The sequence below is a fragment of the Pseudomonas sp. Pseusp18 genome (assembly GCF_059506005.1).
Genome location: NZ_CP169240.1, coordinates 5,272,967 through 5,503,652 on the forward strand (window position 1 = coordinate 5,272,967; position 230,686 = coordinate 5,503,652).

Consider the following 230,686-nt stretch of genomic DNA (forward strand, 5'->3'; position numbering starts at 1 on the left):
CATTGCCTGCACAGGCAATGGGGGCTTTTCAGTGATGCGGTGTTCTTACTTCTCGACGAACGCACGCTCGATCAGGTAATCACCCGGCTCGCGCATCCGCGGCGAAACAGTCAGGCCGAAGCTGTTCAACACTTCGCTGGTCTCGTCGAGCATGCTCGGGCTGCCGCACAGCATGGCGCGGTCGTCCTGCGGGTTGATCGGCGGCAGGCCGATGTCGCTGAACAGCTTGCCGCTGCGCATCAGGTCGGTCAGGCGGCCTTCGTTTTCGAACGGCTCGCGGGTCACGGTCGGGTAGTAGATCAACTTGTCACGCAGGGCCTCACCGAAGAACTCGTTCTGCGGCAGGTGCTCGGTGATGAATTCGCGGTAAGCGACTTCGTTGACGTAACGCACGCCGTGGCACAGGATCACCTTTTCGAAACGCTCGTAGGTTTCCGGGTCCTGGATGACGCTCATGAACGGCGCCAGACCGGTACCGGTGCTGAGCAGGTACAAATGCTTGCCAGGCTTCAAGTCATCCAGCACCAGGGTGCCAGTAGGCTTCTTGCTGATGATGATCTCGTCGCCTTCCTTCAGATGCTGCAACTGGGAAGTCAGCGGGCCATCAGGCACTTTGATGCTGAAGAACTCGAGATGCTCTTCCCAGTTCGGGCTGGCAATCGAGTAAGCGCGCATGAGCGGCCGGCCGTTGGGCTGTTGCAGGCCGATCATCACGAACTGACCGTTCTCGAAGCGCAGGCCCGGATCGCGGGTGCACTTGAAGCTGAACAGAGTGTCGTTCCAGTGATGAACACTGAGGACACGCTCGTGGTTCATGTTGCTCATGTACGTGGGACTCCTGGAGATTTTGCCTGCGCCAATGATGTGCACAATTGCATCGCATTCTAATGGCAGCGACAATATCTGTTAAATGGATTATTAAGATAAGGGTTATCGGTTATATCGATATGCGATTTACTCTCCGTCAACTTCAAGTATTCGTCGCCGTCGCCCAGCAGGAAAGCGTATCCCGTGCTGCGGGCCTGCTCAACCTCTCGCAATCGGCGGCGAGCACCTCGATCACCGAGCTAGAGCGCCAGTGCAGCTGTCAGCTGTTCGATCGCGCCGGCAAACGGCTGAGCCTCAACGCCCTCGGCAAACAGCTGTTGCCGCAAGCGGTGGCCCTGCTCGATCAGGCCAAGGAAATCGAAGACTTGCTCAACGGCAAGTCCGGTTTCGGCTCCCTGGCGGTCGGCGCGACGCTGACCATCGGCAATTACCTGGCCACCCTGCTGATCGGCAGCTTCATGCAGCGTCATCCGGAAAGCCAGGTGAAGCTGCATGTGCAGAACACTGCCAACATCGTGCAACAAGTGGCTCACTATGAAATTGATCTGGGTCTAATCGAAGGCGACTGCAGCCATCCGGACATCGAAGTACAGAGCTGGGTCGAAGATGAACTGGTGGTGTTCTGCGCGCCCCAACATCCGCTGGCTCAACGCGGTATTGCCACCATGGAGGAGCTGAGTCATGAGGCGTGGATTCTCCGAGAACAAGGCTCGGGCACGCGGCTGACCTTTGACCAGGCCATGCGTCACCACCGCAGCGCGCTGAACATTCGCCTGGAACTGGAACACACCGAAGCGATCAAGCGCGCGGTGGAGTCAGGGTTGGGGATTGGCTGCATTTCGCGCCTGGCGCTGCGCGATGCGTTCCGTCGTGGCAGCCTGGTGCCGGTGGAGACACCGGATCTGGACCTGGCGCGGCAGTTCTATTTCATCTGGCACAAACAGAAATATCAGACCTCGGCGATGCGCGAGTTCCTCGAACTGTGCCGCGCCTTCACCGCCGGGGTTCAGCGCAGCGACGAGATCGTTCTGCCCGCCATCGCTTAAAGCAGGATCACCGCCCACACCAGCGCGATCATGCTCAACGCTACGAGTTGAGCGGCGCTGCCCATGTCCTTGGCGTTCTTGGACAATGGGTGCAACTCCAGGGAAATGCGGTCGATGGCCGCTTCCACCGCCGAGTTGAGCAATTCGACGATCAGCGCCAACAGGCAGACTGCAATCAGCAGCGCCCGCTCGACACGGCTGACGCTCAGGAAGAACGACAGCGGAATCAGGACCGCATTGAGCAACACCAGTTGCCGAAAAGCCGCTTCACCGGTGAAGGCCGCGCGCAGACCGTCCAGGGAGTAACCGGAGGCGTTGAGGATGCGTTTTAGGCCGGTCTGGCCTTTGAAAGGTGACATAGAGTAAGCAACTGACCAAAAAGGAGTGGGAAAGCTAGATTAAGCAAAGTCAAAAAAGCGTGAATACATAACACCTTAGTGGCTCGAAATTGACTCAAGTTGTTGCAAGAGCAGCGCCGCCTGAGTCCGGGTCCGTACATTCAGCTTACGGAAAATCGCCGTGACGTGGGCCTTGATCGTCGCTTCGGACACGCTCAATTCGTAAGCAATCTGCTTGTTCAGCAAACCCTCACAGACCATGGTCAACACCCGGAACTGCTGGGGCGTCAGGCTGGCAAGGCCTTCACTGGCCGCCTTGGCTTCGTCGGAAACGCTGACCGCTTCGAAGGCCTGGGGCGGCCAGAAAACGTCACCATCGAGCACCGCGCGCACGGCTTTTTGAATGACACTCAAGTCACTGGACTTGGGAATGAAACCGCTGGCGCCGAACTCACGAGACTTCACCATGATCGACGCTTCTTCCTGCGCCGACACCATCACCACCGGAATCTGCGGGTACTGACCACGCAACAGCACCAGCCCGGAAAAACCGTAGGCCCCTGGCATGTTCAGGTCCAGCAACACCAGGTCCCAATCGGCCTTTTCGGTCAGACGGTTTTCCAGCTCGGCAATGCTCGCCACTTCCACCAGCCGGACATCCGGGCCCAGGCCCAGGGTCAATGCTTGATGCAAGGCACTACGAAAAAGAGGGTGGTCATCGGCAATCAGGATTTCGTATGTGGCCATTTTTCAAATGATCCTGTTTTTCAAACAACTCCAGGTGCAGCCACGCAGATGCACCAACAGGGCACGTTCAACGCCAATCACATGGCTATTCACGTAAAAATACGGCGTATCAAACGATGGCCGCGCCCCAATCGGCGCCAAGCATGCCCAGCGAAACCGGGGTGGTCAAGATACATAACCGGTACAGTTCTTTGCAGTATGGGCGACAATCAGAACATGGCGGGGACGTCGTTATGAACAAACGGCATCAGCTCGGCGTGGGCCGGTGTGGCGAGGTTCATGTCCAGCTGGTTTTTCGCGTCCAGATAATGCTGACTGAACACGTCGAAATAAGCGTCCAGCGCTGACGCAGCCTCGGTATCACCAGCCAGATCGAGACACAGTGCAGCCACTTCAGCGGTGCATAAATGTTCGCTACGGGTGGAACGGCGCAGTCGATAACGTGACAGTTTTTCGGGCAGCAGGCTCAAGATCGGCAAGCGATCAAAATACGGGCTCTTGCGAAAAATCTTCCGGGCTTCGGTCCAGGTGGCGTCCAGCAGAATGAACAGCGGGCGCTTGGTGCTATCGACCGCGACACTGTGGGTAACTCGCTCGGGTTCGACGTATTCGCCCGGAAACACCAGGTACGGTTGCCATTGCGGATCGGCCAACAGCGCCAGCAGTTGCTCATCAATCTCGGTACGCGACCAGATGAATGCATGATTGTCACGCACCACATCAGCGATCAGCCAACCGGTGTTACTTGGCTTGAACACTTCTTTGTTGGTCATGATCAGGCACACGCCCGAGCGGGCCTCGACCAATGGGCGCCAGGCACACAGGCAATGACTTTCAATCACGCGGCAATTACGGCATCGCGGCGCCCTCCAGCCACGGGCCTGAATCGGCTTGATGCCCTCCTCCTCTCGCTGATCGCGCAAGCGGGCGACGGCGTTTGCGGCAAAGCGCGGGGTGACAGGGTTCATCGCAGGCAGCACCGTAGTGGATGGAAAATCGACACGAAAAACACTCGCAAGGGCAAAAAGTCGCGGCAGTTTATCAGAGCAGCCGGTGCAAGCCTGTACCGCTCAGACCTCCTCCCCTATAATTCGCCGCCACTGAACGCACAGTCATGTGCCTGGTCGAACCACCAGTCACTGAACCAGGAGAGTTTCATGCTGCGCCTTATCGTTCCCACCGCTGCCATTTTGCTGGCGTCGTCCTTTAGCGCTCAGGCTGCATCCTTGAGTGAGCAGAATCTCAACAGAGAGCTGCGAAACGTCGCCGTACAAAGCAGCGTTGGCACTCCACGGGCGATCAACGAAGACATTCTTGATCAGGGCTACACCGCCGAAGGAAAAGTGCTGATCAACCACTTGAGCGTGCAAAGCAGCCACGCCGAAAAAATGCGCGCCGATCCCAAAGCTGTGTACTTCCAGCTTGGCGCCTCCGTATGCAGAAACCCAGGGTTCCGCAAGCTGATGGCCAAGGGCGCGATCATGCGTTACGACTTCACCGAGGTGAAGACCAACCGTCCGGTCGGCTCCGCCAGCTTCCAGGACTCGGACTGCCCGAAAGAGACTCCCGCGAAGAAGAAATAATTACCTGGCATTGGCGCGCCGCTGTTCATCCTCGGCGCGCAGCTCTGCCAACAGCGCCTGCAAGTAACGCGAACGTCGCTCCCCACCCTCCAGACGTCGGCAGCACTCTTCTTCGAGACTCAAATGATGGGTCTCGGCTGATGCTTTCAGCAATCGATACAGTTGCGCATCGATCTCCAGAGTCACTCTGGGCATGGTTTCCCGCCTCCCTGCATGCATTGATCGCCGTTGATCACGCGATAAATCCCTGAATTGCTTGAATGTTGCGTCCTGCCGTTGACGCAAAGTTGTCGTGTCACGCCTGTAACTTAGTAAATCAGAGCGCGAGACATGCGGCTTGCGTTCAGACGAGCGGTGAAAGCACCTTGCAAATCGTCAATAAGCGGTTGCCAGGAAAGACTTTGCGGCGCAATGATCAAGCCAGCGAAAATCGTTGCGAGGGTCTAAATTCAATGTGTTCACGTTGATTTTTCGAGGGCAGAAAAGGGGCTGCCCATTACGGTGTCTTATTGTGCGAACGTTTCTTTCATTCAAGGGATAAGCAGAGCCCGTATGGATGACTTGATTGCAACCGAGTCAGGTAGAGCGCCCAGGCATGGGCTTGGGCAGACAGCGACACAAGGGGTGTCGCGGCGCCGACGATTGTTTTGTCGGGCCAAGGGTTCTGTGCAGAAGGAGAAGTTGAATGCCTTACCAACCGAATGACCTACTGAGCCGTCATTTTCAAGAAAGCGGCCACGACCTCACCAGCAAGGTCGAAGAACAACTCAACCTGGTTTCACCCAACAGCCCCAACATCCCGATTTACCGCGACATGATCCTGACCGTGCTGCGCATGGCTCAGGAAGATCACAACCGCTGGAATGCCAAGATCACCCTGCAAACCCTGCGCGAACTCGAGCACGCTTTCCGTGTGCTGGAGCAGTTCAAGGGACGGCGTAAAGTTACCGTTTTCGGCTCGGCCCGCACGCCGATAGAACACCCGCTGTATGCTCAGGCCCGAGAACTGGGTGCCGCCCTGGCGCGCTCGGACATGATGGTCATCACCGGCGCCGGTGGCGGCATCATGGCGGCAGCCCATGAAGGTGCCGGCCTGGAGCACAGCCTGGGATTCAATATCACCCTGCCCTTCGAGCAACATGCCAATCCCACGGTCAATGGCACCGCCAACCTGCTGCCCTTCCACTTTTTCTTTACCCGCAAGTTGTTCTTCGTCAAGGAAGCCGATGCGCTGGTCCTGTGCCCAGGCGGTTTCGGTACTCTGGATGAAGCACTAGAGGTGCTGACCCTGATCCAGACCGGCAAAAGCCCGCTGGTGCCCGTGGTGTTACTGGATGCACCAGGCGGCACGTTCTGGCAAGGCGCGCTGGACTTCATTCACCATCAACTGGAGGAAAATCGCTACATCCTGCCGACCGACATGAAGCTGTTGAGCCTGGTCTACAGCGTCGAAGAGGCTGTGGAGCAGATCAACCAGTTCTACAGCAACTTCCACTCCAGCCGCTGGCTCAAGCATCAGTTCGTGATTCGCATGAACCATAAGCTCAGCGACCGAGCGCTTGAACACATGCAGGAGGCATTCGCCGACCTGTGCCTGAGCGATCATTTCCATCAGCATTCCTACAGTGGCGAGGAGCACGACGAAGCGCAGTTCAGCCATCTGGCGCGCTTGTCCTTTACCTTCAACGCTCGTGATCATGGCCGTCTGCGGGAATTGGTGGATTACATCAACCTGCCGGAAAACTGGGTCCAGTCCAGACCCCAGGCGCAGCAACGCACACGGGAACCGTCCAAGGTAACGTGATGCAAAAAAACGGCCCGCTATCGAAATAGCGAGCCGTTTCAGTCAATCGTCCATCCCTCGGCCGCTGAACAAGCGGCTGATCATTTCCATGGAATATCCCCGATAACTCAGGAACCTGCCCTGTTTGGCACGTTCTCGAGCGTCTATCGGTAAATGCCCGGAAAATTTGCGCCGCCAGGTGTCTTCCAGTTGCTCCTGCCAATCGATACCACTCTCGCGCAAGGCGAGCTCAATGTCGGTACGTTGCAGGCCACGCTGGCTCAGCTCTTCGCGAATGCGCAAAGGGCCATAACCGGAACGCGCACGGTAGGAAACGAAGCTTTCGAGGTAACGGGATTCGGACAACAAGCCCTCTTCCGTCAAGCGGTCGAGTGCTGTGTCGATCATTTCAGGGGGGGCGCCGCGCTGACGCAGTTTACGCGTCAGCTCGACTCGACCGTGCTCGCGTCGCGCGAGCAGGTCCATGGCGGTTCGCCGCACCGCGACGAGTGTATCGAGTACGGCGGTCATCGGATCGATCAGATATCAGCGTCAGCCAGGTCGTCTTCGGTCTCTCTGACGGCCGAAGCCTTGACGTCCGGTGCTGGGGTCAGCAGTTTGTCGCGCAGCTGTTTCTCGAGGGCCGCGGCGACTTCCGGGTTGTCTGCCAGGAACTTGGCCGAGTTGGCCTTGCCCTGACCGATCTTGGTGCCGTTATAGGCATACCAGGCACCGGACTTCTCGACGAAACCGTGCAGCACACCCAGGTCGATCATCTCACCGTTGAGGTAGATGCCCTTGCCGTAAAGAATCTGGAACTCGGCCTGACGGAACGGCGAAGCCACCTTGTTCTTCACGACTTTGACGCGGGTTTCACTACCGACGACTTCATCACCTTCTTTCACCGCGCCAGTACGACGGATGTCCAGACGAACCGATGCGTAGAACTTCAGCGCGTTACCACCGGTGGTGGTTTCCGGGCTGCCGAACATCACGCCGATTTTCATGCGGATCTGGTTGATGAAGATCACCAGGCAGTTGGCGTTCTTGATGTTACCGGTGATTTTACGCAGCGCCTGGGACATCAGACGGGCTTGCAGGCCCACGTGCATGTCGCCCATTTCGCCTTCGATTTCAGCCTTTGGCACCAGAGCGGCCACGGAGTCGACGATGATCACGTCAACGGCGTTGGAACGCACCAGCATATCGGTGATTTCCAGGGCCTGCTCGCCGGTGTCCGGCTGGGAAACCAGCAGGTCGTCGACGTTGACGCCCAGTTTGCCGGCGTACTCAGGGTCGAGAGCGTGTTCGGCGTCGACGAATGCGCAGGTCGCGCCGGCTTTTTGAGCCTGGGCGATCACCGACAATGTCAGGGTGGTTTTACCGGAGGATTCAGGACCGTAGATTTCAACGATACGGCCTTTTGGCAGGCCGCCAATGCCGAGCGCGATGTCCAGACCCAGAGAGCCAGTGGAAATGGCCGGGATCGCCTGACGGTCCTGATCGCCCATACGCATTACGGCACCCTTGCCGAATTGACGTTCGATCTGACCCAGGGCCGCAGCCAAGGCTTTCTTCTTGTTGTCGTCCATTAAAGTCCTCACGTAATCAATAAGGCCTGACGGCCAACACCTGTATAAGTAGCCAGTATTATTCCACAGCGTTTCAGGATCGCCTACCCCTGATTTGAGATTTCTCCAGCGGTATGCCGCAGCAGCCCCTCTAGCGCGGCCTTCACCGTTTGTCGGCGGACCTCGTCGCGGTTACCTGCAAAGTGCTGGACCTCGCTGAACACCTGCTCACCGACGCCCCAGGCCAGCCACACCGTGCCCACGGGCTTGTTCGGCGAACCGCCATCCGGCCCCGCCACACCGCTGACCGCCACGGCAAAACGCGCCCGGCTTTTTTCCTGTGCGCCTCGGACCATGGCCTCGACCACCTCGCGACTGACCGCCCCGACGGTTGAAAACAACTCGGCCGGGACATTCAATTGCTGGGTTTTCTGACGGTTTGAGTAGGTGACATAACCGGCCTCGAACCACGCCGAGCTCCCCGGAATGCGGGTGATCGCCTCGCTGATCCCGCCGCCGGTGCAGGACTCGGCGGCAGTGACGTGGGCATTGAGAAGCTGCAAGCGTCTGCCGAGTAGATCGGCCAGATGAGTGATCTCTTTCACGGCTCTCTCCTGATCGAGCGGAATGAGGCCTACCGTACACGAGCGAATCGCACTTGCAAGGTTCAGGATCGATCAAAATGTTAGTGAGCGAGAGCCCTGACATAGGCCTGACAGGCCTGCAAAGGCAAAGTCCGCGGTCGCTGGCGTCGGTGATAGCGATAATTCGTTGAGCATGCGCCACATCATGGGAGGGTTGCTCCGAAAAGAAATCGGGCAGCATGCGGTATCAATTTACAGCCTTGAATGCGGGGTTCATGGCGTAGTTTCCGCCCTTTTACTTCTGCCCGTAGAAAAGGCGCCGATCGGCACTTGAAAATTATAATCTGGTCACGTATCCCGAGACCTAATACCTATCGGAAAACGAAAATCTTCAACCATTTTTGCAATACGCTTTCCTACCGGTGTTGAGGGACGCTCAATTATCAGATGAACAAGAATCGTTAAAACGACAACTGCAAACCCAGACAAAGCAAATGCTGCATAGGTTGAGTGCAAAAATTTGTAGGCCATATAAAAAAGAACATAACCACACGCACCATGCAGCAAATAAAGCGGATAAGAAATTTCTGCGACCTTGTCGATAAACTTGGAGTATGGAAGCTTCGCCCCCAGCAGCATCAAAACTATAAATATAAGAGCCGCATACACATGATTTGCATACATCATCCCGGACGTAGCACTCGAATAATACTGAAGAGTAAAATTATTCATAACCAACAGCGCAAAAGTCACAAACGCAGTCTTGGCAACAGGCCAGTTCCCCGAATGATAATTATACAAAGCCATACCAACAAACATAAGAACAATAAAACACCCATTCAACGCAACAAGATTTATATACTGTCGATAGTATTCAAACTTACCCATATCTTTTGTAAGAGCGATGCTCACCAGCAGAAAAGCCAGAGCCAGTGCCAGTATCACGGAAGCCTTCTTTTGCCCCGAAAAAAACGAGAGAACAAAACAAATTATGTAAAAATGAACCTCAACCTCCAACGTCCATATCGCGGTATCGATATATGGATGACCTAAAATATCGCGAACAAACGTAGCATTCGCAATGATCGTCTTAATTGAAAATGGTGCAACGGTATTCCCCTCCATGTATCGCCCAACGACTATCACACCTGCGGTTAGGATGGTACACGCCACCGCCGTCGGAAGTATTCTCGCAACCCTTCGAATAATATAATTAGCCTTAGTTCCGCGCTCAAGCGATACAGGAATGACAAACCCACTAATCATAAAAAACAGCGCAAGCCCAAGGTAGACTTCCCTAATCTCAAATGGCTTGACTTGATCTACAATGTTTCCGATTACCCCGACCAACGCTGGGGCAACGTAATCTGCGGGCATTCCCGACTGATAAATAAATCCGCTTAACACTCCGGGATTCATCAGAAATGTCTGCCAGTGCACGTACACAATGAGTAGACAGGCCACGCCACGTAGAAACTGCAAAAACCACAACTTATTATTTTCTTGTTCGAGCGCAACACGACTCATACAGCATCCTTTCTTAATAAGGAACGCTCACCTTCAATGTGGTCATTTGGGCGAGATAGGGCATTGTGAATGTATCAATTAGAACACAATACCAAACGGTAGCAAATCAACGTTTGTGCAATCAAAATTCACCTACTGCTTTCATTGTCGGACAGATATGGTCTTCACATACTCCTGACATGCAGCCAGCGCGATCAGTCCACGGTCACCGGCGTCGGTGATGGCGATAATTCGTTGAGCATGCGCCGGGTCAAGTCGGGCTCGTGCGGCGCCATGATCCACGCCGCCGGCACCGGAGGCGGCTGGCACTGCACAGGTTGAGGCAGCGTCATGGGCATCGAGGAGGACTGACAGGCGCACATCAGCAGTGGCAAGACGATCGCGCAGGCGACCTTGATCACGTTCGGCATCGCTAAGCGCTCGATAATGGGTTTGTTCACTGGCTGAAAGACGCTGTTCAAGCGCCAGACGCTTGTCCTGCTCGGCCTGTTGCTGCGTTGCCGCTGCCAGCGCCAGCCGACTCAACGTCTCGGTGTGCACGCGAGCCTGTTCCGCCAATTGCCGGCCATACCGCCAATCCTGGAAGTGCCAGGCCAGCGCCGCCGAGCTTCCGGCCAACATAGCCAGAAACACAACAAGCCCAATTGCCCGGCAAGAAACCGGCATCAGACCGAAGACTGGCATAGCACCGCCCTCGCCCGCGCCCACAACAACAGACGATCTTGCAGGCCGTTAAGCCCACTGTTGATGCGACGAGTGATGCTGTTGAACTGGTCGCGGTCGGCCAGTTCATTCAAACCGTTCAATTCCCAAAACCAGGCCGCAGACAGCGCGGCGTACTGCGGTTGTATCAGGAGATCTGGATTGCCGATAAGGTCGATACCGAGGTCATCACCGCACTCCTGATAGTTTGCTCGGCCGGTGATCTGGATCAGACCGCGACCGCGATATGTCCACCCATCACGGCTCGCGGCATTGCCATTACCCATGCGCGAGGCATAGGCAATGTTCGCGATCTTCTCCGGCTGACGCGCGCGCGCAGCAGCCAAATCAGCCGGGAACCGGCTTGGCCACGTCGCCATCAGACCCGGCGCATCGTAGTTCAAGTTCTCAACGACGCGGGTGAGTTGTCCGGACTCATGTCCTATCTGCGCGATGAAGGCCGCAATACGCCTAGCCGTGATGATCTGAAACCGGACCATGGCTGTATTCAGGACAGGAACAAAAACGCCGGCAACTGGGCCGGCGTTCGGGAGGATCTGCAGCAACTGCTGCTGGGTGATGGGCATACTTTTCTCCGGGAAAAAATAATCCGGCACTTGGCGGGCATCGGAGTTGCGCTCTCGGCTATGGAGAGGTCGGCCACGCAATAGTGGTTGGGTAACCAGGTTGCTGCTCAATCTTTTTCAGCGCTAACTGGTAGGCCGCGTAGGCCTCGAAGGTCGCCGTATCCGCTGCATCGAGCAACCCGGCAATGTAGGCGTCAACCATGCCGGCAGTGACTTGATTGGCCGCCGACATTAGCGCATTGCACTGAGCCTGAGCGACCGCAGCGGCATCAAGCAGCCACGCAGTACCGCTCCAGACGTAGTAAGCACCGGGACAAGGGAGCAACGTATATTCGCTGGGGAGCTCGCCAAGTTCGGACCACTCCTGCGCTGCGCCGGTGGTCACGCTGTACACCGTCCCGCGATGATCGGCGAGTTGAACCGGCGCAGCGTTGACGAGCACCCAAACATTGCCCGGATCAGGCGTCGGCAACAAGTCGGCCAGCTCGACGGCATTGCTCGGCAACTGACAGCCCAAGCCGGGAACTTCGGGAAGAGAAACCGGGCCAACCAAGACACCCAGTGCATCAAACACGTAAATGGACATAAAACACCTCAGATCAATTTAATTCGGCCCGGGTAGGCAATGTTTATCGGGCGAGTCTCAGAACCTCCGGCGTACCCCGAGGCCCCGGCAACCCACTGCGCGTAGTTGTTAGTACCACCACCCATCATTGTCGTGCCAAATGTGCCTGCACCGGGCAGGGAGTGGTTGTGAGATCCGAGTTGGCTGGCCTGCGAGCTACCCGCCGCACGATTCAGGTCAATTCCGAGAGACTCATCAGCGGGGCGCTGGAATCGCCCCCGGGCATCTGGACAACGGAACGTGGTGGCACCGTCGCCAGAAGTCCATCCACCCTCCATGCCGGCGCGAGCGGCTTCCGTGGTCAGCATTCCTGACTGTTGCGCGTGGTCCCACAACCAGGGGAAGGAGGCCCGCGCCAACAGCGCACCGTTCATGGCGCCGTAACCACCGGGATTAAACGAGGACGTGGTTTCAAGTACCGACCGACCCAGCGGAGTACCGTCGTAACGACTTATCGGCCACCAGTTGCCCGCGCCATCACTGCGCAAATGCCAGTAATCGCACGCCCCCATCAGGACCAAGAATGAATATCCAGCCGCATTCAGGTGGGTGTGAAATTTGATTTTGTCGGTCCCTGACGCAGTGACAACAAGAGTATTGGCGGTGTTATCCAAGCGACGAACAATGAAGTCAGTCACGCCAAGTGCCGTGTTGGCGGCAGGCAGCGTGATCGTCCGGTTAGACGCCGTCGCGTCAATAATGACCAACCCCCTCTGCGCGGCGGTCAGCGTGGTATCCGCACTGATACTGGTGACATTGCCGGTTATCTGGCCCAGTTGGGCCGCGTGCTGGCTTTGCGTTGCTGGAGCGATTTGCTCAGCCGCGCCAGTGCAGAACAGCAGGATGTATGAGCCGCCGCCGATAGAGGTGTTCCACTGCACCCATGCGTCACCATTGGCGACCAGCTCGCCACCTCGAAGGGCTGAATGGGCACCCCCAACCATAGCGACGGCCCCCAGGCCGTCGTTGATCATGCAGGCGCCAGTGTTCGCCGTCTTGACCTTGAAGCGCAGGGGCTGGCCTTCGACGCGGGCGGTGATCGCCGGCGTGAAGTTGCAGACGTAGTTATTGGCCGTGCCGGTGTCGATGGCAAAGCTGCTTGCAGCAGATTGGCCAAGGGTACCGATGGCTTTCAGCAACTGCGTCAGGTCAACTTCACTGGGTGCCATTCCCGCCGCTGCAATCACATTCAACACCTCGCTCGTGATTGCGTTGCCCCATGTCGACGGAATCAAAGATCCCGGCGTCCCGGTGACCGGGCTCTCATCCACAAACTGTCCATTCACTAGCCCAACGCCGGGCACACTCTTTGGATAATCCACTTTTCTATCCTCTAGTCATAATTGATGTAAACCAGCGTATGCGCTGGTGCGCTGCGGTGTATCAAGCATTCCAAGGCATTGCCCGGGTTCATGCCAAAACGCTCGCCCCAGTAGCTGGCACCGAAACGCCGCCCAAGCAGCAGGCGGCCGCCGGTGTTGAGGGTCCACATGAACTGCGCCTGCAAGGTACCGAAGTGCGCCGCACCGAAACGCGAGCGCCCAATACGCGGCGCCCTGAGTTCGGTGATGGTGGCGTTCGGGTAGCCTTGGGTGCGGGCAATCTCGACGAAATAGCTGATGGTCTGACTACCGACTGCGAGCAGTCGCCGGCGCACGGCCAGGCGGCGGTCATCGAACAGTGGCGTGGCGCCCAGGCATGGGTCGGGAAGGTTCATTACCCGCTCCCAATCGGGTACCAGTTCGCTGACCCCAGCCGGGTCCATTTCGTTGAGCAGGTCGGCGGCGCGGGCGTCGAGGCGGGCCAGCTCCAGTGCCACACCTTCGAGCACTTCTTCGAGTTCAGGAACTTGTTCAGGGTCCCAGGCCGGCCCGCTGGGCAGCAGGCTGCGCAGTTGGGTGTGGTATTGCGCGGCGGTTCTTATGCCTGCCATACGCAACCTCCAAAGGTCAGCAACTGGTTGTTGGCTGCTGCTACATCGGCGATCGGCGACAAGAGTTTGTGGTCGTTTTCGCCGGTGGCGCTGCTGATGGCTTCGGCGATGTGGGTCAGCAGCAACGTGTCGCCGAGGCCCGCCTCGCGGTTATGCAGATCGCGTAGTTGTGCTTCGACAGTGGCGCGCACAGCGGTGGTGTCCGGGGTCAGGCTCAATCGGTAAGTGACAGGCACTTGCACTGGTGCCAGCACGTGCAACTCGGCAGTAACCGGGCGCAGCGGTTCGATGTAAGCCTGAACTTCGGCCAGTTGCGCGGCGGTCGGGATGGGTTCCGGGTCGTTATCGCGCATGATGAACAGCCCGACGGTGCCAGGACCAAGGTAGCTGCCGAGACACCACGCGCGAGTCACGCCGGGGCATTCCAGCGCCCAGGTTTCATAGTCCTGCGCGGAGCCGCCATGGGGAATGATGCGATAGGAACTGATGACCCGGGAGCGCAGGGATTCCAGGCTTTCCCGCGCAATGCCGCCGGTCAATCCCGGTGCCAGCACCGTGAAACTGTTACCGGCAATGCCCAGGATCGGTTGCACCGGAATCAACGTCATGCCGGCCTCGGCATTGCCCAGGCTACCGGCTTCGAGCGCGGCGATGGTGGTGCTGTTGAGGCCGTTGCTGGTGGTGCGCGCGGCGGTCACTTTGTAGGTGCGACCGTCGCTTGATTGCAGCAGGGTGTCGACATCCAGCACGGCACCGGCGCTGGCGGTAAAGCTGACGCTGCCGCTGGCCGCTTGTGCGGATTTGCGCGGCTGGTTCAAACGCAGTGCGGCGATCCGTTCCAGGGTCGACTCATCCGCCTTGTCCGGGAGGATCTGCTCGGCGATCCAGTCCAGGTAGCCATACAGGCCGTAGGCGGCGCCACCGAGGGTGCGGGCCAGCACTTGCGCATCGGACTGGCGCAGCGAATCGCTGGCCAGGTCGCTTTGGGTGCGCTTGATCAGCACCGGCAGCGAAGGGGTTTCAAACGGCATAGATCACCTGCCAACTGTTATCGGGGTTGATGTCCAGGCGTTCGCCGTCGGCCAGGGTCAGGACCGTGCGCAGGTTCAGGCGCTGGGCGTCGAGGCGTTCGCTGATGATGTCGATGGCGCTGCAGTGGCCGTCGTCGATCAGCCATTGCAGGGCTTCGCGGGCGTAGAACTCGGCGTCCATCTGGGTCTGGCGGGTCAGCTTGACCCGGCGCAACAGCCACAGCCGCGAACCTATGCGGTCGTCGGCCACCGTAGGAAAGCTGTCGCCCCACCAGCCGAAACGCTCTTCGTCGTCGAGGGCATCGTCATCGGCGGCCCGGCGCCAGGTGAACAGGCTGATCAGAACTGCGCGGGTCAGTGCGGCGTGGAGGTTTTGACTGATCAACATCACTGCCCTCCCGCCGGTACGCCGGTCTGGCCGCTGCCCGCTTGCACGCCGACGTGTACGTGTTTGATCTGGCTGATGCCACCGGCAATCTGATCGCCGGTGGAGACGATTTTTCCGGTCTGGTTGATCACCGGGCTGTCGATGTTCACCGCGCTGCTGGCGCGGATGTTCAGGGTGGCGGTTTCGATGTCGATGATCCGCCCGCGCTTGAAGTGGATCTTGTCGCCTTCGTCGGTGTAGATCGCCACTTCGCCCGCGGCCAGGGACTGGAGGCGGTAGCGGCGGTCGGCGACCACCAGCACGATGGCGTGGGAGCGATCACCGCCCAGAAACGTGGCGACACCTTCGGCACCGGCCAGTGGATTGCTGGTGAAACCGTAGGGTTCGAAGTGCTCCATGTCGTCGTTCACTTCGCCGGCGGTGAGGCGCATTTGCAGCGATTGAAGCTTGGTGGCCGAGTTGGCGAGCACGACAGTGCCGCGCGCCAGGAGGCGTGTCAGTAGGCTCATGTTGAATTCCTTGGAGGGGCGAGGCCGAAGGCTGCGACCTTTTAAGGGGCTATCAGGTTTTCTTCGGGGGCTCGGGATTGGCATCGAAGGTGTGCGGCGGTGCGACTTGCAGGGTGGTGACCGAACCTTGCGCCGACAACGAGTAGGTCACCTTGGAAATCAGCATGTCGTCATCGAACCCCAGCACCGGATCCTTGACCCGCACCAGCGTGTTATGCCGCCACAGATCGCCGTTGGATTGCCGCCAACCCTGCACCTGATAGGTGGTGGTTTTGGCCTTGCCGACGCGGGTGGCGCTTTCCCAGTTGGCCCGTTGCAAGGCGAGATCGGGATTGATCTGCATGCCTTCGTTGATCACCGTGACCCGCCGACGCTTGTAGCTCAGGTCGGCAGACACCGCTTCAACCTCACTGACCGCCGCCCCGCTCTTCTTGTCCGTGCCCTTTTGCTGACCGATGACCCGGTATTCGGAAAACACCTGGCTGTAATCCATCGGCGCGTTGGCCGACAGAATATTCTTGCCCAACTCCAGCGCATCGCTGGCTCGGCCACCACTGCCAGGCCGGGCCAACACCAACCGGCCCTGGGCATCATCGGTAGAAAACACCCGGAACAACGTCAGCAATCGGTCGATGGATTGAAACACCGTTTCCCCCGGCACGATGGTGTGACTGCTGAGCCGGGCGGTCTCGGGAATTTCACTGACCACAAAGACCTTGTAGGTAATCGCCAGCGCTTCGACGATGCTCAACAGCGATTGCTCATGCCATTGGTTCGGGCGGTTGGTCGCGGCGCAATCCACCAGGTCCTGAGTACAAGAACTGCCTTCGATGTTCAGGCTGATCTGTCGCCCGTCATAACTGATCGGCGCCTTGAACACATACCCGGTCAGCACCAGATCCTGGCCGATGCGCACTTCACAGGCATCACCGGGCTGGATGCGCTTGTCCACGGTCTGTCCCGGCCATTGCCAGGTGATGTTGAGTTTAAAGGTGCGGAACTGACGCTCCAGATCCGCCGTGATTTCCACGCTTTTCCAGCCACCGTATTCCAGGCCGCCGACCGTCAACGTGACGCGGTTATCCATCTCGTTCATGGTTCACTTCCCGGAGACTTTCACATCGTTCGGCGCGTACCCTGGATGGGCAATCCCGTTGCGCTGAATCACTTCGGTGACCCGCGTTGCGTCGGCAAATTGCTTGTACGCCACGACCAGCGCCGGAAGGCTTTCCTGAAAAGACTTGCTGACCTGTCGTACACCCGACGAAGCCACTGCCTTGAGATGCGCAAGCAGCGCCTGCTTCACATCGTCGATGGCCTGATAATGCGCGGGACTGGCCTTGTCCAGCATCGGGTTGATCGCCTCGACAAGCGCCTTTTGCAGCGCTTTCAAATCGTCGGTGACCGGCACTTCCTGCCGGGTGACCGGCAGGTTCGCCTGCTGCTCCAGCGATGGTGTCGACGACAGTTTCACCGGTGTCGACGCGACCGGCATCGAGGCGACCCATTGCGCCACTTTGACCAGCAGCGTGTCCTGTACCAGATCGGCCATGGCTTGCGCCGCGGCCGTGGTGTCCTTGCCGGTGGTGAGCTTCGGCGCATCGGCCTTGCGGATGGCTTCGAGCTGTTGGGACACGTCGGCAATCACGCCGCGATAACCCTCCTTCGCGAAGTCCTTGAGCGATTTGATATCGCCGAGCAAGCCCTTGAATTCCGCCGCCACTTCCTTGGGCAGCTCCTTGACCGCTTTGACCAGCTCGGTGATCTGCCGGTACTCCTCGATCAACGGTTTGAGCTGTTCCTTGATCACGTCATACACCCCGGTCAGGCTGTTGCGCAGATTGTTGATACCTATCCGCGCAGCCTGGATCCGGATCATGACCTCTTCGAACCGCGCCACCGCCGAACCCAGCAAAGTGTCGGCCTTGGCCAGCAGCACCTTCTGCGTGCTGATCGTGGCCGTCGGAAACGGCAGCGGTTCATCGGGGTAAAACTTCAGCGCGAAGGTCACCAGCCCGCCGTCCTGGCGGGTGTGGGTCATGTCGCATTCGCCGACCTTGACTTGTAGCCGTCCCAGCCACGGGTGGACCAGTTCACCACTGCCCTGCTCCAGCGCCTTGAGCAGCTTGTCGCGTTGCTCCAGGCAATCGGGGCCGACGATGAACGCCGTCAGATCGTGGATCTTCGCCTGCTGGCCAAGGCCCTCGAAAAACGGCAGGTCCCGCTGCGGATACTCGTGCAACTGGCCCTTTTTACCGACCGGGGTTTTCGCCTGATCGACCCAGAAACCGACACCGCGAAAGGACGCCGGCAACAAACGGTCACGCCAACTCATTGGAGCCTCCCAGGGAAAGTGAGCGGTAGCCGATGCGCGAGTTGAGCGACAGCCCCGGTTGATTGGTTTGCGGTTGATCGGTGCGCAGCCCGGCCGGCGCGTTTTCGAAGCGAACCGTCAGGCCGCCTTCGAGTTGCGTGCGATTGTTGGCGGCGCTTTGTTGGATCAAGGCGTTGGAGTTTTGAGTCAGAGAACCGGGCTGCAACAACGACGACTTGAGCGGCAAACTGCCGGGAGTCGCCAGCGCGTTTGAGGGCTGCTCGGAAGCGGCATTGATGAACGCCGCCACCGGCGCAAACTCCCCCTTGCCTTCAGCATTGGTTTTCTTTTGCACCTCGGTGAAGCTTTCGACCTTGCCGGTAATTTGGGCGATAAAACCACCAAAGCTACCGCCAAGCATCTCCTGGATGGGCGCCAGAATGGCCCGGAGCTTTTCCGCTTTTTCACTGAAAAACTGAACCACAGATGCCCATGTTTCGCTCAGTGCATCCAAGGGCGACCAAGTGAACAGCCCGCTGAGGTAGGAAAAGAACGCCTGCGCTCCAAGCTTGATCGACTCCCAGTAGCCCGAGAACATGGCAGGGACCTGATCCCAAGCGGCGGCAATGGCGTCCAGCGGCACCCAGTCGAACAGGCTGCGCAGTTTCTCCTTCACCGGCACAGTCAGTGCCACGAGCAGATCCCAGATCGCCGCAAACAAACCGACAACGGCCCCCCAGTTGTTCAGGATCATTCCGTAGGGCGTCCAGGCAAACCACGCCTTGAGGAAGTCGAATCCCGCACTCACGACTGCTTTGACTTGATCAAAAATTGCCGAGAAAACGCCGCTGATCGGAGCCCAATAACCGACAACCTTTTGCCAGAGCCCGGCGAAAAACGTCGAAATCGGCTCCCAGTTGGCAATGATCACACCGGCCGCCATGGCAATGCCCATGGCAATCAGCATGATCGGATTGGTCTTGAGCACCATGCTCATCAGATCGAACACTTGCGTCGCGCCAGTCACGGCCGTTTGCATTGCCGAAAATGCGATGGCACCTGCCGCCAGCCCTTCGACCAGTTTCGGGTTGTCATCGAGCAGGCTGCCAAATCCAACCAACAACGGTTGAAGACCTGCCGTTACGGTCGCGACAGCAGGCTGCAAGGCCGTGTTGGCCGCGATCGATACCTGCTCCATCGAGCGACTGAACACATTCATGTTTTGCGTAGCGCTTGCCGGCGCCTTCGGTAAATCAACGCCTTCAGCCGATTCGCTGACCTCGGTCAATTTGCCCTTGAACGCGTCGGACACCTTGATTGCATCCACGAACGGCGTGATCACGCTACCGCCCTTGAACAGACCGCTGATGTCCAGTTTGCCGAGGCCGGTCTGCTCCAGGTTTTTCTTGAAGCTCTCGACTTTTTCCCGAAGGGCGCCGAGTTTGGGTGACAGTTCGTCGATGCCCGTGAGCAGCACCGATGTTTTCCCTTTCGTTTGTGTGTCTGCCATCACTGCACCTGCTGCATCGCATTGATCCGTTGCGCGTGCTCCAGCGATTCGCGGAGCACATCCAGTGGCCTGGCCATCATCTGTTCGGGGTCAACCTTCCAGAACCAGGCCAGGTCATAGGCGACTGCGATCAGGTCGGTGATGGCTCCGATGCCGCACTCATGAAAAAACTCGCGACCGCCCAACTCAGCGTGTTGAGATCAGCCAGATCCAGCTGGTTGACTGATGACGGCGGGATGCCGGCGCACACGGCGATGTATTTGGCCGCGACGTCCATGTCGAGGCTGACCTCTTCGCTCTTGTCGATCTTGTACGGCAGCGCCTTGATCGCCCGCACTTCCTGCACCGTCGGGCGGCGCAGGTTGAGCTCGGTCAAGGGCTCGCCGTGGGCTTCGATCGCAACTTGAAGCTTCACGGCGTTGCTCATTGCCAGGTCCCCTTGATGCCTTCGAATTTCAGTTCGATGGTGGCGTCATCGCCTTTGGATACCGGCTCTTCCACCAGGTAGGCGCCGGCCAGTACGTAGACTTTGCCGTTGCTGAATTCGCAGGTGACGGTCATGTCGGAGCCTGCGATCAGTTGCTTGAGCGGGAAGTCTGCGGTGTGCAGCGCCGTCACTTTGAACGACGGCGCGATGTCGGTTTCCTTGTAAAAGCCCGGCACGACGGTTTCCCGTTTAACGGCCATCAATGGTGCTTCGCAGCCACCGTTGATGGTCAGTTGAGCGCCGTCCACTTTGACGTAGCAGGTGCCCGCAATCAGTTGCCCCATGGTGTTTCTCCCTTCAAATAAAAAGCCCACGCGCGGTGGGCCGAATTCACACAGTCAAAGGCAGCGATCAGGCTGCGTCGTCGTACTGCAGACGGAACTGGTTGAGCAGCGCGAACACGCGCAGGCCGTTGATGTAGTCCGGCGGGAACAGCACATTGACCCGGCTCGGGTCCTGGGTGTCGCGCTCGACGATCAGGTATTCGGCAAACAGCTCGGCGTTTTCCACATGGCCTTCCAGTTCGAGCTTGGCGTACTGGGCGATCAGCTCACCGCGAATGGTGCTCGGGGTAACGATTGGCTGGCCGGCGCCGAAACGGGTGCCGTCGGAGGCCAGTTTGTGGCGACCGTATTTGCTGGTGATCACGCTTTGCAGACGACGCACGATGAACGCCGACTGGTGCATGGTTTCGCTGTCCAGGTAGGAGTTGTCTGCCTGGCCGTAGGCGTTCTTCTGATAGGTGGTGATCGAACGCTGAATGCGCACGTAGCCGCCTTCGTAATACGCGGTGGCGATGCCGTAGTTGAGCAGCGACTGACGCTCGGTCAGGGTGAACCGCTCGCTCGCCGGGGCCGGGTCGAGACCTGGCAGGCTGCCGCTTTGGGTCGGACGGCTGGCGTCGGCCGAGATGAACACCGAGGTGCGCGCAGCCAGTGCGGCGGCCTGCACCCAAAACGGTTGCGGTACGCCCGGTTCCAGCGCCTGGATGGTCATGTGCTGGTCGTTACGCGCTTGCCCTGCCGCCACCAGCGTACCGACGGTGCCGCGTTTGGCGCTGTAGACGTGACCGAACAATTGCTTGGCCCAGGACCAACGACCGGTGCTGTCATCCATGACCGCTTGCCAGGTGTTGAGGGTCGACAGATCCGACCACGGCATGCAAATGAACTCGAACGGTTCATCGCCCAGCGCCGCCACGGCAGCCACTTGATCCGGCACACCGGCGCCGCCGGTCATGGCGGTGATCGCCGAGGTCAGGCCGGCCGGGGTTTCTTCGCCGTTGCTCTTGCCCAGGCGATTGAATTGCAGGCTGATGTCGTTGCCACTGTCGCCAGTCCATTTGGCGCTCAGGGTGACCACACCTCCGACCGCCGCCGCAGTGACCGGCAGATCGGCGCTGGCATTGATTTTCAACGCCAGGGCGGTGGCCGCTTGCGCCGCGGTGGCGCCGTTGACGATAGCCGCCTGAACGCGAACGCCGCCGACGTACAGGTTGAGCACGCCGCTTTGGGTCGCCGCACCGGTCAGAGTCAGCACGCCTTTGGCAATGCTGCCTTCGGTGCTGTGCAGCGGCAGGCACCAGATCTCGCCGATCGGGTCGGTCTTGCGCCAGGTTTCGTACATCGAGGCGAGCATCGAGCCCTGGCCGCCAATGCTTTTGGCCAGCGCCACGCTGGACACCAGCACCAGTTTGCCGGCATCGGCCGGCGCAATGTTGTCGTTGACCTGAGCGACGATCAGGCGGCGCATGGCCGACGACGCGCTATTGGCGGCCGAGTTGTCCATTTCGGCATAGAACAGCGGAACACGAATGTCCGCGGGGATGTTGCTGAATCCGATCGCCATTATTTGGCTCCCTGTGGTTTCGCCGCTTTCACGGCTTTGGTAGTGATATCGCCATCGGCCAGACGTCGACGCCACCAGGCGTTGTCCGGCACTTCACGGCCCTCGAGGGGCAACAGATCGCCCGCTTCCGGGTCCGGCACGACACGGCCCGGGGCCGGCAGCACGGTGATGCGTTTGCTCATAGGGTTACGTCTCCAGAGAAAGTCAGTTCCAGGCGCCCGTCGGGGCCCGGGCGTTGCAGATTGGGGTCCGCCGGGTCGATCGCATCGACCCGCACGGTGACCCCGGTAAAGGACGACAAGCCGTCCAGTTCACGCTCGTGCCAGCTCTGCGCCGGTTGCCCCGGCAGATTGCGGCCGAGCTGGAATTCGGCGAAAAAGCGCAGGCGATAGAGCACGCGGCTGCTGTTGATGGAAACCAGTTCGCCGCCGTCGTAGGCGATGGCGCTGTAGTCATTGCCGGGCTTGAAACCCACCAGTGCGCGCCACAGTTCGGCGCGCAGGTCGTGCAGTTGATCCAGCGCTGCGGCGGCGTCCGTGGTGTCGAGCACCAGGGTGACTTCGAAGCGGTCGCGGATCGGTTGCAGCATCAGGTGTTGCGCCACGCTTTTGCTCGCCACATCGGCGATGGGGACGACGTAGGCGCAAGGCGTGGCGAGCGGGTTGTTGGCTTGCAGGGTGGTGAGGTCAATGCCCGCCGCCACACGATTGGCCAGGGTCGGGCATTGCTCACGCAGCTGCGTGAGGATCGGCGTGATCTTCATGAGGGCGCTCCAGAATCGAATGAAATGAGTGAGCAGCGACGCAAATTTTTGTAGCAGCTGCCGAAGGCTGCGTTCGGCTCGGGCCGCGTTCGGACGCAGCAGTCGTGAACCAGGCGACGTGGTGTTTCAGACAAATCCGGGTATCAGGATTTACGACTGCTGCGCAGCCGAACGCAGCCTTCGGCAGCTGCTACGGGGCGGGGGTGATTTTGGGTGTGGGCTATGCCTTGGCGTCCAGGCAGGTCGCGTCAATCTTGCAGCGATAGCTTTTTTCCCGGTCGCCGCTGGCGGTGACTTTGTCGATTGACCAACGCCCGCGCATGAAATCCGGCCAGGTGGGGTCCAGCAAAACGATCCCTTCAGCGGATAACCCCGGATTGCCAGGGCATTCGACCGTCACCTTGAGTGCTTCGCGCATCATCCGGCGGGTCTCGCCTTCGGCGGCGGCCCGGGCATCGTCCGCGCTCTGAAACCGCTGGCGAAGGGTCTTGAACGGCGCGATGCCGCTCTCCTCGACCCGCACTTTACCGGCCGCCGCGTCCCACCAACTGGTCTTGCAGCCCTGGTATTTCGCCCGGGCGGTTTCATCCAGGACGGCGGAGATAAAGGCGTGATCGCCTGGGCGATTGTTGGTCGTCACCGACAGCTTTATGGTCGGCAGAACTTTGCCCGATAACGATTTCGCCTGACCGCGCCGTGCCAGCACATACAGCTCGTTGACCGGTTTGGCGACGGCATCATGCAGGTAGGCCAGTCGCGTCAGAAAACCCATGTCGGTTTCGTTGGACTGGTCGATGTGCGCGATTTTTATCAGCGACAGGTCCGGGGCCACACGAGGGGAAAACCCGTGCCTGGATGTCAACTGGCGGAACAAGGCACCCAAGGTCGTCGGACCATGGCTGACCGATCGGCGCTGTTTGAACCCGGTCTGATCCGTCGCACTGAACGGCGCCGCCGTGGCCACCAGCGTCAGACGCAGGGGAAACAGAGTCGGCGTGCGCCGGGTAATGACGAACTCGCCTTTATCCACCAGCCCCGATTCCAGATAACCGACCCGCAGGCCGATTTTTCCGCCCAGGCTGGGCAACCCTTCAAGCCCATCCAGACTGATCACGAGCGTCAGTTGATCGGATTCAATTCCCGCTGCGTCGATGTGTGTCCAACTGATTAATCGTTCGTTGAGCAGCGCAGCATTCGCGCCGTAAATTTCCACAGCAGGCGTGAAACCCAGTGACATGCTGCCTCCTTAATCCCAGGCCGAAACCGGTGTGGGTGCGACGGGTTTCGAATCCACTTCCGGCAGCACAACCCACAACCCCGCCGGCAATATTGCCCCCCATTCGGCAAGCTCCGGATTAAGACGCCAAAGCGCTTCTTCGGTGGCATCGTCACCACGCTCAAGCTCGCGGTACAGCAACAGATTCACCGAATCACCGGCGATACTTCGAACCCTACGCATTGGCGAACTCCGTCAACTCGATAATCCAATCGACCACCATCGCGGTGCCGTCATCAAGGATGTTGTTTTGGGTTTCCGACACCTTGTTGATCTGCCACAGACCCCAGTTGCGGCCGATGCCGTCAACCAAGGGCAAAGGGATGCGCAGCGCCTGCAAGGCACGCAGCTCATCGAGCCGATCCATGGCGGTCGCGTACATCGACTTGCCTGTTATCGTCAGCCCTTGCAGGCCTTGGCCGACCTGACTGGATTTGGGTTTGCTGGTGAGGATGTCGATGCTCTTCCAGCCGCCGTCCGAGGTGCGCACCAGACTGTGGTAAGCGAAGTTTCTGGACAGGCCGAAAATGAAACTGCCGAGTGCCATTTGCTGACGCATCACGTACCTCCATCAGTCAGGGCCGCATCACTTCGCATGGCGAGTGAGTTGGGCATGGTCATGAGTCCGAATTGACCCGTGATCTGTTGCACAACCAGGTTCGCCAATTGACTGGCGCTGGCCTGATCCTGGCCGTTGATGTAGATGTTCGCGTTAACCGTGTTCTGTTGATTACTCGTCTGGGCGTTGGTCAGGTCTTTGCTGACCTGATCTGGAGCGGCGAGCTTGTCGGCGGGTGTAGCGAGTTTCTCACCCAGCCATTCCCCTCCCCAACTGCCCGCCATTCCCCCCAACAAACCACCGATTACGCCACCGACCGCCGTGCCCAGAACAGGCACCACGCTGCCGATCAGGGCGCCGGCAGCAGCGCCAGCATAAGTACCGGCGAGTCCGCCACCGGCCGAGCCCAGCGCCCCGCCGACCGCTTTGGTATCACCCGCCTGCAAGCCTTTGACGGCATCGTAACCAGCACTGAGCAGCATCAGCGGCGCGACCCGCTTGGTGACTGCCGAGCCCATTCTGGCGGCACCCAGCAAGCGACTCCCGGTCGACATACGTGGCAGTTTGGCTGCGCTTTTTGGGATGGGCTTGATCGCGGCTTTTCCAGGAGCTGCGCTTTTTCCGGCCCTTGCGCCTCGGGATTGCTTTTTGCCCTTACGACCGCGTTCCTTGGCATCGGCTGTCAGATCCCCCGTTTCGGAAATCGGTCGCGCACCTGCCAGAACCAGAAGTTTTGTTGCTGCGGCGGTGATGGCCGAGGCCATCGCGACCTTGATTTCAGCACCACGCGCCAACGCAATGGCTCCCGCGAGCACCAGCAATCCTGCAGTAGCTTTCGGTTGTGCTTCAGCGACCCCGCTCAAGCCATCGGCCAATGCGCCGAGCGACACCATCAAACCATCAGTCAACGGCGCCAGGGCATTGCCGCCCGCCGCGAACATCCGGTTCTTACTCGCATCCAGCGCATTCCAGCGCCCTTGCGAGGTTTCCCCAAGCGCCTCGGCGGATTTCGCTACGGAACCGTTGAACTTCGGCAACGTCCCGTCGGATGTCCGCTCGGACACCAGTAAAAAAGCCTTTTGGACGTCTTCCGGTTTTTTCAACAGTTCAAGAATCGCCGCGTTATCACCAAACAATGTCTTGGTCAGTGACTGCTGTTCTTCTGCAGGTTTTTTCTTCAGTGCTTCAAGCACCAGGTTGATCGTTCCCGGCGCGTCCTTGCGCAGGCCATCAGCCAACATCCCTGGATTGAATTTGCCGTCCAGGTCAGACCAAGCCTTGCGCTGTTCCGGTGAAGCCGCGTCCCCCTTGGCCAAAACCGTGGTGAAACCTTTCAAAGCCTCACCGGCACCGGACTTGTCCGCGCCGCTGTTCAAGAACGCCGCCGCGAGGGCCGCCATCTGTTCCGGCGTCATGCCCGCGGCGATGCCCGCCTCGCCACTGCGTTGCACCACAGAACCGATGTCTGCCGCTTTGACATTCAGACCGCTGTTGCCGAGATGGTTGGTTGCATCCGCCAGACTCAGGCTTTGTCCGCGATCCAGCTTCATCGAATTACGCCAACCCAACAGCATCTCGCTGGCGGCCTTGACGTCGAGATTGAACGCCGACGCCGTCACCGCGCTATCTCGGGTGAAGTTCAGCAGTTCGTCCTGCTTTTTAGCCGGGTCGAGCCCGTCCCCGATACCCGCCTTCGCCGCCGCCAACTCGACCTGAGCCAGTTGAACCGCCGTTGCCCCGCTCGGAGCAACCTGCTTGTCAGTGGCCATTTTCAGGTTGGCCTCCGACAGTTTCTGCAACTGGACGTTGTCCAGTTTCAGCACTTGGTTGAGCTCAACCATCGCCAATTCGGTCGCCATCGCCGACTTGAGCAAATCCGGCGGCGTGCGCTGATCAACCTCAGCCTTTAACTTGGACTTTGGTTCACTGCTTGCCGCGGGCACCGAAGCATTCGCCTTGAGCAGCGACTGCTGCGACGACAGGGCAATGTTCAACAACGCCAGCGCTTCGCGAAGCTTGACCTGTTCAGACACCAGCAGACGGATGTCGAGGCTGGCCGTGGTCAGTGCCAGGTTCAGGCCCGACGTTTCAGAGGCGCTGCCCAGTTGCGGCAATTCGATGCTTGCCGCACCGGACAGCGAATACTTACTGTCTGCCATCCTGCTCTACTCCTGTTTCACGCCAAGGCGAGTGATCGCGATGTCGTAGCGGCGCAATGCCTTGCCGGCGTCCCACTCCAGAATTTCCGCCTCACTTACCGAGTAAATGAGCGGCACCACATCGAGGATTACTTCGATGTCGCGCTCCGAAAGAAGTCCGCCGGTTTGTTTAAAAAATCGTCGATGCGTACCTGAAGCTGTGTCCAGTCGGGCACGGTCAGCAGGTCCAGATCGGGCAGCATCAGCCCGGTGCAATGGGCGGTGATGAACTCGGCGCGTTCCTTGGCCGTCTTCAGTTTTTTCATCGCCTTGGTGGCGCGCAGCACCGGCATTTCCAGGGTCAGCGAGGTCATGCTGCGGCCTGCCACGTTGAGCGGTTGCAGCAGTGACACTTGATCGGGGTCTACCGATTGTTCGCCCTGCGCTTGCTGTTCCAGAAAGTACGAAGCCGGGCGAGTCGACATCTCATGCACGTACTGCGCGATGCTCACGTAGTCCGGGCGTTTGAGCTGGTCCAGTTCCTTGACCGACAACCCCGTGGCCAATATGGCCAGCTCGAAGAACTGATCGTCCTCATCATCGCCGGCACGGGCCAGGGCCTCTTTTTGCGCGGCGTAGTACAACGGTTTGAGTTGGATCTGCTCGATCTCGGATCCGTCATCACCGGTAATTGGTGACAACAGGACATGCTTGGGAGGTATCCAGGACATGTAAGAAATTCCTTGGTGATTCATGAAAGGCTGCTGCGCAGGGATCTGTTTGCCACAATCCTTGTGGGAGCGAGCCTGCCCGCTCCCACAGGTTGTGCGCCTTGGTTGGCCTTCGTGTTACGGCAGCAACACGGCGCGGCGGGCATCACCGAGAATGTCGACGCCGTTGAGCACGAACTTCTGGGTGCGCACGTCGACATCGATCACTGGAACGCCGTTTTCCAGGCGGTTGTAGGTGCGGCAAGAGAGCTCCAGGGTGGTCTTGGGTTTTTCACCCATTTTCACGATGGCTTCCTCGAGGACCTTCAGCTTGCCGCCGACGGTGTGGTAGGTGAACCAGGTGTTACCGTCCTGATCCTGACCGGCTTCACGCACGTTCAGCAGGATGTCGTCGCCCAGCTTCACGCCCAGCGCCAGCATCACTTCGGGACCGGCGCCCTGCAGGATCAACTTGGCGCCCAGGGCCTTGGCGCTCTTGGCCATCTCCTCGACGATGAAGCGGCCGCCGACCATGTTTTCCATGTCGAACTCGATCTTCGGCGGTGTGAACTCTTCCACGGTCGCCGACAACGGCAGGCCTTGCAGGGTGGCCGCGATGGCCTGTCTTACGCGGTTGGTAAACATTAGAGAACGTCCTCCAGGAACTGCTCGATGATTTCATCGCGGGCGTTGAGTTGATAAATCATGTGTTCGTTCGGTGCGTAGCGGCCGTAGTCGATGACCACGTACCAGGTACCGTTTTTGTACTTCTCGACGCTGTTCAATTCCGGGTGCAGGTACACGCTGCCGCCGGGGATGGTTTCGTCGGCGACCAGGGTTTGCAGCCAGTCGTTGATGCGCTTGACCTCCTGATCCATGAACGACTTGGTCAGGTTCTTGGCCATGGCTTTCTGACCGGCCTTCACCAGCTTGCGGCTGATCGCATCTTCAAGGCCGACGTAGCTGATGAACTTGCCGGTGACGGAGCGGTTACCCAGCAGCGAGAAGCCGCCGAGGATGGTCCGGGCGTAGTAGCTGATGCCGTAACGGTTGAGCAGATCGCCTTCGGTGGAGGTGTCGAGGATGTTGTATTCCACGACGCGCGAAACGTCTTCGGCGTAGGTCACTTGGTTGCCCGGGCTCTCCCATTGCTTGACCTTGGCGAGCGCGGCGATGGCCAGGCTCGATGGCGCCAGGAACACGTTTTTCTTCGCCGCCTTGGAGTACACCGACGGCATGTTGTGCACCAGCAGGCAACGGTCGAAACCGAGGTCCGCACCGCCCAGCTCCTGGCTGTAAGTCACTTGATCGGCGACTGCCGCATCCTTGCCGTCGAGTACCACGCGAGCCTTGATACGTTTGCCGAACGAGGCGAACTCACTGGCCACCGCTTTGGTGCCGGTGAAACCCGGTGCACCAATGATCGTCAGGTCTTCAGGCACGCCGCCAAGTGCGGCCAGACCCAGTTTGCGACCGGTCACTGGTTCGATGCCGCCGATCACGTTATTCAGGGTGTCGGCGGGGGTTGCGCCCTCTTCGACGATGACCACGTAGACCGGCACCTTGACCACTTTGAGGATCTGGAATACCGCGTGGAACAACGTGCCCGACTCGGTACCGGTCGGGTCCAATAGTGCCTGGGTGGTGAAGCTGTTGATGCGGAACGGGGCGTTACGCGGAATCAGCAGATCCGCTTTCGGCGCGGTGCCGACCAGACCGATGACGTTGTCGCCCAGGCCACCCATGGCCTCGGGAGATTCAGTGGCATTGACGGTAATGCCGTTGTGCTCGAAGTTCAAAACCTCAGCCATGGTTATTCAGCCTTCTTGGCAGCGGCCTTTTTGGCCGGGGTGGTTGTAGAGGCCGATTCGGCAGCCTCGGTTTTTTTCAGCTCCAGACGACCAGCGCTGCGCAACGCACTGGCCTCCACATCGAGCAGGTCGAGTTCTTGACCGATGCTCGACCAGTGGCCACCCCCGGTGGGGAATGGGACGAGCACGGTGTAGGTTTGGCGTAGTGCCATTTGGGGTTCTCCAGATACGAAAAAGCCCCTTTTGAGGAAGGGGCTGTCAGGGGTTGTTGGGTGCTTGACGGAAAAGAAAACGCCCCGACGGTGCGGGGCGTTACTCGGAAACGGTGAGGGTTTCCCGAGGTGGGTCGTCGAAGCCCTGAGCCACCAGCCAGGCAGCCGCCAAGGCATCGTTCGGGCTGATCGGCCATTCCTGGGGTACCCCTCCAACGGTATCGACACGATTGAGTTCAACGCCGTAGATTTTCCAGGAGCGCAGATCCGCGATCTCGGTTTCAGTGGCAATATCCAAATCCACTGCGTTTTGCAATGTGGCAATCATGTTTGTGCTGAACTGCGTCAGCAGCGCTTTCTTCCTGGCTGCTTTCTTTTTCAGGGCGTCTGTAGTTGCGACCTCATCGACGACCCATTGATCGTCCTGCCACTTATCGAACTGGGTCGCTGGAGCTTCACGTGTATAACCTTCGGGCAAGTCACCCAACGTCTCCCAGACTTGCGCCTCACCGGTCTCGGTGCTGTAGACCGTCGTTCCACGGTAGTCCGCAACAATTTTCCACCCGTCGCCTGAAACCCTGACCGCTGTATGACCAGGCTCCAGCGTTGGCGGCTCACACTGATAAGCATGCGCGGGGATCAACCAGGTGAAAGGTTCCAGAGGACTCGGGTCTGCTACCCCCGCGCCGATGAACTCACCGGTAACGGGGTGCACATTACAGATCGTCGGTGGTGCGACCTCATCGGCGAGCCACCAGGACACCTCGCCTTCAACGGCCATGCGTTCGTCTGACATTCTCAAAAACTCCAATGTGGTTCTGATTAATATTTGATACAGGCGAGAAAAGCCGTGTTGAGTGGCCTGGCTTCAGTGCCACCGGAACTGGCAATGGTGATCGCGTGAGTGTGATCACCGGCGGCACTGGTCGGCGCCCCCGCAGACCCGTAGTAGGGCTCGTCACCCCACACCGCATTGCCGTCGGTGCCCGGCCCACGATCCAGGTTTATCCAAATCGAGTGCGTATGATTCCCGGCTACTGCTGCACTACCCGCATGCACGTGAGCGGCGTTCTGACTCGTCTGAGCACTGCCGAGCACACGACCCGGATCGACGTTTCGCCCGTCATCGAGCCCCCGATCGAAATGAGCACGAGAGTCCGGCAGGTTGAACGTCGTAGAACCATCCCCCGCCCCGTACAGTGTCCCGATCCTGGCAAACAGCGCGGCATAGGTCGTTCGCGATACGGCTGCCCCATTGCGTTTCAAAAAGCCAGCCGGCGGCGTTGCCATGGCGAAGTGCGTGACCTCCCCCACACGATCACCCGCCACGCCAAGTGCAAATGCCTCGACCTGCGCCTTGGTGTAAACATCTGTCAGTCCGTAACCTGCCACCGTGGTCGGGTTGTCCCCCGCAATGGCCCGGCCGTACTTATCAACGGTCAGCCCTCGATAGCTACCCGGCTGAATGCCAGTCCTGCCCGCGAGCATTTCGAAGGTCAGTGCGGTAGTACCCAGCGTGATGGGTCCATTGGTTGTCAGGTGCCACAGAGAGTCGCCGTTGGCTATCCCTTCTTCGACCATGACCGTCAAGCCGGGCGTTACTTTGATACTGCTATTGGCATCGAAAGCCCGAGACCAACCGCTATTGGACACAACCCAGATGCCGCTGTCTTTGGCCGATGTCTGATAGGGCAATAACACACGATCTCCGGCGACCAACGCGACACCGTCAATCTGCTGAGCCCCACTCAACACAACATTGCCCGTAGCCGCCGCGCGAACTGATTGCTTACCATCAAGCTTGGCCAACTCATCAGCGAGATAGCCCATCACCCACGCCCGCGTCGCCTTGACCACCGTGTCGTCAATCAACAACGTCACCAGCGCCGCATTACTGGTCTCGAAAATCGAACGAATGTAGAACTCTTTCCCCGAGCCCGAAGTCGCCAGCACCGGCTTGAACGACTCCGGATATTTGACGATGGCGTAAAGAATCCCGGTATCAGTCCAGATCCCGGCCTCACGTACATACCAACCACCCACTTCAGGCGGGATAGTCACTTCGGCCAGCAACCAGCTCGGATTCTTCTCATCCTGGAACAGTGCATTGAGTGGCCCGCGCCACACTTCGCGCTTGAGCGCCGTGGCGGTTGCGGCCGGGTTGTAAACCGCGCCGCCGCCGTCGCCGACGGAAATCTGCGACAGCTTGATCGGTGTGCCCGCCGCCTTGCAGGCGGTTTCGTAGGCGATCCCCGCATTGGTGAGCAGGGTGTAATAGTCGGCCATTTAGGACCCCTGAGGATAAATTGTGGAGGTTTCGACGGTGTAGAGCCCTGCGGCCATAAAGGCCTGACCCGAGGCTTCAAGCCCTTCGATGACGATCGGATAAACCGTGGTCAGCTCGCCGCATACGGTGGCGGCGCCGATGACATGACTGCCGAATGCGCTCAAGCCGACGGACACCTTCAAGGTGTCGCGTTCGCTTTTGGCATCGGCCAGGCGTCGGTCGAGACGGGCGTCGATTTCTTCGCTGTAGGGCTGTTCGGTGAAGGCCCTGACGGAAAAGCTGTAAGGCGGGCCGGGTGGTGTTTGTTCGTACCAGGCGCGCACCTCAGGCATCAATTGCAAACCCTTGGCCGCATTTTCCAGTGCTTTTCGCGTCCCGGCCTGCCGTGCGGTAGGCCAGGCGAGTTCCACCGTCAGGCGTTTTTCCGCCTCTGTCGCCTCGGAGCTCCATTCGCTGACCCCGCGATCCGCGCCCAGGTACGGCAGGAATGCCAGCGGTGTTTTGGCGGGGTTCATCAGTTCGGGGAACGGCGGGTCGATACGCTCAAGCAATCGGGCAAAACCGAGATCAAGCGCCCTTTCCAGTGGTGAGCTGTTGGCTGGCAACAGGCTCGGGCGAGGTGTGTCGTCACTCATAACGTATCCACCTCGACCTCGACGCCCGTGCAATACGGCGCTTGAAAAGCGCTCGTCACAATCGGCGCTACCGGCTCAAGGATCTGCAGTTGAACCGCCCCGGCGCTGTGCAGCGTGTAGTCGATCCAACTCGGGTCCACTCGCCCTTCCAGGCGATGACAGGCATCGGCATACGCCTGCAGCTGCTGTTGCGCGGCAACCTTGGTCAGCCCTGAATCGGGGCCCGGGTTGATCTTCGCGATCACCCGGATTTTGTAGTTCTTGATTTGCGCGCCCTGCACAGTGACCAGGTCCGTTTCGGGCCGGACATCAGGCCGGGCGAAATGCTGGCGAACATCGTCGAGCAGCGCTTGGGATGGCGTGCCATCGCCCTCTCGGGAAAGCACCGTGACCGTGACTTCGCCGGGCGCGGTCCGGCGCCCGTTGCCGTCCTTGACCTGCGCGACATAGCCGTCCGGGTCGAAGGTGTAAGTGACCGTCACCACTCCCGCCGCGGTGGTTTCCACCTTCACGGCAGGCCGTTCGCCAAGGGTGAAAATCTCGCGCCGATACTGCATCCGCGAGCCCGCCGCCGGGGCATGGGGCGCCAGGTAATAACGCAACCGGGCGTCGTCATCGCTCTCGTAGACCGGATCGATCGGCGGGAATGCCGCCGGATCGCCCGGGTCCAGCAACTGGCGCTCAAGCCCCATGTCCGCGAGGCGGGCGTCGAGGTTGGTGCCGGTGGCCCACCACGCCAGCATCTGCTTGATGCGGGCGTTGTATTTGCGTTCGTGGGTTTGCAGCCGTACACAAAACGCCTCAAGGGCCAGGGTCAGCAACTCGCTTTCGTTTTCCAGGCTGACCGCAAGCTTGGCCGCGCTCTCGGAGGAACGGGCACCGACATACTCGACAACGAAGGTCTTGAACTCTGCGAGCAGATCCTCGAACACTTCGACCGTGACGATTGCCGGTTCGGCCAACTGGTTCTGGCCAGGTATCAACATACTCATGCCACCACCTCGAAGGTCTGTTGGCGGTTTTTCCAGATGCCGGCGAAACGCAATAACAACCCGGCACCGTAGCGGCTGGCCACAATGACCTGCGGCTCGAAATCGTCGATGCCGTTGTACTTGTTGTAAAACGCTTGGGCCGCATGGCTCTGGGCGAGAATCAGCAGGTCGTCGCCGAGGTTCTGCCCCAGCAACTCAGTGAGTGCGCAACCATACAAAGGGCGCTTCTGACGTGTGCCCAACGGCGTGGTCAGCGCCCGGGTGGCGCGCTGCACGAACTGCAGCCAGTCGTCGACCGTTGTGCCGGTGTTTCTATCGATTCCGATCATGGGAAGCTCTTTATGCAGTACTGATGACGCGACCCTGGTGATCCACCAACGGGCCGCTCAGATGCACACCGGAAGCGTCGAGCCGCAGGCCGACGGCGCCCAGTTGCAATTCGATGGCCTCTGGCCTCATCGCCAGCCTCGCCGGGCCGATGTTCAACTCGAGGGATTCACGGGAGCCGGTGAACGCCGCCGGGCCGTTCTTCCAGCGCAAGACATGACTGGCGTGGTCGTAACCGCTTTCCGTGCCGTCTTGATAGAGGCGACGCGTCAGCGATGCCTGTGTCGAGACGGGCGGGAACTGACCGCCGTTGAGACCGAACAACGCCACCGACTGCCCGCCGCCCTCGCCACCGCCGTGGTTCAGCAGCAAACACTGCTCACCCACGGAAGGAATCCGCGACTCGCTCTGTGCCCCGGCGCTTGGGTTGAAAAACCGGATCGCCGGGGTGAGCAGTTCCCCATGACGGACCTTGCAGGTATTGCTGGCCGCATCGACTTCCTGACACACGCCGATGCGACAGAAACTGTCGGCACGCCGGTGCAGGTCTTCGAGCTCGGTTTCCATCTCGGCCAAACGCTCGATGATCGGCCCCAGTTGCATACGTAACAGCGCATCAAACATGGATCAGCCCTCGAGTGCGGTGTATTGATCCGGGTCGTCGATGTTCGACACCTCCCAGGTACGGGCAAATTTCGGGATACCCAACGGGTCTTCGAGCAGCGTCGGGCCGAGGTACAGGGTTTGGGTAAATGAAACGGTCCAGGCGGTGTACTCCCGTGCATCGCTGATAAACGTGGACGGGATGCCATCAATGTTCATCGGCAGATCGCATTGCTCGCCCGGCAGTTTCCAGCGGTTATCGACGACCAGGCTTTTCAACTCACTGGCCAGATCGCACACTGCCAACCCTGCACCGGGCAACACGGCTTGCAAGGAAACCGTCAGGACATGAGCGATACGTCCGTCGTTGGCACGGATGCCCGGCGCATCGCGTTCGATGGCGATCAGCACCCAGGGCAGATCGACAGTGCCGTCGAAGTCTTGATGACTCCCGACCTTCAAGCCGGGAATGGCGGTACGCAACGTCTCGGCAATGGCAGAAAACAGCTGCGACGGTTTTTCGATGACAGCAGGCATCAATGGCCTCCTATTCCTATGGCAATACGAAGATCAGCGACGCCGGTTCACTGTTGATCGGGACGAGAATCGCGCGGTGGCACTTCACAAACGCCAATCCGCTTGGCGGCCCAACGTTCGTAAAGTCCGATGGCCACGTCCGCCCCGGCCATCGCCGTCAGGCAGCCAAAGGCGCCGGCGGCCCAGATCGACAGGCCCGCGGCGTACAACAGCATGATCGCCGAGACGCCGCAGATCATGCAGGCCCCGGACCGCAGGGCCAGGCGCCGCAGCAGTGACCAGCCACGGGCGCCCTCCTTGTCGGCGCGCCACATTTCGCCGGACACCCCGCCCGCCACGGCGAGGAGGATGACCAGCCAGATCGGCATGTCCAGCAACGCTTGTTGCTCGTTTGTCATGTCACGCCTCCTGGGGTGATTGATGAGTGATGTGTGTTGGATTCAATCGATGTCTCTTGAGGTAGGCATTCCAAAAAGCCCGGAGCATTCCGGGCTTTTCAGTAATGCGCTCCGTTTTTACGGCAGCTCAGGCCAAACGATGGTCAGCGGAAAACCTGGCTGTTTGTTGACCTGAGTAAAGGCAACGCAATACTCCTTGAAGGCAGTCAGGTAAGCCTGCTCGGCAGCAGTGGCCACGCCCAGATCAACTTTGAATTGCAATCCCGACGACGCCACGCTGGTCATGACACTGTCGAGCCGCTTGGTTTTTTCATTGCGCATTTGTTCACCTAGCGCAGATTGCGGCCAAGGGAACCCGGAATTGAACGACCAGAGGCCATCGCTGTTGACTGCGTTGTAGCCGTAGTCAACCTGATTGCTCGAACTGCCGGTGACGTCGACCCAGAGTTGATCGACTGGGAACTCGTCAGTGATCGGATTGACCGTCTCGTAGATGTTGTCGACTTTTCCGTTTACTACACGTGCGTATTTCTTCATTTTCATATCCTTATTGATCGCCGGGCATCCCGGCACACGTTGATCTGCCTGCATCAGGTAGGCATTCCAAAAAGCCCGGTGTGAAACCGGGCTTTTCAGTAATGCGCTCCTTCGCCTTCCTTTAATCCCGTGTCAAAAAGGAAGCTGACTTTTCGGCGCTACTGGCGCGGTACGAGTCCATTCAAATTGTTTTTCCGACCGCGGTCCCTGCCCGCCGGATAACTGCTTCTGGTGCTTTACGCTGCACACCCGGGTCAGTTGCCAACCCTCTGAACCGTTGAGGCCGATTCATCGCTGCCTTTGTGGTGGAACTAAAGAGCTTCGTTTCGAGCCGCTTTGTTGAGCGGCTTGAGACAAAGAATATGCATGGATGCATATACAGTCAATGCATAAATGCATTTATTTATGCACAAGAAATGCACAGGCGCATGAAAGTCCCACAGACAAAGGCGTTGGCGGTTTTTGGCAGGCGAAAAAAAACCCGTCGGGCGACGGGTTTTATCTGACAGTGGTGAGGTTAGCGGGCGTACATGCCCCACCAGAAGACGTGACCAAGGATGACGATTTGCTCTTCCTGGATTTCCTGGAAGCTGTAGTCCTCGTCCGGATGCTCATCGCGATTGAAGCTGCGCAGGCGAATCCCGGTCGGCAGGCGATAAAGCTGTTTCACCCGCAACTGGCCGTTGTGGTTGATGGCGTACAGGTCGCCGTCGATGATGTCGCCAATCCCGCATTTACCGGCATTCACCCCCACCGTGGCACCGTCGCGCAGTACCGGCAACATGCTGTTGCCACGCACAGTCACGCATTTGGCCTGGTCGAACTGCACACCGTTATGGCGCAAACTGCGCTTGCCGAAGCGCAGGCTAGAGCGCTCGCTCTCTTCGATGACGAATCTTCCTGATCCAGCAGCCAATTCAACCTCGCGAAGAAAGGGGACCGACACCTCGTCGTCATCGACAGGCGTATCGTCGTCCCACAGGCTTATGTCCTTGAGTTCCGAATGCAATTGATCGCGCCCGGCGCTGGCGGCCGGCGCGACATCCGCGCGGCCCCGCAATTGATCGGTGCTCACAGCAAAGTATTCGGCAATCTTCGAGATATGTTTATCCGAAGGATCGACGATCTTCCCGCTGAGGATGCGCGAGAGAGTGGATTGAGGCACGCCGGTGCGACGGTGAAGCTCCGTGGGGGAGATCCCGTGCTGATCGAGCAGCGCTCTTAAGACGGTAGAAACATTGCGTTTTTGCATAACGCGAATAGTGCTTGATCTTTTTTCGGAAGACAAATGCCAAATTGCATAATTTGTGCATAGACCCACGAAAAATAGCGTTGAGGCTTTCATGCCTGCGTCGGGCGGACCGCCCATGGTAACCTTGCGCCCATCGCGGAAAAGCCGGGCCGATGCCCCTCCTTTGCCCCACACCTTTCAACGAATTTGCCTATATCCGATGAATAAAGCCGTCTCCGATCTGTCCTCCCACACGCCAATGATGCAGCAATACTGGCGCCTGAAGAATCAGCACCCCGACCAGCTGATGTTCTATCGCATGGGCGACTTCTACGAGATCTTCTATGAAGATGCGAAGAAGGCCGCCAAGTTGCTGGACATCACCCTGACAGCTCGTGGGCAATCGGCGGGTCAGGCGATTCCGATGTGTGGGATTCCTTACCACGCTGCGGAAGGTTACCTGGCGAAACTGGTGAAGCTTGGCGAATCGGTGGTGATCTGCGAGCAGGTCGGCGACCCGGCCACCAGCAAAGGCCCGGTGGATCGTCAGGTGGTGCGCATCATCACGCCCGGCACGGTCAGCGATGAAGCGCTGCTGGATGAGCGTCGGGACAACCTGATCGCTGCGGTGCTGGGGGACGAGCGTCTGTTCGGTCTGGCGGTGCTGGACATCACCAGCGGCAACTTCACGGTGCTGGAGATCAAGGGCTGGGAAAACCTGCTGGCGGAACTGGAGCGGGTCAACCCGGTTGAGCTGATGATCCCGGACGACTGGCCGAAGGACTTGCCGGCGGAGAAACGTCGTGGGGTCCGTCGCCGTGCGCCGTGGGATTTCGAGCGCGACTCGGCGCTGAAAAGTCTTTGCCAGCAGTTTTCCACCCAGGACCTGAAGGGTTTCGGCTGCGAGAACCTGACCCTGGCCATCGGCGCTGCTGGCTGCCTGCTCAGCTACGCCAAGGAAACCCAGCGCACTGCCCTGCCGCACTTGCGCAGCCTGCGTCATGAACGCCTGGACGACACCGTGGTGCTCGACGGCGCCAGCCGGCGCAACCTGGAACTGGATACCAACCTGGCCGGTGGTCGCGACAACACGTTGCAATCGGTGGTCGACCGCTGCCAGACCGCCATGGGCAGCCGTTTGCTGACCCGCTGGCTGAACCGTCCGCTGCGGGATTTGACCGTATTGCTGGCACGTCAGACTTCGATCACCTGCCTGCTTGATCGTTATCGCTTCGAGAAACTGCAACCGCAGCTCAAGGAAATCGGTGACATCGAGCGGATTCTGGCGCGGATCGGCCTGCGCAATGCCCGTCCTCGTGACCTGGCGCGTCTGCGCGATGCCCTCGGCGCGCTGCCAGAGTTGCAGGTGGCAATGGCCGAGCTTGAAGCTCCGCACATCATTCAACTGGCAACGACCACCAGCACCTATCCGGAACTGGCGGCGCTGCTGGAGAAAGCCATCATCGACAACCCGCCAGCGGTGATCCGTGACGGCGGCGTGTTGAAAACCGGTTACGACAGCGAACTCGACGAGCTGCAATCGCTCAGCGAAAACGCCGGGCAGTTCCTGATCGATCTGGAAGCCCGGGAGAAGGCCCGCACCGGCCTGGCCAACCTGAAAGTCGGTTACAACCGCATTCACGGTTACTTCATTGAGTTGCCGAGCAAGCAGGCCGAATCGGCACCCGCCGACTATATCCGTCGCCAGACCCTCAAGGGTGCCGAGCGTTTCATTACCCCGGAACTGAAAGCGTTCGAAGACAAGGCGCTGTCGGCCAAGAGCCGTGCCCTGGCGCGCGAGAAGATGCTCTACGAAGCATTGCTCGAAGACCTGATCGCCCAATTGCCGCCCTTGCAGGACACCGCTGCCGCACTGGCCGAACTGGACGTGCTGAGCAACCTCGCCGAGCGTGCACTGAATCTGGACCTGAACTGCCCGCGTTTCGTCAGCGAGCCGTGCATGCGCATCAGCCAGGGCCGTCATCCGGTGGTCGAGCAGGTACTTACCACGCCGTTCGTAGCCAACGACCTGAGCCTCGATGACAGCACCCGTATGTTGGTGATCACCGGTCCGAACATGGGCGGTAAATCCACCTACATGCGCCAGACCGCGTTGATCGTGCTGCTGGCGCATATCGGTAGCTTCGTGCCGGCAGCCAGTTGCGAATTGTCCCTGGTCGACCGGATCTTCACCCGGATCGGTTCCAGCGACGACCTGGCGGGCGGGCGTTCGACCTTCATGGTCGAAATGAGCGAAACCGCGAACATCCTGCACAACGCCACCGAGCGCAGCCTGGTGCTGATGGACGAAGTCGGTCGCGGCACCAGCACCTTCGACGGTCTGTCCCTGGCCTGGGCCGCGGCCGAGCGTCTGGCGCAGCTGCGGGCCTACACACTGTTCGCCACCCACTATTTCGAGCTGACGGTGCTGCCGGAAGCCCAACCGCTAGTAGCCAACGTGCACCTCAATGCCACCGAGCACAACGAACGTATCGTGTTCCTGCACCACGTGCTGCCTGGGCCTGCCAGCCAGAGCTATGGCCTGGCGGTTGCGCAGTTGGCCGGTGTGCCGAGCGAAGTGATCGTGCGTGCCCGTGAACACTTGAGCCGGCTGGAATCCACGGCGCTGCCCCATGAAGTGCCGACGCCGGCCAAAGGCAAATCCGTTGCGCCGCAGCAGAGCGACATGTTCGCCAGCCTGCCGCATCCGGTGCTGGATGAACTGGCCAAACTTGATCTGGATGACCTGACACCACGCAGGGCTTTGGAAATGCTCTATACATTAAAGACACGGATCTAACGCACTTGCCTGCAAGCTGTTAGAATCTCGCGCGGTTTGGGATGCTGCAGGCTCATAGCCTGGCCTGCAGACTATCGCTCCCGAACCTGGCGACCCCGTCCTGAAGGGGCTCCGCTGCCGCCGCCTGAGGAGAAAATTAGAAATGACCTTCGTCGTCACCGACAACTGCATCAAGTGCAAGTACACCGACTGCGTAGAAGTCTGTCCGGTGGACTGCTTTTACGAAGGCCCGAACTTCCTGGTGATTCACCCGGATGAGTGCATCGACTGCGCACTGTGCGAACCAGAATGCCCTGCCGTGGCCATCTTCTCTGAAGATGAAGTTCCCGCCGGCATGGAAAACTTCATTCAGCTGAACATGGAATTGGCCGAGGTATGGCCAAACATCACTGAACGGAAAGATCCATTGCCCGATTCCGCTGAATGGGATGGCAAGCCAGGCAAGATCGAACACCTCGAACGCTGATTTCCCTCGCGTTCCCGAAAAGGCCCCTTGCGGGCCTTTTTGCTTTTCTGCAGGCAAAAAAAAGGGGCGGTTTGACCCGCCCACATTTTTTCCCTATTCCATGTATTCCTTTTCATCGTCCTGATGAATCGCATCCTGCGATGTCCGTTCCCCTCTTCCTTGAAGGGCGTGTCTATCCGTCGACACAGTTCAAATACTAGAGGATTCCCCACCAAGAGCAATCGGCCTCCATGGCTGAAATCATCTGCAATATGCTGTTAACTTAATAAAATAAATATATAAATCAATAACTTATAAATACAGCATCCTTCGAATAGACAACTACCAGGGTGTAAAAATAATGAACACTTACGAAAGAGTAAGCAATGACTTACACCACGAGACTACAAACCTGAGGTGGCGCCAATACCAACGCACCTCTCATCTTCCCGGTAACAAAAAGCCCCGAACCAGTCGGGGCTTTTTGTTACCGGTTGAGCGAATGGCTTATTGGAACAGCGACTCACTCGACAGGCCATTTTTCTCGAGAATCTCCCGAAGACGCTTGAGGCCTTCAACCTGGATTTGCCTGACCCGCTCCCGGGTAAGGCCGATTTCCAGGCCGACATCTTCAAGCGTACTGCTCTCGTGACCTCGCAAGCCGAAGCGGCGTACGACCACCTCGCGTTGCTTGTCGGTCAGCTCCGAGAGCCATTGATCGATGCTCTGCGACAGGTCGTCATCCTGCAACAGTTCACATGGATCGGTCGGGCGGTCGTCGGTCAGGGTGTCCAGCAGGGTTTTATCCGAATCCGGACCCAGCGAGACGTCGACCGAAGAAACCCGCTCGTTCAGGCCAAGCATGCGCTTGACCTCGCCTACCGGTTTCTCCAGCAGGTTGGCAATTTCTTCGGGTGAGGGTTCATGGTCGAGCTTTTGAGTCAGCTCCCGTGCAGCCCGCAAGTACACGTTGAGCTCTTTGACCACATGAATAGGTAGCCGGATGGTCCGGGTCTGATTCATGATCGCGCGTTCGATGGTCTGACGAATCCACCAGGTGGCGTAGGTCGAAAAGCGGAAGCCGCGTTCTGGATCGAACTTTTCCACTGCCCGGATCAGGCCGAGGTTACCCTCTTCGATCAGGTCCAGCAGCGACAGCCCACGATTGACGTAACGCCGGGCGATTTTCACCACCAGCCGCAGGTTGCTTTCAATCATGCGCTTGCGTCCGGCCGGATCACCACTTTGCGACAGGCGCGCAAAATGAACTTCTTCTTCCGGGGAGAGCAATGGGGAAAAGCCGATTTCATTGAGGTACAGCTGCGTGGCATCGAGTGCCCGGGTGTAGTCGATGTACTTGTGTTGCTTTAACGAAGCGGAGTGTCTGGATTTGGCACGAACGGAAGGTGGTGCATCCCCTTCATCATTCGACATCGAATCCATAGCGATGCCGGTCTCCATAAGGAGAACCTCATCGTCGATGTCAAACTCCGGCACTTCTTTACTGAGAGCCATTGTTATAGTCCTTTGGTGAGTTCGACCTCAAGCTCAAGCGGCGCCTTGATCCCTGGCAACGCTGGAGCCTGTTCCCTCTACGTGACGGAACAGGCTTGGCTAACAAATCAACGACGTGGCAGGAACTGCAGCGGATCTACAGGTTTACCTTGTCGGCGAATCTCAAAATGCAGTTTCACCCGGTCTGTACCCGTTGACCCCATTTCGGCAATTGTCTGTCCGACTTTGACCTGCTGCCCCTCCCGAACCAACAGCCTGCGGTTGTGACCGTAGGCACTGACGTAGGTATCGCTGTGTTTGATGATGACTAATTCGCCGTAGCCCCTTAAGCCACTCCCGGCGTATACCACCGTCCCATCAGACGCAGCTAAAACAGGCTGTCCCAAATCTCCGGCGATATCAATTCCTTTATTCAAACTACCGTTTGAAGAGAATTTTCCAATCAGAATGCCATTAGAAGGCCACCCCCAGCCCGTCGGGGCCGGACCGGCAGGAGGCAGTGGAGCGGGTGCCGGTTTGCTGGCGACGGACGGTGCGAGCACCGTTGTACTGGTCGTTGTGCCATTTGCCTGACGCCGAATTACCGTGGTTTTGCTCGACGACGAAGGCGAGGAACTGGACGAACTCACCACCGCTGCCGGCGTTGAATCGTTGCGACCGTCGAAGCGAATCGTCTGACCCGGATGGATCGTGTAAGGCGTAGGAATGTTGTTCCTTGCCGCGAGGGCTTTGTAGTCCCAGCCGTAGCGAAAGGCGATGGAAAACAACGTGTCCTTGGGTCGAACAACGTACTGGCCGGTGGTTACGGCCGGACGCTGGGCGACCGCATTGTTGCGATCGACAACTCCCGCGCTACTCGATTTGGTGCTGGAACAACCGACCAGCAAGGTACTCAAGACAAGACCAGTCACCAGACGCTGAAAGCTCGTTATACCCATTCGCTGCGCAACGACTGTGAGACTCACCCGCCGCTCCCTTTGTGGTGGCTGAAAATATGAATTGCCGTGTTTCGGCACGAAATGTCGCAAGTATAACGGGCCGAACAGGCTTTACCTTTAATGAAGCGGATTCGCTTCACGCACACGTTTGCTGCCTGACGATTAATTCTGTTTAACCCATCGATGCCGCTGTAAGACCCGGGCAATCGAAGAGAATTCAGCGCGCTGAAACAAATGCTCAGGCCAGCGGCCCGTTGAGTAGTGGCACAAAGCGCACTGCCCCCAGAACACGCCTGGAAAAGCCCTGCTCTTCACGGATGATCAGCATCAATTGTTGAACTTCACCAGAGCCGACCGGAATCACCAGTCGCCCGCCCGGTGCCAATTGATCGAGCAGCGCCTGAGGCACGTCGGTGGCCACGGCGGTAACAATGATGCCGTTGTAAGGCGCCAGCGCCGGCCAGCCCTCCCAGCCATCGCCCCAGCGAAATACCACATTGCGCAGGTTCAGCTCCACCAGGCGCTCCTTGGCTCGATCTTGCAGAACCTTGATGCGCTCGACGGAAAAAACCCGCTCGACCAGTTGCGACAGCACCGCCGTCTGGTAACCCGAACCGGTACCGATTTCCAGCACCTTGTCCAACGGGCCGGCTTCCAGCAGCAGCTCGCTCATGCGCGCCACCATATAAGGCTGGGAGATGGTCTGGTTATGGCCAATCGGTAGCGCCGTATCTTCATAAGCGCGGTGGGCCAACGCCTCATCGACGAACAGGTGACGCGGTGTGCGGCGGATGACTTCCAGCACCTTGGCGTTGGACACCCCTTCTTCATAGAGGCGCTGAATCAGACGCTCACGGGTCCGCTGGGAGGTCATCCCGATGCCGCGGTGCAGAATATCGTCTTGTTCACGAGCCATTAGCGCAGCCCCTCCAGCCAGCCATCGAGACTACTGAAGGCATCATTAAAGGTGCGATCCAGTTGCAGTGGCGTGATTGAAACATAGCCTTGCATCACCGCATGGAAATCGGTGCCCGGGCCGCCATCCTCGGCGTCCCCCGCTGCAGCGATCCAGTAACCGGATTTACCACGCGGATCGACCACTTTTATCGGCGCAGCAGCGCGGGCGCGATGGCCCAGGCGGGTCAGCTGGATACCGCGGATATGCTCCAGCGGCAAGTTGGGAATGTTCACGTTCAGTACCGTGCGCGGTGGCAGATCGAGGTCCGCGTGGGCCTCTACCAGTTTGCGCGCAAAATAGGCCGCCGTGGGAAGGTTCTCCACTTGCCGTGAGACAAACGAAAAGGCAAACGAAGGACGTTCCAGGAAACGGCCCTCAAGGGCGGCCGCCACAGTACCGGAATACAGCACGTCGTCCCCCAGGTTCGCACCCAGGTTAATACCGGAAACCACCATGTCCGGCTCAAACTCCAGCAAGCCGTTAAGGCCCAGGTGCACGCAATCGGTGGGTGTGCCATTGAGGCTGATAAAGCCATTGGCCAAGGTATACGGGTGCAACGGACGGTCGAGCGTCAGCGAGCTGCTGGCGCCGCTTTTGTCCTGGTCCGGGGCGATAACCACGCATTCGGTGTAATCCGCCAGCGCAGCATAAAGCGCGGCGAGACCGGGTGCGGTTACCCCATCGTCGTTAGAAATCAGAATACGCATGGGCTGTCCGTCTGCCCCACCGGCACCAGATCGACGAGTTCACGCACCAATACGGTGGCGAAGCATCCGGCCGGGAGGACGAATTCCAGTTGCAGAATGTCAGGCTCGGGATAATGCCACGTCAACCCGCCAATGGGCAGCCGCAGGATGCGACGTTCGTGGCTCATTCCGGCGTTAATCAACCAATCGCGCAGGTCCGCTTCGCGCGCAGCGATTGCCTGCTCCAGTTCATGGACAGCCCCCGACGCCGGCGAGTCACCTTCGCCCCACTGCGGTCCGGTCGGGTGCAGGTCGAGAATCGCCAGGCGCGGGTCGCTGCATTCGGCCTCACCTGCCGGGAAAAAACTGCGGCTATCGGTGAACGCCAGCAGATCGCCGACCTGAGCACGCTGCCAGGTACCATCGGCGACACGCGCCGCCAGCACCTGATTAAACAGAAAACTGCGCGCGGTTGAGAGCAGGCGCGAACGCACATTGCGTTGCTCCGGCAGGGCCTTGCGCACCGCCCAGGCACGGGCGTCGACGACGTTGCCGCCGTCATGCCCGAAACGCTGGGCGCCGAAATAATTGGGAATACCTTGCCTGGCGATCAGTTGCAGACGCTCCTCGATCGCTGCCTTGTCGCCAGCGAATTGAGTCAGGCGCAACGTGAAGCCGTTGGCCGAATGGGCACCGCGTTGCAGCTTGCGTCTGTGCCGACCGGTCTTGAGAATCTTCAGCGTGTCGTTTTCCGCTGCCGACAGATCTGGATCAGCCTTGCCGGGCAGTTGCACGCTAAACCACTGGCGAGTCAACGCCTGACGGTCCTTGAGGCCCGCGTAGCTGACGGTACGCAATGGCACGCCCGCAGCCTTGGCAATCCGCCGTGCCGCTTCTTCGGTATTCAGACCGCGCTTTTCCACCCAGATCCATAGGTGTTCGCCGTCGCCGCTAAGGGGAATATCGAGGACTTCATCGACCTGGAAATCTTCCGCCGTGGCTTTCAGCACCGCGCTGCCGAGAGCGTCACCATAGGCCCGCGGGCCGAGCAATTGCGCCTCGTTCATGCGCGCAGCAACAAGGCAACGGAGTGCACGGCAATACCTTCTTCGCGACCGACAAAGCCAAGCTTCTCGGTGGTGGTAGCTTTCACGTTCACTTGATCCAACTCAACTTGAAGATCCGCGGCAATCAGCGCGCGCATCGATTCGATATGCGGGGCCATTTTCGGGGCCTGGGCGACGATGGTGTTATCGACGTTGCCGACTTTCCAGCCCTTGGCGTGGATCAGTGCGACGACATGACGCAACAGCGCACGGCTGTCGGCGCCCTTGAATTGCGGGTCGGTGTCCGGAAAATGCTTGCCGATATCACCCAGCGCGGCAGCGCCGAGCAACGCATCGCTCAAGGCGTGCAGCAGGACATCACCGTCGGAATGGGCAAGCAGCCCGAAGCTGTGTGCAATCCGCACACCGCCCAGCGTGATGAAATCGCCTTCACCGAAACGGTGCACATCATAGCCGTGGCCAATACGCATAAAAAAACGCCCCGATTTTTGTCAGGGCGTGATTCTACCTGCATTAGAGGCCTAGAGCGCGTCCGTGATGCAGCAAGTGGTCGTCGATAAAACTGGCGATGAAGAAATAGCTGTGGTCGTAGCCCGGTTGCAAACGCAACGTCAGCGGATGATCGGCCAGTTTGGTCGCTTGTTGCAGGGCTTCAGGCTTGAGCTGGGTGGCGAGGAAATCGTCGCGATCACCCTGATCCACCAGCAGCGGCAGCTTCTCGCCGGCCTCGGCGATCAATGCACAGGCATCCCACTCGCGCCATTTCGACCGGTCTTCACCCAAGTAGCGGGAAAAGGCTTTCTGCCCCCATGGGCAATCGATCGGATTGTTGATCGGCGAGAACGCCGACACCGACTGGTAACGCCCCGGATTACGCAAGGCGCAGACCAGCGCACCGTGGCCACCCATGGAGTGGCCGCTGATGCCACGCTTTTCCGAAGCCGGGAAATGCGCCTCGACCAATGTCGGCAATTCCTGCACGACATAGTCATGCATCCGATAGTGCCGCGACCACGGTTCCTGCGTGGCATTCAGATAAAACCCGGCACCGAGACCGAAGTCCCAGGCACCATCCGGATCGCCCGGTACTTCGGGACCGCGTGGGCTGGTGTCCGGTGCGACGATAATCAGCCCCAGCTCGGCGGCCATGCGCATGGCACCGGCCTTCTGCATGAAGTTCTCGTCGGTGCAGGTCAGGCCGGACAACCAGTACAGCACCGGCAGCTTGCCGCCCTGCTCCGCTTGCGGCGGCAGGTACACGGCAAACACCATGTCGCAGCCGAGCACGTCGGAGCGGTGCCGGTAGCGCTTGTGCCAGCCGCCGAAGCTTTTCTGGCAGGAGATATTTTCCAGGCTCATGACCGACCTCAGAAATGGATGACGCTACGGATGCTTTTGCCTTCATGCATCAGGTCAAACGCCTTGTTGATATCTTCCAGGCCCATAGTGTGGGTGATGAAGGTATCCAGCGGGATCTCGCCGGTCTGGGCCATTTCGACATAGCTTGGCAACTCGGTACGGCCACGCACGCCACCGAACGCCGAACCGCGCCAGACACGACCGGTGACCAACTGGAATGGACGGGTGGAGATTTCCTGGCCTGCGCCGGCCACACCGATGATGACCGACTCGCCCCAACCTTTGTGGCAGCACTCAAGTGCGGCACGCATCAACTGCACGTTACCGATGCATTCGAACGAGAAGTCGACGCCGCCATCGGTCATGTCGACGATCACTTCCTGAATCGGACGATCGAAGTCTTTCGGGTTCACGCAGTCGGTAGCGCCCAATTGCCTGGCGATTTCGAACTTGGCCGGGTTGATGTCGATGGCGATGATCCGGCCAGCCTTGGCTTTGACCGCGCCGATCACGGCAGACAGTCCGATGCCGCCCAGACCGAAGATGGCGACGGTGTCACCCGGTTTGACCTTGGCAGTGTTGATCACTGCACCGATGCCGGTGGTGACGCCACAGCCCAACAGGCAGACTTTTTCCAGCGGTGCTTCTTTAGGAATTTTGGCGACAGAGATTTCCGGCAGCACGGTGTACTCGGAAAACGTCGAGGTGCCCATGTAGTGGAAAATCGTTTCGCCCTTGTAGGAAAAGCGCGAAGTGCCGTCCGGCATCAGGCCTTTACCCTGGGTTGCACGAATCGCCTGGCAGAGGTTGGTTTTGCCCGACAGACAGAATTTGCACTTGCCACATTCCGGGGTGTACAGCGGGATCACATGATCACCCACAGCAACCGAGGTCACGCCCTCGCCGATCGCTTCGACCACCGCGCCACCTTCGTGGCCCAGGATCGACGGGAAGATACCTTCCGGGTCCGCGCCCGAGAGGGTGTAGGCATCGGTATGGCAGACACCGGAAGCGACGACGCGCAGCAGGACTTCGCCCGCCTTGGGCATGGCGACATCGACTTCAACGATCTCGAGGGGCTTCTTGGCCTCGAAGGCAACGGCGGCGCGCGACTTGATCATGCTGACTCTCCAGTGAATAAAAACGAGACAATGAGTGTAATACAGCGGCATACGATGAATAATCAGGACAAAAGCAAAACATTATTGCCATGCAGGGATAATCCTGATGTCCGAAAACCGCTGGGAAGGCATCGATGAGTTCGTCGCCGTGGCCGAGTGCAGCCAATTCACCGCCGCTGCTGAACGCCTTGGAGTGTCGTCCTCCCACATCAGTCGCCAAATCGTACGACTGGAAGAGCGCCTGCAAACCCGCTTGCTCTATCGCAGCACCCGCCGGGTCACGCTGACCGAAGCCGGGCAAACCTTTCTGCAACATTGCCAACGTTTGCAGGACGGCCGCGAAGAAGCGTTGCGCGCTGTCGGCGACCTGACCAGCGAACCCAAGGGCATGCTGCGCATGACTTGCGCCGTGGCCTACGGCGAACGATTCATCGTGCCGCTGGTGACTCGCTTCATGGGCATGTATCCGCAACTGCGTGTCGACATCGAACTGAGCAACCGCCCGCTCGATCTGGTGCATGAAGGGCTGGACCTGGCCATCCGCCTCGGCCGCCTGCAGGATTCAAGATTGGTCGCGACCCGTTTGGCACCACGGCGCATGTATCTGTGCGCCTCGCCGTCCTACCTGGAACGGTATGGTCGCCCACACAGTTTGTCGGAGCTGAGTCGTCATAACTGCCTTATCGGCAGCTCGGATATCTGGCAACTGGAACAGAACGGCCGGGAATTTTCCCAGCGAGTACAGGGAAACTGGCGCTGCAACAGTGGGCAGGCGGTGCTGGATGCCGCGCTACAAGGGGTTGGGTTGTGTCAGTTACCGGACTACTACGTGCTGGAGCACCTGAAAAACGGCGAATTGATCTCGCTGCTGGAAGCCCACCAACCGCCGAACACAGCGGTTTGGGCGCTTTATCCGCAGCAGCGGCATTTGTCGCCAAAAGTGCGCAAGTTAGTGGATTATTTGAAGGAAGGGTTGGCCGAACGGCCGGAGTATCGGGTTTAAGAGCAAAAGTTCGCAGCCTGCGGCAGTTCCTGCATAGGCTGCGATCTTTTAACGGCGGTTAGCCCAGCGCTGGCGCAACCACTCAAGGTCTTCGGGGCGAGTGACTTTGATGTTATCGGATCGACCTTCGATCAAACGGGGTGCCATACCTGCCCACTCCATCGCCGAGGCTTCATCGGTGATGACCGCATCCGCCACCAGGCTATCCGCCAACGCCCGATGCAATGCTCCAAGGCGGAACATCTGTGGTGTATAAGCCTGCCAGATCACACTGCGATCCACTGTTTCCAACACACGCCCGTGCTTGTCGACCCGTTTGAGGGTGTCGCGCGCAGGCACCGCCAATAGGCCGCCCACCGGATCGTCAGCCAGTTCACTGAGCAATTTATCGAGATCATCGCGCGCCAGATTCGGTCGCGCGGCATCGTGAACCAACACCCAATCCTCATCGTCAGCGCCCTGGGCATGCAGATGCAGCAAGGCGTTGAGCACTGATCCGGAACGCTCGGCGCCGCCTTCAACCCGCTGAATACGCGAATCGGCAGCACAGGCCAGGTTCGGCCAGTAAGGATCGTCGATGGCAAGACTGACCACCAACCCCTTCAGGGCAGGATGGTCGAGGAAACAGCCAAGGCTGTGTTCGAGAATAGTGCGCCCGCCCAGCTGCAAGTATTGCTTGGGACGGTCCGCGGCCATACGGGCACCGACGCCCGCGGCAGGAATCACGGCCCAGAAGGCCGGTAACGACTCAATCATTGGGCCAACTGGTAAAGGGTTTCACCATCCTTGACCATGCCCAACTCATGGCGAGCCCGTTCTTCAACGGTCTCCATGCCCTTTTTCAACTCACTGACTTCGGCGTCCATCACTCGGTTGCGCTCCAGCAACGCCTCGTTCTCGGCGTGTTGATCCGCAATCTGCTGCTTCAGCTCGGCCACTTGCGCCAGACTGCCATTACCCACCCACAGGCGGTACTGCAGGCCGGCCAGCAGCAAGAGCAAGACGAGGAACAACCAATTGGGACTGCGCATCGAATATCAGGTATCCAGTGAAAAAAGACAGCCATGCCAAACTTTGAAGCTTCTGATAGCACGAAGCCTGGAAGAACCAGGCTTGTGCTCTTAAGGCATCAGATTAGTGGCAAATCCGTCGCTGTCGCGATTTTTCCGACACAATCCGGTGTCTTTTTATCGTTTACCACTCAGCCGCGGAATTCGCTACGGCCGTTGTACTTGGCTTTGCCATTCAACTGCTCTTCGATACGCAGCAGTTGGTTGTACTTGGAAACGCGGTCGGAACGGCACAGCGAACCGGTCTTGATCTGGCCAGCCGAGGTGCCCACGGCCAGGTCGGCAATGGTCGAATCTTCGGTTTCGCCGGAGCGGTGCGAGATCACGGCGGTGTAACCAGCGGCCTTGGCCATCTGGATGGCTTCCAGGGTTTCGGTCAGGGTGCCGATCTGGTTGAACTTGATCAGGATCGAGTTGGCGATCTTTTTGTCGATGCCTTCTTTCAGGATCTTGGTGTTGGTCACGAACAGGTCGTCGCCTACCAGCTGAGTCTTCTCGCCGATCTTGTCGGTGAGGATTTTCCAGCCAGCCCAGTCGGACTCGTCCAGACCGTCTTCGATGGAGATGATCGGGTAACGCTCGGTCAGACCTTTCAGGTAGTCGGCGAAACCTTCAGCAGTGAACACCTGGCCTTCGCCGGACAGGTTGTACTTGCCATCTTCGTAGAATTCGCTGGCCGCGCAGTCCAGGGCCAGGGTCACGTCGGTGCCCAGCTTGTAACCGGCGTTGGCCACGGCTTCGGAGATCACTTTCAAAGCGTCTTCGTTGGAAGCCAGGTTCGGCGCGAAACCACCTTCGTCACCAACGGCAGTGCTCAGGCCACGGGCCTTCAGAACGGCTTTGAGGTGATGGAAAATCTCGGTGCCCATGCGCAGACCTTCCGAGAAAGACTTGGCGCCAACCGGCTGAACCATGAATTCCTGGATGTCGACGTTGTTATCGGCGTGCTCGCCACCGTTGATGATGTTCATCATCGGAACCGGCATCGAGTAAACACCCGGGGTACCGTTCAGGTTGGCAATGTGAGCGTACAGCGGCAGGTCCTGGTCCTGTGCTGCTGCCTTGGCTGCGGCCAGGGAAACGGCGAGGATCGCGTTGGCGCCCAGGGTCGCTTTGTTTTCGGTGCCATCAAGCTTGATCATCGCGTGATCCAGCGCTTTCTGGTCGCTTGGGTCTTTGCCCAGCAACAGGTCACGGATCGGACCGTTGATGTTGGCTACGGCCTTGAGCACGCCTTTACCCAGGTAACGGCTCTTGTCGCCATCACGCAGCTCGAGCGCTTCACGCGAGCCAGTGGAAGCACCGGATGGCGCGCAAGCGCTGCCGATGATGCCGTTATCGAGAAGCACGTCTGCTTCCACAGTGGGATTGCCACGGGAGTCGAGAACTTCACGACCTTTGATGTCGACGATTTTTGCCATTGTTGTAAACACTCCAAAGTTGACGAAAACGACGCAGCTGAAGGAAATCTTTTATCGTCGGCAAGCGACAGACAACGGGCAGGCTTGCGGACGATAAGGCTCAAGCCCGAGGGCTTGAGCATTTATACCGTGCGGTACTTTACCGGAGAAATGAGGTTTACGCGGTTTCTACCGTCGGAAAACTCTTCACCAGTTCGTCCAATGCTTTGAGCTGGGCCAGGAAAGGCTCCAGTTTGTCCAGACGCAAGGCGCAAGGGCCGTCGCATTTGGCATTGTCCGGGTCCGGGTGCGCTTCGAGGAACAGCCCGGCCAGCGACTGGCTCATGCCAGCCTTGGCGAGGTCAGTGACCTGGGCACGACGACCGCCGGCGGAATCGGAGCGACCGCCAGGCATTTGCAGCGCGTGGGTCACGTCGAAGAACACCGGGTATTCGAACTGCTTCATGATGCCGAAGCCGAGCATGTCGACCACGAGATTGTTGTAGCCGAAGCTCGAACCACGTTCGCAGAGGATCAACTGATCGTTACCGGCTTCCACGCACTTGTTCAGGATGTGTTTCATTTCCTGAGGCGCGAGAAACTGGGCTTTCTTGATGTTGATCACCGCGCCGGTCTTGGCCATCGCGACCACGAGGTCGGTCTGGCGCGACAGGAAGGCCGGCAACTGGATGATATCGCAGACTTCAGCGACGACCGCGGCCTGATCAGGCTCGTGGACGTCGGTGATGATCGGTACGCCAAAGGCTTGCTTGATGTCCTGGAAAATCCGCATGCCCTCTTCCAGGCCAGGGCCACGGTAAGAGGTCACAGAAGAACGGTTCGCCTTGTCGAAACTGGCCTTGAACACGTAAGGGATACCGAGTTTTTCGGTGACCTTTACGTACTCTTCGCAGACCTGCATCGCCATGTCACGGCTTTCCAGCACGTTCATGCCACCGAACAGCACCATTGGCTTGTCGTTGGCAATCTCGATATCGCCTACGCGGATGATCTTCTGCGCCATCAGGTTTACGCCTTCTTCTGGTGTTGAGCCAAAGCGGCTTTAACGAAACCGCTGAACAACGGGTGACCGTCGCGTGGCGTCGAGGTGAACTCTGGGTGGAACTGGCAAGCGACGAACCATGGGTGATCCGGTGCTTCAACCACTTCAACCAGCGCGCCATCACCGGAACGACCGGAGATTTTCAGGCCGGCCTCAATGATTTGCGGCAGCAGGTTGTTGTTCACTTCGTAGCGATGACGGTGACGCTCGACGATCACATCCTTGGCGTAGCAATCGTGCACCAGGGAACCTGGCTCAAGCAGGCAGTCCTGAGCGCCAAGGCGCATGGTGCCGCCCAGATCGGACGATTCGGTACGGGTTTCGACGGCGCCGGTGGCATCTTCCCACTCGGTGATCAGACCGACCACCGGGTGACCGCTGGTGCGATCGAACTCAGTGGAGTTGGCATCTTTCCAGCCCATGACGTTACGAGCGAACTCGATAACGGCCACTTGCATGCCCAGGCAGATACCCAGGTAAGGAACCTTGTTTTCGCGAGCGTATTGAACGGCAGTGATCTTGCCTTCAACACCACGCAGACCGAAGCCGCCCGGTACCAGAATCGCGTCGACGCCTTCCAGCAGAGCAGTGCCCTGGTTTTCGATGTCTTCGGAATCGATGTAGCGCAGGTTGACCTTGGTGCGGTTGCTGATGCCGGCGTGACTCATCGCTTCGATCAGCGACTTGTAGGCGTCCAGCAGTTCCATGTACTTGCCGACCATGGCGATGGTGACTTCGTGCTCCGGGTTCAGCTTGGCATCAACCACCGCTTCCCACTCGGACAGATCGGCGCTGTCGCATTGCAGGCCGAAACGCTCGACGACGAAATCATCCAGGCCCTGGGAGTGCAGAATGCCCGGGATCTTGTAGATGGTGTCGGCGTCTTCCAGCGCGATCACCGCACGTTCTTCAACGTTGGTGAACTGCGCGATCTTGCGACGCGAAGAAATGTCGATCGGGTGATCGGAGCGGCACACCAGCACGTCAGGCTGCAGGCCGATGGAACGCAGTTCCTTGACCGAGTGCTGGGTTGGCTTGGTTTTGGTTTCGCCGGCAGTGGCGATGTACGGCACCAGTGTCAGGTGCATCAGCATCGCGCGCTTGGCGCCGACTTCGAAACGCAATTGACGGATCGCCTCGAGGAACGGTTGCGACTCAATGTCACCCACGGTGCCACCAATCTCGACCATGGCCACGTCGGCATCGCCGGCGCCCTTGATGATCCGGCGCTTGATTTCGTCGGTGATGTGCGGGATCACCTGAATGGTTGCGCCCAGGTAATCACCACGGCGCTCTTTGCGCAGGACGTGTTCGTAGACACGGCCAGTGGTGAAGTTGTTGTTCTGGGTCATGGTCGTGCGGATGAACCGCTCGTAGTGGCCCAGGTCCAGGTCGGTCTCGGCGCCGTCGTGGGTGACGAACACTTCACCGTGCTGGAACGGGCTCATGGTGCCCGGGTCAACGTTGATGTACGGGTCCAGCTTCAGCATGGTGACCTTAAGTCCCCGCGCCTCCAGGATGGCCGCCAATGAAGCCGAGGCAATGCCTTTCCCCAATGAAGAAACAACACCGCCCGTGACGAATATGTAGCGCGTCATGAAAAACCCTAGAAGTCTGCGTTAAAGCGGTCCGAGCCGCCGGGGAAAGCGAAGGAAGGCCGAAGCCCCCGATCACCTGCATTAATCACAGTGCACCTTTCAAAAAAACCGCCGCGTTGGGACAGACCGGAAGATGAAACACCGGTAGGTTGCTCGCTACACATTTTTTGGAATCGCCCAGCAAAGACTGCTTGGTAATCGGCAACTCCTGCGATTCAGGCGAATCCACAGAAGTTGTATCAAGAAGGGAGCGTAGTCTACCGGAAAGCCCCTTTCAGCTCAAACCTTGATCTTCGATCGGCGGCTGCCAATGCAAATACCAGCCACTGCACTCACTGCCATTCAGCCCCCGCAGGTTCGCCACCGCCAGCAATTGCGGGCCCTTGTAGACCAGCGGCAATCTGCCACGGGCGAAGCCCGGCACACCGCTTTCGTTGAGCAAACGCTTCAAGTCACGGTGACCGCGATCGGGCAAACTCATGACTTCGCCGCCCTGACGATAGCGGATCTGCAACGGGCCATCGGGGATCTGGCCGGTGAGTGTGAGCACGCCATTATCCGGTAACGCCAGCAATACCGCGGGGTCAGCCCAGGACACCGGGGATGGCGGAGTGCGCAACCATCCACCTGACAACCACCAGAGACGCCCACCAGCGCGATGCAGTTCGCCCGCCGCCAATCGCCAGATCGGACGTGCATCGCCGGTCGCATCGCGCAAACTCTCCCAACCCGACCAATGGTCACTGTCTGGCAAAGATGTCAGCGGTTTGAGCCAATGACTCAGGGCATTGCGCTGGCGTGCATCAGAGAGCTTTTCCAGGGGCGCCAGTTCCAGCGACGGCAACCCCAGCCAATCGAAATCACTGACGGTGCCGGCCTGGGCCAGATCAATTTGCGCCAGGTCGTCGAGCAACCCCTGCGCCTCACTCAGATGCGCAGCGCTGCGAGCTATGGTCGCCACTGCTTGCGGCCAGCGCGCGGTCAACACGGGGAACACCTGATGACGCAGGTAATTGCGCGAGAACTGCCGGTCCTGATTCGACGGATCTTCGATCCAGTTCAGCTGATATTCCGTGGCGTAGGCCTCAAGCTCGGCGCGAGTGACATCAAGCAGTGGTCGCAGCAGATGCCCATGCCCCAAAGGACGCTCACTCGGCATCCCCGACAAACCTCTCACCCCTGCCCCGCGCATCAGCCGAAACAACAGGGTTTCCGCTTGATCGTCACGGTGCTGACCTGTGAGCAGCACTTCACCGGCGTGAGTCGCCGCGATGAAGGCGCCGTAACGCGCATCCCGCGCCGCACGCTCAAGGCTCGCGCCGGGTTCAACCTGAACACGCACAACCTCCAGCGGCACACCCAACGCATCACAGACCGACTGACAATGCTCCGGCCACGCATCAGCCGCAGCCTGCAGGCCGTGGTGGACATGTATGGCGGTGAGCGCCGGCAAGGATTCGGTTTTTGCGAGGTACGCGAGAAGGTGCAGCAGGACGGTGGAATCGAGACCACCGGAGAAGGCGATGCGCCAGGTTGTGGCGTTACGCCACGGAACCAGCCCCTGGAGAAGCCTGGCTGGCAAATCAATCGTCTTAGGGCTCATAGACGTCAGTCGCTTCACATAGACCCATTGTGGGAGCGAGCCTGCTCGCGAAGGCTGCTTAACAATCAACATATTTGTTGATTGTTATACCGCAATCGCGAGCAGACGAACGTCGCCCGGCTCTTCCCACAAGGCTATAGCGCGATCAGATCAGAGACCGTAGCTCATCAGACGCTCGTAACGACGGGCCAGCAGCGCGTCGTTGTCGAACTTCTTCAGCATCGCCAGTTGCGAGCTCAGCTCGGCGCGGATCGAGGCAGCGGCAGCGGCCGGATCACGATGAGCGCCGCCCAACGGCTCGCCGATCACTTTATCGACAATGCCCAGACCCTTCAGACGCTCGGCAGTGATGCCCATCGCTTCAGCGGCATCCGGGGCTTTCTCGGAAGTTTTCCACAGAATCGAAGCGCAACCTTCCGGCGAAATCACCGCGTAGGTCGAATATTGCAGCATGTTCAGCTGATCGCAGACGCCGATTGCCAGCGCACCACCGGAACCACCCTCACCGATCACAGTGGCGATGATTGGGGTTTTCAGGCGAGCCATGACGCGCAGGTTCCAGGCAATCGCTTCGCTCTGGTTGCGCTCTTCGGCGTCGATGCCAGGGTAAGCGCCCGGGGTATCGATAAAGGTCAGGATCGGCATTTTGAAACGCTCGGCCATTTCCATCAGGCGGCACGCCTTGCGGTAGCCTTCAGGGCGCGGCATGCCGAAGTTGCGGCGAACCTTCTCACGCACTTCGCGACCTTTCTGGTGACCGATAACCATCACCGGCTGGTCGTCCAGGCGAGCAACACCGCCAACGATGGCAGCGTCGTCGGAGAAGTGACGGTCGCCGTGCAACTCATCGAACTCGGTGAAGATGTGTTCGATGTAGTCCAGGGTGTACGGACGTTTCGGGTGACGCGCCAGACGCGCGATCTGCCAGCTGGTCAGCTTGCCGAAGATGTCTTCGGTCAGCGTGCTGCTCTTGTCCTGTAGGCGGGAGATCTCATCGCCGATATTCAGCGAATTGTCATTACCGACCAAGCGCAACTCTTCGATCTTGGCTTGCAGGTCGGCGATCGGCTGTTCGAAATCTAGAAAATTCGGGTTCATAGGCGTCCGTCTAGGGTCGCGTCCAAGAAAGCTTGGGCCGGCCGGTTGTCTATTCGCGCCCTACCTTAAGGGACAGGCGCGTTCAGGTCGAGATTAAAAATTCGGGTCGGGATCAGGCGTGTTCCCATGGTAAGGAATGGCGCCTGACCGTCAACGGTATTGGAGGAAGACGTTGTCTCGCCCGAACTGGTCACGCAGGGCTTGAATCAAGGCATCCGCCGGGTCGATCCGCCAGGTCTCGCCAAACTGCAACAAGGCCTTCGCATCGGGGCTGGTGTAGTCCATGGTGATCGGGCACGCACCGCGATGACGCTTCAACAACTCGCCCAACCAGCGTAGCTGATCGCCCTTGAGGTCCTTTGCATGCAACTTCAGGCGCAGGCTTTCGGCCAGGTTGGTGCGCGCATCTTCCATGCTCATCACCCGCTTGACCCGCAACCGCAGGCCACCGGAGAAGTCGTCGTTGCTGACTTCGCCTTCGACCACCACCATCGCATCGGTCTGCAACAGTGACTGCGCGGAATGGAACGCATCGGCGAACAACGAGGCTTCGATCCGCCCGGAGCGGTCGTCGAGGGTGATGAAGCCCATCTTGTCGCCCTTTTTGTTCTTCATCACTCGCAGGGCGATGATCATGCCCGCGACCGTTTGCGTGTCGCGAGCCGGCTTCAGGTCGATGATGCGCTGACGGGCGAAGCGACGGATCTCGCCTTCGTACTCGTCGATCGGGTGGCCGGTGAGGTACAGGCCCAAGGTGTCTTTCTCGCCTTTCAGGCGTTCCTTGAGGGTCAGTTCCTTGGCCTTGCGGTGATTGGCGTAGACGTCGGCGTCTTCTTCAACAAACAGACCGCCAAACAGATCGGCATGCCCACTGTCGTGGGTACGAGCGGTTTGTTCGGCAGCCTTGATCGCCTCTTCCATGGCCGTCAACAACACCGCGCGGTTGCGGTCGATGTTGGCCTGATAGGCTTTCTGCTCATCGTGGAAATACGGACCAAGGCGGTCCAGGGCACCACTGCGGATCAAGCCGTCGAGGGTGCGTTTGTTGATACGCTTGAGGTCGACCCGGGCGCAAAAATCAAACAGATCCTTGAACGGCCCGTCTTGCCGCGCCTCGGTAATCGCTTCGACCGGGCCTTCGCCCACGCCCTTGATCGCGCCCAGACCGTAAATGATGCGGCCTTCGTCGTTCACCGTGAACTTGAACTCCGAGGTGTTCACGTCCGGCGCGTCGAGGCGCAGCTTCATGGTCCGCACTTCTTCGATCAAGGTCACGACCTTGTCGGTGTTGTGCATATCCGCCGACAGTACCGCGGCCATGAACGGCGCCGGATAGTGGGCTTTCAGCCACGCGGTCTGGTACGACACCAGGCCGTAGGCAGCGGAGTGGGATTTGTTGAAGCCGTAACCGGCGAATTTTTCTACCAGGTCGAAAATGTTACCGGCAAGGTCAGCGTCGATATTGTTGGTGGCGCAACCTTCAATGAAACCGCCGCGCTGCTTGGCCATTTCTTCGGGTTTTTTCTTACCCATGGCTCGACGCAACATGTCCGCACCGCCAAGGGTGTAACCAGCCATGACCTGGGCAATCTGCATCACCTGTTCCTGATACAGGATGATGCCGTAAGTCGGCGCCAATACCGGCTTGAGGCCTTCGTACTGGTAGTCCGAGTGCGGGTACGCGAGTTCGGCGCGACCGTGCTTACGGTTGATGAAGTCGTCCACCATGCCCGATTGCAGCGGGCCCGGACGGAACAGGGCCACCAGTGCGATCAAGTCTTCCAGGCAGTCGGGCTTGAGCTTTTTGATCAGCTCTTTCATGCCCCGCGACTCGAGCTGGAACACCGCGGTGGTTTCGGCTTTTTGCAGCAGCGTGTAAGTCGGTTTGTCGTCCAGCGGGATGAACGCAATGTCCAGCGGCGGTTCGTTGACCTTGGCGCGGTCGCGGTTGATGGTTTTCAGTGCCCAGTCGATGATCGTCAGGGTCCGAAGCCCCAGGAAGTCGAACTTCACCAGACCGGCAGCCTCGACATCATCCTTGTCGAACTGGGTTACCAGACCGTCGCCCGCTTCGTCGCAATAGATCGGCGAGAAGTCGGTCAGCTTGGTCGGCGCGATGACCACACCACCGGCGTGTTTACCGACGTTACGCACAACGCCTTCGAGCTTGCGCGCCATTTCCCAGATTTCCGCGGCTTCTTCATCGACCTTGATGAAGTCGCGCAGGATTTCTTCCTGTTCGTAGGCTTTTTCCAGGGTCATGCCGACTTCGAACGGAATCATCTTCGACAGACGATCCGCCAGGCCGTAGGACTTGCCCTGCACCCGCGCCACGTCACGGACCACAGCCTTGGCCGCCATGGAACCGAAGGTGATGATCTGGCTTACCGCGTTACGGCCGTACTTCTCGGCCACGTAATCGATCACGCGGTCGCGACCGTCCATGCAGAAGTCGACGTCGAAGTCGGGCATGGAAACCCGTTCCGGGTTAAGGAACCGTTCGAACAGCAGGTCATATTCCAGCGGGTCAAGGTCGGTGATCTTCTGCACATAGGCCACCAGCGACCCGGCACCCGACCCCCGGCCAGGCCCCACCGGCACGCCGTTGTTCTTGGCCCACTGGATAAAGTCCATCACGATCAGGAAGTAACCGGGGAACCCCATCTGGATGATGATATCCAGCTCGAAATTCAGCCGGTCGACATAGACCTGACGCTTGGCTTCGTAGTCTTCGGTGGTGTCTTTGGGCAGCAGAACCGTGAGGCGCTCTTCCAGACCGTCGAAGGAAACCTTGCGGAAGTACTCGTCGATGGTCATGCCATCGGGAATCGGGAAGTTGGGCAGGAAGTGCTTGCCCAACTTCACTTCGATGTTGCAGCGCTTGGCGATCTCGACCGTGTTCTCCAGCGCCTCAGGCAGGTCGCTGAACAGCTCGGCCATTTCCTCGGCGCTTTTGAGGTATTGCTGATCGCTGTAATTCTTCGAACGCCGCGGATCGTCGAGGGCGCGGCCTTCACCGATGCAAACGCGGGTTTCGTGGGCTTCGAAGTCTTCCTGCTTGATGAAGCGCACGTCGTTGGTCGCCACCAGCGGCGCGCCGATTTTCTCGGCCAGGGCCACTGCACCGTGCAGTTGTTCTTCGTCGTTGGGGCGGTTGGTGCGCTGGATTTCCAGGTAGAAACGATCCGGGAACACCGCCATCCACTCGCGAGCCAGGGTTTCGGCTTCGTCCGGGTTGCCGCCGAGCATCGCCAGACCGATTTCACCCTCTTTCGCCGCCGACAGCATGATCAAGCCTTCGCTGGCTTCGGCCACCCACTCGCGCTCGATGATGATCGAACCATTGCGCTGGCCGTCGATGAAACCACGGGAGATCAGTTCGGTGAGGTTGCGATAACCCGTGGCGTTCATCGCCAGCAGGCTGATCCGGCTCAAGGGGTTGTCCGGATCCTTGTTCGACAGCCACAGGTCGGCGCCACAGATCGGCTTGATCCCGGCGCCCATGGCGGCTTTATAGAATTTGACCAGGGAACACATATTGTTCTGGTCAGTGACCGCCACGGCAGGCATGTTCATGCCGACCAGGGTCTTGACCAGCGGTTTGATCCGCACCAGACCGTCGACCAGGGAATATTCAGTGTGCAGGCGTAGATGAACGAATGAAGCCGGCATAGTGATCCTGTCTAGAAACTAGAAACGTGAAGACAACAAGGCCCGGATTGTACCGGGCCTTGAGTAAAACATCAGCCTGCGACTAACCCTCGATCAGGTTTTCCCGCGCTTCATACGCCAGGCGTACCGGGGCGAACGAACGACGGTGAATCGGTGTCGGCCCCAGACGCGTCAGCGCTTCCAGATGAACGGGCGTCGGGTAGCCTTTGTGGCCACCGATACCGTAACCGGGGTAAATCAGTTCGAACGCCGCCATTTCACGGTCACGGCTGACCTTGGCCAGAATTGACGCCGCCGCAATGGCCGGGACCTTGCCATCACCCTGGATCACCGCTTCGGCGCGCATCGAAAGCTTCGGGCACCGGTTGCCATCAATCATCGCCAGTTTCGGCTGAATGTGCAGGCCCTCGACCGCACGCTGCATGGCCAGCATGGTGGCATGAAGAATGTTCAACTCGTCGATTTCTTCGACTTCGGCGCGAGCGATGCACCAGCTCAGGGCTTTTTCGCAAATCTCGTCGTAGAGCTTTTCGCGGCGGGCTTCGGTGAGCTTCTTCGAATCGTTGAGGCCAAGGATCGGCCGGCTCGGGTCGAGGATCACCGCCGCCGTCACCACGGCACCGCATAGCGGGCCGCGACCGACTTCATCAACACCCGCCACCAGATCTTCAACTTCATCGACCAGCATAAAATCCAGGCCCAGCTGCTTGCTTGCTTTGCTCATTATGCTCTGCCAATCAGGTTCAGTACCGCGTCCGCTGCCTGATTGGAGGCGTCCAGTCGCAGGGTTCGGTGGATTTCGTCAAAGCCTCGGGTCTGCTCCTCGCCACCTTCGATCAGCGGCGACAGAGTCTGGGCCAGGGCTTCGACTGTCGCATCGTCCTGCAACAACTCTGGCACCAGCAGGCGCTGGGCCAGCAAATTCGGCAACGAGACGTAGGGACTCTTCACCATCCGTTTGAGAATCCAGAACGTCAGCGGTGCCAGGCGATAAGCGACAACCATCGGCCGCTTGTACAGCAATGCTTCCAGAGTGGCGGTGCCCGAAGCGATCAACACCGCGTCGCACGCCGCCAGCGCCAGATGGGATTTGCCGTCGAGCAAGGTCAGCGGCAGATCGCGACCAGCCAGCAGCTCTTCCAACTGGGCCCGACGCTCCGGACTGGCGCACGGCATGACGAATCGCACGCCCGGACGCATGGCCCGCAGGCGCTGAGCAGTGTCGAGGAACAACGCACCGAGGCGCCCGACTTCACCGCCACGACTGCCCGGCATCAGGGCAACCAACGGCCCGTCCGGCAAACCGAGCTCAGCCCGCGCGGCGGCACGATCGGCCTCAAGCGGGATCGCATCGGCCAGGGAATGCCCGACAAACCGTACCGGCACGCCCTTCTCTTCATAAAATTTAGCTTCGAACGGGAACAGCGTCAGCATCAGGTCGCAACCTTCGCGAATCTTCAGCACCCGCTTCTGTCGCCAGGCCCAGACCGACGGGCTGACGTAATGCACGGTCTTGATCCCGGCCTGACGCAGCTTGAGTTCGATATTGAGGTTGAAGTCCGGGGCATCGATACCGATGAACACGTCCGGCTTCTCGGCGATCAGGTCCGCAACCAGTTTCTTGCGACGGGCCAACAGCTCGCGCAAACGGCCCAGCACTTCCACCAGCCCCATGACAGAAAGGCGTTCCATCGGGAAATACGAGGTCAGGCCTTCGGCCTGCATCAGCGGACCGCCGACACCAATGAACTCGACCGCCGGATGCTGTGCCTTGAGCGCACGCATGAGACCCGCACCCAGAATGTCACCGGAAGCCTCACCCGCCACCAGCGCAATACGCAGATTGGCCATGATTAGCGGGTGATGCCGCGGGTCGAAGACTGGATGGAATCACGGAACACCGCGACTTCCGGGAACTGCAGCGAGGGTTCGGCCAGCTCGGCGAGCGCTTGCTCGACTGTCAGGCCCTGGCGGTAAACCACCTTGTAGGCACGACGCAGCGCGTGGATCGCATCTTCGCTGAAGCCGCGACGGCGCATGCCTTCGAAGTTCATGCTACGAGCTTCAGCGGGGTTGCCGAATACCGTGACGTACGCTGGAACGTCTTTGCCAATGGCAGTGCCCATGCCGGAAAAGCTGTGGGCGCCAATGTGGCAATACTGGTGAACCAGGGTGAAGCCGGACAGGATCGCCCAGTCTTCAACGTGCACATGCCCCGCCAACGCGGTGTTGTTGACCAGGATGCAATGATTGCCGATAACGCTGTCGTGACCGATGTGGGCATAGGCCATGATCAGGTTGTGATCACCCAGGGTCGTTTCCGAACGGTCCTGAATGGTCCCGCGGTGAATCGTCACGCCTTCACGGATGACGTTGTGGTCACCGATGACCAGACGGGTTTCCTCGCCCTTGTATTTCAGATCGGGCGTGTCCTCACCTACCGAAGAAAACTGGTAGATGCGGTTGTGCTTACCGATTCGGGTCGGGCCCTTGAGAATCACATGCGGCCCGATCACTGTCCCCTCGCCGATTTCCACACCTGCGCCGACAATCGACCAAGGGCCGACTTCGACGTCGTCGGCCAGGATGGCCGTCGGATCGATGATTGCGCGAGGGTCAATCAAACTCATAGTTTGCGTTCCGCACAGATGATTTCAGCGGAGCAGACTGGCTTGCCATCGACCGAAGCCTGGCATTCGAACTTCCAGATCTGACGCTTGCAGCTGATGAACTTGGCTTCAAGAATCAATTGATCGCCCGGCAGCACAGGCTGACGGAAGCGCAGCTTGTCGGAGCCGACGAAGTAGTAAAGCGTGCCATCGGCCGGTTTCACGTCGAGCATTTTGAAACCAAGGATCCCGGCAGCCTGAGCCATTGCTTCGATGATCAGTACGCCCGGCATGATTGGATGCGCAGGGAAGTGACCATTGAAGAACGGTTCGTTGATGCTGACATTCTTGTAGGCGCGAATGCGCTTGCCTTCCACATCCAGATCCACGACCCGGTCCACCAGCAGGAACGGGTAACGGTGAGGCAGGTATTCGCGAATCTCGTTGATGTCCATCATTTCGGGGGGAAGCCTATGTAAAGATTGGGAGCGCGCGACTGACGCGCACTCCTCTAGCAAATCAAGGGAGGCAGTCTAGCGGCTGTGCACACTTGATATGGAAATGGTATCAGCCATCTGATGAAGCATTACCGTCAGGGGTCACGTCCCCTACACGCTTTTCCAGCTGTCGCAGACGTCGCGCGATGTCATCGAGCTGACGGATACGTGCCGCGCTTTTGCGCCATTCGGCTGCCGGTTGCATCGCCGTACCGGAAGAATAGGAACCCGGCTCGGTAATCGAGTGAGTCACCATGGTCATCCCGGTCAGGAAAACGTTGTCGCAAATGTCGATATGCCCCACCAGCCCTACGCCACCGGCGAGCATGCAATGCTTGCCGATTTTGGTGCTGCCGGAAATTCCCACGCACGCGGCCATGGCCGTGTGGTCACCAACCTGGACGTTGTGGGCAATCTGAATCTGGTTGTCGAGCTTCACACCATTACCAATGACGGTATCGGCCAGCGCGCCACGATCGATAGCGGTATTTACGCCTATTTCCACGTCGTCTCCAATCGAGACGCCACCGATCTGGGCAATTTTCTGCCAGACACCTTTCTCGTTGGCAAAACCGAAGCCTTCACCACCGAGCACGGCACCGGATTGAATCACCACCCGTTTGCCGATGCGCACGTCGTGATACAGCGTGACGCGCGGGGCCAACCAGCCGCCCTCGCCAATTTCGCAGCGTGCACCGATGAAGCAATGCGCACCAACGGTCACACCGGCGCCAATACGCGCCGCACTTTCGATGACCGCAAAGGCACCGATGCTCGCCGCCGGATCGACCACCGCATCCACTGCCACTACCGCTGTCGGATGAATACCGGCCGGCGCCTTGGGCTTGGGATCGAACAGATGGGAAATGCGCGCATAAGCCAAATATGGATCAGCCACCACCAGCGCATCACCAGCAAAACCTTCAGCGTCAGCGGCCTTCAGCAACACGGCTGCGGCCTGACTGTCAGCCAGGTATTTACGGTATTGAGGATTTGCCAGAAAGCTCAACTGAGCTGGGCCAGCCTCTTGCAAAGTGGCCAGCCCAGTAATTTCTTTCTCCGGGTCGCCACGTAAGGTGGCGCCGAGGAACTCGGCCAGCTGGCCGAGCTTTATAGTCGCTGTCATGGGTTACTTCAGCTGATTCATGCGCTCGATAACCTGGCGAGTGATGTCGTACTGAGGCTTGACATCAATCACTGCGCCACGCTCGAAGACCAGGTCATAAGCACCTTTCTTGATGACTTCTTCCACAGCGCTGTCCAGTTTCGGCTTGAGCTGCTTCAGCATTTCACGGTCGGCAACGGCTTTGGCTTCGTTCAGCTCCTTGGACTGGAACTGGAAATCACGGGCCTTTTGCTTGAACTCGAGCTCCAGACGTTCACGCTCGCCTTGCTGCATCTTGTCGCCACCGGCCATCAGACGGTCCTGGATACCCTTGGCGCTGCTTTCCAGGCTCTTGAGCTTGGTCAGTTGCGGGCCGAATTTTTTCTCGGCATCCACGGCGTATTTCTTCGCCGCATCGGATTCCAGCAGTGCCATCTGATAGTTCAGAACGGCGATTTTCATGTCGGCAAAAGCCGGACCTGCAACCAGCACGGTCGCCAGGAGAACCAATTGAGTCAACTTACGCACGATGCACTCCTACAAAATCCATTGTCATTATCTTGGGTCAGACGCTTAGAACGTCTGGCCGAGGGAGAATTGGAACACTTGAGTCTCTGCATTGCTGTCCGGTTTTTTGACCGGCATCGCCAAGGCGAAGCTCAACGGACCAAGGGCGGTAACCCATGTCACACCGACACCCACCGAACTGGCCATATTGCTCAGGCTGACGTCGTTACACTGAGTATTGGACTTGGAACCATCGGCGTTGGTGCTCTGCTTGCAAGTCGAATCGAACACATTACCCACGTCCCAGAATACCGAAGTGCGCAAGGAACGCTGATCTTTCACGAACGGCATAGGGAATAGAACTTCTACACCACCCTGAATCAGGACGTTACCACCAAACGGCAGTGGATCCTGGTCCGGGTCGGTTGCGGTGCCCGGGTTCACGCCCCGGCTCGGCGTACTACGAGGCCCCAGGGTGCTGTCCTTGAAGCCACGAACCGAGTTGAAACCACCTGCGTAATAGTTTTCATAGAACGGCAAGCCGTCGGTCGAACCATAACCATCGCCATAGCCCAGCTCGGTGTGGAGGCGCATGGTGTAGTTTTCAGACAACGGCTGGAACAATTGACCGCGATAATCGAGCTTGAAGAACGACAAGTCGCTGCCCGGTGTCGTGGCTTCCGCGGTCAAGCTCTGGGAGTGACCACGGGTCGCCAGTACCCCTTTGTTCAAGGTGGATTCAGACCAACCGGCCGATGCCTTGAAGTTGAGGTACTGATCACCTTCCTTGTTAACGAAGTCGAAGATTTCGTCGACGGTGTAAAGACCCGTCTTGATCTTGTCTTGTTGTGCAGACAAACCAAACGTCAGACGCGAAGTCTCGCTGATCGGGTAACCAACGTTGACACCTGCGCCCAGGCTGTCTACGGCGTAGCTGGCTACGTTGACATCGAGGTCTTTGTAGTCGGTCGTACGATAGAAAGCGTTGTAACCCAGGCTCACACCGTCAGCAGTCCAGTAGGGGTCGACATAACCAAAGTTATAACGGCTTTGGTACTGACTGCGAGTCAAGCCGATGCTGACCTTGTTACCGGTACCCAGGAAGTTGTTCTGAGTGATCGAACCACCAAGGATCAGACCGGCGCTCTGGGCGAAACCGACGCTGGCGGTAATCGAACCGGAAGCCTGCTCTTCAACGCTGTAGTTCACGTCAACCTGATCGTCGACACCCGGCACGGCCGGCGTTTCGACGTTGACTTCCTTGAAGAAGCCCAGACGTTCCAGACGGGTCTTGGATTGGTCGATCAGGTAGGTCGAAGCCCAGCCGCCTTCCATCTGACGCATTTCACGGCGCAGCACTTCGTCTTCGGACTTGGTGTTGCCACGGAAGTTGATGCGGTTCACGTAAGCACGCTTGCCCGGATCGACAGCGAACGTGATATCGACCGTGTGATCTTCATCGTGAGGCTGAGGCACGCCGTTGACGTTAGCGAAGGTGTAACCCTCGTTACCCAGGCGGCGGGTGATCAGTTCGGAGGTGGTGGTCATCAGCTTGCGCGAGAACACCTGGCCTTTCTGCACCAGCAGCAGGGACTTGACCTGGTCTTCAGGCACTTTCAGGTCGCCGCTGAGCTTCACGTCACGAACGGTGTACTTCTCGCCTTCGTTGACGTTGACGGTGATATAGACGTGTTTCTTGTCCGGGGTGATGGACACCTGGGTCGAAGCGATATCCATATTGATATAGCCACGGTCCAGGTAATAGGAGCGCAGACGCTCCAGGTCACCGGAGAGCTTTTCACGGGCGTACTTGTCATCGTTCTTGAAGAACGACAGCCAGTTGCTGGTCTTGAGTTCGAACAGGTCGATCAGGTCTTCATCAGGAAAGACCGTGTTGCCCACCACGTTGATGTGCTGGATCGCCGCTACGGTGCCTTCGTTGATGTTGACCTTCAGGGCAACGCGGTTACGCGGCTGCGGTACCACTTCGGTGTCGACGGTAGCCGAGTAGCGGCCCTGAGCGACGTATTGACGCTGCAGTTCGTTACGCACACCTTCGAGGGTCGCGCGCTGGAAGATCTCGCCTTCGGCCAGACCGGACTGTTTGAGGCCCTTCATCAGGTCTTCAGTGGAGATCGCCTTGTTGCCTTCGATCTCGATACTGGCGACCGACGGACGCTCGACTACAGTGATGACCAGGACGTTGCCTTCACGGCCCAGCTGGATATCTTGAAAGAACCCGGTTTTGAACAGCGCACGAGTGGATTCCACCAGGCGACGATCATCCGCCTGCTCGCCGACGTTCAACGGCAAGGCACCAAAGACACTACCCGCGGAGACCCGCTGGAGGCCATTGACGCGAATATCAGAGATAGTGAAGGACTCGGCGTGAACTTCGGCGATCATCAATACGGTGAGAACCGCAGTTAGCAGCAGACGTTTCATGAAGTCCTTTCTTATTCCAACTGGCAATAAAAACTGCCGCAAAATGCGGCAGATTCGCAATTCAGCGAAGCGTTACAGTCGACCCAGATCATTGACCAGAGCAAGCAACATCACCCCGACCACCAAACTGATACCGATCTGTATCCCCCAACCTTGCACCCGATCCGACAAGGGACGACCACGCGCCCACTCGATCAGATAAAACAACAAATGCCCCCCATCCAGTACAGGAATGGGCAGCAAATTCAGAACACCCAGGCTAATACTCAGATAAGCAAGGAAATTCAGGAAATCAGCGACGCCCGACTGGGCAGAAGCGCCCGCCACTTTAGCAATGGTTATCGGTCCACTCAAGTTTTTTACCGAGAGCTCGCCGAACAACATTTTCTTGAGCGAGTCGAGGGTCAGTACGCTCATGGTCCAGGTGCGTCGGGCACCCTCCCCAATCGCGGCCACCGGACCGTAACTGACTTCGCGAATCATCTCTGGTGGCCAATCGACCGCTTTCACCCCTGCGCCCAGATAGCCACTGGGTGCCTTGCTCTCGCCGCGCGTGGCCAGCGTCACAGGGACGTCGATTTGAGCACCGTCGCGCTCAACGCGCAGCATGATTTTGGTATCTGGATGCAAACGGACGATGTCGACTACTTGCTGCCAGTCATCCAGTGCCTTGCCATCAAGGGCCAACAGACGGTCACCGGCCTTCAGTCCCGCAGCCTTCGCAGGCCCTTTCGGATCAATTTCGGCCAGCACCGGCGGCAATGCCGGACGCCAGGGGCGAATACCCAGCGAGTGAATAGGATCCGGCTCGTTAGCACCCTTGAGCCACTTGTCCAGCACCAGCTCACGAGGCGAATCCACGGTGGAGCCTTGTTCGCGGACCAGCACTTGAAGGGAACCGCTCTCGCCCAGGCGGCGGACCAGTTGCAGGTTCACCGCAGCCCAGCCGGAAGTTGGCTCGCCATCGATGGCAATAATTTCCTGCCCCGGGCTCAAACCTGCCCTGGAGGCGATACTGCCGGATTCGACCGCGCCGATAACCGGGCGCACCTGCTCGCTGCCCAGCATTGCCAATGCCCAGAAAAACACCATCGCCAATAGAAAGTTGGCAATCGGACCGGCTGCCACGATAGCAATGCGCTGACGGACGGACTTGCGATTGAAGGCGTGATCGAGCTGATCGGCCGGCACCTCACCCTCGCGCTCGTCGAGCATTTTCACGTAGCCACCCAGCGGGATGGCGGCAACCACGAATTCAGTGCCTTTGCTGTCGTGCCAGCGCAGCAGCGGCATGCCGAAGCCCACGGAGAAACGCAGCACTTTGACCCCACAGCGACGTGCGACCCAGAAATGGCCGAATTCGTGGAAGGTGACCAGCACGCCCAGCGCTACCAGGGTGCCGACAATCATATAGAGCGCGCTCATCTACTTTCTCCGCAATCCTATCGGTGCTGCATGGGCCAACGTATTGCAGCACTTATCGGCCGTGACGACTCAACCATTGCCCGGCCAGTACCCGTGCTTTCGCATCGGCCGTAAACACTGCCTCGAGATCATCAACCGCAACCACAGGCTCGAGGTTCAATACTTCCTCGATAATACTCGCGATTTCCAGATAGCGAACCCGTCCGTCGAGAAAGGCCGCCACAGCCACTTCATTCGCGGCATTGAGCATGGCCGGCGCGCTGTTACCAGCCTCGGCGGCTTGACGCGCAAGGCGCAGGCAAGGGAAACGCTCTTCATCGGGTGCCTGGAAATCCAGGCGAGCGATGGCGAACAGGTCCAACGGAGCAACACCCGAGTCGATCCGCTCTGGCCAGGCCAGGGCATTGGCAATCGGCGTGCGCATATCCGGATTACCCAACTGCGCCAGCACCGAACCATCGATATAGTCGACCAGCGAATGAATCACGCTTTGCGGGTGAATCACCACTTCGACCTGAGAGGGCGTAGCGTCGAACAGCCAGCAGGCCTCGATCAGCTCGAGCCCTTTGTTCATCATGCTGGCCGAATCCACCGAAATCTTGCGCCCCATGGACCAATTCGGGTGAGCACACGCTTGCTCGGGGGTAACATGCGCCAGTTCGGCCAGGGGCGTCTGCCGGAATGGACCACCAGAGGCTGTCAGCAAAATCCGGCGTACACCGACCGCACCCAAACCACGGGAGAAATCCTGCGGCATGCACTGGAAAATCGCGTTGTGTTCGCTGTCGATAGGCAGCAGTACCGAACCGCTTTTACGCACGGCCTGCATGAACAGCGCACCGGACATCACCAGCGCTTCTTTATTGGCCAAAAGAATCTTTTTGCCGGCCTCGACCGCCGCCAGGGTCGGACGCAAACCCGCCGCCCCGACGATCGCCGCCATCACTGCATCGACTTCTGGATCCGAGGCAATCTGACACAAGCCCTCCTCTCCCACCAGAACACGGGTCGACAGGCCAGCCGCATGCAATTCGTCCTGCAAGCCTCGGGCAGCGCCAGATTCCGGCACGACCGCGAAACGTGGCGTATGACGCACGCACAGCGCAAACAGCTCACTCAAACGAGTGAAACCGCTCAAGGCGAATACCTGATAGCGTTCGGGGTGACGGGCGATGACGTCCAGAGTGCTCAGACCAATCGAGCCGGTCGCCCCCAGCACGGTAATCTGTTGTGGGCGACTCACGATGCCGCCATCCACAGCAGCACGGCGAACACCGGAATCGCCGCTGTCAGACTGTCGATGCGGTCCAGCACACCGCCGTGCCCCGGCAGCAGATTACTGCTGTCCTTGATCCCCGACTGGCGCTTGAACATACTTTCAGTGAGGTCGCCCACCACCGAAATGAACACAATGATCGCAGCACCGAACAGGCCCATCAGCATCTGAGCGAAACTCCAGTCCCGCGCAAAACCGACGATTGCCGTGATCACCAGGCTCAGCAGCAAGCCGCCGTACACGCCCTCCCAGCTCTTGCCAGGGCTGACCTGTGGTGCCAGCTTGCGCTTGCCGAAGGCTCGACCGGAAAAGTACGCACCGATATCGGCGCCCCAGACCAGCACCATCACGGCCATGATCAGCCAGTTGCCCAAGGGCTCCTGCTTGATCAGGATCAAACCTTGCCAGGCCGGCAGCAGAATCAACAAACCGATCGCCAGTTTGCAGGCAGCGCTGGCCCAGTGTTCGCTGGACCGTGGATAAGTCAGCACCAGATAGGTGGCCACGCCCCACCAGAGCACCGAGGCGCCCAGCACCCAAGGCGCGAGCCCCGGCAGGATATGCATGACAAACAGCATCAACGCGACCACAGCCGCAAAAGCAACACGGATCGCTTGGCCAGCAAAACCTGCCAGGCGTGCCCATTCCCATGCCCCCAGCGTCACCACCAGCCCGATAAACAGCGCAAAACCGGACCCTTCAAGCAGGAAAAACCCGCACAGGGCAATCGGCAGCAGAATCAGTGCCGTGATGATTCGTTGTTTAAGCATTAAACCCGGGCTCCAGACTCGACCTGCTCGCTCGTTTTACCGAAGCGACGCTGGCGAGAAGCGAAATCAGCCAGCGCATTGCGCATGGCGTCGTGTTTGAAGTCCGGCCAGAACAGGTCGGAGAAGTACAACTCGGCGTAAGCCAGTTGCCACAGCAGGAAGTTACTGATGCGATGCTCGCCACCGGTACGGATGCACAAGTCCGGCAACGGCAGATCGCCGGTCGCCAGACAGGTTTGCAACAGCTCGGGAGTGATGTCTTCAGGGCGCAGATGCCCGGCCTGAACTTCACGCGCGAGACGCTGCGCGGCCTGCGCGATGTCCCACTGACCGCCGTAGTTGGCGGCAATCTGCAGGATAAAACGATTGGCGCCGGCAGTCATCGCCTCGGCTTCACGCATGGCAGCTTGAAGCTCCGGATGAAAACGCGAACGGTCGCCGATGATGCGCAAACTGATGTTGTTGTCGTTCAGGCGCTTGGCCTCGCGACGCAGCGCCCTGAAGAACAGATCCATCAAGGCACTGACCTCATCGGCCGGGCGCTGCCAGTTCTCACTGGAGAATGCAAACAGGGTCAGTACCTCAACCCCGGACTCCGCACACACCTCGATGACCGCACGAACAGCATCCACACCCGCTTTATGCCCGGCGACACCCGGCATAAAGCGCTTTTTCGCCCAACGATTATTACCATCCATGATGATCGCGACATGGCGCGGCACCGCGGACGGCGCAGTCTGCTTGGTCTTGTCCATTTGAAACTCGACCCTTATACGGCCATCAGGTCTTTTTCTTTTTCCGCCAACTTAGCGTCGATTTCAGCCACGAATTTCTTGGTCAGATCGTCGATCTCGCCAGTGGCGCGACGCTCTTCGTCTTCGCTGATTTCCTTTTCCTTGACCAGGTCCTTCAGCGAGCTGTTTGCATCGCGACGGATGTTGCGCACGGCAACACGGGCATCCTCAGCCACATCACGAGCCTGCTTGGTGAAGCCCCGGCGGGTTTCTTCGGTCAGGGCTGGCATGGAGATCAGCAGCAACTCACCCAGGTTGGTCGGGTTGAGGTTCAGGCCAGCGCTACCGATGGCCTTGTCGACCGCGCCCAGCATGTTGCGCTCGAAGGCAACGACCTGCAGGGTACGGGCGTCTTTAACGGTGATGTTCGCCACTTGCTTGATCGGAGTGTCGGCGCCGTAGTACGGAACCATCACGCCTTCCAGAATGCTTGGGTGCGCCTGGCCGGTACGGATACGGCCGAAGTTGTGCGCCAGCGATTCTACGGATTTCTGCATGCGCTCTTTAGCGTCTTTCTTGATTTCGTTGATCATTGTTGAACTTCCTCGATCAGGGTTCCTTCAGCGCCGCCATGTACGATATTCAACAGGGCACCGGGTTTGTTCATATTAAACACGCGCAACGGCATCTTGTGGTCGCGGCACAGGCAAATGGCCGTCAGATCCATCACACCCAGCTTGCGATCCAGCACTTCATCGTAGGTCAGATGATCGAACTTCTCGGCATGCGGGTCTTTGAACGGGTCAGCGGTGTAGACGCCATCAACCTTCGTTGCCTTGAGCACCACATCGGCATCGATTTCGATTGCGCGCAGGCAGGCAGCCGAGTCCGTAGTGAAGAACGGGTTGCCAGTACCGGCCGCGAAAATCACGACTTCCTTGGAGTTCAGGTGGCGCATGGCTTTGCGGCGATCATAGTGATCAGTCACGCCAACCATGGAAATGGCCGACATCACGATGGCCGAGATATTGGCACGTTCCAGCGCATCGCGCATCGCCAGGGCGTTCATCACAGTGGCCAGCATGCCCATGTGGTCGCCAGTGACCCGATCCATGCCGGCTGCGCTGAGCGCTGCGCCGCGGAACAGGTTACCCCCGCCGATCACCAGACCGACCTGAACACCGATGCCAACCAGCTGGCCAACTTCCAGTGCCATGCGATCCAGAACTTTCGGATCGATCCCGAACTCTTCCGAGCCCATCAGGGCCTCGCCGCTAAGCTTGAGTAGAATGCGTTTATAGCGAGCCTGATAACCACTGCCCTGCTGAGCCATTGCGAATCTCTCCTGCGGCGTATTTTAAAAATTCTTTGCGAGCTGTTTACAGCTGGCGTTCACTCTAGCTTGGCGCTGCTTCAGCACCATCGGAACATGGCTTTGTAAGCCAGTTCCAAAAGGAAACCAAATGAAATTGGCAACCCCATCTGAAAAGAGGCTGCGCGCGTAAGCGGGCAGCCTCTTCAGGGCGACAGTTAAAAAACCGTCTTATTGCTTGCTGGCAGCCAGCTGGGCAGCAACTTCTTCTGCGAAGTTGTCTACTGGCTTCTCGATGCCTTCGCCTACTTTGAAGTAGGTGAAAGAAACGATTTCAGCACCGGCTTTCTTGGCCAGGTCGCCGACCTTGATTTCAGGGTTCTTGACGAACGCCTGCTCAACCAGGCTCGCTTCAGCCAGGAACTTGCTGATACGGCCTTTGACCATGTTTTCAACGATGTTTTCTGGCTTGCCAGCGATCTTGTCAGCGTTGAGGGTCAGGAACACGCCCTTCTCGCGCTCGATCGCTTCAGCGGAAACTTCCGACGGCAGCAGGAATTCAGGGTTGGTAGCCGCTACGTGCATAGCGATGTCTTTGGCCAGCTCAACGTCGCCGCCCTTGAGAACAACCGCAACACCGATCTTGTTGCCGTGCAGGTAGCCACCAACAACATCGCCTTCAACGCGAGCCAGGCGACGAATGTTGACGTTTTCGCCAACCTTGCCAACCAGAACCAGACGATCAGCTTCACGCGCTTCGATCAGCGGAGCAGCATCGGTCAGTTTGTCAGCGAACGCTTTTTCAATGCTGGCAGCAACAAATGCCTTGAAGTCGTCCTGCAGAGCCAGGAAGTCGGTCTGCGAGTTCACTTCCAGCAGAACGGCGGATTTACCGTCTTCCTTGAGAGCGATTGCGCCTTCAGCGGCAACGTTGCCGGCTTTCTTGGCAGCCTTGATGGCGCCCGAAGCGCGCATGTCATCAATGGCTTTTTCGATGTCGCCGCCAGCCTTGGTCAAGGCCTTTTTGCAGTCCATCATGCCTTCGCCGGTACGCTCGCGCAGTTCTTTGACCAACGCTGCAGTAATCTCTGCCATTTTCAAATTCCTCTTGGATAGGTTTTCAACCATTCCACCCGATCGAACGGGCGATCAATTCTTCCCGAACCACCCTTGTTAGCTGCCGCACGTTACAGATAAAGCAGTGGGCGCCGACAAATGGTTTTCGAGGTGGCAAAAAGGGGGCCAAGCCCCCTTTTTGCTTACTGAGTCAACGCCAGGGCGTCAATTACTCAGCTGCAGCCTGAGTTTCTTCAGCTACGAACTCTACAGTGCCGCCAGCAACATTGTTGCGACCACGGATAACAGCGTCAGCCATCGAACCCATGTACAGCTGGATAGCGCGGATTGCGTCATCGTTGCCTGGGATGATGTAGTCAACGCCTTCCGGGCTGCTGTTGGTATCGACTACGCCGATAACCGGGATGCCCAGCTTGTTGGCTTCGGTGATCGCGATGCGCTCGTGATCAACGTCGATAACGAACAGAGCGTCTGGCAGACCGCCCATGTCCTTGATACCACCCAGGGAACGATCCAGCTTCTCAAGATCGCGAGTGCGCATCAGCGCTTCTTTCTTGGTCAGCTTGGCGAAAGTACCGTCTTCGGCTTGCACTTCAAGGTCACGCAGACGCTTGATGGAAGCACGGATGGTTTTGAAGTTGGTCAGCATGCCGCCCAACCAGCGGTGATCGACGTACGGCGAACCGCAACGTGCTGCTTCTTCAGCAACGATCTTGCCAGCGGAACGCTTGGTGCCAACGAACAGAATCTTGTTTTTGCCCTGGGCCAGACGCTCTACGAAAGTCAGAGCTTCGTTGAACATTGGCAGGGTTTTTTCAAGGTTGATGATGTGAATCTTGTTACGCGCGCCGAAAATGTACTTACCCATTTTCGGATTCCAGTAACGGGTTTGGTGACCGAAGTGCACACCGGCCTTCAGCATATCGCGCATGTTGACTTGGGACATGATAGTTCCTTAATAAGTCGGGTTTGGCCTCCACGTATCCCAATGACCAACCAGCAGCATCAGCTGAAGGCACCCAGGTCATCGTGTCGACACGTGTGTGGATTTAAGCTTTTCAGGGTATCCCCGGAAAGCGGCGCATTTTATACCACAAGGCCGGAAAAAACGGAACCCGGATTCTGAAAACCTGGCGAATGCTTTTGATCCCGCCCTTGGAATCCCCCAAGAATGCGCCATCCTATAGAGAGAAGCGATGCACAGAAGCTCAGATTTGCCCTGATCGTCTGGTAGAATCGCGTTTTTCAGGGCCGCGACGATCGTTCGCGCAGTGCCCATTTCGTTTTAGAAGGCGCCATTGAGCGCAGAGAGAGCCTGTATGACCGTCACCCTCAAAACCCCAGAGGACATCGCAAAAATGCGGATCGCCGGCAAATTGGCCGCCGATGTGCTGGAAATGATTGCCGATTATGTCAAACCGGGCGTTACCACCGAAGAGCTGGACCGCATCTGCCACGACTACATCGTCAACGAGCAGAAAGCCATTCCTGCCCCGCTCAACTACAAGGGCTTTCCGAAGTCGATCTGTACCTCGATCAACCACGTGGTCTGCCATGGCATCCCGAACGAGAAGCCGTTGAAGGATGGCGACACGCTGAACATCGACGTCACGGTGATCAAGGATGGCTACCACGGCGATACCAGCCGTATGTTCCACGTTGGCACCGTGCCGGTCTGGGCCGAGCGTCTGTCCCAGGTGACTCAGGAATGCATGTACAAGGCCATCGAGCTGGTCAAGCCCGGCTGCCGCCTGGGCGATATCGGTGAAGTGATCCAGAAGCACGCGGAAAAGAACGGTTTCTCGGTGGTTCGCGAGTTCTGCGGCCACGGCATCGGCAAGGTGTTCCACGAAGAACCGCAGATCCTGCACTACGGCCGCGCCGGCACCGGCATGGAACTGAAATCCGGCATGACCTTCACCATCGAGCCGATGATCAACCAGGGCAAGGCCGACACCAAGGTGCTGGGCGATGGCTGGACTGCGATCACCAAGGACCGCAAGTTGTCGGCGCAATGGGAGCACACCCTGCTGGTGACCGATACCGGCTACGAGATCTTCACCCTGCGCAGCGACGACACCATCCCGCGCGTTTCGGCCTGATCCCGCCCGCTCCGTTCCCAGCCTTATAGAAAGGAAAGCTAATCGATGCCGCAGGTGGATCCCGAACTCTTCGACCGCGGCCAGTTCCAGGCTGAACTGGCCCTGAAGGCAAGCCCTATCGCTGCTTTCAAGAAGGCGATCCGTCAGGCCCGCGAAGTGCTCGACGAGCGGTTTCGCGCCGGTCGGGAGATTCGCCGGTTGATCGAGGATCGTGCCTGGTTCGTCGATAACATCCTGCAAAAGGCCTGGGAGCAATTCAACTGGAACTTCGAAGCCGACATCGCGCTGGTCGCGGTCGGCGGCTACGGTCGTGGCGAGTTGCACCCCTACTCCGACATCGACCTGCTGATCCTGCTGGACGGCGCCGATCACGAAATTTTCCGCGATTCCATCGAGCGTTTTCTGACGTTGCTGTGGGACATAGGGCTGGAAGTCGGTCAGAGCGTTCGCTCGGTGGACGAATGCGCCGAGGAAGCCCGCGCCGACCTGACGGTGATCACCAACCTGATGGAAAGCCGCACCATTGCCGGCCCCGAGCGTCTGCGCCAGCGCATGCTGGACGTGACCAGCACCGCGCACATGTGGCCCAGCAAGGAGTTCTTCCTGGCCAAGCGCGCCGAGCAGAAAGCCCGTCACCACAAGTACAACGACACCGAGTACAACCTGGAACCCAACGTCAAGGGCTCGCCCGGTGGCCTGCGGGATATCCAGACGATTCTGTGGGTCGCCCGTCGTGAGTACGGCACCCTGAACCTGCGGGCCCTGGCCGGCGAAGGTTTCCTGGTGGAGAGCGAGAACGCCCTGCTGGCTTCGTCCCAGGAATTTCTGTGGAAAGTGCGTTACGCGCTGCACATGCTCGCCGGCCGCGCCGAAGACCGCCTGCTGTTCGATCACCAGCGCACGATTGCCGGGCTGCTGGGTTTCGTCGGCAACGACGCCAAGCACGCCATCGAAAACTTCATGCAGCAGTACTACCGGGTGGTCATGAGCATTGCCCAGCTCAGCGACTTGATCATCCAGCACTTCGAAGAAGTGATCCTGGCCCCCGAAGACGAAGCACCGCCCCAGCCGATCAACTCGCGATTCCAGCTGCACGATGGCTACATCGAGGCGCGCAACAACAATGTGTTCCGCCGCACACCATTCGCCATGCTCGAAATCTTCGTGCTGATGGCCCAGCAGCCGGAAATCAAAGGCGTACGCGCCGATACCATCCGCCTGCTGCGCGAGAACCGTCATTTGATCGACGACGACTTCCGCAACGATATTCGCAATACCAGCCTGTTCATCGAATTGTTCAAGTGCAAGATCGGCGTCCACCGCAACCTGCGGCGGATGAACCGTTACGGGATTCTTGGGCGTTATCTGCCGGAGTTCGGCTTTATTGTCGGACAGATGCAGCACGACCTGTTTCACATCTATACGGTCGATGCGCACACCCTGAACCTGATCAAGCACCTGCGTAAGTTGCAGTACACCCAGGTGTCGGAAAAATTTCCGCTGGCCAGCAAGCTCATGGCCAAACTGCCCAAGCCGGAGTTGATTTACCTGGCCGGCCTGTACCACGACATCGGCAAGGGCCGGCATGGCGACCACTCGGAAATCGGCGCAGTGGATGCCGAAGCCTTTTGCCAGCGCCATCAGTTGCCGATCTGGGACAGCCGCCTGATCGTCTGGCTGGTGCAAAACCATCTCGTAATGTCGACCACCGCCCAGCGCAAGGACTTGTCCGACCCGCATGTGATCCACGATTTCGCGCAGATTGTCGGCGATGAAACCCGCCTCGATTATCTGTATGTGCTGACCGTTGCCGACATCAACGCGACCAACCCGACGCTGTGGAACTCCTGGCGCGCGAGCCTGTTACGCCAACTCTACACCGAGACCAAGCGCGCCTTGCGTCGCGGCCTGGAAAACCCGGTGGATCGCGAAGAGCAGATCCGCCAGACCCAAAGCGCAGCGCTGGACATTCTGGTGCGCGGCGGCACCGACCCGGACGACGTCGAGCAGTTGTGGGCGCAACTGGGCGATGACTACTTCTTGCGTCACACAGCCGGCGACGTGGCCTGGCACACTGATGCAATCTTGCAGCAGCCGGCCGACGGCGGCCCGCTGGTGCTAATCAAGGAAACCACCCAGCGCGAGTTCGAGGGCGGTACGCAGATCTTCATTTATGCGCCGGACCAGCACGACTTCTTCGCCGTGACCGTGGCGGCGATGGACCAGCTCAACCTGAACATTCACGACGCCCGGGTCATCACCTCCAGCAGCCAATTCACCCTCGACACCTATATCGTGCTCGACACCGATGGCGACTCGATCGGCGACAACCCGGCGCGGGTCAAGCAGATCCGCGAAGGCCTGACCGAAGCTCTGCGCAACCCGGACAACTACCCAACGATTATCCAGCGTCGGGTGCCGCGTCAGCTCAAGCACTTTGCCTTTGCGCCACAGGTGACGATCCACAACGATGCCCAGCGTCCGGTGACCGTGCTGGAACTCAGCGCACCCGACCGTCCTGGGTTGCTGGCGCGGATCGGTACAATTTTCCTCGAGTTCGACCTGTCGCTGCAGAACGCCAAGATCGCCACCTTGGGCGAGCGTGTGGAAGACGTGTTCTTCATCACCGACGCCAACAATCAGCCGCTATCCGACCCGTTGCTGTGCAGCCGTTTGCAGGATGCAATCGTCGAACAGCTGAGCGTCAACCAGGAACCCGATATCAAACATTCGCGCATCAGCATCTGAATTAACCAATTTCCCCCTGTGGGAGCGCCTGTGGCGAGGGGGCTTGTTGTGGCGAGGGGGCTTGCCCCCGCTGGGCTGCGAAGCGGCCCCAAAACCTACACCGCGATGTATCAGATACACCGCATGCAAAGGTTTACGACTGCTGCGCAGCCGAACGGGGGCAAGCCCCCTCGCCACAACAAGCCCCTACACCACATTAGTCCTCCCACATTGAACGAGGCCCCCATGAACAACGCTCTGAACCAGTTGCAGCCCTACCCGTTCGAAAAGCTCCGCGCCCTGCTCGGCAGCGTCACGCCAAACCCGGACAAACGCGCCATCGCGTTGTCCATCGGCGAACCGAAGCACCGCTCGCCAAGCTTTGTCGCCGAAGCCCTGGCAAGCAATCTGGATCAGATGGCCGTGTACCCCACCACCCTCGGCATCCCGGCCCTGCGTGAAGCGATTGCCGCATGGTGCGAACGCCGTTTCAGCGTTCCGAATGGCTGGCTCGACCCGGCGCGCAACGTGCTGCCGGTCAACGGCACCCGCGAAGCGTTGTTCGCATTCACCCAGACCGTGGTCAACCGTGGTGAAGACGCGCTGGTGGTCAGCCCGAACCCGTTCTATCAGATCTATGAAGGTGCGGCGTTCCTGGCAGGAGCCAAGCCACATTACCTGCCATGCCTGGACGAAAACGGCTTCAACCCGGATTTCGACGCTGTTTCGCCAGACATCTGGAAGCGTTGCCAGATCCTGTTCCTGTGCTCGCCGGGTAACCCCACCGGCGCGCTGATCCCGGTTGAAACCCTGAAAAAACTGATCGCCCTGGCCGACGAATACGACTTCGTGATCGCCGCTGACGAGTGCTACAGCGAACTGTACTTCGACGAACAAACCCCGCCACCGGGCCTGCTGAGTGCCTGCGTCGAGCTGGGCCGCAAGGACTTCAAACGCTGCGTGGTGTTCCACAGCCTGTCCAAACGCTCCAACTTGCCGGGCCTGCGCTCAGGCTTTGTGGCCGGCGATGCGGACATCCTCAAGGGCTTCCTGCTGTATCGCACTTACCACGGCTGTGCGATGCCGGTTCAAACGCAACTGGCCAGCGTTGCCGCGTGGAACGACGAAGTGCATGTGCGGGCCAACCGTGCGCTGTACCGTGAGAAGTACGATGCGGTATTGGAAATCCTCAGCCCGGTGATGGATGTGCAGCGCCCGGATGGCGGTTTCTATCTGTGGCCAAGCGTTGAAGGCGACGACGCGGCGTTCTGCCGGGATCTGTTCGAGCAAGAGCATGTGACCGTCGTGCCGGGTTCTTACCTGTCCCGAGAGGTGGATGGCGTCAACCCGGGTGCCGGGCGTGTGCGGATGGCGCTGGTCGCACCACTGGCGGAGTGCGTTGAGGCGGCTGAACGGATTCGCGCCTTCATTACCCGCCACAAGTAACTAAGCAATGTCGCCCCTCTTGCAACAAGAGGGGCGACATTCAAACGAAAACAACAAGCAACAACTCCGCAACAAACACCCCTTCATTAAAAACCCGCCATTGCTTACTATTCGTTCGTCTTCTAAAAGGCACTAACTCATTTAAACCGGAACAAGGAAGTTCCCCATGACGGGCACGCACTACTGCGCAACACTTAAACCTGCAAGTAAAGAAGCATCGTATCTTGCCGCGATAACTGAAAACCCAGACAACGCGCCCAAGAAAAATCCTGACGAGTTCCAGCTACTCGTGGTGGCCGACCATACAAGGCTGTGGAAACAACATCGATGGCTGACCATCAAGTTCATGGATAACCCTCCAGAAGCCTTACAGGACGCTATCGAAAAAGTTATCTGGGAACTGGATCCACACGTCAACCTCCTCTTCGGTTTGTACAAAGGGGACAATGCCGATATCAGGATTTCAACGAATACAACTCATAATGCCTCTGCCGTAGGTACAGATGCACTCCTTGTCGAAGCGGACCAACCGACGATGTACCTCGGAGTAAAACAAGGGGACTCGGCTTTCAGGCAGACGATCCTCCATGAATTCTGTCATGCGCTGGGCCTGGAGCACGAACATCAGCATCCCAAGGCAAATATTCCGTGGAATGAAGCAAAAGTTTATGAATTGGGCAGATCGATGGGGTGGAGCAAAGACAAGACTTATGCAAACTTCTTTGAAACACTGCAGGATGGAAATCTGACCATCACAGAGTATGACCAGACCTCCATCATGCATTATCCGGTCGACAAAGAGCTGACTGACGGCGTTTTTGAAGTGGGCATCAATTCGGAACTCAGCACTACGGATATCTTCGCCATCCAAAGCCTTTACCCTAAATAAAACCCTCACTGACGCTTCTGGCATCCAGCACAGCACAAACTGACTAAGACACCCACAACTTACTGCAACCTTTAATTCAAAAAACAGGGAAATTTATAATGAACAACGGACTGTTTTGCCTCAACGAAAAGCCAACGGACATTAATGCTTCCTACCAAGCCGCCATTGCAGAAAACCCTGCCAATCGCCATGACTCTCATTCCGGCCGGCAAAAAAGAGCGGTGGCCCGACACACTAAATTCTGGGCGCCAGGCCGCACATTGCGCATTGCGTTTTTGAACGGCAATCAAGCGTTCAAAGATGCAGTCAAGAAAGCCGCGGACAACTGGTTGCCCCATGTCAATCTGAAGTTCGATTTTGTAGAAGGGACAGAAGGTGATATCCGCATCCGTAGCGAGCCTGGGGTTTACTGGTCCTACATCGGCACCAACGCTTTACTGGAAACAGAAGGCCCGACGATGTTGCTCTCACCGGATCTGCGCATGCCCGGTTTTTTTGCTGCCAATGTGATGCACGAGTTTGGCCACGCTCTGGGTGCCGAACACGAACACCTGCACCCTGAAATGAACATCCCTTGGAACAAACAAGCTGTCTACGAGCTTCATGGCACTAGCGAAGACGATGATGAGGACAGTTACATACGACGCGAAGTCGATCAACGCTACTTCAATCTACTCGACGCGAGCGAGGTCAATTACTCGCCCTATGATCCGCAGTCAATCATGCACTATGCCATCCACCAGGAATGGACTCACGGCGACTTCAAAATCCACCTCAACTTGGTCCTCAGCGAAAAAGACAAAGCGTTCATGTCCAAGGCTTACCCATATCCCACCGCAGAAAACGAGCAAGCATCTCATTGACGAGCCGCGCTAATTTGACCTGATCCAAGCCTCACTCAAATCCGCGCCCTCAACACTTCGCGCAACACGTCATCACCCATCTGGTGATGATGGCTCAGGCTATACAACTCAAGGCGCTGCGCCCGCAGCGCCTTCAATCGCAGACGCCGCTCCAACAAATCCATCTCAAAGGCCCATGCCTGGGCTTCGGCCGAATCGTTGAACACCTGGCATAAAGCACGGCTCCCAAGCAACCGACAGCATTGAAGTGCCATATTAGCCGCTTAGACTGCCGGCTGACCGTCGCACCAATGTCGCACCTCCGCTCACACAGGGTTTTGGGTTTTAACTGAAGGGTCATGGCATAATCCGTCACCTTTTATTTTCAGCACCTGCAAAGGGGGCAATTCCTTGACCGTTTCAAGCAAAACGTTGCACCTTTTCGGCATCAAAGCCTGCGACACCATGAAAAAAGCGCGCAACTGGCTCGATGAACACGCTGTCGGCTATGACTTCCATGATTACAAAGCGGTCGGAATCGACCGTGAACACCTGACCCAATGGTGCGAGGAGCACGGCTGGCAAGTGGTGTTGAACCGTGCAGGCACGACCTTTCGCAAGCTCGACGACGAACGCAAAGCCGATCTCGACCAGCCGAAAGCCATCGAACTGATGCTCGCACAACCCTCGATGATCAAGCGCCCGGTGCTCGATCTCGGTGACCGAACCCTGATTGGCTTCAAGCCAGATATCTACGCGGCCGCACTCAAGTAAGGCAGCCCGTTCCATTTTGTTAGAGGTATCAACATGTCCACTACCCTGTTCAGCCTGGCCTTTGGTGTCGGCACTCAAAACCGTCAAGGCGCATGGCTGGAAGTGTTTTACGCGCAGCCACTGCTCAACCCTTCGGCCGAACTGGTCGCGGCCATTGCCCCGATCCTGGGCTACACCGAAGGCAATCAGGCCATCGCCTTCAGCACCGCTCAGGCGTCGCAACTGGCTGAAGCGCTCAAAGGCGTCGACGCAGCTCAGGCTGCCTTGCTGACCCGTCTGGCCGAGAGCCACAAGCCGCTGGTTGCCACACTGCTGGCCGAAGACGCGCAACTGACCTCCACGCCTGAGGCCTACCTCAAGCTGCACCTGCTGTCCCACCGTCTGGTCAAGCCGCATGGCCTGAACCTGGCCGGGATCTTCCCGCTGCTGCCGAACGTGGCCTGGACCAGCCAGGGTGCGATCGACCTGTCCGAGCTGGCCGAGCATCAACTGGAAGCCCGCCTGCGTGGCGAGCTGCTGGAAGTGTTCTCGGTGGACAAGTTCCCGAAAATGACCGACTACGTGGTACCGGCCGGCGTGCGTATCGCTGACGCGGCACGTATTCGTCTTGGCGCTTATGTGGGCGAAGGCACCACCGTGATGCACGAAGGCTTCGTCAACTTCAACGCCGGCACCGAAGGCCCGGGCATGATCGAAGGCCGTGTGTCGGCTGGCGTGTTCGTCGGCAAGGGTTCGGACCTGGGCGGCGGTTGCTCGACCATGGGCACCCTGTCGGGCGGCGGCAACATCGTGATCAAGGTTGGCGAAGGCTGCCTGATCGGCGCCAACGCCGGTATCGGCATCCCGTTGGGCGATCGCAACACCGTTGAGTCGGGCCTGTACGTGACGGCCGGTACCAAGGTTGCGCTGCTGGACGAGCACAACAAACTGGTCAAAGTGGTTAAAGCCCGTGAACTGGCCGGTCAACCTGACCTGTTGTTCCGCCGCAATTCGGAAACCGGTGCCGTGGAGTGCAAAACCCACAAATCGGCTATCGAACTGAACGAAGCGCTGCACGCTCACAACTAAGCAGAGCGTCAAACGATCACCTGTGCAGGAGCGAGCTCCGCTCCTACACAGGTCAGGCGTACACCCGCCCATGTCACCAGGGCCGAACAACATGATGATTCCTTCTCCCTGGCGCGCCGATTTTCCGGCCATCGCCGCACTGCAACGGCAAGACCAGACTTATCTGGACAACGCCGCCACCACGCAAAAACCTCAAGCCCTGCTGGATGCCCTGGCGCATTACTACGCCAACGGCGCGGCCAACGTGCATCGGGCGCAACACTTGCCCGGCGCCCATGCCACCCAGGCGTTCGAGGACAGCCGCCGCAAAGTTGCGCAATGGCTCAATGCCGGCGATTGCGGGCAGATTATCTTTACCCACGGTGCGACTTCCGCGCTTAACCTCCTGGCCTATGGCCTGGAACACCTTTTCAATCCGGGTGATGAAATTGTCATCAGCGCTCTGGAGCATCACGCCAACCTGTTGCCGTGGCAGCAACTGGCTCACCGTCGCGACCTGAAGCTGGTGATCCTGCCGCTGAATGTCGACGGTTTGATCGACCTGGATGTCGCCGCGCAGTTGATCGGTCCGCGAACCCGTTTGCTGGCAGTCAGCCAGCTGTCCAACGTGCTGGGCGCCTGGCAACCGTTGCCCGCGCTGTTGGCGATGGCCAAGGCACACAACGCGCTGACCGTGATCGACGGCGCCCAAGGCGTGGTTCATGGTCGGCACGACGTGCAGGCACTGGGCTGCGACTTCTACGTGTTTTCCAGCCACAAACTCTACGGCCCCGATGGCCTGGGCGTGCTGTTCGGGCGCAACGAAGCGCTGCAACAGCTGCGCCCCTGGCAGTTCGGCGGCGAAATGGTGCTGGACGCCAACTACCACGATGCTCGCTTTCGGTCCGCACCGCTGGGGTTCGAGGCCGGTACGCCGCCGATCGCCAGTGTGATCGGCCTGGGCGCAACGCTGGACTACCTGACCGGGCTGGATCAGGACGCCGTGTCCGCCCACGAAGCGGCGCTGCATGACTATTTACTCAAAGGCCTGGAAGCGCGCAACGGCATTCGCCTGCTGGGCAAACCGCAACTGGCCCTGGCCAGTTTTGTCGTCGAGGGTGTGCATAACTCGGATCTGGCGCATTTGCTGACTGAACAAGGCATCGCCGTGCGCGCCGGTCATCATTGCGCCATGCCGTTGCTCAAAAGCTTTGAACTGGCCGGGGCGATTCGGGTGTCGTTGGCGCTGTACAACGACTCCGAAGACCTTGAGCGCTTTTTCGAAGCACTGGATCAGGCCCTGGAGTTGTTGCGATGACCTTGCCCGTCGATGCCGTTACAGCACTGGATACGTTTCAGCAGGCGGCGAGCTGGGAACAGCGGGCGCGGTTGCTGATGCAATGGGGCGACCGTCTGCCAGCGTTGAGCGATATGGATAAAGTCGACGCCAACCGCGTGCATGGCTGTGAAAGCCAGGTCTGGCTGGTCGGCACGTTGCAGGACGGACACTGGCAATTCAGCGCCAGCAGCGATGCGCGATTGATTCGCGGATTGGTGGCGTTGCTGCTGGCGCGGGTCAACGGGTTGTCTGCAGTTGAGTTGCAACAGGTGGATTTGGCGGATTGGTTCAGTCAGCTGGGGCTGGGTCGCCAGTTGTCCCAGTCCCGTAGCAATGGCTTGAATGCGGTGTTGCAGCGGATGCGTGAGCTAGCGCACTGATCGTTCCCACGCTCTGCGTGGGAACGATCGAACCACAACCATTAAACCTGAGGTTTGACCCGATCCGCCGGGCGTCGAACCCCAGCCACAATCTTATCCACAGCCTTGGTCGCCGCGACCATGCCAAACGTCGCCGTCACCATCATCACCGCGCCAAAGCCCCCGGCGCAGTCGAGCTTCACGCCGTCCCCGACAAAACTCTTCTGCAGGCAAATGCTGCCATCGGGTTTTGGATAGCGCAGTTGCTCGGTGGAAAACACGCACGGCACGCTGTAGTGACGGGTCACGGTACGGGAGAAGCCGTAGTCGCGGCGCAATGTAGAGCGCACTTTCGACGCCAGCGGATCGTTGAACGTGCGGTTCAGGTCGCAGACCTGGATCAGCGTCGGGTCGATCTGCCCTCCCGCGCCGCCGGTGGTGATGATCTGGATCTTGCGCCGCTTGCACCAGGCGATCAGCGCCGCCTTGGCGTTGACACTGTCGATGCAGTCGATCACGCAGTCGATGTTCGGCGTAATGTACTCGGCCATGGTTTCGCGGGTGACGAAATCCGCCACCGCATGCACCGTGCAGTCCGGGTTGATTCCGCGCAGGCGCTCGGCCATCACCTCGACCTTGGGCTTGCCGACGGTGCTGTCCAGCGCATGCAGCTGACGGTTGACGTTGCTGACGCAGACGTCGTCGAGGTCGAACAGCGATATCTCGCCAACGCCACACCGGGCAACCGCTTCCGCCGCCCAGGAACCGACACCACCGACGCCGACGATCGCCACATGGGCCGCGCGCAAGCGCTCCATGCCTTCAATGCCATACAAGCGGGCGATACCAGCAAACCGCGGATCTTCTGTACTCATGACCATTACCCCAAAAACCGGCGCGCATTATAGGGCTGTCGGCGGCCAAGAGCATCTTTGCACTATGAACGGCGGTGTCGACTGCTTTAATTGACAAAAAATTGATCGGAATTGGACTACAACGCTCTGGTCAAAGAACTTAAGTCGACCTGGATTGCCCAATGTCGGGCGTTTCCCTGTTCGCTGTACGGTCAGAGAACCTCCAGTGTAGGATGCGCGCCCCTGCCACCTGGCAGCCGGCCGCCAACCGTTCCTTCGTTCCACAGCCTTTGGAACCCGAAAAAGCTATGTCATCGCGTAAATTTGGACTCAACCTGGTAGTGGTTCTAGCAATCGCCGCCTTGTTCACCGGTTTCTGGGCGTTGGTCAATCGCCCGGTCACCGCCCCCAACTGGCCTGAACAGATCTCCGGCTTCTCGTACTCGCCATTTCAACAAGGCCAGTACCCGCAGAAAGACCAGTATCCGACCGACGATGAAATGCGTCGTGACCTGGAGATCATGAGCAAGCTGACGGACAACATCCGGACCTACTCGGTCGACGGCACGCTGGAGGACATTCCCAAACTGGCGGAAGAGTTCGGCCTGCGGGTGACCCTGGGGATCTGGATCAGCCCGGACCAGGAGCGCAACGAGCGCGAGATTCAGCGCGCCATCCAACTGGCCAACACCTCCCGCAGCGTGGTTCGCGTCGTGGTCGGTAACGAGGCGATCTTCCGCAAGGAAATCACTGCTGCCGAGCTGAGCGTGATCCTCGATCGTGTGCGCGCGGCCGTTAAGGTTCCGGTCACCACCTCCGAACAGTGGCACGTCTGGGAAGAAAACCCGAGCCTGGCCAAGCACGTCGACCTGATCGCCGCTCACGTTCTGCCCTACTGGGAGTTCATCCCTGTGGACAAGGCCGGTCAGTTCGTTCTTGACCGCGCCCGCGACCTGAAAAAGATGTTCCCGAAAAAGCCGTTGCTGCTCTCCGAAGTCGGCTGGCCGAGCAACGGCCGCATGCGTGGTGGCGCCGATGCGTCGCCGGCAGACCAGGCGATTTACTTGCGTACCTTGGTCAACAAACTCAACCGTCAGGGTTTCAACTACTTCGTGATCGAAGCGTTTGACCAACCGTGGAAGGCCAGCGACGAAGGTTCGGTGGGTGCGTATTGGGGTGTGTTCAACGCCGCGCGCCAGCAGAAATTCAACTTCGAAGGCCCGGTGGTGGCGATCCCGCAATGGCGCGTACTGGCTATCGGCTCGGTAGTGCTGGCATTGCTGTCCCTGACCCTGCTGATGATCGACGGCTCGGCTCTGCGTCAACGCGGCCGTACCTTCCTGACCTTTATCGCGTTCTTGTGCGGTTCGGTGCTGGTGTGGATCGGTTACGACTACAGCCAGCAATACAGCACCTGGTTCAGTCTGACGGTGGGCTTCCTGCTCGCCCTCGGTGCTCTCGGGGTGTTTATCGTGCTGCTGACCGAAGCCCACGAACTGGCCGAAGCAGTCTGGACCCACAAACGCCGGCGTGAATTCCTGCCCGTGGTGGGCGAATCAGACTACCGACCGAAGGTGTCGATTCACGTACCGTGCTACAACGAGCCGCCGGAGATGGTCAAACAGACCCTCAACGCCCTGGCCAACCTCGACTATCCGGACTTCGAAGTCCTGATCATCGACAACAACACCAAGGACCCGGCGGTCTGGGAACCGGTGCGCGATTATTGCGAAACCCTCGGCCCGCGCTTCAAGTTCTTCCACGTGTCGCCACTGGCCGGTTTCAAGGGCGGTGCGCTGAATTACCTGATTCCGCACACCGCCAAGGATGCCGAAGTGATCGCGGTGATCGACTCGGACTACTGCGTGCACCCGAACTGGCTCAAGCACATGGTGCCGCACTTCGCCGACCCGAAAATCGCCGTGGTGCAGTCGCCACAGGATTACCGCGACCAGAACGAAAGCACCTTCAAGAAGCTCTGCTACGCCGAATACAAAGGTTTCTTCCATATCGGCATGGTCACCCGCAACGACCGTGACGCGATCATCCAGCACGGCACCATGACCATGACCCGTCGCTCGGTGCTCGAGGAACTGGGCTGGGCCGACTGGTGTATCTGTGAAGACGCCGAGCTGGGTCTGCGTGTATTCGAAAAAGGTCTGTCGGCAGCGTATTACCACGACAGCTACGGCAAAGGCCTGATGCCCGATACCTTTATCGACTTCAAGAAACAGCGTTTCCGCTGGGCCTATGGCGCGATTCAGATCATCAAGCGTCACACCGCCAGCCTGCTGCGCGGCAAGGACACCGAGCTGACCCGTGGCCAGCGTTACCACTTCCTCGCGGGCTGGCTGCCGTGGGTGGCGGACGGCATGAACATCTTCTTCACCATCGGCGCATTGTTGTGGTCGGCGGCGATGATCATCGTGCCGCAACGGGTCGATCCGCCGCTGCTGATTTTCGCGATCCCGCCATTGGCGCTGTTCGTGTTCAAGGTAGGCAAGATCATCTTCCTGTACCGCCGCGCGGTCGGGGTCAACCTGAAAGACGCCTTCTGCGCCGCGTTGGCCGGGCTGGCGTTGTCGCACACCATCGCCAAAGCGGTGCTGTACGGTTTCTTCACCAGCAGCATTCCGTTCTTCCGCACACCGAAGAATGCCGATAACCACGGCTTCTGGGTGGCGATTTCGGAGGCTCGCGAAGAGCTGTTCATCATGCTGCTGTTGTGGGGCGCGGCGCTGGGGATCTTCCTGGTGCAGGGTATACCAAGCAACGACATGCGCTTCTGGGTGACCATGTTGCTGGTGCAGTCGCTGCCGTACCTGGCGGCGCTGATCATGGCGTTCCTGTCGTCGCTGCCCAAACCTTCGGTAGAAGCTGCGCCGGTACCGGCGTAATCCGTTATTAGATAACGTCAAACGGCGGCCTTCGGGCCGCCGTTTTGCTTTAGAATGATCGCCTTTTTCAATGCCAACAAACTCGGTAGGAGCTGCTTCGGCAGCCCCTACATGTTTACCGTGCGCACCTCGGAGTTCTTACATGACGGCCCACGCCGACCTTTCGCCGACCCTTCAACTCGCCATCGACCTGATCCGCCGTCCATCCGTGACGCCGATCGACGCCGATTGCCAGAAGCAGATGATGCAGCGCCTGGGCGATGCCGGTTTTATGCTGGAACCGATGCGCATCGAAGATGTGGATAACTTCTGGGCGACCCACGGCAAACACGACGGCCCGGTGCTGTGCTTCGCCGGTCACACCGACGTGGTGCCGACAGGTCCGGTGGCCGCCTGGCAGATCGATCCGTTCAACGCGGTGATCGACGAACACGGCATGCTCTGCGGCCGTGGCGCGGCGGACATGAAAGGCAGCCTTGCGTCCATGACCGTGGCGGCCGAGCGTTTCGTCGCCGACTATCCGGATCACAAGGGCAAGGTCGCGTTCCTGATCACCAGTGACGAAGAAGGCCCGGCCCATCACGGCACCAAGGCCGTAGTCGAGCGCCTTGCCGCCCGCAAGGAGCGTCTGGACTGGTGCATCGTCGGCGAGCCGTCGAGCACCACCCTGGTGGGTGACGTGGTCAAGAACGGCCGTCGCGGTTCCCTCGGCGCCAAATTGACCGTGCGCGGTGTGCAGGGCCACGTGGCGTATCCGCACTTGGCGAAGAACCCGATCCACCTCGCCGCCCCGGCCCTGGCCGAACTTGCCGCCGAGCACTGGGACCACGGCAACGATTTCTTCCCGCCTACCAGTTTCCAGATATCCAACGTCAATTCCGGCACGGGCGCGACCAACGTGATTCCGGGTGATCTGGTGGCGGTGTTCAACTTCCGCTTCTCCACCGAGTCCACCGTCGAAGGCCTGCAAAAGCGCGTCGCCGACATTCTCGACAAGCATGGCCTGGACTGGCACATCGACTGGGCGCTGTCCGGCCTGCCGTTCCTGACCGAGCCAGGCGCGCTGCTCGACGCGGTGTCGGCGAGCATCAAGGACATCACCGGTCGTGACACCAAAGCCTCCACCAGCGGCGGCACTTCAGATGGGCGCTTCATCGCGACCATGGGCACCCAAGTGGTCGAACTGGGCCCGGTCAACGCGACGATCCACCAGGTCAACGAGCGTGTACTGGCGGCCGACCTCGACGTGCTGACCGAAATCTACTACCAAACCCTGATCAAGTTGCTCGCCTGATGCTCGCCTGCCCGATCTGCAGCGAACCGCTGAACGCGGTGGACAACGGCGTGGCCTGCCCCGCCGGGCACCGTTTCGACCGTGCGCGCCAGGGCTACCTGAACCTGCTGCCGGTGCAACACAAGAACAGCCGTGACCCTGGGGATAACCAGGCGATGGTCGAAGCCCGTCGCGACTTTCTGAACGCCGGCCATTACGCGCCGGTGGCCAAGCGTCTGGCGGAACTGGCGGCCGGTTATGCACCCCAGCGCTGGCTGGACATCGGCTGTGGCGAGGGTTATTACACCGCGCAAATCGCCGAAGCCTTGCCCAACGCCGATGGCTATGCCCTGGACATTTCCCGGGAGGCCGTCAAACGCGCCTGCAAACGCAACCCTGCGCTGACCTGGTTGATCGCCAGCATGGCGCGGGTGCCATTGGCCTCGGGCAGCTGCCAGTTTCTGGCCAGCGTGTTCAGCCCGCTGGACTGGGAAGAAGCCAAACGTCTGCTCAGCCCCGGTGGCGGCTTGATGAAAGTCGGGCCGACCAGCGGCCATCTGATGGAACTGCGTGAGCGGCTGTACGATGAAGTGCGCGAGTACACCGACGACAAGCACCTGGCGTTGGTGCCGGAAGGCATGGCGTTGCAACACAGCGAAACCCTGGAGTTCAAACTGATGCTGGTCAATGGTCAGGATCGCGCGAATCTCTTGGCGATGACACCTCACGGCTGGCGCGCCAGTGCCGAACGCCGGGCAGCGGTCATCGAACAAGTGGAACCGTTCGAGGTCACCGTTTCGATGCGCTACGATTATTTCGTTCTGCAGCAGTAGTTAGAGAACAACTTTAATTTTTGGTCTTGAGCAACGGCCCAAGACCGGCTAAATCCGCGAATGGATTTTTCAGACCCGCAGCGAGGACATCCATGCGCCAACCGGACATCGAGATTTACCTGAAAGACGCCGACGTCGATCACAAAGCCATCGCGGCCTGGCTCGGCGCGGCTTTAGGCCCGTGCACCGACTGGGTTCAGAAAGGCCAGACCTACAAGTGCAAGGCTGGTAGCGTGCCAGTGACCTGGCTGCCCAAAGCCGTAGGAAAATGGAACAGCCTGTACCTGGAAAGCGACCAGACCCCATGGGAAGACGACATCGCTTGCGCCCGCGCCGCATTTGCCGCACTGAACGTCGAAGTGCGTTGCGCGCCGGGTAGCTGGGTCGAGGAAGAAGGTGAGGAAACGGCAGATCGCTGGATTCGCATCAGCGTCGATGGTGAAGAAGAGATCACCTGGAAAACCGCGTAAAACGAAAAAGATCGCAGCCTTCGGCGGCGCCCACAGGCGCGTAGGAGCTGCCGAAGGCTGCGATCTTTTGACCTTAAGCTTTACAGACCTACAACATCCTCAGCCTGCAAGCCCTTCTGCCCTTCCACCACCGCATATTCAACCTGCTGACCTTCAGTCAGCGAGCGATGCCCTTCGCCACGGATCGCGCGGTAGTGCACGAACACGTCCACCCCGTCCTGGCGCTGAATGAAGCCATAACCCTTGGCGTCGTTGAACCACTTCACGTTGCCGGTTTCGCGTGTTGCCATCTGTTCATACTCCTTTTTTATTATTGATCGGGCTTTTCGCAGGAAAGCCTCGGGAACATCGCTTGCACTGAGTAGGTGCCACTGTCTGGCCAGTGCGGGCTCGCCGAGTATATGACAGACGCAAAAACTCTCAACTGGAGTTTACTTCGCCGCTTTTTTGCCGATTTTCGATGAATCCGGCACACTATCGACCGCCCGAGCAAACGCTCGGTTTTATTCACTCACGCAGAAGCCGTATGACCCGTTCCCCGTTCCGCCGTCTTGTGTTTGGCACCCTGCGCCGACTGCTGTACCTCTGGGTTCGCTCGGAGACGATCAACCAGTCGTCGTTCACCCTTAACCTCGACCGCAGCCGGCCGGTGTTCTACGTCCTGCAAAATCCTTCGCTGACCGACCTTGCCGTGGTCGATACCGAATGCAGCAAGGCCGGCCTGCCCCGTCCGGTATTGCCTGTATCAGTGGGTGCGCTGGTGGAGCCCGCCGCGTTCTTTTACCTGACACCGGATCCCGACTGGCTTGGTCGTCAGGACAAACGCGGTGCGCCGCCAACCCTGACCCGTCTGGTCAGCGCCCTGAGCCAGAACGCCGCCGAAGACGCGCAGATCATTCCGGTCAGCGTGTTCTGGGGCCAGTCGCCAGACAGCGAAAACAGCCCATGGAAGCTGCTGTTCGCCGACAGCTGGGCGGTCACCGGGCGGTTGCGCCGGTTGCTGAGCATCATCGTACTGGGGCGCAAGACCCGCGTGCAGTTCTCCGCGCCGATCCACCTGCGCGAACTGATCGAACACAACAAGGGCCACGAACGCACTGTGCGCATGGCCCAGCGGATTCTGCGGGTGCACTTTCGCAACCTCAAAGCGGCGGTGATCGGCCCGGACATTTCCCACCGGCGCAACCTGGTCAAAGGCCTGCTCAACCAGCCGCTGGTCAAGCAAGCGATCCTCGACGAAGCCGAGCGCGAAAACATCTCCCCGGAAAAAGCCAAGGCCCAGGCCTTGCGCTACGGAAACGAAATCGCCTCCGACTACACCTACACCGCGATCCGCTTCATGGAAGTGGTGCTGAGCTGGTTCTGGAACAAGATCTACGACGGGATCAAGGTCAACAACATCGAAGGCGTGCAAAAGGTCGCCCCGGGTTACGAAGTGATCTACGTACCCTGCCACCGCAGCCACATCGACTACCTGTTGCTGTCCTATCTGCTGTTCCGCAACGGCCTGACCCCGCCGCACATCGCCGCCGGGATCAACCTCAACATGCCGGGGATCGGCGGCCTGCTACGCCGTGGCGGTGCGTTCTTCATGCGCCGCACCTTCAAGGGCAACCCGCTCTATACCTCGGTGTTCAACGAATACCTGCACACCCTGTTCACCAAAGGCTTCCCGGTCGAGTACTTCGTCGAAGGCGGCCGTTCGCGCACCGGGCGCATGCTGCAACCGAAAACCGGGATGCTCGCGATCACGCTGCGCAGCTTCCTGCGCTCGTCGCGCATGCCGATCGTGTTCGTGCCGGTGTACATCGGTTACGAGCGCGTGCTGGAAGGCCGCACCTACCTCGGCGAATTACGTGGCGCGAGCAAGAAGAAAGAATCGATCTTCGACATCTTCAAAGTCATCGGCGCGCTCAAACAGCGCTTCGGTCAGGTCGCGGTGAACTTCGGTGAGCCGATCAAACTGGCGGAGTTCCTCGACAGCGAACAGCCAGACTGGCGCCAACAGGCACACGGCCCGCAATTCAAACCGGCCTGGCTCAACGAAACCACCAACCGCCTCGGCGAGAAAGTCGCGCAGCATCTGAACGAAGCGGCGGCGATCAACCCGGTGAATCTGGTAGCCCTGGCGCTGCTGTCCACCAGCCGCCTGGCGCTGGACGATCGCGCCATGGCGCGGGTGCTCGATTTGTATCTGGCGCTGTTGCGCAAGGTCCCTTATTCGCCGCACACCACCCTGCCGGACGGTGACGGTCGCGCGCTGATCGAGCATGTGAAAGACATGGACCTGCTGTCCGAGCAGAACGATGCGCTGGGCAAGATTCTGTACCTGGACGAACAAAACGCCGTCCTGATGACCTACTACCGCAACAACGTGTTGCACATATTCGCGTTGCCGTCGCTGCTGGCGAGTTTCTTCCAGAGCGCGTCGCGCATGAGCCGCGAGCAAATCCTGCGCTACACACGCGCACTGTATCCGTACTTGCAATCGGAGCTGTTCATTCGCTGGACGCTGGACGAACTCGATGGCGTGATTGATCAGTGGCTCGAAGCCTTCGTCGAGCAAGGCCTGCTGCGTTTCGAGAAGGACGTGTACCTGCGTCCGGCGCCAAGTTCGCGACATTTCGTGTTGCTGACGCTGCTGTCGAAAAGCATCGCCCAGACCTTGCAGCGCTTCTACATGACCGTTTCCCTGCTGCTCAACAGCGGCCAGAACAGCATCAGCGCCGAAGAACTCGAAGACCTCTGCACGGTCATGGCCCAGCGCCTGTCGATCCTCCACGGCCTGAACGCCCCGGAGTTTTTCGACAAGAGCCTGTTCCGTCACTTTATCCAGACGATGCTCGATCTCGACGTGCTGCGCCGCGACGAAGCCGGCAAGCTGAGCTACCACGAACTGCTGGGTGAACTGGCCGAAGGCGCGGCCAAACGGGTATTGCCGGCGGAGATTCGTTTGTCGATCCGTCAGGTGGCGCTACATCGCAGTGAGGATGCGGCAGAAACGGCGGTCGTGCCTGACGCTTGAAACTTGCTGACAACTAACCGGAACGCGCAGATGTTTTCCGGTTAGTTGATTCGTGAATTAATAGACTCCCTTTAAATAATCGCGATAAGGATATCGAGATGAGTCTATTGAACGAAGAAACCCCAAACATCACTCTGACTTTCAGTTTGCCACCTGACTTTATTGCCCCCCTCGACGGCGACAGTGAAACAATTATCGACATCCAGGTCGCCAATGCCAATCAACCGATAAAAGTCAAAAACTGGCGATACCCTTCGATTACCGATGGCCAGTTCAGTTTTTCATTTGCGCACCACTACCTGGATATCAGCGTCAAGTACCGGATCAACATACAGATGTTCCATAACCAACAACCGTTGCTGCTGGAACAGGATTACTTCGTGATCGTCAATCACGCGCCCTATCACCAGACCCTGCACTTGAGTCCGATCGGGTATTTGTATGTTGAAGCACAAGAACCGAAGGCCGTAGCCGCAGAGCAAGCGGTGACCGTCAGCCTGCATGAAACCGGGAACCCTGAAGTTGAGCTGGTACGCGTCACTCACGATGAACAAACTGCAACTTCGTTTTATTTGAAATATGACCCAGACGATGTCGTCCCCGGCAAGCGCTACGCACTGAGCGGGATTGAAAACAGATATCACCAACGCATCTCGGTCTCTCCGGGCCCTATCGAGCTTTTACCGACACCACAACCAGCAAGTTCACGTCTATTGCTGACGTTCAATCAGTGGTTAGATACGCCCTTACGTTTGTTCACTGACACTATCGGCAAAATCCGCTAGATTTCCTTGAGCGCCGGCTTTCTTCCTATGCTCAAGTCCTGGAGGTTCCGATGAAAAAAATTGCTCTTCTTGCTGCTGCCACTTTGTTAAGCGCCTGCCAGTCAACGACACCGGCCACCAAAGTCAGCCTTGACGGCGAAATTTTCTACCTGCAACGCATCGCCCTGCCACCGAGCGCGACCCTGAGCATCACTCTGCAGGACGTGTCCCTGGCCGACGCGCCAGCGGTGGTGCTCGATGAACAGAAAGGTCCGGTCAAAGGCCAGGTGCCGTTGCCGTTTCATTTGAGCTACGATCCGGCCCAGGTCAAACCCGGTCATCGTTACTCAGTCAGCGCGCGGATTGAAGTGGACGGCAAATTAATGTTCATCACCACTGAACATCACGCCGTGCAACTGGACGGCAAAGATCCGCAGCCACTGAAAATCCGCGTCGATGCCGTCCGTTAACTGTCTTTTCTGAACTTTTTTTCTGAGCCTTTTTTCTGAATAAGGAAGCCGCCATGTTGCGCCCTACCCTTCGCTTCGCCGGCCTGTGCGCAGGCTTGATGATTTGCGCCAACGCCCTGGCACTGTCACTCAGTGACCTGTCGCAACAAGACGCCACCGGCGGCCTCAAGGACGCCCTGACCCAAGGCGCGCAGCTGGCCGTTAAACAGCTGGGCACACCCGGCGGCTTTAGCAACAACCCGGACGTGAAAATCGAACTGCCGGGAAAACTGGGTAAGGTCGCCAAGAAAATGAAACAGTTCGGCATGGGCGACCAGGTCGATCAACTGGAAACCAGCATGAACAAGGCGGCTGAAGCGGCGGTAACGCAGGCTCAGCCGATTCTGGTGGATGCGGTGAAGAAGATGACCGTGGAAGATGCCAAGGGGATTCTCAGCGGCGGCCAGGATTCGGCCACTCAGTACCTGAGCAAAACCAGCCGCGAACAGATCCGCACCAAGTTCTTGCCGATCGTCAAGCAAGCCACCGACCAGGTTGGTTTGGCTCAGCAATACAACGCGTTCGCCGGGCAAGCCGCGACGCTGGGTGTGCTGGATGCGAAAAATGCCAACATCGAAAGCTACGTTACCGAACAGGCGTTGAACGGATTGTTCGAGATGATTGGCAAACAGGAAGAAACCATTCGCAAGAACCCTGCGGCAGCGGCGACCAGTTTGGCGAAGAAAGTTTTCGGCACACTCTAAACCCGCCGGCAGCGGGCCTGTGGCGTGGGGGCAAGCCCCCTCGCCACAAACCCGCTCCCACATGGACTGCACTGACTGACGGGCATTACCCGCCTCCCGCCCCGATCACCCCTAATGGGCGACCGTCACAATTTGTCTCATCTTCAGTTATGCTCGCCGTTCGTCGTGAACGCCGGAGCCGCTGATCTTATGTCCCCCACTCGCCTGTTTGTCCCCCTCGCCCTTGCTCTGCTGAGTGCTTGCGCCTCGCAACCGAAACAGAACCTGACCGTGGAAAAACAAAGCGAATGCCCGGCGAAACTGCACAACGGGCAAACCCTGATCCTGACGCTGCCAAGCAACCCGACCACGGGCTACCGCTGGGCGATCCAGGATTCAGCCGGTGGTGTGTTGCGCGCGCTCAGCCCCGAGGTTTACAGCAACCCGGAAGACGCCGGGATCGTCGACGATCCCGGCGTCTCGACCTGGCGTTTCCAGGCCTTCGCCACCGGCACTGGTCGCCTGCGGCTGACTTACTCACAACCGTGGGCACCGGAAGTACCGGCGGTGCAAACCTTCGACTGCGCCATCGCGGTTAACTGATCGTGGGCTGGCTGATTCTGGCGCTGATGGGCGCGGTGACCTTTGTGTATGGCCTGAGCGTGCATGCCGCGCTGCTCTGCCTGCTGGTCAAACCGATGCCTGTGCTGGCCCTGCTCGGCTGGTTGCACGATGCACCGCCCAGCGCGTATCGGCGCTGGATCAGCCTGGGTTTGATTTTCTCCTTGGTCGGCGATGTGTTGCTGGCATGGCCGCAAGACTTGTTCGTGTTTGGACTTGGAGCATTTTTGCTCGCGCATCTGGCGTATCTGAAGGCTTATTTGAGCGATTGCCGGCGTCTGGCTGTGTTGCCGCTGATCCTCGCCTTCGGCGTGGGTGCCGTGCTGCTGGGGATTCTGATTTCCAATGGCTTGGGGCCGCTGCTGGTCCCGGTGATCGTCTACGGTCTGGCCATCAGCGCCATGCTCTGGCGCGCCCTGGCCCGACTCGGCACCGATGTGCCCAAACGCTCGGCGCTGCTGGCAGCGGCGGGCGCGGTGGCGTTTGTGTGTTCTGACAGCGTGATTGGCATTAACCGGTTTGTGATGCCATTTCATGCCGCGCCTTACGTAATCATTCTGAGTTACTGGCTGGGGCAATGGGGGATTGCGGCGTCGGCGTTCACCCAGAAACCGCGCTGAATCCTGTGGCGAGGGAGCTTGCTCCCGCTGGGCTGCGAAGCAGCCCCAACCCAGGCGACACCAACTTCCCAGACAAAACCCACTTACCGGATGACGACTGCTGCGCAGCCGAACGGGAGCAAGCTCCCTCGCCACAACAGCATGTCTCTGCGTTAACCGAGGTTAGTCCGGCGGTTTATCAGCAAACCCGCGCATCCCCGCGCCAAGTTGGCTAAAATGCCGGCCTTTTCCACCTACGCCGCTGGAACCGCCGTGAGCAAAGAATCCGATCGCCTTTTCGCCCAGCCTTTGGCCCAGGTGCCTGACTTCGCCTTTAACGAGGACGTGGTGCGGGTGTTCCCGGACATGATCAAGCGCTCGGTGCCGGGTTATCCGACCATCGTTGAAAACCTCGGCGTGCTCGCCGCGCAATTCGCTCAGCCAAACAGCGTGCTCTACGATTTGGGCTCGTCGCTGGGTGCCGTGACCCAGGCCTTGCGCCGCCACGTGCGTACCGACGGCTGCCGCGTCATTGCTGTGGATAATTCCGCGGCCATGGTCGAGCGTTGCCGCGAATACCTCAACGGCCAGGACTCGATGTTCCAGGAGTTGCTGCCGGTGGAAGTGATCGAAGGCGACATCCTCGCCCTGGAATTCCAGCCGGCCTCGGTGGTGGCGCTGAACTTCACCCTGCAATTCATCGCTCCGGACCAGCGCACCGCGTTGCTCGCGCGCATCCGCCAATCGTTGCTGCCCGGTGGCGCGCTGATTTTGTCGGAGAAGCTGCGCTTCAACGACCCCGAAGAACACGCGTTGCTCACTGACCTGCACGTGGCCTTCAAACGCGCCAACGGCTACAGCGAACTGGAAATCGCCCAGAAGCGCAGCGCCATCGAAAATGTCATGAAGCCCGACAGCCTCGAAGAACACCGCGAACGCCTGCTGGCCGCCGGGTTCTCGAAAGTCGTGCCGTGGTTCCAGTGTCTTAACTTTGCCTCGTTGATTGCCTTGCCATGATTGATTTGTCCCCCCTCGCCCGCCGTCTGGCCGGTACGCCGCTGGCCGAATGGGCCAACACCCTGCAAGTGCAACTCGACAAGAAAATGGAAAAAGGTCACGGTGACCTGGAGCGCTGGCAGAGCGCACTGGATGCGTTGCCGAAGATCCAGCCGAGCGAAGTCGACTTGTTGAACGGCCTTAAGCTGGACACCGATTGCGACGATGAAACCCGCGCGCAAATGCGCACCGCGCTGATGGGCTTGTCACCTTGGCGTAAAGGGCCGTTTGACCTGTTTGGCGTGCATGTCGACACCGAATGGCGCTCGGACTGGAAGTGGTCCCGGGTGGCTCCACATCTGGACCTGAAGGGCAAACGCATCCTCGATGTCGGCTGCGGCAATGGCTATTACATGTGGCGCATGCTCGGCGCCGGGGCCGACAGCGTAATCGGCGTCGACCCCAACTGGCTGTTCTTCTGCCAGTTCCAGGCGGTGCAGCGTTACCTGTCCGAACCCAATGCCTGGCACCTGCCCTTCCCTTTCGAAGACCTGCCGCCGAATCTGGAAGGCTTCGACACGGTGTTTTCCATGGGCGTGTTTTACCATCGCCGTTCGCCGATCGAGCATTTGCTGGCGCTGAAGGATTGCCTGGTCAAGGGTGGTGAATTGGTGCTGGAGACGCTGGTAATCGAAGGCGATCAACAGCAGGTATTGGTGCCGGAAGACCGTTACGCGCAGATGCGCAATGTCTGGTTCCTACCGTCGGTGCCGGCGCTGGAACTGTGGTTGCGTCGCGCCGGGTTCAGCGATGTGCGTTGCGTGGATGTGAGCATGACCACGGTCGAGGAACAACGCGGGACGGAGTGGATGAAGTATCAATCGTTGAGCGACTTCCTTGATCCGGATGATCACAGCAAAACGATCGAAGGGCTGCCGGCGCCGATGCGTGCGGTGATTGTTGCCCGCAAGTAAAAGCTTCGCGGGCAAGGCGGCCTACCTGTCGCCGCCTAATCCGCTGGCTTGGCCCTACGGGCCTTGAAGAATTCGCTCAACACTGCCCCGCACTCCTCGGCCAACACCCCGCCTTCGTACAGCACCCGGTGATTCAAAAAGCCCTGGGTAAAAAACTGCCCCTGGCTCTGCACAATTCCGGCCTTGGGCTCCAGCGCGCCATACACCACCCGCGCAATCCGCGAATGCACGATCAGCCCGGCGCACATGCTGCACGGCTCCAGCGTCACGTATAGCGTACTGCCCGGCAGGCGATAGTTGCTGGCGGCCTGGGCGGCGGCGCGGATCGCGACCATCTCGGCGTGGGCGCTGGGGTCATTGCCGCTGATCGGGCAATTGAAACCGCGCCCGATGATTTCACCGTCCTGCACCAGCACCGCGCCCACCGGCACTTCACCCAGCGCCGCGCCTTCGGCGGCGAGGGCCAGGGCTTCGCGCATGAAATCACGATCACGGCTGCGGTCGATAATCGCCGCGGGGCGTATCTGACGCATCAAGCCACCTCGATGGCGGCCATCAGGCCGGTTTCCATGTGGTCGATCACATGGCAGTGGAACATCCAGACGCCCGGGTTATCCGCCACCAGCGCCACTTGCGCGCGCTCGTTCTTGCCCAACAGGTAAGTGTCGGTGAAGTACGGGATGACCTTGTGCCGGTTCGAGGAAATAACCTTGAAGCTCATGCCATGCAAATGGACCGGGTGCTGATACTGAGTCATGTTTTTAAATTCGAAAATATAGCTTTTGCCCTTTTCGAGCCTGGCAATCGGTCGGTCGGCGCAGGTCTTGTCGGTGATGTCCCAAGCCTTGCCGTTGATCTGCCACAGGCTGGGCGGCTTGCCGTTGTCGACGTTGACCGACACCGAGCCCACCCATTCAAAATTGAAGTTGAGTTTCTCGGCATTGGCCAGGTCCGGCTCGGCCACCGGGTTGGCGGGCAGCGCTGGCGGCCATTCGGTCGGCGCGTCGGTATTGGCCACTGAGCGGAAGGTGCCCAGGCGTATCGGGCCATTGCGCAGCGACAGTTCTTCGCCGGCCGGCGGAGCCTTGATTGCCAGGCAAATGCGCATGCCCGGGCCCAGCCAGTATTCCTTGCCCAATGGACGTGGCTCGATGGGATTGCCGTCCAGCGCGTAGATCTGCGCTTCGACGCCGGGGATGTTGAGGCGATAAGTCAGGGTGTTGTCGAGGTTGAGCAGGCGTACGCGGGTGATCTGCCCGGCAGGCAAGTCGATCACTGCTTGCGAGATGCCATTGATGGTCGACAGGCGCCCAGCCGTACCGCCACGGGCCGCTTCACGAGGAATGCTGAACGGCACGAAAGCGCCTTCTTCATCGACATGCCAGCTCTTGAGGCTCAAGGTCTTTTCGTACTTGAAACCGGTGGGCTCGCGCTCTTCGATGATCAGCGGACCGACCAGCCCGCGACCGAGTTCTTCGCTGCTGTTCACGTGCGGGTGATACCAATAGCTGCCGGCGTCGGGCACACGGAACTTGTAGTCGAAGTATTCGCCCGGCAGTACCGGCAATTGCGACACGTAGGGCACGCCGTCCATTTCCAGCGGCAGACGGATGCCGTGCCAGTGAATGGTGGTCGCCACTGGCAAGTGGTTGATGAAGCGCACCCGCAGCCATTCGCCCTGACGCACGCGCAACTCAGTGCCCGGCGCCGAGGGGCCGAACGCCCAGGCCTCGGTCTTGTGCCCGGCCACCAGTTCGACGTCCAGCGGGGCGGCGATCAGCTCATAGTCGTGGCCGGCCTCAGCGTCGGCCATCTTGCCCAGCCAGTAACGCGACGCGCCACCGGCCCCCACGCCAACCACCACAAGACCGGCCAGACCACCGAGTATTTGTCGACGGGTAAAGGACATGAACTCAACTACCTCACGTATCAGCCACAGGCGCGGTGCCTGCAAAAGGCGAATACGATACACCTGCGGATGAGAAACAGTAAGGGCAACGCGTGGGAACGATCACTGCAAACCGGTGAGCAGATGCACCACTCCACCGTCCAGCATCATCACGCCTGGCACTCCAGCCGCCGTCAACGCCTGCCGATCCATCCGCGCCACATCCCGTAACTCCACCCGCATCCGGGTCAGCGCCACGGGCTGATGTGACTTGAGGTTATCCGCACCGCCCAGTGCGGCCACGACATTCGGTGCCAGCCCGGAAACGGCTTGAGCTACCGCTTTCGACTCATCCACCACCAGATCCGGGGTCAACGCTTTCCAGAACGCCCGCTGCATTTTCTCGAACATGCTCAGTTCTCCAGAACCAGTGAAGTATCGACCGTCGCCTCGTGGTGCAGCCGCAATGCCTCGCGCACCTGCCCGGCACTTTCCAGCCCCAGCACTTGCTGGGCGATGGCCTGACAGTCCAGCAGGTCGACTTCGCGAACCGCCGCCTTGATCGCCGGAATCAGCGGCACGCTCACCGACAACTCATCCACGCCAAGCCCCAGCAACAACGGCACCGCCAGATGTTCCGAAGCCAGGGCGCCGCACACACCGACCCATTTGCCATGGGCATGGGCGGCTTTCACAGTACCGGCGATCAAGCGCAGCACCGATGGATGAAAACTGTCGGCCTGACTGGCCAGCCGCGGGTGATCGCGGTCCATGGCCAGGGTGTATTGGGTCAGGTCGTTGGTGCCAATGGAGAAGAAATCCACCTCGGGCGCAAACAGATCCGCCATCAGCGCCGCTGCCGGCACTTCGATCATGATCCCCAGTTTCGGCAGTTCCGTGAGCCCTGCTGCCAGCGCTTCCTCTTCAAGCAGCTGACGGGCCAGCCGCAACTCCGACAATTGCGTGACCATCGGCAACATGATGTGCAGCCGAGCCAACCCGGCGCTGCTCAGGATCGCCTTGAACTGATCGCGCAACAGCTGCGGACGCTCCAGACACAAACGAATGCCGCGCATGCCCAGGAACGGGTTGGTTTCACGGTCCATCGGCACGTAGGCCAATGGTTTATCGCCGCCGACATCCAGGGTCCGCACCACCAGATTGCGCGCAGGCCCCAATGCTCGGGCGATGGCCCTGTAGGTGGACGCTTGCTCGTCATGGCTCGGTGCATGGTTGCGATCCAGATAAAGAAACTCCGAACGCAACAGACCGACGCCCTCGCCGCCCAGTGTCATGGCCTGCTCAGCTTCGGCCAGCGAAGCGATGTTGGCGGTGATTTCAACGTGATGACCATCGCGGGTACAGGCAGCCAGCGCGGCATTTTCCAATTCATATTGCCGGCGTTTCTTTTGTCGCTGACGATTGGCTTGCAACTGCTCGATGGCGGCCAGCTCGGGATCCAGCTGCAACTCGCCCTGGTCGGCATCGAGCAAAACCCGGGTGCCATTGGCCAGTGCCAGCACCTGAACCGGCAAACCGCAGATCGCCGGCAAGCCGAAGGCCCGGGCGAGAATCGCCACGTGGCTGGTGGCACCACCGCCGACCGTCGCGAACCCCAGCACCTTGCGCGTGTCCAGGCCAGCGGTCTGGGAGGGCGTCAGTTGCTCGGCAATCAGAATCGCCCCTTCCGGCAACTCCATCGCTTGATCCTCTACGCCGAGAATCAACTTGAGCACCCGTTGACCAACGTCGGCCAAATCCGCTGCCCGTTCGGCCAGCAAGGCATTGCCCAGTTTTTTGAACAAGGTAGCCGTCGACTCTGTGGCAGCCCGCCAGGCGAAACCGGCGCTTTTGCCAGCGTCGATCAGCGCCAGGGCCTGATCCAGCAGGCTAGGGTCTTCTAGCAGTTCCTGATGCGCCTTGAAGATATCTGCCTGGGCGTCACCCGTGGCCTGGTCACGCAACTGCTGCAGGTCCAGGACCGCCGTCGCCAACGCCTGGGACAGGTGCTCGCGCTCAACTTGCGCGCCCCGACCGGATTCAATGACTTCAAGGGTCTGCTGCGCGATCTGCACCACCTGACCAAACGCCGACCCCGCCGATGCACAGACGCCGTGCAGCACCTTCAGCGATGAAGCATCAGCCGCAACCGTTTCAACCTCTGCCATCACCGTCACGGCTTCTCCGCACCCGGCGGCCAGCAACTCGACCAGGGTCTTGATCGCCACTTCGGCATCCGCGCCCGCCGCGCTGACTTGCACGATGTCGCCGTGAGCGGTCTGCAACGCCATGATCGCCACCAGGGATTTGGCGTTCGCGCTGTCCTGCTGTTTATGCAAACAAATACTCGCCGAAAAACCTTTCGCCGCCTGGGCAAACACCGCCGCAGGGCGGGCGTGCAAGCCATTGAGATTGGGCAGCGTCAGCGGTTTTGAGAACAGTGCCTCGCCTTCCTCCAGCTCATCGGCCGCTACTTCAGACGGACTCAAACTCAGCAGCAACTGACCACTTTCCACTACGCCCGTTTCAGGCGTCAGCCAAGTGAACGGCTCACCGCTGACCACCAACATCAAGGTCAACAAACTGCGGGCGTTCAAGGCAATGTAATCGGCATCGAACTCGATCAGCGCCTGCCCCACCTCAACCCGCTGACCTTCCTCCACCAATCGGGTGAAGCCCTTGCCGGCCAGGTTCACGGTGTCGAGGCCAATGTGCATCAACACCTGCACGCCGTTGTCGTCGGTGATGCTGACGGCATGCCCGCTGGCCTGCACATTGCTGATCACTCCAGCCAGCGGTGCGCACAAGGTGGACGAGGTCGGGTCGATGCACAGACCGTCACCGATCACGCGACTGGAAAACACCTGATCGGGCACCTGGTCCAGCGGCATCAGCACGCCGGACAAGGGTGCCAGCAGTTGCAATTGTTGGGGTGTGGCCATGACGTCACCTGCTGTTTTGTTCTTTGAAGTGCCGATGGAGCGCGAGGCCCCGACAGCATCGCTTATTTCCACCAGTACTCGACCTGCAATCCGACGTTCGAACCATGCCGCGCCGTGCCGAAGGCACCGGTGTCGGATAACGCCGAACCTGCCGCCAGTTCATTGGCCGCCCGTTTGGCCGCCTCGTTCCAGCTGGCATAGGTGTAATACAGACGCACCTCGGGGCGCGCCCAGAATTCCGGGCCCTTGGGTGACCAGGTCGGAGCGATGGTGAACTTGCTCAGTTTGCGCGTGCCGCCTGTGGCCTCGACCTGATCGTGGCCCAGCTCGGTCACGAGTTTGATTTGCTCGGTGATCGCATAGGCCGGGCGAATTCCGAGGGAAATCCAGTTCTGGTCAGCGCCGTCGGGGCGAATGTCCTTCTGATAAACCGCCTCGACCTGCCCGCCGAAGCGCGGCGTCACTTGCCAGTCGAAGAATTCCACCACGCGATAGCTTTTACTGCTGTCGTCCAGCTTCACGTTACCGGTATAGCCCAACCCCGTGCCGGGGCCTTCGCCGTACTGAAAGGCCAGTTTGTTCTTGCCGCCCAGGAAACCTTTCTGCACATGCTGGGTGGTGATCGCCCAGCCACGGTGAGCGTCGCGGCTGTCGGGCTTGTCGATGTAGCTCAAGCCGAACTCCAACTCACCGCCGGGGTTGGTGTTGAAGCCGGCGACGTTGAAATCGTGACGGTTGATGTAGTCCTTCTGGTACAGGTTGTCCTTGCGCGAGAAGGCGTAGCTGTACTTCAGATCACCGATCAGCACGTCTTCGATACCGCCGCCGGTGGCGCTCTGGTTCCAGTAGTAGAAGTCGGAAATATGGATGTCGTTACGTTTGTAGTAACGCCGACCGGCCCACAGCGAACCACCATTGAGGCTGGGCATGTTCGACCATTGCGCATACAGCTGCGGCATGCGCACCGAGCCGTTGTCGCCGTTGAACGTCAGGTCCTTGTCGTACTGGTTATACAGCGATGCCATGCCGTCGACGCTGAGCACCGAACCATCGTCCAGGGTGTACAGATCCTGGCGCAATTCAAGTTCAGCGTACTGCTCACATTCGTTACCCAAGCGATATTTGGTCTGCGCTCCCGGTAGCTGGAAACACTGCTGTTTACCGCTGTTAACCGAGGTCCCGACGCCGCTGCGCAAGTAACCGGCGAATTCCAGCGCCTGGGCTGACAGTGGTAGTGCCAGGCACACGCCCGCCGCTACAAGACTGCGATTTATTGTTGTTTTCAAGAACCACCTCATTATTTTTATTGTGTGATGCAGCAAAACCGGCGCGCAAAACTCCCCCGCGCAGTGTTCTGCGTGTTGTTCGAAACAGTGTTTTTAAATGTTGGTCAGGTGCAGAACGAACGACTCATAGGGCCGTAAAAAGACCTGCCGATGTCGTGGCGGAGAGTCCGGGTAATTGCTGATCACCAGGCGTTGTGCCATCGCTTCGCTGATCACCTCCGGCGGCAGTTCAACTTCGCACGGTGTGCCATAAAAGTTATTCAGCACCAGCAAACGCTCACCATTGCCTTCACGCACGTACGCCCAGATTTGCGTGTGTTCAGGCAACAACTGCCGGTACACGCCATCGGACATCAGCGCTTCACTGCGGCGCAGGGCAATCAGCTGACGGTAGTGATGCAGCACCGAATCCGGGTCGTCGAGTTGGTGGGCGACGTTGATTTGCGTGGCATTGGCCGGCACCCCGATCCACGGTTCGACAGCGCTGAAACCGGCGTTCGGCTCGGCGCTCCAGTGCATCGGCGTGCGACTGTTGTCCCGGGACTTCTGCATGATCGCCGCCATGTTGTCGGCGTCGCTGGCACCGGCCTCGCGCTTGAGCCGGAAGATGTTCAGAGTCTCGACATCGCGGTACTGATCGATGTGATCGAACCCCGGATTGGTCATGCCCAGCTCTTCACCTTGATACACAAACGGCGTTCCCTGGAGGAAATGCAACGCGGTGCCGAGCATCTTCGCCGACACCACCCGATGCTCGCCGTCATCACCAAACCGCGAAACCACCCGCGGCTGGTCGTGGTTACACCAGAACAGCGCGTTCCAGCCACCGCCGGCCTGCATGCCGGTCTGCCAGTCGGAGAGGATGCGCTTGAGTTCGAGGAAATCGAAATCGGCGCGAATCCACTTTTGCAGGTTCGGGTAATCAACCTTCAAGTGATGAAAGTTGAAGGTCATCGACAGCTCTTTCGACTCCGGCCGCGAGTAGCGAATGCAGTGTTCCAGACTGGTGGACGACATCTCGCCGACGTTGATCAGGTCATGACCTTCGAACACTTCGCGGTGCATCTGCTGCAAGTACTCATGGACGTTCGGGCCATCGGTATAAAAGCGTCGACCGTCAGTGTTGTCCTCAGGGAAATCCGCCGGTTTGGAAATCAGGTTGATCACATCCAGACGGAAACCGCCCACGCCTTTGTCGCGCCAGAACCGCATCATCTTGAAGACTTCAGCGCGCACCCTGGGGTTGTCCCAGTTCAGGTCGGCCTGCGTGTGATCGAACAAGTGCAGGTAATACTGGCCGGTCTGGGCTTCGTACTCCCAGGCCGAGCCGCCGAACTTGGATTCCCAGTTATTCGGCTGGTCGCGCCAGATATAGAAGTCGCGGTAAGGGCTATCGAGGCTGCTGCGGGCCTGCTGGAACCAGGTGTGTTCGATCGAGGTGTGGTTGACCACGATGTCGAGCATCAGCTTGATCCCGCGCTTGGCGGCTTCGGCGATCAGCAATTCGCAGTCGGCCATGGTCCCGTAGCTCGGGTCGATGGCGTAGTAATCGCTGATGTCGTAACCGTTGTCACGCTGGGGTGAACGCAGGAACGGCGTGATCCACAGGCAATCGACACCCAGCCAGTGCAGGTAATCGAGCTTGGCCACGACGCCGAGCAAATCCCCCGTGGGGTTGCCGGCGTGGCTGTGAAAACTCTTCGGGTAGATCTGGTAGATCACCGAACGTTGCCAGTCTTGCATGGCGGGTTCCTTTTTGAATATGTACGGGCGAATGCGATCTATCAGGCGACCCGATACCCAGGCCGGACAATCTTCATGCTCAACCCGCAGGTCAGAACAAACGGCACGACCATTGCAATCACCATTCCGATCACGAACATCGGAATGAACTGCGGGATGATCGAGATGAAACCGGGCAAGCCGCCAACGCCGATCGCCGAGGCCTGGACCTTGTTCAGCGACAGGAAGATGCAGCCCAGGGCCGAGCCGGTCAGGGCCGCATAGAACGGAAACTTGTAGCGCAGGTTGACCCCGAACATGGCCGGTTCGGTGATGCCGAAGTAGGCGGAAATTGCCGAGGTCGAGGCCATGCTTTTGTCCCGCACATTGCGGGTCATGTAGAACACTCCCAGTGCCGCGCTGCCCTGGGCGAGGTTGGACATGACGATCATCGGCCAGATGAACGTGCCGCCCTGGGTGGAGATCAGTTGCAGGTCGACTGCGAGAAACATGTGGTGCATGCCGGTGATCACCAGTGGTGCGTAGAGCAGGCCGAAAATCGCCCCGCCAACCATCGGCGCCAGATCGAACAGGGTGACCACACCTTCAGTGATGAGAATCCCCAGATGGCGGGTCACCGGACCAATCACCGCCAGTGCCAGCACACCGGTGACGACGATGGTGGTGATCGGCACCACCAGCAATTGCACCGCGTTAGGCACCCGCGCCCGCAACCATTTTTCGATGACGCTCATCACATAGGCCGCCAGCAGGATCGGCAGGATTTGCCCCTGATAACCGACTTTCTCGATCTGGAACACACCGAGGATGTCGAAGTACGGCAAGCTCTGCCCCTCAAGCCCGGCCACCGCTTTGCCGTAGTTCCAGGCGTTGAGCAGATCCGGGTGCACCAGCATCAGGCCGAGCACAATGCCGAGGATTTCGCTGCCGCCAAAGCGCTTTGCCGCCGACCAGCCCACCAGCGCCGGAAGGAACACGAAGGACGTGTTGGCCATCAGGTTGATCAGGCTCCAGAGCCCGTCAAGCTTCGGATAGGCGTCCAGCAGGGTCTTGCCCTCGATGAACATGCCCTTGGCGCCGAGCAGGTTGTTGATGCCCATCAGCAGGCCGGCAATGATCAGCGCCGGGAGAATCGGCATGAACACGTCGGAAAACACCCGCACCAGTCGCTGCATGGCGTTGATCTTGTCGGCGCTTTTCTGTTTGACGTCGGCGATGGTCGAGACGGCGAGACCGGTCTGTCGGCGCAGCTCTGCGTAGACCTTTTCCACTTCGCCAGGGCCGATCACCACCTGGAACAGGCCGCCGGTATAGAACGAACCCTTGACCAGATCGATCTGGTTCAGCGTGGCGCTGTTGACCAGGCTCGGGTCCTTGAGGGCCAGGCGCAGCCGTGTGACACAGTGCGCGGCCTGCTCGAGGTTGTCGCTGCCACCGAGGCTGTGCAGCAGCTCGGTGACGATGTTCGGATAGTCATGGCTCATGCTTGTTCTTCCGCTGTAGTTTTTTGTTATTGGCAGCACGCCGAAGCGAAAAATACTCGTCTGTACGAGTTAAAGCAACAACTCGTACAGACGAGTTTGATTTTGTTTATCCTGAACCCGACAGGCGGCGATATTTCCTACCTCCGAAGTCAAAGAAACCCAAAGCCGCATGGACAAACCCCTACCCTGCCCTTAAGGTTCAAAACCTTGAGCACAACGCGGCACAGAGCCATCCCCATGAGTAAATACAACCAGATCTACAGCGATCTGCTTGCCAGCATCACCACCGAACGTCTGGAACGCGGCGCCCGATTGCCTTCCGAAACCGAACTGATGGACAGCTATCAGGCCAGTCGCGGCACCGTGCGCAAGGCCATCGAGCAATTGCAGGAGCGTGGCTTCGCCCAGAAAGTCCACGGCAAAGGCACCTTCGTGCTGTCCACCAACCCGATCGAGTTTCAACTCGGTGGCATCGTCAGCTTCCAGGAAACCTACCCGCGACTGGGCAACGACGTCAGCACCGAAGTGGTCGAGTTCACCCAGATTCCCCTCGAAGGCCCGCTGCTCGAACACATCAAGGCCGAAGAGGGTAGCCTGATCACCCGGATCAAACGCGTGCGGCGGATCGACGGCAAACGCGTGATCCTGGACATCAACCATTTCGTCAGCGACGTGATTCCCGGCTTGTCCCGCGACATCGCCGAGCACTCGATCTACGCCTTCATCGAGCAAACCCTGCAACTGCAAATCGCCTACGCCCAGCGCACCATCGAAGCGGTGCCCCGCAGCAAGGACGACCAGCAACACCTGGACCTCGACGGCCAGAGCCATGTGATTGTGGTCAGCAACCAGACCTTCCTGCAGGACGGTCGTCAATTCGAATACACCGAATCGCGGCATACCCTCGACAAGTTCTACTTTTCGGACGTGGCCCGGCGCTGACCCTACCTTCTTATCAATCACGTTTGGGCATAACTATGTAGTGCACTTGCTTTGACTAAATGGGTAATCCTCACAGCCCATTTCTCAAGGAGCGAGAGCATGCCTGTTGATCAGAGTACTGAAGCGTTACCCAATGCTGCCGACAAGGAACAGCTTAAAACGATTGCCCCCGTCATCATCGCTGCCTGCCCGGGCCTGCAAGAAGAAGCCCATGCGGTGGCCAGCGAAATACTGAAAAAACATGGCATCACCGACAGAGACCCGGATCAGGTCTGGTGGCATCGTTTTGGCAATACCTCGGTCAGTAACGACCAGACATTCCTGGGGTGGGAACACTACCCAAAACCCATTGAGTCATTGACCTTGACGCAGCTGGTCATTCACCGATACCGCGTTACCGATCAAGACGACGCCCTCGAGCTGAATGGTAATGGCGGCTTTTACTCCGAAGATGCAAACGCCAGCATTTTCAACAAAACCAATGAAGTGCGGATGTACCCCAGCAAGGTCCTCACGGACCTGTGGGAGATGAGCCTCAGTGACCGCTATCTGAACAAACTGAATGCCTTCTGGACCACTCATTTCGATGACTTCCGGACCTTGGCCAAATGCAATTACCTCACCAAAGCCGTCGAGGCTCGGCAAAACGGCCAACTGGAAGAAGAAGATTTTCAGACTGTCGTCAGGGCCGTCGTCAGTGAACCTGTCTGGCCGATCACCTTGGCAACGCTGCAGGCCGAATCCGCCGCCCCTACAGGTATCACCATGTGCGCCCTGGATGTAGCTGGACATGTCGCCACCGATATTTTGCGCATTGTTACCGGCAACGGTAGGCAGATCACCTACGTTCCCGGCGCGCCGCAAGCCTTTCACGTGCACCCGACACCGACGGATATGCACTGGTGGATGCTGCTTCAAATGAACGAAGAGCAAGCCCGCAGCGAATTCATGACCCATTTCCCGCTGTCGGTACGCAAGGAAGTCCACGACAACATCACCCCGCTGATGAATCAGTTGGTCGGCACCTGGGGTAAATACGATCACCACTTGATCAATCAGAAAAACATCACTATCAGCGGCGATGCGTTCATCTGGCAGAGCCGGGCCGTACAAAGTGCGATGCTGGAAGAGGCCGATCTGACACTCGTGTCCAATGGCCAAATGCGCAAACAGCTTTGGCTGGGTTATCTGACTGTCGGCCTGCACGTTTTCGGTCCATTGGCCATACTCGGCTGGCCCATCGCGTTGCCGGTGATCGGGGCCAGCATCGCGGCAATGGGCTTGAACATCGACAAAGCGGTCAATGGCAATACGGCGGCGGAACGCAAGGCCGGTATCATCGGCGCGGTGCTCGATGGCATTAATACCCTGTTCAACATCCCGCTGCTCAAGGAAGTCAGCGTATTGGAGGAAGCGGGCGCTTCGGTCGACGCGGCCGAAGCGGCTGAGATGGCGGATCTGAGGGCCTCCGCTAATCCTGATAAACCTGTCGGCGCGCAAGCCCCACAAGCGTCCGATGATTCGCAGGGGATAATTCGTCAACTTGAAGAGTTCACTCCCCTGCCGAAGGAGTCCGGGCAATCTGTTGAAGTACCGGAACACTGGCAAAGCAATGAGATTCTGGAAAGTCAGGCCCCTCTCGCCACAAGCGGCAAGTTCCAGGGCATCCACTCGCTGGAATCCAACCCTTCTACCGCCATCCTGATGAATGACCAGGCTTACTACGTGCGGTACGAAGCCGACGTTAACGGCGGCGGCACGTGGGCTATCATCGATCCGGAAAATCCATTCGCCTCGACGGGGTCAATTCCGGTACGCCTGAATGCCGAAGGTGAATGGGAGTTGGCACCAAACGCCGGCTTGAAAGGAGGCGGGAAGGATCTCGTCAAACCCGTTCCAGGAACCTCCCAGGCGACCACTCACTCTGCGCCCGAACTTCGCAGCCCCTTGACGAAATACGATACCTCCAATGGGCAGTCAATGAACTTCCTGGCGTTGGGCAAGCAAGAGACGCATATCAAAATCGTTTATCTTCCCGACGGAAGTATCAAAGGTGTGTCCACTTACGAACGTTTTGTCGCCGAACATCGCGCGGCACTCATAGCGGATGCACGCTCATTCCACTCCCCAAGAGACTTCTTTGCCTCATTGCCTGCACGCCCAGTGCAACCCGTCATCACGCCATCTGTGACCGTCCCGGAACTCATTCAAAAGGTATTCGATAACTCACCTGGCCTGGTCATTGGTGAAAGTCAGGATCGCGTTGCCAGCATGCGGTTTCTCATCGAAAACATGCAGACGCTGGCCCAGCAAGACGTCAAGACGATCTATATGCATCGTCTGCTCAACGACTTTAATCAGGTCGACCTGGATGCCTTCGCTAAAACCGGGAAGATGCACGGCATGCTGGAAAAGTACCTGAACCAGCTGGCAAGCAATTCTTCCGGGCAGTTCACCCCAATTGAAGTCGTAAAAACTGCTCGTCAGTACGGCATTCGAATCCAGGCGACCGATTGCCTTGCCAGTTACAGATACGAAGGCGCCCCCTTGAGCGGTGTCAGGGAGCAAGCTATCAAGAACTACCTTACCCACACCGTTATCCAGACCAATGAAGCCTACAACGGCCCCGGAAAATGGGTGGTGCTGACCGGCCAGGAAAACACCAACACCTTCAGGGGCATTGCCGGCATCAGCGAAATGGAAGGAGGTATCGGAGTGCGAATTGAGGAAGTCAGCCCTGACCAAAGTCAGCACATCGAAATAGACAATGGCATAGAGGTAGGACGTGATGTTCCTCCAACCCAACCGCAAATGCGTGGCGACTTTGACACCTTGTATGCCGACATAAACCTGCAAATGCCAACACCGATCCTTCAACGAACACCCGACGAAATCGATCGGTTCCTGTTTCGCCAAGGCATGTTCACCATCGAAAAATCAAACGAAATCTGGACGTTGATTCATCGCAGCAGGACCAACCAGATTGCGCGGACAATGATTGAGCGAACCGGGGACGGCGGCTTTCTGATCAACCGTCCCGCCTGGGCCGATGTGCATCAGGTCAACTACCCGAATCTGATCAGCCTTGCGCGAGCGCTCAGCCGCATGGGCATGGTGCTCGAGGGGCGACTACCTGTGTAATCAGACAACCACGGAGCCAGATACGCAAAAGGCCCTGTAAACTCGCGTTCACAGGGCCTTTCAGGGACTACCGACGATCAGTCAGACCGGGATCACTCCCACTCGATCGTCGCCGGCGGCTTGCTCGACACGTCGTAGGTAACGCGAGAGATGCCTTCGATTTCATTGATGATACGGCCGCTGACGGTTTCCAGCAGCTCGTAAGGCAGGTGCGCCCAACGCGCGGTCATGAAGTCGATGGTTTCCACGGCACGCAGGGCAACGACCCAGGCGTAACGACGGCCATCGCCGACAACGCCAACCGATTTCACCGGCTGGAACACCACGAACGCCTGGCTGACCTTGTGGTACCAGTCGGCCTTGCGCAGTTCTTCGATGAAGATGTGGTCGGCGCGACGCAGCAGGTCGGCGTATTCCTTCTTCACTTCACCGAGGATCCGCACGCCCAGGCCCGGGCCCGGGAACGGGTGACGGTAGACCATGTCGTACGGCAGGCCCAGTTCCAGGCCCAGACGACGGACTTCGTCCTTGAACAGCTCGCGCAGCGGTTCAACCAGCTTGAGGTTCATTTCTTCCGGCAGGCCACCCACGTTGTGGTGCGACTTGATCACGTGCGCCTTGCCGCTTTTCGCGCCAGCCGACTCGATCACGTCCGGGTAGATGGTGCCCTGGGCCAGGTACTTGATGTTGTCCAGCTTGCAGGATTCGGCATCGAACACGTCGATGAAGGTACGGCCGATGATCTTGCGCTTCTTCTCCGGGTCCGACTCACCCGCCAGGTTACCGAGGAACTGCTCTTCGGCGTTGGCGCGGATCACTTTGACGCCCATGTTCTCGGCGAACATGGCCATCACTTGCTCGCCTTCGTGCAGACGCAGCAGGCCGTTGTCGACGAAGACGCAGGTCAGCTGATCGCCGATGGCTTTGTGCAACAGCGCGGCAACTACCGAGGAGTCCACGCCGCCGGACAGGCCGAGCAGTACGTTGTCGGTGCCGACCTGAGCGCGGACCTGGGCGATGGCGTCTTCAGCAATCTTCGACGGTGTCCACAGCGCTTCGCACTCGCAGATATCGAGGATGAAGCGCGACAGGATGCGACCGCCTTGCTTGGTGTGGGTCACTTCCGGGTGGAACTGCACGCCGTAATAACGACGCTCATCGCTGAACATACCGGCGATCGGGCAGCTCGGGGTGCTGGCCAGGATGTGGAAGTCTTCCGGCATCTTGGTGACCTTGTCACCGTGGCTCATCCATACGTCGAGGCCGAACAGGCCATCGGCGTCGATGTGGTCTTCGATGCCGTCGAGCAGGCGGCTCTTGCCGACCACATCGACACGGGCGTAACCGAACTCACGCAGGTCGGAACCTTCAACCTTGCCGCCCAGTTGCTCGGCCATGGTCTGCATGCCGTAGCAGATACCGAAGACTGGCACGCCCAGGTCAAACACTGCTTGCGGGCAGCGAGGGCTGTCGGCTTCGTGCACGGACTCGGGGCCGCCGGCGAGAATCACGCCTTTTGGAGCGAATTCGCGAATGGCTTCCTCGTCCATGTCGAACGGATGCAGTTCGCAGTAAACACCGATTTCACGCACGCGGCGGGCGATCAGTTGGGTGTACTGGGAACCGAAATCGAGGATCAGGATGCGGTGAGCGTGAATGTCGAGGGCCATGATTCAGTCTCGTCTAAGTAATTCAGAAACAGTCGTGATTCAGAAACAACTCGGGGCTGAATAGAACAGCCCCGGTTGCTTAACGATTTGCTTGAAGCCTCAACCTACGCGGTAGTTTGGCGCTTCTTTGGTGATCTGTACGTCGTGAACGTGGGACTCGGCCATGCCAGCGCCGGTGATCCGCACGAACTCAGGCTTGGTGCGCATTTCTTCGATGTCGGCGCTGCCGGTGTAACCCATCGAGGAACGCAGGCCGCCCATCAGTTGATGGATGATGGCGCTCAGGGTGCCCTTGTAAGGAACACGCCCTTCGATGCCTTCCGGAACCAGCTTCTCGGCACCCGCGGAGGAGTCCTGGAAGTAACGGTCGGAGGAACCTTGAGCCTGGGACATGGCGCCCAGCGAACCCATGCCGCGATAAGCCTTGTACGAACGGCCCTGGAACAGTTCAATCTCGCCCGGCGCTTCTTCGGTACCGGCGAACATCGAGCCCATCATCACGCAGGAGGCACCGGCTACGATGGCCTTGGACAGGTCACCGGAGAAACGGATGCCGCCGTCGGCGATCAACGGAACGCCTGTGCCTTCAAGGGCGGCGGCGACGTTGGCGATGGCACTGATTTGCGGGACGCCGACACCGGCGACGATACGGGTGGTGCAGATCGAGCCTGGGCCGATACCGACCTTGACTGCGTCAGCGCCAGCTTCGGCCAGGGCCTTGGCGGCAGCGCCGGTGGCGATATTGCCGCCGATGACCTGCACTTCAGGGAAGTTCTGCTTGACCCAGCGAACGCGGTCGATCACGCCTTTGGAGTGGCCGTGGGCAGTGTCGACCACCACCACGTCCACGCCGGCGTTGACCAGGGCGGCTACGCGGTCACCGGTGTCTTTACCGGTACCGACTGCAGCGCCAACGCGCAGACGACCTTGATCGTCCTTGCTGGCCAGCGGGTAAGCCTTGGCTTTTTCGATGTCGTTGACGGTCATCATGCCTTTGAGGGCGAATTTGTCGTCGACGATCAGCACGCGCTCAATGCGGTGCTTGTGCAGCAATTCACGCACATCGTTCTTGTTGGCGCCTTCCTTGACCGTGACCAGACGCTCTTTGGGCGTCATCACTTCACGGACACTGATGTCCAGACGGTTTTCGAAGCGCACGTCACGGGAAGTGACGATGCCGACCAGATCGCCATCGTGCAGTACCGGAACGCCGGAGATGTTGTGCAGGCGGGTCAGTTCGAACAGATCACGAACCGTGGCATCAGCCTCGATGGTGATCGGGTCCTTGACGACGCCGGCTTCGAACTTCTTGACCTTGCGCACTTCAGCAGCTTGCTGCTCGATGGTCATGTTCTTGTGGATGATGCCGATGCCACCTTCCTGAGCCATGGCGATTGCCAGACGGGCTTCAGTAACGGTGTCCATAGCGGCGGAAACCAGTGGAATATTCAGCTCGATGCCACGGGTAAGGCGGGTCTTGAGACTGACTTCGTTAGGAAGCACCTCGGAATAACCGGGCACTAGGAGAATGTCGTCGAATGTCAGAGCTTCTTGGCTGATACGCAGCATCGCGGGGGCTCCCGAGCGGGAAAATGGAAGCGCGCCATTATAGTCAGACACCCCCTCGGGTTCAATGTAAAACTCTGTCTATTATTGGCATTACTGACATACGGAGAAACATTGTCCCCCGTAGGGGACCGACGCCGGCATTTAGAGCTCGACTTTGACCCAACTCACGGGCTGATCCAGCCAATCGGCAAACTCATCGATAAAGTCCTGCTTGAACCCGGCCTCGAGCCAATTGTTGAAGATGAACCCCAGGTTGGAAAAGCCGCATTCCTGCAAAAACAGAAAGCCGTTGATGTCGTCTTCATGCCCGCATTCAGGGCAGGTGAAGTTATCGGTGCGCCCCGGCATCCAGTCTTCCAGGCTTTCGAACAGCGCTTCGCCGATTTCCTTGCGGCACTCGGCGCAGCCGGCTTCTTCGAGGAAGCCCTTGGCCGGCGTGTAGATGCAACGCTTGGTGATGATCTCCAGGCCATTGATCGACTCGCCAAACGGCAGCGCTTCAGGGTGCAGGACCACGGAGCGGGCGCCGTCGGCGATGGCGTGGGCCATGTGATTGCCGGTGCGGCCACAGGTGGTCAGCTCTTCTTTAATGATGTTCTTGCGCACCAGCCACCGCACGACCGCCCGGGCCCGGGGTTCGTGTACCGGCAGTGTGGAGATTTTCGGGACAATGATGCTTTGCGAATTCATGGTGCAAGCCTACTGCGTCAAATGGATGTTGCTGCGGTGCGCCGATTGTCAGGGCGGCCGGCAGCTTAATCCCTGACGAAATCCGGTCAAGTACTCAAATAACGCCCGATCAAGGCAATCCCGCTGGCCAGCACCAGCCAGGTCACCAGCCGCACGAAGGCCTCACGGGACAACTTCATGATCAACCGCCGACCGATCCACAGCCCCAGCGCCATCGCCGGCAACAAACACAGCGCCAATACCAACAAGGGTAGCTCGGCATACACACCGGCGACGGCAAACAGGCTCAAACGCACCACGGTGCTGCAACTGATCAGCGCACTCTGGGTGGCTCGGGCCTCGTCCTTGGGTAAGCGACTGTTCAAATAGATCGCATATAGAAAGCCGCCGCTGCCAAACAGCGCCCCGAACATCCCGCCCACCGTGCCCATCGGCACCGCCCAACCCACGGACAATTGCCTCGGACGGGTTTTAATCCACAGGCTGTAAATCGCATAGGCGCTGATAAACAGCCCCATCAACAGCAGCAATACATCGGATTTCAGGTTCAGCAGAAAAATCACCCCCAACGTGCAACCCACCGCCATACACGGCAGCAGTCGCAGCAATTCGGAGCGCTCTACATCTCGGCGCGAGGGCAGCAGATTGCCGAACGCGGCGACGAAATCCAGCAGCACCAGCAGCGGCACGATTTTCGACAGTGGCATGAACAGAATCAGAATCGGCCCCGCCACCAGCGCAGTGCCAAAACCAGCAATGCCGAACACGATATAGGCCAGGGCAACACCCAATCCGATCACCAACCAATCCACCGCACCCCACGGCCATTGGCTCAACAACTCCAGCACATTCATCGACACGGCTTCCTTTTATTCCTGTGATGACTTTAGCCAGCGCCGGGCGTTGCGACTAATATCTTCAAAATTGATCACCCATCTCAAAAAGGCATACCTGGTGCTTTCAATCCGCCAATTGCGTTACTTCGTGGAAATCGCCGAGAGCGGCAGCTTCAGCGCAGCGGCCGAACGGCTGTTTATTGCTCAGTCAGCCTTGAGCCGGCAGATCAAGGACATGGAAACCCGCCTGCAAACGCCGCTGTTCGAACGAACCGCCCGCCAGCCCCGCCTGACGGCAGCGGGTGAAGCCTTTTTGCCTCGGGCCAGAAACCTGCTGAACGAACTGACCAAGGCCAGCGAGATGGCTACTCAAGTGGGCAGCGGTCAACTGGGCGTTTTGCGCCTGAGCCATTCCAGCACCGTGCCGATGAGCGGTCGACTGCTGCGCGGTATCAGTGTTTATCTGGATCAGCATGCCGGTGTGTCGATGGACATCGTCAAGCTGTCCTCCGAAGCGCAACTGGAAGAATTGGCCGAAGGTCGCCTTGATGTGGGTCTGTTGCGCCTGCCGGTGCTGCGTCAGCGTGAAGGGGTGCAGATTGTTCCGCTGTACAGCGAGCGTCTGTTGCTGGCGGTGCCGCCGAATCATCGGCTGGCGGTGGATAAGTCCACGCACGGCATCGATCTGGCACAGTTGAAGGATGAAGCGTTTATTTCCATCCCTCATCCACAGCGTGGCGGCCTGAGCTATCTATCTGCCGAGTTGTGCATGCGCCAAGGGTTCTTTCCCAAGGCGGCGCGGGTGGTGTCGCGCAAAACCACGCAACTGCAATTGATCCAGGCCGGGTTCGGCATCGCGCTGTTACCGGAATCGATGCAGGACATCGCGCCACCGGACATCCATTTTCTCCCCTTGGCCGATCCGGATTGCCACAGCACCGTCGCCCTCGCCTGCCGGCAGAGTCCCACGACGCTGGTTCAGCAATTCATCGAACACTTCACCCGATCGGCGTAGGAGCTGCCGAAGGCTGCGATCTTTTGATCTTGATTTGCGGCGGAACTGGAATTGCTGAAGATCAAAAGATCGCAGGCTGCGCCAGCTCCTACGGGACTTGCGTGCATCCGCTCGATCACCGATGTACTCGGTCAACAGGGGGATCGTGCATTGCGCAGGAGATTGCCTTTATCATGCGCCCCATGATTAAAGATCCCTTTGCAAGACTCGGCCTGGACCGGGAAGTCCTGACCGTCAGCCAGCTCAACGGCCGCGCGCGGGTGTTGCTCGAAGACGTGTTCAGCAACATCTGGGTCGAAGGCGAAATCTCCAACCTCGCCCGCCCGGCGTCCGGCCATGTGTATTTCACCCTTAAGGACAGCGGCGCCCAGGTGCGTTGCGCACTGTTCCGGCAGAACGCCGCGCGGGTTCGCCAGGCGCTGAAGGACGGCCTGGCGGTCAAGGTTCGTGGCAAGGTTTCGCTGTTTGAAGGCCGTGGTGACTACCAACTGATTCTCGACACCGTGGAGCCGGCTGGTGATGGCGCCCTGCGCCTGGCCTTCGATGCTTTGAAGGAAAAACTCAGCGCCGAAGGCCTGTTCAGTGCCGAGCGCAAAGTGCCATTGCCGGCGCACCCGCAACGCATCGGCATCATCAGTTCACCCACCGGTGCGGTGATCCGCGACATCATCAGTGTGTTCCGCCGCCGTGCGCCGCAGGTGCAACTGACGCTGATCCCTACCGCCGTACAAGGTCGCGAAGCCACTGCGCAAATTGTCCGTGCGCTGAAACTGGCGGATGCCCGTGGTTTCGATGCGTTGATCCTGGCCCGTGGCGGCGGCTCGCTGGAAGACCTTTGGTGTTTCAACGAAGAAGCCGTGGCCCGCGCCGTGGACGCCTGCGTGACGCCGATTGTCAGCGCCGTCGGCCATGAAACCGACGTATCGATCAGTGACTTCGTCGCCGACGTTCGCGCGCCGACGCCGTCCGCCGCCGCCGAACTGCTGGCGCCTGACTCCAGCGATCTGGTGCGTCGAGTCGAAAGCCTGCATCGACGACTGGTGATGCGCATGCGTGACCGCTTGATGCGCGATCGGCTGCGTCTGGAAGGCATCTCTCGCCGCTTGCGCCATCCCGGTGAACGCCTGCGTCAGCAAGCGCAACGCCTGGATGATCTGGACATGCGCCTGCGCCGCGCCTTCGAACGCAGCCTCAACACCCGTCGCGAACGCTTGATCCGCTTGGAAACCCGCCTCGCCGGGCAGCATCCGGGGCGGCAACTGGCGATGCTTCGCCAGCGCCTCGACAGCCTCGCCGAGCGCCTGCCCCGGGCCATGCGCGAAGGGCTTAAATCCCGTCGCCTGCAACTGCAAAGTCAGATGCAGACGCTGCATGTGGTCAGCCCGTTGGCGACCCTCGCTCGTGGCTACAGCATTCTGCTGGACGAGCGCGGCAACGCGATCCGCAGCGCCGCGCAAACCCAAACCGGCCAGCGCCTGAAAGCCAAACTCGGCGACGGCGAACTGCAAGTGCGGGTCGAAGACAATCACCTGACGCCTGTCACCCTTTCTTTACTGGATTGATCCATGCCGCGTTTTTTCGCTCCGCTGCTGTTGCTGTGCCTGACCTTCAACGCCCACGCCGACAGTTACATCACCCGCCTGTTGAACAAACCGGTGCCGGGTGGCGTGGCAGTGGTGGATCTGGGCAGCTCCGCCCAAGCACCGAAAGCCAGTTATCAAGGCAAACCCGTATTGGTGGTCAAGGAGCAGAACAACTGGCTGGCCATCGTCGGCGTGCCGCTGACGGTCAAACCGGGCAGCCAGTCGCTTAGCAGCGGTGGCCGCAACCTGAGCTTCACCGTCGGCAACAAGAAATACCCGGAACAGCACATCACCCTGAAGAATACGCAACAGGTCAATCCGAACCCGGAAAATCTCAAGCGCATCGAAGGCGAGTTGGCCGAGCAGATCCGTGCCTACCGCAGCTTCAGCCCGAATACCCCGAGCAACCTGCTGCTGGACAAACCAGTCGATGGGCCGCTGTCGAGCAAGTTCGGCGTGCGCCGTTTTTTCAATGGCGAAGAGCGCAATCCCCACGCGGGCCTCGACTTTGCAGTGCCCGCCGGCACGCCGATCAAAACCCCGGCCGCCGGTAAGGTGATCCTGATCGGTAACTACTTCTTCAACGGCAACACGGTGTTCGTCGACCACGGCCAGGGCTTTATCAGCATGTTCTGCCACATGTCGAAGATCGACGTGAAAGTCGGCCAGCAACTGGCGCGTGGTGACGTGGTCGGGAAAGTCGGCTCAACTGGCCGCGCGACCGGTCCGCACATGCACTGGAACGTCAGCTTGAACGATGCGCGGGTGGACCCGGCGATTTTCATTGGTGCGTTTCAGCCATAAGCAGTGGTTGAGGCTGATGGTCTCTTCGCGGGCAAGCCCGCGAAGGCGGCCTGAGCATCACCGAAACCCGCAGATAAACCGAACACTCCCAACCCACTCAACCCCTCTTCTATCGATTGCGCATGGCTGAGACACTGCGCAAACAACAAAACGATCCAGCTTCCTACGAGCAATAAAATCTCGCAAAATCCTGCTTTTCGAGGATTCCTCTCAAAGTTTTTCGACTGCTTGCCATCCTTTCCCCCCGCGGTTAGGGTTGAAGGCATGAAAACCTCTCACACCCTCATTCAGCTCCGCCAGCACCGCAGCCTGTGCCTCGTCAGTGCACGACTGCCAGGCTGAATCGCGGTGCCTCGTCTGATGCTTTACCAGAACATTTGATCCACCGGCAGGCCGCCTTTTTTCGGCCCACACAATAAGGATTTTCCAATGAGCATGCTCAAAGACCCGTCTTCGAAATACCGTGCGTTCCCGACCATCGACATCCCGGATCGCACCTGGCCATCGAAGACCATTACCGCAGCGCCGATCTGGTGCAGCTCGGACCTTCGTGACGGCAACCAGTCGCTGATCGAGCCTATGGACGCGGTCAAGAAGCTGCGTTTCTGGAAGACCCTGGTGCAAGTCGGTGTGAAAGAAATCGAAGCCTCGTTCCCGGCTGCTTCGCAAACCGACTTCGACTTCGTGCGTACCCTGATCGAAGGCGGCCACATCCCGGACGACACCACCATTCAGGTGCTGACCCAGGGCCGTGAAGACTTGATCGCGCGTACCTTTGAATCCCTGCGCGGTGCCAAGAAGGCCATCGTTCACCTGTATAACGCGACCTCCCCTTCCTTCCGCCGCATTGTCTTCAACCAGGACAAGGACGGGATCAAGGCCATCGCCGTGAACGCCGCCAAGCTGTTCGTCAAATATGCAGCCCAGCAGCCGGACACCGAGTGGACCTTCGAATACTCGCCAGAAACCTTCAGCGCCACCGAACTGGAATTCGCCAAGGAAGTCTGCGACGCGGTGATCGAGGTGTGGAACCCGACGCCTGAGCACAAGGTGATCCTCAACCTGCCCGCCACCGTCGAATGCGCGACCCCGAACATCTATGCCGACCAGATCGAATGGTTCGGTCGTCACATCAACCGTCGTGACAGCGTGATCATCAGCCTGCACACCCACAACGACCGTGGCACCGGCGTGGCCGCCACCGAGTTGGGCCTGATGGCCGGCGCCGACCGTGTCGAAGGCTGCCTGTTCGGTAACGGCGAGCGTACCGGTAACGTCGATCTCGTCACCGTGGCATTGAACCTCTACACCCAGGGCGTCGATCCTGAGCTGGACTTCTCCGACATCGACGGCGTGCGCAAAGTCGTCGAAGAGTGCAACCAGATTGCGGTGCACCCACGTCACCCGTACGTCGGCGACCTGGTTCACACCGCGTTCTCCGGCTCGCACCAGGATGCGATCCGCAAGGGCTTCGCCCAGCAGCAGCCGGACGCCCTGTGGGAAGTGCCGTACCTGCCGATCGACCCGGCCGACATCGGCCGCAGCTACGAGGCGGTGATTCGCGTCAACAGCCAGTCGGGCAAGGGCGGTATCGCTTACCTGCTGGAACAGGAATACGGCATCAGCTTGCCGCGTCGCATGCAGATCGAGTTCAGCCAGGTCGTGCAGCGTGAAACCGATCGCCTGGGCCTGGAGATGACAGCCCAGCAGATCCACGCGCTGCTGCACAGCGAGTACTTGCAGGCCAACACCCCGTACGCGCTGGTCAGCCATCGCTTGCAGGAAGAAAACGGTCACAGCGCCGTGGAGGTCGAAGTTTCCAGCAAAGGCCAGGGCGAAACCAACCTGCACTGGCGCGGCAAGGGCAACGGTGCCCTGGAAGCGCTGGTGGCCGGTCTGCCGATCCCGGTGGAAATCATGGACTACAACGAACACGCCATCGGCGCGGGCACCAATGCCAAGGCCGCGGCCTACATTGAACTGCGGGTGAATGGTGAGCGTGCGGTGCATGGCGTCGGCATCGATGAAAACATCACCACTGCCAGCTTCAAGGCTCTGTTCAGCGCACTGAACCGCTCCCTGAGCCAGCCGGAAGCGAAAGCGGCGTAAGCTTCGCTGCAATGCAAAAGGCCCCGGGGTGAGAACCTCGGGGCCTTTTTTGTGCTATTGGAAGATCAAAAGATCGCAGCCTGCGGCAGCTCCTACAGGATCGGTGTTTATCCGCGATATTTCGGCGAACATCGATCCCTGTAGGAGCTGCCGCAGGCTGCGATCTTTTCGGGAGCACCCGAATTTCAGGTGAACTCGAAGGTATCCGCATCCAGATTCGCCGGGAACCGTGTGCGATATGCCGCCAGTTCTGCCGCGTCGAGCACGACCTTGAATACGCCATCGGCATCGCCTGCACCGAGCAACGTTTCTCCCTGGAAATCCAGGACCTGACTGTCACCGGTATACGCAAAGCCTTTGCCATCGGTACCGATACGGTTCACCGCCGCCACATAGCAGAGGTTTTCGATCGCCCGTGCCGGCAGCAATCGGTTCCAGTGCTGACGCCGTGCTCCCGGCCAGTTGGCGGTGTACAGCAGCAAGTCCGTGTCTTGCGAATCGCGACTCCAGACCGGGAAGCGCAGGTCGTAGCAAATCAGCGGCCGCACTCGCCAGCCCTTCAATTCGAACTGCACCTGACGCTCGCCCGGGGTGTAGTGGTTGTTCTCGCCCGCCATGCGGAACAGATGGCGTTTGTCGTAGTGCCACACCTCCCCGTCCGGCCGTGCCCACAGCAGACGGTTGCGATGGCTGCCGTCAGCCGCCTGGACGATGATGCTGCCGGTCACCACCGCGCCCAGCTTCGCCGCCTGAGCCCGCATCCATTTACTGGTGGGGCCATTTTCCGGCTCGGCGAGGGTTTCCGATTCCATGGAGAAACCGGTGGTGAACATCTCCGGCAGGATGATCAGGTCCGCGCCACGAGCCTGTTCCAGCAACGGCTCGAAATGCTCCAGATTGGCCTGACGATCGTGCCAGGCCAGGGTGGTCTGGATCAGCGCAAGATTCAGATTGGGCAGAGTACTCAGATCACGCATAGTTTTGCCGCTGCTTCACGCAGGGTCTCCTCGCGCTTGGCAAAGCACAGACGCACCAGGCGCTGGCCTTCGGGTGGAGTCTGATAGAAGACCGAAATCGGAATGCTCGCGACGCCATGCTCGCGGGTCATCCACAGCGCCATCTCGACGTCATTGAGGTCCGGGCGAATCTGCGAGTAATCGACCAACTGGAAATAAGTACCGGCCACGCGGGTAAAACTGAAGCGCGACGGCGTCAGCAGATCGCAGAACAGATCGCGCTTGGCCTGATAGAAGCCCGGCAGTTCTTCGACGTGTTCCGGGTGCTCGGCCATGTAATCGGCCAACGCGTACTGCAACGGCGTCACGCCGCAGAAACTGACGTACTGGTGCACCTTGCGCAGCTCCGCGCTAAGGGCCGGCGGCGCCACGACATAGCCGGTTTTCCAACCGGTGACGTGGTACGTCTTGCCGAACGAACTGACCACGAAAGCGCGCTGATACAGCTCTTCATGGGCCAATACGCTGGCGTGAGACACACCGTCGAACACCAGGTGTTCGTAGACTTCGTCGCTGATCACATAGATGTCGCGGTCGCGAATCAACGCCGCCAACTGATCCAGCTCGGCGCGGCTGATCAGCGCACCGCTTGGGTTGTGCGGGGTATTGAGGATGATCATCCGCGTGCGCGGGCTCAGGGCTTCGGCGAGCTTCTGGAAGTCGATGGCGAAGTCCTTCAGGCCGAGTTGCACATGCACACAGCGACCACCGGCCAGCTCGACCGAGGGCTCGTAGCTGTCGTAGCACGGATCGAACACGATCACTTCATCGCCGCTGTGGATTACCGCCTGAATCGCGCAGAAGATCGCCTGGGTGGCGCCAGGGGTGACCGTCACTTCGCTGTCGGCATCAACATGCGCGCCGTAGCTGCGAGCGATCTTCGCCGCGATCTGTTGACGCAACGCCGGCAAACCGGTCATCGGCGAATATTGATTGTGGCCACTGGCGATATGCCGACCGACCGCATCGCGCAGGGCCTGCGGGCCGTCGAAATCGGGAAAACCCTGGGACAGGTTGATCGCCCCGGTTTGCGCCGCGAGCTGAGACATCTGCGTGAAGATAGTGATGCCGACATTCGGCAGCTTACTGGTGATCATCGGTGATTCCCTGGGCTACACCCGGCTCTAACGGCGGCACGGGAGAGCCCGAGGATAGCCCAAACGACGCCCACAAAAAAAGGGCGCCAACCGGCACCCTTCTTCTAATGTTCACCGCAATACCTGTGGCGAGCGGGCTTGCCCGCGTTGGGTCGCGAAGCGGCCCCAAAACCTGTAATCGAGGTGTTCCTGATAAAACACATTGATCGATTTGCGACTGCTTCGCAGCCGAACGGGGGCAAGCCCCCTCGCCACAAATGCGCCCACACCAGCGGCGTGGGCGAGCCTTGAATCAGCGCTTGTCGCGGCGCTTCTTGTCAGCCTTCTTATGGTGCGACATCAAACGACGCTTCTTGTTGACCTGACGGTCGGTGAGCGAGTTCTTGTTGCCTTCGTACGGGTTCTCGCCGCCCTTGAACTCGATGCGGATCGGCGTACCGACCAGCTTGAGCACACGACGGTAAGTGTTTTCCAGGTAACGGACGTAAGACTTCGGCACCTTCTCGATCTGGTTACCGTGGATCACGATGATCGGCGGGTTCGCACCACCCAAGTGGGCATAACGCAGCTTGATCCGGCGGTTGTTGACCATCGGTGGCGCGTGCTCGCCGACAGCATCTTCCAGAATCTGGGTCAGGCGGTTGGTCGGCCAGCGGGTGACCGCGGACTTGAACGAGTTCTGTACCGACGCGTAGAGATTGCCTACGCCAGTGCCGTGCAGGGCCGAGATGAAGTGAATGTCGGCGAAGTCGACGAAGAACAGCCGACGTTGCAGCTCAACCTTCACGAAGTCGCGCTCGCTCGGCGTCATGCCGTCCCACTTGTTGATCGCGATAACCAGCGCACGACCGGCTTCAAGGGCAAAGCCCAGCAGGTTGAGGTCGTGGTCCACCACGCCTTCGCGGGCGTCCATCACGAAGATCACCACGTTGGCGTCTTTGATCGCCTGCAGGGTTTTGACCACGGAGAACTTTTCGACTTCTTCGTGGATCTTGCCGCGCTTGCGCACACCAGCGGTGTCGATCAGCGTGTACTTCTCGTCGTTACGCTCGAACGGGATGTAGATACTGTCGCGGGTGGTACCAGGTTGGTCATACACGATCACCCGGTCTTCACCGAGCATGCGGTTGACCAGGGTCGACTTGCCGACGTTCGGACGGCCGATGATGGCGATCTTGATACCGTCTTTTTCGCTTGGGCCAGGAATGCGCTTGGCTTCCTCACCTTCGGCAACGATCTCTTCCTCTTCGCCTTCTTGCGGTTCTTCCTCGTCTTTCGGGAAGTCGCTCAGGGCGATTTCCAGCATCTGGGTGATGCCACGACCATGGGCACCGGCGATCGGGATCGCGTGGCCCATGCCCAACGGGGCGAATTCGGCGCGGGCCATTTCAGGGTCGATGTTGTCGACCTTGTTGGCGACCACGTAGGAACGCTTGTTACGCTTGCGCAAGTGCTCGGCGATCATCTGGTCGGCGGCGGTAAAACCGGCCTTGGCATCTACCAGGAACAGAACGACATCCGCTTCTTCAATGGCCAGCAGCGACTGCTCGGCCATTTTTTCGTCCATACCGTGCTCGTCACCGGAGATACCGCCAGTGTCGACCAGAATGTAGGAACGCCCTTGCCACTTGGCCTCACCGTATTGGCGATCACGGGTCAGACCGGACAAGTCGCCGACGATGGCGTCGCGAGTCCTGGTCAGGCGGTTGAACAAGGTGGACTTGCCGACGTTCGGTCGGCCCACCAGGGCGATTACGGGAACCATGCGGCTCTCCACTTCGTTATTTCAGAAAATACAAAAGCCGCTGCGAGGCAGCGGCTGGTGCTCGGGGCAGCGCTTGAAAGCGCTGCGAGCCTTGCAGAACAAGGCCGCTTGGGGGTTAAACCCCAAGCATAGTCTTTACTTGATGGTCAGGGCTTCCAGTTTGCCGCTGTTGCCATACACATAAATCGTGTCACCCACCACCAGCGGACGGGCACGCAGGCCGTCGCTGTCGATGCGCTCGCGGCCGACGAAACGACCGTCCACCTGACTCAGCAGGTGCAGGTAACCTTCCAGGTCACCGACTGCAACGTAGCTGGAGAACACTTCCGGAGCCGACAGTTGACGGCGGGCCAGCGAATCGTTGCTCCACAACGCAGTGGTGGAACGTTCGTCGACACCTTCAACAGTGCCCGAAGACAGGCTCACGTAGACGCTGCCAAAACCCTGGGCGACGCCGGCATAGCTGGAAGCATCACGCTGCCAGAGCTGACGACCGCTTTCCAGGTCCAGCGCCGCGACGCGACCCTGGTAGCTGGCGACATACAGTGTACCGCCGGACAGCAGCAAGCCACCGTCGATATCGACCACACGCTCCAGCTCCGAACGACCCTGTGGAATCGCTACACGCTGTTCCCAAACCGGCACGCCGTTGGACACATCAAGAGCAACCACTTTACCGGTCGACAGGCCAGCCACCGCGAGGCGGTTGGTGACGATCGGTGCGCTGGTGCCGCGCAGGGTCAGGACCGCTGGCGTGCTGTCATACAACCAGCGCTGGTTGCCGGTAGAGGCATCCAGACCGATCAGACGGTCATCCTGGGTCTGAACCACAACAACGTCACCGTTGGTGGCCGGTGGTGCGAGAACTTCGCTGGTCACGCGAGCGCGCCATTTCTCTTCACCGCTGCTGGCATCCAGGGCAACGATTTCACCCTTGAGCGTGCCGATCATGACCAGACCGTAACCCACGCCAACGGCGCCGGAGACAGGCAGTTCGAGATCTTTCTTCCACTTGACGTCGCCATTGCTGCGATCCATCGCCATCACCACACCGGTGACGTCGGCGGCATAGATGGTATCGCCATCGATCGCCGGAACCAGCATGTTGTAGGTTTCGCCCTGACCGTTACCGATCGAACGACTCCACTGCTTGTGCAGAACCACTTCTTCTTTGAAGTCGGTCAGCTCGGCCGGTGGCAACTCTTTTTTGCTGTTGCTGCTGCAACCCGCGGCCAGAATGGCCAGAGCCAGCAATGCTGCATGTTTCCAACGGATCACGTCACGCATCCCCTTTGGCCAGGTCGTCCAGCTTGATTTGTAGGCCACCTACCGCCGCTTCATCCGACAGTGCCGCCTTGGCTTTTTGATACGCAGCGTTCGCTTCGTCGGTACGACCCAGTTGCACCAGCAAGTCGCCCTTGAGTTCTTCGCGAGTGGCCAGGAAGGCCTTGTCGGCATCGCCTTCGAGCAGTTTCAGGGCTTCATCGACCTTGTTCTGCGCGGCCAGCACCTGCGCCAGGCGCTGACGGGCGATTTCACCCAGTGCCGGGTTGGCCGGTTTGTCGACAATGGCTTTCAGCTCGCTGGCTGCGTCGTCCAGCTTGCCGCTGTCGACCGCAACTTTCGCCACGAACAGGCTGCCGTATTGCGCGTAAGCAGTGCCGCCGAACTCGCTGTTGAGCTTGCCGGCCAGTTCCGAAACACGTGCAGCATCAGGCTTGCCGTCAGGCGTCAGCGTGGTTTCCAGCAATTGCTGGTAGAGAATCGAGGCGCCTTGCGACTGATTGCTCTGATACTTGTGAAAGGCCTGCCAGCCGAACACGATGACCAGCGCCAACAGACCGCCGGTAACCAGGGGCTTGCCGTTGCGTGTCCACCACTCCTTCAACTCCGCCACATGTTCGTCTTCGGTACTCGACACCCCAATACTCCTTAATCGCTAAATCGGCTGTTTGACAGCTTCAACCCTGCACGACGCAGGTGGCCAGGTGTGCAGCAAGCGCATCCCAGGCAATGCTTTGTTGTTCGCCCTGGCCACGCAGGGGTTTGAAACCTACCACTTGCTGGGCCATTTCGTCGTCACCGAGGATCAATGCGTACAGCGCACCGCTCTTGTCGGCTTTCTTGAACTGGCTTTTGAAGCTGCCGCCCCCGGCATTGATTTGCAGGCGCAGGTTGGGCAGTTGATCACGAACACGCTCGCTCAGGGTCAGACCGGCCAGCTCGGCGGCTTCACCGAAGGCGCAGAGGTAGACGTCGACCTGACGGGAGATCTCTTCGGGGATCTGCTCCAGGGTTTCAAGCAGCAGCACCAGACGCTCGATGCCCATGGCGAAACCGACGCCCGGGGTCGGCTTGCCGCCCATCTGCTCCACCAGACCGTCGTAACGACCACCGGCACATACCGTGCCCTGGGCGCCCAATTGGTCGGTGACCCATTCGAATACGGTCTTGCTGTAGTAATCCAGCCCGCGAACCAGCTTCGGGTTGATCACATAAGGAATGCCGGCGGCGTCCAGGCGAGCCTTGAGGCCCTCGAAGTGCACGCGGGATTCTTCGTCGAGGTAGTCGGCCATTTTCGGCGCGTCGGCCAGCACCGCTTGAGTGTCGGCGTTCTTGGTATCCAGGACCCGCAGCGGGTTGGTCTTCAGACGGCGCTGGCTGTCTTCGTCCAGTTGATCCAGGCGAGCGGTCAGGTACTCGACCAGTGCTTCGCGATAACGACCACGGGATTCGGCAGTGCCCAGGCTGTTGAGTTCGAGCTTGACCGCATCGCGGATACCCAGCTCGCCCCACAGGCGCCAGGTCAGCACGATCAACTCGGCGTCGATGTCCGGACCGTCGAGGTTGAAGACTTCACAACCAATCTGGTGGAACTGGCGATAACGGCCTTTCTGCGGACGTTCGTGGCGGAACATCGGGCCGATGTACCAGAGCTTCTGCACCTGGCCGCCGCCGGTAATACCGTGTTCGAGCACCGCACGCACGCAGGCCGCTGTGCCTTCAGGGCGCAGGGTCAGGGAATCGCCGTTGCGGTCTTCGAAGGTGTACATCTCTTTTTCGACGATGTCGGTCACTTCACCGATGGAGCGCTTGAACAGCTCGGTGAACTCGACGATCGGCATGCGGATCTGCTTGTAACCGTAGTTATCCAGCAAACGCGAAACGGTGCCCTCGAAATGACGCCACAGGGGAGTCTGTTCGGGCAGGATGTCGTTCATGCCACGAATGGCTTGCAGAGACTTGCTCACTTTAAATCCTTAAATTCGTTCGGCTCTTTAGTCAGGCTCAGCCGCGAGCGATTACAGCTGCGTCGGCTTCGACCTTTTCGGCCGCTTTCTGGCGGATCAAGCGTTCAAGCTCATCCACCAGATTGTCATTCGTCAGTTTCTGCGACGGCTTGCCGTCGATGTAAATCAGGTTTGGCGTGCCGCCGGTCAAGCCGATATGGGCTTCCTTGGCTTCGCCCGGCCCGTTGACCACGCAACCGATTACCGCGACATCCAGCGGCACCAGCAAGTCTTCGAGGCGCCCTTCCAGCTCGTTCATGGTTTTGACCACATCGAAGTTCTGCCGCGAGCAACTCGGGCAGGCGATGAAGTTGATGCCACGGGAACGCAGGTGCAGGGATTTGAGAATGTCGTAGCCGACTTTCACTTCCTCGACCGGGTCGGCCGCCAACGAGATGCGAATAGTATCGCCAATCCCTTCGGCGAGCAGCATACCGAGGCCCACGGCGGATTTCACTGTGCCTGAACGCAAACCACCGGCTTCGGTGATGCCCAGGTGCAACGGCTGGACGATTTCCTTGGCCAGCAAACGGTAGGCTTCAACAGCCATGAACACGTCGGAGGCTTTTACGCTGACCTTGAAATCCTGGAAATTCAGGCGTTCGAGGTGTTCGACGTGACGCAGGGCGGACTCGACCAGCGCGGCCGGAGTCGGCTCGCCATATTTCTTTTGCAGGTCTTTTTCCAGGGAACCGGCGTTCACGCCGATACGGATTGGAATCCCGCGATCACGGGCGGCATCGACCACCGCACGTACGCGGTCTTCACGACCGATGTTGCCCGGGTTGATGCGCAGGCAATCGACACCCAGTTCGGCTACGCGCAGAGCGATCCTGTAGTCGAAGTGGATGTCAGCCACCAACGGCACCTTGACCAGTTGCTTGATCTTGCCGAAGGCTTCGGCGGCGTCCATGTCCGGCACCGAAACCCGAACGATATCGACGCCAGCGGCTTCCAGACGATTGATCTGGGCCACGGTGGCGGCCACGTCATTGGTATCGCTGTTGGTCATGCTCTGCACAGCGATGGGCGCATCGCCGCCAACAGGCACGTTACCGACCCAGATTTTCCGGGATTCGCGACGCTTGATTGGAGATTCGCCGTGCATGACTTATTGACCTAACTTCAGGCGAGCAGTCTCGCCACTGGTGAACGGAGCGACATCAACCACCTGCCCGTTGTAGCTGACCTGCGCGCCACGGGCGAAGCCCAGACGCACGGCAAAGGGCGGCTTGCCGCTGACGGAAACACTATCGCCTTTACGCTTGAGACCACTCAACAGCACTTTACCCGTGCCGTCGGTCACTTGCGTCCAGCAATCGGCGGTGAATTGCAGTTGAACCTGGCCCTGACCCGCAACCGGAGCTGCTGCCGGCGCAGAAGCTGGAGCAGGAACTGTCGGCGCAACCGCTGCCGGTACAGCGGCTACAGCCGGGGCTGGCGCTGCCGGTGTCGCGACAACCGGAGCAGTATTGTGGGCCGGAGCCGCAGGTGTTGCTACCGGGGCTGCTGGAGCGGGTGTTGGCGCCGGCGCGCTTGCTTCAGCGTTGACAGGCTCCTCAGCCTGCGGCAACGCCAGAGGCGTTTCACCTTCAGACTCACCTTGCGCAACCGCCTGGTCTTCCGGCTCGTCCAGCGGATGGATCTGGGTGGTGCCATCGGCGCCTTCGACTTCAACGTGTTCCGGAGCCAGGCTGACCAGGTCCTTGGTGCGCAATGAAGTTTGATCCTGCCACCAGACAAAACCACCACCAATCACCGCGATCAGCAACAGCAGACTGACAATTCGCAAAATGGTGTGGGAAACCCGAACCGGCTCTTCGATACGCCCCAGGCTGTGGACGTTGCTGCCCTGGGAGTCGGTGCCGGTGGATTGGTCGAACTGCTGAACCAGAACAGCCTGGTCCATGCCCAGCAATTTGGCGTACGCGCGAATATAGCCACGAGCAAAGGTGTGGCCAGGCAGCTTGTCAAAAGCGCCGGCTTCCAGATTACTCAGGGAATTGACGGTGAGGTTGAGCTTGAGGGCCACTTCGGCCAGCGACCAGCCATTGCTTTCGCGGGCCTGGCGCAAAGTCTCACCGGGGTTAACGCGATTCGCTGCTACAACTTCGGGATGCGCCGCTTTCATCATTGCTCCGACAGGTATTGCTGATATTCCGGCGTACCGGGATAGAGTCGTTTTAATTGCAGGCCATAACTGGCGGCCTTGTCGCGATCTTCAAACACTTTTGCCAGTCGAACGCCGAGCAATAGACTACGTGCATTTTGCTCGGTGAGCAGGCTAAAACGATCGTAATAGTCACGCGCGGGCACATAATGCCTGTCTTCGAATGACAACTCAGCCATTTCCAGCAAGGCACGTGGCTGTTGGCGGTTCAAACGCAGGGCTTTTTCCAGTTGCTGGCGAGCCAGGTCACGCTGGCCCAGCTTTGAAGCGGTCATGCCGAGGTTCTCGAAAACCCGCGAACGCTCAGGATACAGAGTATCGGCGGCGGCCTGTTCAAAGCGCTCGTACGCCTCTTTGTAACGTTTTTCTTCGAACAGAAAACTGCCGTAGTTGTTCAGGATTCGCGCATCGGCGGGACGGGAAGACAGTGCCTTGCGAAAATGCTGATCGGCCAGTTCCGGCTCCATCTCGGCCTGGAACACCAGCCCCAACGCCGCGTTGGCGTCAGCATCCGAGTCATCCAGTTCCAACGCCTTCTTCAGCGGGACCTTGGCGCGCTCGGTCATGCCCTGCTGCAAGTACCCCAGGCCCAGCTGCACGTAGGCGGCACGCGCTTCATCACGGCCCTTGCTGGTCTTCATCGGATTGAAATCGCCCGACAGGACACAACCAGCACACAGGCTGGCCAACAGCACAAGCAGCGCGAAGCGCAGGGACATAGAGATCCTCTCTTAATTATTGTTCGCAGCGTTTTGCGGCATATCGTTGTCGGCGCTCAACTCACGCACGGCGATATAACGTTCGCTGCGACGGGTGCGATCCAGCACCTGCCCTACCAACTGGCCACACGCGGCATCGATGTCTTCACCGCGGGTGGTACGCACGGTGACGTTGAAGCCTGCATGGTGAAGCTGATCCTGGAAACGGCGAATCGCATTGTTGCTCGGACGCTCGTAACCGGAGTGCGGGAACGGGTTGAACGGAATCAGGTTAATCTTGCACGGAACATTCTTGAGCAACTCGATCATTTCGACCGCGTGTTCGACCTTGTCGTTGATGTCCTTGAGCAAGGTGTACTCGATGGTCAGTACGCGCTTTTCGCCCAGGGACGACATGTAGCGCTGACACGATTCCAGCAGCATCTTAAGCGGATACTTCTTGTTGATCGGCACCAATTGGTTACGCAATGCGTCATTCGGTGCGTGCAGGGACAACGCCAGGGAAACATCGATGTGCTTGGACAGCTCATCGATCATCGGCACCACACCCGAAGTCGACAGGGTTACACGGCGCTTGGAGATGCCATAGCCCAGGTCATCCATCATCAGATGCATGGCGGCCACGACGTTGTCGAAGTTCAGCAGCGGCTCACCCATGCCCATCATCACCACGTTGGTGATGGCACGGTCGACGGTTGCCGGGACGCTGCCAAAGGATTTGTTGGCAATCCACACCTGGCCGATGACTTCGGCGGCGGTGAGGTTGCTATTGAAACCTTGCTTGCCGGTGGAGCAGAAACTGCAATCCAGGGCACAGCCTGCCTGGGACGAAACGCACAAGGTGCCGCGTTTGCCCTGGGGAATGTAAACGGTCTCGACGCAGCTGCCGGACGCCACGCGCACCACCCACTTACGGGTGCCGTCGCTGGAGATGTCCTCGCTGACCACTTCCGGACCACGAATTTCAGCAACAGCCTTGAGCTTTTCGCGCAAGGCCTTGCTGACGTTCGTCATGGCGTCGAAATCATCGACGCCAAAGTGGTGAATCCATTTCATTACCTGACCGGCACGGAAACGCTTCTCCCCGATCGAGTCGAAGAATTTTTCCATTTCCTGTTGAGTCAGACCCAGCAGGTTGGTTTTTACAGTCGATGTAGTCATGGATTCACCTTCACTCTTAAGCCAATGCTTAGCGAGTGGTTACTTCAGTAGCTGCGAAGAAGTACGAGATTTCGCGAGCAGCAGCGGCTTCGGAGTCCGAACCGTGTACGGCGTTGGCGTCGATGGAATCAGCGAAGTCAGCGCGGATGGTGCCGGCAGCAGCTTCTTTAGGGTTGGTAGCGCCCATCAGTTCACGGTTCAGAGCGATAGCGTTTTCGCCTTCCAGAACCTGAACGACAACCGGACCGGAAATCATGAAAGCAACCAGGTCGTTGAAGAAACCACGAGCGCTGTGCTCAGCGTAGAAGCCTTCAGCTTCGGCTTTGGACAGTTGCTTCAGTTTCGAAGCTACAACGCGCAGGCCAGCTTTTTCGAAACGAGTGGTGATCTCGCCGATAACGTTTTTTGCAACAGCGTCAGGCTTGATGATGGAGAAAGTACGTTGAACAGCCATGGTGTAACTCCAGAAACGGTAATTTGCGAAAAATTAAACCCGCGAATTATACGCGGGTTCTTTGGTATTGCCTAACTGCGTACGGTGCAGACTCAGTCTGCTTCTTCGATCCAGGCCGCCTGAATGGCTTCAAGCACCTTCTCGCCACCGCGGGTCGGATCATCACTGAACTCCGGCAATGCCAGCACCCACTGGTGCAGATCGACGAAGTTCACGTAACGCGGGTCCACATCCGGCTTTGACTCAGCCAGCTGGATCGCGATTTCCAGCACATCAACCCATTTCAGGCTCATGAAAGTTCCTTGAATCAGTGCGGCGCTTCGGCTGCATGGTTGAGCGAGTATTTCGGAATTTCGACGGTCAGGTCTTCAGTCCCGACTTTTGCCTGACAGGCCAAGCGTGACTGAGCTTCCAGCCCCCAAGCCTTATCAAGATAGTCTTCCTCCAGCTCATCAGCCTCTTCCAGCGAGTCAAAACCCTCACGAACGATGCAGTGGCAAGTGGTGCAAGCGCAGACGCCGCCACAAGCGCTTTCCATCTCGATATGGTGTTCATGGGCCAGTTCGAGGATGGAGATGCCAGGCTCAGCCTCCACGACCATGCCTTCCGGGCAAAACTTCTCATGTGGCAGAAAAATGACCTGCGGCATCAATTATTCCTCGATTTCATTCAGATTGCGCCCCGCCAGAGCGGCTTTCACCGTCGAGTCCAGGCGGCGGGCAGCAAAGGCATCGGTCACTTGCGACAGACGCTTGGTCTGCTGCTCAATGGCGTAACCATCGGTGCCTTTCATCAATTCGGTCAGTTCCTGCATCTGCAATTCGATGACCATGCGTTCTTCGGCGTCGAGCAAGCGTTCGCCGTCGACATCCAGAGCACCCTGCACTGCCTCGATCAGGCGCTGGGCATCGACCTGCTGCTCACGCAATACGCGGGCGACCTTGTCGTCATTGGCGTGCTGGAACGAATCCTTGAGCATTTTGGCGATTTCGCCGTCGGTCAGGCCGTAGGACGGCTTGACCTGAATGCTGGCTTCGACACCCGAACCCAATTCGCGGGCCGAGACACTGAGCAGACCGTCGGCGTCGACCTGGAAAGTCACGCGAATCTTTGCAGCACCCGCGACCATCGCCGGAATACCGCGCAATTCGAAGCGCGCCAGGGAGCGGCAGTCGCTGATCAACTCACGCTCGCCCTGCAATACGTGGATCGCCATGGCCGACTGGCCATCTTTGTACGTGGTGAAGTCTTGGGCCCGGGCAACAGGGATGGTGGTGTTGCGCGGAATCACCTTCTCCATCAGGCCGCCCATGGTTTCCAGCCCCAGGGACAACGGAATCACGTCGAGCAACAGCAGTTCACCGCCGTCACGCTTGTTGCCGGCCAGGGTATCGGCCTGGATCGCGGCACCGATGGCCACAACTTGATCCGGGTCGATTTCGGTCAGCGGTTCGCGACCGAAGGCTTGCGCAACGGCTTCGCGAACGCGCGGCACGCGAGTCGAGCCGCCAACCATGACCACCGCGTGAACGTCTTCCAGCTCAATGCCGGAATCACGCACCGCACGACGGCAGGCTTTCAGGCTGCGAGCAACCATTGGCTCGATCAGCGCATTGAACGCTTCACGGGTCAGCCCGGCCTTCCAGTCGCCATACGCGACTTCGACGGACGAGGAGTTGGTCAGGGCTTCTTTGGCCGCACACGCGGTTTGCAGCAGATTGCGCTGCTCGCCCGGATCGAGGTCGGCCGACAGACCGGCACTCTCGATGATCCAACCAGCAATGGCGTGATCGAAGTCATCGCCACCCAAAGCGCTGTCGCCGCCGGTAGCCAGCACTTCGAACACACCGCCGGTCAGGCGCAGAATCGAAATATCGAAGGTGCCGCCGCCCAGGTCATAAATGGCAACCAGGCCTTCAGCCTGTTGATCCAGACCGTAAGCCACCGCAGCAGCGGTCGGTTCATTGAGCAAGCGCAGCACGTTCAGGCCGGCCAGCTTGGCCGCATCCTTGGTGGCTTGACGCTGAGCATCATCGAAATAGGCCGGAACGGTGATCACTGCGCCGACCAGTTCGCCGCCCAAGGTCGCTTCAGCGCGCTGGCGTAGCACCTTGAGGATATCGGCGGAGACTTCGACCGGGCTTTTCGGGCCTTGCACCGTGTCGATGAACGGCATGTGCGACTCGCCATCGACAAAACGGTACGGCAGTTGATCGCCCAATTGCTTGACGTCGGACAAACCACGTCCCATCAAGCGCTTGACCGACAGCACAGTGTTCAGAGGATCGGTAGCGGCAGCCAGTTTGGCCGATTCGCCGACTTCGACGCGATCGGCGTGATAGCGCACGGCAGACGGCAGGATAACCCGCCCTTGCGCGTCGGCCAGAGGCTCGGAAAGACCACTGCGCAATGCAGCGACCAGCGAATTGGTAGTGCCCAAGTCGATCCCCACAGCCAGACGACGCTGGTGCGGTTGAGGACTTTGGCCGGGTTCGGCGATCTGCAGTAGGGCCATCGTGATCAGGACTTATCTGTATATCAGGCGTGCGACCGGAGCGGCACTGGGTTAATCGTCGAGGCGCTCTTCTAACTGGCGCACTTCGTAGGTGAGCTTGTCGAGGAACTGCATGCGCCGCATCAGGCGTTCGGCCCGTTCACGTTGCGCTGCATCATTCCAGCAAGCTGCGAAGCTTTGGTTCAGTTCATCCTGAGCGGCTTTGAGGCGGCGCTTGAACGTGGCAATACCCGCCATGTCGGCGCTGTCCTGCAGATCCTCAAGCTCTTCACGCAACTCCATCTGCTGCAGAAGAAATTCCGGATCATGCACCGTGACCTCCAGCGGCAACTCGCCACCACTCAATGCGAGCAAGTATCGCGCGCGCTTGGGGGGGCTTTTGAGCGTCTGGTAGGCCTCGTTGAGGCTCGCGGATTGCTCGAGCGCCAGCCGCTGCTCGCGCTCGGAAGCGTCGGCGAAGCGGTCCGGATGAACGCCGCGCGCCAACTCACGGTAGCGCGTAGCCAGCTGATCGAGGTCCAGATTGAAACTCGGTTGCAGCTCAAATAAAGCGAAATGACAAGGAGTACCCACAAGTAGCCTCAGATGTTGAAGCTTTCGCCGCAGCCACATTCACCGCGTACGTTGGGGTTGTTGAACTTGAAGCCTTCGTTCAACCCTTCCTTGACGAAATCAAGCTCGGTGCCGTCCAGGTACGCCAGGCTTTTCGGGTCGATGATCACTTTCTCGCCGTGACTTTCGAACACTTGATCGTCCGCGCCTACCTCGTCGACAAACTCCAGCACATAGGCAAGGCCGGAACAGCCCGTGGTGCGAACACCCAGACGAATCCCATCACCCTTGCCGCGCCCGTTGAGGGAGCGTCGCACGTGTTGAGCAGCCGCTTCTGTCATGCTGATAGCCATCGGTGACTCCTTACTCGTCGCCAAATCTTGAAAGTCAGATCAAGCCTTTCTTCTGCTTGTAGTCGCGAACGGCCGCCTTGATGGCGTCTTCAGCGAGTACGGAGCAGTGAATTTTCACTGGCGGCAGGGCCAGTTCTTCGGCCAGTTGAGTGTTCTTGATGGTCTCTGCTTCATCCAGAGTCTTGCCTTTCATCCACTCGGTCGCCAGGGAGCTGGAGGCGATTGCCGAACCGCAACCGTAGGTCTTGAACTTGGCGTCTTCGATGATGCCTTGCTCGTTGACCTTGATCTGCAGACGCATCACGTCACCGCACGCCGGAGCGCCGACCATGCCGGTGCCGACATCAGGATCTTCTGCATCCATCTTGCCGACGTTGCGCGGGTTCTCGTAGTGGTCGATGACCTTTTCGCTGTAAGCCATGATTCTTAATCCTCACTCATCAGGAGTCGCTCTTGAAGCCCTGCCAATCGTGGATTCGCAGGGCCCGGTTGCGGCGACTTGAATATCAGTGTGCCGCCCACTCGATTTTCGAAATGTCGACGCCGTCTTTGTACATGTCCCACAGCGGCGACAGAGTGCGCAGCTTGGTGACGGCCTCGCAGACTTTCTGCGCGGCGTAGTCGATTTCTTCTTCGGTGGTGAAACGGCCGAAGGTGAAGCGAATCGAGCTGTGTGCCAGTTCGTCGTTGCGGCCCAGGGCGCGCAGCACATACGAAGGCTCAAGCGATGCCGAGGTGCAGGCCGAACCCGACGATACCGCCAGATCCTTGAGCGCCATGATCAGCGACTCGCCTTCGACGTAGTTGAAGCTCAGGTTCAGGTTGTGCGGTACGCGGGCGGTCATGCTGCCGTTGACGTACAACTCTTCCAGGCCTTCAACCTGTTTGAAGAAACGGTCGCTCAGCGCTTTGATGCGTGCATTCTCGGCAGCCATGTCTTCCTTGGCCACACGGAACGCTTCGCCCATGCCGACGATCTGGTGAGTCGCCAGGGTGCCGGAACGCATGCCACGCTCGTGACCGCCGCCGTGCATGGTCGCTTCGATGCGCACACGCGGCTTGCGGCTGACGTACAGCGCGCCGATGCCTTTAGGGCCATAGGTTTTGTGGGCAGAGAACGACATCAGGTCAACTTTCAGTTTCGACAGGTCGATCTCGACCTTGCCGGTGGACTGAGCAGCGTCGACGTGGAACAGGATGCCCCGGGAGCGGGTCAGCTCACCGATGGCAGCGATGTCGTTGATGGTGCCGATTTCGTTGTTCACGTGCATGACCGATACCAGAATGGTGTCGTCACGCAGGGCAGCTTCGACCATTTCCGGAGTGACCAGGCCATCTTCACGAGGATCGAGGTAGGTCACTTCGAAACCTTCACGTTCCAGTTGGCGCATGGTGTCGAGGACAGCCTTGTGCTCAATCTTGGTGGTGATCAGGTGTTTGCCTTTGGTGGAGTAGAAATGCGCCGCACCCTTGATTGCCAGGTTGTCGGACTCGGTGGCACCGGAGGTCCAGACGATTTCACGCGGGTCGGCGTTAACCAGGTCAGCGACCTGACGACGAGCGTTCTCGACGGACTCTTCGGCTTTCCAGCCGAACACGTGGGAACGGGACGCCGGGTTACCGAAGTTTCCGTCGACCAGCAGGCATTCACTCATCTTTTGCGCGACACGCGGATCAACCGGGGTGGTCGCAGAGTAATCAAGGTAAATCGGCAATTTCATGGACTATCTCCTAAATCAGGCTGGCTGGCGTGCCGCTAGCTCTTTGGCTGTCATTCGACGGCGGACGCTTCAATCTTGTCCAGGCGTGGCGCCTTGCTGTTGCAACGACGCTGGTCCTGACGCTGGGCTACTTCTTGCACCTCACGGCGAGTTACAAGGTCAGCCAAGCTGATACCGCTCAGAAATTCGTGAATCTGCAGGCTAAGATCGCACCACAAATGGTGAGTCAGACAGGTGTCGCCGGAATGGCAATCGCCCTGGCCCTGGCACTTGGTTGCATCGACCGATTCGTTGACCGCATCGATTACCTGGGCGACCTGGATGCCCTGCATGTCGCGGGACAATTGGTAGCCACCGCCCGGACCGCGAACACTGGACACCAGATTGCTACGGCGCAATTTGGCGAAAAGCTGCTCGAGGTAGGACAGGGAGATGCCTTGGCGCTCGGAGATATCGGCCAGGGACACCGGCCCGTGCTGCGCGTGTAACGCCAGGTCAAGCATGGCGGTCACGGCGTATCGGCCTTTTGTAGTCAGTCGCATGGACAATTACCACGGAGTTCGGAATGGGGCGAGTATGCAATTCCCGAGTATTTAAGTCAACTATAAGACCTAGTGCTTTACTCAGGTTTACCCGCAAAAGAGCGCGCGCATCATAGCAGGGTCTACGGCGTAATGGCACACCAACCAGCGCGGTGCAAATGCCTGAATGCGACCCTGCTGTGAATCAGCTGGCCTTGCTTTCGTCCTTGCCCTTCACACAGGCAAAGTCTTCTTCGCGCAGTTCAGGCAGATCCTTGGCACAGTAATTACTGCCCAGATCCTTCAGAGCACCGCACATACCCTCCAGACGACCATCGACCGCCTGCAAGTGATCGAGCAATTGGCCGATCGCACGGGCCACCGGGTCCGGCATGTCTTCGCCGACTCCGTAGGCATCGAAACCGATCTTCTCGGCCATGGCCTTGCGCTTGGCATCCTGCTCATCGTCGGACTTGACGATAATCCGCCCCGGAATCCCCACCACCGTTGCCCCCGGCGGAACCGCCTTGGTAACCACGGCATTGGAACCCACCTTGGCCCCGGCACCGACAGTGAATGGGCCGAGCACCTTGGCGCCCGCGCCAACCACCACGCCATCTTCCAGGGTCGGGTGACGCTTGCCCTTGTTCCAGCTGGTGCCACCGAGGGTCACGCCCTGATAAAGGGTGACATCGTTGCCGATCTCGGCGGTCTCACCAATAACGATGCCCATGCCATGATCGATAAAGAAGCGACGACCGACCTTGGCCCCCGGATGAATCTCGATTCCGGTCAACCAGCGACCGAAGTTCGACACCAGCCGCGCCAGCCATTTCAGGTCCGCGCGCCACAGGGCCGCCGACAAACGGTGAATCCAGATGGCATGCATGCCCGGGTAGCACGTCAGGACTTCAAAAGCGTTACGCGCCGCCGGGTCTCGATGGAATACGCTCTGGATATCTTCACGCAAACGCTCAAACATCATTAATCCTTCCGCTTTAGAAGCTCGCCACGGGCCGCCTTCTGGGTTTCCGTGAGGATGCCACGCAATATATTCATTTCCGCCCGGCTGACCGAGCTGCGTCCGTACAACCGGCGCAGGCGCGCCATCAAGTGCCGCGGTTTTTCCGGGTCGAGGAATTCGATGGCCACCAGGGTTTGCTCCAGGTGCTCATAGAATCGCTCCAGCTCATCCATGGTCGCCAACTCACCACTCTTGGTGGACGCCACTTCCTCCTTCTCGACCTTGCTCGGCTGACCTTGGGCCGCCAGCCAGGACATACGCACTTCATAGCTCAATACCTGCACCGCCGCCCCGAGGTTCAGCGAACTGAACTCGGGGTCTGATGGGATGTGCACGTGATAATGACATCGCTGCAGCTCTTCGTTAGTCAGGCCGGAATCTTCACGACCGAACACCAATGCGATCTCCGCGCCCTGCCCCGCTTCCTCGACCACCCTCACACCGCACTCACGGGGATCGAGCAGCGGCCAGGGAATGCGACGATCACGGGCGCTGGTACCCAGTACCAGATTGCAGCCGACCAAGGCATCTTCCAAGGTGGCGACGACTTGCGCGTTTTCAAGGATGTCCCCGGCGCCGGACGCACGCGCATCGGCCTCGTGGTGCGGGAACAACCGCGGCTCGACCAGCACCAGTCGCGACAGGCCCATGTTCTTCATGGCACGCGCAGCACCGCCGATATTTCCGGGATGACTGGTATTGACCAGGACGACACGAATGTTTTGCAGCAAGGGAGGCGCTCTCGAACACATTATCGGGAGCAGAATCTTACAGCTCCTCCTACCGTTAAGCCATGAAAGCGAACACCGACCTTCTCCTGTAGAAACTTTCTGATAGAATGCCCGGCTTTCTTTAACAACCTTAGGTGACACATCCATGCAGCCCATGCTGAATATCGCGCTGCGCGCCGCCCGCAGCGCCAGTGAATTGATCTTCCGCTCCATCGAGCGCCTGGATACCATCAAGGTCGACGAAAAAGACGCCAAGGATTACGTATCCGAGGTGGATCGCGCCGCCGAACAGAAAATCATCGACGCACTGCGCAAGGCCTACCCGAATCACTCGATCATGGGTGAAGAGACCGGCCTGCACGCCGGCACCGGCATCGAAGGCGAAGAATACCTGTGGATCATCGACCCACTGGACGGCACCACCAACTTCCTGCGCGGCATTCCTCACTTCGCTGTCAGCATCGCCTGCAAATACCGCGGTCGCCTGGAACATGCTGTTGTTCTGGACCCGGTTCGCCAGGAAGAATTCACCGCCAGCCGTGGTCGCGGCGCTCAACTGAACGGTCGTCGCCTGCGCGTCAGCGGCCGTACCAGCCTGGACGGCGCCCTGCTGGGTACCGGCTTCCCGTTCCGTGACGACCAGATGGACAACCTCGACAACTACCTGGGTATGTTCCGCGCCCTGGTTGGCCAGACCGCCGGCATCCGCCGCGCCGGCTCGGCAAGCCTTGACCTGGCCTACGTGGCTGCCGGCCGTTTCGACGCCTTCTGGGAGTCAGGCCTGTCCGAGTGGGACATGGCTGCAGGCGCCCTGCTGATCCAGGAAGCCGGCGGCTTGGTGAGCGACTTCACCGGCGGTCACGACTTCCTGGAGAAAGGTCACGTCGTTGCCGGCAACACCAAGTGCTTCAAGGCAGTACTGACCGCGATCCAGCCGCACCTGCCAGCTTCGCTGAAGCGCTAAGGGCCCAAGCCCAAAAAGCCGCAACACTTAAAGCAAACGCCCCGACTGGTTCGGGGCGTTTGCTTTTGTGCGAACAAAATCCCCAAGTTAAGCCATAACGCGATATGTAGCAGCTGGCGCAGCCTGCGTTCGGCTGCGCAGCAGTCGCAAAATCAGAGATTGCGGTACGCCAGACAGACCGCATTAGCCGGATTCACGACTGCTTCGCAGCCGGACACTGCCTCGCTGGAGCTCGACAGCTGCTACAACCGAACGCAGCCTTCGGCAGCTGCTACAGGAAGCGCGCCGCAGTTTTTTTATATGCAGCCATAACGAAAAATGCCCCGCATCTTTCGATACGGGGCATTTTCTTGAAAAGCCAACCTGAGCAGGCCAGCTTTTCGGCATCGGAAGCTGGACTTAAGCCAGTTTTTCCTTGATGCGAGCTGCTTTACCGGACAGGTCACGCAGGTAGTACAGCTTGGCCTTACGTACATCACCGCGACGCTTGACAGCCATGCTGTCGATTTGCGGGCTGTAGGTCTGGAAAGTACGCTCTACGCCAACACCGTTGGAGATTTTACGAACGGTGAAAGCACTGTTTACGCCGCGGTTACGCTTGGCGATAACTACGCCTTCGAACGCTTGCAGACGCGAACGATCGCCTTCCTTCACTTTCACCTGAACGACAATGGTGTCGCCCGGGGCAAAGGTAGGGATCTCTTTAGTCATCTGCTCTGCTTCGAGTGCAAGGATGATTTTGTTAGTCATGCTGTGCTCCTAAGGTAAATCGTCGGATCTACCATCGATACGTTGTTAACTATCGTCCCGCTCGCGGATGTATTCCTCGAGCAGCTTCTTCTCTTCTCCAGAAAGCGAGCGGCTTTCCAGAAGATCGGCGCGTCGTTCATAGGTCCGACCAAGGGACTGCTGTAAACGCCAACGCCGGATGTGCGCGTGATTGCCACTTAGCAATACGTCGGGAACACGCTGATCCGCATACACCTCCGGTCGGGTGTAGTGCGGGCAATCCAGCAAACCATCCGTAAAGGAATCTTCCTCAGCGGAGTCCGCATGCCCTAAAGCTCCAGGCAGCAGTCGTGTAACCGCATCGATCAGGACCATCGCCGGCAGCTCGCCGCCAGACAGTACATAGTCGCCAATCGACCACTCTTCATCGACATGAGCATCAATAAAACGCTCGTCAATGCCTTCATAGCGGCCGGCAATCAGGATCAATGCATCCAGATTCGCCAACTCGCGCACCGCCGACTGTGTCAGTTGACGGCCTTGGGGGGACAGGTAAATTACCTTCGCCGCCTCCCCGGCTGCTGCCTTGGCCTGAACCAGAGCATCTTCCAGGGGCTTGATCTTCATCACCATGCCCGGACCACCGCCAAATGGGCGATCATCCACAGTGTGATGTCGATCCGTCGTGTAGTCTCGCGGATTCCAACAGGTAAGCTGCAACAACCCCTGTTTCACCGCCCGACTGGTGATGCCGTACTCGCTGATGGCGGAGAACATCTCGGGAAACAAACTGATCACTTCTACGCGCAGGTTAGCCACGTTTAGAAGTCCGCATCCCATTCCACCTTCATCTCGCCCGCTGCCAGATCGACGGCCAACACGCATTGCTCGGTATACGGCAACAGGCGTTCGCGATCATCCAGGCTGCCAGCGCAAGGCTTGACCACCATTACATCATTGGCGCCGGTTTCCAGAAGATGATCGATTTTCCCGAACAATTGCCCGTGAGTATCGATGACCTTCAGACCTTCCAGCTGGTACCAGTAGTACTCGCCATCGGTCAATTCAGGGAACAGGTTGCGCGGCACGCAGATCTCATAACCAGCCAGAAGACGAGCTTCTTCACGATCATCAAGACCCTTGAGCTTTGCGACCAGGAACTTGTCGTTCCCGCGTCCGCTGACCAGCTCGACCTGTTTTACGCTGCCTTCGCGCCTGAGCGTCCAGGTTTTGTAGTCCAACAGGTTTTTAATCGGATCAGTAAAGGAATACACCTTCACTTCGCCGCGAACGCCGTGAACAGAATAAATCTTGCCGATAACGATCAAATCATCAGCAACAGCTGGCGTCGCGTTCATATTGCTCAGGCCGCAGCCTTAGCAGATTCCTTCAACAACTGAGCAACGCGCTCAGAAGGCTGTGCACCAACGCTCAGCCAGTAGGCTACGCGCTCTTGGTTCACGGACAGACGAACTTCTTGACCACGAGCAACAGGGTTGAAGAAACCAACCTGTTCCTTGTGCGAACCGTCACGCGGGTTGCGGCTGTCGGTTACGGTCAAGTGGTAAAACGGGCGCTTTTTGGAGCCGCCAAGGGCAAGACGGATTGTTAGCATGTGAACATCGTTCCTGTAGTCGGTGCTGCAAATCTAAATGCACAGCGGGCATAGGTGCCCGAAAGGCCGCATATTCTAAGGAATATCCGGACTTTTGCAAATGTCTTTTTCCGGCGCCTATCGGCGTGCCATCCAGATTTGCTATAGAGCCATCGTTGAAGATGGCCAGTCAGCTCCCGCCAAGTGCGGGTTTGCTGGAGATCCCACGTCCGTGTGGGTCGGCGCAGGAGCAAGCTCCTGCGCGAATTCTTTACATCTTGGGCATGCCGCCGCCGGGCAACATACCGCCCATGCCGCGCATCATTTTGGCCATTCCGCCTTTCGCGGAGAATTTCTTCATCATCTTCTGCATCTGCTTGTGCTGCTTGATCAAGCGACCGATGTCCTGCACCTGGGTGCCGGAACCCATGGCGATCCGGCGCTTGCGCGAACCACTGATCAGCTCAGGGTCGCGGCGCTCGGCCGGGGTCATGGAATTGATGATGGCTTCCATCTGCTTGAATTGCTTCTCTGCCGCGCCCTGGGCATTGCCCATCTGCGCCAGGTTCACACCGCCGATATTCGGCAGCTTGTCCATGAGGCCGCCGAGACCGCCCATGTTCTTCATCTGCTGCAGCTGATCGCGGAAGTCTTCGAGATCGAAACCCTTGCCCTTCTTCAGCTTCTTGGCCAGTTTGTCGGCCTTGTCCTTGTCGAGGGTCGCTTCGGCCTGTTCGATCAGGCTGAGCACGTCGCCCATGCCGAGGATGCGCGAGGCGATACGCTCAGGATGGAACGGTTCGAGCGCTTCGCTCTTCTCGCCCATACCGATGAACTTGATCGGCTTGCCGGTAATGGCACGTACCGACAGTGCGGCACCGCCACGGGCATCACCGTCGACCTTGGTCAGGATCACACCGGTCAGCGGCAATGCATCACCGAAGGCCTTGGCCGTGTTGGCGGCGTCCTGGCCGGTCATGGCATCGACCACGAACAGGGTTTCGACCGGATTGATCGCGGCGTGCAGCGCCTTGATCTCGCCCATCATCTCTTCGTCGATGTGCAAACGACCGGCGGTGTCGACAATGACCACGTCGATGAATTTCAGCTTGGCTTCTTTAATAGCCGCTTGCGCGATATCGACCGGCTTCTGGCTCAGGTCGGACGGGAAGAACGTCACGCCGATGTCGTTGGCCAGGGTTTCCAGCTGCTTGATCGCCGCCGGACGGTAAACGTCCGCGGACACGACCATGACCGACTTCTTCTTGCGCTCTTTAAGGAAGCGCGCCAGTTTGCCGGCGGTGGTGGTTTTACCCGCACCCTGCAAACCGGCCATCAGAACCACGGCCGGTGGAACGGCGCTCAGGTTCAAATCTTCGTTGGCCGCGCCCATCAGGCTTTCGAGTTCGGCCTGGACGATCTTCACGAAGGCCTGGCCCGGCGTCAGGCTGCGCGACACCTCGGTGCCGACAGCGCGTTCCTTGACCGAATTGACGAAGTCTTTGACCACCGGCAAGGCGACGTCGGCCTCGAGCAACGCCATGCGCACTTCACGCAGGGTGTCTTTGATGTTGTCTTCGGTCAGCTTGGCCTTGCCGGTGACATGGCGCAGCGTCTGCGAGAGACGGTCGGTTAAGTTTTCAAACATTGCGCGATCCTTTCAGGCCCTGTGTAGACCGGGATAATGGCGGCCCAGACCGGAATCAACATGTGCTCGGCGAGCCTGCGGCGTGGGCAGGTCGCGGATTATAGCGAAGACTGCGTCTGGCGGACACCTCGCCGTCAGCTTGCATAGTCTTTCGTGCCGTATGGGTTCTATGCCAAACTCAACGCCTTTCGGGCCTGCCTAACAGGATTTATGCTCCCCTTGTCACCCAGTTTGCTTACTACTCTCGCCGCCGCCTGCTTATATGCCGCTGCGACCTTCTATCAAGGCACTCGTCTGGCCTCCGGCGCCAAGGCGAACAAACGCCTGTTGGTCACGCTCGGCGTACTGGCCGTGCTGGCCCACAGTGCCAGCCTGATCAGCTATCTGCTGACTCCGGTCGGCCTGGCCCTGGACTTTTTCAGCGCCGCCAGCCTGATTGCCGCAGCGGTCATCGCCCTGACCTTGCTGGCCTGTTCACGGATTCCGGTGGAAAACCTGCTTATATTGCTGTTCCCGCTGGGCGCCGCAACCGCGCTGCTGGCACAGTTCGCCCCCGCTGGCACGGTGCAGATCATTGACGAAGAGCCAGGCATTCTCGCCCACATCCTCTTGTCGATTCTCGCTTACGGCATGTTCACCATCGCGGTGTTCCAGGCCTTGCTGCTGCTGGTTCAGGACCATCAGCTCAAGCACAAGCATCCGTCTGGGCTGATCAAGAACTTCCCGCCGCTGCAAACCATGGAAAGCCTGCTGTTCGGTTTCCTCTGGGCCGGCTGGAGCCTGCTGTCGCTGTCGCTGATTTCCGGCTGGCTGTTCGTCGAGAACCTGTTCGCCCAGCACCTGGTGCATAAAACCCTGCTGGCGTGCCTGGCCTGGATCGTGTTCAGCGTGCTGCTCTGGGGGCGCAACCGTCTCGGCTGGCGCGGACACAAAGCCATCCGCTGGACCCTTGCCGGTTTCTGCCTGCTGATGCTGGCGTATTTCGGCAGCAAGCTGGTCCGCGAATACATTCTGCACATCTGACGGGCGGCATTAATGGACGACTTGCCCATAGGGCCGATGCTTGCGGTGCTGGCCCTGCTGATTCTATGGTCGGGGCTGTTTACCGCCATCGAAGTTGCACAACAGCAGTTGCTGGCCCAGCGCACAGCCTCGCGCTCCAGCGACAAACCCGTGGCCAAGCTGAGTTTTCCGCTCAATAGCCTGATCCTCTGCAATACCCTCTGCCGCGCGCTGGTGGTGGTTATCAGCACCCTGCTGGCGATTTTCACCTGGGCACAAAACGGCCCGTGGATTGCCTGCCTCGGTGCCGGCGCAGTGTTGCTGGTGTTCGCCGACTACCTGCCACGCGCCCTCGCCGCCCGCTATCCGGATGCCGTCCTGGCCTTGGGCAACACACTGCTCGGCATACCGTTGAAAATCGTCTATCCCGCCGCATGGCTACTCAATGGCATCAGCCAACTTCTGATGCGGCCATTCGCCCGCAAAATCAACGTGGTGCAGCAAAGCGAAGACGAGGCACCGGCAGATCGGCACGACGATCACGAACACGCGGCCTATCGCCCACTGTCAGGTATCCACGCACTGGATAACATCACGGTCAACGATATTCTGGTGCCACGCAGCGACGTCGACGGGATCAACCTGGACGACCCCCTCGAAGAAATCATCGAGCAACTGCGCCACAACAAACGCACCCGCCTGCCGGTATTCCACAGCGACATCAACCAGGTTGAAGCGGTGCTCAACACCCGACAGATCCGTCATTTGCTGCCGGATTCAAGCCTGACCGTGGAAGCGCTGCTGGCGGCCAGTCACGAACCGTACTTCGTGCCGGAAAGCACGCCGTTGCAGCTGCAATTGCTGAACTTCCACAAGCAGCAGAGGCGCTTGGGCATGGTGGTCGACGAGTACGGGGAAGTACTGGGTATCGTGACCCTGGAAGATATTCTCGAAGAAATCGTCGGAGAGTTCGAAAGCCAGCACACCCTGGATAACCCGCACATTCACCCGCAGGCCGATGGCCGACTGGTAATTGATGGCGCAGCGTCCATCCGCGAACTGAACAAGAGCCTCGGCTGGCATTTGCCCAGCGATGGTCCGAAAACCCTCAACGGTTTGGTGACCGAGGCGTTGGAGACGATTCCGGACAGTGCGGTGTGCCTGAAGATCGGGCGATATCGGCTGGAAATTCTGGAGACGGAAGAGAATCGCGTCACACGCGTGCTGATCTGGCATACCAGTTCGGCTCCTGCGCTTATCCGTTAGTTTGCCAAAAGATCGCAGCCTCGCTTCGCTCGACAGCTCCTACAAGGGAACTCATTCCAAACTGTAGGAGCTGTCGAGCGAAGCGAGGCTGCGATCTTTTTCAATGTCCATGCCCTTGTTCGATCGTTAGCCGCCTTCCTATAATCAAGCCGGCTTACCCAAGCCTCCCGCCGACCCACGTGCTTACCCCGCATGCAGCAGGTTCCGGCCAGTTCTTCGACAACATCCGCACCACTGCGGCGACTATTCCTACCTTGAATAGCGACCGTGTCTCAACCCACATCCCTGGGTATTCGACCATAATAATTCGCTCCACTGGGGCACATGACTGTCAGGGATAACTGCATGACGACCAGCACAACGTTCAGCGACACCACGCCAGCCCAACCGACGAACTCCGCCACCCGCGTGGCTACCGCGAGTTTCATTGGCACGGCTATCGAGTTCTATGACTTCTACGTCTACGCCACTGCCGCGGCGCTAGTGATCGGCCCGGTGTTCTTTCCACAAACCTCCGGCACCGCCCAGATGCTGTCGGCGTTCCTTACCTTCGGTATCGCCTTCCTTGCACGACCATTGGGTTCGGCGCTGTTCGGCCATTTCGGTGACCGCATCGGACGCAAATCGACACTGGTTGCCTCGCTGCTGCTGATGGGTGTGTGCACCACATTGATCGGCGTGCTGCCGGGTTACGACAGCATTGGTGCCTGGGCGCCGATCCTGCTTTGCGTGCTGCGCTTCGGCCAGGGTCTGGGGCTGGGCGGTGAATGGGGCGGCGCCGCATTGCTGGCCACGGAGAACGCGCCCAAAGGCAAGCGAGCCTGGTTCGGCATGTTTCCGCAGCTCGGCCCATCGATCGGGTTTCTGGCGGCCAACGGCCTGTTCCTGACCCTGGCCATGAGCCTGAACGACGAGCAATTCCGTTCGTGGGGCTGGCGGATTCCGTTCCTGCTCAGTGCCGCACTGGTAATGGTGGGCCTGTACGTACGCCTCAAGCTCCACGAAACCCCGGTGTTCGCCAACGCCGTGGCTCGCCAGGAGCGGGTGAAGATTCCGTTGGTCGAGCTGTTCAGCCAATACTGGGCACCGATGCTGCTGGGCGCCGGGTCGATGGTGGTGTGCTATGCGCTGTTTTACATCTCGACAGTGTTTTCGCTGAGTTACGGTGTGTCGACGCTTGGCTACACCCGGGAAACCTTTCTCGCCCTGCTGTGTTTCGCGGTGCTGTTCATGGCGGCCGCAACACCGCTGTCAGCCTGGGCCAGCGACCGTTTCGGGCGTAAACCGGTGCTGATCATTGGCGGCGTGCTGGCGATTCTGTCCGGATTCTTGATGGAACCGCTGCTGACCCATGGCTCGACCTGGGGTGTGGCGCTGTTCCTGTGCATAGAACTGTTTCTGATGGGCGTGACGTTTGCGCCGATGGGCGCGCTGCTGCCGGAGCTGTTTCCGACCCACGTGCGCTATACCGGCGCATCGGCGGCTTACAACCTGGGCGGTATTGTCGGCGCCTCGGCGGCACCGTTCTTTGCGCAAAAACTGGTGGCGATGGGCGGTTTGAGTTATGTCGGCGGGTATGTGTCGGGGGCGGCGGTGCTGAGCTTGATAGCGGTGCTGTGCCTGAAGGAGACGCGCAATAACGATTTGAATCGGGTTGCCTGATAGACCGCCATCGCGGGCTTGCCCGCGATGGCCCCGCCTCGGTTACAGCTCTACGACGACAGCTTGGGACGCGCGGGTCGCCTTGGCACGAGCGGCCTCGATCGACTCATCACGCGCCAACGCCACACCCATCCGCCGCTGACCATTGACCTCAGGCTTGCCGAACAGACGCAACGCAGTATCCGGCTCGCTCAAGGCTGCACCCAGGTTGGCGAAAGCAGTCTGAGTCGACTGCCCTTCCACCAGAATGACCGCCGACGCCGATGGGCCGAACTGACGGATCAATGGAATTGGCAGGCCCAGGATCGCCCGTGCGTGCAGCGCGAACTGCGACAGGTCCTGGGAAATCAGGGTCACCAGACCGGTGTCATGCGGGCGCGGCGAGACTTCGCTGAACCACACCTGATCACCCTTGATGAACAACTCGACGCCAAACAGGCCACGACCGCCCAAGGCTTCGGTGACCGCTTTGGCAACGCGCTCGGATTCGGCCAAGGCAACCGGGCTCATAGCTTGTGGCTGCCAGGATTCCTGGTAGTCGCCCTTCTCCTGACGGTGACCGACAGGCGCGCAGAACGTAGTGCCGCCGACGTGACGCACGGTCAGCAGAGTGATTTCGTAGTCGAAGTCGATGAAGCCTTCGACGATCACGCGACCTTTACCGGCGCGGCCACCCTCTTGAGCGTAATCCCAGGCTTTCTGCACGTCATCGACGCTGCGCAGCAGGCTCTGGCCTTTACCCGAGGAACTCATGACCGGCTTGACCACGCACGGGAAGCCCAGGTCTTCGACTGCCTTGCGGTAATCCTCGAAGGTGTCGGCGAAGTGGTACGGCGATGTCGGCAGGTCCAGCTCTTCAGCGGCCAGGCGGCGGATGCCTTCGCGGTTCATGGTCAGCTGCGCGGCGCGAGCGGTCGGGATCACGGTGAAACCTTCGGATTCCAGCTCCACCAGGGTCGCGGTGGCGATGGCTTCGATTTCCGGCACGATGAAGTGCGGCTTCTCGGCTTCGATCACCGCACGCAGGGCGGCGCCGTCAAGCATGTTGATCACATGGCTGCGATGGGCGACTTGCATGGCCGGCGCATTGGCGTAGCGATCCACGGCAATCACTTCAACGCCCAGGCGTTGCAGCTCGATCACCACTTCCTTGCCCAACTCACCACAGCCACACATCAATACGCGGGTCGCGGTTGGCGACAATGGAGTTCCGATACGGGTCATCTCAGGTCCTCAAAGGAGCGGATCATCGAGGGAAGCGCGCTTCCCATGGGGAGAAAGCGCGGCATTTTACATGAACCTGAGGGTTTGGCTTCAGCTGACGACAGCCTGTTTACGCAGGCGCCATGCCATGGCCAACCAGACCACGGTGACGCCCGCGAACTTCGAACCCAGCGCAGTGAAGATCACGCCCGGTGTGAGCGCATCGATCATGCCGAAGAAGATGAAGGTGTCCAGCGGGATGCTCAGGGCCGAACTTATCCACAGGCGATCGTGCAACGGGCGCTTGGTGAGGCTGAACACCAGCCAGTCGATGCATTCGGACACGGCGAACGCCGTGGCACTGGCGAGAGCAATTGAGGGATCGGAGGTGACGTAAGACAGCCCCAGCGCCACTAGCATCGCCGCGATCGCGCCATGGCCGAAGCGGGTTTGCACCATGTCGCGCAGCACGAACACCAGGCCACCCCAGGCCGACCAGATGATGTCCAGGTGCGGGGCGGTGGAAAAGGCGTAATTGATCAGCACGACGCTGCTGATGTAGGCGATCAGGAAGAGCATGGGACGGGGAATACCTGTCAATTTTGTGCACAGGGTACTTCATCTTCAGCGCACAGATAACCTGTGGCGAGGGAGCTTGCTCCCGCTGGGGCGCGAAGCGGCCCTGAAATCTGGGGTGGGGTGGCCTGTCAGATGGAATGTATTGGTCAATTTTGGGGCTGCTTCGCAGCCCAGCGGGAGCAAGCTCCCTCGCCACAATGCACCAAACGATTCAGGAATCGGATTTGGAAGGCAACATCCAGATCAGCCCACTCGATTTCGCCCGTTCATGACACAACCCCAACACCTTGCGCCGTTCCTCGTTGTCCATCCGGCTCCAGCGGGTGATCTCTTCCACCGTGCGCTGACACCCGGTGCAAATGTCATCCTCATCCAGCGCACAAATGCTCACGCACGGCGACGGGACCGGTCGCTCACGTTCAGGGGTGCTCATTGTTCCTGCTCGACCAGATCGCGGGCATAACGCTGCGAGTTGTGCACATAGTGCGCGGCGCTGGCTTCAAGCATCTTCTTCTGCGGCTCGGTCAGCTCGCGTACCACCTTGCCCGGCGAGCCCATGACCAGCGAGCCGTCCGGAATTTCCTTGCCTTCACCGATCAGCGAGTTGGCGCCGATGATGCAGTTCTTGCCAATTTTCGCGCCGTTGAGGATCACCGCGTTGATGCCGATCAGACTGTAATCGCCCACCGTGCAGCCGTGGAGCATGGCATTGTGACCGATGGTCACGCCGGTACCGATGGTCAGCGGATAGCCCATGTCGGTGTGCATCACGGTGCCGTCCTGCACGTTGCTGTTCTTGCCGATCAGGATCAATTCGTTGTCGCCACGCAACACGGCGTTGAACCAGACGTTGGCGCCCTCTTCCAGTTTGACCTTGCCCACCAGCACGGCATTGGGTGCGACCCAGCTCTGCGGATGGGTCTCGACGCGGGCGTCGCCCAGGCGGTATTTCATCTTGTTGTCCTCACGACCAGGCTGGCTCACTAGCGAAAAGCAGGATTCACGCCATACGAGCGATGGCTTCAGGTGTTGATAAAACTCTTGGGCGGTTGATGCAGGCTGATTTTCGCGTCATAGAGCAGGTTGATCAACTCGACGATCATGATCGCCGTCAACCCCCAGATCTTGTACTCGCCATAACGATAGCTCGGCACGTACCAACTGTGGCCTTGATAGTCGATGCGGTGGGTGTGCTCGCGCGGGTCCTTGCGGAAGAATTCCAGGGGCACGCTGAACACTGCGGCGATCTCGGCATCGTTGGCCAGGTATTCGACGAAATCCGGAATCACGCCGACATAGGGCGTGACCTTGATGCCGTGCAGGGAGATCAGCGGGCTCAGTGGACCGATCACTTCGACCAGCCCCGGCGGCAGGCCGATTTCTTCTTCGGCCTCGCGCAGAGCGGTAAAGATCAGATCAGGGTCTTCAGGGTCGCGTCGACCGCCGGGAAAAGCGACTTCACCGCCATGGGTCGAGAGCCCGCTGGCGCGAAGGGTCAGGACCAGTTCAGGTTCGTCACTGCGCGTGATGGGCACCAATACCGCGGCTTCGGGGAAACGTCGGTCGGTTTCCAGCGTACGCGGTGTGTGATTGCTTACCCGGTGCAGTAGCTCGTCCAGCATGAGTCTTCTCGATCTGTGCCTTACCCTGCATCATGCACCAATCGCACCGGCCGCCCAACCCCCGAACAGCCTCATGTCGCGAAACGACAACTTGCCGACCGACACCGCTGCACGCCAAGATAGGCGCAGCATTCAGGAACCCAAGCATGAAATTTTGCAGTCAATGCGGCAACCCGGTGACCCAGCGCATTCCCGAAGGCGATTCGCGCCTGCGTTTTGTCTGCGACAGCTGTCACACCATTCATTACCAGAACCCCAATATCGTCGCCGGTTGCGTGCCGACCTGGGGTTCGAAGATATTGCTGTGCCGTCGCGCCATCGAGCCACGGCTCGGTTATTGGACCCTGCCCGCCGGTTTCATGGAAAACGGTGAGACCATCGAACAGGCCGCCATTCGCGAGACCGCCGAAGAAGCTTGCGCCCGGGTACGCAACCTGAGCATCTATACGCTGATCGATGTGCCGCACATCAGTCAGGTGCATGTGTTCTTTCGCGCTGAGCTTGTGGATCTGGATTTTCGCGCAGGCCCCGAGAGCCTGGAAGTGCAGCTGTTCGAAGAGGCCGATATTCCTTGGGGCGAACTGGCTTTCCGCACGGTGGGCCGTACATTAGAATGCTTCTTCGCTGACCGGCGGACCGAGGTCTACCCCGTGCGGTCCGAATCGATCCCGCCACTCGCTCAGCCTGCCATCATCTAAGCACTTGTTAGTAAAAAACCATCTATAAATAAAATAGTCGCGACACCTCTTAGGGATATCGTTTCAATGCGCTGGTTGCTTGCCCTGTTTTGCTTATCGTTCGTCGCAGTCTCCCAGGCTTCCGTCGCGGCCGCCCCGGACGGTAAAGTCATCGAAAAAGTTCTGGTCCTCAAATCTGCCCATCAGTTGCAGTTGATCAACGATGGCAAGCCGTTCAAAACCTATCGCATTTCATTGGGCAAACGCCCCATTGGCCCAAAACTGATGGAAGGTGATAAACGCACCCCCGAAGGCCTTTACTGGCTGGACTGGCGCAAGACCAGCGATCGTTACAACCTGGCGATGCACATCTCCTACCCCAACATCAGCGATTCCGCCCGTGCCCGGCGCGAAGGCGTCGAGCCTGGCGGCATGATCATGATCCACGGTACTCCGGACACCGAAGAGAACCCGGAAAACCTGTTCCACACGCTGGACTGGACCGACGGCTGCATCGCCATGCGCAACATGGACATGCGCGAAGTGTGGGGCCTGGTACCGGACGGCACGATGATCGAAATCCGCCCGTAAAGGGCTTTTGCGGTGGGGGAGCCTACCTGTGGCGAGGGGGCTTGCCCCCGTTGCGCTGCGAAGCAGTGCTAAAACCTGAAACTGCATCCTGTCTGGCTCACCGCGCCTGCTGATTTTGCGACTGCTTCGCAGCCGAACGGGGGCAAGCCCCCTCGCCACAGCAGCTGAGTTCGTGTTCTGGCCGCTACCTTCGGTCGGCTTCAAAAAAATAAATCAAAAGATCGCAGCCTTCGGCAGCGCCTACCGGGTAGATACCAATGCTCCCTGTAGGCGCTGCCTCAGGCTGCGATCTTTGCTTTCAAAATCCCCACCTCTAATACCACTTGAAACCAAGTCCTCTGAAGACCACCCACAAGGGCTGGTTTTGCTGCGTCCACAGCAAAGTACTGGCATTGACATGGTATTTAAGTGGTATTAGTTTCGCCGCATTACCGGGCGACAACAATCCTATATCCGCATCGGACCAAACCTACATGAACGACCTACGAGCCCTACGCCCTGACGACACCCAGCCCACGCCGCTGTACTTGCAACTGGCGCGCAATCTGGAAGCGGCAATCCACGCCGGCCAGTGGAAAGCCGAGCAGGCCATGCCGTCGGAACGCAACCTCAGCGAAATGCTGGGCATCTCCCGCGTCACCGCACGCAAAGCGCTGGAAGTGCTGTTCGAGCAAGGCCTAATCCGCCGCAACCAAGGTTCCGGCACGTTCATCACGCCACGCCTGGAACAACCGCTGTCGCGTCTCTCGGGCTTCAGCGAAATGCTCCGCCTCAAGGGTTTCGTCCCCGGCTCGCAATGGCTGGAACGGGAAATCACCCCGCCGACCCACGAAGAACTGATCCGCCTCGGTCTCTCGCCCAACGACAAGGTCGCGCGGCTCAAACGCTTGCGCAAAGCCGACGACACAGTGATGGCAATCGAGATGAGCACCCTGCCCGCGTCGATCATTCCCAAGCCCCAAGCGGTAGGCGATTCCCTCTACGAATACCTCGACGGCATTGGCAAACCGGTGGTCCGCGCCCTGCAACACATTCAGGCGATCAACGCCTCCGACGAATTCGCCGCGCTGGTGGGCATCGCCCCCGGCACCGCCATGCTGCTGATGACCCGGGTCGGCTACCTGGAAGACAACACGCCGATCGAAGTCACCGACACCTATTGCCGCAACGACTACTACGACTTCGTCGCAGAACTTCGCCGCTAGCCAAACTGCTTCGTCGTTAAGTCACGGCGCCGTTAAACCAGAGAGCTGCCCATGTCCGAAGACAACATCCTCACCGCCCACGGCTGGGTTCGTGGCCGGCTGATCCATGAGCACGGCAAGGTCGTGTCCATCGAAGGCCAGCCGTGCGATCCGGCGGACAACGACCTGCCTTACCTGCTGCCGGGTTTCATCGACCTGCACGTTCACGGCGGCGGTGGCAAAGACATCATGGAAGGCGCGCCAGCCTTCGAAACCATCACCAGAACCCACGTGCGCTTCGGCACCACGTCGCTGCTGGCGACCACCATGACCGCGCCGAGCGAAGAGATTTCCAGTGTGCTCAAAGCCGTCGGCGAGTTCTGCGAGCAGCGGCCCAAAGGCAGCGCCCGGGTACTCGGCGTGCATCTGGAGGGCCCCTACATCAACCCCGGCAAACTCGGCGCCCAACCGAATTTCGCCCACACCGCGTTGATGACCGAAGTCGAGGAATACCTGGCACTGGCGCCGATCCGGGTGATCACCATTGCCCCGGAAATCGCCGGCCACGACGGTTTGATCCGCGCCCTCAGCGCTCGCGGCGTGCGCATGCAAATCGGCCACACGCTGGGCAGTTACGAGGAAGGCGTCGCCGCGCTGGCCGCCGGCGCCAGCAGTTTCACCCACCTCTACAACGCCATGAGCCCGCTGCATCACCGCGAACCCGGCATCGTCGGCGCGGCGCTGGCCCACGCCAAATACGCCGAGCTGATTCCGGACTTGCTGCACGTGCACCCCGGTGCGATCCGCGTGGCCCTGCGTTCGATCCCGTGCCTGTATTGCGTCACCGATTCCACCGCCGCCGCCGGCATGCCCGACGGCGAATACAAGCTTGGCAGCCACACCGTGACCAAATGCCTGGGCGGAGTGCGCCTGCCCGACGGCACGCTGGCCGGCAGCACTCTGACCATGGATCAGGCTCTGCGCAATCTGGTGAAGATCGGTCTGCCGATCAGCGAAGCCTCGCAACGTCTTTCGCAATTCCCCGCCGACTACCTCGGCCTTCAAGAACGCGGGCGCCTGCAACCCAGCGCCTGGGCCGACTGCGTGCGGCTGGATCGCTCACTCACACTGACCGCCGTCATGGTCGAAGGAGAAGACATTGACTTCAAAAATGCTTGAAGAGGCGCTGTCCTCGTTCGAGGCCGTGCAAGCCCAATTGCAGCAACTCGACCCGCAGATGATCGAGATCGCCGGACGCCTGCGCCGTCAGCCGCCGCAAGTGGTGATGACCGTGGCTCGTGGCAGCTCCGACCATGCGGCGAGCTACTTCGCCTACCTGACCATGCAGCAACTGGGCATTCCGGTGGCGTCGTTGCCAATGTCGGTGGTGACCATGCAACAAGCGCCGTTGAAGGTCAGCGGCCAGGTCGCGTTCGCCTTCTCGCAGTCGGGGCAGAGCCCGGATCTGGTGAACAGCCTGCGTCTGCTACGCAAGCGCGGCGCCCTGAGCATTTCCATGGTCAATGCCGAGAACTCGCCTTTGGAAGCGGCCTGCGAATTCAGCCTGCCGCTGTGCGCCGGCACCGAAAGCAGCGTCGCCGCGACCAAGAGTTTTATTGCCACCCTCACCGCCAGCGCCCGCCTGATCGCCCACTGGAAAGAAGATGTGGAGTTGCTGGAAGCCGGCTTTGCCCTGCCGGATGGTTTGCGCGAAGCGGCGCAACAGGACTGGAGCCTGGCTATCGATACGTTGCGCAATTGCCAACGCTTGATGGTGATCGGCCGTGGCGCCGGTTTCGCCATCGCCCAAGAAGCGGCACTCAAGTTCAAGGAAACCTCGGCGATCCAGGCCGAAGCCTTCAGCAGCGCCGAAGTGCGGCACGGCCCGATGGCGTTGATCGACGAGAACTACCACCTGCTGATCTTCGCCCCGCGCGGTGCCGAGCAGGCCGGGTTGCTGAGCCTGGCCGCCGACATGCGTCAACGCGGCGCCCGCGTGCTGCTGGCCGCGCCAGATGACGTCGCCGAACGCGACCTGACCCTGACTCGTGCCGAACACCCGGCCCTGGACCCGATTCTGGCGATCCAGAGTTTCTACGTCATGGCCGCCGGCCTGGCCGTCGCCCGCGACATGAACCCGGACCAACCGCGCCATTTGAGCAAAGTGACGCGCACACATTGAAGGCGGGCGAATCCGCCGTAGGAGCTGTCGAGCGGAGCGAGGCTGCGATCTTTTGATCCTGCCTTTGAAAAGCAAAGTCAAAAGATCGCAGGCTTCGCCAGCTCCTACAAAAGCTCGGCGTACACCCTGTAGGAGCTGCCGAGTGAAACGAGGCTGCGATCTTTTGATCCTGCGTTGAACAGATCGCAGCCTCGCTCCGCTCGATAGCTCCTACAGAGGGCGAGTTGATCCGAACCGTAGTTTTATTGATGAGACCGAGCCATGCACAACAACAATAAAGAGCTGACCCTCAGCGCCCCGCTCAGCGGCCCGGTGCTCACACTCGCCAAAGTCCCGGACCCGGTGTTCGCCAGTGGCGCCATGGGCGACGGGATCGCCATCGATCCATTGAACGACACGCTGTATTCACCCTGTGAAGCGGTCGTGATCCACGTCGCCCGCACCGGTCACGCCATCACCTTGCGTGCCGATAACGGTGCCGAGTTACTGCTGCACCTGGGCCTCGATACGGTCGAGTTGCAGGGTGTCGGTTTCTCGATGCTGGTCAAGGAAGGTGCACGAGTCAGCAATGGCCAGCCGCTGCTGCGCTACGACCTGGACCAGGTCGCCCAGCAGTGCAAAAGCCTGGTCAGCCTGATGATCCTGACCAACAGCCAGGACTTTCAAGCACGACCGATTACGCTGAAATCGGTGAAGGTCGGCGATCCGTTGCTGCACGTCGTGCCGAAAGTAACCAACGGCGTGCAGATCGACATCGAGGTCGTTGGCATCGAGGTTCAAGGGCATGTTCATGTCGCCCATCGCGGTGGCTTGCACGCCCGGCCTGCGGCGCTGATCCGCCAGACCGCCCAACAGTTCAAGAGCAAATCCTGGCTGCACTTCGCCGGTAAATCGGCAGCCTGCGACAGTTTGATCGGCCTGATGGGGCTGGCTGTCGGTGAGCAGGATGAAATCCTTGTCAGCTGCCAAGGGCCGGACGCCGAAGCTGCGCTGCAAGCTTTATTGGCCGCGTTATCCACAGCCCTGGCCGAAGACAACCACGCTGCCGCATCAACACCAATAACCCAACGCAATCGCCCCGCCGAAGCGGGCGTGCTGCACGGCGTGTGCGCGGCGCCCGGCCTGGTGGGTGGGCCGTTGTTTCGTCTGAACTCGATCAGCCTGCCAATAGATGCTGGTAATCATGAGCCGAAGCAACAACGTCACGCGCTGGACACCGCGCTGACTCAAGTACGCAGCGAAATCGACGGCACACTGGCCCAAGCGAAGAAGCACAAGAACACCGATGAAGAAGCCATCTTCGCCGCGCATCTGGCGTTGCTCGAAGACCCGGCGCTGCTCGATGCGGCTCATCAATCCATCGACCAAGGCATCGCCGCGACTCACGCCTGGAGTCAATCCATCGACGTGCAATGCGAGGTGCTGCTGCAACTCGGCAGCCCGTTGCTGGCCGAACGCGCCAACGACCTGCGCGACCTCAAGCAACGGGTGCTGCGTGCCCTGCTCGGCGAAGCCTGGCATTACGACGTGCCGGCCGGCGCTATCGTCGCGGCCCATGAACTGACGCCGTCCGATTTGCTGCAACTGAGCCAGCAAGGGGTGGCAGGTTTGTGCATGGCCGAAGGTGGCGCGACGTCCCATGTGGCGATTCTCGCTCGCGGCAAAGGCTTGCCGTGCATGGTTGCACTGGGCTCGACGCTGCTCGATCAGGAGCAAGGTCAAGCGGTGGTGCTGGATGCCGACGGCGGTCGCCTCGAACTGATGCCGACTGCCGAGCGCCTGGCCGAGGTGCATCAGGCGCAACTCGATCATCAGCAACGTCGCGCGCTTCAACAGTCTCAGGCCCACGTCCCGGCAGTGACACTTGATGGTTTGCCAATCGAAGTCGCCGCCAATGTCGCGTCCAGTGCCGAGGCAGCTGATGCCCTGGCCAACGGTGCCGATGGCGTCGGTCTGCTGCGTACCGAATTCCTCTTCGTCGACCGCCAAACCGCACCGGACGAACAGGAGCAGCACGTTGCCTATCAAGCCGTGCTCGACGCCATGGGCGACAAGTCGGTGATCATCCGCACCATCGATGTCGGTGGTGATAAACAGCTCGACTATTTACCGCTCCCTGTCGAAGCGAACCCGGTGCTTGGTTTGCGCGGCATTCGTCTGGCTCAGGTGCGCCCGGAACTGCTGGATCAGCAACTGCGCGCCCTGCTGCAGGTCAGCCCGCTGTCGCGTTGCCGGATCCTGTTGCCGATGGTCACCGAAGTCGATGAGTTGCTGCACATCCGCCAGCGTCTCGACGCATTGTGCATTGAACTCAATGTGAGTGAACGCCCGCAGCTGGGCGTGATGATCGAGGTTCCGGCCGCCGCGCTGCTGGCCGAGCAACTGGCCGAGCATGCGGACTTCCTGTCCATCGGCACCAACGACTTGTCGCAATACACCCTGGCCATGGACCGCGACCACGCTGGTCTCGCCGCCCGCGTCGATGCGATGCACCCGGCGCTGCTGCGGCTGATCGCCCAGACCTGCGCCGGTGCGGCGGTGCATAACCGCTGGGTCGGGGTCTGCGGCGCCCTCGCTTCCGATCCGTTGGCCACACCGGTATTGATTGGCCTGGGGGTCAGCGAGTTGTCGGTCAGCCCGGTGCAAATCGGTGAAATCAAGGACCGCGTGCGCCACCTCGACGCCACCGAATGCCGACGCATCAGCCAGGACCTGCTCAAGCTGAGCAGCGCCGGCGCGGTGCGTCATGCCTGTCACCAGCAATGGCCTCTGAGCTGAACAACAACGATAAGAATCCAGGGAGATCCGCCATGTACCAATACTTCATCGAAGGCCTGCAGCGCCTCGGTCGCGCACTGATGCTGCCGATCGCGATCTTGCCGATTGCCGGGTTACTGCTGCGTCTGGGCGACACTGACCTGCTGGACATCGCGATCATCCACGACGCCGGCCAGGTGATTTTCGCCAACCTGGCGCTGATCTTCGCCATCGGCATCGCGGTCGGCTTTGCCAAGGACAACAACGGCACCGCAGGCCTGGCCGGTGTCATTGGTTATCTGGTGATGATCTCCACCCTCAAGGTGCTCGATTCGAGCATCAACATGGGCATGCTGGCCGGGATCATCAGCGGCCTGATGGCGGGAGCGCTGTACAACCGCTTCAAAGACATCAAGCTGCCGGAATACCTGGCGTTCTTCGGCGGGCGGCGTTTCGTGCCGATTGTCACCGGGTTCGCGGCGGTTGGCCTCGGCGTGGTGTTCGGCTACATCTGGCCGCCAATCCAGCATGGCATCAACGGCTTCGGCACGTTGATGATGGAGAGCGGCAGCTTCGGTGCGTTCATCTTCGGCGTGTTCAACCGCTTGCTGATCGTCACCGGCCTGCACCACATCCTCAACAACATGGCGTGGTTCGTGTTCGGCAACTTCACCGACCCGACCACGGGCGCACTGGTGACCGGCGACCTGTCACGCTACTTTGCCGGCGACCCGAAAGGCGGCCAGTTCATGACCGGCATGTTCCCGATGATGATCTTCGGCCTGCCCGCCGCGTGCCTGGCGATGTACCGCAACGCCCTGCCGGAACGGCGCAAAGTCATGGGCGGGATTTTCCTGTCCATGGCCCTGACCTCGTTTTTGACCGGCGTCACCGAACCGATCGAATTCGCCTTCATGTTCCTCGCACCGCTGCTGTTTTTACTGCACGCGTTGCTGACGGGGCTGTCGATGGCCGTCACCAACCTGCTGAACATTCACCTGGGGTTTACCTTTTCCGGCGGTTTCATCGACATGATTCTGGGCTGGGGTGAATCCACCAACGGCTGGCGCGTACTTCCCGTGGGTCTGGCGTATGCAGTGATCTACTACGTGGTGTTTGATTTCTGTATCCGCCGCTTCAACCTCAAGACGCCGGGGCGTGAGGATGTTCCGGCTGGCGACAAAGTTGTGGTCGCCGAGAATGAGCGCGCCGGTGCATATATCAAGGCGCTGGGCGGTGCGGAGAATTTGATCACGGTGGGTGCGTGTACGACACGGTTGCGGTTGGACATGGTTGATCGCAACAAGGCCTCGGATGCGGACTTGAAAGCATTGGGTGCGATGGCGGTAGTGCGTCCGGGCAAGGGCGGCAGTTTGCAGGTGGTGGTCGGGCCGATGGCGGACAGCATCGCCGATGAGATCCGCTTGGCGCTGCCTGCTTTGGGTCGCGCGGTTATCGCCTCCCCTGCCGTTGATATCGATGAGCCAAAACCTGTGGCAGTAACGAACACTGAAGCCCAGCAATGGTTGAAGGCGCTGGGCGGCGGCGAGAATGTGCTGCAGATGGACTGCATCGCCATGACCCGGATTCGGTTGCAGCTGGCGGATGGCACGGGGTTGTCGGAAGGCCAGTTGAAAACGCTTGGTTGCCAGGGTGTCAGCCAACTTGAGGACGGCATTTGGCATCTGTTGATTGGTGAGAAGGCAGCGAGTTTGAGTGGTGCGTTGGAAGCGTTGGTTAATCGCAGTGAGGTGAGTGCCAGGGTTTAGATCGTTGGTGGCTGCCCGAGAAGAGGCCCGCACTCCCAATGAAAATCTCAAAGCCCGCTGACCGTCACTGGTCCAGCGGGCTTTTTCATTGTGCTACCCCTGCGGATCGATCTGATCCAGCACCCGGTTCACCGACAACTCCGCCAACGAAATCATCTGCTGAATGCCCAAGGCCAGATTGCACGCTGGGCCGGTGAGATCGAACGCCAACTCACTGGCCATGACATTCGCCGAAGCCAGGGTTTCACAGGCATGGGCCAACAGGGTTTCTGAATCTACGTTGGGCGCGACGACGAAGATCGTACTTGGACGCTGCTCGGCTTTGACCTTCTTCTGGGAAGGTGGCGCGAGATAGTGATCGAGTGCACGGATTGCGGCATCGTGGAGTTTTTTGGAATTGAGGCAGGTGTAGGGGGAAACGGATTCGTTTTCCAAGTTTGTTTCTAAATCTGTTTCTAAATCTGTTTCTACGTCTGTTTCTGGAGGATTTGGGCTGTCTTTGATCATTGTGAAACTCCTAACAAAAAGTTGGAGCTACCAGCATCACTTGCAGATGATGGGTGGCAGCTGTGCGCGGGTCTGCAAGACCGAGTCGTTAGGCAACCTCGGCAGACCCGAAGATCTCCCGCACACAGCCACCATAAATCGATGACCGTTGATTTAAGCGCCACGATTATAGGTGCGCTTAAAGGTGCCTAACAAACTATCGGCGGGCTTGCAGTCCCGATCGCTGAATTGGCAGCGACATCCAAAGGTTAGAGAGCCCACTTCCGACGGACAACCTGAAAGACTTGTGGGAAGGTTCTGACGTTTTTACAGATCAATAAACATCATTGCCTGTAAGACCGCCATCGCGGGCAAGCCCGCTCCCACAGTGGAGCGGCGTACACCCACCAAACTACAGGCCGAGCGTTAGCTCGCCTGCCGCTTTTGATCTTGATTCACCCGCCCCTTCGGGAGGCTGAGCGCAGGTGTTCATCTGGGGATTGGCGCGCAGCGCCGTTCGACGCAGTCGAACACATCGCATGTAGGTTGAAGCGAAGCCAACCGTAGGGCGATGCCCCCAGATGGATACCGGAGCGAAGGAACGCCGAGCCTTAGCGAGGGGCCGGACGCTCGGGGCGAAGACCTTTGCTTCCTTTGGGGCGTTTGCCAAAGGGAGTCGCCGTAAGGGCGAAACTATAAGCAGCCGTTACCACAGCAATGGATATGTACTCAATCAACAAGAACCTGGTCGGCTCTAAGGCCGCCACGCCCTAAATCGCAGCCAATAAAAAACCCGCTGAAATCACTTCAGCGGGTTTCTCATTTCAGCGGCCAGGAAGATCAGAAATCCTCCAACCGCCATACCTCATAAGCCGGCGTCTCATAGGGATGACTCTCTTTCAGAGCCACCACCACCGCCCGAATCAACTCATCGCTGACCACCAGCTCAACCTTCCACTCCTCAACCTGCTCGACCTGCCCAGCCTCACCCATGAACGGCTGACTGCCCTCCAGTGGACGAAACTGGCCCAAGCCAAACACTTGCCATGCACAGTGGTCATAAGCCCCGATCCGCCCGCCACCGGCGGCGAATACAGCGCTTTTGACCACTTCGACATGACTGGCCGGAACAAAAAAGCAGAGCTTGTACACGGCAATCAGCTCCCCGCTCTTAGTTAACCCAGACGCGAGCGTTACGGAACATACGCATCCAAGGTGCGTCTTCGTTCCAGTCTTCCGAACGCCACGAGTTCTGCACCGCGCGGAACACACGCTCCGGGTGCGGCATCATGATGGTCACGCGACCGTCGCGGCTGGTCAAACCGGTGATACCGCGCGGCGAGCCGTTCGGGTTGGCCGGGTATTTCTCGGTGACCTTGCCGTGGTTGTCGACGAAACGCATCGCCACGCAACCCGACAGATCGGCTTGCAGCAAGGCTTCTTCGCTGGCGAATTCGGCATGGCCTTCACCGTGGGCGATGGCGATCGGCATGCGCGAACCGGCCATGCCCTGCAGGAAGATCGAGTTCGATTCCTGGATCTGAACCATGGCCACGCGGGCTTCGAACTGCTCGGAACGGTTACGCACGAAGTGCGGCCAGAACTCGCTGCCCGGGATCAGCTCGTGCAGGTTGGACATCATCTGGCAACCGTTGCACACGCCGAGGGTGAAGCTGTCGGTACGTTCGAAGAAGCCCTGGAAGGCATCGCGAGCGCGGCTGTTGAACAGCGCGGACTTGGCCCAGCCTTCACCGGCACCCAGTACGTCGCCGTAGGAGAAACCGCCGCAAGCGACCATGCCCTTGAAGTCGTTCAGGTCGACACGGCCGGCCAGAATGTCGCTCATGTGCACGTCGATCGCGTTGAAACCGGCACGGTCGAACGCGGCCGCCATTTCCACCTGACCGTTGACGCCCTGCTCACGCAGCACGGCAACCTGTGGGCGAATGCCTTTCTTGATGTAAGGCGCGGCGACGTCCTGGTTGACGTCATAGCTGAGCTTGACGCTCAGGCCCGGGTTGTCTTCTTCCAGCAGCACGTCGAACTCTTGTTCGGCGCAGTCGGCGTTATCACGCAGACGCTGGATCTGGTAGCTGGTTTCAGCCCACTGACGTTGCAGCAGACGACGCTGACCTTCGAATACGGTATCGCCGTTAAACGTGATGCTGATCTCGCCGTTGTTCATCGGCTGACCGATCACCGATACGCAGTCGCCCAGGCCAGCAGCGCTGAACTGCGCGAGGATATCCGCGGTGGCGTCCTGGCGAACCTGAATCACGGCGCCCAGTTCTTCGTTGAACAGGATCGCGGCGATATCGGCGGAAGTCTCTGCCAGACCGTCGAGGTTCAGGCTCAGACCGCAGTGGCCGGCAAACGCCATTTCCACCACGCTGGTCAGCAGACCACCGTCGGAACGGTCGTGGTAAGCCAGCAGGTGACCGTCGGCGTTGAGGCCCTGGATCACCGCGAAGAAGGCTTTAAGGTCTTCGGCGTCATCGACGTCCGGGGCTTGTTTGCCGAGCTTGCCGTGAACCTGCGCGAGGATCGAGGCACCCATGCGGTTCTGGCCGCGACCGAGGTCGATCAGGATCAGGTCGGTGGTGCCCTTGTCCATGCGCAGTTGCGGAGTCAGGGTCTGACGGATGTCAGCCACTGGCGCGAAACCGGTCACGATCAGCGACATCGGCGAAGTGACAGCCTTATCGACACCTTCGTCGTTCCAGCGAGTGGCCATGGACATGGAGTCCTTGCCCACCGGAATGGTGATGCCCAGCTCAGGGCACAGTTCCATGCCGACCGCTTTCACGGTGTCATACAGACGTGCGTCTTCACCTGGGTGACCGGCAGCGGACATCCAGTTCGCCGACAGTTTGATGTCGGAGATCTTGGCGATGCGCGAGGCGGCGATGTTGGTCAGGGTTTCGCCGATGGCCATGCGGCCCGACGCCGGAGCGTCCAGCAGGGCCAGCGGAGTGCGCTCGCCCATGGCCATGGCTTCACCGGTATAAACGTCGAAGCTGGTGGCGGTAACGGCAACGTCGGCCACCGGAACCTGCCACGGGCCGACCATCTGGTCACGGGCCACGAGGCCGGTGATGGTGCGGTCGCCGATGGTGATCAGGAAGCTTTTGCTGGCCACGGCCGGGTGATGCAGGACGCGCTCGACGCAGTTGGCGATGTCGAGGGTCGACGGATCGAAATCGTCACCCAGCTCGTTTTCACGAACCACCGAACGGTGCATGCGCGGGGCTTTGCCCAGCAACACTTCGAGCGGCATGTCCACCGGGCTGTTGCCGAAGTGGCTGTCGGTCACGGTCAGTTGCGGCTCGGCAGTGGCTTCGCCAACTACCGCGAATGGGCAACGCTCACGCTCGCAGATCGCCTTGAAGCGCTCGAAGTCCGCCGGGCCGACTGCCAGAACGTAGCGTTCCTGGGATTCGTTACTCCAGATTTCGTGCGGGGCCATGCCCGGCTCGTCGTTTGGAATGTTGCGCAGTTCGAAACGGCCACCGCGGTCGCCATCGTTGACCAGTTCCGGGAAGGCGTTGGACAGACCGCCCGCGCCGACGTCGTGGATGAAGCTGATCGGGTTTTTGTCGCCCAGTTGCCAGCAACGGTCGATGACTTCCTGGCAACGACGCTCCATCTCAGGGTTTTCACGTTGTACGGAAGCGAAATCCAGGTCCGCCGAGCTGGTGCCGGTGGCCATGGAGGAAGCCGCGCCGCCGCCCAGACCGATCAGCATCGCCGGGCCGCCAAGCACGATCAGCTTGGAGCCAACGACGATTTCGCCTTTCTTGACGTGTTCTTCACGGATGTTGCCCATGCCGCCAGCCAGCATGATCGGCTTGTGGTAACCGCGAACTTCGTCACCATGAGGGGTGGTGATCGACTGTTCGAAGGTACGGAAGTAACCGGTCAGCGCCGGACGGCCGAATTCATTGTTGAATGCAGCGCCGCCCAACGGGCCTTCGATCATGATGTCCAGCGCGGTAACGATGCGCTCGGGTTTGCCGTACGGCACTTCCCACGGCTGTTCGAAGCCCGGGATCTGCAGGTTCGACACGGTGAAACCGGTCAGGCCAGCCTTTGGCTTGGCGCCGCGACCGGTGGCGCCTTCGTCGCGAATCTCGCCGCCACTACCGGTGGATGCGCCCGGGAACGGGGCAATCGCGGTCGGGTGGTTGTGCGTTTCGACTTTCATCAGGATGTGCACCGGTTCCTGCACCGCGCCGTACTGGCGGGTTTCAGGGTCCGGGAAGAAACGGCCGGCCACGGAGCCAACGATGACCGAGGCGTTGTCCTTATAAGCCGACAGAACACCTTCGCTGTGCATCTGGTAGGTATTCTTGATCATGCCGAACAGGCTTTTTTCCTGGCTCTGACCGTCGATGTCCCAACTGGCGTTGAAGATCTTGTGACGGCAGTGCTCGGAGTTCGCCTGGGCAAACATCATCAGTTCGATGTCGTGCGGGTTGCGCTTCAAACCAAGGAAGGCGTTGACCAGATAGTCGATTTCGTCTTCGGCCAGGGCCAGGCCCAGCTCGGTGTTGGCTTTTTCCAGCGCGGCGCGGCCGCCACCCAGCACGTCGATCGCGGTCAGGGGCTTGGGCTCGGCGTGGCTGAACAGGCCGGAGGCTTGTTCGAGGTTGCCCAGCACGATCTGGGTCATGCGGTCGTGCAGCGCGTCTGCGATCAGCTGCGCGTCAGCGTCGCTGAACTGGCCGGCGACGTAGAACGCGATGCCGCGCTCCAGGCGCTGGATCTTGGTCAGGCCGCAGTTGCGAGCGATGTCGCTGGCTTTACTGGACCATGGAGAAATGGTGCCGAAACGCGGCAACACCAGGAACAGACGACCAGTGGGCTCTTGTACCGGAACGCTAGGGCCGTACTTCAGAAGGCGCGCGAGCACCTGCTGTTCGTCGCCGGTCAGGACGCCGGTAACTTCGGCGAAGTGAGCGAATTCAGCATACAAGCCGCTGACAGCTGGAACCTTCTGGCTCAGTTGCTCAAGGAGTTTGCTGTGGCGAAAGGCAGAAAGGGCAGGAGCGCCGCGCAGGATCAACATCTTCGGGACAGCCTCGGGAAGGGGTGTGCTTTGAGGCCGTGCATTCTAGCCTAAACCGCCCGCGACATCACCCGAAACGGTGCGTGCGGTTGCACCCGAACGTCGGGCCGGGCATTCGGGCCGTAAACAGGTGCGCGCCGGGGGTTATTTTTTCTGTCACAAAATGCTGTTCGGGCCCATTACTGCGGGCTCCAAGCGGGTTTTTGACGCCCTAGCAGACAAGCCCTTCGCTGTCGAGATATGGCGCTCGTGGTCCTTTGCGTATACTGCGCAGATGTTTTCCCCAACGGCTTTGCGTCCGCGGTACGCCAAATGGCTGATCGCAACCGGACTCTTCCTGATGCTCAGTGGCTGTGTTGATAAACCCAACACGCTGGAGCGCGTAAAGGAGGATGGCGTGCTGCGGGTGGTTACCCGGAACAGCCCCGCCACCTACTTTCAGGATCGCAACGGTGAAACCGGCTTCGAATACGAGCTGGTGAAGCGCTTCGCCGACGATCTGGGGGTCGAGCTCAAGATCGAAACCGCCGACAACCTCGACGACCTGTTCAATCAGGTGGGCAAGCCAAATGGCCCGGTGCTGGCTGCTGCCGGCCTGGTCAGCAGCGAGGACCGCAAAAAACAGGTGCGGTTTTCCCATTCCTACCTCGAAGTCACCCCGCAGATCATCTATCGCAACGGCCAGTCGCGGCCGACCGACGCAGGCGATCTGGTCGGCAAGAAGATCATCGTGCTCAAGGGCAGCACCCACGCCGAGCAATTGGCAGAGCTGAAAAAGAAATATCCGGGCATTGAATACGAAGAGTCCGACGCGGTTGAAGTCGTCGACCTGCTGCGCATGGTCGACGAAGGTCAGATCGACCTGACCCTGGTCGACTCCAACGAAGTGGCGATGAACCAGGTCTACTTCCCCAACGTGCGGGTCGCCTTCGACCTCGGTGATGCCAGCAACCAGAGCTGGGCGGTGGCCGCCGGCGATGACAACAGCCTGCTCAACGAAATCAACGCCTACCTCGACAAGGTGAAGAAAAACGGCACCCTGCAACGCCTCAAAGACCGCTACTACGGGCATGTCGACGTACTCGGCTACATGGGCGCCACCACCTTCGCCCAGCATTTGCAGCAGCGGTTGCCCAAGTACGAGAAGCACTTCAAGGCGTCCGCCAAGGAAGAAAAGGTCGACTGGCGTCTATTGGCGGCGATCGGTTATCAGGAATCGCTGTGGCAAGCGGCAGTCACGTCCAAGACCGGCGTGCGCGGATTGATGATGCTGACCCAGAACACGGCGCAAGCCATGGGCGTTTCCAATCGCCTGGACCCCAAGCAGAGCATCATGGGCGGCGCGAAATACCTGGTCTACATGAAGGATCAACTGGATGAGTCGATCCAGGAGCCGGATCGTACGTGGTTCGCGCTGGCAGCCTACAACGTTGGCAGCGGTCACCTGGATGACGCACGCAAACTGGCGGCCAAGGAAGGGTTGAACCCGGACAAGTGGCTGGACGTGAAGAAAATACTGCCGCGCCTTTCGCAGAAGCAGTGGTACAGCAAGACTCGTTATGGCTACGCCCGTGGCGGCGAGCCGGTGCATTTCGTGGCAAACATCCGTCGCTACTACGACATCCTGACGTGGGTCACGCAGCCGCAGCTCGAAGGCACCCAAGTCGCCGAGGGCAACCTGCATGTGCCGGGGGTCGACAAGACCAAGCCGAGCCAGGAAACCCCACCGCTTTAAATCTTCGTAACCTTCAAAGCCCCCATCGCGGGCAAGCCACGCTCCCACAGGTTTTGCGTTGAATGACGACTGTGTATTCGACGCAAAACCTGTGGGAGCGTGGCTTGCCCGCGATGGCAACGCCGCCGATCTAGCCTTTCAACGCAGCAGCCAGAATCAGCGCCTTCATCTCCGACACTGCCGACTTGAACCCGACGAACAACGCATGGGCCACCAGCGCATGGCCGATGTTCAGTTCGTTGATGCCCTTGATCGCCGCAACAGCTTCGACGTTGTGATAGTGCAAACCGTGGCCGGCGTTGACGATCAGGCCTTGGGCCAGACCGAATGCCACGCCGTCGGCCACGCGCTTGAGCTCTTCAGCGACTTCGGTGGGCGTCTCGGCGTCCGCATAACGCCCGGTATGCAATTCAATGGCCGGCGCGCCGACACGGCGGGACGCTTCGATCTGCCGCTCGTCAGCGTCGATAAACAGCGACACTTCACAGCCGATCTTCGCCAGGCGATCCACCGCCGCCTTGATCCGCGCTTCCTGTCCCGCTACGTCCAGACCGCCTTCAGTGGTCAGTTCCTGACGGGTTTCCGGCACCAGGCAAACGTGCGCCGGGCGGATACGCTCGGCGAACGCCATCATTTCTTCGGTGACGCCCATTTCGAAGTTCATGCGGGTTTGCAGCACATCCTTGAGCAGCAATACGTCGCGCTCCTGAATGTGCCGGCGGTCTTCACGCAAGTGCACGGTGATGCCGTCAGCGCCCGCCTCTTCCGCGTCCAGCGCTGCCTTGACCGGATCCGGGTAACGAGTACCCCGGGCCTGACGCAGGGTGGCAACGTGGTCGATGTTCACGCCAAGAAGAATGCGATTGCTGGTGGTCACGGAAGCGCTCCTGAAAGAGGGAAAATTCGGTGCACAGCATACACGGGAGATAGGGTCTGTTGACGCAAGCATCAACAGATCTACGGCTTTCGAAATAACTCGCGACTGACCAATGGACGACCACCCAAATGAACGGCCAGCGCCTGACGCATCAAGCGCTTGGCGGCCGACAGTGCTCCGGGCGCGGTCCAGTCGGCATCGGCCATGGCCAGCAGTTCGGTACCGTTGAACAGGCCGGGTTGCAACAGGTAAACCCGCTCCAGCCCCGCATCCACCTGCAAGCGGTAGAGACCGTCCGGCGCGACGGGATCGCCATGGATGTCGGTATTCAACGCGAAGCCATAACCGAGATCATCAAGCAGTCGCCATTCGAAGGAGCGCAGCAACGGCTCCAGCGGTCGACCTTCGGCCAGGGCAAGCAAGGTCGCGGCGTAGTGATCGAAAACTGCGGGATGAGGATCTTCGGCGGGCAGCAGGCGGATCAGCAATTCGTTGAGGTAGAGACCACTGAACAGCGCTTCGCCATTGAGCCAGGTGGAAACGCCGGCGCTTTCCATGCGGCCGACATTCTTCAGTTCGCCCCGGCCACGGAACTCGACTTCCAGCGGCACGAACGGCCGCGCCAACGTCCCAGCCTTGCCCCGCGCACTGCGCAACACCGCCCGCAGCCGACCTTGCGGCGTGAGGAAATCCACCAGAGCACTGCTTTCGCGGTAGGCGCGGGAATGGAGCACGTAGGCGGGTTGGCCGGTTGGCGGGCTGGATGACATCAGTTTCCGAATCTCTGGAGATCCACTGTGGCGAGGGAGCTTGTCGGAACGCCGCACCGTCCCGCTGGGCTGCGAAGCGGCCCCAAAACCATGCACCACAGTGTTTCAGGTAAAACCGCGATGCCAGGATTTACGACTGCTTCGCAGCCGAACGGGAGCAAGCTCCCTCGCCACAAAAGCTCGCTCCCACAATTGAATCGATGTGCTGGTGGACGATTTACAGGTCGCCGTAACCCAGCGAACGCAAGGCGCGTTCGTCGTCGGACCAGCCGCCTTTCACCTTGACCCACAGGTTAAGCATGATCTTGGAGTCAAACAGCAGCTCCATGTCCTTGCGCGCCTCGGTGCCGATGCGCTTGATGCGCTCGCCCTTATCGCCAATGATGATTTTCTTCTGGCCGTCACGTTCGACGAGGATCAAGGCATGGATGTGCAGGGTTTTGCCCTGCTGCTTGAACTCTTCGATTTCCACGGTGATCTGGTACGGCAGCTCGGCACCCAACTGGCGCATGATTTTTTCGCGAACCAGTTCAGCGGCAAGGAAGCGGCTGCTGCGGTCGGTGATCTGATCTTCCGGGAAGAAGTGATCGTTTTCCGGCAGGTGCTCGGCGATCACTCGCTCCAGCGTGTCGAGGTTGTGCCCGTGCTGGGCCGAGATCGGCATGATCTGCGCGTTCGGCAGCTGTTCCTGCAACCAGGTCAGGTGCGGCATCAGCTCGGATTTGTCTTCGATGCGGTCGGTCTTGTTCAGCGCCACGATCAGAGGACCGGTCACGTACTGAACGCGCTCGAGGACCATCTGGTCTTCGTCGGTCCACTTGGTACGGTCAACCACGAAGATCACCACGTCGACGTCTTTCAACGCCGCCGAAGCGGTCTTGTTCATGTAGCGGTTCAGGGCCTTTTCGCCCCCCTTGTGCATGCCCGGGGTGTCGACGTAGATCGCCTGAACGTCGCCTTCGGTCTTGATGCCGAGCATGTTGTGGCGGGTGGTCTGCGGCTTGCGCGAGGTGATCGCCAGTTTCTGACCCAGAATGTGGTTCAGCAGCGTGGACTTGCCCACGTTGGGACGGCCGACGATGGCAACATAGCCACAGCGAGTTGCGGTTGAATCAGTCATTGCCATTCTCCACACCCAGGGCAATCAGTGCTGCGGCGGCCGCTACCTGTTCGGCAATACGACGACTCACACCCTGACCTCGGCTTTTTTCATTCAGTAAGATGATTTCACATTCGACGAAGAACGTCCGGCAATGCGGCTCACCCTGGATATCCACCACTTCGTAACGCGGCAGCTCACAACCACGGGACTGCAGGAATTCCTGCAGGCGGGTTTTCGGATCTTTGTTGGTGTCGACCAGCGTCAGGCCTTCGAACTCTCCGGCCAGCCAGGCCAGCACGCGCTCGCGCGCCACCTCCATGCCGGCGTCCAGGTAGATCGCACCGATCAGCGCTTCGAGGGCATCGGCCAGAATCGACTCGCGACGGAAACCGCCGCTTTTCAACTCGCCGGAGCCCAGGCGCAGGTATTCGCCCAGGTCGAAACCACGGGCCAGTACGGCCAGGGTCTCACCTTTCACCAGGCGTGCACGCAAACGCGACAACTGGCCTTCGCGGGCCAGCGGGAAGCGATCGAACAGCGCCTCGCCGGCGACGAAGTTGAGGATGGCATCGCCGAGGAATTCCAGGCGTTCGTTGTTGCGCCCGGCAAAACTGCGGTGAGTCAGGGCCAGGACCATCAGCTCCTGATCCTTGAAGGTGTAACCGAGCTGACGCTCGAGACGGCTTAAGGAGACGCTCACGGTTTACCCACGCTGAGTTCGTGGTTGGATTCCACCGCCAGGGCCTTGATGCGGCGCAGGCTTGGGACAATTAACGCTGTGTTCAAAAATAACGTCCTGAATATCGTTGTTTTCATGCTTCTGTCGCCGATTGTGCCGACTCCAGAAATGCATTCGGCGCTGTGTTCAACAGCGCCGTGTGTGATTACTTGATCAGGCCTACCCGCGAGAAATTCGGCAGGTGACTGAGTTTGGGTTCCGGCCAGCTCATCCAGACTGCGAAGGCCTTGCCGACGATATTCTTGTCGGGAACCATGCCCAGCAGATCCTTGGGAATACTCGGGTCATCCCAGTAGCGACTGTCGTTCGAGTTGTCGCGGTTGTCGCCCATCATGAAGTAGTGCCCGGCTGGCACGGTCCACGTATGGTCCGGCGTTGCACGGTAGCGGCTCATTTCCTTGCGGATCAGGTGCTCGGCGACGCCGAGTTTTTCCTTGTAGAGCTCGGCGCTGCCCAACGTGCCCGGCTCGGAGCCGACCAGTTGTTCGGCAATCGACTCACCGTTGACGAACAGGCGCTTGTCGGCGGTGTAGCGAATCTGATCGCCCGGCAGGCCCACCACACGCTTGATGTAGTTGACATTCGGGTCGCTCGGGTAGCGGAACACCATCACATCGCCGCGCTGCGGATCACCGACTTCGATGACTTTCTTGTCGATCACCGGCAGGCGGATCCCGTAAGAAAACTTGTTCACCAGAATGAAGTCGCCGACGTCCAGGGTCGGTTTCATCGAGCCGGAAGGAATCTGGAACGGTTCCACCAGGAACGAACGCAGCACCAGCACGATGAACAACACCGGGAAGAACGACTTGCCGTATTCGACCAGCAGCGGCTCTTTGTTCAGTTTCTCGACCACTACCATGTCAGCCTGGCTGACGCTCCCCTGATAGGAGTTGATGGCAGACCGGCGCCGTGGCGCCAGGAACAGCAGATCGAGCAACGCCAACAGGCCGCAGACGAACACGGCGATGACCAGCAACAGCGGGAAATTTAGTGACATAGGACCTAACTATCCAACCTGAGCACGGCAAGGAAGGCTTCTTGTGGAATTTCCACGTTACCGACCTGCTTCATGCGTTTTTTACCGGCCTTTTGCTTTTCCAGCAGCTTTTTCTTACGGCTGACGTCACCACCGTAGCATTTGGCCAATACGTTCTTTCTGAGTGCCTTGACGGTTGTACGCGCCACAATCTGACCGCCAATGGCGGCCTGGATTGCCACGTCGAACATCTGCCGCGGAATCAGGTCTTTCATCTTCTCGGTCAACTGGCGACCTTTGTAGTGCGAGTTGTCACGGTGCACGATCAGCGCCAGGGCGTCGACCTTGTCGCCGTTGATCAGCACGTCCAGTTTCACCAGGCTAGCCGATTGGTAACGATCGAAATGGTAGTCCAGAGAAGCATAGCCGCGACTGGTGGATTTCAGACGATCAAAGAAGTCCAGCACCACTTCGTTCATCGGCAGGTCGTAGGTCACTTGTACCTGGGAGCCGAGGAACAGCATATCGACCTGTACACCACGTTTTTCGATACACAGGGTAATGACGTTACCCAGGTGCTCTTGCGGCACAAGAATATTGGCGCGCACGATTGGCTCGCGCATGTCTTCGATGGCCGACAGGTCCGGCAGCTTGGACGGGTTATCGACGTAGATCGTCTCGCCGGTCTTGAGCAGCAGCTCGAAGATTACCGTCGGCGCCGTGGTGATCAGGTCCAGGTTGTATTCGCGCTCCAGGCGCTCCTGGATGATTTCCATGTGCAGCATGCCGAGGAAGCCGCAACGGAAGCCGAAGCCCAGTGCGTCTGAGCTTTCCGGTGTGTATTGCAGCGACGAATCGTTGAGGGTGAGCTTTTGCAGCGCCTCGCGGAAGTCTTCGAAGTCGTCGGAGCTGACCGGGAACAGGCCGGCGTACACCTGTGGCTGAATGCGTTTGAAGCCTGGCAGCACATCGACGTCCGGCGTCGAGCTCAAGGTCAGGGTATCGCCCACTGGCGCACCGTGAATGTCCTTGATGCTGGCGATGATGAAGCCCACTTCACCGGCCTTCAGGTCGACGGTAGGGGTGTGTTTGGGGTTGAATACACCGACGCTGTCCACCAGATGGATCTTGCCGGTGGACTTGACCAGAATCTTGTCGCCCTTCTTCACCCGACCGTGGCGCACACGAACCAGGGAAACAACGCCCAGGTAGTTGTCGAACCAGGAGTCGATGATCAACGCTTGCAGCGGATCTTCGATGTTGCCGGTCGGCGCGGGAATGGTGTGAACCAGGCGCTCGAGCACTTCATCGACGCCCAGGCCGGTCTTGGCACTGCACTCGACCGCATCGGTGGCATCGATGCCGATGATTTTTTCGATTTCTTCCTTGACGCGCTCCGGATCGGCCTGTGGCAGGTCGATCTTGTTCAGCACCGGCATGACTTCCAGGCCCTGCTCGATCGCCGTGTAGCAGTTGGCAACCGATTGCGCCTCGACGCCCTGACCGGCATCGACCACCAGCAACGCACCTTCACAGGCCGCCAGCGACCGGCTGACTTCATAGGTGAAGTCGACGTGGCCCGGGGTATCAATGAAGTTCAGCTGGTAGTTAATGCCATCGCGGGCTTTGTAATACAGGGTGACGCTGTGGGCCTTGATGGTGATCCCGCGTTCACGTTCCAGGTCCATGGAGTCCAGCACTTGGGCTTCCATTTCGCGCTCGGCAAGGCCGCCGCACATCTGGATGAAGCGATCGGCCAGCGTCGACTTGCCATGGTCAATGTGGGCGATGATGGAGAAATTGCGGATATGACTCAAATCACTCACGGATCAACACTCAAAAAGGCTGCAGGCATAGCCCGCCGAAAAATAGCCGGGAATTGTACCTGATCCACGGCGCAAGCGTCACGTTTGCAGGTCAGACGGCGCCTACAAAAACGCCCCGGTCTTGCGACAGGGGCGTTTTGAGTGACAAGCAAGACCGGAAAAACCCGCGATCAACCGGCCCGGCGCAGCAACCAGACCCCAGCCAGGGCGCAGACACCGGCCGGCACCAGCACCGCAAAGAGCGGCGAGAAACCGAACACCAGGCTCGAAGGCCCGAGCAGATCCTGGACGATACGGAAGGTGAAGCCCACCAGTACACCAGTGAAGACCCGCTGACCGAGGGTCACCGAACGCAGCGGACCGAAGATGAAGGAAATCGCCATCAATACCAATGCAGCGGTCACCAGCGGCTGCAATACCTTGACCCAAAACGCCAGCCAGTAACGTCCGTTACTCAGGCCCTGGTCAGCCAGGTAGTGGATGTAATTCCACAGACCGCTGATCGACAACGACTCGGGCGCCATCACCACGGTACTCAGCAGCTGCGGGCTCAGGGCAATTTCCCAGCGCTCCACCGGAGCAGTCACCACCTCGGTACTTTTGTCATGGAACAGCGTGGTCGTGACATCGGTCAGTTGCCAGTGATCGGTATCGAATTCCGCACGTTTGGCGAAGCTCGAAGACAGCATGTGGCGCTGATCGTCAAAACGATAACGGGTCACACCGTACAGCAGACCGTTGGGTTGTACGGAGTTGACGTGAATGAACTCATCACCCTGACGGTGCCACAAACCGTGCTTGGCGCTTTGCGCATCGCCACTGCCCTGGGCCAGCGAGCGGTTGGCTTGAGCGGTGATTTCCGTGGCCGGCGCAACGTACTCGCCGATCACCAACCCTACCACCATCAGGATCAGCATCGGCTTCATCACGGCCCAGACGATCCGACCGATGGACACACCGGCGGCACGCATGATGGTCAGCTCGCTGTGACTGGCCAGACTGCCGAGGCCGATCAGGCAACCGATCAGCGCCGCCATCGGCAACATGTCGTACAGGCGGCGCGGCGCGGTCAGCAACACGTAGCTCAGGACATCCATCAGCGTGTAGGTATCGCTGACTTCGCTCATTTCATCGATGAAGGCGAACAGCGTGGCCAAGCCCAGAATGATCCCCAGAACAGCCAGGATCGCGATGAACACGCTGCTACCGATGTAGCGATCGAGCTTATCCACGGGCCACCTCCAGCGCGCTGCGGCGACTCGCCATCTTCAAGCTCAGCGACTCCCAGTACAGCAAGCCCAGACCGATGGCCAGGAAAACTGCATGCACCCACCACAAGCCCAACACCGGCGGGATCTTGCCCTTTTCGAGGGCGCCGCGAGCGGCAATCAGGATGGTCAGGTAAGCCATATAAAGAAGAATCGCCGGCAGCAGCTTGAGGAAACGGCCCTGGCGCGGGTTGACCCGCGACAGCGGCACCGCCATCAGGGTCACGATGAAGACCAGCAACGGCAGGGACAGGCGCCATTGCAGTTCGGTACGCGAGCGGATGTCGTCGCTGGCCAGCAAGGAACTGGTGGTCATCGCATCACGGTCAGTCACTTCATCGCTGACGTCGGGTTTTGGCAGTAATACGCCGTATTCGTCGTACTTGATGGCGCGGTAGTCGGCCTGACCCGGATTACCGTCGTAGCGGTAGCCGTTGTCGAGAATCAGGTAACGGTTGCCATCGGGCCTGATTTCCTGACGGCCCTTCTCGGCTACCAGCACGGAAATCCCCCGATCCTTGTTGTCAGAACTGACATTCTTTTGCGAAATGAACACGCCGCCCAGATTGATGCGGTCATCCGACAGTTGCTCGGTGTAGGTCACCCGAGTGCCGTCGCGCAAGGCCTGGAAGCGACCCGGCTCGAGGGTGTCGAACTCGGTCAGTGCATCCTGTTTGTTCAGCAGCAGCTGGAACTGGTTGGCACCTTGTGGCGCCAGGCTCAGGCTCAGCCACGCCACGACCAGGGCAACCAGGGTGGCCGGAAAAAGAGTCATGGCAAACAGACGCTGCTGGCTCATGCCGGTGGCAGACAACACGGTCATTTCGCTTTCGAGGTACAGACGACCGTAGGCCAGCAGGATCCCGAGAAACAGCCCCAAAGGTAGAATCAGCTGCAGGAAACCCGGCAGACGAAAGCCCATGATCAGGAACAGCGAGCCCGGGTCCAGGAGCCCGGAGGCCGCCTGGGCGAGGTATTTGATGAAGCGTCCGCTCATGATGATGACCAGCAGCACGGCGCTGACGGCGCTCAAGGTCAACAGGACTTCGCGGGATAGATAACGGAAGACAATCAAACCAGACACTCCAGGGTTGTCAGGCTAAGCGGCCAAACAAGCAAACATATCAGCCGGCCCGCAGGGCAGAGCCGCCGAAAAAGATGCGCATTATCCTGTGATTGAGTGCGCCTGTCACTGCACATGCTCAAGCAGGCGCCTGAACCGCTGAAGTTCGCATAACCGAGGGTTGTCAGGCGCAGGCAGCGAGGTTCAAACTGCCGCCTTTGTCGCTGGCAATACACCAGCGTCTTTCTACTTATAAGCAAGCCTCTGCGCGTCGCGCAGTTTGACCATTAATTCAGGGACCCGGACATGGAACTGGTTGTAAAAAGCGTTAGCCCGGAAACGTTGAAGACCGCCACGTTGGTAGTCTCCGTCCGCGAAGGCCGCAAGCTCGGCACCGTTGCCAAACAACTCGACGAACTGAGCGGTGGCGCTATCAGCGCAGTGCTCAAGCGCGGCGACCTGGCCGGCAAAGTCGGCCAAAGCCTGTTGCTGCACAGCCTGCCCAACCTCAAGGCCGAACGCGTACTGCTGGTGGGCGTGGGCAAGGATGAAGAACTGGGCGATCGCCCGTTCCGCAAAATCATCGCCGGCATCCTCAATACCCTGAAAGGCCTGGGCGGCAGCGATGCAGTGCTGGCCCTGGACGAAGTGGTGGTCAAGGGCCGTGACAGCTATGGCAAGACCCGCCTGCTGGCCGAAACACTGGTGGACGGCGAGTACATCTTCGAACAGTTCAAGAGCCAGAAAGCCGACCCGCGCTCCCTGAAGAAAGTCACTCTGGTGACCATCAAGGCGGCACAGGCTGAAGTCGAACGCGCCGTGGCCCACGCCACCGCGATCGCCAACGGCATGGCCTTCACCCGTGACCTGGGCAACCTGCCGCCGAACATCTGCCACCCGACGTTCCTTGGCGAACAAGCCAAGAACCTGGGCAAAGAGTTCAAAAGCCTGAAAGTCGAAGTCCTCGATGAGAAGAAGATCAAGGACCTGGGCATGGGCTCGTTCTACGCCGTCGGCCAGGGCAGCGCCCAGCCACCGCGCCTGATCGTCATGCAATACAACGGCGGCAAGAAATCCGAGAAGCCATACGCCCTCGTCGGCAAAGGCATCACCTTCGACACTGGCGGCATCAGCCTCAAGCCGGGCGCCGGCATGGATGAGATGAAGTACGACATGGGCGGCGCCGCCAGCGTGTTCGGTACGCTGCGCGCAGTGCTTGAGCTGAAACTGCCGATCAACCTGGTGTGCATCCTGGCCTGCGCCGAGAACATGCCGAGCGGCAACGCTTCGCGTCCGGGCGACATCGTTACCACCATGAGCGGCCAGACAGTTGAAATCCTCAACACCGACGCCGAAGGCCGTCTGGTGCTGTGCGATGCCCTGACCTACTCCGAACGCTTCAAGCCGCAAGCGGTGATCGACATCGCCACCCTGACCGGTGCTTGTGTCGTGGCACTGGGCGCCCACACCTCGGGCCTGCTGGGCAACAACGACGAGCTGATCGGCCAACTGCTGAGCGCCGGCCAATCCGCCGACGACCGCGCCTGGCAACTGCCGCTGTTCGATGAGTATCAAGAGCAGCTGGACAGCCCGTTCGCCGACATCGCCAACATCGGCGGCCCGAAAGCCGGCACCATCACCGCCGCTTGCTTCCTGTCGCGCTTCACCAAGAACCTGAACTGGGCGCACCTGGACATCGCCGGCACGGCCTGGACCAGCGGCGGCAAGGACAAGGGCGCCACTGGCCGTCCGGTTCCCCTGCTGACCCAATACCTGCTGGACCGCGCCAAAGCCTGAAACCAATGACCTCGGACGGCGTCACTTTCGAGTGACGCCGTCCGTGGCTCAGGAACCGCAATGACCAAAGTCGACTTCTATATCCTGCCCAGCGCCGATCCTTCGGCGCGGCTGGATTTCGCCTGCAAGCTCACCGAAAAAGCCTGGCGCATGGGCCACCGCATTTACCTGCATTGCAGCGATGCCGCCCAGCGTGATGCGCTCGATGCGCGGTTGTGGGCGTTCAAGGGCGAAAGCTTCGTGCCCCACGGCCCAGCCGAAAGCGAGCCGGACGGTTTGATTGTGCTGGGTCTTGGCGATGACTGCGGTCAGCATCAGGATCTGCTGGTCAATCTCGACCTGAAAGTCCCGGCCTTTGCCAGACAGTTCGCCCGCGTGGCGGAAGTGGTGGTGGAAGACCCGGCGATTCGTGCGGCTGCGCGGGAGAGTTTTCGTTTCTACCGCGAACAGGGCTATCCTCTGCAAGATCACCGTTTACAGCGACTCTGAGCATTCCGATGGACACTCCAAAACCACCGCAAAAGTCCGTGCACCTGCTGGAAGACCTTGAGTCGATCCGCCAACTGCTCGGCGATGACAACCTGCAACCGCCATTGCTGACCGACGCCGTCATTGAAGGCGACCAGGAACAGATTCCCATGCTGTTCGACACCGTCGGCCATGCGCCGCAGGTCGAACCGCCACCACCCGCCCCGGCCGCCCAGCCGGTTCCTGCCGCCAACAAGGGCCCCGATGCCCTGTTGCACCTGGATAGCGAGCTGCGCGCCGCCGCGCAATTGATCATGCAAGACGTGATCGACGACTTCGCCCCGCACATCGAAACCGAAATCAAACGCCGGCTGGATGCGCGGATGGAACGGTTGCTTAGCCAGTACGAGTAACCTTGAGCCGAGCGGGCTTCCGTGGCGAGGGGGTTTACCCCGTTGGGTCGCGAAGCGGCCCCAATATCTGCCATCGTGGTGCATCTGGCGCACCCACACATCGGTTTTACGACTGCTTCGCAGCCGAACGGGGGTAAACCCCCTCGCCACAGTCCGCCCCTGCTCGCCCTACGCCCCGTGCCCCGCTATACTTCCCGGCTTTTCCTGAATAAATGCCAATAGGGTCCCGCCGCGCATGGATAAGACCTACCAGCCGCACGCCATTGAAACTTCCTGGTACAACACCTGGGAGTCTGAGAATTACTTCGCCCCGCAAGGCGCGGGCGAGTCCTACACCATCATGATCCCGCCGCCGAACGTCACCGGCAGCCTGCACATGGGTCACGGCTTCAACAACGCGATCATGGACGCCCTGATCCGTTTCCGCCGCATGCAGGGTCGCAACACCCTGTGGCAGCCGGGCACCGACCACGCCGGTATCGCCACGCAAATGCTGGTGGAGCGTCAACTCGAAGCCCAGGGCCAGAATCGCCACGATCTGGGCCGCGAGAAATTCCTCGAGAAAGTCTGGGAATGGAAGGATCAGTCCGGCGGCAACATCAGCCGTCAGATCCGCCGCCTCGGCTCATCCGTGGACTGGAGCCGCGAGCGCTTCACCATGGACGACGGCCTCTCGGAAGCGGTGAAAGAAGCCTTCGTGCGCCTGCACGAAGACGGTCTGATCTACCGCGGCAAGCGTCTGGTCAACTGGGACACCAAGCTGCACACGGCGATTTCCGACCTTGAAGTGGAAAACCACGACGAGAAAGGTTTCCTGTGGAACCTGAAGTACCCGCTGGCCGATGGCGCCAAAACCGCAGAAGGCAACGACTACCTGATCGTCGCGACCACGCGTCCGGAAACCATGCTCGGCGACGCCGCCGTGGCCGTTAACCCGAACGATGAACGCTACAAAGCCCTGATCGGCAAATTTGTCGAGCTGCCGCTGGTCGGCCGCCGCATCCCGATCATCGCCGACGATTACTGCGACCCTGAATTCGGCACCGGTTGCGTGAAAATCACTCCGGCCCACGACTTCAACGACTACGAAGTCGGCAAGCGCCACAACCTGCCGCTGCTGAACATCTTCGACAAGAATGCCGACGTGTTGCCAGCAGCCCAAGTGTTCAACCTCGATGGCAGCGTTAACGAGCAGATCGACGGCACACTGCCCGCCGATTTCGTCGGCCTCAACCGCGAGCAGGCCCGCAAGGAAATCGTCGCGGCGTTCGAAGCCGCCGGCCTGCTGGTCAGCGTCGATGACCACGCCCTGAAAGTGCCGAAAGGCGACCGCTCCGGCACCATCATCGAGCCGTGGCTGACCGACCAGTGGTACGTGTCCACCAAGCCATTGGCCGAGCCGGCCATTGCTGCGGTTGAAGACGGCCGCATTCAGTTCGTGCCAAAACAGTACGAAAACATGTACTTCTCGTGGATGCGCGACATCCAGGATTGGTGCATCAGCCGTCAGCTGTGGTGGGGCCACCGGATTCCGGCCTGGTACGACGAGTCGGGCAAGGTCTATGTCGGTCGCGACGAAGCCGAAGTGCGTGCCAAGCACAACCTCGGGCCGGACGTTGCGCTGCAACAAGACAACGACGTTCTGGATACCTGGTTCAGTTCGGGCCTGTGGACCTTCTCCACCCTGGGCTGGCCGGAACAGACCGAATTCCTGAAGAAATTCCACTCCACCGACGTGCTGGTGACCGGTTTCGACATCATTTTCTTCTGGGTTGCCCGGATGATCATGCTCACCATGCACCTGGTGAAAAACGAAGACGGCACGCCACAGGTTCCGTTCAAGACTGTTTATGTGCACGGTCTGGTGCGTGATGGCCAGGGCCAGAAGATGTCCAAGTCCAAGGGCAACGTCCTGGACCCGCTGGACATCATCGACGGTATCGAGCTGGAAGATCTGGTGCAGAAACGCACCTCCGGCATGATGCAGCCGAAACTGGCGAAGAAGATCGAGAAGCAGACCCGCGACGAGTTCGCCGACGGCATCGCCAGCTACGGCACCGACGCCCTGCGCTTCACGTTCTGCTCGCTGGCGTCCACCGGTCGCGACATCAAGTTCGACATGGGCCGCGTCGAAGGCTACCGCAACTTCTGCAACAAGATCTGGAACGCCGCGCGCTACGTGCTGGACAAAGGTGAAGACTGCGGCCAGAACGGCGAAGCCTATGAGCTGTCCCTGGCGGATCGCTGGATCATTTCGCAGCTGCAACGCACCGAAGCCGAAGTGACCCGTCAGCTCGATCAGTTCCGTTTCGACCTGGCGGCACAAGCCTTGTACGAGTTCATCTGGAACCAGTATTGCGACTGGTACCTGGAACTGTCCAAGCCTGTGCTGTGGGACGAAAACGCACCGGTCGAACGTCAGCGCGGCACCCGTCGCACTCTGGTTCGAGTGCTGGAAGTCGCTTTGCGCCTGGCTCACCCGTTCATGCCATTCATCACCGAAGAAATCTGGCAGCGCGTTGCGCCGCTGGCCGGTATTCAAGGCAAGACGATCATGTTGCAACCTTGGCCAGTGGCCGTTGAGGCACGCATCGACCAGGCTGCCGAAGACGATATCGAATGGCTCAAGGGTCTGATGCTCGGCACGCGTAACATTCGTGGCGAGATGAACATCGGTCCAGGCAAGCCGCTGAACCTGTTCCTGAAAAACGTCAGCGCCGAAGATCAGCGCCGTCTCACCGAGAACGAAGCCCTGCTGAAGAAGCTGGCTCGCCTGGAATCGATCACTGTTCTGAAGGCTGGCGAAGAAGCACCACTGTCCGCCACCGCACTGGTTGGCGAGATGGAAGTGCTGGTGCCGATGGCCGGCCTGATCGACAAGGACGCCGAACTGGCGCGCCTGGACAAGGAAATCCTGCGTTTGCAGGGCGAAGTTCAGCGCGTCGGCGGCAAGCTGTCCAACGCCGGTTTCGTCGACAAGGCCCCGGCCGAAGTCATCGAGAAGGAACGCGCCAAACTGGCTGAAGCTGAACAGGCTTTGGGCAAGCTGGCGGAGCAACATGCGCGGATTGCCAGTTTGTAACGGCACATCGCAATAAAACAGGGAGGCCCCAGCGGCCTCCCTTTTTTATGCCCGCCACATACTCCCAAACACCCGTTGCCACAGGGACATGCAGCGATCTTCACAATTGGGTGAGCAGCAGCTGGATGTGGGACAATACCCGCCACTTTTAGCCATACCCGAATCGACCTCGCCCATGACCGCCCCCAGCACACCCAAACCTGCGCGCAAAAAGCCTAAACCCGCGACCCCGGCCAAAGCCGTGGAGCCACGCGAGAAGGCCAGCCTGCACCCGCGCAATCGCCATCAGGGTCGTTACGACTTCCCGGCGCTGATCAAGACCACGCCGGAGCTGGCGAAGTTCGTGATCATCAATCCGTACGGCAAGGAGAGCATCGACTTCGCCAGCCCGGACGCGGTGCGAGTGTTCAACCGGGCGCTGCTCAAGGCGTTCTACGGTATCGCCCATTGGGACATCCCGGCCGACTACCTGTGCCCGCCGGTTCCGGGCCGTGCCGACTACGTGCACTTCCTGGCCGACCTGCTGGCCAGCGTCAACGACGGCGAAATCCCTCGCGGCGCGCCAGTCAAGGTGCTCGATATCGGCATGGGCGCCAACTGCGTCTATCCGTTGATCGGCTACAGCGACTACCGCTGGCACTTCCTGGGCTCGGAAATCGACCCGATAGCCGTAGCCTCAGCCAAAGCCATCGTGCAGTCCAACGGGCTGAACAAAGCCATCCAGCTTCGCCAGCAAACTAATCCCAAGCACATTCTGCTGGGCTTGCTCGAACCCGGCGAACGCTTTGACCTGACGATGTGCAACCCGCCGTTCCATGCCTCGATGGACGAGGCGACCAAGGGTAGCGTGCGTAAATGGCGCGCGCTGGGCCGCGCCGACCCAAAACGCAAACTGCCGGTGCTGAACTTTGGCGGGCAATCGGCCGAACTGTGGTGTGAAGGTGGCGAGGCACGGTTTGTGACGCAACTGATCGCCGAGAGCGCGCACTTTCAACACAAAGTGCTTTGGTTCAGTACCCTGGTCTCGAAAGCCTCGAACCTGCCGGCGATCCAGACGGCGCTGAAAAAGGCCGGCGTATTGGAAAGCCAGGTCGTGGAAATGTCCCAAGGGCAGAAGCAAAGCCGTTTCGTCGCCTGGACCTTCCAGACCAAATCCGAGCAACAGGTCTGGCGCGAACGCTGGGCCCGTAAAAGCTGAGTAACAACCGAGACAGCGATTGAGCCTGATCAATCGCTGAATCGCAGACACAAAAAAACCGTGCCCGGATTGCTCCGGAGCACGGTTTTTTTTAACAAGTCTTACTTGTTAACAGCGTCGGTCAGGCCTTTGGCCACAACCAGCTTGATCACTTTCTTGGCAGCGATTTCGATGGCAGCGCCAGTCGAAGGGTTGCGGCCGGTACGGGCAGGACGCTCAGTCACTTTCAGCTTGCCGATACCTGGCAGAGTGATTTCGCCGCCGTTTTCCAGCTGATCGGCAACGATTTGGCCCAGTTGGTCCAGAGCGTTACGCGCGGTGGTTTTTGGCGCGTCGATAGCTTCAGCGATGTCGGCGATCAGTTGGTCTTTAGTAAGAGCCATTGTAGTGTTCCTTCCCTATCAAATTCATATGGATTGCAGAGTGCAGTGTCAGCCATCGAGCCCGATCTTCTGGATCTGGCACCCTCGGCCATAACCACGACGAGTCGGGGTTATAGATACCGAAATCAGGGTTTGGTTCGACCTGACAAATGCTGAATGCACGCTTAACGCAGTGACTTCGCGTAAGACCGGGCAAAACTAGCACAGAGACGGGGAAATATCCGCCTCTAGCTACCCATTTGGTCAGCTTTATTGCTCTAAATCGGGAAAAAATCACATTAGGGTCGCCGCAGAGCTTCGAATTGCCCTTCGGACCACGCCAAAACCAGTGGTTGCGGTACACTGGGCGCTTTTTCGGGGGAGCACGCCCTCCTCTCTTCAATCAGCCGAGAAGCCCATGCCGATCCGTCATTGCATCGTCCACCTGATCGACAAAAAACCCGACGGCACACCCGCAGTTCTTCACGCCCGCGACTCTGAACTGGCTGAGTCCGCGGCCATCGAGAACATGCTCGCCGACCTGAACGAAAGCTATAACGCCAAACAGGGCAAAGCCTGGGGGCTGTTCCATCCGGAGTCCGGCGCGTTTCCATTCAGCGGCTGGCTGAAGGAATACCTCGACGGTGGTCGTGATTTCACAGCCTTCAGCCGGGTGGCGGTCGAGCATCTGCAAAAGCTGATGGAAGAATCCAACCTCTCGGTCGGTGGCCATGTGCTGTTCGCGCATTACCAGCAAGGCATGACCGATTACCTGGCCATCGCCCTGCTGCACCACAGTGAAGGCGTGGCGGTGACCGATCAGCTGGACGTGACCCCTTCACGACATCTGGACCTTGGCCAGTTGCACCTCGCAGCGCGGATCAACGTCTCCGAGTGGCAGAACAACAAGCAGTCCAAGCAGTACATCTCGTTCATCAAAGGCAAGAACGGCAAAAAGGTTTCGGAGTACTTCCGCGACTTCATCGGCTGTCAGGAAGGCGTCGACGGCCCCGGCGAAACCCGCACCCTGCTCAAGGCGTTCAGTGACTTCGTCGAAAGCGAAGACCTGCCGGAAGAGTCCGCGCGCGAGAAGACCAAGACCCTGGTGGATTACGCCAGCAGCCAGGCCAAAATGGGCGAGCCTATGGGCCTGGAAGAATTGTCCGAACTGATCGATGAAGATCGCCCGAAAGCCTTCTACGATCACATCCGCAACAAGGACTACGGCCTGTCCCCGGAGATCCCGGCGGACAAGCGTACCCTGAACCAGTTCCGCCGCTTCACCGGTCGCGCCGAAGGCCTGTCGATCAGCTTCGAAGCGCACCTGTTGGGCTCGAAGATCGAATACGACGAAGAAGCCGGCACGCTGATCATCAAGGGTCTGCCGACCCAACTGACCGACCAGCTCAAGCGACGCAACTGATGCTCGGTGGCGTGTTGAAAAAATTCCTGCTGATTCTGCTGGTGGTTGTGGTTTACCAGAACTGGGGCAAGATCGAGCGGGTACTTCACCCCTCGCAGGTGGTGTCCGAGCAGACCCAGGCCAAGGCCAACGTCGTGCTCTACGCCACTGACTGGTGCGGCTACTGCAAGCTGACCCGGCGCTTCCTCGATCAGAAAGGCATTCCGTACAAGGAATTCGATATCGAGAAGGATGCCGTGGCGCGCAAAGCCTATGAGGCGCTGGGGGGACGCGGGATTCCGCTGATCGATGTGAACGGGACGCTGATTCGCGGGTATGACCCGGACCAGGTGCTTGCGGCGCTGAAGTAACCCTTAAAATCAAAAGATCGCAGCCTTCGGCAGCTCCTACAGAGTTCACACCGATCCTGTGTAGGAGCTGCCGAAGGCTGCGATCTTTTTGCGTTTTCTGTCACCAAAGCATTTCAGAGCAGATCAACGCGCTTCGATACGAAACCCGAACCGCGGAAAGTGCACATGCACCACACCGGCCCGCTCGTCTTCACGGCGCAGAATCAATTCCTCGCTGCCGGCAAACAGCAATTCCCCCGCCACCGGATCAACCCCGTAATCGGTCGCTGCAATCACCACCTGCTGGCCGACCTCAAAGCCGTTCGGCTCATCGAACTGCTCATCCGGCAATGCGGCCGGTGTGGCATTGCGGGCAATTTCCAGCGCTTGCTCGGCCGTCATCTCGCTGAATGCGCCATGACCAAAACCCATCACGCGGCCAAACCACGCCAAAACGGCCGGATAAGCATCCACCAACGGTGACGTCACGTGCGTCGCCTTGAGGAACCACAGCGAATGAGCCAGGGCAAAGTCGGCAATCGACGGTTCACCGAACAGGAAATCCCCCTGCTCGCGCTGAAGCTGTTGCTCCAGACGCGCCATGATCGTTGGCCACTGATGCCGGGCCTGCTCGGCTGACAACCGAGTGGCACTGCCACCGCTGAACAAACCGGCGCGATCGGCCAGGAATGCCTTGATCGCTTCCGGCGACAATTTGCCGAAGCGCACCGCTACCGATTCTGGCTGGAACACCAGGCTGACCGCATGCTGGAACACCACCGAATCGGCCCACGCCGCAAAGGTCGCCGTGACCATTTCCTGGCCTTCCGGGAAAAACGCCGGTGAAGCTTTTTCCTGCTCCAGACGACGAGCGATCAACCCGGTGTCGCAATAGACATCGGCACCAATCTGCAACACCGGCGTCTTGCGGTAGCCGCCGGTCAGGGCCGTCAGATCGGGTTTGGGCATCACCGGCGAGATCATCACAGAGCGCCAGGACAACCCCTTGAAGCCCAGCAGCAAGCGAGCCTTTTCGGCGAAAGGGGACGTCGGGTAATGATGCAGAATCAACTCGGACATGCTCGGCTCCGCCGCTCGGATAAGGAGCCCGCAGCTTAACGCGCAATCGGCAGGCAGCCTACCCATCTGCCTGATGGGCACTTATCAGTCAGATTGATAAGCCCGCGGCCGCACTCGCCACCAGACATTCCTTGGCGCTTTTCTTGAGTTTTTTGATTAAGCGCTCCTGACGCAGCGCTTCGCTTTTGTCGCGGCAAGCTTCGGTATAGACCAGCGCCACGGCCGGGCTGGACAGGAAGAAGCGCGCACCTTTGCCACTTTGGTGGGTGGCGAAGCGGCGAACGGGATCGTCGCTGATCCCGCAGTAGAGCGAACCATTGGCCGCGCGAACGAGGTAGACGAACCAGGGTTTGCTGACGGGCACCGACGGTTCGGCGGCAATGACGGAAGATTCGCTCGAAGTGCTCACGTGACGATCAAGGCTTGATAGGAAACAAGCCGCGATCTTATCAGCGACTGGCCTGGAATGCCTTCAGGCCCTTCAAGGCCTGAGCACGCACGGCGTTTCTCACCACTGGCGTCCAGCCCAACAGCAGCCCTTTGAAACCCAGCGCCTGACGCGACCAGCGCCACAGATCAAAACTGTCGTGGTGCTCGCAGATCTTGCCGTCGCGAAACACGAAACGCGCCTGAATGTCATTGACCACGATATTGCCGGTCTGGCTGAACAGGTACGTCGCCACCCAATGGGCGCCGCCGGTGCGCTCATCGCTGCGTACGTTATCGAAGGTCAGGGAGAAGTCCTTGGCGCGGGTAGTGAGCATGCGCCACATATCGCCGGCATCGCGCCCGCGCAGTTCGCCGAACGCCGGATCACTGAACACCACGTCGTCGGTATAGCAGGCGCTCATGGCCTCGGAATCCAGCCGCTGAAAAGCCTGGTAGAAGCGGGTGATCAAGGCGTCGTGGGCATCACTCATGGACAGTCTCCGGAGAATAGGCAGATTGCCAGCACGATAATCTGCAAACAGACGAAACACCATCAGCATTCGTGACGGGAATACCCTGATGTGCGCCGAAGCCTAATGCGCCATGCCGTTGTCACGAGCATAAGCAAAGAGATCCACATCCGTGGAAATGCCCAGCCTTTGCATGGCCATACTTTTTTGTTTGCTGATCGTTGAAACGCTGCGTTTGAAGTAGCTGGCGATTTCACTGACGGTCATGCCGCTGGCGAGCATTCTCACCACTTCATGTTCTTTGGCCGACAGCGAAGGGGAATGCGACTGAGCAGTGGTGTCTGCCTGAGCGAGCGCCGTACGCAAGGACTCGCTGATGAAACGCCGCCCTTCGCTCACCGATTTGATCGCCAGGGGAAGCTCCGTCGCTGAGGCATCCTTGGCAACGATCGCCATCACGCCTTGAGCGAACGCCACTCTCAGCGTCGCAACGTTGGCAAACATCGTGACCAGAATAATCGGTGTCGAAGCGTAGTGACGTCGAACCGTGCTCAGCATCTTCAATCCATCGGCCTGTTGGTTGCCCGGCATGGAAAAGTCCGTGATCAACAGATCGCAAGGCGTGGTTGAGAGAAGGCTCAACAGGCTGTCCGGACCATCGGCCTCACCCACGACCACACATGTGCGGCTTAGATCGATGAGCATCCGCAATCCAATGCGGACAACAGGATGGTCGTCAGCAATAATTACGCGCATTGTCGGATTTATCCTGTTTGGCGACTGGAATACGCGAAAAATAACGCCGTCCTATTCCAACCACAACGACCAATCCCGACCGCATAACCACCTGCCCCAACGTATCCGGGACTCTGTCCTTTCTCTGATAAAACAAAAGGAACCGCCCTACGTTTTAAAGCTACGTAGCTCACACCAAAAGACTACAGACAACACTTCAGAAAATGAGATCTGTAGCCCTCCATGAACTTTCATACACGCGGCCACCCTTTTTCGTATTAGTTGCATTCCGCCCGGCTACCCCGATCGATAGATTGCGCCCTGTCCGCACAGGGCAACTCCCCAACAATCTTTCATCAAAGAAGAACCGACACATGAACAAGAATGTATCCCTCCTCGCGGCTGCTTTGCTGCTCACCGGCGCATCGTCCGTTATTGCCGCCTCCAGCACGGACCTGACCGTGAAGGGTCTGATCACGCCGAATGCATGCACACCCGTATTGGCCGGGGGCGGCATCGCCGATCACGGCAAGTTTTCCGTACAAGACCTCCATCCCGACAAAACCACTTACTTGTCTGAAATCATCATGCAAATGACAGTGAGCTGCGATGCCGCGACGCCGTTTGCCATCAACCCGATTGATAACCGTGCAGGCACAGGCACTTCGGGTGCTTACTTTGGCCTGGGACTGATCAACACCAACGAAAAGCTGGGCCACTTTCGCGTTGTTCCGCGCAATGTGATGGCGGACGCCACCCACGCTCAAGCCATTCTCTCCACTGATGGCGGCGAGACCTGGCTGAAGGAAGGGTCCACAGCATTCTGGGGGGTCAATAACATCTGGAGTGTCGGAGCCCTGGGGCCCGTCATTGCGCCAATCGCGATGAAGGACCTGAGCCTTGATCTCTATGTGCGTACCGGCATCGCCCCCACCAACAGCCTGACCCTCACTGACGAAGTCACACTCGATGGCTCCGCAACGCTCCAGATCAAGTACCTGTAACCCTCCCTCGTCAACGGGCAACACCTGGTACACGGCGCTGCCCGCTCACTCAAAGGACGACCCATCATGGACAGATGCTCCCTTGCTCTATTGACTCCTCTGGTAATCGCCTGCGCCCCCGTGGCCTTAGCCGCCAGCAGTGCCGACCTGCGCGTCACCGGCCTGATCACACCCAGCGCCTGCACACCCAGCCTGTCCGGCGGCGGCATTGTCGACCACGGCAAAGTCACAGTGAAAGATTTAAAGCCGGACCAGCCCACAGCCCTGAAAAGGGGCACGTTGTACCTGGAGGTGAATTGCGATGCCACCACGCCGTTTACCCTGACCACGATCGACAACCGCGAAGGTTCTTCCGCCATCCACCCCAATAGTCACGGGCTAGGCGTCGTCAACGACGACCAGAATCTGGGCAGTGTCGCTTTCGGCCTGTTCGATACGGTGGCCGATGGGGTTGCGGTGAAAACCATCATCTCCCGCAACGGCGGTGCCTCCTGGCGAGTGTCCTCCTACCTGGGGCACGCCGGCCTGACTGCGTTCGCGGCATTGACCGACCTGAGCACACCCATCGCCATCAAGGATTTGCGCGCGCGGCTCACGGCGTTTACCACCATCGTTCGCGCGAACGACCTGACGCTGACCGACGAAATCCCCATCGACGGGCATGTCACCGTGCAGCTGAACTATTGATCTGCCGGGGCTCCAGCTCCTTTTTTTCGAACATTCAACGAGACACGTCATGACGATGTTTTCCAGTGTCACCCGTCATCTGTTCCATTCCGGCATCGGTGCATTCGCCCTGTTGCTGAGCGCACTGGCTCAGGCCGACGGCATGGTGCCGAACACTTCTGTGGTCATCGTCAACGAGGCCGACGGCGAAGCGTCCGTGTCGGTGACCAACACCGATGCCAACCTGGCGTTGATGCACGTCACCCTCGAAGACATTGCCGAGGACAGCGAATCGCTGGTGTTCGTGACGCCACCGCTGGCGCGTGTCGAAGCGGGCAAAACCCAATTGGTGCGGTTCATTCTGCAATCGGAAAAACCCCTGCTCACCCAGCGTTTGAAACGGGTGATCTTTGAAGGCATCCCCCAAGGCAAAGCCCCCGCCGAGGCGGGGCAGGCACGGGTCGGCGTGACGGTGCGCCAGAACTTGCCGGTGATCCTGCACCCCAAGGGCCTGGCGCCCAATCGCACGCCGTGGACCGACCTGCAATGGTCGCTCAAAGACGGTCAATTGACCGTGCGCAACGACACGCCTTACGTGGTCCGTCTGGGCCAGGAAGTGCAATTGCTGCCGGCGGCGGGCAACGCGATGTTGCCGAAAACCTACGTGCTACCCGGTGAGCACATCAGCATCAAGGTACCCGAAGGCGCCGCCACGCAGGTGCGTTTTCAACCGGCGACGGTCTACGGCTTTGCGGTGCCGCATTACGAGGCGCCTATCCAGTCCTGAACCACCCTGACGGCGTCATTCAGGAACGATGAGCGCCAATGTTTCAAGGCGACGGCCGTCTGGCCGTTGCCACAGGAGTGCCTGTAACCGCACGCCGCAATAACCCAAGTGAACCTGATGACCACAGTATCGATTTACCGTGATGGCGAAGCCGTGCCCGTGATTCGGGTCGGCGCTCGCCCTCATCCATGGCGGCGAACCACGGTGGCGTTGCTACTGAGCAACGCGCTGATGATGCTCGACGCCCACGCAGAGGTGTCGTTGCCGGCGTCGTTCGACAAGGACACGTTGCTGCAGCGAGGCATTGATCCGGCGCTGGCGACGTTGCTGATGCAGGCACCGCGGTTCACGGCCGGCCAGCACCCGGTCACGCTCAGCGTCAACGGCCAGCGCCAGGGCCGGGTCAACGTCACGTTCGATCACGAAGGAGCGTTGTGCTTCGATCGCGCACTGCTCGATGCGGCGAACCTGAAGGTACCCGTTCTTACGCTGGAGGATGGCCAGTGCCACGATTTTCTTGGCACCGCGCCGCAGACCGCCATCGAACCGGACCCCGCGAGCCTTGCCCTGTCGTTGATCGTGCCCAACGATGCGATACGCCCCATTGCCCGGGATTTTTCCGGCTACCAGACCGGTGGTATTGCCGGCTTGCTCAACTACGATGTCACCGGTTTGCACAGTCGTTCAGGCGACAATTCGAGCCGCTACGCCTCGGCCAACACCGAACTCGGATTCAATGCCGGTGACTGGATCGTGCGCAGCCGTCAGGTACAGACCTGGCAGGACGACATCTCCCGCATAACGCACATTGCGGCCTACGCCCAGCGCACCTTCGCCCGTCAGGAAGCGGTGCTGCAGGCGGGTCAGATCAACCTCTACAACCCGGTGCTTGCCGGTGCGCAGATCACCGGCGTGCAAGTGCTGAACGAGCAAGCACTGCAGGTCGAAGGGCAAAGCGCGGTCATCGAAGGAATTGCCAACAGTCAGGCACAGGTCGAGGTCCGCCAGAACGGTTCGCTGATCCATTCCACGGTGGTGCCCGCCGGCCCGTTCGCGCTCACCAACGTGCGGCGGCTCAACACGCGCTCCGACGTTGAGGTCACGATCAAGGAGGCCGATGGCAGCGAGCGCAGCTTTACCGTTCCCGCCGCGATGCTGGGGGTCACTTTGCCAGCGCCCGGTTACTCGTTCGGTGCCGGCCAGGTGCGCAGTGTCGGTGACGCGCAGGGTGGCGATCCCTGGGTGATCAGCGGCGGCTGGAGCGGTGCGCTCACCCAGCAAGTGTTGGTGAGTGCCGGTCTGACCGGCGCCGCCGACTATCGAGCGACGGGCGCCAGCGTCGGCCTGTTGCCCTCACCCGCCACCCAGGTGCAAGCCACACTGACCGGCGCAGACACTGGTGGCAAACAAGCCAGTCAGGGACTTCAGTCTGACCTGAGCCTCTCGCACCGGTTGAGCGAGCAGTGGGCGCTCAATGCCGGCAGCTCTTATCGAACTCTGGGCTACCGGGAACTGGAAGAGGCGGTGTTCGCCACTTCTTCCGACAACAGCAAGTCCCGTTACCGCGATCAGCAAAGCGCGGCCCTGTCGTGGTCGCATCCATGGCTCGGCGCCTTCAGCAGCGGCTTCAGTCGGTCCAGCTCGTTCGATGGCCAAAGCAGCAGCCGCGCCCTCGCCTCCTGGGGGACCAGCCTCGGCGGTGTGTCGGTCTCGGCGACCGCCGAATGGCAGGTCAGTGGCGCGAACCGCAACGATGACAGCGTTTACCTGAACCTCAGCATTCCATTGGGCGAGAACCGACGGGCGCGCACCTGGGTGCGCAGTTCCGCCGGCGAATACCGCAGCGGCGTCGGCCTGAGTGAACAAATCAACGATCAACTGGCATACAGGGTCGGCGTCGAACACGACACGCGCGACAAACAGGTGCAGTCCACGGCCGGCGTTTCGCTGCTGCCGCGCTACACCCAACTGGACCTCAACTACACCCGCGCCGACGCCGAACGCTCCAGCTATCAGGCCAGCGCCCGTGGCGGCGCCGTGCTCCACGGCGGTGGCTTGACGCTGTCGCCGTACCCGGTGAGCGACACCTTTGCGCTGCTATCGGTGGGCGACATGGGTTCCATCAAAGTGTCGACGCCCAGCGGTCCGGTGTGGACCGACTGGCAAGGTCAGGCGGTGATCCCGCAGGTGGCGGCATACGGCAACAGCCCGGTGGAAGTCGACACCAAAACCTTGCCGCGCAACGCCGACATTCACAACGGGTTGGCGGTGATTTCGGCCGGTCGCGGTGCGGTCGACAACGTTGAATTCAGCGTCACGGTGACCCGTCGAGCCTTGCTCAAGGCTACCACCGCCAACGGCGCGCCCCTGCCGCGTGGTGCCGCCGTGAACACCGAGGATGGCCAGTTCGTGACCCTGGTGCAGGACGGTGGATTGGTGTTTCTGCCCAACGTACTCGACCGCCGCGCGCTGTGGATCACCGCACCGGGGCTGGAGCGCTGCGAGCTGCGCTTCAAACTGCCCGCCGACGCGGACACCCACGCGTACTACGAAACCGCCCCCGCCAAGTGCCGAGCCCTCTGAGGATGACTTTATGAACCTGTCGCGCTATCTGCTTTTGACCCTCGCGCCACTGGCACTGAGCGGATTCACGCCACTGGCCTCGGCGTCCACTGACGACTGCCAGTTCAACCTGAGCCAGCTGGTGCTCGATTACGGGTTGATGAACCGGGCGATCCGCCCCGATGCCGCACCGGAACGACACCTCGGCGAGCGCCAGCTCAGCCTGACGTTGAGCTGTTCGCAGCCCATCGACATGAGCCTGTTTTACCGGGCCATGGCCGCGACCGCCGACCGCTTTCACTTTGCCGAACGCGGCAGCTATCAGCTGCGTATTCGAGACGCCGTGCTCGACGGCCAATCGGTGGAGATCGGATTGATTGCCGGGACCAGTCAGCCGCCGGCCGTAACGGCATCGAACCTGATCTGGCGACCGGAGCACGGGGTCGTGCCGGTGCGGGCCGGTGTGCCGGTACAGGGCCGCAGTTTCTCGGCGCAACTTGAGTTGACCGCCTGGGTTCAAGAGCAAGGGATGCAGGTGCGTGACGCTGTGACCTGGGAAGCCTTCGGGGTGTTCGACGCCATCGGCGCAGGACGCACCCGCGAGGCGACCTTGCGCGCCCGCTTCGCCCCGGCGGCCTGTGAGCCGGTGCTGTCCAACGGTGGTGTGGTCGACTTCGGCACACTGTCGAAAAAAAACCTCAACGCAGACAAGAACACACGCCTGCCACCCAAATCGTTGACGTTGATGGTCGGCTGCGACGCGCCGGCGTCCTTCGCCTTGATCATGCATGACAACCGCGCCGGCTCGGCGACAGTCGACAGCGAGATTGACTACGGGCTGGGCAAGGACAGCCGCGGCAACAAGATTGGCCAGTACTCACTGAATGTGAATCCGGCCGACGCCAATGCCGACGGCTTCGCCCGCCTCTATCGAACTGACTCCTCCACCGCCGGCACAGCCTGGAGCATCGGCAGCGCCCACCCGATCCCCATAGGCCAGACCCGTTACCTGGCGTTCACCGACAGCGCCGGCAGCAGCGTCGGCCCGGCGCTGATCCAGAACCTCAGCACCACGGTGACCGTCGACGCCGTTATCGCCCCCACCAACAACCTCGACCTGAGCACCGCCATCGAGCTCGATGGCGCGGGGACGATCGAGATTATTTACCTGTAATACCCAACCCGATCCTGCTGGATCCGGGGTGCACTTGAGCGGTTCGGGGCAGTCAGGACACAACCTTAGAAGTGAGTAAACAATGATTAAAAAGTACTTTGCAGCACTTTCCGCCACCGCGTTGATCGGCGTTGCGCCTTATGCAATGGCGGCTTCGAGCACTGACCTGACTGTCACAGGTATCATCACGCCGAAAGCTTGTGCACCTTCGCTGTCCGACGGAGGAATGGTCGACGTCGGCAAGGTACAGGCAACAGACCTCCTTCCAACCCAGTACACGAGAGTAGGCAGTCATCCGATGCAATTGACGGTCGCGTGTGATGCGTCAACTCTGTTTGCACTTAACGGTATAGATAATAAAGCCGGAACATCATCGTCCAACCAGTATTTCGGATTGGGTTTGACCAGCAATAACGAAAAAATAGGCTATTTCACGCCATCGATCCAAAGCGCTCTTGCGGACGGACAACCTGTGCACTCGATCAGATCAATTGATAACGGCGCGAGTTGGACGCGCTTCTATCAGATCCTTAAGGATAACCTCACATCGACAAGCGCTGTCGGCACTCTCATTCCAATCTCCGTGAAAGACCTCACCATGGAACTGACGATTTACACCTTCATTGCCCGGGCCGACAGCCTCACCTTAGCCGACGATGTCGCTATCGACGGTTAAGCAACATTTGAAATGAAGTACCTGTAAGCCGTGCACCTTGCCCGAGGTCATGCTTCGGGCAAGAACCGATTCCGCTCACCATAAACAGCGCAACGGTGATGCGGTACCGGCACACGGCAAACCCACGAAAAGGATTTTCATGAATGAACAAATACTTCGCAGCCCTCTCCGCAATCCTACTAATCGACACCCCACCCCACGCTCTCGCAACATCTGCGGTTGACCTCACCGTCAAAGGCACCATCACCCCACTCGCTTGCACGCCGATGCTGTCCAACAGCGGTCTCGTCGACTACGGAAAAATCTCCCGGCAGGACCTCAGCGTCGACAAACGCACGCGACTGCGAGACCAGACGCTCGACCTCATCATTCAGTGCAACGCGCCCGCGCGTTTTGCCCTGCTGATGCACGACAACCGCGACGGCTCGGCCATCGTCAACAGTGAGATTTACTACGGCCTGAACCACGACCGCAGCCACAATAAAATCGGCTTGTATTCGCTCAACTTCGATCCGGCCAGCACCGTGGTCGACGACCTGACGCAGGTCTATCGAACCGACTCCACCACGGGCGGCAAAGCCTGGAGTTCGTCGAACAGCCAGGTCATTCCGATTGGCGCCAAAAGCTATCTTGGCTTTACCGACAGCGCAGGCAGCAGCGCCGGCCCGATTGCCATCCGCACTCTGACCAGTCGTGTGACAGTCGAAACGGTCATCGCGCCGACCTCCGAGCTGGACCTGAGCACCGAAGTGCAACTCGACGGTTCAGCGACGCTGGACGTTGTTTACCTATAGTCAGACCTTTTCGCTGACCACCTGAACGTATAGCGAACGTCCAGCACCGAGGCCGGCGATGATCGCGCCGAGGCCGATGACACCGAAGATCCAGCCCAGCGCTGTCCAGCCGCCGGTCCAGTCATGCACCACACCGACCGCGAACGGGCCCATGGAGGCCAGGGTGTAGCCGAAGCCCTGGGCCATGCTCGACAGGTTGGCTGCGACATGAGCATCCCGCGAGCGCAGCACGATCAGGGTCAATGCCAGGCTGAACGTAGCGCCCTGCCCCAACCCCAGCAGGATTGCCCAGCCCCACAGGCCGTCGATCGGCGCATAAAGGCAACCGAACAAGCCGCCGAGGGTCATTGCCATGACGATCACAATCGCCAGCCGCTGATCCTTGCCACGGGTCGCCAGCCACGGCGCCGCCAGCGAGCTGATCAACTGGACAATCACCGAACCCGACAGCACCAGACCGGCCTGGGTTGGCGTCAAACCGCGACCGATCAGAATCGACGGTAGCCAACCGAATACGATGTAGGCCAGAGACGATTGCAGGCCCATGTACAAGGTCACTTGCCAGGCCAGCGGATCGCGCAACAGGCCTCGGACCCGATAGGCAACGTGGTGCGCGCCGTGTTTCTGACCGACTTGCGGCAACCAGAACATGGCCGCGACCAAGGCCGGAACCACCCAGAAGCCGAGGCCCAGGGCCCAGCTGTTGTCGAAGTGTTCGCTCAACGGCACTGTCGCGCCAGCCGCCATGGCCGCGCCCAGGCACAGCGCCATGGTGTAGACGCCGGTCATGGTGCCGGCCTGTTTCGGGAAGTCGCGCTTGACGATGCCGGGCAGCAGCACGCCGATCACCCCGATGCTGGCGCCGGCCAGCACGCTGCCGGCGAACAGGCCGACCTCGCCGAACGAGCTGCGCAAAATGATCCCGCCAGCCAGCATCAGGAGAATCCCCAATACCACCCGCTCGGCACCAAAACGTCGCGCCAGCACCGGCGCCAACGGCGCGAACAGACCGAGGCAAAGTACCGGCAAGGTGGTCAGCAAACCGGCCTGGGCAGCCGATAGCCCCAGTGTTTTCGAGACCTCGCTGAGCATCGGCGCCATGCTCGACAGCGCCGGACGCAGGTTCAGCGCCACCAGAATCAGGCCTAGCAGCAACAGCCACGGTCGCCGCAGGAGTGGGTGACTTTGCTGAACCTCTGCATCATCGGCCTCGGCGTCGATCAACAGCTCTTCGAGCTCCGCCGTACGCTTGAGCTCAGTGATGCGGCTGTGGCTGGCCTGCTGACTGGACATCGGGTTCTCGGTTTCAAGGTTCATTGATCAACTGTCTCGTCAGGGCTTTGGCCCGCTCCGGATCACGTTGTTCGACGGCATCGAGCAGTTCGATATGCAGGTCGAACACCGCCTGGCGTCGGGGGGTGATGTTCAGGGTCTGACGCAACTGTGCGCCGACGATGCTGGAGAAGTAGCGATACAGCTCACTGAGAGTCGGGTTGTGCGCCGCGTCTACCAGACGACGGTGAAACACCAGGTCGCAGGCGATGTAGGTGTCGAGATCGCCGTGGTAGTGACTGCCGCTGACGCCCAGCGCCTCGCGCAACGCCACCAGGTCTTCTTCAGTACGGCGTAACGCAGCCAGACCGATGGCTTCGACTTCCAGAATGTGCCGGGTTTCCCGAGCCTGCTCCTGAGAGCAGCGGGACAGCGCCTTCATCGTATCCAAAGGATCGACTACCGCCCGCAGATAACTACCGTCGCCCTGGCGGATCTCGATCAACCCGGAAAACGCCAACACGCGCATGGCTTCGCGCACGGTGTTGCGACTGATGCCCAGCTCAGTCGCCAATTCCGGCTCGGTGGGCAAACGCTGGCCGACCGTCCAGACACCTTGATTAATGCGCAGGCGCAACTGGTCCAGGGCCTGATCAACCAAGGATCGTTTAATTAATGGAGAAATATCTGACATAGATTCGCCCTTTCATCCAATCATAGGATGAATTTTCTGACATGTTAGTCAGCTTCGTCCGGGGCGACAACCCTTCTACAGAGGCGGGGACAAATCGAGGGCAAAAATAAACCCGGAACCATGTCCGGGTTTATTTCACTGCCTGGCGTCGATCAATGCAGAATCTGACTCAGGAACAGCTTCGTACGCTCGTTCTGCGGGTTGTCAAAGAAGTCGTTCGGCGCGGCCTGTTCGACGATTTCACCCTTGTCCATGAAGATCACGCGGTTGGCCACGGTACGGGCGAAGCCCATTTCGTGGGTCACGCAGAGCATGGTCATGCCGTCTTCGGCCAGGCCGATCATGGTGTCCAGAACCTCTTTCACCATCTCCGGGTCGAGTGCCGACGTCGGTTCGTCGAACAGCATGATTTTCGGTTTCATGCACAGGGCACGGGCAATCGCCACGCGCTGTTGCTGACCACCGGACAGTTGCCCCGGGTATTTATGCGCCTGCTCTGGAATGCGTACGCGTTCCAGGTAATGCATGGCGATTTCTTCGGCCTTGCGCTTGGGCATCTTGCGTACCCACATCGGCGCCAGGGTGCAGTTCTGCAGGATGGTCAGGTGCGGGAACAGGTTGAAGTGCTGGAACACCATGCCGACTTCACGACGGATCGCTTCGATCTGCTTGAGGTCGTTGGTCAGTTCCACGCCATCGACCACGATACGGCCCTGCTGGTGTTCTTCCAGGCGATTGAGGCAACGGATGGTGGTGGATTTGCCGGAACCCGACGGACCGCACAGCACGATACGCTCGCCCTGCTTGACGTTCAGATTGATGTCTTTCAACACGTGGAACTGGCCGTACCACTTGTTTACGCCCTGCATCTGAATAATGCCTTGAGGACTCACAGGCTGTTTGATCGCTTCACTCATAAACTACGCTCCTAACGCTTGTGGCCAGTGTCCAGCTTGCGTTCCAAATGCATGGAATAGCGGGACATACCAAAACAGAAAATCCAGAACACCAGGGCCGCGAACACATAGCCTTCAGTGGCCATGCCCAGCCATTTCGGGTCGGCGGCGGCTTGCTTGACGCTGTTGAGCAAGTCGAACAGGCCGATGATGATCACCAGGCTCGTGTCCTTGAACAGCGCAATGAAGGTGTTGACGATGCCAGGAATTACCAGCTTCAGGGCTTGCGGCAAAATCACCAGGCCCATGCTGCGCCAGTAACCGAGGCCCATCGCCGCAGCCGCTTCGTACTGACCTTTAGGGATCGCTTGCAGACCGCCACGCACCACCTCGGCGATGTACGCCGACTGGAACAGGATCACGCCGATCAACGCCCGCAGCAATTTGTCGAAGTTCATGCCTTCGGGCAGGAACAACGGCAACATCACCGACGACATGAACAGCACCGTGATCAACGGCACACCGCGCCAGAACTCGATGAAGGTCACGCAGACCACCCGAATCGCCGGCATGTTCGAACGACGGCCCAGGGCCAGCACGATACCCAGCGGCAGTGCGCCGACGATACCGACGGTAGCGATCACCAGGGTCAGCATCAGGCCGCCCCACTGGCTGGTCGCCACCTGGCTCAGACCGAATACGCCACCGTGCAGCAGGAGGTAGGCAATGATCGGATAGAGCACCAGAAAGCTCAGGCCGTAGATTGCCTTGTGCGGAACACGTGCAATGAACAACGGCGCTACGCCAATCACCGCCAACCACACGGTCAGGTCCACGCGCCAGCGCAAGTCCACCGGGTAGTAGCCATACATGAACTGGCCGAAGCGCTGCTCAATGAACACCCAGCAGGCGCCGGCCTTGGTGCAATCGGCGCGGGTGGTGCCGACCCAATTGGCGTCGAGGATCGCCCAGCTCACGAGAGGCGGAACTATCAGGTAAATCAGATAGAACGCGAACAGCGTCAGCAGGGTGTTGATCCAGCTGGAAAACATGTGCGCCCGCATCCACGCCACGACACCGATGCTGCTGCTCGGTGGAGGCATGTCGGGTTTGAAAGTATGAGTCGTCATGCGCTCTTCCTTACCGCTCGATCAGCGCAATGCGCTTGTTGTACCAGTTCATCAGCAGGGAAATGCTGATACTGATCGCCAGGTACACGCTCATGGTGATGGCAATGACTTCGATCGCCTGTCCGGTCTGGTTCAGCACCGTACCGGCAAACAACGACACCATCTCCGGATAACCGATACCGGCCGCCAGCGAGGAGTTTTTCGCCAGGTTCAGGTATTGGCTGGTCAGCGGCGGAATGATCACGCGCAGGGCTTGCGGGATGATCACCTTGCGCAGGGTCGGACCGTTGCGCAGCCCCAGCGAGTGAGCCGCTTCGGTCTGGCCGTGGCTGACCGACTTGATGCCCGAACGCACGATTTCGGCGATGAACGCCGCGGTGTACACCGTCAGGGCCAGGGTCAGTGCCAGCAGTTCAGGGATCAGCACCCAGCCGCCTACAAAGTTGAAACCTTGCAACTGTGGCATTTCCCAATGCAGCGGCGCGCCGAAGATCAATGCGCACAACGCAGGGATCACCAGGAACATCGCCAGGCCTACCCAGAATTTGTGGAACGGTACGCCGGTCTCTTCGAAACGCTTGTTGGCCCAGCGGCACATCAGCACGATCGCGACAATGGCCACGACGATACTCGCCACAAACGGCCAGAAACCGTTCGCTATCAACGCTGCCGGCATGTTCAGGCCGCGGCTGCTGACGAAGAAGGTGTCGCCGAAGTTATGGCTATTGCGCGGCCCTGGCATGGTGAGGAACACCGCGAAGTACCAGAACAAGATTTGCAGCAACGGCGGAATGTTACGGAAGACCTCGACATAAACCGTCGCCATCTTGGCAATGATCCAGTTCTTCGACAGCCGTGCCACACCGACGATGAAACCGAGGATCGTCGCCAGGATCACGCCGATGAACGTCACCAGCAAGGTGTTGAGCAGGCCGATGACAAACACCCGGGCATAACTGTCCGATTCGGTGTAGTCGATCAGGTGCTGAGCGATGCCGAAACCGGCGCTGCGCTCAAGAAAACTAAAACCGGAGGTAATGCCCCGGTGTTGCAGGTTGGTTTGAGTGTTGTCGAACAGGTACCAACCCATCCCGACCACGGCGAGAACCGTAATGATCTGAAACAGCCACGCACGCACTCGCGGATCGCTGAGGCTGAACCTCTGCTTTGGTGCGCCGATTGAATTTTGCATGAAGTGCCCCGGAAATAATGGAACAGAACATCACCCGGTGGTTGGCCCACCGGGTGATAGAACCATCAGCGCACTGGTGGTGCGTATTGAATGCCGCCGTTGGTCCACAGGGCGTTCAAGCCACGGTCGATTTCCAGCGGAGTGCCCTTGCCGAGGTTTTTCTCAAAGACTTCGCCGTAGTTACCGACTTGCTTGACGATTTTCACCACCCAGTCTTTCGGCAGCTTCAGATCCTTGCCGTACTCACCGTCGGCGCCCAGCAGACGAGCAACGTCCGGGTTCTTGGTCGACTTGGCTTCTGCCTCGACGTTTTTCGAAGAGATACCGGCCTCTTCGGCGTTGAGCATCGCGTAGCCAACCCAACGAACGATTGCCAGCCACTCATCGTCGCCGTTACGCACGACCGGCCCCAAAGGCTCTTTGGAGATGGTTTCAGGCAGCACGATGTAATCTTTCGGCGAGGCCAGTTTGCTGCGCTGTGCATACAACTGGGACTTGTCGGAGGTCAGCACGTCGCAACGACCGGATTCCAGCGACTTGGCGCTTTCATCGGAAGTGTCGAAGGTGATCGGGGTGTACTTCAGGCCGTTGGCGCGGAAGTAGTCGGACACGTTCAGCTCGGTGGTGGTACCGGCTTGAATACAGATGGTCGCGCCGTCCAGCTCCTTGGCACTTTTCACGCCCAGCTTGCTGTTGGCCAGGAAGCCTACGCCGTCGTAATAGGTAATGAAGCCAGGAAACTTCAGGCCCATGCCCGCGTCACGGGAACTGGTCATGGTGGAGTTGCGCGACAGCATGTCGATTTCGCCGGATTGCAGAGCAGTGAAACGCTCCTTGGCATTCAACTGGCTGAATTTGACCTTGGTCGCATCACCAAACACTGCAGCAGCGACAGCACGGCAGAAGTCAGCATCGATGCCAACGATCTTGCCGGTAGAGTCCGGAACCGAGAAACCCGGCAAACCATCGCTCACACCGCACTGTACAAAACCTTTCTTCTGCACTGCATCCAGGGTTGCACCCGCCTGAGCGAACCCACTGACACCGAGCACTGCAGCTGCAGTCACGATGGCCAGGGTGGATTTCAACATCTTCATTCAAACCTCCAGTTTTGCTCTTGTTGTGTCGGAGCTTGAGCCCTGTCGCACCCTTTTGAGGCGTTGCTGACCCTTGTTGGCTTTTTTTAGGGTCAACCGACGTAAGGACCGTCGCTATGAGTCTAGTAGGAGAAAATCCACATTATGGACAACTCACTTCTCACCAATCGGCCGAACGGGCTGTAGCCCTTTCACGTTCGCGAAGCCCGTAGCGGCCACTGGCGAACATCCATCACCGGATTCTTTGCTATCCCACGACCAGCCATACACTGATAGTGTTACCGCCAGGCATGAGATTGGTTGCACAGGGTTCCCCATAGCAAAGCTCGTACCAGACCGCTCACTAAAGCGATTCAGCGACAGGTCAATAGCAAAACTTTCAACCTTGCGACATCTTCTTAACTGATAAACCGGTTGCGCACTCGAACCTCGCACACAATGAGAGCGCACGCACAACAATGGAGCAGACATGACCGAGCCCCTGATTCTTCAACCCGTCAAGCCCGCAGACGCCTGCGTAATCTGGCTGCACGGGCTGGGTGCCGACCGCTACGATTTTTTGCCGGTAGCTGAAGCGCTACAGGAAAACCTGCTCACTACCCGTTTCGTTTTGCCCCAGGCCCCGACTCGCGCCGTCACCATTAATGGTGGCTACGAGATGCCAAGCTGGTACGACATATTGGCCATGAGCCCGGCACGCGCCATCAGCCGCGAGCAGTTGGAGGAGTCCGCGCAACGGGTCGTGGATTTGATTGAAGTGCAGAAGGCCAGCGGAATAGACGCCTCGCGGATCTTTCTCGCCGGTTTTTCCCAGGGCGGCGCCGTGGTTTTGCACACAGCCTTCCTGAAATGGCAGGGAGCGCTGGGCGGCGTGCTTGCGCTCTCGACTTATGCCCCGACATTCAGCGATGAACTGGAGCTTTCCGCTAGCCAGCAGCGCATTCCCGTGCTGTCGTTGCATGGTCAGTATGATGACGTCGTGCAAAACTCCATGGGCCGGACCGCCTACGAGTATTTAAAGCAGCATGGTGTCACCGTGACATGGCAGGAATACCCAATGGGCCACGAAGTGTTACCCGAAGAAATTCGCGACATCGGCGTCTGGCTCGCCGAGCGTTTGCGCTAAAAGCTACCCTTTGATCCATCGCACTACGCCGCGCCCGATTCTTGCATTACACTGGCCGGCGTACATTCCTTAACCAATTGATGAGATGACCGTGCTCAAAGCACTCAAGAAAATGTTCGGTAAAAGCGAGGCTGAGCAGCTCGCGCCAGGCTCCAGCGCTCCTTCTCATACCCCCAGCCACCGTACCGACGGTAATCAGCCTGGCCGGACCGCAACCGTAGCGGCACCGAAACACGAGCCGGTGACCACACCGACCGCCCCCTCTGCTCCGGCCATTGCCTCTGAACAGCCGCGCAGCGAAGCCCCGAAACCGGCAAAACCACGCCGCGAACCGAAGCCAAAGGCGCCGGTCATCCCCTGGAAACTCGAAGACTTCGTCGTCGAACCCCAGGAAGGCAAAACCCGCTTCCACGATTTCAAACTCGCCCCCGAGCTGATGCACGCCATTCAGGACCTGGGCTTTCCCTATTGCACGCCGATCCAGGCACAGGTGCTTGGCTTCACCCTCGCGGGCAAAGACGCCATCGGTCGTGCCCAGACCGGTACCGGCAAGACCGCCGCGTTCCTGATTTCGATCATCACGCAGCTGCTGCAAACCCCGCCGCCCAAAGAACGCTACATGGGTGAACCGCGAGCACTGATCATCGCCCCGACCCGGGAACTGGTAGTGCAAATCGCCAAGGACGCGGCCGACCTGACCAAGTACACCGGCCTCAACGTCATGACGTTTGTCGGCGGCATGGACTTCGACAAGCAGCTCAAGCACCTCGAAGCCCGTCACTGCGACATCCTCGTGGCCACTCCGGGCCGCTTGCTCGACTTCAACCAGCGCGGCGACGTGCACCTGGACATGGTCGAAGTCATGGTGCTGGACGAAGCCGACCGGATGCTCGACATGGGTTTCATCCCGCAAGTGCGTCAGATCATTCGCCAGACTCCACCGAAGAACGAGCGTCAGACGCTGCTGTTCTCCGCAACCTTCACCGACGACGTGATGAACCTGGCCAAGCAATGGACCACCGACCCGTCGATCGTCGAGATCGAAGCGCAGAACGTGGCCAGCGAAAACGTCGAGCAACACATCTACGCGGTGGCCGGCGCCGACAAATACAAACTGCTCTATAACCTGGTCAACGATAACGGCTGGGAACGGGTGATGGTCTTCGCCAACCGCAAGGACGAAGTGCGGCGCATCGAAGAACGCCTGGTGCGCGATGGCGTCAACGCGGCGCAACTGTCTGGCGATGTGCCGCAGCACAAGCGCATCAAGACCCTGGAAGGTTTCCGCGAAGGCAAGATCCGCGTGCTGGTCGCCACCGATGTGGCCGGTCGCGGCATTCACATCGACGGCATCAGCCACGTGATCAACTTCACCCTGCCGGAAGTCCCGGACGACTACGTGCATCGCATCGGTCGTACCGGTCGTGCCGGCGCCGATGGCGTGTCCATCAGCTTTGCCGGTGAAGACGATTCCTACCAGCTACCGTCCATCGAGGCGCTGCTGGGTCGCAAGATCAGTTGTGAAACGCCACCGACGCATCTGCTGCGGGCGGTTGAGCGCAAGCGCCCGTAACGCGGGCCGCAGAATAAAAGGCGCAGCCGGAAACGGACTGCGCTTTTTTTTCGTCCGGTTTTTTCAACAGGAGCTTGCTCGAGACAACTAAAAGTCCATAATGGACAAATTAGTTTACTTTCAGCACCCGGAGCCGACCATGCCCAGCACGCCTTACGTGATTACCCAACCCCAGGCCCGCGAACTGCTGGCGCAAGTCGACGTGCCGCAGATCCTGCGCAAGCTGTTCCGCGACCTGGCCGCCGGGCAAGCCGTGCAACCGGCGCAGCAGTTAGTGGAGTTCCCGAAAGGTGCCGGGGACTTCATCAACTACTTGGGCGTGCTGGCTGAAGACGGCGTGTATGGCGTCAAGACATCGCCCTACATCGTGCGTGAGCAAGGCCCATTGGTGACCGCCTGGACGCTGTTGATGTCGATGCAGACCGGCCAGCCGCTGCTGCTCTGCGATGCCGGTGAACTGACCACGGCACGCACCGCAGCGACGACGGCGGTGGCGGTCGATGCCCTCGCCCCGCTCAAGGCCCAACGCCTGGCAATCATCGGCAGCGGCAAGGTGGCCCAGGCGCACCTGCACTATGTGAAGAACCTGCGAGACTGGCAAAGCATCAGCCTGTATTCGCCGAGTCTGCGCGGCAAGAACACCGAAGCGTTGGCGCAACTCGAAAGCCTCGATCCACGACTGACCCTCGCCGACAGTTGCGACAACGCGATACAAGACGCCGACGTGATCATGCTTTGTACTTCGTCCGCCGGCCCGGTGATCGACCCGTCCATGTTGAGCAAACCGGCACTGATCACGTCCATCAGCACCAATGCTCCGCGTGCCCATGAAGTGCCGCCGCAGAGCCTCAATGACATGCAGGTATTCTGCGACTATCGCCAGACCACCCCGGGCTCGGCCGGCGAAATGCTGATCGCCGGTGAACAGCATGGCTGGGACAAGCGCTCGATAGTCGGCGACCTGCCCGACTTGCTCAGCGGAAAAGTGCAGCGCCCGGACTACGACCGACCTGTGTTTTTCCGCTCCATCGGCCTGGGCCTGGAAGACATCGCACTGGCCAATGCCATTTACCACTTGCAGCAATAACACCACGCCCTCCGGGTCATCGATAACAATGGCATTTACGCCCCATCAGGAGACGTTCATGAGCCAGGCAGATTTCATCATTATCGGCGGCGGGATTGCCGGTGCTTCCACCGGTTTCTGGCTGTCGCAGCACGGACGGGTGATTGTGCTCGAGCGCGAATCCCATCCGGCCTATCACTCCACCGGACGCTCGGCGGCGCTCTACACCGCCGCCTACGGCACGCCCCAGGTTCGGGCATTGACCCTGGCCAGCCGCGATTTCTTCGATTCACCACCGCCCGGTTTCTGCGAACACCCGTTGCTGACCCCGCGCGGTGAGATGACCGTCGACTTCACTGGCGATCCGGCCGAGCTGAACAATCAATACCTGAGCGCCAAAGCCACCGTGCCGCAGATGCAACTGCTCAGCGCCGACGAAGCCTTTGCGCGTCTGCCGATCCTGCGTCGGGAAAAAGTCCATGGCGCGATCTACGACCCGACCGCCAGCGACATCGATACCGATGCCCTGCACCAAGGCTATCTGCGCGGTATCCGGCGCAATAAAGGCGAGGTGCATACCGACAGTGAAGTTCTGAGCCTGACCCGGGATGCCGAAGGGCTGTGGCAGGTTCAAACCGCCACTCAGACCTTCAGCGCCCCGATCATCATCAATGCCGCCGGCGCCTGGGCCGACAAGGTTGGCGAGCTGGCCGGGGCACGGCCTCTGGGCCTGCAACCCAAGCGTCGGGCAGCCTTTATCTTCGCCGGCCCCGAGGGCCTGGATAGCCATGACTGGCCAATGCTGGTCAGTCTCGATGAATCGTTCTACATGAAACCCGACGCCGGCATGTTCCTCGGCTCACCGGCCAACGCCGACCCGGTGGAGCCGCACGACGTGCAGCCCGAAGAACTGGACATCGCCATGGGCATCTACCAGATCGAAGAGGCCACCACCCTGACCATCCGCCGCCCGACCCGCACCTGGGCCGGCTTGCGCAGTTTCGTGCACGACGGGGATTTGCTGTCCGGCTTCGATCAACGCGTACCGGGCCTGTTCTGGGTGGCGGGACAAGGTGGCTACGGCATCCAGACGTCACCGGCCATGGGCCAGGCCAGTGCTGCACTGGTACGCGGCGAAACCTTGCCCGAACAGCTCACCCGTTTCGGTCTGGACGCCGCGATGCTCTCCCCCGCCCGCCTGGGTTGATCCTGATCCTCAGGTGACGTGCCCACACGATTGCGGCAAACTTCCAGTGCCCCTTTTTAAAGGGGCACTGACGCTGGCCTGGAGTTCCACTGTATGAACGCACCTGAAAAAAACTCGGCCCTGGACAATGTGTCCATGGACAACTTCCGCGCGATTGCCGATGCCATCGCCACGTTGTTCTTCCCTCACGCCGAGGTGGTGCTGCACGACCTGCGCACGCAAAAGGTCGATTACATCGCCAACAACCTGTCCAAACGGGAAATCGGTGACGACTCGTCGCTGGAGGACATGCTCAGCGAAGAGGTCAGTGAACGAAACATCGGGCCGTACGAAAAGCTCAACTGGGACGGCCAGAAGATTCGCAGCCTCAGCAGCGTGCTGCGCGACAGCGAAGGGCAACCGCTGGCAGTGCTGTGCATCAACCTGAATATCTCGTTGTTCGAGAACGCGAAAGCGGCGCTGGATTTGTTCCTGTCGCCGACCAAGCTGATTCCGCAACCGGATTCACTGTTTCGCGATGACTGGCAGGAACGGATCAACACTTTTCTGCATGCCTGGCTGCGCGAGCGCCAGTTGAGCCTGAATGTGCTGACCCGCGACCACAAACGCGAACTGGTGCTGGCGCTGCACGCCGAAGGCGCCTTCAAAGGCAAAAGCGCCTCCAACTACGTGGCCAATGTGCTGAACATGGGCCGGGCGACGGTGTACAAGCATTTGAAGGAATTGAAGGGCTGAAAATCAAAAGATCGCAGGCTGAGCCAGCTCCAGAGAAATGTGGTCCTCTTTAGGAGCTGCCGAAGGCTGCGATCTTTTTCCGATCAATCGCCGTAGATGTCGGACTTGAAGTATTTCTCCGAAATCTTCTGGTATTCGCCACTGGCGCGAATGCCGTCGATGGCCGCGTTCAGCTCACTGACCAACTCGGTGTTGCCCTTGCGCACGGCAATCCCGGCGCCCTCACCCACGAATTTCGGATCCTTGAGTTCCGGCCCGACAAAGGCGTAACCCTTGCCGCGCGGCATGGACAGGAAATCACTCAATGGAATGGTGTCGGCAAAAATGGCATCGAGGCGACCGGCAGCCAGGTCCATGTAGATTTCTTCGTTGTTGCCGTAACGCTTGACGTTGATGCCCTTCGGTTCGAAAACCTCGGTGGCGTAACGGTCGGTAGTGGTTGCGCGTTGTACGCCGACTGTCTTGCCCTTGAGGCTGGCGTACTGGTCATCGACCGCCGCGCCTTCCTTCATCACCAGTCGCGATGAGGTGAAATAGTACTTGTGGGTGAAATCCACCGACTTCTTACGGTCTTCATTGATGGTCATGGACGACAGCGCCATGTCGATTTTCTTCACTTTCAGGGAAGGAATCAGACCGTCGAATTCGCCTTCGACCCACACACACTTGACCTTCATCTGCGCGCACAGGGCGTTGCCGATGTCGTAGTCGAAACCGACAATTTCACCTTTGTCGGTTTTCGATGCGAACGGCGGATAGGCCGCTTCAATACCGATGCGCAGGCTTTTCTCGGCAGCGAACACGCTACTGCACGCCAACAGGCTCAGGGCCAGACCGGTGATGAGGGGGAATTTCTTCATGTTCGTTCTCTCGCGGGTTGTTGTTGGTTTGGCAAGACAGAAGAAAAAGCTGAAACAGGGAACGCCTTTTTTGTACTTATAAATCCATACTGGACTTTTATGTATTAACCGTCAATCGGGCGCATACAGATCTTCCAGCCTCTGGTCGGGAGGGGAATCAGTGGATTTTTGGGTGATGCAGAAGGCCTCTTCGCGGACAAGTCGGACCGCGAAGGCGTATTCGAAAGCACTAGAGGAATTACTGCTTCCAGCGATCCGCCGCCGCATGATCGCTGTCACGCCCTTCAACCCAGCGCGCGCCATCACTGGTGTTTTCTTTCTTCCAGAATGGCGCGCGGGTTTTCAGGTAGTCCATGACAAAGGCGCAGGCATCGAACGCTGCCTGACGGTGCGCGCTGGCGGCACCGACGAAGACGATCGGCTCGCCCGGCTCCAGCGCGCCGATGCGATGCAGCACTTCCAGCTTCAACAGCGGCCAGCGCTGCTCGGCCTCCGCGGCAATCTTGCCCAGGGCTTTTTCGGTCATGCCCGGGTAGTGCTCCAGAAACATCCCGGCGACATCGAGGCCGTCATTGAAGTCGCGTACGTAGCCGACAAAACTCACCACCGCACCGACGCCCACATTGGCCGCATGCATGGCGTTGACTTCAGCGCCCGGATCGAACGGCGTGGGCTGCACACGAATCGCCATGGCTCAGCCCCCGGTCACGGTTGGAAAGAAAGCCACTTCATCGCCATCGCCGACCGGCTCATCGAGCTGGCAGAGGTCTTCATTGCGGGCGCACATCAGGTTCTGCTCGCTCAACACCTCGGCGCCTTCACGTTGGGCCAGCAGTGCACGCACATCGTCGACCGTGGCGAAATCACCTTCTACCTTTACCGAATCCACGCCGAGCGCCTCACGGTAACGGGCAAAAAACTTCACGGTCACGTTCATGGCTGCTCCGCCTGAAAATGGCCGCTCTTGCCGCCGAGTTTTTCCAGCAGCCGCACGCTCTCGATGGTCATGCCGCGGTCCACGGCCTTGCACATGTCATAGATGGTCAACGCCGCGACACTGGCGGCGGTCAGCGCTTCCATCTCGACGCCGGTCTGCCCGGACAACTTGCAGCGCGCCACGATGCGCACGGTGTCGTCGCCTTCGGCAGTGAGTTCGACCTTGACGCCGGTGAGCATCAACGGATGGCACAGAGGAATCAGATCGCTGGTTTTCTTCGCCGCCTGGATACCGGCGATCCGCGCCACGGCGAACACATCACCCTTGGGATGGCCGCCGCTGACGATCAATTGCAGGGTTTCGGGCAGCATGCGCACCAGCGCTTGGGCCGTCGCTTCGCGGAACGTCACGGCTTTTTCGGTGACGTCGACCATATTGGCGCGACCTTGGGAATCGAGATGAGTCAGCACAGCGTTACTCCTGATCAGGAGCATCGATTGTAAACCTGCGGGTCAATTTTCCGCACGCTCGATTATCGAATCACGCTCCCACAGGATTTTTTGTCGAGCACAAAAAAACCGGGCGACTTTGAGGTCGCCCGGTTCTGTGGTGAGGGTTACAGATGCGATTCGGCGTATTCGGCCAGAATCGAACGTGGCACCCCTTGCAGGGTGATGTGTACACCGTTGGGGAAGTCTTTGAAGCGTTCGGTCAGGTACGTCAGCCCGGAGCTGGTCGCGGACAGGTAAGGGGTGTCGATCTGCGCCAGGTTGCCCAGGCACACCACTTTGGAACCGGCGCCAGCACGGGTGATGATGGTTTTCATCTGGTGCGGCGTGAGGTTCTGGCATTCATCGATCAGGATCAGACTCTGCTGGAAGCTACGGCCTCGAATGTAGTTGAGGGATTTGAACTGCAACGGCACTTTGCTGAGGATGTAGTCGACGCTGCCATGGGTGTTTTCGTCATCCATGTGCAAGGCTTCGAGGTTGTCGGTGATGGCGCCCAGCCAAGGCTCCATCTTTTCCGCTTCGGTGCCGGGCAGGAAACCGATTTCCTGATCGAGCCCCTGCACGCTGCGAGTGGCAATGATGCGCCGGTAGCGCTTGCTGACCATGGTCTGCTCGATGGCCGCTGCCAGGGCCAGGATGGTTTTGCCGGAACCGGCCGCGCCGGACAGGTTCACCAGATGAATGTCCGGATCGAGCAAGGCGTACAGCGCCAGGCTTTGATAGATGTCACGTGGTTTCAGGCCCCAGGCTTCCTGGTGCAACAGAGGCTCCTGATGCAGGTCGAGGATCAATAACTTGTCGACCTGGATTTCCTTGATCCAGCCGACAAAGCCCTGTTCGTCGATGATGAACTCGTTAACGTGCACGGCAGGCAGGTTGTCGATCAGCTGCACCTGATGCCAGGTGCGACCATGATCCTGCCGGGTTTCGACTTTACTCACCCGGTCCCAGAAGGAGCCGGTCATGTTGTGGTAACCGTTGGGCAGCAACGAAACGTCGTCGACCAGTTGGTCGGTACTGTAGTCCTCGGCCGCGATCCCACAAGCCCGGGCCTTGAGGCGCATGTTGATATCTTTTGTGACCAGCACCACGGGCAGTTTTGCATCACGCGCGCGCCGGTCGATCAGCTGGTTGATGATGATGTTGTCGTTCAGGTGCTCGGGCAGAATGATGTTCGGCTCGGCACGCTTGCTCATCAGAATTGACAGCAAGCCCTTGGGCCCACCCTTGCCACGCTGGATCGGAACGCCGAGTTCGACGTCTTCGGGGCTGGCATCGCCCAGGGTCTTGTCGATCAGCCGAATGGCCTGACGGCATTCCGCTGCAACGCTATGAGGCCCGCTCTTGAGCTTGTCCAGCTCTTCAAGCACGGTCATCGGGATCGCGACGTGGTGTTCTTCGAAGTTAAGCAGGGCGTTTGGATCGTGAATCAATACGTTGGTATCGAGTACATAAAGGATTGGCTGGTTGGAAGGGCTACGTCCGTGATCATCCATACTCGGTCACCTTTGTGGGAGCCAGTCGACGCAATACCATGACAGTGCTGCGCCTCGAAGTGGCCACCGAAATCACCTGCTCAGACTCAAGTGATTGCAACCCAAACGGAGTCTTGGAAGACGCCACCTGTGTTGCAGGTTTCGGCGGTCTGTCTTCGTAATACTCCAAAACACATGACAGAAAAAAGCACTTTGACGTTTTTTTGAAGTTTATTTTTCAGAATGACCAATAGCACTTGGCGGACTGCCAGCACCCCGCTAAAGTCGGAAGTCCGCCTGCATCGAAATCTCCTCCAAAAACGTCCCTGCCCCAATGTTTACGGGCTTTCCCCGTTTCAGCGAAACGCGTCCTGACAGTTTTCCCAACCGATCCCGCTTGGCGCCGTTTGCGTGATGAGCCAAGGTATCGCGGTTTTCAGCGCGTCCTGCTTCACATTGAAGTTGATCACCCCGTGCCGCCACAGCAGCATCAGGGTCAGCACCCGTTGCGCACTCTGGCTGCCCTTGAGCTTGCCGGCGCCGTCCTGGGCATCGATGTCCCACAATGCCACCTGCAAACCCTGAGACCTGAAGAAGCCTTCAGCATCGGACCGACGCTGGCCATCGGGCGGACGAAACAGCGGCACGTAATTCTCCGGCAGCTTGCCCTTGACCAGCTCGGCGCTGCGCCGCACCGAGTCCTGCCAGTCTTGCCAGTGGCTGTGGGAACGGAACTCCCAACCCTGCACACCAACGCATTGCTGCGAATAGGTCCCTTGCAGGCTGGTCGCCGAACCTTCTGCCAGACGGGCCTGGATGTCCTTGCCGAGGACGAAGAACGTCGCGCTCATGTTCGATTTGCGCAGGTACTCGGTGACCCAGGCAGTGTTATCCGGCACGGCATTGGCGGCGCTGTCGAAAGTCAGCAGGAACAGGCGATCATTCATGGCATCGCCATTGCGCTCATAGTCGCCAAAACGATCGACTTCGCTGCTGGTCTGCGGGAACAGCGCGGCCTTGCGCAATTGCTCATCGAGGTACTGGGCGTGGAACAACCGGCTCGGCTCGGCCCACTTGATGTAGTAGCTGTCGTTGCTGATCTGAAACTTGGCCGCTTGCTCTCGCAAGGTATCCATGTCCTCGACCAGGAAACAGAAAGAGGCATCCTGATCGCAACTCTGCTGGGCGAAGTTGTAGTTGCTCAGCAACCGCTGCCACATGCGCTGGCGCAGCTGGTTGACCGACTCCAGATTGACGGTGCGCAGGCCCAGGCGTTGAGCCAGGCTCGCTTCATCGAGCGATTCGCTGGCGAGCAGGACGCGGGCGAACATGAGGATTTCGGCCCGGGAGGCAACGTCGAACAGGGTCGGGTTGCTGAGCTGCTCAGGCCAGGTGCTTCGATCCAGCGTCGCCACATCGCCCGGCGTCGCCTGGGCGCCGAAGCTCAACAGTGTGGCGAAGAATAGAAAAACGATACGCAATGGGATGTCTCCATAACAAAACCCGCGCGGCACTATATCCCGAGAAGATCAAAAGATCGCAGCCTCGCTTCGCTCGACAGCTCCTACAGATGCCGGTGCACCGTAGGAGCTGTCGAGCGAAGCGAGGCTGCGATCTTGTTCCGTGACACCACCGATCACCTATGACACCCATAGCTGGAGTCAACACAGACAACCCCCTAGAATCGCCCCCACGATTAAAGGAGCCGACTTCATGCTGATGGTGATTTCCCCCGCCAAGACCCTCGATTACGAAACACCGCCGGCGACCCAGCGCTTCACTCAGCCGCAATACCTCGACCACTCCCAGGAACTGATCCTGCAACTGCGCGACCTGACGCCGGCGCAGATCAGCGAGCTGATGCACGTCTCCGACAAGATTGGCGGCCTCAATGCCGCACGTTTCGGCAGCTGGACCCCGGCCTTCACCCCTGCCAACGCCAAGCAGGCCTTGCTGGCATTCAAGGGTGACGTGTACACCGGCCTGAATGCACAAACCTTCAGCGAAGCCGACTTCGATTACGCCCAGCAGCACTTGCGCATGCTCTCCGGCCTGTACGGCTTGCTGCGCCCTCTGGACCTGATGCAACCCTATCGGCTGGAGATGGGCACCAAGCTGGCCAATGCCCGTGGCAAGGATCTGTATGCCTTCTGGGGCACGCGGATCAGCGAATGGCTGAACGAAGCGCTGGCCGATCAAGGCGACGATGTGCTGCTGAACCTGGCCTCCAACGAATACTTCTCGGCGGTCAAACGCAGCGCCTTGAACGCACGCATCATCAATACCGAGTTCAAGGACTTGAAGAACGGCCAGTACAAAATCATCAGCTTCTACGCGAAAAAGGCCCGCGGGATGATGAGCCGCTTCGTCATTGAAGAACGCATCAATGACCCGGTCGCCCTCAAGCAGTTCGATGTTCAGGGTTATCGCTACAGCAGCGAACAGTCTAAACCGGACAATCTGGTGTTCCTGCGCGATCACGCACCGGAGTAACCAGACCCGCACTCAATTCGCGCACGACATCAACAACTTCGTCGTGCGCTACCCCTTCGATCCTCGAACAATCCCCGCCCTTTTCGCCGACTTATTGGCGCCAAAAAACAAGCACTCGATTTTCTAACTTTTGTTTCACTCGACTTTGCTGATTTTTTTCAGTAGTGGCACTGAAATTTTTTGTCAGTAGTGGCAAAAAAGTACCCAAGGCAATAATCACCCTATATATAAAGGGCGAAACGGCAAGTGCTATCAATATGAAAGCAGTGCCATCTTTTTCAATATTTCAAGAAATTTCAGAAATCGCGATGGGCGGACTGGAACTATGTCCAAATGCGCCGCTCATACCACCCGTAACGATTCTCTCGGCGAACGTACGAGATAACTTACACAGAGAAGCGATCCCGATAGCGAAGTTGTCACACTAACTTTAACTTATGGATCACTTGTTTGGGCAACACATGAAGGACAGGAGATAACGTACCATTAATATCCCCTACAAGGCCACGGCTGCGCCCCTATAAACGTGCTCACCCGAGCACCCAACCGCTTGATTTACGGGCTTCTGGCCTGGCATTGAGCGCGCAAGACCTTTGCACGAACGTCCTCTGATTAGAGGGTCGGCTGCATAACAGGGCACGTCATAACAATAAGGCCTGGTTGCGCACATCTTGAGTGCACTTATTTAGACACTCGGAACTTAGTATGCCTGCACCCGGCATTGTGACGCCTTTAAGGCCGCACTTGCGAGTGCACTATGACCGCTGAACACCATTAACTCCGGCCATGTAATGGCTTGTTGAATACAGTCTTGATTAACTGAGAGGTAAATGCGATGCGCATCAGCATATTTGGTTTGGGTTACGTCGGTGCAGTCTGTGCCGGTTGCCTGTCTGCACGGGGCCATGACGTCGTTGGCGTCGATGTTGCCAAAGACAAGATCGATATGATCAACGCCGGTCGTTCGCCGATCGTTGAACCCGGTCTGGGCGAACTTCTGAAACAGGGCATCGAGACTGGCCGTCTGCGCGGCACGACCAACTTCGCCGAGGCGATTCGCGACACCGACCTGTCGATGATCTGCGTCGGCACGCCGAGCAAAAAGAACGGCGACCTGGAACTGAACTACATCGAGGCCGTGTGCCGCGAAATCGGTTTTGTTCTGCGTGACAAATCCACCCGCCACACCATCGTCGTGCGCAGCACCGTGTTGCCGGGCACCGTGGCAAACGTGGTCATCCCGATTCTCGAAGACTGCTCCGGCAAGAAAGCAGGCGTCGACTTCGGCGTTGCCGTGAACCCTGAGTTCCTGCGTGAAAGCACCGCGATCGCCGACTACGACCAGCCGCCAATGACCGTCATCGGCGAGTTCGACAAGGCTTCGGGCGACGTTCTGCAATCGCTGTACGAAGAACTCGACGCACCGATCATCCGCAAGGACATCGCCGTTGCCGAGATGATCAAGTACACCTGCAACGTGTGGCACGCCACCAAGGTGACCTTCGCCAACGAGATCGGCAACATCGCCAAGGCTGTCGGCGTTGACGGTCGTGAAGTGATGGAAGTGGTCTGCCAGGACAAGGCATTGAACCTGTCCCAGTACTACATGCGTCCTGGCTTCGCATTCGGCGGCTCCTGCCTGCCGAAAGACGTGCGCGCCCTGACCTACCGCGCCAGTTCCCTGGACGTCGAAGCACCGCTGCTCAACTCGCTGATGCGCAGTAACGAGTCCCAGGTGCAGAACGCGTTCGACATCGTCTCCAGCCACGACAAACGCAAAGTCGCCCTGCTGGGCCTGAGCTTCAAGGCCGGCACCGACGACCTGCGCGAAAGCCCGCTGGTCGATCTGGCGGAAATGCTGATCGGCAAGGGCTACGACCTGAGCATCTACGACAGCAACGTCGAGTACGCCCGTGTCCACGGTGCGAACAAGGATTACATCGAGTCGAAGATCCCTCACGTCTCGTCCTTGCTCAACTCGGACTTCGACGACGTGATCAACAACTCCGACGTGATCATCCTCGGTAACCGTGACGAGAAATTCCGCGCCCTGGTCAAGGACGTTCCGCACGGCAAGCAAGTGATCGACCTGGTCGGCTTCATGTCTCAAGCCACCAGCGTCAGCGGTCGCGCCGAAGGCATCTGCTGGTAACACGTCTGTAGGAGCTGTCGAGTGCAACGAGGCTGCGATCTTTCCCAGCTCACTTGAATCCCAAGCGAAAGATCAAAAGATCGCAGGCTTCGCCAGCTCCTATAGGGATTCTGGCGTTATCCAAACCGGGTGGCGCCAGTTTTCACAAGCCTGCCTTAACCCAATCGGGCTCCGCCCGAGATCGAGACGGATGCAGATTATGCACAGGCTAAAGCACGGCCTACTTCAGGCCGCCGGTTGGCTGTTTTACCTAAGTTTATTGATGGGCATCGCCATTGCGTTGCCTGTGTCCACGTTCGACTCCGAGTCGAAGGACTTCATTTTCCTGGTCGGTATCGTCGGTATCTGGCGCTACTCGATGGGTGCCACGCACTTTCTGCGCGGCATGCTGTTTCTGTACGTGGTCTACCCGCACCTGCGGCGCAAAGTGCGCAAGCTGGGTAAAGCGGCAGACCCCTCCCATGTGTTCCTGATGGTCACCAGCTTCCGTATCGACGCGCTGACCACCGCGCAGGTCTACAGCTCGGTGATCCGCGAGGCCATCGACTGCGGCCTGCCGACCACCGTGGTGTGCTCCATCGTCGAAATGTCCGATGAGCTGCTGGTCAAGAGCCTCTGGAAACGCATGAACCCACCCGCGAGCGTCAAGCTCGACTTCGTGCGCATTCCCGGCACCGGTAAGCGCGATGGCCTGGCCTACGGTTTCCGCGCCATCTCCCGCCACCTGCCGGACGACCGTGCCGTGGTTGCAGTGATCGATGGCGACACCGTGCTGGCCGAAGGCGTCGTGCTCAAGACCGTGCCGTGGTTCCAGCTGTTCGGCAATGTCGGCGGCCTGACCACCAACGAGTTCTGCGAAGTGCGCGGCGGCTACATCATGAGCGAATGGCACAAACTGCGATTCGCCCAGCGCCACATCAACATGTGCTCCATGGCCTTGTCCAAGCGCGTGTTGACCATGACCGGCCGGATGTCGGTGTTCCGCGCCACTGTGGTGACCAACCCGGACTTCATCGCTGACGTGGAAAGCGACTCGCTGCAACACTGGCGCCTGGGCCGCTTCAAGTTCCTGACCGGTGACGATAAGTCGAGCTGGTTCAGCCTGATGCGCCTGGGTTACGACACGTTCTACGTGCCCGACGCCGCGATCCATACCGTGGAACACCCGCCGGAAAAGAGCTTCATCAAGGCCAGTCGCAAACTGATGTTCCGCTGGTACGGCAACAACCTGCGGCAGAACTCCCGCGCCCTGGGCCTGGGGATGAAACGCCTCGGCCTGTTCACGTCAGTGGTGCTGTTCGATCAGCGCGTGTCGATGTGGACGTCCCTGCTGGGCCTGACCGTGGCGCTCATCGCCACCTTCAAGTACGGCACCGCGTTCATCCTGGTTTACCTGCTGTGGATCGGCATCACCCGTCTGATCCTGACGCTGCTGCTGTCCTGTTCCGGTCACCGGATCGGCCCGGCCTACCCGGCGATTCTCTATTACAACCAGATCGTCGGCGCGCTGGTGAAGATCTACGTGTTCTTCCGCCTCGACAAACAATCCTGGACTCGCCAGCCCACTTCTCTGACCCGTGATCTCGCCAGCTTTCAACGTTGGTTCAACACCTGGTCGTCTCGGACCATGACCTTCTCCGCCGGCAGCATCTTTGTCGCCGTGCTGCTGATGATGGTCTGACCGAACTCGCCTGAATTAACTAGGAAATCGCCCATATGAATACCGCCGTCAACAGCAACGTAGTGCACGAATCCGAAGCCCAGCGCCAACACGCCCGTGTGAAAATTCCGGCCAAGCTGCGTTTCTTCGGCCCTGACCGGACCCCGGTCGAAGCCCGGGTCATCGACCTTTCTGCAGGCGGCCTGGCGTTCAACGCCGGTCAGCTGCCGCTGAAAGTTGGCGATGTGCACAAGGCCCGCCTGCAATTCGTCATCGATAACCTTGGCCTGGCCATGGACGTGGAGTTGCAGATCCGCTCCGTCGACCGCCAGACCGGCCGCGTTGGTTGCCAGTTCCAGAACCTGGAACCACGGGACATTTCCACCCTGCGCCACCTGATCACCTCGCACCTGGCCGGCGACATCGTCAGCATCGGTGAAGTGCTGGCAACCCTGCAGCGCGACAACTTCACCAAGGCGCGCAAGGTCAAGGACGGCGGCCACGGCATGACCGCGCTCGGCCGCCTGAAAGCGGTGACCTTCAGCGCCGGCATCTTCGTGGTCGGCCTGGTAGCGTTCGGTTTCATTTTCAAATCGGTGTACGGCATGTACTTCGTCAGCCACGCCCAGGCCGGTTTGGTCAGCGTGCAAGGCATGAATATCACCATGCCGCGCGACGGCACCGTGCAGAGCCTGATCAAGGCTGACGGCGTTGCCGCCAAAGGCGCACCGCTGGCGACCTTCAGCACCAGCATGCTCGACGTGCTCAAGGGCCATCTGGACGAAAACCAACTGCAACCGTCCAAGGTTGAAGAGCTCTTCGGCAAGCAAATGACCGGCACCCTGACCTCCCCGTGCGATTGCACCGTGGCCCAGCAACTGGTGGCTAACGGTCAATACGCCAACAAAGGTGACGTGATCTTCCAACTGGTGCCACGCAATACCGAAGCCAACGTTGAAGCACGCTTCTCCTATCGCCAGTTCGGCGACGTGCGCCCAGGCACCTCGGTCAGCTTCCAGATCGCCGGCGAAGACCAGACTCGTACCGGCAAGATCGTCAGCAGCACCAGCCTGAAAAGCGAAGACCTGTCATCCGATATCCGCGTGCAGATCAAACCTGACGAGCCGCTGGACAGCGCACTCGCCGGTCGCCCGGCGGAAGTGAACAGCACCCGTGGCCCGAACCTGAACTGGCTGATCAACAAAGCCATGGCCGCCGGTCTTTAAAAGAGGACATGCCCGTGACGACTCCACAAATCCTCAGAACACCGCGCACCCACATAGGATCACTGTGTGCAGTTGCACTGGCCGTAAGCCTGGCCGGTTGCGCCGGCCTGCCCGACCAGCGCCTGGCCAATGAAGCCCTCAAGCGCGGTGATACCACGCTGGCGGCGCAGAACTATCAGCAACTGGCCGACCTGGGCTACAGCGAAGCCCAGGTTGGGCTGGCCGACATTCAGGTCGACAGCCGCGACCCGGCACAGATCAAAAAGGCCGAGGCGACTTACCGCGCCGCAGCCAGCGTCTCGCCGCGGGCTCAGGCTCGCCTGGGTCGCCTGCTGGTGGCCAAACCTGGCGCCACCGAAGCCGAACACCACGAAGCCGAGGCACTGTTGAAGAAAGCCGCGACCAATGGCGAAGGCAACACCCTGATCCCGTTGGCGATGCTGTATCTGCAATTCCCGCACAGCTTCCCCAACGTCAACGCACAGCAGCAGATCAGCCAATGGCGCGCCGAAGGCAAACCGGAAGCAGGTCTGGCCCAGGTGCTGCTCTATCGCACCCAAGGCACTTACGACCAACACCTGGATGACGTGGAAAAGATCTGCAAAGCGGCGTTGAACACCACCGACATCTGCTACGTCGAACTGGCCACGGTTTATCAGAAACGTGGCCAGCCCGAACAACAGGCCGAGCTGATCAAGCAGATGCAGGCCGCTCACAGCCGTGGCACCGTCTCCGCGCAACGGGTCGACAGCGTGGCCCGCGTGCTGGGCGACGCGAGCCTGGGCAAGACCGACGAAAAAACCGCTCAGTCGCTGCTCGAAGGCATCGCTCCGGGCTACCCGGCGTCCTGGGTCAGCCTGGCGCAATTGCTCTACGACTTCCCTGAACTGGGCGACGTCGACACGATGATGAAGTACCTGGACAACGGTCGCGCCGCCGACCAGTCGCGCGCCGAACTGTTGCTGGGCAAGCTCTACTACGAAGGCAAAATGGTGCCGGCCGACGCCAAGGTCGCCGAAGAGCACTTCAAGAAAGCCGTCGGCCGGGAAGTCGCCGCCGATTACTACCTCGGCCAGATTTACCGTCGCGGTTACCTGGGCAAGGTCTATCCGCAGAAAGCCCTGGATCACCTGCTGACCGCTGCACGCAACGGCCAGAACAGCGCCGATTTCGCCATCGCCCAACTGTTCTCCCAAGGCAAGGGCACCCGGCCCGACCCGGTCAACGCTTACGTCTTCAGCCAATTGGCCAAGGCTCAAGACACCCCGCAAGCCACTGAGCTTGCGCAAACACTCGAAGCGCAACTGCCGCCTGACCGGCTGGCCGAGGCCCAACGCCTGCTCAAACAAGAGCAAGCCATTCGTAGCACCGTGAGTCCGGACACGCTGGAACTGCACGCTTTGCAAGAAGAAGACGGCGAGGAATCCCTATGAAACTCAATCCATTCGTGCAGGCCGGTATTGGCCTGACATTCGCCCTGCTGTGGTCGTGCCCGACCCTGGCGGCCCTGACCGAAGACAAGAACTTCGGTCTCGAAGTCAAAGTTACCGGCCAGTCCGAAGACGACAGTGACCTGGGCACCGCCGGTGGCGGCGACGTTAACGGCGTCGGCCTCGACCTGCGCCCATGGGTCTATGGCGAAAGCGGCGCGTGGAGCGCCTACGCGATGGGTCAGGCCGTGACATCCACCGACATCATCGAAACCGACACCCTGCAGCAGTCCGACAACAGCGGCACCCAGACCACCGACAGCGGTGATCGCAAGACCAGGAAAAACTACCTGGCGATGCGCGAGTTCTGGGTCGGCTACAGCGGCCTCACGCCCTACCCTGGCGAGATCCTCAAGTTCGGTCGCCAACGCCTGCGCAACGACGACGGCCAATGGCGCGACACCAACATCGAAGCCCTGAACTGGACCTTCGACACCACCCTGTTGCGCGCCAACGTCGGTATCGCCGAACGTTTCAGCGAATACCGTACCGACCTGAAAGAACTGGCGCCCAAAGACAAGGATCGCCTGCACGCCTACGCCGATGCGGCGTATCAGTGGACACCCGGTAACTGGGTCGGCATTCGCGGTCATCACACCCACGATAACGGCAAGCTCGACTATCCGGAGCCGGGCGTGGCCGGCGATACCCTGGACAAGAAACAGAACGGCGACATCAGCTGGCTCGGCCTCACCGCCGACAGCGATGCCTATAACTGGCGCAACACCAACTCCGTCAATTACTGGGGCAGCATCACCGGCATGAGCGGCGACCGTGACACGGTCAACCCGCTGAATGCCGACGGCACTCGCCCGGCAGAAGCCAAGCGTGGCGAAGACCTGAACGGCTGGGCTACCGACGTGGGTGTGCGTCTGCGTCTCGACCCGCAGTGGCAAGTCGGTGCAGCCTATGCCCGCGCCAGCGCCGAGTACCAACAGAACGGCCTGGAAAGCAACCGCTCGAACTACACCGGTACTCGCTCGCGGGTTCACCGTTTCGGCGAAGCCTTCCGTGGCGAAATGAACAACATGCAGACCGCTACGTTGTTCGGCTCCTGGATGCTCAACGACGAATACGACGCCAGCCTGATCTATCACAAGTTCTGGCGTGTGGACGGCAACAAGCCGGTGGGCAACAACGGCATCAACGCTGTTGAAAACAACACCGACGACGCGACCGGCGCGATCCTCTCCAGCACCTCCCTGCCGCTGGAAGATGGCAACAAGGACCTCGGTCAGGAAATGGACCTGGTGGTCACCAAGTACTTCAAGCAAGGCCTGTTGCCGGCAGCGTTGAGCCAATCGATCGATGAGCCTTCGGCCCTGGTGCGGTTCCGTGGCGGTGTGTTCAAGCCCGGCGATGCCTATGGCAAAGAAGTCGACTCGTACATGCACCGTGCGTTTATCGACGTGATCTGGCGCTTCTGATGCAAACCGCGAAGGGAGTGCCCGACATGAACAGCGCCAAGAAAGGCTCGATCAGCCTGCTGGCCGGCGCGCTGCTGCTGGCCAGCGCAGCCGCCTTCGCCACCGTCGAACCGGCCAAGTCTGTGCACCAGCCTGAACAGCAGAGCAAATCGACGACCGTGGCCAAGGGGCTGCAACAGGCCAAGACCTACACCGTCAGCAGCGCGCCAACCGCGCCCCTGGACTTGGCCAAGCCGAAACTGCCGGACACTTCAGGCTACACCGCCGAAGCCATCGCCGCGAAAATCGTGCGCACCAAGCCCGGTAAGATCAGCGTGCGCCGGATGATGCAGGAAGACGCCTTGAAGGACTTCATCGGTGGCGACAACAAGATGGCCGAGTGGGTGGTGCGTCAGCACGGCATCCCGCAGGCGATCTTCGTCGACGACGGCTACATGAACCTCAAGGATCTGACCAAGAAGCTGCCCAAGCAGTACCTCAGCGAAACGTCGCCAGGTGTGTTCCTGGCGAAGTTGCCGATCGTGGTGGGCAGACACGGCATTCTGGAAATCGACAAACAGACCCAGGAACTGCGCCTGTCCCAGGAGGCCGGCTCGTTCCTGGTCAACGACGGTCAGCTGTTTGTGCGTGATACCAAGATCACCGGTTGGAGCGAGAAGGCCAACGGCCCGGCGGCCTTCTCGTCGCCCAAGGAATTCCGTCCGTTCCTGTTGTCCTGGGGCGGCACCGAGACCTACATCGCCAACAGCAAGATCGCCAGTTTCGGTTACGCCAACAGTAAGTCCTACGGCGTGAGTATTTCCCAGTACACGCCGAACATGGCCAAGGTGCTCAAGCGCCCTGAACCGACCGGCTGGATCGTCGGCTCCGAGTTCTCGGACATGTGGTACGGCTTCTACTGCTACGAAACCCGCGACTTCGTGGTCAAGGGCAACACCTACAAAGACAACATCGTCTACGGCATCGACCCCCATGACCGTTCCCACGGTCTGATCATCGCCGACAACACGGTGTACGGTACCAAGAAGAAGCACGGGATCATTATTTCCCGTGAGGTCAACGACAGCTTCATCTTCAACAACCGCAGCTACGACAACCACCTCTCGGGGCTGGTGATCGACCGTAACAGCGTGAACAACCTGATCGCCTACAACGAGATCTACAAGAACCACACCGACGGCATCACCCTCTACGAGAGTGCCGACAACCTGCTGTGGGGCAACCAGGTGATCAGCAACCGACGCCACGGCATCCGTATTCGTAACAGCGTGAACATTCGCCTGTACGAAAACGTCTCGATGGCCAACGGCCTGACCGGTGTCTACGGGCACATCAAAGACCTGAGCGACACCGACCGGGACATCAAGCTCGACCCGTTCGATGCCGAAGTGTCGCTGATCGTGGTCGGTGGTGAACTGGCTGCCAACGGCAGCGGACCGCTGTCGATCGACTCGCCGCTGAGCGTGGAGTTGTATCGCGTGTCGATGCTCGCACCGACCAAAACCAGCGGCATCAGCTTCTCGGGAATTCTCGGCGAGCGTCAGGATGAAATTCTCGACCTGCTGGTGCGCCAGCAGAAAGCCGTGCTGATCGACCCTGTCGAACGCCAGACCGAAATGCGGGACTGAGGATAATTTTATGCACCCACACTTGATCAAATTACTCAGCCTGTCGGCCCTGACCGCGGGTATTCTCGCGGCCAGCACTGGCGTGCGTGCCGAAGACGCCAAGGCACCGAGCTTCAGCGCCGAGCCGTGCTGCAGCCTGTGCCCGGCAGCCCACGACCCGAAGAACTACACCACCCGCTATCAGCAGAACTTCACCACGCTGGTGCAGGCCCAGGGCGACTGGCTGTTCCGTACCCAAGAAGACTTGCGCACCGAATTCGATACCACGCCCGCCGGTTACAAACGCATGAAGCAGCTGCACGATGCGTTCAAGAGCAAAGGCGTGGAGCTGGTCATCGTTTACCAGCCGACCCGTGGCCTGGTGAACCGCAACAAGCTGAACCCGGAAGAAAAAGCCAAATACGATTTCGACAAGGCCCTGACCAACTACAAAACCATGCTCGGGCGCTTCGCGCAGATGGGCTACGTAGTGCCGGACCTGTCGCCGCTGACCAACGAATCGCTGCCCGATACCCTGCCGGCCCACGATTTCTATTTCCGCGGCGACCAGCACTGGACGCCGTATGGCGCCCAGCGTACCGCGAAGATCGTCGCCGAGAAGGTCAAGCAGTTGCCGGTCTTCGCCGACATTCCCAAGCGTGAATTCGAGACCCATAAGTCGGGTCGCATGGGCAAGACCGGAACGTTGCACAACATGGCGGGTCAACTCTGTGGCACCAGCTACGCGATCCAGTACATGGATCAGTTCACCACCGAGCCCAAGGGCGAAGCGGCGGATGGCGATCTGTTCGGTGAATCCGGCAACCCGCAAATCACCCTGGTCGGCACCAGCCACAGCGGCAAGAACTACAACTTCGCCGGTTTCCTCGAAGAGGCCATCGGCGCCGACATCCTCAACGTGGCATTCCCCGGCGGTGGCCTGGAAGGTTCGATGCTGCAGTACCTGGGCAGCGAAGAGTTCCAGACCAAGCCACCGAAGATTCTCATCTGGGAGTTCTCGCCGCTTTATCGCCTCGACCAGGAAACCATCTACCGCCAGATGATGGCGCTGCTCGACAACGGTTGCGAAGGCAAGGATGCACAGATGAGCGGCAGCGCCGCACTGAAGCCGGGCAAAAACGAACTGATGGTCAACAGCAAGAACCTGGACCTGCGCAACAGCGACCACCAGGTCGACATCCGCTTCGCCGATACGTCGGTGAAAACCTTGCATGCCACCCTCTGGTACATGAATGGGCGTCATGAGGACATCAAGATCGAGAAACCGGAAACCTCCGAGACCGACGGGCGTTTCGCCTTCGAGTTGCGCACGGACGAAGACTGGGCCTCGCAGAATCTGCTGGCCGTAGAAGTCCAGGGGCCTGAAACACCAGGCGCCGCGCCACAGAAAGTCGAAGCGAAAATCTGCAAACGCAACGTGTTCTCCGGCACCGGGCAGCGTACTGCTCAAGCCGGGCAATGAGGCTACCTCTTATGAACTGCATGCAAACCCGAACTTTGAAACAGTTACTCGCGCCCTCTCTACTGGCTCTGGCGATGTTCGCTGGCGCCACCCAGGCCGCCGCGCCACTGCACCCGCCCCAGGGTTACTTCGCGCCTGTGGATAAATTCAAGACCGGCGACAAGAGCGAAGGCTGCGACGCAATGCCGACGCCGTACACCGGCGCCCTGCAGTTTCGCAGCAAATACGAAGGCTCCGACAAGTCCCGTTCGACCCTGAACGAAGCATCGGAAAAAGCCTTCCGCGACACCACCGCCGACATCACCAAGATCGAGCGCGGCACCAGCAAGCGAGTGATGCAGTTCATGCGTGACGGTCGCCCGGAACAACTGGAATGCACCCTCGACTGGTTGACCGCCTGGGCCAAGGCCGATGCGTTGATGTCCAGGGACTTCAACCACACCGGCAAGTCCATGCGCAAATGGGCGCTGGGCAGCATGGCGTCGTCCTATATCCGCCTGAAATTCTCTGACTCGCACCCACTGGCCACCCACCAGGAAGAGGCGCAAGTGATTGAAGCCTGGTTCAGCAAAATGGCCGATCAGGTGGTCAGCGATTGGGACAACCTGCCGCTCGAACAGACCAACAACCACTCGTATTGGGCGGCCTGGTCGGTGATGGCCACGTCGGTCGCCACCAACCGCCGCGACCTGTTCGACTGGGCCGTGAAGGAATTCAAGGTCGGTGCCAATCAAATCGATGCCCAAGGCTTCCTGCCTAACGAACTCAAGCGCCAGCAACGCGCCCTCGCCTACCACAACTATGCCCTGCCGCCGCTGGCGATGATCGCCAGTTTCGCCCAGGCCAACGGTGTGGATTTGCGTCAGGAAAATAACGGCGCCTTGAAACGCCTGGGTGATCGCGTACTCGCGGGTGTGCAAGACCCGGATCAATTCGAGAAGAAGAACGGCAAGGATCAGGACATGACCGATCTCAAGATCGACTCGAAATTCGCCTGGCTCGAACCGTTCTGCTCGCTCTACACCTGCGCGCCGAATGTGCTGGAACTCAAGCACAAGATGCAGCCGTTCAAGTCGTTCCGCCTCGGCGGGGACTTGACCAAGGTCTATGACCCGGCCAATGAAAAAGGCAAAGGTTCTTAAAGCTGACTGTATTCCCCTGTGGCGAGGGAGCTTGCTCCCGCTCGGCTGCGAAGCAGTCGTAACCCAGTGAACGCGGATTGATTGAGACACCGCGTCATCAGGTTTCAGGGGCGCTTCGCACCCCAGCGGGAGCAAGCTCCCTCGCCACAGGTAAGTGCACAGCATGCAATACAACCACCCCGGATTTTCGTGGGGGGTTTGGGGGGGCCGTTGGCCCTTGACTGTTGGTTAAACATGGAGAGATCGGGATGGTATTTTCATCCAACGTGTTCCTGTTTCTGTTCTTGCCGATCTTTCTCGGCTTGTACTACTTGAGCGGGCAACGCTATCGCAACTTGCTGCTGCTGATCGCCAGCTACGTGTTCTACGCCTGGTGGCGTGTGGACTTCCTTGCGCTGTTCGCAGCGGTCACGGTGTGGAACTACTGGATCGGCCTGAAAGTTGGCGCCGCCGGGGTCCGGACCAAACCGGCCCAGCGCTGGCTGCTGCTCGGCGTCGCGGTGGACTTGTGCATCCTGG

At 59.4% G+C, this 230,686-nt stretch carries 220 protein-coding genes and 1 pseudogene (1 of these 221 only partly in view); 74 read left to right on the forward strand and 147 right to left on the reverse strand.

All coding sequences use genetic code 11. The annotated features are described in order from the left end of the window. Positions 1-45: 45 nt before the first annotated feature. Positions 46-825, reverse strand: coding sequence for a ferredoxin-NADP reductase (gene fpr, locus ACEN9A_RS23615; RefSeq protein ID WP_002554680.1), 780 nt, complete (start codon positions 823-825; stop codon positions 46-48). Positions 826-947: 122 nt separating this feature from the next. Between fpr and ACEN9A_RS23620 the strand changes: the two genes are divergently transcribed. Beyond that, a complete protein-coding gene (locus ACEN9A_RS23620; RefSeq protein WP_018926952.1) occupies positions 948-1,874 on the forward strand; it encodes a LysR family transcriptional regulator in 927 nt (308 codons plus the stop codon). Here ACEN9A_RS23620 and ACEN9A_RS23625 read toward each other — a convergent pair. The 3 genes from ACEN9A_RS23625 to ACEN9A_RS23635 all read right to left on the reverse strand — a co-directional run bounded on the left by ACEN9A_RS23625 (position 1,871) and on the right by ACEN9A_RS23635 (position 3,927). Further along, the gene (locus ACEN9A_RS23625; RefSeq protein ID WP_019647847.1) at positions 1,871-2,233 is read right to left on the reverse strand and encodes a diacylglycerol kinase; all 363 of its coding nucleotides are present in this window, start codon (positions 2,231-2,233) and stop codon (positions 1,871-1,873) included. The genes ACEN9A_RS23620 and ACEN9A_RS23625 overlap by 4 nt on opposite strands. 75 nt (positions 2,234-2,308) lie before the next feature. After that, positions 2,309-2,959 (reverse strand): response regulator transcription factor ErdR, encoded by a 651-nt coding sequence (gene erdR / locus ACEN9A_RS23630; protein WP_019647846.1) that lies wholly within the window; start codon positions 2,957-2,959, stop codon positions 2,309-2,311. A 209-nt stretch (positions 2,960-3,168) separates the two neighbouring features. Next, positions 3,169-3,927 (reverse strand): tRNA-uridine aminocarboxypropyltransferase, encoded by a 759-nt coding sequence (locus ACEN9A_RS23635; protein ID WP_019647845.1) that lies wholly within the window; start codon positions 3,925-3,927, stop codon positions 3,169-3,171. 189 nt (positions 3,928-4,116) lie between these two features. On the opposite strand from ACEN9A_RS23635, the gene ACEN9A_RS23640 reads away from it, so the two are divergent. Further along, the gene (locus tag ACEN9A_RS23640) at positions 4,117-4,542 is read left to right on the forward strand and encodes a PA3611 family quorum-sensing-regulated virulence factor (protein WP_018926956.1); all 426 of its coding nucleotides are present in this window, start codon (positions 4,117-4,119) and stop codon (positions 4,540-4,542) included. Here the strand turns inward: ACEN9A_RS23640 and ACEN9A_RS23645 are convergent, their stop codons facing one another. Further along, positions 4,543-4,737 (reverse strand): hypothetical protein, encoded by a 195-nt coding sequence (locus tag ACEN9A_RS23645; protein ID WP_018926957.1) that lies wholly within the window; start codon positions 4,735-4,737, stop codon positions 4,543-4,545. 490 nt (positions 4,738-5,227) lie between these two features. On the opposite strand from ACEN9A_RS23645, the gene ACEN9A_RS23650 reads away from it, so the two are divergent. Then, positions 5,228-6,346 carry an LOG family protein gene (locus ACEN9A_RS23650; protein WP_019647844.1) on the forward strand — a complete coding sequence of 373 codons (1,119 nt, stop codon included), beginning with the start codon at positions 5,228-5,230 and terminating at the stop codon, positions 6,344-6,346. Positions 6,347-6,388: 42 nt separating this feature from the next. Here the strand turns inward: ACEN9A_RS23650 and recX are convergent, their stop codons facing one another. The 38 genes and pseudogenes from recX to ACEN9A_RS23840 form a co-directional block, all read right to left on the reverse strand. After that, positions 6,389-6,856 (reverse strand): recombination regulator RecX, encoded by a 468-nt coding sequence (gene recX, locus ACEN9A_RS23655; protein WP_026286484.1) that lies wholly within the window; start codon positions 6,854-6,856, stop codon positions 6,389-6,391. 8 nt (positions 6,857-6,864) lie between these two features. After that, positions 6,865-7,917, reverse strand: a complete 1,053-nt coding sequence (gene recA, locus ACEN9A_RS23660; RefSeq protein ID WP_258671023.1) for a recombinase RecA — start codon at positions 7,915-7,917, stop codon at positions 6,865-6,867. An 83-nt stretch (positions 7,918-8,000) separates the two neighbouring features. Next, positions 8,001-8,501: a CinA family protein gene (locus ACEN9A_RS23665; RefSeq protein WP_019647843.1), complete on the reverse strand. Its 501-nt coding sequence runs from the start codon at positions 8,499-8,501 to the stop codon at positions 8,001-8,003. A 327-nt stretch (positions 8,502-8,828) separates the two neighbouring features. Continuing rightward, positions 8,829-10,007: an acyltransferase family protein gene (locus ACEN9A_RS23670; protein ID WP_413388197.1), complete on the reverse strand. Its 1,179-nt coding sequence runs from the start codon at positions 10,005-10,007 to the stop codon at positions 8,829-8,831. A 141-nt stretch (positions 10,008-10,148) separates the two neighbouring features. After that, positions 10,149-10,691, reverse strand: a complete 543-nt coding sequence (locus ACEN9A_RS23675; RefSeq protein WP_258671025.1) for a lysis protein — start codon at positions 10,689-10,691, stop codon at positions 10,149-10,151. After that, positions 10,673-11,296, reverse strand: a complete 624-nt coding sequence (locus tag ACEN9A_RS23680) for a glycoside hydrolase family 19 protein (protein WP_258671026.1) — start codon at positions 11,294-11,296, stop codon at positions 10,673-10,675. Before ACEN9A_RS23680 ends, ACEN9A_RS23675 begins: the two co-directional genes overlap by 19 nt. Before the next feature lie 58 nt (positions 11,297-11,354). Further along, positions 11,355-11,882: a tail fiber assembly protein gene (locus ACEN9A_RS23685; RefSeq protein ID WP_413388194.1), complete on the reverse strand. Its 528-nt coding sequence runs from the start codon at positions 11,880-11,882 to the stop codon at positions 11,355-11,357. A gap of 8 nt (positions 11,883-11,890) precedes the next feature. Next, on the reverse strand, positions 11,891-13,243 hold the full coding sequence (locus ACEN9A_RS23690; RefSeq protein ID WP_258671028.1) for a phage tail protein: 1,353 nt from the start codon (positions 13,241-13,243) through the stop codon (positions 11,891-11,893). A gap of 11 nt (positions 13,244-13,254) precedes the next feature. Then, entirely contained in the window at positions 13,255-13,854 is a 600-nt protein-coding gene (locus ACEN9A_RS23695; RefSeq protein WP_258671029.1) for a YmfQ family protein, read from the reverse strand. Beyond that, a complete protein-coding gene (locus ACEN9A_RS23700) occupies positions 13,842-14,885 on the reverse strand; it encodes a baseplate J/gp47 family protein (protein WP_258671030.1) in 1,044 nt (347 codons plus the stop codon). Before ACEN9A_RS23700 ends, ACEN9A_RS23695 begins: the two co-directional genes overlap by 13 nt. Then, positions 14,875-15,273, reverse strand: coding sequence for a phage GP46 family protein (locus ACEN9A_RS23705; protein WP_003222234.1), 399 nt, complete (start codon positions 15,271-15,273; stop codon positions 14,875-14,877). Before ACEN9A_RS23705 ends, ACEN9A_RS23700 begins: the two co-directional genes overlap by 11 nt. After that, positions 15,273-15,782: a phage baseplate assembly protein V gene (locus ACEN9A_RS23710; protein ID WP_019647835.1), complete on the reverse strand. Its 510-nt coding sequence runs from the start codon at positions 15,780-15,782 to the stop codon at positions 15,273-15,275. The genes ACEN9A_RS23705 and ACEN9A_RS23710 overlap by 1 nt, the downstream gene beginning before the upstream one ends. A gap of 52 nt (positions 15,783-15,834) precedes the next feature. After that, complete coding sequence (locus ACEN9A_RS23715; protein ID WP_258671031.1) at positions 15,835-16,878, reverse strand: phage baseplate assembly protein; 1,044 nt, start codon at positions 16,876-16,878, stop codon at positions 15,835-15,837. A gap of 3 nt (positions 16,879-16,881) precedes the next feature. Further along, positions 16,882-18,117 carry a DNA circularization protein gene (locus ACEN9A_RS23720; RefSeq protein WP_258671032.1) on the reverse strand — a complete coding sequence of 412 codons (1,236 nt, stop codon included), beginning with the start codon at positions 18,115-18,117 and terminating at the stop codon, positions 16,882-16,884. Further along, on the reverse strand, positions 18,104-19,606 hold the full coding sequence (locus ACEN9A_RS23725) for a phage tail family protein (RefSeq protein WP_258671033.1): 1,503 nt from the start codon (positions 19,604-19,606) through the stop codon (positions 18,104-18,106). The genes ACEN9A_RS23720 and ACEN9A_RS23725 overlap by 14 nt, the downstream gene beginning before the upstream one ends. 130 nt (positions 19,607-19,736) lie before the next feature. Further along, on the reverse strand, positions 19,737-20,033 hold the full coding sequence (locus ACEN9A_RS23730; protein ID WP_018926972.1) for a phage tail assembly protein: 297 nt from the start codon (positions 20,031-20,033) through the stop codon (positions 19,737-19,739). Next, positions 20,030-20,377, reverse strand: coding sequence for a phage tail tube protein (locus ACEN9A_RS23735; protein WP_018926973.1), 348 nt, complete (start codon positions 20,375-20,377; stop codon positions 20,030-20,032). The genes ACEN9A_RS23730 and ACEN9A_RS23735 overlap by 4 nt, the downstream gene beginning before the upstream one ends. Positions 20,378-20,444: 67 nt before the next feature. Then, complete coding sequence (locus ACEN9A_RS23740) at positions 20,445-21,941, reverse strand: phage tail sheath subtilisin-like domain-containing protein (protein ID WP_258671034.1); 1,497 nt, start codon at positions 21,939-21,941, stop codon at positions 20,445-20,447. Beyond that, on the reverse strand, positions 21,941-22,123 hold the full coding sequence (locus ACEN9A_RS23745) for a DUF2635 domain-containing protein (RefSeq protein WP_007907211.1): 183 nt from the start codon (positions 22,121-22,123) through the stop codon (positions 21,941-21,943). The genes ACEN9A_RS23740 and ACEN9A_RS23745 overlap by 1 nt, the downstream gene beginning before the upstream one ends. Then, positions 22,120-22,704, reverse strand: coding sequence for a phage tail terminator protein (locus ACEN9A_RS23750; protein ID WP_258671035.1), 585 nt, complete (start codon positions 22,702-22,704; stop codon positions 22,120-22,122). The genes ACEN9A_RS23745 and ACEN9A_RS23750 overlap by 4 nt, the downstream gene beginning before the upstream one ends. Positions 22,705-22,924: 220 nt before the next feature. Continuing rightward, complete coding sequence (locus ACEN9A_RS23755; protein WP_258671036.1) at positions 22,925-23,941, reverse strand: contractile injection system protein, VgrG/Pvc8 family; 1,017 nt, start codon at positions 23,939-23,941, stop codon at positions 22,925-22,927. 9 nt (positions 23,942-23,950) lie between these two features. Further along, positions 23,951-24,163, reverse strand: a complete 213-nt coding sequence (locus ACEN9A_RS23760) for a tail protein X (protein ID WP_018926977.1) — start codon at positions 24,161-24,163, stop codon at positions 23,951-23,953. Further along, positions 24,156-24,539, reverse strand: coding sequence for a phage tail protein (locus tag ACEN9A_RS23765; RefSeq protein WP_019647827.1), 384 nt, complete (start codon positions 24,537-24,539; stop codon positions 24,156-24,158). The genes ACEN9A_RS23760 and ACEN9A_RS23765 overlap by 8 nt, the downstream gene beginning before the upstream one ends. Further along, on the reverse strand, positions 24,539-26,698 hold the full coding sequence (locus tag ACEN9A_RS23770) for a phage tail tape measure protein (RefSeq protein WP_258671037.1): 2,160 nt from the start codon (positions 26,696-26,698) through the stop codon (positions 24,539-24,541). Before ACEN9A_RS23770 ends, ACEN9A_RS23765 begins: the two co-directional genes overlap by 1 nt. 128 nt (positions 26,699-26,826) lie before the next feature. Beyond that, complete coding sequence (locus ACEN9A_RS23775; RefSeq protein WP_258671038.1) at positions 26,827-27,408, reverse strand: phage tail assembly protein; 582 nt, start codon at positions 27,406-27,408, stop codon at positions 26,827-26,829. 117 nt (positions 27,409-27,525) lie between these two features. Next, positions 27,526-28,032 (reverse strand): phage major tail tube protein, encoded by a 507-nt coding sequence (locus ACEN9A_RS23780; protein ID WP_018926982.1) that lies wholly within the window; start codon positions 28,030-28,032, stop codon positions 27,526-27,528. Beyond that, entirely contained in the window at positions 28,032-29,198 is a 1,167-nt protein-coding gene (locus tag ACEN9A_RS23785) for a phage tail sheath protein (RefSeq protein WP_258671039.1), read from the reverse strand. Before ACEN9A_RS23785 ends, ACEN9A_RS23780 begins: the two co-directional genes overlap by 1 nt. Positions 29,199-29,200: 2 nt before the next feature. Beyond that, entirely contained in the window at positions 29,201-29,410 is a 210-nt protein-coding gene (locus ACEN9A_RS23790; protein ID WP_258671040.1) for a hypothetical protein, read from the reverse strand. 100 nt (positions 29,411-29,510) lie between these two features. After that, positions 29,511-30,206: a tail fiber assembly protein gene (locus ACEN9A_RS23795; RefSeq protein WP_258671041.1), complete on the reverse strand. Its 696-nt coding sequence runs from the start codon at positions 30,204-30,206 to the stop codon at positions 29,511-29,513. Between the two features lie 245 nt (positions 30,207-30,451). Then, a pseudogene (locus ACEN9A_RS23800) lies at positions 30,452-31,696 on the reverse strand (phage tail-collar fiber domain-containing protein); the annotation flags it as partial. Beyond that, on the reverse strand, positions 31,697-32,332 hold the full coding sequence (locus ACEN9A_RS23805; protein WP_019647821.1) for a phage tail protein I: 636 nt from the start codon (positions 32,330-32,332) through the stop codon (positions 31,697-31,699). Beyond that, the gene (locus ACEN9A_RS23810) at positions 32,329-33,324 is read right to left on the reverse strand and encodes a baseplate J/gp47 family protein (protein ID WP_258671042.1); all 996 of its coding nucleotides are present in this window, start codon (positions 33,322-33,324) and stop codon (positions 32,329-32,331) included. The genes ACEN9A_RS23805 and ACEN9A_RS23810 overlap by 4 nt, the downstream gene beginning before the upstream one ends. Further along, entirely contained in the window at positions 33,321-33,653 is a 333-nt protein-coding gene (locus ACEN9A_RS23815; protein WP_258671043.1) for a phage baseplate protein, read from the reverse strand. The genes ACEN9A_RS23810 and ACEN9A_RS23815 overlap by 4 nt, the downstream gene beginning before the upstream one ends. 10 nt (positions 33,654-33,663) lie before the next feature. Next, a complete protein-coding gene (locus ACEN9A_RS23820; RefSeq protein WP_258671044.1) occupies positions 33,664-34,275 on the reverse strand; it encodes a phage baseplate assembly protein V in 612 nt (203 codons plus the stop codon). A gap of 3 nt (positions 34,276-34,278) precedes the next feature. After that, entirely contained in the window at positions 34,279-34,791 is a 513-nt protein-coding gene (locus tag ACEN9A_RS23825; protein WP_258671045.1) for a hypothetical protein, read from the reverse strand. Between the two features lie 47 nt (positions 34,792-34,838). Then, entirely contained in the window at positions 34,839-35,189 is a 351-nt protein-coding gene (locus ACEN9A_RS23830; RefSeq protein WP_018926992.1) for a phage holin family protein, read from the reverse strand. Positions 35,190-35,306: 117 nt separating this feature from the next. After that, positions 35,307-35,726: a tail fiber assembly protein gene (locus ACEN9A_RS23835; protein WP_018926993.1), complete on the reverse strand. Its 420-nt coding sequence runs from the start codon at positions 35,724-35,726 to the stop codon at positions 35,307-35,309. 517 nt (positions 35,727-36,243) lie between these two features. Beyond that, entirely contained in the window at positions 36,244-36,978 is a 735-nt protein-coding gene (locus ACEN9A_RS23840) for an XRE family transcriptional regulator (RefSeq protein WP_026331839.1), read from the reverse strand. A gap of 199 nt (positions 36,979-37,177) precedes the next feature. On the opposite strand from ACEN9A_RS23840, the gene mutS reads away from it, so the two are divergent. Together mutS and fdxA are read left to right on the forward strand one after the other, a co-directional pair. Then, positions 37,178-39,757: a DNA mismatch repair protein MutS gene (gene mutS / locus ACEN9A_RS23845; protein WP_026345675.1), complete on the forward strand. Its 2,580-nt coding sequence runs from the start codon at positions 37,178-37,180 to the stop codon at positions 39,755-39,757. Between the two features lie 142 nt (positions 39,758-39,899). Continuing rightward, positions 39,900-40,223, forward strand: coding sequence for a ferredoxin FdxA (fdxA, locus tag ACEN9A_RS23850; protein WP_007940535.1), 324 nt, complete (start codon positions 39,900-39,902; stop codon positions 40,221-40,223). 486 nt (positions 40,224-40,709) lie between these two features. Here the strand turns inward: fdxA and rpoS are convergent, their stop codons facing one another. From rpoS to ACEN9A_RS23890, 8 genes are all read right to left on the reverse strand, one after another. Beyond that, on the reverse strand, positions 40,710-41,717 hold the full coding sequence (gene rpoS, locus ACEN9A_RS23855) for an RNA polymerase sigma factor RpoS (RefSeq protein ID WP_007940534.1): 1,008 nt from the start codon (positions 41,715-41,717) through the stop codon (positions 40,710-40,712). 107 nt (positions 41,718-41,824) lie between these two features. Next, the gene (locus ACEN9A_RS23860; protein WP_026345674.1) at positions 41,825-42,682 is read right to left on the reverse strand and encodes a peptidoglycan DD-metalloendopeptidase family protein; all 858 of its coding nucleotides are present in this window, start codon (positions 42,680-42,682) and stop codon (positions 41,825-41,827) included. Positions 42,683-42,893: 211 nt separating this feature from the next. Beyond that, a complete protein-coding gene (locus ACEN9A_RS23865) occupies positions 42,894-43,529 on the reverse strand; it encodes a protein-L-isoaspartate(D-aspartate) O-methyltransferase (protein ID WP_173861137.1) in 636 nt (211 codons plus the stop codon). A 41-nt stretch (positions 43,530-43,570) separates the two neighbouring features. Next, positions 43,571-44,320: a 5'/3'-nucleotidase SurE gene (gene surE / locus ACEN9A_RS23870; RefSeq protein ID WP_258671046.1), complete on the reverse strand. Its 750-nt coding sequence runs from the start codon at positions 44,318-44,320 to the stop codon at positions 43,571-43,573. Next, positions 44,308-45,366, reverse strand: coding sequence for a tRNA pseudouridine(13) synthase TruD (gene truD / locus ACEN9A_RS23875; RefSeq protein ID WP_258671047.1), 1,059 nt, complete (start codon positions 45,364-45,366; stop codon positions 44,308-44,310). The genes surE and truD overlap by 13 nt, the downstream gene beginning before the upstream one ends. Beyond that, complete coding sequence (gene ispF / locus ACEN9A_RS23880; RefSeq protein ID WP_018927000.1) at positions 45,363-45,836, reverse strand: 2-C-methyl-D-erythritol 2,4-cyclodiphosphate synthase; 474 nt, start codon at positions 45,834-45,836, stop codon at positions 45,363-45,365. Before ispF ends, truD begins: the two co-directional genes overlap by 4 nt. Positions 45,837-45,879: 43 nt before the next feature. Continuing rightward, on the reverse strand, positions 45,880-46,725 hold the full coding sequence (gene fghA, locus ACEN9A_RS23885; protein WP_258671048.1) for an S-formylglutathione hydrolase: 846 nt from the start codon (positions 46,723-46,725) through the stop codon (positions 45,880-45,882). Positions 46,726-46,733: 8 nt separating this feature from the next. Beyond that, a complete protein-coding gene (locus tag ACEN9A_RS23890) occupies positions 46,734-47,846 on the reverse strand; it encodes an S-(hydroxymethyl)glutathione dehydrogenase/class III alcohol dehydrogenase (protein WP_018927002.1) in 1,113 nt (370 codons plus the stop codon). Positions 47,847-47,952: 106 nt separating this feature from the next. Between ACEN9A_RS23890 and ACEN9A_RS23895 the strand changes: the two genes are divergently transcribed. Beyond that, a complete protein-coding gene (locus ACEN9A_RS23895) occupies positions 47,953-48,849 on the forward strand; it encodes a LysR substrate-binding domain-containing protein (RefSeq protein ID WP_019647811.1) in 897 nt (298 codons plus the stop codon). 48 nt (positions 48,850-48,897) lie between these two features. On the opposite strand, the gene ispD is transcribed toward ACEN9A_RS23895, so the two are convergent. The 23 genes from ispD to rpsB all read right to left on the reverse strand — a co-directional run bounded on the left by ispD (position 48,898) and on the right by rpsB (position 75,056). Next, on the reverse strand, positions 48,898-49,605 hold the full coding sequence (gene ispD, locus ACEN9A_RS23900) for a 2-C-methyl-D-erythritol 4-phosphate cytidylyltransferase (RefSeq protein WP_258671049.1): 708 nt from the start codon (positions 49,603-49,605) through the stop codon (positions 48,898-48,900). Next, entirely contained in the window at positions 49,602-49,880 is a 279-nt protein-coding gene (gene ftsB, locus ACEN9A_RS23905) for a cell division protein FtsB (protein WP_007907178.1), read from the reverse strand. The genes ispD and ftsB overlap by 4 nt, the downstream gene beginning before the upstream one ends. A gap of 170 nt (positions 49,881-50,050) precedes the next feature. Then, positions 50,051-51,340: a phosphopyruvate hydratase gene (eno, locus tag ACEN9A_RS23910; protein ID WP_007940523.1), complete on the reverse strand. Its 1,290-nt coding sequence runs from the start codon at positions 51,338-51,340 to the stop codon at positions 50,051-50,053. A gap of 157 nt (positions 51,341-51,497) precedes the next feature. Then, positions 51,498-52,343 (reverse strand): 3-deoxy-8-phosphooctulonate synthase, encoded by an 846-nt coding sequence (gene kdsA / locus ACEN9A_RS23915; RefSeq protein ID WP_015093773.1) that lies wholly within the window; start codon positions 52,341-52,343, stop codon positions 51,498-51,500. Positions 52,344-52,348: 5 nt separating this feature from the next. Then, the gene (gene pyrG / locus ACEN9A_RS23920) at positions 52,349-53,980 is read right to left on the reverse strand and encodes a CTP synthase (RefSeq protein WP_258671050.1); all 1,632 of its coding nucleotides are present in this window, start codon (positions 53,978-53,980) and stop codon (positions 52,349-52,351) included. A gap of 274 nt (positions 53,981-54,254) precedes the next feature. Next, a complete protein-coding gene (gene tilS / locus ACEN9A_RS23925; RefSeq protein ID WP_258671051.1) occupies positions 54,255-55,583 on the reverse strand; it encodes a tRNA lysidine(34) synthetase TilS in 1,329 nt (442 codons plus the stop codon). 150 nt (positions 55,584-55,733) lie between these two features. Beyond that, positions 55,734-56,681, reverse strand: coding sequence for an acetyl-CoA carboxylase carboxyltransferase subunit alpha (locus ACEN9A_RS23930; protein WP_018927007.1), 948 nt, complete (start codon positions 56,679-56,681; stop codon positions 55,734-55,736). Positions 56,682-56,831: 150 nt separating this feature from the next. Continuing rightward, positions 56,832-60,353, reverse strand: a complete 3,522-nt coding sequence (gene dnaE, locus ACEN9A_RS23935) for a DNA polymerase III subunit alpha (protein WP_258671052.1) — start codon at positions 60,351-60,353, stop codon at positions 56,832-56,834. A gap of 82 nt (positions 60,354-60,435) precedes the next feature. Then, positions 60,436-61,077 (reverse strand): ribonuclease HII, encoded by a 642-nt coding sequence (gene rnhB / locus ACEN9A_RS23940; protein WP_258671053.1) that lies wholly within the window; start codon positions 61,075-61,077, stop codon positions 60,436-60,438. Next, positions 61,077-62,204 (reverse strand): lipid-A-disaccharide synthase, encoded by a 1,128-nt coding sequence (gene lpxB / locus ACEN9A_RS23945; RefSeq protein ID WP_019581019.1) that lies wholly within the window; start codon positions 62,202-62,204, stop codon positions 61,077-61,079. The genes rnhB and lpxB overlap by 1 nt, the downstream gene beginning before the upstream one ends. A 2-nt stretch (positions 62,205-62,206) precedes the next feature. Further along, entirely contained in the window at positions 62,207-62,983 is a 777-nt protein-coding gene (gene lpxA, locus ACEN9A_RS23950; RefSeq protein WP_007940512.1) for an acyl-ACP--UDP-N-acetylglucosamine O-acyltransferase, read from the reverse strand. Then, positions 62,980-63,420 (reverse strand): 3-hydroxyacyl-ACP dehydratase FabZ, encoded by a 441-nt coding sequence (fabZ, locus tag ACEN9A_RS23955; protein WP_007940511.1) that lies wholly within the window; start codon positions 63,418-63,420, stop codon positions 62,980-62,982. Before fabZ ends, lpxA begins: the two co-directional genes overlap by 4 nt. A gap of 109 nt (positions 63,421-63,529) precedes the next feature. Beyond that, entirely contained in the window at positions 63,530-64,585 is a 1,056-nt protein-coding gene (gene lpxD, locus ACEN9A_RS23960) for a UDP-3-O-(3-hydroxymyristoyl)glucosamine N-acyltransferase (RefSeq protein ID WP_258671054.1), read from the reverse strand. Positions 64,586-64,588: 3 nt separating this feature from the next. Further along, on the reverse strand, positions 64,589-65,092 hold the full coding sequence (locus ACEN9A_RS23965; protein WP_007940508.1) for an OmpH/Skp family outer membrane protein: 504 nt from the start codon (positions 65,090-65,092) through the stop codon (positions 64,589-64,591). 45 nt (positions 65,093-65,137) lie between these two features. Then, entirely contained in the window at positions 65,138-67,516 is a 2,379-nt protein-coding gene (gene bamA, locus ACEN9A_RS23970) for an outer membrane protein assembly factor BamA (RefSeq protein WP_018927013.1), read from the reverse strand. A gap of 72 nt (positions 67,517-67,588) precedes the next feature. Then, on the reverse strand, positions 67,589-68,941 hold the full coding sequence (rseP, locus tag ACEN9A_RS23975; RefSeq protein WP_413388175.1) for a sigma E protease regulator RseP: 1,353 nt from the start codon (positions 68,939-68,941) through the stop codon (positions 67,589-67,591). Positions 68,942-68,993: 52 nt separating this feature from the next. Next, positions 68,994-70,184 (reverse strand): 1-deoxy-D-xylulose-5-phosphate reductoisomerase, encoded by a 1,191-nt coding sequence (ispC, locus tag ACEN9A_RS23980; RefSeq protein WP_019647806.1) that lies wholly within the window; start codon positions 70,182-70,184, stop codon positions 68,994-68,996. Then, entirely contained in the window at positions 70,181-70,987 is an 807-nt protein-coding gene (locus tag ACEN9A_RS23985; RefSeq protein ID WP_018927016.1) for a phosphatidate cytidylyltransferase, read from the reverse strand. Before ACEN9A_RS23985 ends, ispC begins: the two co-directional genes overlap by 4 nt. Continuing rightward, entirely contained in the window at positions 70,987-71,742 is a 756-nt protein-coding gene (gene uppS, locus ACEN9A_RS23990) for a polyprenyl diphosphate synthase (RefSeq protein WP_007940503.1), read from the reverse strand. Before uppS ends, ACEN9A_RS23985 begins: the two co-directional genes overlap by 1 nt. Positions 71,743-71,756: 14 nt before the next feature. Next, complete coding sequence (gene frr / locus ACEN9A_RS23995; RefSeq protein WP_007940501.1) at positions 71,757-72,314, reverse strand: ribosome recycling factor; 558 nt, start codon at positions 72,312-72,314, stop codon at positions 71,757-71,759. Continuing rightward, the gene (gene pyrH / locus ACEN9A_RS24000; protein WP_003198235.1) at positions 72,311-73,054 is read right to left on the reverse strand and encodes a UMP kinase; all 744 of its coding nucleotides are present in this window, start codon (positions 73,052-73,054) and stop codon (positions 72,311-72,313) included. Before pyrH ends, frr begins: the two co-directional genes overlap by 4 nt. A gap of 210 nt (positions 73,055-73,264) precedes the next feature. Then, entirely contained in the window at positions 73,265-74,128 is an 864-nt protein-coding gene (tsf, locus tag ACEN9A_RS24005) for a translation elongation factor Ts (protein WP_018927018.1), read from the reverse strand. Between the two features lie 190 nt (positions 74,129-74,318). Continuing rightward, positions 74,319-75,056 (reverse strand): 30S ribosomal protein S2, encoded by a 738-nt coding sequence (gene rpsB, locus ACEN9A_RS24010; RefSeq protein WP_018927019.1) that lies wholly within the window; start codon positions 75,054-75,056, stop codon positions 74,319-74,321. Between the two features lie 373 nt (positions 75,057-75,429). Between rpsB and map the strand changes: the two genes are divergently transcribed. From map to ACEN9A_RS24035, 5 genes are all read left to right on the forward strand, one after another. Next, positions 75,430-76,212: a type I methionyl aminopeptidase gene (map, locus tag ACEN9A_RS24015; RefSeq protein ID WP_258671055.1), complete on the forward strand. Its 783-nt coding sequence runs from the start codon at positions 75,430-75,432 to the stop codon at positions 76,210-76,212. A gap of 45 nt (positions 76,213-76,257) precedes the next feature. Then, positions 76,258-78,960 (forward strand): [protein-PII] uridylyltransferase, encoded by a 2,703-nt coding sequence (locus tag ACEN9A_RS24020; protein ID WP_258671056.1) that lies wholly within the window; start codon positions 76,258-76,260, stop codon positions 78,958-78,960. Positions 78,961-79,185: 225 nt separating this feature from the next. Beyond that, the gene (gene dapC / locus ACEN9A_RS24025; RefSeq protein WP_258671057.1) at positions 79,186-80,385 is read left to right on the forward strand and encodes a succinyldiaminopimelate transaminase; all 1,200 of its coding nucleotides are present in this window, start codon (positions 79,186-79,188) and stop codon (positions 80,383-80,385) included. Between the two features lie 166 nt (positions 80,386-80,551). Next, positions 80,552-81,274 (forward strand): M12 family metallopeptidase, encoded by a 723-nt coding sequence (locus tag ACEN9A_RS24030; RefSeq protein ID WP_258671058.1) that lies wholly within the window; start codon positions 80,552-80,554, stop codon positions 81,272-81,274. Positions 81,275-81,372: 98 nt separating this feature from the next. After that, entirely contained in the window at positions 81,373-82,137 is a 765-nt protein-coding gene (locus ACEN9A_RS24035) for a M12 family metallopeptidase (protein ID WP_258671059.1), read from the forward strand. A gap of 35 nt (positions 82,138-82,172) precedes the next feature. Here the strand turns inward: ACEN9A_RS24035 and ACEN9A_RS24040 are convergent, their stop codons facing one another. Continuing rightward, on the reverse strand, positions 82,173-82,343 hold the full coding sequence (locus ACEN9A_RS24040; protein ID WP_019647801.1) for a hypothetical protein: 171 nt from the start codon (positions 82,341-82,343) through the stop codon (positions 82,173-82,175). Between the two features lie 184 nt (positions 82,344-82,527). Here ACEN9A_RS24040 and ACEN9A_RS24045 point away from each other — a divergent pair, with 184 nt between their 5' ends. From ACEN9A_RS24045 to ACEN9A_RS24060, 4 genes are all read left to right on the forward strand, one after another. After that, positions 82,528-82,890: an ArsC family reductase gene (locus tag ACEN9A_RS24045; protein ID WP_258671060.1), complete on the forward strand. Its 363-nt coding sequence runs from the start codon at positions 82,528-82,530 to the stop codon at positions 82,888-82,890. A 33-nt stretch (positions 82,891-82,923) separates the two neighbouring features. Then, complete coding sequence (gene dapD, locus ACEN9A_RS24050) at positions 82,924-83,958, forward strand: 2,3,4,5-tetrahydropyridine-2,6-dicarboxylate N-succinyltransferase (RefSeq protein ID WP_258671061.1); 1,035 nt, start codon at positions 82,924-82,926, stop codon at positions 83,956-83,958. 91 nt (positions 83,959-84,049) lie between these two features. After that, positions 84,050-85,255 carry an aminotransferase class V-fold PLP-dependent enzyme gene (locus ACEN9A_RS24055; RefSeq protein ID WP_258671062.1) on the forward strand — a complete coding sequence of 402 codons (1,206 nt, stop codon included), beginning with the start codon at positions 84,050-84,052 and terminating at the stop codon, positions 85,253-85,255. Beyond that, positions 85,252-85,656 (forward strand): SufE family protein, encoded by a 405-nt coding sequence (locus ACEN9A_RS24060; protein ID WP_258671063.1) that lies wholly within the window; start codon positions 85,252-85,254, stop codon positions 85,654-85,656. The genes ACEN9A_RS24055 and ACEN9A_RS24060 overlap by 4 nt, the downstream gene beginning before the upstream one ends. A 41-nt stretch (positions 85,657-85,697) precedes the next feature. Here the strand turns inward: ACEN9A_RS24060 and tcdA are convergent, their stop codons facing one another. Further along, positions 85,698-86,510 (reverse strand): tRNA cyclic N6-threonylcarbamoyladenosine(37) synthase TcdA, encoded by an 813-nt coding sequence (gene tcdA / locus ACEN9A_RS24065; RefSeq protein WP_371929203.1) that lies wholly within the window; start codon positions 86,508-86,510, stop codon positions 85,698-85,700. A gap of 287 nt (positions 86,511-86,797) precedes the next feature. On the opposite strand from tcdA, the gene ACEN9A_RS24070 reads away from it, so the two are divergent. The 4 genes from ACEN9A_RS24070 (at position 86,798) to ACEN9A_RS24085 (ending at position 91,962) form a co-directional block, all read left to right on the forward strand. Continuing rightward, positions 86,798-89,386: a glycosyltransferase gene (locus ACEN9A_RS24070; RefSeq protein ID WP_258671064.1), complete on the forward strand. Its 2,589-nt coding sequence runs from the start codon at positions 86,798-86,800 to the stop codon at positions 89,384-89,386. A gap of 142 nt (positions 89,387-89,528) precedes the next feature. Beyond that, positions 89,529-90,680, forward strand: coding sequence for a succinyl-diaminopimelate desuccinylase (gene dapE / locus ACEN9A_RS24075; RefSeq protein ID WP_019647796.1), 1,152 nt, complete (start codon positions 89,529-89,531; stop codon positions 90,678-90,680). Continuing rightward, a complete protein-coding gene (locus ACEN9A_RS24080; RefSeq protein WP_258671065.1) occupies positions 90,680-91,492 on the forward strand; it encodes a putative RNA methyltransferase in 813 nt (270 codons plus the stop codon). The genes dapE and ACEN9A_RS24080 overlap by 1 nt, the downstream gene beginning before the upstream one ends. Before the next feature lie 92 nt (positions 91,493-91,584). Further along, the gene (locus tag ACEN9A_RS24085) at positions 91,585-91,962 is read left to right on the forward strand and encodes a hypothetical protein (protein ID WP_018927031.1); all 378 of its coding nucleotides are present in this window, start codon (positions 91,585-91,587) and stop codon (positions 91,960-91,962) included. Between the two features lie 80 nt (positions 91,963-92,042). On the opposite strand, the gene ACEN9A_RS24090 is transcribed toward ACEN9A_RS24085, so the two are convergent. Then, a complete protein-coding gene (locus ACEN9A_RS24090; RefSeq protein ID WP_007940478.1) occupies positions 92,043-92,252 on the reverse strand; it encodes a cold shock domain-containing protein in 210 nt (69 codons plus the stop codon). Positions 92,253-92,488: 236 nt separating this feature from the next. On the opposite strand from ACEN9A_RS24090, the gene plsB reads away from it, so the two are divergent. The 8 genes from plsB to cmoB all read left to right on the forward strand — a co-directional run bounded on the left by plsB (position 92,489) and on the right by cmoB (position 100,133). Continuing rightward, positions 92,489-94,987 (forward strand): glycerol-3-phosphate 1-O-acyltransferase PlsB, encoded by a 2,499-nt coding sequence (gene plsB / locus ACEN9A_RS24095; RefSeq protein ID WP_258671066.1) that lies wholly within the window; start codon positions 92,489-92,491, stop codon positions 94,985-94,987. Positions 94,988-95,085: 98 nt separating this feature from the next. Continuing rightward, complete coding sequence (locus tag ACEN9A_RS24100; RefSeq protein WP_258671067.1) at positions 95,086-95,772, forward strand: hypothetical protein; 687 nt, start codon at positions 95,086-95,088, stop codon at positions 95,770-95,772. A 50-nt stretch (positions 95,773-95,822) separates the two neighbouring features. Then, positions 95,823-96,221 (forward strand): YbaY family lipoprotein, encoded by a 399-nt coding sequence (locus ACEN9A_RS24105; protein WP_019647791.1) that lies wholly within the window; start codon positions 95,823-95,825, stop codon positions 96,219-96,221. A 53-nt stretch (positions 96,222-96,274) separates the two neighbouring features. Next, positions 96,275-96,964 carry a DUF4197 domain-containing protein gene (locus tag ACEN9A_RS24110; RefSeq protein WP_007940472.1) on the forward strand — a complete coding sequence of 230 codons (690 nt, stop codon included), beginning with the start codon at positions 96,275-96,277 and terminating at the stop codon, positions 96,962-96,964. 189 nt (positions 96,965-97,153) lie between these two features. Then, positions 97,154-97,546, forward strand: coding sequence for a protease inhibitor I42 family protein (locus ACEN9A_RS24115; RefSeq protein WP_495688549.1), 393 nt, complete (start codon positions 97,154-97,156; stop codon positions 97,544-97,546). A gap of 2 nt (positions 97,547-97,548) precedes the next feature. After that, the gene (locus ACEN9A_RS24120; RefSeq protein ID WP_258671068.1) at positions 97,549-98,184 is read left to right on the forward strand and encodes a lysoplasmalogenase; all 636 of its coding nucleotides are present in this window, start codon (positions 97,549-97,551) and stop codon (positions 98,182-98,184) included. A gap of 216 nt (positions 98,185-98,400) precedes the next feature. Further along, complete coding sequence (cmoA, locus tag ACEN9A_RS24125) at positions 98,401-99,180, forward strand: carboxy-S-adenosyl-L-methionine synthase CmoA (protein WP_019647788.1); 780 nt, start codon at positions 98,401-98,403, stop codon at positions 99,178-99,180. Next, positions 99,177-100,133 (forward strand): tRNA 5-methoxyuridine(34)/uridine 5-oxyacetic acid(34) synthase CmoB, encoded by a 957-nt coding sequence (gene cmoB / locus ACEN9A_RS24130; RefSeq protein ID WP_007940467.1) that lies wholly within the window; start codon positions 99,177-99,179, stop codon positions 100,131-100,133. Before cmoA ends, cmoB begins: the two co-directional genes overlap by 4 nt. Positions 100,134-100,168: 35 nt before the next feature. On the opposite strand, the gene tadA is transcribed toward cmoB, so the two are convergent. The 7 genes from tadA to treP all read right to left on the reverse strand — a co-directional run bounded on the left by tadA (position 100,169) and on the right by treP (position 109,476). After that, positions 100,169-100,666, reverse strand: a complete 498-nt coding sequence (gene tadA, locus ACEN9A_RS24135; RefSeq protein ID WP_018927040.1) for a tRNA adenosine(34) deaminase TadA — start codon at positions 100,664-100,666, stop codon at positions 100,169-100,171. Further along, positions 100,666-102,042, reverse strand: a complete 1,377-nt coding sequence (locus tag ACEN9A_RS24140) for a multicopper oxidase family protein (RefSeq protein ID WP_258671069.1) — start codon at positions 102,040-102,042, stop codon at positions 100,666-100,668. Before ACEN9A_RS24140 ends, tadA begins: the two co-directional genes overlap by 1 nt. Before the next feature lie 102 nt (positions 102,043-102,144). Beyond that, entirely contained in the window at positions 102,145-102,432 is a 288-nt protein-coding gene (locus ACEN9A_RS24145) for a PTS sugar transporter subunit IIB (protein WP_064620087.1), read from the reverse strand. 2 nt (positions 102,433-102,434) lie between these two features. Next, entirely contained in the window at positions 102,435-104,963 is a 2,529-nt protein-coding gene (gene ptsP, locus ACEN9A_RS24150) for a phosphoenolpyruvate--protein phosphotransferase (RefSeq protein WP_258671070.1), read from the reverse strand. Between the two features lie 62 nt (positions 104,964-105,025). After that, positions 105,026-106,249: a maltoporin gene (locus ACEN9A_RS24155; protein WP_086944751.1), complete on the reverse strand. Its 1,224-nt coding sequence runs from the start codon at positions 106,247-106,249 to the stop codon at positions 105,026-105,028. 93 nt (positions 106,250-106,342) lie between these two features. Continuing rightward, on the reverse strand, positions 106,343-107,992 hold the full coding sequence (gene treC / locus ACEN9A_RS24160; protein WP_258671071.1) for an alpha,alpha-phosphotrehalase: 1,650 nt from the start codon (positions 107,990-107,992) through the stop codon (positions 106,343-106,345). Between the two features lie 41 nt (positions 107,993-108,033). Then, entirely contained in the window at positions 108,034-109,476 is a 1,443-nt protein-coding gene (gene treP, locus ACEN9A_RS24165; protein ID WP_258671072.1) for a PTS system trehalose-specific EIIBC component, read from the reverse strand. Between the two features lie 237 nt (positions 109,477-109,713). Here treP and treR point away from each other — a divergent pair, with 237 nt between their 5' ends. Both treR and ACEN9A_RS24175 read left to right on the forward strand, forming a co-directional pair. Continuing rightward, positions 109,714-110,418 carry a trehalose operon repressor gene (gene treR, locus ACEN9A_RS24170; RefSeq protein WP_019647781.1) on the forward strand — a complete coding sequence of 235 codons (705 nt, stop codon included), beginning with the start codon at positions 109,714-109,716 and terminating at the stop codon, positions 110,416-110,418. 99 nt (positions 110,419-110,517) lie between these two features. Continuing rightward, a complete protein-coding gene (locus ACEN9A_RS24175; protein WP_258671073.1) occupies positions 110,518-113,559 on the forward strand; it encodes a membrane-targeted effector domain-containing toxin in 3,042 nt (1,013 codons plus the stop codon). Between the two features lie 92 nt (positions 113,560-113,651). Here the strand turns inward: ACEN9A_RS24175 and guaA are convergent, their stop codons facing one another. The 4 genes from guaA to ACEN9A_RS24195 form a co-directional block, all read right to left on the reverse strand. Next, entirely contained in the window at positions 113,652-115,229 is a 1,578-nt protein-coding gene (guaA, locus tag ACEN9A_RS24180) for a glutamine-hydrolyzing GMP synthase (RefSeq protein WP_019647779.1), read from the reverse strand. 99 nt (positions 115,230-115,328) lie between these two features. Then, positions 115,329-116,798 (reverse strand): IMP dehydrogenase, encoded by a 1,470-nt coding sequence (gene guaB / locus ACEN9A_RS24185; protein WP_007940455.1) that lies wholly within the window; start codon positions 116,796-116,798, stop codon positions 115,329-115,331. Between the two features lie 141 nt (positions 116,799-116,939). Next, entirely contained in the window at positions 116,940-117,488 is a 549-nt protein-coding gene (locus ACEN9A_RS24190; protein ID WP_258671074.1) for a sugar ABC transporter ATPase, read from the reverse strand. A gap of 86 nt (positions 117,489-117,574) precedes the next feature. Further along, complete coding sequence (locus ACEN9A_RS24195; RefSeq protein ID WP_258671075.1) at positions 117,575-118,342, reverse strand: sulfite exporter TauE/SafE family protein; 768 nt, start codon at positions 118,340-118,342, stop codon at positions 117,575-117,577. A 100-nt stretch (positions 118,343-118,442) separates the two neighbouring features. Here ACEN9A_RS24195 and ACEN9A_RS24200 point away from each other — a divergent pair, with 100 nt between their 5' ends. The 4 genes from ACEN9A_RS24200 (at position 118,443) to leuA (ending at position 123,835) form a co-directional block, all read left to right on the forward strand. Beyond that, positions 118,443-119,339, forward strand: coding sequence for a LysR family transcriptional regulator (locus ACEN9A_RS24200; protein ID WP_258671076.1), 897 nt, complete (start codon positions 118,443-118,445; stop codon positions 119,337-119,339). 182 nt (positions 119,340-119,521) lie between these two features. Beyond that, positions 119,522-120,901: an exodeoxyribonuclease VII large subunit gene (xseA, locus tag ACEN9A_RS24205; RefSeq protein ID WP_026345670.1), complete on the forward strand. Its 1,380-nt coding sequence runs from the start codon at positions 119,522-119,524 to the stop codon at positions 120,899-120,901. 3 nt (positions 120,902-120,904) lie between these two features. Then, on the forward strand, positions 120,905-121,726 hold the full coding sequence (locus tag ACEN9A_RS24210) for a peptidoglycan DD-metalloendopeptidase family protein (protein ID WP_258671077.1): 822 nt from the start codon (positions 120,905-120,907) through the stop codon (positions 121,724-121,726). A 429-nt stretch (positions 121,727-122,155) separates the two neighbouring features. Further along, positions 122,156-123,835 (forward strand): 2-isopropylmalate synthase, encoded by a 1,680-nt coding sequence (gene leuA, locus ACEN9A_RS24215; RefSeq protein ID WP_258671078.1) that lies wholly within the window; start codon positions 122,156-122,158, stop codon positions 123,833-123,835. A gap of 185 nt (positions 123,836-124,020) precedes the next feature. Here leuA and ACEN9A_RS24220 read toward each other — a convergent pair whose 3' ends face one another. The 21 genes from ACEN9A_RS24220 to trmJ form a co-directional block, all read right to left on the reverse strand. After that, the gene (locus ACEN9A_RS24220; RefSeq protein WP_258671079.1) at positions 124,021-124,812 is read right to left on the reverse strand and encodes an amidohydrolase; all 792 of its coding nucleotides are present in this window, start codon (positions 124,810-124,812) and stop codon (positions 124,021-124,023) included. Further along, complete coding sequence (locus ACEN9A_RS24225; protein ID WP_019581055.1) at positions 124,800-125,948, reverse strand: pyridoxal phosphate-dependent aminotransferase; 1,149 nt, start codon at positions 125,946-125,948, stop codon at positions 124,800-124,802. The genes ACEN9A_RS24220 and ACEN9A_RS24225 overlap by 13 nt, the downstream gene beginning before the upstream one ends. A gap of 292 nt (positions 125,949-126,240) precedes the next feature. Next, on the reverse strand, positions 126,241-127,713 hold the full coding sequence (der, locus tag ACEN9A_RS24230; RefSeq protein ID WP_018927059.1) for a ribosome biogenesis GTPase Der: 1,473 nt from the start codon (positions 127,711-127,713) through the stop codon (positions 126,241-126,243). 135 nt (positions 127,714-127,848) lie between these two features. Next, entirely contained in the window at positions 127,849-129,000 is a 1,152-nt protein-coding gene (gene bamB, locus ACEN9A_RS24235; protein ID WP_019581056.1) for an outer membrane protein assembly factor BamB, read from the reverse strand. Next, positions 128,993-129,634, reverse strand: coding sequence for a tetratricopeptide repeat protein (locus ACEN9A_RS24240; RefSeq protein ID WP_019647771.1), 642 nt, complete (start codon positions 129,632-129,634; stop codon positions 128,993-128,995). Before ACEN9A_RS24240 ends, bamB begins: the two co-directional genes overlap by 8 nt. A gap of 40 nt (positions 129,635-129,674) precedes the next feature. Next, positions 129,675-130,964, reverse strand: coding sequence for a histidine--tRNA ligase (hisS, locus tag ACEN9A_RS24245; RefSeq protein ID WP_018927062.1), 1,290 nt, complete (start codon positions 130,962-130,964; stop codon positions 129,675-129,677). Positions 130,965-131,001: 37 nt separating this feature from the next. Next, positions 131,002-132,111, reverse strand: coding sequence for a flavodoxin-dependent (E)-4-hydroxy-3-methylbut-2-enyl-diphosphate synthase (gene ispG, locus ACEN9A_RS24250; protein WP_003185136.1), 1,110 nt, complete (start codon positions 132,109-132,111; stop codon positions 131,002-131,004). Positions 132,112-132,114: 3 nt separating this feature from the next. After that, positions 132,115-133,134: a RodZ domain-containing protein gene (locus ACEN9A_RS24255; RefSeq protein ID WP_258671080.1), complete on the reverse strand. Its 1,020-nt coding sequence runs from the start codon at positions 133,132-133,134 to the stop codon at positions 132,115-132,117. Continuing rightward, positions 133,134-133,892, reverse strand: a complete 759-nt coding sequence (gene pilW / locus ACEN9A_RS24260) for a type IV pilus biogenesis/stability protein PilW (protein WP_018927064.1) — start codon at positions 133,890-133,892, stop codon at positions 133,134-133,136. Before pilW ends, ACEN9A_RS24255 begins: the two co-directional genes overlap by 1 nt. Before the next feature lie 12 nt (positions 133,893-133,904). After that, a complete protein-coding gene (rlmN, locus tag ACEN9A_RS24265) occupies positions 133,905-135,053 on the reverse strand; it encodes a dual-specificity RNA methyltransferase RlmN (protein ID WP_007941385.1) in 1,149 nt (382 codons plus the stop codon). A 28-nt stretch (positions 135,054-135,081) separates the two neighbouring features. After that, positions 135,082-135,507 (reverse strand): nucleoside-diphosphate kinase, encoded by a 426-nt coding sequence (ndk, locus tag ACEN9A_RS24270; RefSeq protein ID WP_007903599.1) that lies wholly within the window; start codon positions 135,505-135,507, stop codon positions 135,082-135,084. Between the two features lie 92 nt (positions 135,508-135,599). Beyond that, positions 135,600-135,800, reverse strand: a complete 201-nt coding sequence (gene iscX / locus ACEN9A_RS24275) for a Fe-S cluster assembly protein IscX (protein WP_007941386.1) — start codon at positions 135,798-135,800, stop codon at positions 135,600-135,602. A gap of 14 nt (positions 135,801-135,814) precedes the next feature. Beyond that, on the reverse strand, positions 135,815-136,156 hold the full coding sequence (gene fdx, locus ACEN9A_RS24280; protein ID WP_007941387.1) for an ISC system 2Fe-2S type ferredoxin: 342 nt from the start codon (positions 136,154-136,156) through the stop codon (positions 135,815-135,817). Positions 136,157-136,159: 3 nt separating this feature from the next. After that, on the reverse strand, positions 136,160-138,022 hold the full coding sequence (gene hscA / locus ACEN9A_RS24285) for a Fe-S protein assembly chaperone HscA (protein ID WP_019647769.1): 1,863 nt from the start codon (positions 138,020-138,022) through the stop codon (positions 136,160-136,162). Positions 138,023-138,073: 51 nt separating this feature from the next. Continuing rightward, entirely contained in the window at positions 138,074-138,595 is a 522-nt protein-coding gene (gene hscB / locus ACEN9A_RS24290) for a co-chaperone HscB (RefSeq protein ID WP_018927068.1), read from the reverse strand. An 8-nt stretch (positions 138,596-138,603) separates the two neighbouring features. Continuing rightward, on the reverse strand, positions 138,604-138,927 hold the full coding sequence (gene iscA / locus ACEN9A_RS24295; protein WP_007941391.1) for an iron-sulfur cluster assembly protein IscA: 324 nt from the start codon (positions 138,925-138,927) through the stop codon (positions 138,604-138,606). Between the two features lie 34 nt (positions 138,928-138,961). Beyond that, positions 138,962-139,348 carry a Fe-S cluster assembly scaffold IscU gene (gene iscU, locus ACEN9A_RS24300; protein ID WP_003443374.1) on the reverse strand — a complete coding sequence of 129 codons (387 nt, stop codon included), beginning with the start codon at positions 139,346-139,348 and terminating at the stop codon, positions 138,962-138,964. A gap of 85 nt (positions 139,349-139,433) precedes the next feature. Then, positions 139,434-140,648 (reverse strand): IscS subfamily cysteine desulfurase, encoded by a 1,215-nt coding sequence (locus ACEN9A_RS24305; RefSeq protein WP_007941393.1) that lies wholly within the window; start codon positions 140,646-140,648, stop codon positions 139,434-139,436. A 50-nt stretch (positions 140,649-140,698) separates the two neighbouring features. Further along, a complete protein-coding gene (gene iscR / locus ACEN9A_RS24310; protein ID WP_003227911.1) occupies positions 140,699-141,190 on the reverse strand; it encodes a Fe-S cluster assembly transcriptional regulator IscR in 492 nt (163 codons plus the stop codon). 184 nt (positions 141,191-141,374) lie between these two features. After that, positions 141,375-142,151 (reverse strand): serine O-acetyltransferase, encoded by a 777-nt coding sequence (gene cysE / locus ACEN9A_RS24315; protein ID WP_019647768.1) that lies wholly within the window; start codon positions 142,149-142,151, stop codon positions 141,375-141,377. A 2-nt stretch (positions 142,152-142,153) separates the two neighbouring features. Next, the gene (gene trmJ / locus ACEN9A_RS24320; protein WP_019647767.1) at positions 142,154-142,924 is read right to left on the reverse strand and encodes a tRNA (cytosine(32)/uridine(32)-2'-O)-methyltransferase TrmJ; all 771 of its coding nucleotides are present in this window, start codon (positions 142,922-142,924) and stop codon (positions 142,154-142,156) included. Positions 142,925-143,069: 145 nt separating this feature from the next. On the opposite strand from trmJ, the gene suhB reads away from it, so the two are divergent. Beyond that, the gene (gene suhB, locus ACEN9A_RS24325; RefSeq protein ID WP_007941397.1) at positions 143,070-143,888 is read left to right on the forward strand and encodes a type III secretion system regulator SuhB; all 819 of its coding nucleotides are present in this window, start codon (positions 143,070-143,072) and stop codon (positions 143,886-143,888) included. 399 nt (positions 143,889-144,287) lie between these two features. Here the strand turns inward: suhB and rplS are convergent, their stop codons facing one another. The 5 genes from rplS to ffh form a co-directional block, all read right to left on the reverse strand. Further along, the gene (gene rplS, locus ACEN9A_RS24330; RefSeq protein ID WP_003175895.1) at positions 144,288-144,638 is read right to left on the reverse strand and encodes a 50S ribosomal protein L19; all 351 of its coding nucleotides are present in this window, start codon (positions 144,636-144,638) and stop codon (positions 144,288-144,290) included. 45 nt (positions 144,639-144,683) lie between these two features. Then, on the reverse strand, positions 144,684-145,457 hold the full coding sequence (trmD, locus tag ACEN9A_RS24335) for a tRNA (guanosine(37)-N1)-methyltransferase TrmD (protein ID WP_172901170.1): 774 nt from the start codon (positions 145,455-145,457) through the stop codon (positions 144,684-144,686). After that, the gene (gene rimM / locus ACEN9A_RS24340) at positions 145,439-145,975 is read right to left on the reverse strand and encodes a ribosome maturation factor RimM (protein WP_086944744.1); all 537 of its coding nucleotides are present in this window, start codon (positions 145,973-145,975) and stop codon (positions 145,439-145,441) included. Before rimM ends, trmD begins: the two co-directional genes overlap by 19 nt. A 5-nt stretch (positions 145,976-145,980) precedes the next feature. Beyond that, a complete protein-coding gene (gene rpsP, locus ACEN9A_RS24345; RefSeq protein ID WP_003198088.1) occupies positions 145,981-146,232 on the reverse strand; it encodes a 30S ribosomal protein S16 in 252 nt (83 codons plus the stop codon). Positions 146,233-146,482: 250 nt separating this feature from the next. Next, the gene (gene ffh / locus ACEN9A_RS24350) at positions 146,483-147,859 is read right to left on the reverse strand and encodes a signal recognition particle protein (protein ID WP_007941401.1); all 1,377 of its coding nucleotides are present in this window, start codon (positions 147,857-147,859) and stop codon (positions 146,483-146,485) included. A 210-nt stretch (positions 147,860-148,069) separates the two neighbouring features. Here ffh and ACEN9A_RS24355 point away from each other — a divergent pair, with 210 nt between their 5' ends. The 3 genes from ACEN9A_RS24355 (at position 148,070) to ACEN9A_RS24365 (ending at position 151,789) form a co-directional block, all read left to right on the forward strand. After that, a complete protein-coding gene (locus ACEN9A_RS24355; protein ID WP_019647764.1) occupies positions 148,070-148,882 on the forward strand; it encodes a cytochrome C assembly family protein in 813 nt (270 codons plus the stop codon). A 12-nt stretch (positions 148,883-148,894) separates the two neighbouring features. Beyond that, positions 148,895-150,127, forward strand: coding sequence for a transporter associated domain-containing protein (locus tag ACEN9A_RS24360; protein WP_258671081.1), 1,233 nt, complete (start codon positions 148,895-148,897; stop codon positions 150,125-150,127). A 345-nt stretch (positions 150,128-150,472) separates the two neighbouring features. Next, on the forward strand, positions 150,473-151,789 hold the full coding sequence (locus ACEN9A_RS24365; protein ID WP_258671082.1) for an MFS transporter: 1,317 nt from the start codon (positions 150,473-150,475) through the stop codon (positions 151,787-151,789). Between the two features lie 42 nt (positions 151,790-151,831). Here the strand turns inward: ACEN9A_RS24365 and purT are convergent, their stop codons facing one another. From purT to ACEN9A_RS24390, 5 genes are all read right to left on the reverse strand, one after another. Then, on the reverse strand, positions 151,832-153,013 hold the full coding sequence (gene purT, locus ACEN9A_RS24370; RefSeq protein ID WP_258671083.1) for a formate-dependent phosphoribosylglycinamide formyltransferase: 1,182 nt from the start codon (positions 153,011-153,013) through the stop codon (positions 151,832-151,834). Positions 153,014-153,103: 90 nt separating this feature from the next. After that, on the reverse strand, positions 153,104-153,571 hold the full coding sequence (locus tag ACEN9A_RS24375; protein WP_018927079.1) for a VUT family protein: 468 nt from the start codon (positions 153,569-153,571) through the stop codon (positions 153,104-153,106). Positions 153,572-153,782: 211 nt separating this feature from the next. Continuing rightward, positions 153,783-154,004 carry a DUF1289 domain-containing protein gene (locus ACEN9A_RS24380; protein WP_105340210.1) on the reverse strand — a complete coding sequence of 74 codons (222 nt, stop codon included), beginning with the start codon at positions 154,002-154,004 and terminating at the stop codon, positions 153,783-153,785. Then, positions 154,001-154,525 carry a gamma carbonic anhydrase family protein gene (locus ACEN9A_RS24385; protein WP_007936184.1) on the reverse strand — a complete coding sequence of 175 codons (525 nt, stop codon included), beginning with the start codon at positions 154,523-154,525 and terminating at the stop codon, positions 154,001-154,003. The genes ACEN9A_RS24380 and ACEN9A_RS24385 overlap by 4 nt, the downstream gene beginning before the upstream one ends. A gap of 68 nt (positions 154,526-154,593) precedes the next feature. Then, positions 154,594-155,193 carry a CoA pyrophosphatase gene (locus ACEN9A_RS24390; protein ID WP_018927081.1) on the reverse strand — a complete coding sequence of 200 codons (600 nt, stop codon included), beginning with the start codon at positions 155,191-155,193 and terminating at the stop codon, positions 154,594-154,596. Between the two features lie 146 nt (positions 155,194-155,339). Here ACEN9A_RS24390 and ACEN9A_RS24395 point away from each other — a divergent pair, with 146 nt between their 5' ends. The 7 genes from ACEN9A_RS24395 to nagE all read left to right on the forward strand — a co-directional run bounded on the left by ACEN9A_RS24395 (position 155,340) and on the right by nagE (position 164,353). Beyond that, positions 155,340-155,891, forward strand: coding sequence for an NUDIX hydrolase (locus ACEN9A_RS24395; RefSeq protein WP_019647760.1), 552 nt, complete (start codon positions 155,340-155,342; stop codon positions 155,889-155,891). Between the two features lie 66 nt (positions 155,892-155,957). After that, entirely contained in the window at positions 155,958-156,461 is a 504-nt protein-coding gene (locus ACEN9A_RS24400) for a L,D-transpeptidase family protein (protein ID WP_019647759.1), read from the forward strand. Between the two features lie 473 nt (positions 156,462-156,934). Further along, positions 156,935-157,666: a GntR family transcriptional regulator gene (locus tag ACEN9A_RS24405; protein WP_258671084.1), complete on the forward strand. Its 732-nt coding sequence runs from the start codon at positions 156,935-156,937 to the stop codon at positions 157,664-157,666. A gap of 51 nt (positions 157,667-157,717) precedes the next feature. Then, a complete protein-coding gene (nagA, locus tag ACEN9A_RS24410) occupies positions 157,718-158,824 on the forward strand; it encodes an N-acetylglucosamine-6-phosphate deacetylase (protein WP_258671085.1) in 1,107 nt (368 codons plus the stop codon). Continuing rightward, positions 158,817-159,827, forward strand: a complete 1,011-nt coding sequence (locus ACEN9A_RS24415; protein ID WP_258674213.1) for an SIS domain-containing protein — start codon at positions 158,817-158,819, stop codon at positions 159,825-159,827. The genes nagA and ACEN9A_RS24415 overlap by 8 nt, the downstream gene beginning before the upstream one ends. Positions 159,828-160,088: 261 nt before the next feature. Beyond that, the gene (gene ptsP, locus ACEN9A_RS24420) at positions 160,089-162,605 is read left to right on the forward strand and encodes a phosphoenolpyruvate--protein phosphotransferase (RefSeq protein ID WP_258671086.1); all 2,517 of its coding nucleotides are present in this window, start codon (positions 160,089-160,091) and stop codon (positions 162,603-162,605) included. Positions 162,606-162,637: 32 nt separating this feature from the next. Continuing rightward, positions 162,638-164,353, forward strand: coding sequence for an N-acetylglucosamine-specific PTS transporter subunit IIBC (gene nagE, locus ACEN9A_RS24425; RefSeq protein ID WP_258671087.1), 1,716 nt, complete (start codon positions 162,638-162,640; stop codon positions 164,351-164,353). Positions 164,354-164,446: 93 nt separating this feature from the next. Here the strand turns inward: nagE and ACEN9A_RS24430 are convergent, their stop codons facing one another. The 3 genes from ACEN9A_RS24430 to purL all read right to left on the reverse strand — a co-directional run bounded on the left by ACEN9A_RS24430 (position 164,447) and on the right by purL (position 169,907). Next, on the reverse strand, positions 164,447-164,860 hold the full coding sequence (locus ACEN9A_RS24430) for a DUF6124 family protein (protein ID WP_258671088.1): 414 nt from the start codon (positions 164,858-164,860) through the stop codon (positions 164,447-164,449). A gap of 819 nt (positions 164,861-165,679) precedes the next feature. Next, entirely contained in the window at positions 165,680-165,991 is a 312-nt protein-coding gene (locus ACEN9A_RS24435) for a YqfO family protein (protein ID WP_019581076.1), read from the reverse strand. Positions 165,992-166,010: 19 nt separating this feature from the next. Continuing rightward, a complete protein-coding gene (gene purL / locus ACEN9A_RS24440) occupies positions 166,011-169,907 on the reverse strand; it encodes a phosphoribosylformylglycinamidine synthase (RefSeq protein WP_258671089.1) in 3,897 nt (1,298 codons plus the stop codon). Positions 169,908-170,181: 274 nt separating this feature from the next. On the opposite strand from purL, the gene mltF reads away from it, so the two are divergent. Beyond that, the gene (gene mltF, locus ACEN9A_RS24445; RefSeq protein ID WP_258671090.1) at positions 170,182-171,642 is read left to right on the forward strand and encodes a membrane-bound lytic murein transglycosylase MltF; all 1,461 of its coding nucleotides are present in this window, start codon (positions 170,182-170,184) and stop codon (positions 171,640-171,642) included. A 130-nt stretch (positions 171,643-171,772) separates the two neighbouring features. Here mltF and pdxJ read toward each other — a convergent pair whose 3' ends face one another. From pdxJ to lptF, 8 genes are all read right to left on the reverse strand, one after another. Continuing rightward, positions 171,773-172,519, reverse strand: coding sequence for a pyridoxine 5'-phosphate synthase (gene pdxJ / locus ACEN9A_RS24450; RefSeq protein WP_007936221.1), 747 nt, complete (start codon positions 172,517-172,519; stop codon positions 171,773-171,775). Positions 172,520-172,599: 80 nt separating this feature from the next. Then, positions 172,600-173,289 carry a DNA repair protein RecO gene (gene recO / locus ACEN9A_RS24455; protein WP_258671091.1) on the reverse strand — a complete coding sequence of 230 codons (690 nt, stop codon included), beginning with the start codon at positions 173,287-173,289 and terminating at the stop codon, positions 172,600-172,602. Positions 173,290-173,506: 217 nt separating this feature from the next. Further along, positions 173,507-174,409, reverse strand: a complete 903-nt coding sequence (era, locus tag ACEN9A_RS24460; protein WP_007936226.1) for a GTPase Era — start codon at positions 174,407-174,409, stop codon at positions 173,507-173,509. Next, positions 174,402-175,091 carry a ribonuclease III gene (gene rnc, locus ACEN9A_RS24465; RefSeq protein ID WP_018927089.1) on the reverse strand — a complete coding sequence of 230 codons (690 nt, stop codon included), beginning with the start codon at positions 175,089-175,091 and terminating at the stop codon, positions 174,402-174,404. Before rnc ends, era begins: the two co-directional genes overlap by 8 nt. Before the next feature lie 184 nt (positions 175,092-175,275). Then, entirely contained in the window at positions 175,276-176,130 is an 855-nt protein-coding gene (gene lepB / locus ACEN9A_RS24470; RefSeq protein ID WP_258671092.1) for a signal peptidase I, read from the reverse strand. Positions 176,131-176,135: 5 nt separating this feature from the next. After that, positions 176,136-177,935, reverse strand: coding sequence for a translation elongation factor 4 (gene lepA, locus ACEN9A_RS24475; protein ID WP_018927092.1), 1,800 nt, complete (start codon positions 177,933-177,935; stop codon positions 176,136-176,138). A 170-nt stretch (positions 177,936-178,105) separates the two neighbouring features. Further along, positions 178,106-179,167 carry an LPS export ABC transporter permease LptG gene (lptG, locus tag ACEN9A_RS24480; protein ID WP_018927093.1) on the reverse strand — a complete coding sequence of 354 codons (1,062 nt, stop codon included), beginning with the start codon at positions 179,165-179,167 and terminating at the stop codon, positions 178,106-178,108. Next, entirely contained in the window at positions 179,160-180,278 is a 1,119-nt protein-coding gene (gene lptF, locus ACEN9A_RS24485) for an LPS export ABC transporter permease LptF (protein WP_413387509.1), read from the reverse strand. Before lptF ends, lptG begins: the two co-directional genes overlap by 8 nt. Before the next feature lie 294 nt (positions 180,279-180,572). Here lptF and ACEN9A_RS24490 point away from each other — a divergent pair, with 294 nt between their 5' ends. From ACEN9A_RS24490 to rlmF, 5 genes are all read left to right on the forward strand, one after another. Next, positions 180,573-182,063 (forward strand): leucyl aminopeptidase, encoded by a 1,491-nt coding sequence (locus ACEN9A_RS24490; protein WP_258671093.1) that lies wholly within the window; start codon positions 180,573-180,575, stop codon positions 182,061-182,063. 60 nt (positions 182,064-182,123) lie between these two features. Next, positions 182,124-182,552 carry a DNA polymerase III subunit chi gene (locus ACEN9A_RS24495; RefSeq protein WP_018927096.1) on the forward strand — a complete coding sequence of 143 codons (429 nt, stop codon included), beginning with the start codon at positions 182,124-182,126 and terminating at the stop codon, positions 182,550-182,552. An 8-nt stretch (positions 182,553-182,560) separates the two neighbouring features. Then, positions 182,561-182,944 (forward strand): hypothetical protein, encoded by a 384-nt coding sequence (locus tag ACEN9A_RS24500; RefSeq protein WP_019647751.1) that lies wholly within the window; start codon positions 182,561-182,563, stop codon positions 182,942-182,944. A 235-nt stretch (positions 182,945-183,179) separates the two neighbouring features. Further along, the gene (locus ACEN9A_RS24505) at positions 183,180-186,026 is read left to right on the forward strand and encodes a valine--tRNA ligase (protein WP_258671094.1); all 2,847 of its coding nucleotides are present in this window, start codon (positions 183,180-183,182) and stop codon (positions 186,024-186,026) included. A 175-nt stretch (positions 186,027-186,201) separates the two neighbouring features. Then, on the forward strand, positions 186,202-187,224 hold the full coding sequence (rlmF, locus tag ACEN9A_RS24510; RefSeq protein WP_028940334.1) for a 23S rRNA (adenine(1618)-N(6))-methyltransferase RlmF: 1,023 nt from the start codon (positions 186,202-186,204) through the stop codon (positions 187,222-187,224). Between the two features lie 101 nt (positions 187,225-187,325). Here the strand turns inward: rlmF and ACEN9A_RS24515 are convergent, their stop codons facing one another. After that, positions 187,326-187,607, reverse strand: coding sequence for an HU family DNA-binding protein (locus ACEN9A_RS24515; protein WP_007905514.1), 282 nt, complete (start codon positions 187,605-187,607; stop codon positions 187,326-187,328). A gap of 397 nt (positions 187,608-188,004) precedes the next feature. Between ACEN9A_RS24515 and yejK the strand changes: the two genes are divergently transcribed. Both yejK and ACEN9A_RS24525 read left to right on the forward strand, forming a co-directional pair. Then, positions 188,005-189,009: a nucleoid-associated protein YejK gene (gene yejK, locus ACEN9A_RS24520; protein ID WP_018927100.1), complete on the forward strand. Its 1,005-nt coding sequence runs from the start codon at positions 188,005-188,007 to the stop codon at positions 189,007-189,009. Then, complete coding sequence (locus ACEN9A_RS24525; RefSeq protein ID WP_019647748.1) at positions 189,009-189,359, forward strand: glutaredoxin family protein; 351 nt, start codon at positions 189,009-189,011, stop codon at positions 189,357-189,359. Before yejK ends, ACEN9A_RS24525 begins: the two co-directional genes overlap by 1 nt. Before the next feature lie 123 nt (positions 189,360-189,482). Here the strand turns inward: ACEN9A_RS24525 and ACEN9A_RS24530 are convergent, their stop codons facing one another. From ACEN9A_RS24530 to ACEN9A_RS24545, 4 genes are all read right to left on the reverse strand, one after another. Beyond that, the gene (locus ACEN9A_RS24530) at positions 189,483-190,418 is read right to left on the reverse strand and encodes a glutathione S-transferase family protein (RefSeq protein WP_019647747.1); all 936 of its coding nucleotides are present in this window, start codon (positions 190,416-190,418) and stop codon (positions 189,483-189,485) included. 88 nt (positions 190,419-190,506) lie between these two features. Beyond that, a complete protein-coding gene (locus ACEN9A_RS24535) occupies positions 190,507-190,827 on the reverse strand; it encodes a GIY-YIG nuclease family protein (protein ID WP_019647746.1) in 321 nt (106 codons plus the stop codon). Between the two features lie 40 nt (positions 190,828-190,867). Next, on the reverse strand, positions 190,868-191,338 hold the full coding sequence (locus ACEN9A_RS24540) for a nuclear transport factor 2 family protein (RefSeq protein WP_258671095.1): 471 nt from the start codon (positions 191,336-191,338) through the stop codon (positions 190,868-190,870). A 102-nt stretch (positions 191,339-191,440) separates the two neighbouring features. Further along, entirely contained in the window at positions 191,441-192,073 is a 633-nt protein-coding gene (locus tag ACEN9A_RS24545) for a response regulator (protein WP_026345668.1), read from the reverse strand. Positions 192,074-192,426: 353 nt separating this feature from the next. Here ACEN9A_RS24545 and ACEN9A_RS24550 point away from each other — a divergent pair, with 353 nt between their 5' ends. The 7 genes from ACEN9A_RS24550 (at position 192,427) to ACEN9A_RS24580 (ending at position 199,715) form a co-directional block, all read left to right on the forward strand. Continuing rightward, on the forward strand, positions 192,427-193,056 hold the full coding sequence (locus ACEN9A_RS24550) for a DUF1120 domain-containing protein (protein ID WP_258671096.1): 630 nt from the start codon (positions 192,427-192,429) through the stop codon (positions 193,054-193,056). A gap of 66 nt (positions 193,057-193,122) precedes the next feature. Then, on the forward strand, positions 193,123-193,743 hold the full coding sequence (locus ACEN9A_RS24555; protein ID WP_026345667.1) for a DUF1120 domain-containing protein: 621 nt from the start codon (positions 193,123-193,125) through the stop codon (positions 193,741-193,743). 49 nt (positions 193,744-193,792) lie between these two features. Then, the gene (locus tag ACEN9A_RS24560) at positions 193,793-194,509 is read left to right on the forward strand and encodes a fimbria/pilus chaperone family protein (protein ID WP_258671097.1); all 717 of its coding nucleotides are present in this window, start codon (positions 193,793-193,795) and stop codon (positions 194,507-194,509) included. Between the two features lie 117 nt (positions 194,510-194,626). Beyond that, the gene (locus tag ACEN9A_RS24565; protein WP_258671098.1) at positions 194,627-197,092 is read left to right on the forward strand and encodes a fimbria/pilus outer membrane usher protein; all 2,466 of its coding nucleotides are present in this window, start codon (positions 194,627-194,629) and stop codon (positions 197,090-197,092) included. A 10-nt stretch (positions 197,093-197,102) separates the two neighbouring features. Continuing rightward, complete coding sequence (locus ACEN9A_RS24570) at positions 197,103-198,245, forward strand: DUF1120 domain-containing protein (RefSeq protein ID WP_258671099.1); 1,143 nt, start codon at positions 197,103-197,105, stop codon at positions 198,243-198,245. Between the two features lie 82 nt (positions 198,246-198,327). Beyond that, positions 198,328-198,921 (forward strand): DUF1120 domain-containing protein, encoded by a 594-nt coding sequence (locus ACEN9A_RS24575; protein ID WP_413387501.1) that lies wholly within the window; start codon positions 198,328-198,330, stop codon positions 198,919-198,921. A gap of 143 nt (positions 198,922-199,064) precedes the next feature. Beyond that, positions 199,065-199,715: a DUF1120 domain-containing protein gene (locus tag ACEN9A_RS24580; RefSeq protein ID WP_258671101.1), complete on the forward strand. Its 651-nt coding sequence runs from the start codon at positions 199,065-199,067 to the stop codon at positions 199,713-199,715. On the opposite strand, the gene ACEN9A_RS24585 is transcribed toward ACEN9A_RS24580, so the two are convergent. The 6 genes from ACEN9A_RS24585 to ACEN9A_RS24610 all read right to left on the reverse strand — a co-directional run bounded on the left by ACEN9A_RS24585 (position 199,716) and on the right by ACEN9A_RS24610 (position 205,996). Beyond that, positions 199,716-201,032 (reverse strand): CynX/NimT family MFS transporter, encoded by a 1,317-nt coding sequence (locus ACEN9A_RS24585; protein WP_258671102.1) that lies wholly within the window; start codon positions 201,030-201,032, stop codon positions 199,716-199,718. After that, positions 201,022-201,681: a FadR/GntR family transcriptional regulator gene (locus ACEN9A_RS24590; protein ID WP_258671103.1), complete on the reverse strand. Its 660-nt coding sequence runs from the start codon at positions 201,679-201,681 to the stop codon at positions 201,022-201,024. The genes ACEN9A_RS24585 and ACEN9A_RS24590 overlap by 11 nt, the downstream gene beginning before the upstream one ends. Positions 201,682-201,833: 152 nt before the next feature. Further along, positions 201,834-202,598 carry an amino acid ABC transporter ATP-binding protein gene (locus ACEN9A_RS24595; protein ID WP_007936266.1) on the reverse strand — a complete coding sequence of 255 codons (765 nt, stop codon included), beginning with the start codon at positions 202,596-202,598 and terminating at the stop codon, positions 201,834-201,836. 11 nt (positions 202,599-202,609) lie between these two features. Next, a complete protein-coding gene (locus tag ACEN9A_RS24600; RefSeq protein WP_018927108.1) occupies positions 202,610-203,707 on the reverse strand; it encodes an amino acid ABC transporter permease in 1,098 nt (365 codons plus the stop codon). A gap of 10 nt (positions 203,708-203,717) precedes the next feature. After that, on the reverse strand, positions 203,718-204,899 hold the full coding sequence (locus ACEN9A_RS24605; RefSeq protein WP_018927109.1) for an amino acid ABC transporter permease: 1,182 nt from the start codon (positions 204,897-204,899) through the stop codon (positions 203,718-203,720). Positions 204,900-204,964: 65 nt separating this feature from the next. Then, positions 204,965-205,996, reverse strand: coding sequence for an amino acid ABC transporter substrate-binding protein (locus ACEN9A_RS24610; protein ID WP_019647733.1), 1,032 nt, complete (start codon positions 205,994-205,996; stop codon positions 204,965-204,967). A gap of 469 nt (positions 205,997-206,465) precedes the next feature. Here ACEN9A_RS24610 and ACEN9A_RS24615 point away from each other — a divergent pair, with 469 nt between their 5' ends. From ACEN9A_RS24615 to ACEN9A_RS24635, 5 genes are all read left to right on the forward strand, one after another. After that, positions 206,466-207,122, forward strand: a complete 657-nt coding sequence (locus ACEN9A_RS24615; RefSeq protein WP_258671104.1) for an alpha/beta hydrolase — start codon at positions 206,466-206,468, stop codon at positions 207,120-207,122. A gap of 85 nt (positions 207,123-207,207) precedes the next feature. Continuing rightward, positions 207,208-208,695: an ATP-dependent RNA helicase RhlB gene (gene rhlB, locus ACEN9A_RS24620; RefSeq protein WP_018927112.1), complete on the forward strand. Its 1,488-nt coding sequence runs from the start codon at positions 207,208-207,210 to the stop codon at positions 208,693-208,695. Positions 208,696-208,834: 139 nt separating this feature from the next. Next, the gene (locus ACEN9A_RS24625; protein WP_258671105.1) at positions 208,835-209,782 is read left to right on the forward strand and encodes an ornithine cyclodeaminase family protein; all 948 of its coding nucleotides are present in this window, start codon (positions 208,835-208,837) and stop codon (positions 209,780-209,782) included. Positions 209,783-209,840: 58 nt separating this feature from the next. Then, positions 209,841-210,968, forward strand: coding sequence for an NAD(P)/FAD-dependent oxidoreductase (locus tag ACEN9A_RS24630; RefSeq protein ID WP_258671106.1), 1,128 nt, complete (start codon positions 209,841-209,843; stop codon positions 210,966-210,968). 93 nt (positions 210,969-211,061) lie between these two features. After that, positions 211,062-211,703, forward strand: a complete 642-nt coding sequence (locus ACEN9A_RS24635) for a helix-turn-helix transcriptional regulator (protein ID WP_018927115.1) — start codon at positions 211,062-211,064, stop codon at positions 211,701-211,703. Positions 211,704-211,786: 83 nt separating this feature from the next. Here ACEN9A_RS24635 and ACEN9A_RS24640 read toward each other — a convergent pair whose 3' ends face one another. The 6 genes from ACEN9A_RS24640 to ACEN9A_RS24665 all read right to left on the reverse strand — a co-directional run bounded on the left by ACEN9A_RS24640 (position 211,787) and on the right by ACEN9A_RS24665 (position 216,968). Further along, the gene (locus tag ACEN9A_RS24640) at positions 211,787-212,563 is read right to left on the reverse strand and encodes an ABC transporter substrate-binding protein (protein ID WP_258671107.1); all 777 of its coding nucleotides are present in this window, start codon (positions 212,561-212,563) and stop codon (positions 211,787-211,789) included. A 238-nt stretch (positions 212,564-212,801) separates the two neighbouring features. After that, a complete protein-coding gene (gene moaE / locus ACEN9A_RS24645; protein ID WP_018927117.1) occupies positions 212,802-213,254 on the reverse strand; it encodes a molybdopterin synthase catalytic subunit MoaE in 453 nt (150 codons plus the stop codon). 3 nt (positions 213,255-213,257) lie between these two features. Then, positions 213,258-213,500, reverse strand: a complete 243-nt coding sequence (moaD, locus tag ACEN9A_RS24650) for a molybdopterin converting factor subunit 1 (protein WP_018927118.1) — start codon at positions 213,498-213,500, stop codon at positions 213,258-213,260. Next, positions 213,497-213,970 carry a cyclic pyranopterin monophosphate synthase MoaC gene (moaC, locus tag ACEN9A_RS24655; protein WP_258671108.1) on the reverse strand — a complete coding sequence of 158 codons (474 nt, stop codon included), beginning with the start codon at positions 213,968-213,970 and terminating at the stop codon, positions 213,497-213,499. Before moaC ends, moaD begins: the two co-directional genes overlap by 4 nt. Positions 213,971-214,116: 146 nt before the next feature. After that, positions 214,117-215,508: a PhoH family protein gene (locus tag ACEN9A_RS24660; RefSeq protein ID WP_258671109.1), complete on the reverse strand. Its 1,392-nt coding sequence runs from the start codon at positions 215,506-215,508 to the stop codon at positions 214,117-214,119. 335 nt (positions 215,509-215,843) lie between these two features. Continuing rightward, positions 215,844-216,968 carry a polysaccharide deacetylase family protein gene (locus ACEN9A_RS24665; protein ID WP_258671110.1) on the reverse strand — a complete coding sequence of 375 codons (1,125 nt, stop codon included), beginning with the start codon at positions 216,966-216,968 and terminating at the stop codon, positions 215,844-215,846. A 232-nt stretch (positions 216,969-217,200) separates the two neighbouring features. On the opposite strand from ACEN9A_RS24665, the gene yaaA reads away from it, so the two are divergent. From yaaA to ACEN9A_RS24715, 10 genes are all read left to right on the forward strand, one after another. Beyond that, positions 217,201-217,980, forward strand: a complete 780-nt coding sequence (gene yaaA / locus ACEN9A_RS24670; RefSeq protein ID WP_019647726.1) for a peroxide stress protein YaaA — start codon at positions 217,201-217,203, stop codon at positions 217,978-217,980. 835 nt (positions 217,981-218,815) lie between these two features. Then, positions 218,816-220,132 (forward strand): nucleotide sugar dehydrogenase, encoded by a 1,317-nt coding sequence (locus ACEN9A_RS24675; RefSeq protein ID WP_019647725.1) that lies wholly within the window; start codon positions 218,816-218,818, stop codon positions 220,130-220,132. 199 nt (positions 220,133-220,331) lie between these two features. Beyond that, a complete protein-coding gene (gene alg8, locus ACEN9A_RS24680; RefSeq protein ID WP_371929186.1) occupies positions 220,332-221,813 on the forward strand; it encodes a mannuronan synthase in 1,482 nt (493 codons plus the stop codon). Between the two features lie 35 nt (positions 221,814-221,848). Further along, positions 221,849-223,018, forward strand: a complete 1,170-nt coding sequence (locus tag ACEN9A_RS24685) for an alginate biosynthesis protein Alg44 (RefSeq protein WP_019647723.1) — start codon at positions 221,849-221,851, stop codon at positions 223,016-223,018. Between the two features lie 8 nt (positions 223,019-223,026). After that, the gene (gene algK / locus ACEN9A_RS24690) at positions 223,027-224,451 is read left to right on the forward strand and encodes an alginate biosynthesis TPR repeat lipoprotein AlgK (protein ID WP_258671111.1); all 1,425 of its coding nucleotides are present in this window, start codon (positions 223,027-223,029) and stop codon (positions 224,449-224,451) included. Continuing rightward, positions 224,448-225,935, forward strand: coding sequence for an alginate export family protein (locus ACEN9A_RS24695; protein WP_258671112.1), 1,488 nt, complete (start codon positions 224,448-224,450; stop codon positions 225,933-225,935). The genes algK and ACEN9A_RS24695 overlap by 4 nt, the downstream gene beginning before the upstream one ends. A gap of 26 nt (positions 225,936-225,961) precedes the next feature. After that, on the forward strand, positions 225,962-227,563 hold the full coding sequence (gene algG / locus ACEN9A_RS24700) for a mannuronan 5-epimerase AlgG (RefSeq protein WP_258671113.1): 1,602 nt from the start codon (positions 225,962-225,964) through the stop codon (positions 227,561-227,563). 10 nt (positions 227,564-227,573) lie between these two features. After that, the gene (locus ACEN9A_RS24705) at positions 227,574-229,025 is read left to right on the forward strand and encodes an alginate O-acetyltransferase (protein ID WP_258671114.1); all 1,452 of its coding nucleotides are present in this window, start codon (positions 227,574-227,576) and stop codon (positions 229,023-229,025) included. Between the two features lie 11 nt (positions 229,026-229,036). Further along, positions 229,037-230,167: a mannuronate-specific alginate lyase gene (locus ACEN9A_RS24710; RefSeq protein WP_019647719.1), complete on the forward strand. Its 1,131-nt coding sequence runs from the start codon at positions 229,037-229,039 to the stop codon at positions 230,165-230,167. Between the two features lie 248 nt (positions 230,168-230,415). After that, on the forward strand, positions 230,416-230,686 hold the beginning of the coding sequence (locus ACEN9A_RS24715; RefSeq protein ID WP_258671115.1) for an MBOAT family O-acyltransferase. It continues 1,295 nt past the right edge of the window; the window shows 271 of its 1,566 coding nt (coding positions 1-271); its start codon is at positions 230,416-230,418; the stop codon falls past the right edge of the window.

Bases quoted from the DNA above. Each gene is read 5' to 3' on its own strand.
- iscU (WP_003443374.1), bottom strand. From the start codon at position 139,348: ATGGCTTACAGCGAAAAGGTCATCGACCACTACGAGAACCCGCGCAAC.
- ACEN9A_RS24550 (WP_258671096.1), top strand. From the start codon at position 192,427: ATGAACAAGAATGTATCCCTCCTCGCGGCTGCTTTGCTGCTCACCGGC.
- dapC (WP_258671057.1), top strand. From the start codon at position 79,186: ATGAACAACGCTCTGAACCAGTTGCAGCCCTACCCGTTCGAAAAGCTC.
- ACEN9A_RS24355 (WP_019647764.1), top strand. From the start codon at position 148,070: ATGCTCCCCTTGTCACCCAGTTTGCTTACTACTCTCGCCGCCGCCTGC.
- ACEN9A_RS24115 (WP_495688549.1), top strand. From the start codon at position 97,154: ATGTCCCCCACTCGCCTGTTTGTCCCCCTCGCCCTTGCTCTGCTGAGT.
- nagE (WP_258671087.1), top strand. From the start codon at position 162,638: ATGTACCAATACTTCATCGAAGGCCTGCAGCGCCTCGGTCGCGCACTG.
- ACEN9A_RS24685 (WP_019647723.1), top strand. From the start codon at position 221,849: ATGAATACCGCCGTCAACAGCAACGTAGTGCACGAATCCGAAGCCCAG.
- tilS (WP_258671051.1), bottom strand. From the start codon at position 55,583: ATGAGCCCTAAGACGATTGATTTGCCAGCCAGGCTTCTCCAGGGGCTG.
- nagA (WP_258671085.1), top strand. From the start codon at position 157,718: ATGTCCGAAGACAACATCCTCACCGCCCACGGCTGGGTTCGTGGCCGG.
- ACEN9A_RS23685 (WP_413388194.1), bottom strand. From the start codon at position 11,882: ATGTCCATTTACGTGTTTGATGCACTGGGTGTCTTGGTTGGCCCGGTT.
- plsB (WP_258671066.1), top strand. From the start codon at position 92,489: ATGACCCGTTCCCCGTTCCGCCGTCTTGTGTTTGGCACCCTGCGCCGA.
- ACEN9A_RS24190 (WP_258671074.1), bottom strand. From the start codon at position 117,488: ATGAATTCGCAAAGCATCATTGTCCCGAAAATCTCCACACTGCCGGTA.
- rpoS (WP_007940534.1), bottom strand. From the start codon at position 41,717: ATGGCTCTCAGTAAAGAAGTGCCGGAGTTTGACATCGACGATGAGGTT.
- ftsB (WP_007907178.1), bottom strand. From the start codon at position 49,880: ATGCGCAGTCCCAATTGGTTGTTCCTCGTCTTGCTCTTGCTGCTGGCC.
- ACEN9A_RS23890 (WP_018927002.1), bottom strand. From the start codon at position 47,846: ATGATCAAGTCGCGCGCCGCCGTTGCCTTCGAGGCCAAGAAGCCCCTC.
- ACEN9A_RS23705 (WP_003222234.1), bottom strand. From the start codon at position 15,273: ATGTTGATCAGTCAAAACCTCCACGCCGCACTGACCCGCGCAGTTCTG.
- treP (WP_258671072.1), bottom strand. From the start codon at position 109,476: ATGAGCCATGACTATCCGAACATCGTCACCGAGCTGCTGCACAGCCTC.
- iscA (WP_007941391.1), bottom strand. From the start codon at position 138,927: ATGGCTATCAGCATGACAGAAGCGGCTGCTCAACACGTGCGACGCTCC.
- ACEN9A_RS24055 (WP_258671062.1), top strand. From the start codon at position 84,050: ATGATGATTCCTTCTCCCTGGCGCGCCGATTTTCCGGCCATCGCCGCA.
- ACEN9A_RS23785 (WP_258671039.1), bottom strand. From the start codon at position 29,198: ATGGCTGAGGTTTTGAACTTCGAGCACAACGGCATTACCGTCAATGCC.
- ACEN9A_RS24105 (WP_019647791.1), top strand. From the start codon at position 95,823: ATGAAAAAAATTGCTCTTCTTGCTGCTGCCACTTTGTTAAGCGCCTGC.
- ACEN9A_RS24080 (WP_258671065.1), top strand. From the start codon at position 90,680: ATGCTCGCCTGCCCGATCTGCAGCGAACCGCTGAACGCGGTGGACAAC.
- ACEN9A_RS24110 (WP_007940472.1), top strand. From the start codon at position 96,275: ATGTTGCGCCCTACCCTTCGCTTCGCCGGCCTGTGCGCAGGCTTGATG.
- truD (WP_258671047.1), bottom strand. From the start codon at position 45,366: ATGAACGAGGCGCAATTGCTCGGCCCGCGGGCCTATGGTGACGCTCTC.
- ACEN9A_RS23865 (WP_173861137.1), bottom strand. From the start codon at position 43,529: ATGACCTCCCAGCGGACCCGTGAGCGTCTGATTCAGCGCCTCTATGAA.
- ACEN9A_RS24175 (WP_258671073.1), top strand. From the start codon at position 110,518: ATGCCTGTTGATCAGAGTACTGAAGCGTTACCCAATGCTGCCGACAAG.
- guaA (WP_019647779.1), bottom strand. From the start codon at position 115,229: ATGGCCCTCGACATTCACGCTCACCGCATCCTGATCCTCGATTTCGGT.
- rimM (WP_086944744.1), bottom strand. From the start codon at position 145,975: ATGAACGCGACGCCAGCTGTTGCTGATGATTTGATCGTTATCGGCAAG.
- dnaE (WP_258671052.1), bottom strand. From the start codon at position 60,353: ATGCCGGCTTCATTCGTTCATCTACGCCTGCACACTGAATATTCCCTG.
- ACEN9A_RS24635 (WP_018927115.1), top strand. From the start codon at position 211,062: ATGAACGCACCTGAAAAAAACTCGGCCCTGGACAATGTGTCCATGGAC.
- iscR (WP_003227911.1), bottom strand. From the start codon at position 141,190: ATGCGACTGACTACAAAAGGCCGATACGCCGTGACCGCCATGCTTGAC.
- ACEN9A_RS24560 (WP_258671097.1), top strand. From the start codon at position 193,793: ATGACGATGTTTTCCAGTGTCACCCGTCATCTGTTCCATTCCGGCATC.
- ACEN9A_RS24255 (WP_258671080.1), bottom strand. From the start codon at position 133,134: ATGAAAGCGGCGCATCCCGAAGTTGTAGCAGCGAATCGCGTTAACCCC.
- ACEN9A_RS24030 (WP_258671058.1), top strand. From the start codon at position 80,552: ATGACGGGCACGCACTACTGCGCAACACTTAAACCTGCAAGTAAAGAA.
- frr (WP_007940501.1), bottom strand. From the start codon at position 72,314: ATGATCAACGAAATCAAGAAAGACGCTAAAGAGCGCATGCAGAAATCC.
- fpr (WP_002554680.1), bottom strand. From the start codon at position 825: ATGAGCAACATGAACCACGAGCGTGTCCTCAGTGTTCATCACTGGAAC.
- era (WP_007936226.1), bottom strand. From the start codon at position 174,409: ATGACTGATTCAACCGCAACTCGCTGTGGCTATGTTGCCATCGTCGGC.
- ACEN9A_RS23635 (WP_019647845.1), bottom strand. From the start codon at position 3,927: ATGAACCCTGTCACCCCGCGCTTTGCCGCAAACGCCGTCGCCCGCTTG.
- cmoB (WP_007940467.1), top strand. From the start codon at position 99,177: ATGATTGATTTGTCCCCCCTCGCCCGCCGTCTGGCCGGTACGCCGCTG.
- ACEN9A_RS23815 (WP_258671043.1), bottom strand. From the start codon at position 33,653: ATGATCGGAATCGATAGAAACACCGGCACAACGGTCGACGACTGGCTG.
- xseA (WP_026345670.1), top strand. From the start codon at position 119,522: ATGATTAAAGATCCCTTTGCAAGACTCGGCCTGGACCGGGAAGTCCTG.
- algG (WP_258671113.1), top strand. From the start codon at position 225,962: ATGAACAGCGCCAAGAAAGGCTCGATCAGCCTGCTGGCCGGCGCGCTG.
- iscX (WP_007941386.1), bottom strand. From the start codon at position 135,800: ATGAGCCTGAAATGGGTTGATGTGCTGGAAATCGCGATCCAGCTGGCT.
- bamB (WP_019581056.1), bottom strand. From the start codon at position 129,000: ATGCGTGACGTGATCCGTTGGAAACATGCAGCATTGCTGGCTCTGGCC.
- ACEN9A_RS24360 (WP_258671081.1), top strand. From the start codon at position 148,895: ATGGACGACTTGCCCATAGGGCCGATGCTTGCGGTGCTGGCCCTGCTG.
- ACEN9A_RS24415 (WP_258674213.1), top strand. From the start codon at position 158,817: ATGCTTGAAGAGGCGCTGTCCTCGTTCGAGGCCGTGCAAGCCCAATTG.
- ACEN9A_RS23830 (WP_018926992.1), bottom strand. From the start codon at position 35,189: ATGACAAACGAGCAACAAGCGTTGCTGGACATGCCGATCTGGCTGGTC.
- ACEN9A_RS23775 (WP_258671038.1), bottom strand. From the start codon at position 27,408: ATGTCCTGGATACCTCCCAAGCATGTCCTGTTGTCACCAATTACCGGT.
- hscA (WP_019647769.1), bottom strand. From the start codon at position 138,022: ATGGCCCTACTGCAGATCGCCGAACCCGGCCAAAGTCCTCAACCGCAC.
- ACEN9A_RS23760 (WP_018926977.1), bottom strand. From the start codon at position 24,163: ATGCGTAGGGTTCGAAGTATCGCCGGTGATTCGGTGAATCTGTTGCTG.
- ndk (WP_007903599.1), bottom strand. From the start codon at position 135,507: ATGGCTGTTCAACGTACTTTCTCCATCATCAAGCCTGACGCTGTTGCA.
- ACEN9A_RS24225 (WP_019581055.1), bottom strand. From the start codon at position 125,948: ATGATCACCAGTAAGCTGCCGAATGTCGGCATCACTATCTTCACGCAG.
- moaD (WP_018927118.1), bottom strand. From the start codon at position 213,500: ATGAACGTGACCGTGAAGTTTTTTGCCCGTTACCGTGAGGCGCTCGGC.
- ACEN9A_RS24530 (WP_019647747.1), bottom strand. From the start codon at position 190,418: ATGTCCGAGTTGATTCTGCATCATTACCCGACGTCCCCTTTCGCCGAA.
- ACEN9A_RS24085 (WP_018927031.1), top strand. From the start codon at position 91,585: ATGCGCCAACCGGACATCGAGATTTACCTGAAAGACGCCGACGTCGAT.
- ACEN9A_RS24710 (WP_019647719.1), top strand. From the start codon at position 229,037: ATGAACTGCATGCAAACCCGAACTTTGAAACAGTTACTCGCGCCCTCT.
- dapE (WP_019647796.1), top strand. From the start codon at position 89,529: ATGACGGCCCACGCCGACCTTTCGCCGACCCTTCAACTCGCCATCGAC.
- ACEN9A_RS24500 (WP_019647751.1), top strand. From the start codon at position 182,561: ATGGACACTCCAAAACCACCGCAAAAGTCCGTGCACCTGCTGGAAGAC.
- ACEN9A_RS24610 (WP_019647733.1), bottom strand. From the start codon at position 205,996: ATGAAGATGTTGAAATCCACCCTGGCCATCGTGACTGCAGCTGCAGTG.
- ACEN9A_RS23715 (WP_258671031.1), bottom strand. From the start codon at position 16,878: ATGAACGAGATGGATAACCGCGTCACGTTGACGGTCGGCGGCCTGGAA.
- map (WP_258671055.1), top strand. From the start codon at position 75,430: ATGACCGTCACCCTCAAAACCCCAGAGGACATCGCAAAAATGCGGATC.
- ACEN9A_RS24090 (WP_007940478.1), bottom strand. From the start codon at position 92,252: ATGGCAACACGCGAAACCGGCAACGTGAAGTGGTTCAACGACGCCAAG.
- ACEN9A_RS24100 (WP_258671067.1), top strand. From the start codon at position 95,086: ATGAGTCTATTGAACGAAGAAACCCCAAACATCACTCTGACTTTCAGT.
- ACEN9A_RS23750 (WP_258671035.1), bottom strand. From the start codon at position 22,704: ATGAAGATCACGCCGATCCTCACGCAGCTGCGTGAGCAATGCCCGACC.
- ACEN9A_RS23795 (WP_258671041.1), bottom strand. From the start codon at position 30,206: ATGTCAGACGAACGCATGGCCGTTGAAGGCGAGGTGTCCTGGTGGCTC.
- lpxD (WP_258671054.1), bottom strand. From the start codon at position 64,585: ATGACAGCGACTATAAAGCTCGGCCAGCTGGCCGAGTTCCTCGGCGCC.
- ACEN9A_RS24385 (WP_007936184.1), bottom strand. From the start codon at position 154,525: ATGAAATACCGCCTGGGCGACGCCCGCGTCGAGACCCATCCGCAGAGC.
- ACEN9A_RS24525 (WP_019647748.1), top strand. From the start codon at position 189,009: ATGCTCGGTGGCGTGTTGAAAAAATTCCTGCTGATTCTGCTGGTGGTT.
- treC (WP_258671071.1), bottom strand. From the start codon at position 107,992: ATGCAAGACTGGCAACGTTCGGTGATCTACCAGATCTACCCGAAGAGT.
- ACEN9A_RS24600 (WP_018927108.1), bottom strand. From the start codon at position 203,707: ATGACGACTCATACTTTCAAACCCGACATGCCTCCACCGAGCAGCAGC.
- recX (WP_026286484.1), bottom strand. From the start codon at position 6,856: ATGACCGCCGTACTCGATACACTCGTCGCGGTGCGGCGAACCGCCATG.
- ACEN9A_RS23895 (WP_019647811.1), top strand. From the start codon at position 47,953: ATGTCCGAAAACCGCTGGGAAGGCATCGATGAGTTCGTCGCCGTGGCC.
- ACEN9A_RS23765 (WP_019647827.1), bottom strand. From the start codon at position 24,539: ATGCGTCAGCAAATGGCACTCGGCAGTTTCATTTTCGGCCTGTCCAGA.
- rlmF (WP_028940334.1), top strand. From the start codon at position 186,202: ATGACCGCCCCCAGCACACCCAAACCTGCGCGCAAAAAGCCTAAACCC.
- ACEN9A_RS23670 (WP_413388197.1), bottom strand. From the start codon at position 10,007: ATGAGTCGTGTTGCGCTCGAACAAGAAAATAATAAGTTGTGGTTTTTG.
- lpxA (WP_007940512.1), bottom strand. From the start codon at position 62,983: ATGAGTTTGATTGACCCTCGCGCAATCATCGATCCGACGGCCATCCTG.
- ispF (WP_018927000.1), bottom strand. From the start codon at position 45,836: ATGCGTATTGGCCACGGCTATGATGTGCACCGTTTCGGTGAAGGCGAT.
- ACEN9A_RS23825 (WP_258671045.1), bottom strand. From the start codon at position 34,791: ATGCCTGCTGTCATCGAAAAACCGTCGCAGCTGTTTTCTGCCATTGCC.
- ACEN9A_RS24020 (WP_258671056.1), top strand. From the start codon at position 76,258: ATGCCGCAGGTGGATCCCGAACTCTTCGACCGCGGCCAGTTCCAGGCT.
- ACEN9A_RS24545 (WP_026345668.1), bottom strand. From the start codon at position 192,073: ATGCGCGTAATTATTGCTGACGACCATCCTGTTGTCCGCATTGGATTG.
- ACEN9A_RS23740 (WP_258671034.1), bottom strand. From the start codon at position 21,941: ATGGCGATCGGATTCAGCAACATCCCCGCGGACATTCGTGTTCCGCTG.
- rseP (WP_413388175.1), bottom strand. From the start codon at position 68,941: ATGAGCGCGCTCTATATGATTGTCGGCACCCTGGTAGCGCTGGGCGTG.
- kdsA (WP_015093773.1), bottom strand. From the start codon at position 52,343: ATGGCGCAGAAGATCATCCGCGTAGGCGATATCGAGATTGCCAACGAC.
- pyrG (WP_258671050.1), bottom strand. From the start codon at position 53,980: ATGACGCGCTACATATTCGTCACGGGCGGTGTTGTTTCTTCATTGGGG.
- ACEN9A_RS24630 (WP_258671106.1), top strand. From the start codon at position 209,841: ATGAGCCAGGCAGATTTCATCATTATCGGCGGCGGGATTGCCGGTGCT.
- ACEN9A_RS24705 (WP_258671114.1), top strand. From the start codon at position 227,574: ATGCACCCACACTTGATCAAATTACTCAGCCTGTCGGCCCTGACCGCG.
- leuA (WP_258671078.1), top strand. From the start codon at position 122,156: ATGAGCATGCTCAAAGACCCGTCTTCGAAATACCGTGCGTTCCCGACC.
- rpsB (WP_018927019.1), bottom strand. From the start codon at position 75,056: ATGTCCCAAGTCAACATGCGCGATATGCTGAAGGCCGGTGTGCACTTC.
- ACEN9A_RS23675 (WP_258671025.1), bottom strand. From the start codon at position 10,691: ATGCCAGTCTTCGGTCTGATGCCGGTTTCTTGCCGGGCAATTGGGCTT.
- treR (WP_019647781.1), top strand. From the start codon at position 109,714: ATGAGTAAATACAACCAGATCTACAGCGATCTGCTTGCCAGCATCACC.
- fabZ (WP_007940511.1), bottom strand. From the start codon at position 63,420: ATGATGGACATCAACGAGATTCGCGAATACCTGCCTCACCGTTACCCG.
- ACEN9A_RS24540 (WP_258671095.1), bottom strand. From the start codon at position 191,338: ATGAGTGATGCCCACGACGCCTTGATCACCCGCTTCTACCAGGCTTTT.
- ACEN9A_RS23725 (WP_258671033.1), bottom strand. From the start codon at position 19,606: ATGGCAGACACACAAACGAAAGGGAAAACATCGGTGCTGCTCACGGGC.
- mltF (WP_258671090.1), top strand. From the start codon at position 170,182: ATGTTTTCCCCAACGGCTTTGCGTCCGCGGTACGCCAAATGGCTGATC.
- ACEN9A_RS23835 (WP_018926993.1), bottom strand. From the start codon at position 35,726: ATGAAGAAATACGCACGTGTAGTAAACGGAAAAGTCGACAACATCTAC.
- recO (WP_258671091.1), bottom strand. From the start codon at position 173,289: ATGTCATCCAGCCCGCCAACCGGCCAACCCGCCTACGTGCTCCATTCC.
- fdx (WP_007941387.1), bottom strand. From the start codon at position 136,156: ATGCCGCAGGTCATTTTTCTGCCACATGAGAAGTTTTGCCCGGAAGGC.
- ACEN9A_RS24400 (WP_019647759.1), top strand. From the start codon at position 155,958: ATGCGCTGGTTGCTTGCCCTGTTTTGCTTATCGTTCGTCGCAGTCTCC.
- ACEN9A_RS24390 (WP_018927081.1), bottom strand. From the start codon at position 155,193: ATGCTGGACGAGCTACTGCACCGGGTAAGCAATCACACACCGCGTACG.
- ACEN9A_RS24495 (WP_018927096.1), top strand. From the start codon at position 182,124: ATGACCAAAGTCGACTTCTATATCCTGCCCAGCGCCGATCCTTCGGCG.
- rhlB (WP_018927112.1), top strand. From the start codon at position 207,208: ATGACCGTGCTCAAAGCACTCAAGAAAATGTTCGGTAAAAGCGAGGCT.
- guaB (WP_007940455.1), bottom strand. From the start codon at position 116,798: ATGCTGCGTATCAGCCAAGAAGCTCTGACATTCGACGACATTCTCCTA.
- erdR (WP_019647846.1), bottom strand. From the start codon at position 2,959: ATGGCCACATACGAAATCCTGATTGCCGATGACCACCCTCTTTTTCGT.
- ACEN9A_RS23645 (WP_018926957.1), bottom strand. From the start codon at position 4,737: ATGCCCAGAGTGACTCTGGAGATCGATGCGCAACTGTATCGATTGCTG.
- rlmN (WP_007941385.1), bottom strand. From the start codon at position 135,053: ATGACTACATCGACTGTAAAAACCAACCTGCTGGGTCTGACTCAACAG.
- eno (WP_007940523.1), bottom strand. From the start codon at position 51,340: ATGGCAAAAATCGTCGACATCAAAGGTCGTGAAGTTCTCGACTCCCGT.
- ACEN9A_RS23840 (WP_026331839.1), bottom strand. From the start codon at position 36,978: ATGCAAAAACGCAATGTTTCTACCGTCTTAAGAGCGCTGCTCGATCAG.
- suhB (WP_007941397.1), top strand. From the start codon at position 143,070: ATGCAGCCCATGCTGAATATCGCGCTGCGCGCCGCCCGCAGCGCCAGT.
- ACEN9A_RS23735 (WP_018926973.1), bottom strand. From the start codon at position 20,377: ATGGGGCAACTGATTGCGGGCACCTGCTACGTCAAAGTGGACGGCGCT.
- ACEN9A_RS24365 (WP_258671082.1), top strand. From the start codon at position 150,473: ATGACGACCAGCACAACGTTCAGCGACACCACGCCAGCCCAACCGACG.
- ACEN9A_RS24625 (WP_258671105.1), top strand. From the start codon at position 208,835: ATGCCCAGCACGCCTTACGTGATTACCCAACCCCAGGCCCGCGAACTG.
- ACEN9A_RS23770 (WP_258671037.1), bottom strand. From the start codon at position 26,698: ATGGCAGACAGTAAGTATTCGCTGTCCGGTGCGGCAAGCATCGAATTG.
- ACEN9A_RS23790 (WP_258671040.1), bottom strand. From the start codon at position 29,410: ATGGCACTACGCCAAACCTACACCGTGCTCGTCCCATTCCCCACCGGG.
- lpxB (WP_019581019.1), bottom strand. From the start codon at position 62,204: ATGGCCAATCTGCGTATTGCGCTGGTGGCGGGTGAGGCTTCCGGTGAC.
- bamA (WP_018927013.1), bottom strand. From the start codon at position 67,516: ATGAAACGTCTGCTGCTAACTGCGGTTCTCACCGTATTGATGATCGCC.
- ACEN9A_RS23625 (WP_019647847.1), bottom strand. From the start codon at position 2,233: ATGTCACCTTTCAAAGGCCAGACCGGCCTAAAACGCATCCTCAACGCC.
- ACEN9A_RS24405 (WP_258671084.1), top strand. From the start codon at position 156,935: ATGAACGACCTACGAGCCCTACGCCCTGACGACACCCAGCCCACGCCG.
- ACEN9A_RS23710 (WP_019647835.1), bottom strand. From the start codon at position 15,782: ATGAGCCTACTGACACGCCTCCTGGCGCGCGGCACTGTCGTGCTCGCC.
- purL (WP_258671089.1), bottom strand. From the start codon at position 169,907: ATGTTGATCCTGCGCGGCGCTCCTGCCCTTTCTGCCTTTCGCCACAGC.
- ACEN9A_RS24195 (WP_258671075.1), bottom strand. From the start codon at position 118,342: ATGAATGTGCTGGAGTTGTTGAGCCAATGGCCGTGGGGTGCGGTGGAT.
- ACEN9A_RS23695 (WP_258671029.1), bottom strand. From the start codon at position 13,854: ATGGCAGGCATAAGAACCGCCGCGCAATACCACACCCAACTGCGCAGC.
- ACEN9A_RS24660 (WP_258671109.1), bottom strand. From the start codon at position 215,508: ATGGATGATCACGGACGTAGCCCTTCCAACCAGCCAATCCTTTATGTA.
- dapD (WP_258671061.1), top strand. From the start codon at position 82,924: ATGTCCACTACCCTGTTCAGCCTGGCCTTTGGTGTCGGCACTCAAAAC.
- ACEN9A_RS24375 (WP_018927079.1), bottom strand. From the start codon at position 153,571: ATGCTCTTCCTGATCGCCTACATCAGCAGCGTCGTGCTGATCAATTAC.
- ACEN9A_RS24490 (WP_258671093.1), top strand. From the start codon at position 180,573: ATGGAACTGGTTGTAAAAAGCGTTAGCCCGGAAACGTTGAAGACCGCC.
- ACEN9A_RS23745 (WP_007907211.1), bottom strand. From the start codon at position 22,123: ATGAGCAAACGCATCACCGTGCTGCCGGCCCCGGGCCGTGTCGTGCCG.
- ACEN9A_RS23640 (WP_018926956.1), top strand. From the start codon at position 4,117: ATGCTGCGCCTTATCGTTCCCACCGCTGCCATTTTGCTGGCGTCGTCC.
- tadA (WP_018927040.1), bottom strand. From the start codon at position 100,666: ATGCGTCAGATACGCCCCGCGGCGATTATCGACCGCAGCCGTGATCGT.
- ACEN9A_RS23820 (WP_258671044.1), bottom strand. From the start codon at position 34,275: ATGTTTGATGCGCTGTTACGTATGCAACTGGGGCCGATCATCGAGCGT.
- der (WP_018927059.1), bottom strand. From the start codon at position 127,713: ATGGTTCCCGTAATCGCCCTGGTGGGCCGACCGAACGTCGGCAAGTCC.
- ACEN9A_RS24210 (WP_258671077.1), top strand. From the start codon at position 120,905: ATGCCGCGTTTTTTCGCTCCGCTGCTGTTGCTGTGCCTGACCTTCAAC.
- ACEN9A_RS24570 (WP_258671099.1), top strand. From the start codon at position 197,103: ATGAACCTGTCGCGCTATCTGCTTTTGACCCTCGCGCCACTGGCACTG.
- ACEN9A_RS24640 (WP_258671107.1), bottom strand. From the start codon at position 212,563: ATGAAGAAATTCCCCCTCATCACCGGTCTGGCCCTGAGCCTGTTGGCG.
- rnhB (WP_258671053.1), bottom strand. From the start codon at position 61,077: ATGAGCAAAGCAAGCAAGCAGCTGGGCCTGGATTTTATGCTGGTCGAT.
- ACEN9A_RS23680 (WP_258671026.1), bottom strand. From the start codon at position 11,296: ATGCCCATCACCCAGCAGCAGTTGCTGCAGATCCTCCCGAACGCCGGC.
- mutS (WP_026345675.1), top strand. From the start codon at position 37,178: ATGAATAAAGCCGTCTCCGATCTGTCCTCCCACACGCCAATGATGCAG.
- uppS (WP_007940503.1), bottom strand. From the start codon at position 71,742: ATGGACAAGACCAAGCAGACTGCGCCGTCCGCGGTGCCGCGCCATGTC.
- tsf (WP_018927018.1), bottom strand. From the start codon at position 74,128: ATGGCAGAGATTACTGCAGCGTTGGTCAAAGAACTGCGCGAGCGTACC.
- ACEN9A_RS23730 (WP_018926972.1), bottom strand. From the start codon at position 20,033: ATGAGCAACGCCGTGAAGCTTCAAGTTGCGATCGAAGCCCACGGCGAG.
- rpsP (WP_003198088.1), bottom strand. From the start codon at position 146,232: ATGCTAACAATCCGTCTTGCCCTTGGCGGCTCCAAAAAGCGCCCGTTT.
- ACEN9A_RS24585 (WP_258671102.1), bottom strand. From the start codon at position 201,032: ATGAACCTTGAAACCGAGAACCCGATGTCCAGTCAGCAGGCCAGCCAC.
- tcdA (WP_371929203.1), bottom strand. From the start codon at position 86,510: ATGAGTACAGAAGATCCGCGGTTTGCTGGTATCGCCCGCTTGTATGGC.
- ACEN9A_RS23755 (WP_258671036.1), bottom strand. From the start codon at position 23,941: ATGTCACTGGGTTTCACGCCTGCTGTGGAAATTTACGGCGCGAATGCT.
- fdxA (WP_007940535.1), top strand. From the start codon at position 39,900: ATGACCTTCGTCGTCACCGACAACTGCATCAAGTGCAAGTACACCGAC.
- yejK (WP_018927100.1), top strand. From the start codon at position 188,005: ATGCCGATCCGTCATTGCATCGTCCACCTGATCGACAAAAAACCCGAC.
- ACEN9A_RS23805 (WP_019647821.1), bottom strand. From the start codon at position 32,332: ATGAGTGACGACACACCTCGCCCGAGCCTGTTGCCAGCCAACAGCTCA.
- algK (WP_258671111.1), top strand. From the start codon at position 223,027: ATGCCCGTGACGACTCCACAAATCCTCAGAACACCGCGCACCCACATA.
- ACEN9A_RS24430 (WP_258671088.1), bottom strand. From the start codon at position 164,860: ATGATCAAAGACAGCCCAAATCCTCCAGAAACAGACGTAGAAACAGAT.
- ACEN9A_RS24220 (WP_258671079.1), bottom strand. From the start codon at position 124,812: ATGCGTGATCTGAGTACTCTGCCCAATCTGAATCTTGCGCTGATCCAG.
- ACEN9A_RS24675 (WP_019647725.1), top strand. From the start codon at position 218,816: ATGCGCATCAGCATATTTGGTTTGGGTTACGTCGGTGCAGTCTGTGCC.
- ACEN9A_RS24395 (WP_019647760.1), top strand. From the start codon at position 155,340: ATGAAATTTTGCAGTCAATGCGGCAACCCGGTGACCCAGCGCATTCCC.
- pyrH (WP_003198235.1), bottom strand. From the start codon at position 73,054: ATGGCTCAGCAGGGCAGTGGTTATCAGGCTCGCTATAAACGCATTCTA.
- ACEN9A_RS24070 (WP_258671064.1), top strand. From the start codon at position 86,798: ATGTCATCGCGTAAATTTGGACTCAACCTGGTAGTGGTTCTAGCAATC.
- moaE (WP_018927117.1), bottom strand. From the start codon at position 213,254: ATGGCGATTCGTGTGCAGCCCACGCCGTTCGATCCGGGCGCTGAAGTC.
- ACEN9A_RS24555 (WP_026345667.1), top strand. From the start codon at position 193,123: ATGGACAGATGCTCCCTTGCTCTATTGACTCCTCTGGTAATCGCCTGC.
- ACEN9A_RS24035 (WP_258671059.1), top strand. From the start codon at position 81,373: ATGAACAACGGACTGTTTTGCCTCAACGAAAAGCCAACGGACATTAAT.
- yaaA (WP_019647726.1), top strand. From the start codon at position 217,201: ATGCTGATGGTGATTTCCCCCGCCAAGACCCTCGATTACGAAACACCG.
- lepB (WP_258671092.1), bottom strand. From the start codon at position 176,130: ATGTCACTAAATTTCCCGCTGTTGCTGGTCATCGCCGTGTTCGTCTGC.
- pilW (WP_018927064.1), bottom strand. From the start codon at position 133,892: ATGTCCCTGCGCTTCGCGCTGCTTGTGCTGTTGGCCAGCCTGTGTGCT.
- ACEN9A_RS23930 (WP_018927007.1), bottom strand. From the start codon at position 56,681: ATGAACCCGAATTTTCTAGATTTCGAACAGCCGATCGCCGACCTGCAA.
- ACEN9A_RS23810 (WP_258671042.1), bottom strand. From the start codon at position 33,324: ATGAGTATGTTGATACCTGGCCAGAACCAGTTGGCCGAACCGGCAATC.
- ACEN9A_RS24380 (WP_105340210.1), bottom strand. From the start codon at position 154,004: ATGAGCACCCCTGAACGTGAGCGACCGGTCCCGTCGCCGTGCGTGAGC.
- ACEN9A_RS23650 (WP_019647844.1), top strand. From the start codon at position 5,228: ATGCCTTACCAACCGAATGACCTACTGAGCCGTCATTTTCAAGAAAGC.
- fghA (WP_258671048.1), bottom strand. From the start codon at position 46,725: ATGAGCCTGGAAAATATCTCCTGCCAGAAAAGCTTCGGCGGCTGGCAC.
- ptsP (WP_258671086.1), top strand. From the start codon at position 160,089: ATGCACAACAACAATAAAGAGCTGACCCTCAGCGCCCCGCTCAGCGGC.
- ACEN9A_RS24590 (WP_258671103.1), bottom strand. From the start codon at position 201,681: ATGTCAGATATTTCTCCATTAATTAAACGATCCTTGGTTGATCAGGCC.
- trmD (WP_172901170.1), bottom strand. From the start codon at position 145,457: ATGGGATGCGGACTTCTAAACGTGGCTAACCTGCGCGTAGAAGTGATC.
- ACEN9A_RS24140 (WP_258671069.1), bottom strand. From the start codon at position 102,042: ATGTCCTTTACCCGTCGACAAATACTCGGTGGTCTGGCCGGTCTTGTG.
- cysE (WP_019647768.1), bottom strand. From the start codon at position 142,151: ATGTTTGAGCGTTTGCGTGAAGATATCCAGAGCGTATTCCATCGAGAC.
- ACEN9A_RS23720 (WP_258671032.1), bottom strand. From the start codon at position 18,117: ATGAGTTGGCGTGACCGTTTGTTGCCGGCGTCCTTTCGCGGTGTCGGT.
- ACEN9A_RS24145 (WP_064620087.1), bottom strand. From the start codon at position 102,432: ATGTTCGAGAAAATGCAGCGGGCGTTCTGGAAAGCGTTGACCCCGGAT.
- ACEN9A_RS24505 (WP_258671094.1), top strand. From the start codon at position 183,180: ATGGATAAGACCTACCAGCCGCACGCCATTGAAACTTCCTGGTACAAC.
- rplS (WP_003175895.1), bottom strand. From the start codon at position 144,638: ATGACTAACAAAATCATCCTTGCACTCGAAGCAGAGCAGATGACTAAA.
- purT (WP_258671083.1), bottom strand. From the start codon at position 153,013: ATGACCCGTATCGGAACTCCATTGTCGCCAACCGCGACCCGCGTATTG.
- ACEN9A_RS24615 (WP_258671104.1), top strand. From the start codon at position 206,466: ATGACCGAGCCCCTGATTCTTCAACCCGTCAAGCCCGCAGACGCCTGC.
- ACEN9A_RS23985 (WP_018927016.1), bottom strand. From the start codon at position 70,987: ATGCTTAAACAACGAATCATCACGGCACTGATTCTGCTGCCGATTGCC.
- surE (WP_258671046.1), bottom strand. From the start codon at position 44,320: ATGCGTATTCTGATTTCTAACGACGATGGGGTAACCGCACCCGGTCTC.
- ACEN9A_RS24695 (WP_258671112.1), top strand. From the start codon at position 224,448: ATGAAACTCAATCCATTCGTGCAGGCCGGTATTGGCCTGACATTCGCC.
- ACEN9A_RS24565 (WP_258671098.1), top strand. From the start codon at position 194,627: ATGACCACAGTATCGATTTACCGTGATGGCGAAGCCGTGCCCGTGATT.
- alg8 (WP_371929186.1), top strand. From the start codon at position 220,332: ATGCACAGGCTAAAGCACGGCCTACTTCAGGCCGCCGGTTGGCTGTTT.
- ACEN9A_RS23620 (WP_018926952.1), top strand. From the start codon at position 948: ATGCGATTTACTCTCCGTCAACTTCAAGTATTCGTCGCCGTCGCCCAG.
- ispD (WP_258671049.1), bottom strand. From the start codon at position 49,605: ATGATTGAGTCGTTACCGGCCTTCTGGGCCGTGATTCCTGCCGCGGGC.
- ptsP (WP_258671070.1), bottom strand. From the start codon at position 104,963: ATGGCCACACCCCAACAATTGCAACTGCTGGCACCCTTGTCCGGCGTG.
- ACEN9A_RS24515 (WP_007905514.1), bottom strand. From the start codon at position 187,607: ATGGCTCTTACTAAAGACCAACTGATCGCCGACATCGCTGAAGCTATC.
- ACEN9A_RS23780 (WP_018926982.1), bottom strand. From the start codon at position 28,032: ATGTTTACCAACCGCGTAAGACAGGCCATCGCGGCCACCCTGCAAGGC.
- recA (WP_258671023.1), bottom strand. From the start codon at position 7,917: ATGGACGACAACAAGAAGAAAGCCTTGGCTGCGGCCCTGGGTCAGATC.
- ACEN9A_RS24580 (WP_258671101.1), top strand. From the start codon at position 199,065: ATGAACAAATACTTCGCAGCCCTCTCCGCAATCCTACTAATCGACACC.
- ACEN9A_RS24595 (WP_007936266.1), bottom strand. From the start codon at position 202,598: ATGAGTGAAGCGATCAAACAGCCTGTGAGTCCTCAAGGCATTATTCAG.
- ffh (WP_007941401.1), bottom strand. From the start codon at position 147,859: ATGTTTGAAAACTTAACCGACCGTCTCTCGCAGACGCTGCGCCATGTC.
- ispG (WP_003185136.1), bottom strand. From the start codon at position 132,111: ATGCACGGCGAATCTCCAATCAAGCGTCGCGAATCCCGGAAAATCTGG.
- ACEN9A_RS24605 (WP_018927109.1), bottom strand. From the start codon at position 204,899: ATGCAAAATTCAATCGGCGCACCAAAGCAGAGGTTCAGCCTCAGCGAT.
- ACEN9A_RS23700 (WP_258671030.1), bottom strand. From the start codon at position 14,885: ATGCCGTTTGAAACCCCTTCGCTGCCGGTGCTGATCAAGCGCACCCAA.
- ACEN9A_RS24305 (WP_007941393.1), bottom strand. From the start codon at position 140,648: ATGAAATTGCCGATTTACCTTGATTACTCTGCGACCACCCCGGTTGAT.
- cmoA (WP_019647788.1), top strand. From the start codon at position 98,401: ATGCCGGCCTTTTCCACCTACGCCGCTGGAACCGCCGTGAGCAAAGAA.
- ACEN9A_RS24575 (WP_413387501.1), top strand. From the start codon at position 198,328: ATGATTAAAAAGTACTTTGCAGCACTTTCCGCCACCGCGTTGATCGGC.
- ACEN9A_RS24060 (WP_258671063.1), top strand. From the start codon at position 85,252: ATGACCTTGCCCGTCGATGCCGTTACAGCACTGGATACGTTTCAGCAG.